This is a genomic window from Telluribacter roseus, assembly GCF_017355915.2.
Lineage (GTDB): Bacteria > Bacteroidota > Bacteroidia > Cytophagales > Spirosomataceae > Telluribacter.
The window spans coordinates 57,672-288,357 of record NZ_JAFEUV020000004.1 but is presented as its reverse complement, the minus strand read 5'-3'; the positions used below and the strand labels follow the sequence as shown (position 1 = coordinate 288,357).

Here is a 230,686-nt window from a genome sequence, read left to right as displayed (position 1 = left end):
CATCGAGGTAAGTAATCCTTCGGCTACAGTGGAGCACGAGGCAACTACTTCCAAGATCGGAGAAGATATCCTGTTCTATTGCAACCAGCGCGGTATTCCTACCGAGCAGGCTGTGGCCCTTATCATCAATGGCTACGCTAAGGAAGTACTTAATCAGCTTCCGATGGAGTTTGCGGTAGAAGCGCAGAAACTACTCGAAATTAGCCTGGAAGGAAGTGTAGGTTAATACCTTCTTCTGGTAACTTATAGTATCAATAGAAAAAGCCTTTGCCTCTGGCAAAGGCTTTTTCTATTATATTGCAAGATGTAAATAGTGCCCTGTCCCTAGCCCGATACCTATGAACCACATTCCACAGCTAATCTCTGATCTGGCCCTGATACTGGGAGCTGCGGGAGTTACAACCATTCTTTGTAAGAAACTAAAGCAGCCACTCGTGCTGGGATACGTCCTGGCTGGCCTTTTGGTAGGTCCCAACTTCCCCATATTCCCAACCATACTGGATCTTGAATCAATCAGGATCTGGGCCGAAATCGGGGTTATATTTCTCCTGTTCAATCTGGGTCTTGAATTTAGTTTTAAAAAACTGGTACAGGTAGGAAGTACCGCTGCCATAAGCGGCCTCTTTGAAATCTTCTTCATGCTGCTGAGTGGCTATACCGCTGGTCGTCTGATGGGTTGGTCCTTTACCGATAGCCTGTTTCTGGGAGGTATCCTGGCCATTTCCTCCACTACCATTATCATCAGGGCCTTTGATGAACTACGGGTCAAGACTCATCAGTTTGCCAGCGTGGTAATGGGCATACTCATCATCGAAGACCTGGTAGCGGTATTGCTCATGGTATTGCTTTCTACCATGGCTATCAGTCAGCAGTTTGTGGGAGTCGAGATGCTGGCCTCAGTAGGGAAGCTCATGTTCTTTCTGATCCTGTGGTTTCTGAGCGGCATTTTCCTGTTCCCTTCCTTCCTTCGGTCCTTCAAGAACCTGATGAATGATGAGACCATCCTGATCACCTCCATTGCCTTGTGTTTTATGATGGTGGTCATTGCTACCAAAGCGGGCTTTTCGGCGGCTTTAGGCGCTTTTATCATGGGCTCTATCCTGGCTGAAACCACTCAGGCCGAACGCATTGAGTACCTGCTCAAGCCCGTCAAGGAGCTTTTCGGCGCTATCTTCTTCGTATCGGTTGGTATGTTGATTGATCCGTCAGTACTGGTAGAGTATGCGCTGCCCCTATTCTTCCTGGTACTGATTGTGATGGTAGGAAAGACAGTATTCGTATCCATAGGAGCACTCATCGCAGGTCAGCCGCTACGCACCTCTATTCAGGCCGGATTGAGCCTCTCGCAGATCGGTGAATTTTCGTTCATTATTGCCAACCTTGGCCTGTCGCTGGGGGTTGTGAGTGAATTTCTGTACCCCATAGCCGTGGGGGTATCGGTTATCACTACCTTTACCACTCCCTACATGATCCGGGCCGCCGATCCGGTCTATAATCTGGTACGACGGAAAATGCCCGACCGATGGTACCAGGCCCTGAACCGCTATACTAATACCACCCAGACCATCAACGAGTCCAGCCACTGGGATGAAGTACTCAAAGACTACGCGCAGGTCATCATTACCAATTCGGTAGTCATTGTAGCGCTGCTCCTGATTGCCTCCAATGTACTGTTTCCCATTGTACAGCAACGAATGGCTAATCCGGTACTGGGAGGTATCATTACTGCCATACTGACTTTGCTGAGCATGGCTCCCTTCCTGTGGGCGCTCATTTTTAAAAGGTCGAAACGCAGTTCTTACAAAGCCCTGTGGGTAGACCGCAAGTTTAACCGGGGACCGCTGGTATTGCTCGAGCTTTTACGGGTAAGCCTCGCCCTGCTGTACGCTAGCCTACTGCTCAATACCTTTTTCTCCATTGGTGTGGCTACCGTTATCACGGGGCTAATTATCGTGCCGGCGTTTGTGCTATTCTATCAAAAGCTCCAGCAGTTTTACAACCGCATTGAATCCCGCTTTATCCAGAACCTGCACTCCCGCGAGCAGGACGGAAAGTCCAATTACATACTACCGCCCTGGAACGCGCACCTAGCTTTCTTCAACATCAGCCCTGACTCACCTCTGGTTGGCAAATCGCTGCTTAAGCTTAAACTTCGGGAAAAATATGGGATTAATGTAGTTATGATTGAGAGGGGTAGTAAGCGTTTGCTACTGCCCAACCAGCACGAAGTACTTTTCCCCAGCGACCGCATCGAAGTGATAGGTACCGATGAGCAGCTAAGCGTGTTTCGTTCGCTGGTAGAGACAGTCAATACGGATGGAAAGATATTACTCGCCGACGACAATCCAATCTCTCTGGAACATATCAAGGTTCTAAGTACCCATACCTTTACCGGCAAAACCATTCGCGAAAGCCGAATCAGGGAATTTACCAACGGATTAATTGTAGGACTGGAACGGGAAGGTACCCGCATTCTGAATCCCGATTCTACAGAAATTATCAATCCGGGTGATGTGATCTGGATTGCCGGTGACAAGAAGCTCATCCGCCAGATATTCCAGGTGGCCTAGTCTACCTGGTTCAGGCTGGCCAAGCGCCCTTGTAGCCCTCCGGTATGTACCGCTACCAAAGTACTGCCGGGGGTGAAGTACCCCTTCCGCATCAGATCGTATAGGCCAAACAGCATCTTGCCCGTATACACCTGCTCGAGGGGGATTTGGTGCTGCTGTTCAAAACCTCGGATAAAGTCCAGCAGCTCGGATGTATAGCGGGCGTAGCCACCAAAATGGTAGTTGGTAATAAGCTGTAAATGCGCTGTGAGCGCTTCCTTCCCTACCAGCGTATTGATTTCCTCCCGCAGAAAACCTCCTCCTTTGAGGGCCGAAAAGGCCAATACGGGAGCCAGGGCAGAAAGTATGCCCGCGGTGGTACCTCCGGTTCCGGCGGCTACGGCAAAATAGTCAGGCTGCCCGATTAACTGCGCTTCTACCTCCTGGACCATCTCCCTTACACCCGGCAGGGCCAGCTCATTGCTTCCACCTTCGGGAACCACAAAGATATTTCTATGCTGACCCAGCAAGGAAGCTACCAGTGCACCCTCGTCTTTGTGCCGGTACTCCTCCCGGCTTACAAAGTGGAGCTGCATCCCCTGCTCCTGACAGTATTGCAGCGTGGGCGAAGACTGGGGCGTCAGTTCATCTCCCCGCACGATCCCGATGGTACTGAAGTCCGCAACCGAACCGGCGGCTGCCAGGGCAAACAAATGATTGGAATAAGCGCCTCCGAAAGTAACCAGCGTGTTGTAGCCCAGCTCGCGGGCCCGGACAAGGTTGTACTTAAGCTTGCGCCACTTATTACCCGATACCACCGGATGAATAAGATCATCGCGCTTGATCAAAAGCCTCACTCCTGCCTTCCGGACTACCTCATCATGAAGCTCTTGCAAGGGGGTTGGCTGGGTTGGGGTCAGGAAGTCCACGTTTTCTGCTATTTTTGCGGTTTGCAAAGATACATAACACAACAAAGCTGAGCTGAATGTCACAGGAAGATATAGATCGTAACGGTGCCGACGAAGATGAGGACTTGTATGAGCATTACCGCATTGTGGCTGATAAAGGTCAGGGGCTGATGCGCCTGGATAAGTACCTGAGTCTGCACGTGCCTAATGCCACCCGGACCAAGATCCAGACGGGTATCGAGACCGAAGCCGTTAAGGTTAATGACAAACCCACCAAGGCCAGCTATAAGATCAAGCCGGGGGATGTTATTACGCTGTCACTTCCCGAGCCTCCGCGCGATACCGAAATTATCCCCGAGGATATTCTGCTGGATATTCTGTACGAAGATGATGAACTAGTCATTGTGAACAAACCGGCCGGGATGGTAGTACACCCGGCCCACGGTAACTGGAACGGTACGCTGGTTAATGCCCTGGTATATCACTTCCAGCACCTGCCTACCTCGCGCAATGGAGAGATCCGTCCGGGGCTGGTGCACCGTATTGATAAAGATACCTCGGGCTTACTCGTAATCGCCAAAACCGAGTATGCCATGACGCACCTGGCCAAGCAATTCTTTGATCATACCATCGAACGGACCTACTATGCGCTGGTATGGGGGGAGCCGAAGGAAGCAAAGGGAACGATTACCGGACACATCGGACGCAGCCCCAAGGACCGCCGGGTAATGGCTGTGTTTCCGGATGGCTCCCAGGGAAAGCACTCCGTAACCCACTATGAAATCCTGAAGCCACTGCGGTACGTATCCCTGATCAAATGCAACCTTGAAACCGGACGCACGCACCAGATCAGGGCACACATGCAGTACCTGGGCCATCCGCTATTCAGCGACGCTACCTACGGGGGTGATAAGATTCGACGGGGTACTACCAGCGGCAGCTACAAAGCCTTCGTCGAAAACTGCTTCCAGATTATACCGCGCCAGGCCCTGCATGCCAAGTCACTGGGTTTTGTGCATCCACGGACCAAAGAGTGGGTCCAGTTTGAAACAGATCTGCCGCAGGACTTTAAAGACGTACTGGCGAAGTGGGAAGGCTTTGTCAAGGTCTGACTCTATTTATTTCGTTTAATTTTTTATTTATTATCTACTAAATATATAGCTTCGCGGCTTATTCATCACTAAAAACCACCCATGAACATTACTACCCGTCAAGGTACCCGTGACGACATACCTGCCGTATTTGAGCTGGTGAAAGAACTGGCTCTTTATGAAAAAGCCCTCGATCAGATAGCCAATACTCCCGACCGAATGGCTCAGGATTATGATGATAAGTTGTATGATTTCTTTGTGGCTGAGGCCGACGGGAACATCATCGGCTTGTCTCTATACTACTTCCGCTACTCGACCTGGAAGGGTAAACGCCTGTACATGGAGGACATTATCGTTACTGAATCTATGCGGGGTAATGGTATTGGCAAGCTCCTGTTCGATGCTACTGTACAAGCTGCCCGCGACACCAACTGTACCGGTATGATGTGGCAGGTACTTAACTGGAACGTATCAGCGGTGGGCTTTTACCGTAAGTACGGCACCCGCTTTGACGATGAGTGGGTAAACTGTAACCTGGACTTCTAGTAGAGTACTTAAAGTAGAAAAGCCCGCACTACTGCGGGCTTTCCTGTTAATTCACTTCATTCTATTCATTCAGCAGATCAGGACGACGCTGCCGCGTGCGTTCTACCGATTGCTGATAGCGCCAGTCTTCGATCCTGGCTTCGTGCCCTGACAGCAATATATCCGGTACCGTGTTGCCTTCAAAATCATAAGGACGGGTATACACCGGAGGCGCCAGGAGGTTGTCCTGGAATGAGTCCGTAAGGGCCGACGTTTCGTCATTAAGTACGCCAGGTACCAGCCGGATAATGGCATCGGCCAGTACGGCAGCCGCCAGTTCACCTCCCGAAAGTACATAGTCGCCTATGCTGATCTCTTTGGTCACGAATAGGTCCCGCACGCGCTGGTCTACTCCTTTGTAGTGCCCGCACAGCAGAATCAGGTTCTGTTTCAGAGAAAGGCGATTGACAATTCCCTGCTGTAGCCTTTCACCATCCGGAGTAAGATAGATTACCTCATCATAGGTGCGTTCGCTTTGCAGTGCCCGAATGCAACGGGCTATGGGCTCGATCTGAAGTACCATACCGGCTCCACCACCAAACGCATAGTCGTCTACACTCTTATGCTTATCGGTGGAGTAATCCCGAATGTCATGAATACAAACCTCAACATGCCCCTTGTCCTGCGCCCTTTTCAGTATAGAATGTGCGAAGAAACTATCCAGCAGGCGGGGTACGCAGGTAATAATATCAATCCTCATCGTCTTCGGATAAATCATCAGGATCCGTATTTGGACCCAGGTATACGTCCAAGAGGCCTTCAGGCAGTTTTACCAGTACCTGCTTCTTTTCATGGTCAGCACTGATCACGATATCATCCACAATCGGGATCAGTACCTCGCTACCCTGGTAATCCATAGCGATCAGATCCTGGGTGTTGGGCGTATAGATAGCTCTTATGATTCCTAATTCACCCAAGGCTTCATCCACTACGCTGTAGCCCTGAATCTGGTGGTAGTAAAACCCACCCTCCCCTAATTCTTCCAGCTCCTCGATCGGCATATACAATGCGCTACCTACCAGAGCCTGCGCCTGCTCGATCGAATCAACGTCTTCCAGTCGTACAATCGCCTTATTCTGCTTCTGGATATTCATATCCTCCACAAAATACGGCACAAGCTCGCCTTTTATTTCTACAAATAAGGATTCTACCTCTTCGTAGTCTTCCGGATAGTCTACATCCAGATGTATCGTTACATCCCCCTTGGTACCGTGGGTTCGAACAATGTACCCCAGCAGGTAATAGTTTTCGTGTGCCAAGATCTGTTCAGTTTATAGTGTTTAGAAAAAACTGTCTCCTATAAAACAATATGAGTCTGTACGGCAAGCCGACAGACCCATATTCATAATAATTATACCGGAATTATTCCGCCGATTGCTCTTCGGTTGCCTCATCAGCAGCGGCCACTTCGCCAGCTTCTTCTGTTGCAGCCTCTTCAGCTGGTGGGGTGTTCTTCTTGGTGATAGCTTCCAGACGAGCCTGGTTAACTTTACGCTCAGCGGCAAGTCTGTTTTCTTTTTCAGCATCCTGCTTCTGAGTCTTAACATCAGCAGCTGCAGTCTTTCTGTCTTCTTTTGATTGCTTCCAATCTTCAAAACGAGCATCCGCTACATCCTGAGTGATAGCTCCTTTGATCACACCTACCTGTAGGTGCTTACGGAGCAACACTCCTTCGTGATGAAGGATTGAGCGGGCTGTGTCAGTTGGCTGAGCACCTTTCAGTAGCCAATCTACAGCTTTGTCCGTAGCCAGTACAATCTGAGCCGGATCGCTGTTAGGGTTGAAAGTACCTAGCTTCTCAATAAAGCGACCATCACGTGGTGCTCTGGCGTCAGCTACTACGATGTCATACATCGCTCTTTTTTTGCGTCCACGACGCGCTAATCTAATTTTTACAGCCATTCTGCTAAAATTGTTATGATGGGGATCTCGTCCCCGGGTTAAACAGGGTGCAAATTTACTAAATCTTTCTGTAAATCCACCACCTGTACATCAAAAAAGGGATCTGATGTCTCAGATCCCTTTTTTGATGTATGAAGTAAATTCTTAGTTCTGACGGTAACCTGCTGGATACGTTGAGCGCAGGGTATTCATTGGCTCAATCTTGATCTCTACACGACGGTTGGCCTGCAGACCCTCAGCAGAGGTGTTAGGTGCCAGCGGGCGGTACTCACCGTAGTGCTCGATCAGGATACGCGATGGATCAGTCAGACCTGAACGAACCAGGAAGCGCTTAGCAGCTTCAACCCGACGACGTGACAGCGCCATGTTGTAAGAGTATCCGGCACGGGCATCCGCGTGTCCTACGAGTACAATGCGGCAGTTAGGACGCATGTTCAACAGCTCAACTACCTGATTCAGTACAGTCTGAGAAGCCGAACGAATGGTAGCTTTATCAGTATCAAACTCGATGTTGCTGAAAAGAGCTTCGCACTCATCCTTAGGCAGGTTGTTACGAATCGCATCGCGGATATAACGATCCAGGTCAATGGCTACCCCACCCCCTGATACTACGCTACCGGCTGGTGTGTTGGGCTCTTTATCGAACAGATCAGCTACACCGTCGCTATCGGAGTCAGTATACAGACGTGGATCCACTGGCTTAGGCATATTGGCTTTGGCGATCGAGTCGGCGTCTTCCATAGTTGGGTTGTATGGAGGTGGTACCAGAGCTCTTGGATCAGCCCAACGCAGGTGGTAACGGCCTTGTGAAATGTCGTAAACTCCATTTTTAGATCGTACGGCATTACGTCCAAGTTTGTAAGTCAGCGCGATAGCACCATACCCCCACTTATCCTGCTTTGACTCACCTTTGTAGAAACCAAAGATACCTTGTGAAGTAACGTGACGGGTAATGTCACTGGCAGTAAGGTCAAGTTTTTCGGTATTAACGTGGTTGATGGTGAAGTCAACACCAATGTCGAAACGCTTAGTTAGCTCGTAGTGGATAGCCAGACCTAGTGGTATAACGTATTCGCGTGTATACAGCGTACCGTTACGATCCCAGCTACCAGCGGTTGTTGAGCTGGCCTCGGTGTTGGACGAAAGAATCAGCTCGTTGGTGTTCATGTCATACACATCCGTGTGGAAATACATAACACCAAAACCAGCGTGTGCATCGAACTTCCAGCGGCGTAGCTTGTTGAATCCAAAAAGCAGACGGTTCAGGTTCATGGTACCATCGATGGTAGCCTGAACAAACGATGGGCTTTTGAAGTACAAATCCCGTGAAGTAGGTACGGTTTCGCCAGGAGCCAGGCTCATATAGCCTCTTCTGGATCCTGTAAGACTACCGTTGAAAACAGTAAGTTGGGCACCAAAAACCGGCGTAATCTGCTTGTTAAGAGATAAACCCCATACTCCTGTAATATCCTCCCTTTCTCCACGTTTGAAGTCATACTGGCTTAGATCACCAAAAAAACGTGTTATACCACCGTAACCGGTGACAGACCACGTATTCATTTTGTTATTCCCTTCGTAGGTATACTGAGCAAAAGCATTCGAAGCGAACAACGACAAGCAGGATAAAACAACGTAAAGTTTCTTTTTCTTCATGAGGAAACACCAGTTATGTGATTCAATAATTTCAGCTTTAATAGCGCAATCCGAAAGTTAAATAAGCCTGTAAGCCGGATTCTGTCCCCCGAATTGCTCCGGGGCTCCTATCATTTGTCTGGGACTTCGGTCACCCGAAGCCTCTAACGACCTACCCGTACTGAGGCCCCACCGAAATGGATACTGGAACGAGCAGCCCCAAACTCAGTACCTATTTGGCCTTTCAGCCCGTAAGGTTTACCCTGCCTCCATCGTCACCGATAAAGCGGTGGTCTCTTACACCACCTTTTCACCCTTACCCAGCATTAAAATATCATGCCAAGGCGGTATATTTTCTGTGGCACTGGCTGTCAACTGATCGTCACCAATCAGCTGCCTTCCCGTTAGGAAGTACGGCACTCTGTGCTGTCCGGACTTTCCTCCCCGATCAGAAATCGGAGCGATAGGACGGCTTATTCACTTCCGTTGGCTACAAAGCTAAGAAATGTTTGCTTTGATTAGCGGCGAATATACTACAAAAACTAATTAATAATTGTTTTAGGCCACTTTTGCCTTACCTAGATCAACCCCTCGATTTTCAGATTGACCTTACCTGTAGCAAAGACAATCGCATAGATATGCTTGGGTGTCAGGTACACCCGGTCGGGTGTGATGTCGGTAAGTGACCCGTTCAGTTCCACCCCTTTAGTAACCTGGTAGTGCGTTAGAGTCTGCTGGATTTTCTTACGCGCCTCCTCGATCTGATCCCCCACCGGAAACACCATCTTTTTTTCGATCATCCGGCTAAATGTACTCTGCAGAAGCCAGCTGGCGGTTCTGAAAATTACGCTGCGGGTATCAAGATCGTAATCCAGGTGTTTCAGGGAGAGCATCCGGGTCTGGGGGTCGTAGTGGGGTATACCACGCAGGTAGATGTCCCCATTGATACTTCCTTTCAGTCCGGCCTTGATGATCAGCATGTCTTCCTGCCCGTACATCTCAATATTCGTAATCTGCACGGCATACCGGTCACCACCAAATGTAAAGGTCTCACCCATTAACTTATTTTTGGCCAATCGGGCCGCATCCTGGTAGGTGATCGTACTGATCAGCCCGACCCGGAAATTTTCGGGTACTTTATCGACGATCTGGAGGTCGGGCAGTTTGCTACTGCTGGTTGCGTCAGGCTTGTTTTTGGAGGTAACGGTCTGGGTATATCCCTTGAGCCCAATGCTGGTGTACAGTAGCTTGTTACGGGCCACTAGCGGAGTCATGACCACCGAGGTAGGTACCACTACCAGCCAGGTATCGTACTCTTCCGAAAGTAGCACCGGCTGCCGGGCCAGATCCCACGCCTCCTGTACGTATTTCTTTAATTCTATGTTCTTGCCAACCTGCTCGTCAATGGCCTTTGTAATTTTTTCAAAGTTCTTGTTGAGCAGTCGGCTCACCATAGACTTGATCGGGATGGAGAATCCGGCCACCTTCACGGATGGCTCCGATATCCAGTCGTAGCTGTCTACCTGAGTAGCCGATACGACCCGCCAGTCGGGCGTAACGTGTATCTTGGAAATAAACCGGATGCGCATGGCAAACTCCGTGTCTTTGTAGCCGGACATGGTAAAGCCCATCGGGCTGATCTTGTAGCCGGCACTGACCCATATCTTAATGGGTACATCAAACAGGAAAGTCGAATCCTGGGCAGAAACCCGGATGTCACTCAACTTCCATACTTTTGCTTTCAGGTTATCGTTTCCCTCGTCCTCGTAGCTATCGTCCTCGTAGATAAGTCCTTTGAGCTGCGCATTGATTTGTTTTTCCAACTCCGCAATGGGCATTTCGACCGGTACGTTCAGTACCGACATGTGTTTTTCGTTCTGGATCTGCATATCCGAGTAGAGGTATTTCTCCGCAGGAGCCTTAGGCTGCTGCGGGGCTTTGGGCTGGCACTGCCAGTGTAAACTACAAACTATTCCTAAAAAAAACAGCCAGAAGGCCCTGCGGCCCCCTGGCTTTAGGCTTTTACTTAATCTTGACGAGGGTAGCACCGTATCCAAATTTCTCTTTCTGGGCATCTTTGTAAAAATCAACGTTCTGATGGCGGCTCAGGCGACGATGCAGTTCGGCCCGAAGTACTCCGTTACCTACCCCATGTATAAAGGTAATCTCATCCATACCAGTGGCAATGGCTTGTTCCAGCTGTTGCTCGAATACCAGCAGCTGGGCCTCCAGCATATCCGCCTTGGAAAGTCGGGCGTAGTCGGGGCGGATCTTTTCAATGTGCAGATCCACCACTGGCTGTACACTTCCTCCCTTTACAACTGGTGCAGCGGTGGGCTCAGGCGAAAGCATTTTCTCCCGAAGTTCCTGAGCACTAACGGGTGCCTGGGCTTTGGGACTATCTGCGCCCTCTTCATCCAGCTGGTACAGGTAGGCTTCTTTCAGAAGTACCGGCACCTGCTGCTTCCGTTTATAAAACGACTGGGCCCGGCACTTAAGGCGCTTCTGGAAAGGCTCCCTGGCTTCAAAGGCTCCCTCTTTATGGTACAGCGCCTGCAGGTCAAAAGTCGGCCACGCCTCAAAATCCTTGATCAGCAGGTCGGTCATTTTCTGCGAAGTACGCGGTAACAGTACTCCCGCTGCCAGCCCGCTATGACGCCCTTCGTGGCTGGTCGCGAAAGTAAAGGGCAGCTTCCAGTCAGTATTGTTAATGAGGTGTACCGTTAGCTCGCGGTCGTTGATGGGCACAAAGGCCAGATAAATACCCTTCTGAGCAAATACTCCGGTACCCCGGGTGGGCGTGGGAGCGGCGGACCTGGATCTGGGCTCTTCCTTCACCGGTGGTTTGGACAGCCGCTGAGCTTCCATGGGAGACACAAGTACTACTTCCTGACGCAGAACCGGAATCCGGAACCCATCCTCGATTTCAATTTCAACCTGATTGCCCGGCAGAAAGCGTGAGATTATTCCCTCTTCGCGTCCGTGTACCAATCTTACTTTATCACCTATATTCATGTACGTAATCAATTAGTTATCTATACCCAGAAGCCTTACTACGGCTTCCGATTCCTTAATGGTCTTAGTAGTAAAGGGGATGAAAGGCAAAGCCTTTCCGGCTGATTTCCAGCGCCGGTGCCGGCACCTTCAACGAATTGAACATGAACCCCATAGTACGAACAAATTTACTGCGGGTTTTGATCTTTGTCAGGTCCACATCCAGTGACAGGTAGTACTGCCGGTAGGGCCTGTACCCTAGCTCAATACTTTTGCCTGTCTCACCGGCTACCATGTCATGAATGCCGTAGCCCGCTGATACGCATAGCCACGCCGGCCAGGCTGAGCCGGGGAAGAAAGAGCGCGGGCTCCACGAAAACCAGTACGTCTGGCCATTGTAGTCTTTGAGCCACCGCTCGGCCTTATTGCTCCCCAGTAGTTCAGGTCGCTGCTGAGCCAGGGATGTATAATGAAAGGAAAACTTAGGCTGAATGCGGATATCATCCCACACGAGTACCTGCCCGGCGAATAGCACCGGCCCTAGTACATTGGCAACCATATCGCCCGGCGAAAAACCATAGTCTGAAGAGAACCCGTCCAATATTTCGATGGGTGTCTGGAAAAAGAAACCGGATATGGCTCCGTAAATAACCGCCTGTCTCTTGCTTATACCCGTCCAGGTGTACATTTGAGTGGTGTGGCGCGAAATCTGGTAGGCAGTGTAAAGATGCCCCAACTTGTCCAATTGTTTCCACTCATGCGAATCATCTATGATCCTGAACTGCACCAGGGGGTTCTTATACCAGGTTTTGCTCAGTCCGTACAGGCTCCCGGCATAGAGAGCAGTCTGGGCCGCAAACATCCCGTGCAACTGCCGGTAGTTGGGCCTGCGTACCTGGGTTGTATCTGGTTCTGATGGATCAATCTCTCCTTCTCCTCTGACGGAGCTGGGATATAAACTTACAACTAGTAATAGAATTAGAAATTGTCGTAGAATCATGTAATAATTAGTAGCTACCGCTGTACTTCCTGAGCCCCCATTCGGTGGCAGCCAGGAGTAGCAGAAGGAAGAACAGCCATTTAAGATGTACCAGTTCTACCATTTCTTCGCTACTTTCCAGTCGATCAGGAGGGCGGTTAGCAGTCATCATCTGTACCAAACTTTCCAGGGTATTTGGCTGAACAAACTCCCCTCCCGTACGCTGCGCCAACTCCCTTAATAAGCCAAAATCGGCCGTTGTATTCAATGCTTCTATTTCGATATCCCGCACCACAAACTGCCCGCTTACGTCCTGCTGCCCGCCACGCATGTTGGCAGTCGCTTTGAAACGGTATACCCCTTCTCCTAATCCACTGATCTCGAAGCGCGGATTCTCAGCTGAATGGGTGTAGGTATAGGTCTGAGACTTGCCGGACTCATCGGTAATATCCAGGTGAACTTCCTGTCCGTATATCTTCTCATAAATATCGTTGTATACCTCCGTCTGGAAAGTTACCGTCTCACCGGCATCAAACTCCGCACTGATGGGGTATACCCTGAACTTGCGCTTGTCTTCCTTCACCGAAAGGAGTTGGATGACTTTTCGGAAAAGTTCGTCGACGATCACCTGCTTTTCGGTGATGGAGAATTCTTCCTGACGCCACTGCCACAGCCCCTCTCCTGCCAGTATAGCCACCTTACGGTCGCCGGCGGTATTGAGGGCCAGCAGAGGTTTGGTAGTAGCAACGCTACCTACCCGCTGGTACAGTACCACTTCGCTGCCCGGGGCCAGACGGTACTCACCAAAAGGCACCGAAAGGGGCGGAAGCCGTTCGAGCAGATCAAGCCCGGTGGCATCCAGATTCAGGAGTTGAAATGAATTGTTGAAGCGTCCGGTCACTTTGTCGATCTGTCCGGGATTACCGGCAATCTGTACCGTACGGCTCAAAGTACTGGTGGCGGCGGGAGCCGACTGGTTGCCCAGGATAAAGAAGATAGGCGTGTTTTTCTGCATCAGTCGCCGCACGTACTCATTACCCACTCCACCTACATCAGGAAGCTGGTGCAGAATGACCAGATCATACGGCTTTTCCAGAATATCGTTCAGGTTAGTCTCCGCCGACAGAGCCCGTACGTCCAGTTCGTAGTTTTCATTCTGCTCTATAATGCTACGCAGGGCCTTGATGTCCGGGTGGGGAGCCAGAGCCAGCAGCAGGATCTTCTCACGACCGTCGATGATATCGATGTACACTTCACGGCGATTGTTACGCGGGGTGAATTCACCGGCTATCCCTCCTACCTCAACGGTATAGTGCTGTACCCCTTTCTGAGCCGAAGAGGTATTGAAAGTAACTGACTTAAAGTAGTCGTTTTTGTCAATGACCACATTTTGTGTAGCGATGGTGCGTCCGCCCTGGCGCAGGCTGATGGTAGTACTTCGCCCGCCAAAGCCATTAGCTACTACATCGGCCTGAATCGGAAACTGATTGCCCAGGTATGCCACCCGGTTAGCTGTAACATTACGAATCTGAACATCGCGCTTAGGTACCGTATCACCAATGGCCACGGTATGTACCTTGAATGGGTAGTTGCCATAAGCGGGTGATACCCCCTGATTGACAATACCATCCGAAAGTAGTATAACGTCCGTCAGGTTCCGGCCTTCGTAATTACTCCGAACGTTGTTAAGAAGGCCCGAAAGATCCGTGGTTTTCTGGTTGAATTTAACGGAGTCCAGCGCGACCTCCGCAGCCGCCTGATCAAGCGTCTGCACACTCACTTCGTATCCCTGGTCTGCCAGTCGCTGTCTCGCTTCGTTAAGGAAACTAAGGGCAGGCTGCCCCAGCTGAGCAGTAGATTGCGAATTATCTACGGCCAGCACTATTTTGGCTTTGTCAACAGTGTTATCGGTACTCCTTACCAACGGACTTAGCAGCAGAAAGCAAATGATCGAAACCAGAGTACCTCGCAGAACCGCCAGAAATATATTGAGTCGCTTGCTCCACGATGGCTCCGGCTTATACAGCAGGTACGCATATATGGCGCCTACCAGTAAGCATAGCGGTATAAACCAAGGTGAAGTCGTAAAGAAAAGTTCAGATCGCATGGGTGAGGCTTAGGTCTCAGGTATATGTAGGTATCAGTAAGGTCATCAACAAGATACAACCATAACGATGAAAAACCCTATTGTGGTTTTCAGTTGTTTATAAAAACCCACTGAAAACCACAAAACATAATGAAAATAGCAAGTGAGCAGCCTCTTTTTTGCTAACGCTTTGACTAGGTAAGCATACCGCCGTCAACCTGTAGTACCTGTCCGGTGATGTACCTTGACATATCAGAAGCCAGGAATACACAGGCATCGGCTACCTCTTCGGCCTGCCCGCCGCGCTTCATCGGGATGGACTGCTTCCACTCTTCAACGGCTTTGGCATCGATAGCATCAGTCATCTCAGTTTCGATGAACCCGGGAGCTACGGCATTGGAACGTACATTGCGTGAACCCAGCTCAAGAGCTACTGATTTAGTAAATCCAACGATACCCGCTTTGGAAGCAGCATAGTTGGCCTGGCCAGCATTTCCCCTCAGACCTACTACCGATGTAATGTTTATAATGGACCCACTCTTGGCACGCATCATGGGCTTGATTGCCCCTTTGGTCAGGTTGAATACCGACTTCAGGTTGGTATTGATTACCGTGTCCCACTGTTCCTCGCTCATACGCATCAGCAGACCATCACGGGTAACTCCCGCGTTGTTCACCAGTACGTCCAGCTTTCCGAAGTCAGCTACTACATTGTTGATGAGTGTATCGGCGGCCTGAAAGTCGGAGGCATCCGAGCGATACCCCTTGGCTGTGATGCCATACTGCTGGAGCTCAGCTTCCAGAGCCTGTCCTTTTTCTACATTTGACAGATAGGTGAAGGCTACGTTGGCTCCCTCCTGGGCAAAACGGATAGCAATAGCACGACCGATGCCGCGCGAAGCTCCCGTCACGAGAGCCACTTTATTTTCCAGTAATTTCATGAAACTAGATCATTCAAATAGTAAAACCGGGCGCAAAAATAAGGGAATGAATACAACTGGACAAAAAAGCTTACTACCTGATCCCTCCTGGTGGACCATCTGTACCCGACAAAAAGCCGCTAAAACAAGAAAGGCAGGCCAATTGGCCTGCCTTTCTTTCTGTTTATTTTATAGGATTACCCGTTGTTGGTAACCTCTTCTTCTTTCTTCCGAACAGTGATAGTCAGTTGTTCACTGCTACCATCGTGATCAGCGACCAGGATATCTCCTTCGCGCAGGTCTCCTTTAAGGATCTCTTCGGCGATTGGATCTTCGAGGTACTTCTGAATAGCGCGGTTGAGCGGACGGGCACCGTACTGAGGATCGTAGCCTTTCTCAGACAGGAAGTCTTTGGCGGCAATGGTCAGTTCGATTTCGTAACCCAGTCCTTTCACACGGCTGAACAGTTTGCCCAGTGAGATATCGATGATATGGTGCAGATCTTCGCGCTGCAGAGAGTTGAACACGATCACGTCGTCGAGACGGTTCAGGAACTCCGGTGAGAAGGCCTTACGAAGCGCGCTCTGAATGGTGCTCCGCATGATCTCATCCTGGTTTTCAGCCTTAGCCTTGGTTGAGAAACCGATTCCGGTACCAAAATCTTTCAGGTCACGCGCTCCAATGTTGGAGGTCATGATGATGATGGTGTTACGGAAGTCTACGCGGCGACCCAGACCATCGGTCAGGATACCATCGTCGAGTACCTGCAGCAGGATATTAAATACATCCGGGTGCGCTTTCTCGATCTCATCCAGCAGTACTACGCTGTATGGCTTACGACGTATCTTCTCGGTCAGCTGACCGCCTTCTTCGTAACCTACGTAGCCCGGAGGCGCTCCCACCAAGCGAGATACACTGAATTTCTCCATGTACTCACTCATATCGATACGTACCAGCGCATCGTCCTTATCAAACAGGTAGGTAGCAAGTACCTTGGCAAGCTCCGTCTTACCTACCCCGGTAGGTCCGAGGAAGATGAACGAACCGATTGGCTTCTTAGGATCTTTCAGACCGACACGTGTACGCTGAATCGCTTTTACCAGCTTTTCAATGGCTGCGTCCTGGCCGATCACTTTGCCTTTCAGCTCCTCCGACATATTGAGCAGCTTCTTACCTTCGTCAAGCGACACGTTGGTAACAGGGATACCTGTCATCATCGCTACTACTTCGGCCACGTTCTGCTCAGTTACCGTATAGCGCTTCTTCTTGGTCTCCTCTTCCCAGGCCTGCTTGGCCCGATCAAGTTGATCGATCAGTTTTTTCTCACGGTCACGCAGCTGCGCTGCCTCTTCGTATTTCTGGCTCTTAACAACCCGGTTCTTCTCCTGCTTGATATTCTCGATCTGCTCTTCGAGCTTCAGGATATCCTCAGGAACCGTGATGTTGCTGATATGGACACGGGCACCTACCTCATCCAGTACGTCGATGGCTTTGTCGGGCAGGAAGCGGTCGGTGATGTAACGCTCCGAAAGCTTTACTGCTGACTCAATCGCATCATCGGTATAGTTTACGTGGTGGTGATCCTCGTATTTGTCTTTAATATTTTCCAGGATCTGGATGGTTTCTTCCACCGAAGTAGCATCTACCATGACCATCTGGAAACGACGGGCCAAAGCACCATCTTTCTCAATATACTGACGGTATTCGTCAAGGGTAGTAGCACCGATGCACTGGATTTCGCCACGGGCCAGAGCCGGCTTGAACATGTTGGAGGCATCCAGCGAGCCAGAGGCTCCACCAGCTCCTACAATGGTATGTAGCTCGTCAATAAACAGGATTACATCCGGTGATTTCTCCAGCTCATTCATCACAGCCTTCATACGCTCTTCAAACTGACCGCGGTACTTGGTACCTGCTACCAGCGAAGCCAGGTCCAGCGTAACTACCCGCTTTCCAAACAGTACGCGTGATACTTTCTTCTGTACGATACGGAGGGCCAGACCTTCAGCAATGGCGGTCTTACCAACTCCCGGCTCACCGATCAGAATGGGGTTATTCTTTTTACGGCGGCTCAGGATCTGAGCTACACGTTCGATTTCTTTTTCACGACCTACGATTGGGTCGAGCTTACCTACTTCGGCCAGCTTGGTCAGATCGCGTCCAAAGTTATCCAGTACAGGTGTGCGAGACTTCTCAGCTCCCTTGGACTCTTTGCCTGATCCGCTTCCGCCAAACATACCACCCCGTGGGTCGTCGTCGCCATCGTCGGTTTCGGGTCCCATGTGCGGACGAGTACCTGATGATTGATATTCCAGCATCTCTTTAATTACTTCGTAGTTAACATTGAATTTATGAAGTATCTGGGTTGCCACATTGTCCTCATCACGCAGGATGGAGAGCAACAGATGCTCAGTACCGATAAGTGGGCTCTTGAATATCTTGGCTTCCAGATAAGTAATCTTCAAGACCTTCTCTGACTGGCGGGTCAGAGGGATATTCTGTAGATTCTTGACATTATTTGTAGCGGATCCCTTGGTGGCCTGCTCGATAGTCATGCGGACTTCGTCCAGCGAAACCCCCAGCTTTTTGAGAAGACCTATTGCTACACCTTCGCCTTCACGTATCATTCCCAGCAATAAGTGCTCCGCCCCAATATAATCATGACCTAGCCGGAGCGCCTCTTCGCGACTCAGGGAGATCACTTCTTTGACTCTATTTGAAAATTTTGCTTCCATGTATAGGCAGGAGTATTTTAGTATCTCTTATATAATTTGTAACGAATATTTTTCAGGCTTTGTTCAATCCAGACAAAATTGTTGGCTGAATGGATTCGGTAAGAATGCGGCGTGCTTCAGGCCCCTGATTGAACAGCAAATCAACAATACTCAAGTTAGGTACAAAATCGTTGCCAAAGGTCTGGTAATAGGAGGTACTTTTATAAAAAACCTCCGCAGAGTCCTTTTTTTTGTCGTTAATCAACGATCTGGCATCAAAAATATTTGAAGGAACATTTTCGGAATATGACATATTGTACCTTATGTCTTTCTTTATGCCTATAAGTCGCAGACACAATGTCAGTAACTCATAGTTCAGATCGAAGAGGTACTCAGGCTTACGCCGGTATATTTCTTCCAGATAGGGAGCGTAGTATTCAAAGTATGGCGACTTACCGTAGGCTGACTGAAAGCACCCCCAGTGTCTGCGAATCCAGTCCTGTCCGTAGTCTATTAGTACTTCCCGGACGGGAGCTTTCTTACTACCCGCCTGAACCGGCACCGTCAGCACATCTACCTTGTTTGTAGTCAGCACGTAGCACCGGTTTCGGTAGGTCTGCTTGGGGTAGTTTTCCTGCGTCTCTAGCCAGATTATATCGTGGCTCATCAGGCAGGTAAAGTAGGCCAGGCTGGGCAGGTAATGCAGTTCGATCAGTACTTCCTTAGGGGCGTCAATCTGAGTTGCTAATTCTGCCATTACCAAATATGGCGAAGAGGAGGGAATTTATCAAAAAAATGATAGAAAATAATTTAGAAAACCTCCAATCCGGACACCCTGCTGGCTGCAGGTACAATTTCCGGAAGGGGTACGGCTAATACATCTCGATTTGCCCTAGCCCCTCACGGATTACCTCGAAGGTATCGTCAGTAGCGTCAATAATGGTAGAAGGAACATTGCCACCATATCCGCCATCAATGACTATATCTACCAGATTCTTGAATTTCTCATAGATTAATTCGGGATCAGTAGAGTACTCGATCACCTCGTCATCGTCACGTATGGAAGTAGTAATGATAGGATTGCCGAGCTCGCGCACGATCTGGCGGGGGATGTTATTGTCGGGTACGCGTATACCTACGGTCTTCTTGTTGGCATTCAGTAGCTTTGGTACTTTTGAGCTGGTCCAGAGTACAAAAGTGAAGGGCCCGGGTAATGCCTTCTTCATCAGCTTAAAGCCGGCATTACTTACTTTGGCATAATCAGCAATATGACTTAGATCATAACAAATAAAAGAAAAGTCACTTTTGTCCGGCTTGATGCCCTTAATTCGTGCAACTTTTTCAACAGCCTTAGCATTGTGGATATCGCACCCCAGCCCATAGATGGTGTCGGTTGGATAGATCACGAGCCCGCCGCCCCTTAGGCACTCGGCTACCTGGCGAATCTTTCTTTCTTCGGGATTGTCCGGATGTATACGTATGAGTTCTGCTGCCATAGGTTGTTATATCAGGTTTCTGATATAACAAAGTTAGGCACTATTTCTTCTGAGCGAAACCGAGATTTTTGAAAATAGGTGAGATAAAGACGGTACAAGCCGCTAACCGGCAGACGTAGCCGGCATAGCAGCACAATGGCCTCCGTGAGCAGATCAGGATCTTCGATGTAGTTAAGGAGCTTGCGGTAGCGCATAGCCAGCTCAAACTCCTGGGCGTAGAAGCACTTCCGGATAAAAGTCCGGATCCGGCGCGCCAGAATATCAAATTCCTCCTGCGTGCGGTTCAGATCGTAGGCTTTGTTACATACCGCGTAGGTCGACTCCAGGATGCCGCTGTTCTTCTTATATACATAGGTAGACAGCGAGTCGGCCACTACCCTTTTATAGGTCAGTACTTCATCCTGATAGAAATACTTGTACTTAACTGATGACCGCACCCAGAAGTCGAAGTCTTCGTACGTGAGGGTTTCGTCGTAGCCGCCGAGCTCTTCCAGCACGCTGCGGCGCATCATCATGGTTGGCGTACATATAAAGTACTTCTTGAGTATTTCTTTATATACATCTCCGGAGGGCACGGGTACCTCGGTTTTCTCTTCCTCACCTACCTGGTAGTGGTAGTGAAGCAACCGGTCGTCGGCATCCATGTAGCGGGCATTGGAGAATATAACCCCATACTCATACGAAAGCATCTCGAAGGCTTCCACCTGCCGCTCGATCCGGCGGGGCAGCATCACATCGTCACCCGAAAGATCTATGATGTATTTGCCCGTCGCTAGCCGTAACCCCTGATTAAAGGCTGAGCATAACCCCCTGTTGGTATCGTTGCGGATAAACTTTACGGTAGGATAGATGTTAAGGATATCTTCAATGGTTGAAACGGAGCCGTCGGTACTGCCATTGTCAATTACAATAAGTTCTACATTAGGGTAGGTCTGAGTAAGTACCGAGCGTAAGGCAGCTCCCACATATGATTGTTGATTATAAACGGTGCATATAACAGATACAGGGGTATATCTTGCCATACTTTTAGTGCTTTTAAGTGTGTTGATTAGTCGGGAGATACTTCGAAATTTTTTCCTAGTTACAAGTAATGTTTTAAAAAACATAAAAAATTGTGTGTACGGTAAAGCCAGCGCAACCCGCTTCTACTCATCAAACAATTATATAGGTAACAAGGTATTGTCAATCAGAAACTTATACACATACATCACAAGTTACATTAACTTTTGGCATGATATTAGCTCTGTGTTGCGCAGGAATTGATGTGTTACGGTGCTACCGGACATCTGTTTTTATGGGTTAGGGTAATACATAAAATGCCGGGCTTTTAGTAGGTCCGGCATTTATTGTTCATGAGGGGGCCGACTGCGCCTGGCCATAATGATGCTCGCGTTGATTTCGAAGCCGAAAATCAGGAGAAGGGCAATCAGGTAAAGCCAGATCATGAAGGCGATCATGGTACCTATAGAGCCGTATAGTTTGTTATAAGATCCGAAGTTGGAGAGGTAGAAGGAAAAGGCATACGTAGATAGTACAATGAGAGCAGAGGCTACCAGGGATCCTATATTAAAGAATGACATCCGGACCGACCGGTTAGGAGCAAAACGATAAATAATAGACACCGCCACCGTAAGCATAGTTAAGGTTATAAGGTACCGTGTAACGTTGACAAACATGAATATCCAGGCATCACGGATAACGTTCCAATCTGCCACCACGGCCATAACACGGTCTCCCACGATCAGCAGCACTACCGCTACAAAGAGCACTACGGCCAGCAGCAGCGTAAGCATAAGGGCAATGGCGCGGGTTTTCAGAAAGCTCCGGTTCTCTACATCCCGGTATACCATATTAAAAGCACGCATCAGCGATACCATGCCATTGGTAGCCGTCACAAGCGTCAGCAGAAAACCCACTGAGAGCACCCCTCTGCGCGGGCGGCTTACAATATCCTGAATGGTCTGATTGGCTTCAACGTAGATCCCCCTGGGAATTAGCTCCCGCAGGAGCTCCATGATCTGCGCATCCAGGTCCTCGATGGGAATGTAGGGAATGAGGGTAAACAGGAAAATAATGGCCGGAAACGAAGCCAGCGTCAGGCTGAAAGCCACTGCCGTGGCCCGCTGGTCAATATCGTGGACCAGTATCTTTTCGGTAAGGTTAACCAGGATATCGTACAACGAGACGGTCCCCCGGAAGAGTTTGGTAGTACGTAACCATTGCCCTATCCGCTGCTGAACAGGATGATTCAATAGTTTCTGGAGCATCAGGCTTTTTAGTTAGCGCCCTGAAAGTACGGACGCAGTTTATCTAACAAAGCCGGCGGGGCAGCACATAAGCGGCCCGAATCCCGGCGCTGAAAAACCAGCGTGGTTTCACCAACATTTAGCAATATACCATCCTGATTCCAGATTTCATAGTCAAATACTACCCGAGCCGTGGGTAGTGTCCGAATAATGACCTTGATCGTGAGCAGGTCATCGTACCGCGCGGGCTTCAGGTACCTAAACCGACTCTCGTACACGGGCATCATCACACCCGAATCCTCCATTTCCTTATAATGGTAATCCAGAGTACGGAGTGCTTCTACCCGCCCTATCTCGTAGTAGCGCGCGTAGTTGCCGTAGTACACATACCCCATCTGGTCGGTATCGGCGTATCGCACCCGGATACCTGTTACTTCGTAGGTAAACATGAAAAAGTTATTAAAAACCAGTGGCCCCTTACGGGGCCACTTCTACTGGTTACTGCTTAATGTTCAGCCGGTTGAGTGCCTGCTGGTAGTCACGGGCGTTTTTCATGTGATCCTCGTAGTTCTCGGCAAAGGCATGGTAGCCCGAGAAGTCGGCCCGCGCACAGAAATAGATGTACTTGTGGTCCTCGCGATTCAGTACGGCATCGATAGAGGTAGGTGCCGGCAGATTGATAGGCCCCGGAGGCAGACCTACATTGCGGTAGGTATTGTAGGGGGACTTGATCTGCGTGTGGTAGTTGAGTACCCGACGAATAGAGAAATCACGCCAGGCAAATACTATAGTAGGGTCAGCCTGCAGAGGCATGCCCTGCTCCATGCGGTTGAGGTATACACCGGCTACGCGTGGTTTTTCATCTTCTTTCTTGGTTTCGGCCTCCACGATCGACGCCAGTACGGTTACTTGGGTAGGGGTCATGTTCATAGCCTTGGCTTTGGCCTTACGCTCATCCGTCCAGAACTTCTCGTACTCGCTGTGCATACGGTCCAGGAACTTCTCAGTCGATACATTCCAGTATATCTCATAGGTATTGGGCAGGAACATAGATACCACCGTCACCGTATCGAAGCCGTACTTCTGGCTCACCTCCGGGCTATTCAGGGCCTCACGCAGCCCTTCAGCTCCAAAGGCAAACCGGGGCCCAATGCGGGCTATGAGGTCGTCCTTGAGGCGTATGTTATTAAAGGTAAGCTTTACAGCATCCTGATCTCCCGCTTTCAGCTTTTTGATGATGGGGTAGTTAGGCGTGTTGGGCTTGATCACATACCGTCCCGGCTTTATGCTTTCAGGATAGTCGAGCAGCTTGGCCAGAAACTGGAACGACACGTAGTCATTGACAACCTCGTGCTTCTTAAGGGTATCCAGTACGGTCTGGTAGGTAGCTTTTTCGGGAATAAGCAGCACAAAGCTGTCTTCCTTCTCTAACTGTAAGTTCGGCGTTTTGAAAATCTGCCAGAAATAAAAGGTGAACGTAGTGACGAGAATCGCCAGAGTAATGAATATTCCTATCTTAAAATTACGAGACATAGGTATCTATAATTTGTAAATCTGTTAACTGTTCAGGATGTAAACCTTGTACTACCAACGGGTTATATGGTTATTTTAGGTTGAAATCGTTCATACAATTTTAGAGCCAGCCGGATTATTGTGCTTCAAAGTCGAGCCCAAAGCGTTGTGCCAGCTCACTAAGCGACTGTACCACCGGCGGCAGCAGATCGATGCCTTCCTTACGGCGCAGCGCCTCGGTCTCCCGCTCCGGATCACCCGGTATCAGTACCTGCTTGCCCTCCACAGCTCTGGCTTTCCGGAACGCCCGGATCCAGTTGTCCATGTGGCTCTTGAATTCGTCGGCTGGCCGGAATCCATCAACGCGCATAGCGCCCAGAAAGTGTCCGGTGCCCATGCCCACTCCCTCCTGCGCGGCCATAAAGCCAGCCGTCGCGAAAGGCGGTACCCACGGGCCATAGTTGGCACCCGATAGTACTCCGGAAAATATATCCACGATGGCTCCCAGGCCATAGCCTTTGTGGCTGCCGTGCTCCCGATCCGACCCCAGCGGAAGCAGCCCTCCCCCGCTCTTTACGGCGTTGGAGTCGGTGGTAGGCTGGCCGTCGGCATCCTGCGCCCAGCCCAGCGGAGCAGGTAGCCCCTTGCGCTGCAGGATTTCAAACTTACCATACGCTACGGCCGTGGAGGCGAAGTCCGCTACAAAAGGGGGTTCGTCCTGAGCGGGTACGGCTACGGCCACCGGATTAGTACCCAGCATCTTGTCCAGCGAAAAGGTAGGTACCACCAGCGGAGCGGCATTGGTCATGGTCCAGCCGATCATATCTTTCTCAAGGGCCATCATAGCATGGTACCCCGCGATGCCAAAATGGTTGGAATTACGGACGGAGATCCAGCCTGATCCTACCTTCTCCGCTTTTTCCATGGCAATGTGCATGGCTTTGGGAGCTACGACCAGGCCCAGACCGCGGTCTCCGTCTACAACGGCCGTGCTGGGTGTCTCGTGGACTACACGTATATTGGGAGCAGGATTGAGACGACCGTGATCATACAGACGTACGTAACCAGCCAGCCGGGCGATGCCGTGTGAATCGACTCCGCGCAGATCCGCACTTACCAAAACTTCGGCGGCCAGAGCGGCCTGATCATCCGGACACCCTATACTTTTGAAAACCTCCTCCGTAAAACGTTGTAAATAGTCGGCCTGATACATATAAATAATTATAAATGAGGAGTTATATCCTTCTATTTAAAATATATTATTTTCAACTTTGTAAATAGAATGCCGCAAATATCAGAATAGCCAGACTTGTTACAAAGTACCTTTCGAAATAAGCTTCGCTAATCCGTAAGACAGTGGACGCTTCCGGAGGTGATTACGGGAAAATACAATTTATTAAACGGTAGTGTATTCGTCTCATTTTGGGGAACCTACTCCGGTATTGCCGGGTTGACTACTACAGCAGGAGCAGCTCCGACGAGATACATGTGTGGCAGATAAATGAGCATTTTATATAGCTATAAATAACCTTTACCCATTACTCCGCAATCTATGGAGATCCAAAATGCTTTTCTTAAACGAATCCTCAACTACTTTGTAAGAGGACTTGTGCTGGTAGCGCCTACGTACTTTACCATCCTGATCATCTGGTCGGGGATAGAGTTTCTGGATAGTATCCTGCCTATCTATATACCCGTATCCGAAAAACGGTCGGTGTATCTGCCGGGCCTCGGGGTACTGATCATCCTGTCGGGCATTATCATGCTGGGCTTCTTTTTCTCAACGGTAGTACCACAGTCCTTTTTCAAATTCAGCGAAGGGCTCCTGCGCAAAATTCCGCTCGTAAGTATCATCTACTATTCGATCAAGGACCTGATCACGGCCTTTGTGGGAGACAAGAAGAAATTTAACCAGCCCGTGCTCGTGACCATCAACCGCGACTCCGACATCAGAAAGCTGGGCTTCATCACCCAGACGGACCTGAGTCACCTGCATATCAAGGACTTCATAGCCGTGTACCTGCCTCACTCCTACGCTTTTTCGGGGGAGTTGTTTATTGTACCTATCGAGAATGTAACGCTGCTTAACGCTACCAGTGCCGACATTATGAAGATGATCGTGTCGGGTGGAGTATCGGTAAAAGCCACCGTAGTGGAGGAAAGAGCTGAGGTAAGTTAGTTTGATTTTCGGCCTTTTTTCGCAACAAACCTGACATACTGCCCGTTTAGTTTTAAAGAGGAAGTTTCCTTATAGTCGAAAAAAGGGGCCAGGGATGATACAAGTACTTGCCATATTCTTTGTTTTACTAGCAGCGATTCCCCTTGCCGCCCAGGATCACTATACCCCCGAAGGAGCCCTCAGCAGTGAGGAACTACTCCTGAAGCGAAATCCCTCCAACCGCTCTATTACCAAGCCGGGCCAGCGCTACCTGGTACTTGATGCGTCTCCTATGATTGGCACCTTCAGGAGGTACCGCTTTTTTCCGGGAGATGATATCAAATTCCGGCTCCGCAGCGATCGTAAAAAGTACAACGAAAGTATCCATAGCGTCTCCGACAGCACATTCAGTATAGTGGTTATTGATGAAGTAGCCCGCCGGATGGACTACGTCCCCATCACTTTCAAGCAGGTCAAACGCATCAAAACAAGCCACCGCATTCCCTGGGTTACGCAGGGGGCCTTTCTGCTTCCCCTTGCCGGAGTTATCTACTCCGCAGCTGACTTCCTGAATCCCGGCATCGACAACCGGCGGTTTACGACTGATACCCGTTCACTGGCCGTTGGCGGCGGACTTATCGCCACGGGCGTACTTTGCTACAAGCTTAGCTTCCCCTCGTACCGGATCAATAACCGGAACCGTCTCAAAGTACTTCAGACCTACTAATTAAATCTAATCTTTTCCCGCATCGGCGGCATTTTACCAGGTCAGCTGGTGTTAGTATGCTATATGCATGGCAGCTAGTGTTGTACTACTTGCTGCTGTTTGTTTTTCCTATGAGCAAGTCTATTTTCTATATATTTCTTTTATCTGTTTTTGCATTCGGTATTCCCCTTGTAGGTCAGGCTCAGGTCAGGATAGAGGTGCAGGTAAAAGCCGCGCTACCTGCCCCTGATAAGCCCCTGTACCTGGCGGCGGACTTCAACAACTGGAATCCCGGCAATCCGGAATACGCCCTTACTCAACATCCGGATGGTACTTACTCCATAGTACTTGACCATGTTCCGGATCGCTTTGCCTATAAGTTCACCCAGGGTACCTGGACCCTGGTAGAAGGATCTGCCGCGGGTGAGCCGTTTACCAATCGTATTTATTCACGCTCAGCTGACTCTACGAGTACTATCCAGGTAACCATCGAGGGCTGGGAGAATGGCTATACCTTCGTTGTACGCCAGCTACCCGAAAAAACACCCCACGATGCCAACCTGTACATTACCGGCAACTTTAATAACTGGAATCCGGGTGACAGGAACTTCAAACTGGAAAAAAAGGTAGACGGTACCTATCAGGTAAAGGTATACACCGAGCTTGATAGGATCGAGTACAAATTTACGCGGGGAAACTGGGAGTCGGTAGAAGCCCGGGAGAGTGGCAAAGCGCTGCCCAACCGCGTGTTTTTTCCCAATGCCACTACCAATGACAACACCATACAGGTAGATATAGCCGGCTGGGAAGATATGATGGGTACCCTTCATTTCTTTTCCCTGTACGACCTGCTACTGCTGTTCTCGGTGTTTCAGGGTATCCTGCTGATAGTAGCCATTCCCTCCATCCACTCCTATAACCGGGAGGCTAACCGCTGGCTCATGATTACACTCGGGCTGTCGTCACTGATGATTCTGCTTTACCTGATGAGTAACTACCAGGTATTTGTCAATGTATCGCCCAAGCTGATTCTGCTGCCTGACTTTATCCTGTTTGTGTACGCGCCGCTGTTTTATTTCTACCTGCTTAAGCTGCTGTTCAACGTAAAACGGCTGCCCTCGCGGTGGTACCTGCACTTCATCCCGTTCCTGATTCAGTTCTTTGTGTACCTCCCCTACCTGCTCCGGAGCGACAAGGTGTTCTTACTGAACCTGATGAATCAGGAAGCGGACATCCTGCTACTATTCATCACATTTGGTTTTCTGGGGCTGCTCTGGAATGGCTACTACTGGCTCCTGTTCCGTCGTACCCTCAATACCTACCGGGCCGACTTCCAGACCAACCTGTCGTACGATCAGAACCTGCAGTACCTCAATACGGTAGGTATACTCCAGTTTGTGTGTCTGTGTCTGTGGGGATTTATGTACGTGCTACTGGCGGCCCACTGGCTTTTTGATGTTGATCTGACCAGTCTGATCGAAAGTAGCGTAGATGTAATCTGGCTGGCTTTTTCGATTATCCCCTACTTTGTGGGGTACTTTGCCATTCACCAGCCCGAGACCTTTAAGGCGGCCCCTCGCCCGCTGTCTATTTTTGATGATGTGCTGGATACTTCCGTGGGGCAGAGTATGCTAAAAGAAGTCAAGGCGGATACGGATCCGATTGAGGAAAAAGAGAACCTGGCTCCGCACATCGAAAAGCTGGAAAAACATATGGATGCAAACAAGCCCTATGTTAATCCGAAGTTGAGTCTGGCGGAACTGGCTGGTCAGGTTGATATGCCTTCCCACCTGCTGTCACGGATCATCAACGAGCACTTCGAGAAGAACTTCTTTGACTTTATAAATTCATATCGGATTGAGGAATTCAAGCGGCTGATCAATGATCCCCGGAATCACAACCTTACCTTCCTCAGTCTGGCGTATGAAGTAGGCTTCAACTCCAAAACGGCCTTCAACCGATCCTTCAAAAAAATTACCAATCAAACGCCGCGCGAGTACTTCGAATCAGTTACAAATGGCTAATAAACAAGTACCGCTTTCATAAAGCGGTACTTGTACCACCACCTAAGTAGCTATTTGTCAAGCCATTATACTCTATTCTATTTTTTATAGGTTAAATACAAAATGGGGCGACGCTCTATTCCTACCACTGTACTTTTGTCCCATTAAATATGGCAAAACCATTGTGGACAGATTGGCTTTCCAGCCTTAAAAGAACCATTGTACAGGCGGAACTAACCAACACAGCCAGGATGTTCAGCTTGGGCCTATTTACCGAAGTACCCTAAATAATCCAATTAACCAACTATTCGTTAAAGTCACTTTTTCATTTGATTAACTCATGCATCAACAAATTCTAACCAGTATTTTAAAATACAGAATACCATTGGCGCTACTGCGGGCGTCCCTCATTTTGGTCCTGTGCGGACTTACTAATCTGGCCCTGGCCCAGCGAACTGTAACGGGTAAAGTATCCGATACGGATGGTAGCAGTCTGCCGGGTGTAACGGTACTGGAAAGGGGTACTTTTAACGGTACTCAAACCGATATCGAAGGTAATTATACGATCGTTGTTAAGAGCGATACGGCGGTACTGGTATACAGCTTTATCGGTAAGTCAAGCAAGACAGTACCCGTCGGAAATCAAACTACCGTGAATGTACAACTCACCGATGATACCCAGTCGCTGAACGAGGTGGTGGTAATCGGGTACGGTAGTCAGCGGAAGAAAGACCTGACCGGATCGGTAGCTTCGGTATCGTCCGAAGACTTCGTGAAGGGACAGATCACTACTCCTGAGCAACTCGTAACCGGTAAAATGGCCGGTGTACAGATTACTCCCAACGGTGGAGCTCCCGGTGCCGGAAGTACCATCCGTATTCGGGGAGGTTCGTCACTCAATGCTAATAACGATCCGCTCATTGTACTGGACGGAGTACCTCTGGACAACTCGGGTATCTCGGGTGCGGCCAATCCGCTGGGGATGATCAACCCGAACGATATCGAGAGCATGACGGTACTGAAAGATGCGTCGGCTACTGCCATTTACGGTTCACGGGCCTCCAACGGGGTTATTCTGATTACCACCAAGAAGGGAAGCTCCGGTCGTCCGACTATCAACTTCAGCACACAGGCTTCGGTAGCCCGTCCTATCAATACCGTGGATGTACTTTCGGCGGATGAATACAGAGACCTGATCAACAGCAGAGGCAACGAAAATATGAGAGCTCTGCTGGGTACTGCTACTACCGACTGGCAGAAGCAGATCTATCGCTCCGCCTTTACGACTGATAATAACCTGAGCATTAGCGGAAGTATCAGGAAGCTCCCCTACCGGGTGTCACTGGGTTATCTCAACCAGGAAGGTATCCTGAAGACATCCAACATGGGCCGTACTACCGCTTCTATCGGTTTGTCACCTACTTTCTTTGACAACCACCTCAAAGTGGATGTCAACCTGAAAGGTGCCCTTACCAACAACCGATTTGCCAACCAGGGTGCTATCGGAGCCGCCGTATTCTTTGACCCTACTCAGCCCATATACAGCGGCAACGAGACACTGGGTGGCTACTTCGAATGGCTTGACCCTGCCACCGGCAATCCTAATACACTGGCTACGCTCAACCCACTCGCTCAGCTGATGCTGCGAGACGACCGTTCGAACGTAAGCCGTAGCATTGGTAATATCGTATTTGACTACAAGTTCCACTTCCTGCCGGAGCTGCGGGCCAACCTGAACCTGGGTTATGACATATCCAAAAGTGACGGAACCATAGATGTACCGGCCAATGTAGGGATGCAGTTTGCCCGCGGAGGACAGGACAACGTGTACTCGCAGAATAAAACCAACACGACGCTTGAGTTCTACCTCAACTACGTGAAGGAGCTGCCGGGCATTAACAGCCGCATCGACGTGATGGGTGGGTACTCGTACCAGGACTTCCTGCGCGACAACTATACCCTGGACCGCAACATCAGAGGTGATGTATTTACGGACTACTTCTACAAGTCACAGAATACGCTGGTTTCCTTCTTCGGAAGAGCCAACTACTCGCTGATGGACAAGTACCTGGTAACCTTTACCCTGCGTAATGATGGTTCGTCACGCTTTGCGCCTGAAAACCGCTGGGGCTTGTTCCCGTCGCTGGCGCTGGCCTGGCGTATCAACGAGGAAGGTTTCCTCAAGAATGTGGAGGCCATCTCCGACCTGAAACTACGTATGGGCTACGGGGTAACGGGCCAGCAGGATGTACTGGGTGACTACCCATACCTGCCCCGCTACACCATCAGCCAGAGCACCGCTCAGTACCAGTTTGGTAATACCTTCTACAACACCCTTCGTCCCGAAGGATACGATGCCAACATCAAGTGGGAAGAAACCGAAACCTATAACGCCGGTCTTGACTTTGCTCTGAAACCAGCCCGTATTTCGGGTAGTATCGAATACTACTTCCGTAAGACCAAGGATCTGCTCAGCGTAATACCGGTACCTGCCGGCTCTAACCTGACCAACCAGATCCTGACCAACGTAGGTAACATTGAGAACCGCGGTATTGAGCTCACGCTGAACGCTACACCTATCCGTACCTCTGCGTTCAACTGGGATGTGGCGTTTAACATAACCCGTAACGTCAACACCGTTACGAACCTGACCAAGGTACCTAACCCTACCTTCCCGGGTATACTGGTAGGCGGTATCGGTGGTGGTGTAGGAAATACCATCCAGATCCATACCGTAGGGTACCCAACCAGTACCTTCTTTGCCTATCAGCAGGTATACAACCAGGCGGGTCAGCCCCTGGAAGGTGTGTACGTAGATCGTAACGGCGATAGCCAGGTTACGCCTGACGATCGCTACCGCTACCGGTCACCACAGCCTGACTTCTACCTGGGTCTGTCGTCGCAGTTTACCTATGGCAAACTCTTCGCCGGATTTGTATCGCGGGCCAGCGTGGGTAACTACGCCTACAACAACGTGAACTCCAACGCCGGGGTATTCAGGCTTAGCTCTAACCCCTACCTCAACAACGTTACCCGTAATGCCCTGACCACCGGCTTCGGCAACGCGCAGTACTTCAGTGACTACTACATTGAGAATGCGTCGTTCTTCCGTATGGATAACATGAACGTGGGTTATAACCTGGGTAAGGTACTGAACAACCGGATGACAGCTACGGTATCCGCCAACGTGCAGAACGCATTTGTCATTACGAAGTACTCGGGTCTGGATCCTGAAGTAGGAGGTGGTATAGACAACAGCATCTATCCGCGTCCGCGTACGTTCACCCTGGGTCTTAACCTGGGCTTCTAATCCTGAACATACTATAAGACACAAAACTGTTTTAAAGAACTTACAATGACAATCATAAAGAATATAGGAAAAATCGGGGCGCTTGTCTGTGGTCTCTTCCTTACTCAATCGTGTGTGAATGACCTGGATCGCCAGCCTTTTATAGAAGTAACTTCGGCTACGGTCTACCGTGACCCGGCCAGCTACAAGCAGGTACTCGCCAAATTGTACGCGGGTCTGTCGCTTAGTGGCCAGCAGGGGCCGGATGGCCTGCCGGATATCACCGGTATCAACGAAGGTTTCTCAACCTACCTGCGTCAGTACTGGCAGGCTCAGGAGCTACCTACCGACGAGGCCGTTATCGGCTGGAACGACGGTAGCCTCCGTGACTTCCACGACATGGACTGGACTTCCAACAATGAGTTCCTTACGGCCATGTACAACCGTATCTACTACCAGGTAACCATCTGTAACGAGTTTATCCGCGAAACTACGGATGCCAAACTCGCCCAGCGGGGTATTACCCTCACCGAAATACCTGCCTACCGTGCCGAGGCTCGTTTCCTGCGCGCCCTGAGCTACTACCACGCGCTGGATATGTTTGGTAATGTACCTTTCGTGACTGAGAATGACGCCGTAGGCGCGGCCCTGCCTCCGCAGATCTCACGCGCTGATCTGTTTGCCTACATTGAGTCTGAGCTGAAAGCCATTGAAGCGGATCTGGTAGCGCCTAAGCAGAATGAGTACGGACGTGCCGACAAGGCGGCCGCCTGGACGCTGCTGACCAAGCTGTACCTCAACGCTGAAACCTACATCGGACAGCCCAGGTATACTGAAGCCATTGAGAACGCTAAGAAGGTGATCGATACCGGCTATAAGTTGGATCCTACCTATGCGCATCTCTTCATGGCTGACAACCATACTTCCAGCGAGATCATCTTCCCCATCGTGTTTGACGGGAATCGCTCCAAGTCCTGGGGTGGCATGACCTTCCTGGTACATGCTCCCGTAGGTGGTTCCATGAATCCTGCCGACTTTGGCATCAACGGAGGCTGGGGCGGACTTCGTACCACGAAGAATCTGGTGCAGAAGTTTCCTGACGTAACCGGCCAGGCCGACCAGCGTGCTATGTTCTACACCCAGGGACAAAACCTGGAAATCAATGACCTGTTCAACTTCAACGATGGCTACGCCATCACCAAGTACAAAAACGTAACCTCGGGTGGACAGAAAGGATCGGATATCGAAGGCAACTTCCCCGATACTGACTTCCCCATGTTGCGTCTGGCGGATGTGTACCTGATGTATGCAGAGGCCGTACTAAGAGGTGGATCGGGAGGGGACCGTGCTACGGCCATTGGGTATATCAATCAGCTCCGCCAGCGGGCCAGCGCTGCCACGGTATCGGACATCAACCTTGACTTCATCCTTGATGAGCGTGCCCGTGAGCTGTACTGGGAAGGACACCGCCGTACCGACCTTATCCGTTTTGGCCGGTTTGTGAGTGGTACCTACCTGTGGCCCTGGAAGGGTAATGTCAAAGAGGGACAGGCGGTAGCTGACTACCTGAGACTGTACCCCATTCCAGCTTCGGATATTGTGGCTAACCCCAACCTCAAACAGAACCCTGGTTATTAATCCTTACGAGTAGCTTAGATACGCAATGAAAACTTTTTTAGTAAATAGACTATATCTGATTCTGGGGGTGGCTATGCTCATGATATCTTGTGAGAAAGACGAAATGAGAGCCATCCTGAATCCCGAGGCTCGTCCGGAGGTAGTACTCTCCTCCCCTGCCATCGTCCTGTCCAAAGACGAAGCCAACAACGAGGTTCTGAACATCTCGTGGCAGAAACCCGATTACGGCTTCCAGGCTGGTGCCAACTACTCTATTCTTTTTGATAGAAAAGGGGGTGATTTTACCAATGCCGTAGCGGTACCTACGGGCAGCCAACTGCGTAAGACCTTCACGGCTGCTGAGTTGAACCCGATCCTGCTGCAGTTAGGTCTGGTGGCTGGATCGGCCGCCGACCTTGACATCAAGGTGCAGGCTCGTCTGGGCGAATCTACCGTACTGGTATCTCCGCTGGCTACCCTACAGGCTACTCCTTACCTCGACAAGCTCGACCTGTCTACCCCCTGGGGTATAGCGGGTAGCGCTGCGGCCAATGGTTGGGATGGCCCTGATATGCCATTCTACCAAACCGATAAGGAGAATATTCTGGTAGCCTACGTTACGCTAGCCACTGGCGACATCAAGTTTCGCAAGGACAACAAGTGGGATCTCAACTACGGTGATGACGGAGCCAACGGAACTCTCGAAGAAGGAGGTGCCAATATTGCTGTAACGGCAGGTACTTACAAGATTACCCTGGACCTGAACGCGCTTACTTATACAATTACCAAGTACTCATGGGGATTGGTGGGTAGTGCTGCTCCTAACGGCTGGGATGGACCGGATGTACCTCTGACCTACGATCCTACCTCCGATCAGTGGCGTGCGGTAGTTACTTTGAAGGAAGGAGAATTAAAAATCCGTCAGAATCAGGACTGGGCCATTAACTACGGAGGTGCCAATGGTACCCTTGAGTTAGGTGGTGGTAACATTGCCGTAACGCCGGGTACTTACCTTGTATCGGTGAATTTTAACAAGGGTACCTATACAGTTGAGAAAATAGATGTATGGGGTGTAGCAGGAAGTGCTGCTCCTAACGGATGGGACGGCCCGGACGCTAAGTTCCGCCCTGACTTTGCCAACGATGGGGTGTGGGTCCTGGATCGTGTTACGCTGAAAGCCGGTGAGATCAAATTCCGTCAGAACGACGCCTGGGATCTTAACTATGGCGACGACGGAGCGGATGGTACCCTGGAAGCTGGAGGCGCTAACATCGCTGTAACGGCTGGTACGTATGGCATCACGCTGGACTTCAGCAAGCCCGGCGCTCCTACGTACAAGATTACCAAGAAATAACCTAAATTAGCCGAAGGAGGTACGTAGCCGTTATGGGCATGTACCTCCTTTCTACTTTAACCAACTGACCTCATGTTCAATCTTCGCACCCTACTTTTAGTAGCAGTCCCTTTCATCCTGTTCTCGTGTAAAGAAACAGGGGTGGATCAAAAGCCCGACACGGCGCCGGTAGATCTTACGAAGCATGTCTCCCCTACGGGTGTGATGATGCAGGCCTTCTACTGGGATGTAGAGCCACGCGGCGAATGGTGGAATACTGTTTCGTCAAAAGTTGAGGGCTGGAAGAAAATAGGCGTTGATCGTATATGGCTGCCGCCTGCTTCCAAGGGTATGTCGGGTGGCAACTCCATGGGCTATGATCCGATGGATTATTTTGATCTGGGTGAATACGACCAGATGGGTACCGTCGAGACCCGCTTTGGCTCCCGTACTGAATTGGAAGGTCTGATCAGCAAAGCCCATCAGAACAACATTCAGGTTATTGCTGATATAGTACTCAACCATAATAGTGGCGGCGCGCTGGAGTTCAACCCCTACCGTCAGAAGAATACCTACACGCTCTTTCAGCCTAAGTCGGGCCGTTTCTTCCGAAATCACGAGCATTTTCATCCCAATGGTCTTCATAAGAACGATGCCGAGGCGGCTTTTTTTGAAGAGCAGGACCTGTGTCATGACCAGCTTTATGTCCAGAGGTGGCTGTGGCAGCTGGAAAACTCGGTAGCCCAGTACTACAAGAATACCCTGAAATTTGACGGCTGGCGCTTCGACTACGTCAAGGGTTTTGACTCGTGGGTCATCAAGGCCTGGATGGATGCCGTGGGTGGATACTCAGTGGGTGAACTATGGGACGGAAACGCCACTACCCTGCACAACTGGGTCAAAGATGCGGGTAGTCCGGCCTTTGACTTTGCGGCATTCTACGCCATGGAAAACGCCATCGACGGCAACAACATGACTATCCTGCGGGATCGCCCGCAGCTGTGGAAGCTCGATCCGAAAATGGCCGTGACCTTTGTCAATAACCACGATACCGAGAAGGAAACCAACCAGGGCAACCGGATCTCGACCAATGAGGGTAAGCTGCTGGCCTACGCCTACATCCTTACCCACGAAGGCTACCCCTGCATTTTCTACTCCGACTACGAACAGTTTCTGGACAAGGCGAAGCTCGATAATCTGATCCTGATCAACCGTTCGCTGGCGAAGGGAAGTACTTCGGTACTGCACGCCGACAACGACCTGTACGTGGCTCAGCGCAACGGCGAAGGAGCCATACCCGGACTGGTGGTATTCCTCAATAACAGCAACTCAGCCCAGACCCGACAGGTCACTACCCGCTGGAAAAATGCGACCCTGTACGACTACTCAGGCACTACTACCAAAACAATAACAACTGATGCCAACGGACGTGCTACCCTGGAGGCATCTGCCAAAGGGTACAGCGTCTGGTCACTGAAAAACTTTTAACCAAGATTAAAGAAGATATTGATATAATGAAAAGAAGCTTAATAGCCTTTTTATGGAGCTTACTGGCTCCGATGGCAGTCAACGCCGCTAAGCTGGTAGAACGCGTGGAGCCCGCCTCCTGGTGGATTGGAATGAAGAATCCGGATGTGCAGCTGATGCTGTACGGGAAGAACATCGCTACCTACCGTCCCACCCTCAACTACCCGGGCGTTACCCTTAAGCAGGTAGCGAGTCTGGAGAATCCCAACTACCTATTCGTTACCCTTTCCATTGCGCCAAACGCCAAACCCGGTACTGTAGGCATAGAGCTCAAAAAGGCCAATGACACGCAGAAAGTTGATTTTACCCTGCTGGAAAGACGTAACGGTTCGGCTGAGCGAAAGGGCTTTGATGGTTCAGATGTCATCTACCTCATCACGCCGGATCGCTTTGCCAATGGAAATCCGTCCAATGATACGACCAACGATACGGCCGAGAAACTGGACCGCGCCAATGAGCACGGCCGCCACGGGGGTGATATTCAGGGCATCATCAATCACCTCGACTACATCCGGGACATGGGCTTTACGGCCATCTGGAACATGCCCCTGCTGGAAAACAACCAGCCCCAGTACAGCTACCACGGCTACGCCATCAGCGATTTTTACAAGGTAGATCCCCGCTTCGGTACCAACGCAGATTTTGTAAAACTATCGGCTCAAGCCAAAGAAAGGGGCATCAAGACCATTATAGATGTGGTACTGAACCACTGCGGCATAGCCCACTGGTGGATGAAAGACCTGCCCTCCAAGGACTGGATCAACTTCGCGGACAACTACCACCAGACCAACCACCGCCGCGAGACCCACCAGGACCCGCACGCCTCGCAGTACGACAAGACGCTGGAATCGGACGGCTGGTTTGTACCCACCATGCCCGACCTGAACCAGCGTAACCCATACATGGCTACCTACCTGATCCAGAACACCATCTGGTGGGTGGAATACGCCGATCTGGGCGGAATTCGGGTTGATACTTATCCGTATTCTGACAAGGCCTTCCTGACCGAGTGGAGCCGTCGGGTGATGGAAGAGTACCCCAACCTGAACGTAGTGGGCGAAGAATGGTCGCTGAATCCAGCGCTGGTGTCGTTCTGGCAGCGGGGCAAGCACAACGCCAACGGCTACGTATCGCACCTGCCTTCGCTGATGGACTTCCCGCTGCAGGCTGCCGCCGTGCAGGCCCTTACCAGCGAGGGAGGCCGCGGACTGGAAAAACTATACGAGGCACTGGCCAGCGACTTTCTTTATCCTGATCCGGACAACCTGGTCATCTTCCTTGACAACCACGACATGAGCCGCTTCCATACCCAAGTTAAGGAAGACCTCGACCTTTATAAGATGGGATTGGTGTACCTGCTGACCACCCGCGGTATCCCTCAGATTTACTATGGTACCGAAATACTCGCTACCAACCCGAAGAGCGACTCCCACGGGGAGATCCGGATGGATTTTCCGGGAGGTTGGGCCGGTGATAAAGTCAACGCCTTTACCGGCAAAGGACTATCCCAAAAGGAGCAGGAAGCGCAGGCATTCATGCGCAAGCTGCTGAACTGGCGCAAAAACACAACGGCCATTCACCAGGGCAAGCTCATCCACTACGGTCCCGAGCAGGGCGCCTACGTGTACTTCCGGTATGATGATAAGGACAAGTACATGATCGTCCTGAACAAGAACAAGGATCAGGTAGCTCTGCCCCTTGCCAGGTACTCCGAGGTACCTACCGGCACCCGGACCTTTACCGATGTACTCAGTGGAGAGAAGCTTACCAATCCTGCTACGGTACCGGTTTCAGCACGTGGTTTCCGGATTCTGAAAGTGGAGTAAGAATCATCTCCTCTTACACGTCAAATTACACTTCATCCAACCGGGCAGCTTTTCCGATTATCGAAAAGCTGCCTTTTTTCTTTGGCAACCGTACAATTAGGGAGAATCCTGATCTACCTTTTCGCCTCCCCTGCTAAAAAATATGTACCTTGCAGCCGTTTTTCCGGCCCTGCTCTGGGCAACGGCCGGTAGTACGATTAGTTACAGACCTTAGTTTAGAATCCTGTGAAATCCATCCTGGTACACCCGCCTCAGCAACCCATCCGGGCCGTTATTCGCCTGGCAGCGTCCAAGAGTGAAAGCAACCGTGCGCTGATTATCAATGCGCTTACCAACTTCCAGAGCGAGCTCTCCAATGTATCCGAAGCCCGCGACAGCCAGACCATGATGCGCCTGCTCGACTCCACGGACCAGACCGCTGATGTACTGGATGCCGGTACTACCATGCGGTTCCTGACGGCTTACTATGCCATTACGGGTCAGCAGAAAATCATGACGGGTACGCCCCGCATGTGTGAGCGCCCCATCGGCCTGCTGGTAGATGCGCTACGTACCTTGGGAGCTGATATTACCTACGTAAAGAATGAAGGCTTCCCACCCCTACAGCTGAATGGCTTTACCTACTCCGGCCAGTCCGAAGTAGCTATCCGGGGTGATGTGAGCAGCCAGTATATATCGGCCCTGCTGATGGTAGCACCTACCCTGCCCGAAGGCATCACGCTCCGCCTGACGGGTGAAGTAGGCTCGCGCCCGTACATCGAGATGACCTTGCAGCAGATGGCACAGTTTGGTATATCGTACGAAGCCAACTGGGACGAAAAATGGATCAAAGTACCTGCACAACCGTACAAGCCTACCTCCTACGCCGTAGAGTCGGACTGGTCGGGTGCCAGCTACTGGTACAGCATCGTGGCTCTGGCGGCCGATGCCGAAGTGGAGCTACTGGGATTGAAGGAGGCCTCCCTGCAGGGTGACAGCGCCATTGTTCAGATCATGGAGCAACTGGGCGTGAAGAGTACCTTTACCGGACGCGGCGTACTATTGCAAAAGATTGAAGCCGCTCCTTCCCTCAGCTGGGACTTTACCGACTGCCCTGATCTGGCGCAGACCGTGGCCGTATGCTGCGCGGTGAAGAACATCCCTGCCTCCATGACCGGACTGGAAAGTCTTAAGATCAAAGAGACCGACCGTATCTATGCACTGCAGCAGGAGTTAGCTAAGCTGGGCGCTGAACTGACCGAAGTAGAGACCAACCACCGCTACGAAGTAAAACGTACGCAGGAGGCACTCCCTGCGCAGCCGGTTAGCATCCATACCTACGACGACCACCGCATGGCCCTGGCCTTCGCTCCGGTTGGTATGGTTACTCCTATAATCATTGAGGAGCCGGGAGTAGTGGTGAAGTCATATCCGGGGTACTGGCATGATCTATCCTCCATCACCAATCTGGAAGAATTACAACCTTCATAAGGGTTTTTGGGTTGAGGTGATAGGTAAAGGGGTTGTAAAAATTTCCGGCAACCTATCAATCTTAACTTCCTGAACTCCCGTATGAATCAGTACGTACATTATATTTTTGGTTTGCCCTGGTGGGTACTTTTTCTGATCCCTGTGGTGCTACTCGCCATTTGGGATGTAAGCCAGAAGAAGCACACCATTCTACATAATTTCCCGGTTATCGGCCACATGCGGTACCTCATCGAGACCATAGGTCCGGAGTTACGCCAGTACATCGTAGCTAATAACCGGGAAGAACTACCCTTTAACCGCCGGCATCGCTCCTGGGTATATGCTTCGTCCAAGAACGAGAACAACTACCAAGGCTTTGGTACCGATCAGGATATCATGAGTGCGGGCTACGTATTCATCAAGCCGTCACTACTTCCCTCTAAGTTATCGCAAAGAAAGCCCAAAGGTATTGATCCCCGTCTGCCCTTTCAGTACGCTATACCATCGGCCAAGGTGATAGGTCTGGCGCATAACCGCAAGCGGCCTTACCGCCCCCGTTCTATTGTCAATGTTAGCGCCATGAGCTACGGGTCGTTATCAGCCAATGCGATTGAAGCGTTGAACAGGGGCTCCCTCAAATTTGGCAACTACCACAACACAGGAGAAGGCGGACTTTCCCCCTACCATAAGTTCGGGGCCGATGTAGTATTCAATATGGGTACGGCCTACTTCGGCGTACGCGACGATGAGGGTAACTTCGTCATGGAGAAGCTCGTCAGGATGACGCAGGCCAACCCATTCGTTAGGATGATCGAGCTGAAACTTTCGCAGGGTGCCAAGCCCGGGCGGGGTGGTCTGCTGCCCGCCAGCAAGATTACCCCGGAGATAGCCGAGATACGTCATGTACCCATGGGAAAAGATATAGTCTCCCCTCCTTTCCATAACACCTTTTCCGATGTACCCGGCATGGTGGATTTCATTGAACAAATCGCCGAAGCCACGGGCCTTCCGGTAGGGATCAAGGCGGCCGTCGGTAAGCTGGAAATGTGGGAAGAGCTGGCGGACATTATGGTACTGACCGGCAAGGGACCTGACTACATCGCTATTGACGGAGGTGAAGGCGGTACCGGAGCGGCTCCCCCCTCCTTTGCCGACCACGTAGCCCTTCCGCTGGTGTACGGGTTCAGCAGCGTGTACAAGATCTTTCAGAAACGCAACCTCACCCACCGCATTACCTTTATCGCGGCCGGTAAGCTGGGGCTACCCGCTCAGGCTATTATGGCCTTTGCCATGGGAGCCGATATAGTGAATATAGCTCGCTCAGCTATGCTGGCTATTGGGTGTATACAGGCCCAGGCCTGCCATACCAACCGCTGCCCGACGGGTATTGCCACCAACAACGCCTGGCTGCAGTCGGGTCTGGACCCGACGCTGAAGAGCGAGCGCTTTTTCAACTACATGAAAACGCTGTCCAAAGAGATTATGGAAATTACCCACGCGGCGGGTTATGAGCATCCGTGTGAGTTTGGAATGGATGATGTGGACGTAGCCATGGGCGACAACAACCACACCCAGTCACTCCGCCTGACCTACGGCTACGCCAAAGAACCTGTACCTCACGAAGACATCACCAACATGCTGGACTGTCCGCATATTGGTGGTGTCAATCAGCCCGTACCAAGCAAGTGAGCCGCTACCACAAAATAAGGACCCGAGTACTCCTGCTAGTTATGGCCGGAGTGGCCTGGGGCTGCCAATCCGATACGCAGCCCGCTCCGGCTATAGGCTACGAGTACTTTCCCCTCGAAGTAGGTCAGTATGTACAGTACCAGGTGGAAGAAACCCGCTATGCGCTGGCTCAGCCTGCTACCTCACGTACCTACCAGCGCCGCGAAACCATCACCGACTCCTATACCGATGGCACCGGCGAGACCATCTACCGCATCGAGCGTGCGGTACTACAGGCCAATGGGGAGTGGAAAGCAGATTCCCTTATGACCGCCTGGCGTACCACCGAGCGGGCGCTACGTACCGAAAATGGAGTCACGGAGGTAAAACTGTTTTTCCCGCTAACCGAACGACAGCGCTGGAACGGCAACCTGTATACTAATCAGGGAGAAAAGGTCTTCGAAGTCGCGAAGGTAGGGCGGCCGCTTACGGTGGGTACTCAGCCGTTTGAGCATACGGTTACGGTAGTTCAGCAGAACGACTCTACCTTAGTGGCGCTGCGGCGCCTCCGGGAGGTATATGCAAAAAACGTGGGTCTGGTGCAACGGGAGCGGGTCTTTCTACAGTACTGTAGTACACCGGACTGCGCCGGGCAGGGAAAGATTGATTATGGCATCAAACAGATTAGCACCGTCAGCGCGTACGGGAAGCTCCAATAAGATACAGTTCATGAAAAAGTACATTATCGGATTAGTAGTCATAGCTGGATTATTATCCGCAGAAACCTTACTAGCCCAGCAGGCTCCGCGTTACCTGGTGCTGTTTAAGGATAAAACGAACTCGCCCTACTCCATCCAGAATCCGGAAGCCTTTATTTCCCAACGTGCCGTTGCCCGTCGACAGCGGCAGCAAATCCCTATTACTACGCAGGATCTTCCCGTCAATCCGGCCTATGTGACAGCCGTCCGGCAGACGGGTGCGCGCGTGATCAACACCTCCCGCTGGTTCAACGGAGCGGTGGTAGAAGCCTCGGCCAGCCAGCTGACCGCTATCCAGAACCTCCCCTTCTACCAGGGATTGGAGCGTAACCTCCCCCTGGCCAATATCAACGGCTCCTCTACGCCCGGACTGGCCCGAATAGCAGCGACCCATGACAAGCGGGGTACTCAGGCCGAAATCGACTACGGTCGTATGTTTGATCAACTGGCCCTGCTGGGAGTACCCACTCTGCACCAGAAAGGTATTCAGGGACAGGGAGTACTTATTGCCATCTTTGATTCTGGTTTTTCAAGGGCCAATCAGCTGGGGTACCTCAAGCACCTGTTCGACGAGAAACGCATCCTGGACACCCACGATTTTGTCGCGCGGGATGGTGATGTGTACCAGGACGACAACCACGGGCTCAATGTACTTTCTACCATTGCGGCCTACCAGCCGGGTACGTTGGTTGGAGCGGCCTATAAGGCTGACTTTGCGCTGTACCGCACCGAAAATGACCGGAGCGAAACGCCCTACGAAGAAGTAACCTGGCTTCTGGCTGCCGAGCGTGCGGATAGCCTGGGGGCCGAAATTATTAACAGCTCCCTGGGGTACTCTACCTTCCTGGGCGAATTTAACACGCCTGCCTACAACTACACCTACGCCAACATGAATGGAAATACTACCATCGTGTCCAGAGCAGCACGTGTAGCGGCCCGTAAGGGTATACTGGTGGTAAATGCCGCCGGGAATGACGGCGACGCTTCCTGGCGGTATGTCTCCGCGCCGGCCGATGTGGACTCGGTACTAGTAGTGGGAGCTACCTACCTCAACCGCTCCTACGCCCCTTTCAGCTCCATAGGCCCTACCGCCAACGGCATTCAGAAACCCGATGTGGCCGCCGTAGGGGTAGGTACCGTTATAGGGAATGACCTGGGCGCTGGCGGAGCCTCTACCGGTAATGGTACCTCCTTCGCCACCCCGCAAATAGCCGGGCTGGCCGCTTTGCTCATGCAGGAGTTCCAGACCCTCACGGCGCAGCAACTTATTGATGTACTCAGGAGATCGGGACATCAGGCCGCCCGACCAGACAACCTGCTTGGCTACGGAGTACCCTCCGCCGAGCGGGCCGAAGAAATCATTTACCGTGAATTTGGTCCATTAGGTACCGAACCCAACGTAGTGAGCCATTTTCAGCTGTACCCCAATCCGGTTACCGAGGAGATTCTGATAAAGCCCTCAGGTACTCCCTTAAAATCGGGCAGTGTGTATCAGGTACTGAGCCCTGCAGGTAATGTAGTGATGGAAGTCACAGACAGCGATAAGCCTCTTTCAGCCATTCCGGTAAAACATCTGCCGCCGGGTCTGTACTTCCTGCGTATCACCACCGACCAACACGTCCAGACGATTAAGTTTGTGAAGCAGTAGAGGGAGTTACTGTAACCCAAAATAGCGTGTGCCTGAAAATAGAGCGGCCTCTCCTTCGTTAAGGGGAGGCCGTTTCGATTATGCTAATCTACTTTTTACTATATATCTAAATATTGATCAGCAGTAAATATATCTTTTAGTCAGATTACTTGGATAGTTTCTCTATCTGATTCATTATAGAGAAGAATAAAGCTAAAAAGCCCCATCCCACTATCATTGCACCAAAACCTCTTTTTTGTTTTCTGTTGTAATCCACTGATGCTGATTTTAAATACAGGGGCTTTATTTCCTGTAGCTTTCTAAGCATAAAATAGATAATGGCTACTAAGGGAGAAAGAAGACTTATTGCCAAGCTGTATAAAAACAAATAGTTCTTATTTCCTAAATAGTGAAATTTATCTATTCTTACGACAAAGAATAAAATCATAAAGTAATAAGGCAAAAAGATTCCTGTTAATAACGCAGGATAACCATACCACGTCTTTGCAGTAACCCGGCCATTCATTTTTGAGTAACGTACGTAGGCAAAGTCTCTCAAATCCAGTAAGAAGTTTAGTATAAAGTTCTTCAATAACTTACTGTATATCTTATTTATACAATCAAGATTAGTGATCTGGCAGCAAGTACTAGACGGAATGGAAAACCACCCGGAGGGCTCTTATATAGTTCCCACTCGGTATAACCGAGCGGGTGCTTAAAGTACCTAGATTTCCTAAATCTAATGTGAGAAAACGTCAAAGCTCCACTGTCACATGGGTGAAGCCGTAACCTGCTGCAGTTTCCTGACCATCCGCATTATAGATTCCGAATTATTGTACTCGGCTACCTGATCCAGCGGTATCCACTTTACTACTTTTGACTCGGCATTGCTTTCGATGACTTCATTGGGATTGGCCTCCAGCAGGAAACGAATGTCGTAATGGTAGTGGGCGGCCTCTTTGGGATTGGTGGGGATCAGGTGTACATCCACATCAAAGATGCTGTCGCTTACTGGCGTAATGTCCCGGATGCCGGTCTCCTCGGTGGCTTCTTTCATGGCCACTTCCAATACATTAGGGTCACCGTCGCAATGCCCACCCGGCTGAAACCAGCGGTCCAGCTTACGGTGGTGCATCAGGAGTACCTGCGAGCGATCCGGCGATACTACCCAGGCTGAGCCGGTTACATGTCCAACTACTAATGTACGCTCAAAACAATCCGAATAAGCCCGGACGAACTCTCTGGTATTTGCGCACATTTCCAGTTCGTTAGTATCCAGTGGCTGGTGCTGATCCAGCCGGGTAAGTAACCACTCTCTTTTCATACAGGTAGATATTGTTGTATTTTCCTTCTAATTTAGCCGCTAAGATCAATGGTCTAACTTGAAAATAAAATTTTAAAAACATGAAAAAGTATTTTTTGTCATTTGCTTTTGCCCTGGCCGTTGCCGGCACCTCCCTGGCCCAACGGACTCCGCAGGCTAGTACATCCGCCGGAGTGATGCAGTCGGTTGGAGTAACTGATTTTACTGTAACCTACTCCCGGCCCAACGTAAAGGGGCGTACCATATACGGCGACACCTCCGCTCGTGCCATAGTGCCCCATGGCCAGCTATGGCGTACCGGTGCCAACATGGCTACGACGGTGGAAGCTTCTACTGAATTTACATTCGGTGGCCAGAGAGTACCCGCTGGTAAGTACGCGCTCTTTTCCATCCCTGGTGCAGGCGAGTGGACCCTAATCCTGAACAAGAACTGGAATCAGGGTGGTACTGCTGCCTACAAGCAGTCGGAGGATGTAGCTCGTGTTACTACCTATCCTACTTCGTCTGCCTTCAACGAAACCTTCCTGATTACCTTTACCAATGTAACGGATAGTTCAGCCAAGCTAAATGTGTCATGGGCTGCGCTGACGGTATCAGTACCCCTGGGCGTAAGTACCAACCAACTGACAATGGCTGGTCTGGATAAGGCCGTAGCCGAGAAGCCGGAGGATCCTAATACGCTGATGACGGCCGCCAACTACATCCTGTCGACCGGCAAGGATCTGGACAAAGCCCTTGCTCTGACTGACAAGGCCATTGGCCTGCAGCAGAACTTCCGTAACCTGTGGCTGAAAGCGCAGATCCTGAACCGGATGGGTAAGGTATCAGAGGCCCTGCCACTGGCTCAGAAGGCCCTGGCCATGGGAAAGACCTCTAACGACGGAGCTTTCTCGTTCATGGGTCCACAGATCGAAAGTGGTATCAAAGCCATGCAGGCTAAGGTACCTGCCGCCGCTGCGTCTAATGCTGCTTCATCCGCTACCGCCAAAGGCAAGAAGAAGAAATAAGCACCCCTGTTAGTAATAATACTCCGCAAACGCGTCACACTGGGCTAGTGTGACGCGTTTGCTTTTAAAGGCTGTCGTATTTTGTCTCTTTTATGGCGCATACTGTCATGTCTTCACAGCTAGTAGATCAGGATATTTGCATCACATTCTTAGTCCTTATCAACTGCATTGTATCTATTAGCTATGAAAACAGTAAAGAAAATCGGAAAGTGGACGAGCATCGGCATTCTGTGTCTGCTGGGTATCCTCCTCATTGCCTATGGGTTTGTGTACTGGAACACCGAGCAAAGCCTCAACAAGGTATACCCTACCCAATCAGCAGCCATTCGGGTAGAATATGACTCGGCTTCTATCAGCCACGGCGCACAACTCTACCTGACCAAAGGGTGTAAAGACTGCCACGAAGCTAATCTGGGAGGTAAAGTCTTTATGAATGATCCCATGGTAGCGGTCATTACTGCCCCCAACCTCACCAAAGGACAGGGTGGTATCTCGGAGGACTTCACCACTAACGACTGGATCCGCACCCTAAAACACGGGGTAGACCGGAAAGGAAAACCACTCCTGCTGATGCCATCCCACGAAACAACGAAGATGACCGACGAGGATATGGCCGACCTCATAGCCTACTGTCAGCAGCAGCCTCCGATCAACAACCCTCTCCCCCGTGAGCAGCAGCTGGGCCCTGTCGGAAGAGTACTGGTTGTGCTGGAACAGGCTACACTATTGGCCGCGGAAAAGATTGATCATACCCCTACTCCCGTAGCCCATAAAACACCCGAACCTACGGCCGAATACGGAGCGTATCTGGCGGTGTCGTGTCAGGGCTGCCACCGCGAAAATATGGAAGGAGGCGCTCCTCTGGCCCCTGGCTTTCCTCCCGTACCGAATATTACTGCCGGCGGTAATCCGGGTAAGTGGTCAGAGGAAGAGTTTATCCGAACGCTTCGTAGTGGTACTACTCCAGAGAAAAAGCACCTTCGCAACGAGTACATGCCATGGCAGAATATAGCGGCCCATACAGATGTAGAACTCAAAGCCCTCTACGCCTACCTGACCAGCCTGCCAGCTAACAAAACTGTCGCATTGAATAGTATTCGCTAATTAGTTATACAGGTTGCGATGCACGGAAACTTTTGGGTGTCTGGCCGGTCCACTGCCGGAAGGCCCGCTGAAAAGCACTTGGCTCAGTATAACCCAGCTTATAGGCCACCTCGGCTACGGTCAGACGCTGGTCGCGCAACAAGCCCAACGACAGTTCCCGGCGAACTGACTCGGCTACTTTTTGAAAGGTATAGCCTTCTTCCTGTAGCTTTCGTTGCAAAGTGCGTGGACTCATATTCATCTGTTCAGCCACCTCGTTTAACTGAGGCATGGTAAGGAGGAAGTGCTGAAGTATCGTCTTCCGCACTTCTTCTGCAAAGCCTTTTTTTGACTGGCTCTTGAGGATTTGTTCCTGCAGTAGTTGAGCAAATACCCGATTCAACTCCTTATTATATCCAATGACCGGCTGCTGCATATCCGAAAGCCGGAATACGATGGCATTGCACGATTCATTAAAATGAGGTACAACTCTGAAAATACGTACATACTCACTTATATCAGCAGGTTGAGGTGAACGAAGCAGGATTTGTGCTGGATACGTGTACTTGCCCGTAAAAAGCTTAATAATATGTATCGACGCCGACATAGAGATCTCTACACTTTGGCGAGCCGTTTCGGGAGACAGCTCATTCCATAGAGAAATTGGCTCACAATATACCCTGAATTCCTGCTGACAGACTTCCGTTGAGTAGGCATACACAGCCGTGAACGCTTTATAAAACTGGGCAAGGTTTGTAAAGGCAGTCTGCAGATTGGGGCTACTTTCCATCAGGTAGCCGGCGGCTCCTATTGATGTAGCGGAAGTTTCCTGCCCTATGTGCAGGCCTAAAAAGGGATCGTTGGTCAGCGCAACAGCAGCCTCCCAGGTGTGGTATCCAATCTCAAAGCTAACTAGCGCATCGCCCTGATCGAGTAAGGAGGAATCAATACCTGCATACTGACAGAGTTGCTCCAGGTTTGCCCCCCGCCGTACCGCCCCAAGCACAATGTTCCGTATAATGGGCATACTTACCCATAGCTGATTCGTATTCTCCATAAAAAGATTGAAAGAGGAAGAGAAGATAGAGTAAAGGTCTGTTCTTCAGCCTGTAAATTTCATTAAAATCATGAATTTCCTCTATCAACTGAATCATTTTTATATTCAACCAACCAGCCTTGTGAACTACTTGATTCGTTGAGTGTAGGAAGTATTATTTACAGAGAAAGGCGAAGCTTCAACAGCTTCGCCTTTCTTATTTTGAATTATAAATCGTCTCTACACGTGCTTTACCTCTTCTTCGACACCGGCAGGTACAGGTCCCGCTTCGTGCAGGCTCTTGCGGCCGTAAGCCACCTTGGCGATCAGGGCGAAGAGTACGGGTACGATGAAGATCGCCAGTAGCGTAGCCGCCAGCATACCTCCCAGTACCGTCCAGCCGATGGTATTACGGGCAGCCGCACCGGCTCCGCTTGAGAGCGCCAGCGGAAGTACCCCCAGGATAAAGGCCAGCGATGTCATGATAATCGGACGCAGACGCAGCCTTACCGCCTCCAGAGTACCCTCCCAGATCGAGTCACCGTGGTCGACCCGCTCTTTGGCAAATTCCACGATCAGGATGGCGTTCTTTGCCGCCAGACCAATCAGGGTCAGCAGACCGATCTGCGCGTAGATGTTATTACTGATGGCCGGGAAGAACGTAAGCGTCAGGATCGCGCCAAACGCCCCGATCGGAACGGCCAGCAGTACCGCAAAAGGTACCGACCAGCTCTCGTACAAGGCTGCCAGGAACAGGAACACAAACAGGATAGAAAGCCCGAAAATGTATACCGTGCTGGAACCGGCGTTGATTTCTTCAAGGCTCAAGCCCGAAAACTCGTACCCATACCCGACGGGTAGTACTTCGTCGGCCACCTCCCGCAGGGCCTGTATGGTTTCACCACTACTGTAGCCGGGGGCGGGGTTACCGTTGATCTCCGTTGAGCGGAAGAGGTTGTAGTGCGAGATCAGCGGCGCGCTTTCCACTACCTTATGGCTCACAATGGCACTGATGGGTACCATCTCTCCGGCCTGGTTGCGGACATAGTAGTTGCCCAGTTCCTGGATATTGGAGCGGAAACTGGTATCGGCCTGCGCTACTACCCGGAAGTTACGGCCGTAAAGGGTAAAGTCATTGACATAACGGCTACCCAGCAGGGTCTGCATGGTACTGTACACATCCGAGATAGAAACCCCCAGCTGTTTGGCCCGGGCACGGTCTACCGTTAGCTCGTAGCTCGGAGTCTTGGCGGTAAAGAATGAGAAGGCACCGTTGATCTCCGGACGTTTGTTAGCAGCGGCAACGAAGTTCTGTACCACCCCTTCAAAGGCCTGGATGTCGTCATTGCTTTCCTGCTGTTCCAGCACAAAGCTAAAACCACCCGTACGTCCCAGACCCGGAATAGCTGGCGGTGTGATAACAACTACATTAGCTTCTTTCAGACCCGCAAAGCGCTTCCGCAGGTCGGCGGCAATATTATCCAGAGTCAGAGAATCTCCCTTGCGCTCATCCCAGTGGGTCAGCTGCGTAAAGATGGTACCACTGTTGGACTTGGAAGCAAAGGTCACTACGTTCAATCCACCCAGACCCGCATAGTGATTGATACCCGGTGTCTCGTCCAGGATCTTCATGATGCTGGTTAGTGTCTCGAGGCTTCGGCCCGTAGAGGCTGCCTGTGGAAGTTCGTAGGTAATGAACAAGCGTCCGCCGTCTTCCATGGGTATAAAGCCCGTTGGCTTGGTTTTGAACAGCAGCCCGGTACCCACGTACATGACCACCAGTCCTACCAACACCAGCGGAGCCCTCCGGATGGACTTCTGTACCCCAGCGGAGTACCTTGAGGTAACGCTACGGAACCATTCGTTAAATTTGTAAAAGAAGCGGTTAAGTCCTCTGGATTCGCGGTCCAGCTTCATGGGCTTCAGCAACATCGCACACAGAGCCGGTGTCAGCGTAAGCGCTACAAAGGCGGAGATTAGTACCGAAATAGCAATGGTGATCGCAAACTGCTGGTACAGACGCCCCACAATACCGGGTATAAAACCTACCGGTACAAACACCGCCGCCAGAATAAGGGCAATGGCAATAACCGGTCCCGAGATATCCTTCATGGCCTTGTAGGTAGCTTCCTTAGCGGATAGCCCCTCTTCATCAATATAATGCTGTACGGCCTCTACCACCACAATGGCGTCATCCACCACTATACCAATGGCGAGTACAAACCCAAACATGGTGAGGGTATTGATGGTAAAGCCCAGTGGTATAAAGAAGATAAACGTACCTACGATCGAAACCGGAATAGCCAACAGGGGTATAAGCGTAGCCCGCCAGCTCTGCAGAAACAGGAACACTACTATAATTACAAGTATCAGCGCTTCGATCAGCGTTTTTACTACCTCATCAATGGATACCTGAATAATTGACACCGACTCAAAAGGTACTATGTACCCCAGGTCGTTGGGGAAGGTCTTGGAGATCCGCTCCATGGCTTCATATACTCCCTGAGCCGTCTCGAGGCTGTTGCTGCCCGGAGCTTCGTACACCAGCAGGTAGGCCGCTTCCTTACCATCCACAAAAGAGGAAGAAGCATAGCTGAACTTACCCAGCTCAACCCGGGCCACATCCTTAAGGTACACGATGGAGCCGTCGGTGGGGCGGGTACGTACAATCACATTTCCAAATTCTTCTACGGTACTCAGGCGGCTGTTGGTAAATACTGTGTATTCAAAAGCCTGTACCGAGTTCTGAGGAGGTGCGCCCACCGAACCTACGGCTACCTGTAAGTTTTGCTCCTGCAGGGCAGCCAGTACTTCGCTGGAAGTCAGACCCAGCTGCGCCAGCTTGTCGGGCTGCAGCCAGACCCGCATACTGAAGTCATCGGCCCGGCTGAAAATATCCCCTACCCCTTTGACCCGAAGTAAGGCATCCCGTACGTAGATATTGGCGTAGTTGTTAATAAAATTGACGTTGTGAGTACCCTTGGGCGAATAGATCGCCACCAGCATCAGGATACTCGGGCTACGCTTCCGTACCGTTAGCCCCAGACGCGTTACCTCACTGGGCAGCTGCGGAGTGGCTACGCTTACGCGGTTCTGCACGTCCATAGCGGCTACGTCCACATCAGTACCTACGTCAAATACCACACTGACCGAGGTACGGCCGTCGCTGGTACTGTTGCTCTGCATGTAGGTCATGCCGGGCGTACCGTTGATTTGCGTTTCAATGGGAGTAGTCACCGTCTGCTCCACCGTAGAGGCATCCGCCCCGGTAAAAATACCTGATACCTGAAGCGTAGGAGGTGTGATATCCGGGTACTGGCTGATGGGCAGGTTCATGATGGCCAACACCCCCACCAGCAGGATCACTAGTGAGATTACAATTGCCAGAATCGGCCTGTTTATAAATTTATTCGCAAACATAATCGAGCTTTAAAACCTATTTTCCACTCTATTTGACAGGAGGCACTACTACTCTCCTATTCCTACTCATTTTCCGGCTACGGGCGCCGAGGTACTTACTTTAGCCCCGTTTCTCAGCTTCTGGATTCCCTCGGTTACTATGACCGTATTTTCGTCAATACCTTCACGTACCACAATGTTCGCTCCTACCTGGTTGCCCAGGTGTACCAGTTGCTGTACAACACTATCTCCCTGCACTACGTACACGAAGTACTCTCCCATCTGCTCCACTACCGCCTTGTTCGGGATGAGCAGCATAGGTCCGTTACCATTGCTTTTCACGCGTACATTCACCGTCATACCTACCTTGAGCATTCCTTCCGGATTAGGGAAAACAAGACGTACCTTGATTGTACCCGTCTGCGGATTCACAGCCCGGTCGATCAGGTCGATCTTACCGGTCTGGCTATACAGGCTACCATCCGGCATCGACAGCGTAAAAGTCGAGTCCTTGCCGTTGCCACGCTGCATAAGATAGGTGAAACGAACGATCTCTTTCTGGTTTACCTCAAAATCCACCGCCATCGGATTATCCGTCGAAAGCGTGTTGAGGAGGGTCTGGTTCTGCGTCACCAGGGCACCCATTCGTACCTGTGAAATGCCAATAGTACCCGCAAAAGGAGCATGGATATCCGAGTACTTAAGGCCCGTCCGGGATTGGGATACGGCAGCCCGGGCTGCTCTCACCTGCATCTGTGCTGTTTCGAGATCAGCCAGCGCATTGTCCAGTACCTGCTTAGCTATGGCCTCCTGCTTGTCCAGGGCTGTGTAGCGATCTGCTTCACGCTGGGCCCGGCGCTCATTGGCTTCGGCCACCCGTAGCTGAGCCGTGGCCTGATCCACCGACGCCTGGTACTGTTGCTGATCAATCTGATAGAGGCGCTGGCCCTTTTTGACCTGCTGTCCATCCTCAAAGTAGATACCCGTTACGTAGCCACTGGCCATGGCTCTGAGTTCTACCAGTTTTAAAGGAGCTACCGTAGCCGGGTATTCATCATAGTAGGTAGCTTCACCCCGCTGTACCTGGTAGGTTGCTACCTGTACCGGAGGCGGAGGAGCCTGTTGCTGAGCTTTTTTTTCACCACAGGATACCATTAAACCCGAAAAAGCGGCAAGAGCCAATACGGTTGGGCGCACTATATTATTCATTGTATAAAGCTATTTATAATCTATCAAGGTTAAGATGTTGGCAAATGATCGATTAGGGTCGGATGGTACCCAGGGCTCTATCCATATCGAGCCGGCTACTGATCAACTGATACAACGCATTGGTATAGTTAAACTCAGCCGTCTGCAGATCGGTCTGTGCTATGATTACCTCCAGGTACGTCTTCACCCCCGATTTGTACTGCAGCTGTATGACATCATACACCTCACGGGCCAGGTCAACGTTTTCTTTTAAGGTCTGGTAGTAGGTCAGGTTGGCTTTGTATCGGGCCAGTGCCTGCTCATACTCGGCATTGAGCGCATTGCGCAAACCGGCAAACTCCCAATCTACCCGATTCAGCTGTAGTTCAGCAATCTTGATGTTATGGATGCGCTTTCCGCCCTGAAAGATGGGGTAAGCAATGCTCAAGCCAAACAGTGAATTCGGGAAAGCCCGGCTATATAGTTCGCCAAACTGCTGATTCTGGAATACGTTGTTATAGTTAAGAAAGGCCGAAACCGTAGGCAGGTAGCTCCACCGCTCATAGGTAAGCTCCGACTGCAGGAGGCTGCGCCGTGTCTGGAGCAGCTGATATTCGATCCGGTTGTCGTAGGTCAGGCTCCGGCTGGTGTCCACCAGGGCTTCGCGCTGCACAGTGGTATTATCCAGTTCCAGATGGATGGGCCGCTCCGCCGGGTACCCCATCACGCTTTTCAGATAGGCTTTTTTCGCGTTTAGATCTTCGGCGGCCTGCTTGTACCGGGCTTTGGAGTTGTTCAGCGCTATGGTAGCCCGCTTATAGTCCGTTTTATCCACTATACCTCCCTGAAACTGATTGTAGGCATCCCTCAGGTTTCGCTCAGACCGCAGGATCTCTGCTTCCACAATTTCCAGTTGCTGCTGAGTCAGCAGTACGTCGTAGAACGCCTTGCTTACATCTACAATCACATCGATCTTGGTACGGAGGGTGTTCTGGGCGGCCTGCCGGTATACACTCTGTGCTGTACGGTTGGTCAGGAGCAGGTCCCGGTTAAAGAGGGATTGATTCACCGCGAAGCCCAACGTAGAGGTGTTGGCAACACCTGACTGTACTTCCCTACGGGCTCCCGAACCTGGATTCGCAAAATCAGGTAGTATGATGACGGGAAGTTTGAGGTAGTGCTGGATATTGTAGGTAAGATTGAGCTGTGGGTACCAGTCGGCCAGGCGGCTTTTGACGGTGCGGGACACAATCTGCTCATCAATCTGCAACTGCTTTACCGCAGGTTGGTGACTTAGTGCATACTCTATACATTCCTCAAGGGAAGCACTCTGCGAAATAGAATCCGTCGCCGTCTGCGACTTTACTACCAGGGGAGCACAAGCAAGGGCCGCTCCCCAGAAAAGCATTACTAATGCTCTCATTGAGACAACAAATAAAAGAAGTAACAAAAGTATTTGTGACCAAACAACCAGACTTAGTTAATTAACCATCGGTCACATATATGGCTAATTAAGTAATAAGCGTTTGTTGAGAAGAATAGTTTCAAAAATGGAATGAATAAACATCCCCCCGTGAAACATGTTTTTTTAATACAATTTTCAGTAGATAAAATCATAGAGGCAGCCGTAAAGACAGCTGCCTCTATGTAGATAGTTTGATGAAGTAATAAGAGATAAGTAACTAGCTGCCAACTATTTACCTTTGCCCCAGCAGAAGTTACTTAGTTAATGTGGTTACGGCTTTTTGGGGCCATATTTTTTCAATAATCCAGGCAAATCCAATGACCAGTACGCAGCCAATCAGGTTTAGCCACAGGAAAGCCGTCAGCTCTATCCAGTAACTGGCGATGACAAATACTTCGCCAATCAACGCCCCCCAGAAGACCGCCCGGCTACCAATACTTTTGAAATAAAAAGCTACCAGGAACACGCCCAGTATTACACCATAAAACAATGACCCAAGAACATTTACTGCTTCGATCATGCTTCCCAAACGGCTAGCGTATTGGGCTACTACGATACAGAATATACCCCACCCGAAAGTAGCCCAGCGCGATACGGTTACGTAGTGCTGCTCAGAGGCACCATCCCGAATCATACGTTTGTAAATATCTACGACGGTAGTAGAGGCCAGCGAATTATAAGCCGCGGCCACTGATCCCATAGAGGCCAGTAATATGACGGCAATCAGCAGACCTACCAGCCCTACGGGTAAGTACTCGATCACAAATCTTAAAAAGATGTAGTTGACGTCATTTACATCCTCCCCATTGGCTTTCGCCAACAGCTGCTGCGCTTCTTTTCGTACTCCCTGAACATCCTCCTCCAGGTTACCTAAAATTGTCCGGGAGCTTTCGATGGCTGGTTGGTCGTCGCGCTCCAGGGCCTGGTGTAGCGCCAGTACCTGCTTTGACTTTTCGGTCTGAATAGCCTCATGCCGCGTCTCCAGTTGCTGGTATTCTCCCGCGTACGCTGTCTTTTGTATCCGGTCTACCTGTACCTGATTAAAGAACAGTGGCGGAGTGGTAAACTGGTAAAATGCGAACACCAGCGCCCCCACCAGCAGGATCAGAAACTGCATGGGTATCTTTAGTAAGCCATTCATGGCTAAGCCCAGACGGCTCTGCCCGATCGAGCTCCCTGTCAGGTACCTGCCTACCTGCGACTGATCCGTACCGAAATAAGACAACTGCAGGAAGAAGCCCCCGATGATCCCGGACCACACGTTGTACCGGCTGTTAAGGTCAAAGGTAAAGTCAATGACGTTGGTCTTTCCCATCTTTCCGGCTACGTGCAGGGCGTCCGTAAATGACACATCATCAGGCAGCAGCTTCACTACTGTAAATCCCGCGATCACCATGCCCAACGTCACGATTCCCATCTGAAGCAGGTGCGTATGGGAGATCGCCTTGGCCCCACCGGTAACGGTATATAAGAGTACGAGCCCCCCCGAAATGATATTAGTAAGCGTGATATCCCATCCTAGTATGGATGACAGAATGATAGCCGGAGCATAGATGGATAGGCCCGTAGAAAGACCTCGCTGGAGCAGGAACAGGCCGGCCGTAAGCCCGCGCGTGCGCAGGTCAAAACGTCCCTCCAGAAACTCATACGCTGTAAATACTTTTAGCTGGTGAAAGCGCGGCACAAATGTGATACAAAGTACTACCATCGCCATGGGTAACCCGAAGTAGAACTGAACAAACCGCATTCCGTCGGTATAGGCCTGTCCGGGTGCCGACAGAAACGTAACGGCACTGGCCTGAGTAGCCATCAGAGAAAGCGTAACATGGTACCAGGGGAGCGACTGGTCAGCCAGCAGGTAAGATTCAATATTTTTGTTAACGCGGCTCCGGTAGATTCCGTAGCTGACAATAGTGGCAAGCGTAAGTACAAGTACAATCCAGTCGAGGTAGCTCATTGAAAATGGTTCATAAATAAATAGAACAACACAATCTGAAGCACCAGTACACCTATGATCAGTGTATACATCTGGGGCCAGGTTTTGACAAAAGGCGGTAGTCCGTCCTGATCGTGCTGGTCGGGAAGGTTAGGATCAGTCATGGCTGGGTTATATGGATAAATCCTGAGCTGGTAAGGCACCGCAGAGGAACCAGACAAAAATAGAACGCTTTTTGGAAACGGGGAGTATTTTTTTGTGATAAGCTAAGATAAGCAGAGCCTGTTTTGGCTCTGCTTATCTATCAGAAATAGTTACTCAGAAGAAGTAGCGAATAAAAATTAGATAAACCGGTACAAAGATAAAAAGCTGATAAGCTCCAGCGTATCCATCATATCCAGCTTCCTAAGCATATTTTGTCGATGGGTGTTTACGGTATGAGGGCTTAAAAACAATTTTTCTGCAATCTCTTCACTGGTCATCTTCCTCCCAATGAGCTTGGCAATTTCTATTTCGCGGCTACTGAGGGTTTCCAGTTGACGTATCTCACTGGTAGTATTATTGACCTCATAAATTAAGTCTTCCCTGCCATTGCTCAGCCGCAGATGTTGCCTCCCGTCCCGTTTCATATGAGTAGCATTAGACAGCATTGCTAACATATACAGCATATTACCCTGCTCATCGCGTTTAAGGCAGAGAGTATCCTGTATCATACGACCATGACTACCATCAGATCGTACCAACTGGTAGTCAAAAATAGCCCGGGCTAGCTTGCTCTCGGCCTCAGACAGGTTTTTCACATACTCACTCATCAGCTTTTGCATTTTCTCCAGGCATCGGCTGTCAGCTGGGGGTATGTGTTTGAGTACAAATCCTACTCCTTCCTCAAGCAGATATTGTTTGCTCCATCCGCATACCTGAATTACATCACCATACACACAAGGGTACATAAAAGTCCTTACATCTATAATGGCCATGACCGTTCCCTTGAGTGTTAGGGCCTCATCCAGCAGTTTATTTTCCTGAAATAAATCTTCTATCTCAGACACTTGTGATATTAATAAATCAGACTGCCAGATTTTCTTATATAAATCTACATCAATGGTGGTGGAGATAGTAACTGACATAGGTAGTTGATTAGGAGGAAACCAAAATACTGATTGTTCAGTATTGTTGCAAGCATTTAAACGGCAGATCTTTACAAATCTGAAGTTAGCTAGTAATAAATTAAGCTTCACTTATGGAAGTGATTTATGTCACCGTCACATAGTATAAAACAGCATTTCTATATCGCAATAGCACAAGTAACGTATTGTTATTGAGTAGTTATAGCAAATTAATTACCATACTCTGCATAGCATCCAAGAAAATAGCAATAGGAACTGAACCACCAAATCCTATTATAAAAAAATAGCAAAGCGCTTAGCTGCCAACTCTTTCAACTTACCTGCGGCTGAACAGCAATATATACAGGCAAGCCAATTTATTACCTACCGTTGCAAGGTCACTAATCAGCTAGAGATAGTAATAAGCTATAAGTAAATCGACTGATTTAAAAACACGTTTAAAATTATACATTACTCATAATCAGCACACTAACATAATATACACCACAAAAAGACGATTGGCCAGCCCTCTATGATGACTATTATTGAGCCGCAAAAATCAAGGGTATGATAAAATTAAATATGAACAGCTAGTCACTTATATTTGATTTTACTTGAATATTTTTATCAAACGGTATGTAGAAGCAGGAGTAATAGAGGCTTTCCATACTATCCACCCACTATCACACCATTAAGGCTTATGAGTCTGCAAACGGTAAATTTTGATGAGTTAGAAAAAATATGGAAGAAAATATCAAGAGAATCAACTGCTCCTGATTTGAATCCTGAGCTAGAAATTCACCAAAAGTTACTAAATTTCTTTCAGGTCGGAGACTACTATTTCTATATTTTCAACTATACCAACTCTAAGATTGAGTTTGTCAGTAGCACCATATCTTCCCTCATGGGGTATAAACATGATATAGTTGATACTCAATTTCTACTTGATATCATACATCCAGAGGATCTACCCCACATCATGAATATTGAGTATACAATCAATGATTTTTTTAACCGGTTATCAGCGGATAAGGTACCGAAGTATAAAGTGAGATACGATTACAGGATCAGGAAGTCATCAGGTCAGTACATCAGGATTCTCCAGCAGACAATACCTATTCAAACGGACGATCAGGGTGCAGTGCTACGTGTGCTGTGTATACACACAGATATATCACACCTGAAAGACAGTAGCAAGCCAGTACTATCCTTTATCGGTCTTGAAGGAGAGCCCTCCTTTATCAACCAGGATATCACTTCTGTATTTCTTCCTTCACGTGAGATCCTAAGTAAACGCGAAAAACAAGTCTTATTGGCTATGATTGGAGGTAGTCAAAGTAAGGATATAGCCACTCAGTTAAATATCTCTAAGGAAACTGTAGACCGGCATCGTAAAAATATGCTAATCAAGACAGGGGCACGCTCCACCGCAGAATTAGTAGCTCTTGCTATCAGAGAGGGCTGGATTTAGATAATGAAAATATAAAATTTTCGATTATAGTTTTAAAAAATAGCTTAATTACAAAAATTCAACTTTGTGCTTTTCTAATATTAAATATAGTTTATATAACTACAGCCGAACAAATGCTTACTTCTACCACCTTAAATAATTATTTAATTGCCAATAACTTACACATTATTAATGTATACCCATAAATGGGTATTGACTCCTTCTCTATTACAACCTTTATTTGCTATAGCTTTACATACTCACATAAGCAATGATTATGCCATTTTATCGTTATATTAAATTTTTCAACCTATATTCACACCATTACTATACACACTATGCACTTGTATCCATCTGTTTCCACTCCAAAGGTCCCTTCAGTTCATGTAGGAGCGCACACCCATGTCAATCCTAATACCATTGTACGAATGGTAGCCTTACGAAACTACACCCAACTCTTCTTTACCGACCGGAAGTCATTTATCGTTTCGCGCACTCTCAAGTACCTTGAAGAGACACTGCAGCCCTACGGTAACTTCGTCAGGATCAACCGACATGAATCAGTGAATGAACTGTATGTAAAAAAATGTCTTAAATCGGGGGTTGTTATTCTAAGAGATGAAAGTAGAATTGTCCCCTCCCGGAGAAGAGCCAAGAAAACGTTTGAGTACTTTAATGGCGTACAACGGCTTTACTAACAAGTCTCTATACAAAACAAATCGTGGTCTCCTGATAGTCAGGAGACCACGATTTGTTTTATCCCCTACTGCTTGTATATTCTACATGGCTCATCACCCATACTACCCGGGAAGTACGCCAGAATGAGCCATATTACCGCCTATCGAACTCCCCTGGCTTCCATACTGCATCATATTTGTTAATAAATTCCTTTACCCAAAACATATTCGCCTCTTCATCAGTAGTTTGAATTATTAATAAACTTTTTTAGATTGATAAAATGGAGTGGCATACTAGACTATGCTATCTTTTTTACCCTCCAGTCATGCCTCTTGTAAAGTATAGGTAGCCGGATGCAGCTGCTTTTACAATGGCATAGCCTTTAAGAAATCGGGAAGAAGTAACGAGGAGTCAGGATTTTTTCATCCAAAGTATACACGAATACTAACTGGTGTTGCCGCGATGGCCAACGCCATAACTGGATAGGCTTATGTTAAAGATGTACTTTACACTCCTGCTGGCCTTACTGTCTGTAACCAGCAATGCTAATTCCATCCTGATTCCGATGGACGGCAAGCAGGCCAATCACCTCAAAGCTTACGGAATTGCTTTCTCCATTCTGAAACAGGACCTGGATGTGGACTGGCTTCTTAACTACCGTGGGGGAAGCTTTATGATTAAGTACACGTCCACGGCCGAAAAAGAATGCCGTGTCCGGGGCGTATCGTATGAGGTCATATCCGATGCGAGTGCCAACACTATTCTGGAGCAGATCTCTGCGCCGGAGGTGAATATGAATGTAGTCAAGCTCCAGAAGGCACCGCGCATAGTAGTGTACTCACCAATCAAGGTCGGTCCTGCTACCTTTGAATCGAATGATGCAGTACTGATGGTACTCAAGTATGCCGAGATCCCGTTTGAGGTGGTATACGACGACGAAGTACTTCGTGGCGATCTGCTCAAATATGACTGGCTGCACCTTCACCACGAGGATTTTACGGGACAGTACGGCCGCAACCTCCGGCGGATGTCGCCCGAGGACATTAAAGCCCAGGAAGATATTGCCAAGAAGCACGGCTACAGCAAGGTATCACACATGAAGCTGGCCGTGGCCAAAACCATCCGGGACTTCTGCGCCGGAGGAGGCTACCTGTTTGCGATGTGCTCAGCCGCCGAAACCTTTGATATAGCGCTCGCCGCCGAAGGAGTTGATATTGTAGACAGCCAGTTTGACGGGGATGGTATAGAGTCTAATGCCCAGTCGAAGCTGGACTACAACAAAACCATCGCCTTTGGCAACTTTACACTTGACTACGAAGAAGGATACGGCGGTATGGCTTTCTCGGATATCAACTCCTCAGCCAGTGGCTACGGGTACGGCCAGACCGAAGAGTTCTTTTCGCTGTTTGACTTCTCGGCCAAGTGGGACATCATCCCCAGTATGCTGGTGCAGAACCACGAGAGTTTTGTCCGGGAGTTTATGGGCCAAACTACCGCCTTCAATAAGAAAACCGTCAAACCTAATGTACTGGTCATGGGTCAGAGCAAGTCGTCGGACCGGTACCTGTACGGCGAACTGGGGCGGGGCCAATGGACCTTTTATGGAGGCCACGACCCCGAAGGTCGCCGCGGCGGTCACCGCATGACCACCGACCTGAACCTGTACCCCCACTCACCCGGCTACCGCCTTATCCTCAACAACGTGCTGTTTCCGTCGGCCCGCAAGAAAAAGAGAAAAACCTGATAGAAACAACTCAAAGCATAGAGGTGAGCTACTTATAGATTAGCTCCACCCGTACGGGAGTTTTGGCAGTATCCGCCTCAACTCCTTTTTTTATGGTTACATTTTCTCTACGTGCCTGTCTTTCATCACGCTCCTGCTGCTTGGCCTTATTGCGGAAGAACGTACGGAACAGGAAGCTGCTCTGCAGTGCTTCGAGAGTGCCATCGAGTCGCTCTGTACCGCTATTCAGATTATCCAATGTACTTCTCAGATCGGCAGCAGCCTGTCGGTCATTGAGCAGTACCCCTACCGGACTGTCTGTGTCGGTCTGGATTCTTTCAGTAGTTTGTTTCAGGTTATTGACCATGGCATCGGCCGTAGAAGCTGTTTCGTTGAGCTGCGTAATGGTTGCGCGGGCCTGATCCATCGCTACCCGTAGGTCAGGCATCATGGTCGTATCGGTCACCAGGTCATTAGCAAAATTACCCCGCTGGTTAAGCTTAGAGGTAAAACGAGCCAACGAAGCCGACATAGTCTGAGCATTATCGGCCGTGCGCTGCAAGCGCGCCATAGTCGCCTCCAGGTCACGGTACAGTGACTCATCGTTTAAGAGCTTACCTACGCTACCTTCTCCCTCGCGGATGCGAGCACTAATGGCTTTGAAGTCACTGGTGATAGCCAGAATATTCCGGTTGTTCTCCTGCAGGGTTTTCATCATCTGCTCCGTACCTTCGGCCTGTTCAACGGCCAGTCGGGCCCCATCCTCGATAGGCGGTACGCTAGGAGTGCCTCCATACAGCACCACAATTTTATTTCCGATCAGTCCGTCTGTGCTTATTTTGGCCTTGGCATCCTGGCGTATAAACTCCTGCGACTTTTCTTCGATGTTCATGGTCACTTCTACCTGTGACTTACCATAGAACCTGATTTTCTGGACAGTACCTATTTTTACCCCCGAAAACCACACGTTATTTCCCGCCTGCAGGCCTTCTACATCTTCGAATATGGCAACGGCAGTTACTTTCCGTCCAAAAGCTTTTCTGATACTTCCGATGGCAAGTACCCCTACCACCAGTACTACCAGACCTAAAAAAATGAAAAGTCCTACTTTTACTGCACGTCTGTTTTTATTGGCTTCCATATATATTATTCTGTAAAGTTATAGTCGTAAAAACTTCTGACTCTTTCTTCGTCTGTGTCAAACACCTCTTCGAAAGTACCTACCCGGAGGAATTGCCCGTCAAATAGCATGGCTATACGGTCTCCGGTTATTTTTGCACAGGTCAGGTCGTGGGTGATGATAATAGAACTAGTATGATACCGATCCTGTACTTCGTTGATGAGTTCATTAATTTCAATAGAAGTAATAGGGTCCAGACCAGCCGTGGGCTCATCATAGAGCATGATCTCGGGTTTCAGAATCAGGGTACGGGCTATGCCTATTCGTTTTTTCTGACCGCCCGAAAGTTCTGAGGGCATCTGATTGATGGTCTGCGATAGCCCAACGGAATCAAGTACGGACTCCACCTCCTTGTTTACCTCACCCCGGCTCAGATTTTTAACATGCCGGACGAGCGGAAACTCAAGGTTTTCTCTGATGGTCATACTATCGTAGAGGGCACTGTTCTGAAAAGAGAACCCGATTTTCAGACGCAGCGCCATCAGTTCTTTATGATCTAGTTTATCTATATCCTTCCCCAGCACATTTACCTTGCCTTTATCCGGCATAAGCAGCCCGGAGATAATCTTTATCAATACCGACTTACCCGTTCCCGATCGCCCCAATACCACTACGTTTTCTCCTTTATACACATCCAGGTCCACACCACGCAGTACGTGCAGGTCACCGAATGACTTGTATAAATCACGGATATTAATGACGGCCTTACTGGTATCTATATATGATTTATCCTTTTGCATACGGTTAATGATCTAGTACCCTCGGATAGAGTTGGCAATCTGTACTATTATTACTTCTTCAATGAATATCAGGAACATGGAAAGTACCACCGATGAGTTGGCCGCTTTGCCCACACCTTCGGTTCCCTTGCTGGCGTAGTACCCTTTATAGCAGCCGATGATACCGATGGTAAATCCAAATACGATGGCTTTGATAACGGAGGCCCATACATCCAGGAAGGTGATCTGATCAAAGGCGCTCTCCCAGAAGGCCACAAAGTTGGTTTCCTCGTTTTGGGATACGTTCAGAAAGGCCCCCAGCATAGCTACCAGAGCACAATAGAGCATCAGGATCGGGATAGTGATAGTGGTAGCCAGCACCCGGCTCACCACCAGAAACTTGAAGGGGTTAACCGCCGAAACCTCCATGGCATCGATCTGCTCGGTAACCCGCATGGAACCCAGCTCGGCACCGATACTGGACCCTACCCTACCCGCACTGATCAGGGCGGTGATCAGGGGAGCCAGGGCACGTACTATGGCAATGGCTACCAGCGACGGTAGCCAGGAAGCAGCCCCAAACTCGACCAGCGAAGGCCGCGACTGCTTGGTAAATACTATTCCGGTAATAAAGCCCGTCAGGCTAATGAGGGGCAGCGAACGGTACCCCACCTCATAGCATTGCCTGACTATTTCGTGAAACTCATATGGAGGCTGGACTGCTTCCTTAAAGAAGCGTCCGATAAAAAGAATTGCATCATAAATACCGTAAAAAAAGGTATCAGCCTTTTTTGAAATAACGTATGGTTTGCTCACGATGTATGAATGTTTTTACCCGACTTTGCAAGTCAATCGGTTGCACTCCAATGCAATGAAACAGCCCTACCCCATTCGGTGAGTTAAAGAGGTAGTCTAAAATGAAAGGATCAGGAGGAGCAACTTCTGTATTTAATTCCTACTAAAAATTACGTGCCAGTTGTTATAGCTCATTATTCTCCAGCGCCGCCTGGTCTGTCAGCTTATTGACGGAGCCCTTGGATGCCTCGGTCTCGCTTTCGTACCCTCGCCTGGTGCGGTCTCCTCCCTCTACATTGTCGGGCAAAAACTGGTTGGCCAGTCCCATTGCCGCATTCAGCCATCCGGGCGCCAGCCCCTGCAGGAACGTAACCACCCGTGCCGTAAGCGTCAGGATTACCTCAGGCTCACCGTGTTCCAGGGCTTTGATGATGGTACGGGCTGAGAGTTCAGCATCCTGCGAGAACAGGGGAGAAGAATCAAGGAATTTGAACAGGGCGTATTCCACCTCGTGGTTGCCCTTGATGTAGGCATTGCGCGGACTACCCGTACGCATCAGGTGTGGTACTACGGTAGTGACTATGATATTATATTTCTTAAGCTCATTATGCATCCCTTCCGACAGCCCCACCTGTGCAAACTTACTGGCCGAATAAGGCAACAGGTGTGGAACGGATATCTTCCCACCGATGGAGGTTATGTTCACTATGCGGCCTCCGCCGCGTTCCTTAAAATGGGGTACCACAGCCAGTGTAGTATAGAGGGTAGCCCAGAAGTGGGTCTTCATGGCGAAGTCATACTCCTCAACTCCCATGGTATCCTGCGGGCCGCCAATGATAATACCGGCGCTATTGATAAGTACGTCCAGCTGACCATAGTGGCTGATAACCCGCTGAACCAAAGTTTGTACCTCCTCCTGCCGGGTCACATCAACGGTCAGGGCAAGTACCTGGGCACCTTTCTCTTCCAGTTCCTGACGGGCCCGCTCGACCTGTTCGGTAGTGCGGGAGCAAATAGCCAGTCGCGCCCCTTTGGCGGCCAGTTGCCGGGCCATAAGCAGTCCCAGCCCCCGTGAGCCCCCCGTGATCAGTACCACCTTCCCGAAAAGATCGTACCTGGTAAATTGGTTGTAAATGGCTTTTACGGTCAGCAGAGCCGTGGCTCCCAGGGCTACCCACCCCAGAGTCTGGCCCAGGGAGTTGTCTGAATCAGTATGATTACGGGACATAGTGAATGAATTTTTTCAGAGGTTGAAAGAACTGTGATTAACTTCTTACCCATAAAAACCTATGCCATATATCCGGTTTATTGGATTAGGCTCCCTCTTCCAGTACTTTCAGCTTCTTTTCCAGGTATTCAGAAGAGTAGTCAATCTTGATTTCAACCCACATGGGCAGGTGATCCGACATCTGGAAGGTACGCCAGGTAGCGTAAGAAGCGTTGGCAGGCATGAGCGATGCATAAAGCTCCTCCTCTTCTTTCCTGAATACATACTCAAAGAAGTCAAATATACCGGCCCGGTCTTTAGCTCTGAACTCCTCCGCATCTACCTTGAAGGCGATCTGGTCGTAGAACTTGTCTTTCTTGACGTTGCTGCCAGTCAGGTTGTTCTTGGCCAGGGCATCCGGTACTTTAAATCCTGCCTTCTCAATGGCCTTCATGGTAGCGTCAGTTCTGGCGAAAATGTTAAAATCGCCCAGTATGATCCAGTTGCGGGTGTGGGCACATTTTTCTTCGCTCCGGTCCCGGATAAAATTAGCCACATCCGTGATCTCCTGCAGGCGTCGCGGGTCATCAGGGGTACTCTGGCCGTAGTAGATATGTACTGTAGCCAGTACGAAGTCGGTCCAGCCGGCTTTGAAACCACACATGAAGGGTGTGCGGGCAAACTGCCGCTGCTCCAGTTTGGGCGGGAGTACTATTTCACCCGTCAGGCCACTTAGCCGGACTTTTCGGGTGTCAAATATAAAAGCCATCCGTTCCTGATTGCCTCCATTGGCAAAGGCCGACACGTCCGTAAATACACATTGCCAGTCGCTTCCCAGGATACGCATCACCTGCTGAAGGGCAGCCAGGTCATCACGTACCTCCTGCACCGCCACCAGATCAAAGTAGCTGATAATCTCGGCGATAAAGAAGTACGAATCCATGGTTCGTTTTCCTCCTTTATTGGTAGGTGCCAGTTCGCGGATATTCCAGCTGGCCAGAAGCAGGCTCTCGGTCTGGGTACGCTGAGGGATGGAGTCCGACAAGCCAGCCCTCAACCGGAGTAACCCCTTGACGATTCGGATGCGGTCTGACTTCTTCAAACGGTCCAGCTCAGTCTCTACCTTGCTGGCCAGTACCAGGTCTTTATAGAAAGGCATATAGTTGTGAATTGGATGTAAGGATAGTACTAATTCCAAAGTAGTTTCGATTTACAATAGTTACGAATCTACTCCCGTGTTTTTATCAAGTGGCAACTTTATCATGCACCACTAATTGCTAGCTCTTCATCATTTCGGAGAGCAAAAAAGTACTATTTTATCCTTTTTTATTTTCTTAGAAAATTTATGTATATTTGTAAAAATCAAGCGGTTTGCTGACCAGAGAGAAAACAAGGTCAGCCATGTAGTATTTTAAAAAGCTGAACTTTGCATTTTCAAGATTTAGATCTCCACGACGATCTTATTACCGCCGTGGACTCCATGAGTTTTAAGCAGGCAACCCCCATTCAGGAACTTGCTATTCCACGCATCCTCCAAGGCAAAGACCTAATTGCCTGTGCTCAGACGGGCACAGGCAAAACGGCTGCCTATCTGATTCCGATACTGAACGAAATTGCCCAAAATCCTCAGGAGCATATAAGTACGCTTATACTGGTTCCGACCCGCGAGCTGGCTCAACAGATTGATGAGCAGGTACAGGGTCTGGGGTATTTTGTAGGCGCTACCAGTATCGCTATCTACGGGGGCAACAAAGGCCCTGAGTGGGACCAGCAGAAAAAAGCCCTCACGCAGGGGGCTGATATAATCATCACGACACCCGGCCGTCTGATCGCGCACCTTCAGCTGGGCTACGTTAAGTTCAATAAAATACGGCACCTGATCCTGGATGAGGCCGATCGTATGCTTGATATGGGCTTCCTGGGTGACATCATGAAGATCCTGAGCTTCCTGCCGGAAAAGCGCCAGACCCTGATGTTTTCGGCTACCATGCCTCCCAAGATCGGGGAACTGGCCAAGCGCATTCTGCAAAATCCGGAAGAGATCCGGCTGGCGGTATCAAAGCCGGCGGAAGGGATTGACCAGCAGTTTTATATGGCGTATGAACAGCAAAAGCTGCCCCTGCTATCGCATCTGCTCAAAAAAGCCGATAACCCCAGCATGGTACTTTTTACGTCGCGTAAGTCTTCGGTCGACACCATTGTACGTGCCCTCAAAAGGTTGAAGTTTGAAGCCAGAGGTATTTCGTCTGACTCAGAGCAGGCGGAGCGGGAGGCCGTACTCCGGGACTTCAAGAACCGTAAATTCCCGATACTGGTAGCTACCGACGTACTCTCACGGGGTATTGATATCGATAACCTTAGCCACGTAGTAAACTTTGATGTACCCCGCGATCCGGAAGATTATATCCACCGGATAGGTCGTACCGCCCGGGCTGCTACTACCGGAACGGCCATCACCTTCATTACGGACCAGGATCAGCACTACGTACAGCGCATTGAGAGACTGCTGGAGCGCGAAGTGGAGAAACTATCTGTTACGCAGGACCTGGGGCTGGGTGAGGCTCCGGCTTATGAACCTCGTCGTTCTAAAGGTACCAAACCGGGCCAGAACCGGAAAAAACCGTCGAATGGGGCCAAAAATACTTCCTCCCGGCCTGGTAGCTCCCCCCGCCCGCCCAGAGAAAAAGCCGCGGGAACTCCGGCAGTTGCTCCGCAGAGTGTAGCCGTAGAGGGAGAGACACCTAAGACTGACAAGCCAAGGAAACGTAAGTACCCGCGGAAGAAATCCAAGAAGCCAGCTGATGGCCAGGGGCAGAATACTGCTTCAGTTCAGGATACTAATTCCTAGCAGTACCCTAAAAAGACTCTTTACAAATAACTGGAAGCGGGTATCTCTGCCTTGGGATATCCGCTTTTGTTTTTAACACTCGTAGTACTCTGCACCCCTTAAACTACTATGCTCATCAGCAAGCTCTTCGGGTTTGGACGGCTGCTGGCGCTTCAGGGTACTATAAGAACAACTTATATAAAATAACATATAATTAACCTGACTGGTAAACCTGTACAGGTTTTTAGTACGTTTAATAGCTTTGTATGTTCCAACATATAAATCCGTAGGCAGTTGAAATACCTTATACTAAAACTCAACAGATTCGGATATCGGGTATTTATCTCCGACCCTCCTATCATCACCCTGGCTGGTCTGTACCCCCTGCTGCTCCTGCTGGTACTAAGCATGGCAGCTCTGGCGTTTCACCTGATCAGGATACAGTTCAGCGCTCCTATCGACTTCTCACTGGACTGGAACCTGTTTCTGAGCTGGGTACCACTTGTTACGGCTTTCATCGCAGATTTACTCAGCAGTCGTTTCGGTAAGTTGCCTGTGACAATAACCATTCTGAGTATAGTTTGGCTCTTATTCTTTCCTAACGCTCCGTACATGATCACTGACCTGGTACATCTTTCGGTTGATTGGGGAAGCGACCTCACCTGGCATGATGTAATCATGCTCTTTTACTACGCCCAGGTCAGTATGATCAATGGGTTGGTTTCATTGTACTGGATACACCGGACCTGGCACCGGACCTATCCGCGCTTTGTAGCGATTGCCATGTTTGCAACGAGCATTCCTATGGTCGGGTTTGGCATCTTTCTAGGGCGTATGGGGCGCTGGAACAGCTGGGATATCCTGCACAATCCATCTAAACTATTTGAGGCCGTGCTGATGGGACTTACTGACCGGACGGCTATTCTCCTAAGCCTTGAGTTTGGTTTGCTGATTAGCGTATCGTACCTGGTACTGTGGTCATTGCTCCGGTTCAGGATTCGCTCCAACCAATGATTTCTGGTATACTACCTCTCTCCTAAATCCACTTAGCTCACCGGCAGCTAGCTTACTTTATAAGTCCGAAATACTTCCACCTGAGGCCAATACACAAGCTTAACTTTTTTTAACAGCCTGCGTATCAATATAGTCTGTACATTGGACCACCATTCAATGTACAGACACTCTATGTTCCGGAACTACCTCAAAATAGCCTGGCGCAGCCTGCTGGCCCATCGCAGCTATACCGCCCTTACCACAATTGGTCTTTCGGTAGGTATGGCTGCCGGACTCCTGATCTTCCTGTTTTTAAGGCATCACCTCAGTACTGACCGGCACCACCAAAAGCTGGATCGTATTTACCGGATCAATACGGATCTGTACCTGGAAGATGGCTCCGTCGAGTACAATCCCGAGGCTCCGCTTCCGCTGGCCCAGGTACTTCGTACGGAGTACCCTCAGGTAGAGCAGGCGGCATTTCTGATGATGAACCGCGAACTGACTATCGCGGCAAACCGGGCAGGACGTTCGGAGCCGCTGCGTTTCCGTGAGTACAAAGGTACTGCGCTGGTAGAGCCCGAATGGTTTGAGATACTGGATTACGAGTGGCTGCACGGACAGCCCCAAACAGCCCTGCGTGCTCCCAATACGGCAGTGCTGACCCAGTCACAGGCCCGGAAGTACTTCGGAGATTCTGATCCTATTGGACAGGTACTGACCCTTAACAACAAGGTAGAAGTAACTGTAACCGGCCTGGTAGCTGATCCTCCTCCCATGACCGATACAGAAGTGGGACTCTTTATCTCCATGGCTACACTCAAGAATCTAAATCCAGACTTCAACGTATCAGACTGGTACTTCCTCAATAGTACCAACCGGCTCTACGTCACCCTCAGATCACCCAATGACGTTGCCGGACTTCAAGCGTCCTTTCCGGCCCTTTCAAAGAAGCACTACGGGACCGACGCGTCGGTATTCCGGTTCGGCGCTCAGCCCCTGCGGGACATCCACTACGATATACAGCGTAGCAGCGATACCATACGCCCGGCCCTGCTGTGGTCATTGGGGGGAGTAGGACTGCTGCTAATACTTGCCGGCTGCATCAACTTCATTAACCTGACCCTCGTAAAGGCAGTACGCCGTAGCAAGGAAGTAGGCATCCGTAAATCGCTCGGTAGTACACGCCGTCAGCTGGTTGGGCAGTTCCTGCTCGAATCAGCGATCATTATCCTACTTTCTACGATATTAGCCCTGCTACTGGTCCTGGTGACCCTGCCGGTATTCAATAACTGGGCGCAGGCAGAGCTATCTTTACGGATTGACTGGAATTTGATCTTATTTATAAGCTTACTGCTAGGTATAGTCACGGTGCTGGCCGGTGGGTATCCGGCTATGATATTGTCGGGCTTCTCCCCCTGGTCTATTCTGCGGGGCCAGCTACCCACGGCATCGGGTAGCAGTACTACGGTGCGGAGTGTACTGGTCGTTGGTCAGTTTGCGGTTTGTCATGTACTTATCCTGGGCTCGCTGGTAGTGGCTCATCAGATCAGGTACATCCAAAACGCCGACTTGGGATTCCGAAAGGATAACGTGGTGGTAGTGACGATGCCTGGTCAACAAAAAGGCAACCGCGAAGCACTCCGGCAACAACTCCTGCAACGGTCAGACATTCAGTCGGTCAGTTTTAGTCACCGGCCACCTTCTAGTGAGCAGCTATTCGGGGGGTCCTTCAAGTTTAACGGCAGCGCTGAGTGGGCCCCCTTCCCGATACGTGACCGCCTGGCCGATGCCAATTACCTAGCCACCTATGACCTGAAGCTACTGGCCGGCCGCAATATTACTCTCAGCGATACCATCCGGGAGTACCTGATCAACGAAACCCTGCTTCATAAGCTGGGCTATCAGGATCCAAAAGAGATCCTGGGTAAGAAGCTACAGTACTACCTCTCGGCAGAGCCCCTTCCTATCGTGGGAGTAGTCAAAGATTTTCATCAGAAATCGCTGCGGGAAGAGATTGGTCCCTGCTTCATCGCCAGCCAGGCCGACTGGTACGAACGAGCCGGTATTCGTATCACTGGACAAGATCCGGCCGGAACACTGAGCCATATACGCCAGGTGTGGCAGCAACTGTATCCCGATGAAGTATTCGAATACCAGTTCCTGGATGAGCAGGTAGCCAGATTCTACGAAACCGAAACCCTCATCTCCCGCTTCATCAACACATTTACGGTGCTGGCTATTCTGATCTGTTGCCTCGGGCTTTACGGGCTGGTATCGCAGGTAGTGGTACAACGAACCAGGGAAATAGGTATCCGGAAGGTATTGGGAGCCTCGGTGAGTAGTATCGTAGCGCTGCTTTCGCGGGACTTTGTCTGGCTGATACTCATTGCCATCGTACTGGCCTCGCCCTTCGCCTGGTACATCATGCACCTCTGGCTGCAGGACTTTGCCTATAAGATAGCTATTGAGTGGTGGGTATTCGTAGTGGCCGGAGTCATGGCAGTAGGTATAGGCCTCTTATCCCTAAGCTACCAAAGCATCCAGGCCGCCCTCATGAATCCGGTGCGCTCGCTGCGCTCGGAATGAGTAATGCTTAATTGAGAATTAATAATGTATAATAGGTGGAAGTGCCTGACTTACAGAAATAGACGCTTGCGTTTCTACAACCTTAAAAAGCTAATTACTAATCGCTAACAGCTAACAGCTAATAGCTAATAGCTAATAGCTAAACCAGCCATGATAAAAAACTACTTCAAAATCGCCTGGCGCAATTTGATGCGCCGTAAGTTCTACTCCCTGCTGAACATAAGCGGCCTGGCCGTCGGCATTACTTTCTTCCTGCTCATTGGCAGCTATATCTGGGGGGAGTTCCAGATGAACCGCCAGCTGCGCAATGCCGGCCAGCAGTACCTGGTACAAAGCCGCTGGAAGCAGGAGAACATGGGGATGGACATAACAGCCCTGGCACCCATGGGTCCGGCGCTGAAAGAGCAGTACCCCAGCCTGGTGGCTAGCTACTACCGGTTTCATGGTGTCAATGCTACCATTTCAAAAAGCACTAAACACTTTCGCGAATCCATTCAGATCGGTGACTCTACCCTGCTGACCATGTACGGGTTTGACCTTCTGCACGGCAACCCACACACCGCCCTGACCGGCCCCAATGCTATAGTCATCACCGCGGCCAAGGCTCAGAAATTCTTTGGCAGAACCGACGTACTTAATGAATCGCTGACGGTAGAGACGCCGCAGGCGGGGAAGCGGGAGTTTATGGTAACGGGAGTTCTGAAGCCACTCCCTCCCAACTCGGTGTCGCAACTACTCCCGGAAGACAACGAGGTATTCATGGGTACGGGAGCTCTCCCCCATTTTGGCGCCTCTATGGACTCCTGGCTCAACCCGTACATCGTCAACTACATCGAATTGCAGCCGGGGGTGAGTCCGCAGGATCTGGATCAGCCACTGGCTCAGTTAATCCAAAAAAATGCTCCCGCTGAAATTCAGAAGAACCTGACGGTGTACGTCACGCCCCTTACGGAGTACTACCTCGAAAGCAACAACGGGCTGATCCGGAAGATGATCGTTACGCTGACGGCGGTGGGGCTGTTTATCCTGCTGATGGCGATTGTCAATTTTGTCAATATCTCCATTGGTACCTCTACCACCCGCTTACGTGAAATAGGCGTCCGGAAGGCGCTCGGGGGATTACGTTGGCAGCTTACGGCACAGTTTCTTACGGAGGCCCTGGTACTGACGCTGATTGCCGCCGTCCTATCCATTGGTCTTTATTTTCTGTTCCGTCCCCTATTTGGCGAAGTGGTTGGTAAGACGCTCCTGTCGGTTGCAGATATACCCTGGCGCTACAGCTGGCTACTGGTACTGCTCATACTACTTATCGGTGGATTGGCAGGGGGCTATCCGGCCCTGTACTTATCTGCCTACTCTTCGGTAGATTCACTGAAAAGTAAAGGGAATGCTGTACGCGAAGGAAAATTAGCGGCTGGTGTTATCCTGAGGCGGGCCCTGGTGACGATACAGTACACTATTGCCATTGTGGTATTTGTAGCCGCCATCGTGGTATCCCGCCAGATCGCCTACTTCTTCAATACGGATCTGGGTTACCGAAAGGAAGCTGTCGTAACAGTATCCTCCTTACCCCGCAACTGGTCACCCGAAGGCGTAACCCGGATGCAGGCCGCCCGGGAACAGTTTGCCAACTTACCCGGAGTACAGTCTGCGAGCTTATCTTTTGAGATTCCAAATGGGAATGTAGGCAATAGTGCCAGTATTTACCCGGAAGGCCGGGATTCTACGCAGACCGTCAGTGCCCTGATCATGACTACCGACGAGCACTACGCTCAGACGTATCAGATCGCCATGCGGGCGGGTACTTATTTCAACTACGGACAAGTGGCTCTGGACTCTACCAGTATAGTACTTAATGAGACCGCTACCAAAGCCCTTGGCTTCCCCACGCCTGAGGCGGCCGAAGGTCAGGCGGTACGGTTTATGGGTAGCCCTTCTACCTTTCGGATCAAGGGCATCGTGCGGGACTTCCATACCGGCTCTATGCACCAGACCATCCGCCCACTGGTTATTTCCCACGTCCAGCTCCGGCCTTTTTACCGCTTCTATTCGTTTAGACTGGCACCCAGTTCTACCCGGTATGGTAGTACCCGGTACGGTAGTACCAGACAAACTATGGCGGCCATCGAGCAGAAATGGCACCAACTATTTCCCGATGCTCCGTTCGACTATGCCTTCATGGACCAAACCCTCCAGAAACTATACCAGACCGAACTCCAGCTGGAAAAAGCCACTTACCTGGCTACCGGGCTGGCCCTGCTGATCGTACTGCTGGGTGTGGTAGGTATGGTATCCTTAAGCGTGGCCCGTCGAACCAAGGAGGTAGGTATCCGGAAGGTACTGGGGGCTTCGGTCTCCTCTATCGTCACCCTGTTCCTTCGGGAGTACGTCTGGATCATGATTATTGCCAATGGAGTGGCCTGGCCCCTGGCCTACTGGCTCTTGTCCGACTGGCTGGCCGACTATGCCTACCGTATACAGGTGAGCTGGCCACCCTTTCTACAGGTTGGCTTAGTACTGGCTGTACTGACCGGTATGGTGGTAGGTATCCAAGTACTTAAAAGTGCCCTGATGAATCCGGTCAGGAGTCTGAGCACAGACTAGACATAATACATCAGGTTTTGCATTTCTAGCATCTCTATAAAAGGCATTGGGGCTCATCCACCAATGCCTTTTCTATTGGCCTTTGGTCAGCTATATGGGCCGCTTGTACACGCTGATGGTATTCACAAGGCTACTCCTGTGTATATTGGCTTTACTAACGCTCACGAAAACCTTCACAACCTATCCTTACTATGCAACTGATTATTCAACACCTCAACAAGACCTACTCCAATGGGGTGCAGGCCCTCAAAGACGTAAGCCTTACCATCAACCAGGGGATGTTTGGTCTGCTGGGACCCAACGGTGCCGGTAAGTCCTCCCTGATGCGCACCATAGCTACCCTGCAGGAACCCGACTCGGGCAGCATACAACTGGGCGACACCAATGTACTGACCCAGAAAGATGAAGTACGGAGGGTGCTGGGGTACCTGCCGCAGGAGTTTGGAGTGTACCCTAAGGTAGATGCAGAAACACTGCTGAACCATCTGGCCGTACTGAAGGGGATCACCAACAGCGGCGAACGGAAGGAGGTAGTGAAGGCGCTGCTCCAGAAAACCAATCTGTACGATGCCCGCAAGAAGAATCTGGGAGGCTACTCGGGAGGGATGAAGCAGCGCTTTGGTATCGCCCAGGCTCTGTTAGCTAATCCTAAGCTGATCATTGTGGATGAGCCTACGGCGGGCCTTGATCCGGCGGAGCGCAACCGCTTTCTGAACCTGTTGAGTGAGATCGGTGAAAATACCATTGTGATTCTTTCCACGCATATCGTAGAAGACGTCAAGGAACTCTGCTCCGACATGGCTATCATCAATAAAGGGCAGGTACTGTATAAGGGCAGTCCGCTGCAGGCACTCAGTGATATTGAGGGTAAAATATGGGAGAAGCGGGTACCCAAGGCGGAGCTGGAAGCCTACCGTCAGCAGTACACTATCATATCGGAGAAGCTGGTGGGAGGTACGCCGGTGATTCATGTCATGGCTGATACCGATCCGGGCGATGGCTTTGTGGCCATTCCCGGCGATCTGGAAGATGTATATTTCTCTCACATCTTTGGTCGGCAGGCGGTAGCCGTATAGGTACTGCGCCATCGGATCTAATCACCCTCTCACCCCAAATTCATTAAGAGAATGTTGAAAGAAATGATACGTTTCGAGCTGGACTACCGCAAGAAACGCCCCGCTACTTACCTCTACTTCGGCATCCTGTTCCTGCTGTGCTTCTTCGCCGTTACGTCCAAGTATGTCGTAATTGGTGGCGTAGCCGGAGGGCAGATCATCGAAAACTCGCCCTACAACCTGGCGTTCATGACTACCATCATGACGTTCGCCCTTACGTTCATTGTGTCCGCCATTATGGGAGTACCTGTCCTCCGCGACTTCGAGCACAAGACCGACTCCCTCATGTTTACTACGCCCGTTTCCAGGTTCGCGTACCTGTTTGGGCGCTTCTTCGGTTCATTTCTGGTCACAGTGCTGGTATTCTGTGCCGTCTGGATCGCGTTTATAGTTGGTTTTTCCATTGGTAAATACCTGCCCTGGGAGCCATCCTGGGCTTCTAAGGAGATACTACCCTTCAACTTCTGGCACTACATCCAGCCGTTCCTGACGCTGGGTATTACCAGTATCTTTATCCAATCGGCGCTATACTTTGCTGCCGGTACCCTCAGCCGCCAGACTATCGTCATCTACGTGCAGGGGATCGTACTGCTGGTGATGTACCAGGTAGCCGACACCATGCTGGAGGACCTGGATAACAAGACCCTCGCCGCCCTGCTGGACCCCTTTGGTATGCGGGCTTTTACGGTCTACACCGAGTACTGGTCACCCGCGGAGAAAAACAGCCAGCTAGTACCTCTGGAAGGACTACTACTCTGGAACCGCCTGATCTGGGTGGGATTCGCGCTGCTCGTCCTGGCGGGTACCTACTGGGGTTTCAGCTTCAACGTGGTACGCACCGGCTGGCGCAAGGCCAAAGCCGTCGTAGCCGATAAGACCAGCTTCCGCCCCGAGTCCGTTACCATACCGGTGGCCCGGCAGGTACTGAATGCGGGCAGCTACCTCAGGATGCTGTTGCAGCAGGCCCTTTTCTACGCCCGTATGATCATCCGCGATGTACCTTTTGTAGGAATAGTAGTGGTAGGGCTGATCAATCTGATTGTGGGTGCCTTCTACTTCGACAAGATGTACGGTACCAGCTCCTACCCCATCACGGCCAATGTACTGGGCCTGCTCAATGAGTTCGACCTGTTCTTCCTGATCATCGCTATTTTCTACTCCGGCGAGCTGATCTGGCGCGAGCGCTCGGTCAACTTCAACCTCATCATGGATGCCCTGCCCGTACCCGACTGGGTCAACCTAGTCGCTAAGTTTATCGGGCTGCTGCTCATCTACCTGGGGCTGTTGCTGGTGCTGATCGTGGTAGGTATGGGTGTACAGGCTGCCAACGGGTACTTTAATTTTGAGCTGCCCCTCTACTTCCAGACCCTCTACACCTCAACGCTGTTCTTCCTGATCGCCTATACCCTGCTGGCCTTCTTCGTACAGATCATGGCCAACAACAAGTTTATCGGCTATGCGCTCATGTTTGTGTTCTTCATCGTGACGTTCACCATTGGCGCCATGGGTATCCAGCACCCGCTGTTTATGTTCAACAGCGGTAGCCTGGGCGAGTACTCCGACATGAACCGCTACGGGCACTTTGTCACCCGCTTTTCGTGGATGAAGCTCTACTGGTTCAGCTTCGTGTGTATCCTGTTTTCGGTATCCGTGGTACTGGCCGTACGGGGTTCCGAAGCAGCTATGCGTACCCGCCTGCGCATTGGTAGGCTGCGCCTGTCGCGTCCCCTGGTCACCTTTACGCTGGTTACCATTATCGCCTTTACCGGCACCGGCTTCTACGTGTACTACAACACCAATCAGCTCAATACCTACCGTACGCAGGAGGAGGAAGAGCAGTGGGCGGTAGATTACGAGAAAACGCTCAAGAAGTTTGAACACCTGCCCCAGCCCAAGATCATAGAAAGCAATCTGAAAGTAGAGCTCTACCCCGGCGACCGCGACTTTACGGCCGAAGGCTTCTACTGGCTCAAGAACAAAACGGACCGCCCCATGGCAGATATTCATATTCAGGAGGATGTGGTTAATGCCGTCAAAACCGACTACCTGCACTTTGGAGGGGGTGAGGCAAAAGTCAAACAGCAGTGGAAAGACTTTGGCTATACCATCTACCAGCTGCCTCAGCCCCTGGCCGCAGGTGATTCGGTGAAGATGAACTTCAGGGTCAGCTTTACCACCAAAGGCTTTCAGGCCAAAGGTAGCAATACCAGCGTCGTCCAGAACGGTACTTTCATCAACAATACCTACTTCCCCTCTATCGGCTACGCCGAGCAAGCCGAACTGGGTGACGACGACCTGCGCCGTAAGCACAAGCTCCCCGAGAAGGAGCGTATGATGGAGCAGACCGACCCGCGCGGTCTCAGCCAGAACCTCTTTGGTAACGACGCCGACTACATCCGTTTCCAGATGGTAGTGGGTACCGAGCCCGAGCAGATCGCCATTGCGCCAGGGTACCTGCAGAAAGAGTGGACCGGTAAAGACAGTACCGGTTCCGATCGCCGCTACTTCCACTACCAGATGGATGTACCCATGGTTAATTTCTACTCCATCGTATCGGCCCGCTACGAGGTGAAGCGTGACAAGTGGGTGGGGCCGGATGGTAAGGCGGTCAATCTGGAAATCTATTACAACAAAGGCCACGAGTACAACCTGGAGACCATGCTCACCTCCATGAAGAAGTCGCTGGACTACTTCTCCAAGAGCTTCGGCCCGTACCAATACCGCCAGCTCCGGATCATGGAGTTCCCGCGGTACTCCAGCTTTGCGCAGTCATTTGCCAACACGGTACCTTTCTCAGAGGGCATCGGTTTTATCCAGAAGATCAGCGATCCGGAAAAAGACCTGGATATGCCCTACTACGTCACGGCGCACGAGATCGGTCACCAGTGGTGGGGCCATCAGGTACCCGAGGCGAGCGTGAAGGGCAACGCCATGCTGTCCGAAACGCAGTCGCAGTACTCGGCGCTGATGGTAATGAAGCACACCTTCTCGCCTGAGCTGATGCAGAAGTTCCTGAAGTACGAGATGGACAAGTACCTGCAGGGCCGCGCCATGGAGCGTAAGAAGGAACAACCGCTGGTGCTGACCGAGGGCCAGGGCTACATCCACTACAACAAAGGCTCGGTGATCATGTACGCCCTGCAGGACTACATTGGCGAAGATAAGGTCAATGCCGCCCTCCGCAACTTCCTGGCCGACTGGCAGTACCCCGGCCCGGATTCCAAGCAGAAGCGCTACCCTACCAGTCGCGACCTGCTGGGGTACTTCAAGGCCCAGACACCCGACTCGCTGCAGTACGTCATCACCGACTGGTTTGAGAATATTACGCTGTACGAAAACAAAACTACGGAAGCCAGCTATACCAGAAAGGGTGACAAGCAGTACGAAGTAACGCTCAAATTTACCTCGGAGAAGTACGTAGCCGATAGCGCCGGGAACGAGAAGCCCGTGTCGCTGGGTACGCAGTGGGTAGATGTTGGCGTATATACTAAGGGTGAAGACGGAAAAGACAAGCTGGTGTACCTACAGAAGCATAAGGTAACGGGCAAGGACAACACCGTGAAGGTTCTGGTGAACGCTCAGCCTGCCAAAGCCGGCGTAGATCCGATCAACAAGCTCATCGACCGCCACCCGGACGACAATACCAAGTCCGTCATCGAAGGTAGCCCCACTACCTAGGGAACTCTAAATGCTGAATATTGAATTAGGAGTGTACGAAGGAATTAATTCTAGCCAAAAAGCGACCTAGAAGGCAGCCTCGGAGGGGCTAGATCTCAGTAGCAGATTAGTAACCAGAGGCGAATCTAGCCCCATCGGGGCGACACCCAGTTAACTATGTGTCGCCCCGATGGGGCTTAAAACTACCTTTGTCTAACTATTTCTACTATGATATCGCCCCGCAGGGGCTGAAATAAAATTCCTTTAGACTACTGATTTTGAATTCTGATTAGTACCTATTCACCAGCCTCCCCGCCAGCCACAGTGCTTTTGGGGAGGCTTTTTTTAAGATGAAATACATAGTCGGTTTGAATATAAAAAAAACAGCCACCAGCAGCTATCAAGCTGTGGTGGCTGTTTTTTTAGGTTTGTTACTTCTCGTAAATGGTGAGAGCAACAGTTGTTAAGATCTTTGCGCTAGACGGCTCGACCGCCGCCAATAACCCGTAGAAGTACTGCGATAATAGCAATTACCAGCAGAATGTGAATAATGTTACCTAGTCCGAAACTTCCAAAGCCAAGGAAGCCGATCAGCCATAGTATAACCAATATTATGGCTATCGTATACAACAAGTTTCCCATTTTGTTGAATGATTAGAGTTGAGATTAGTTTTGTTTCCCTACTCTTACCTTATAAAATAGGATACCAGGCGCTTGTATACGTTTTTAAGCGTTGAATCACTTCTCAATTTCCCACTTCTGGACTAAAACACAGCATATATGTAGAAAAAAGAGCACAATGGGCTGTAAGTCAATAAGCCTTGATCACTACTCAGCTATACTGCGCGCCAGCCTTACCTGCAGGTTGATGTTTACATCGCGGTCGGTAGCACCCGAACGGTTGCCCGTGCCGAGGCCAACACCTACGCCACCGCCTCCCATACCGAAGCCTCCCATACCAAAGCCGCCAGTGCCCATACCCACACTAACCCGTGGTGTAAGTCCCGATTGACCAGAAGCGCCCTCCACTCGGATACCTACACCGAGGGTTGCCATCTGCTCGGGGTTTACGCCTAGCATAGCAAACGGAATGACAAGCTGCTCCGTTAGTTCACCATTCTGATTGACGGATACGTGCGAACGCAGGCCGGTATCAGTAGTGATCAGGTTAATAAATCGCTGTCCCTTGGGACCCTTCCAGAGTGCTTCCTTATTGAATACATCCAGCATACGATTAAGGCTGATACTGTTGGGCAGGTCTACATCTATTTTCTGCATGGCTTTTCGGTCCTCCCGGCTCACTACCGGAAACAGCAGAGAATAAGCCTCCTGACGAGCTCCCTGCGGACTAAACGAAATCCGGAGGCCGTTCTGTAGTATTTGCTGCACCGTACGCGGGTCCTGCGTCTTGAGTGTCAGATACAGGTACTGATCATCGTTGATGATGCCGTACCTAAGCCTGGACTTCTGGTCCTGCTGGTCGGGCTGCAGCCCTTCTGTATAGTTAAACGGAGCGTTCCATTTGGCCTGATAAGGTACTGTTTTGGAGGTAGTACAAGCTGCCGTCAGGCCTAGCAGCAGTAAGAGGAACCAACTTCTATTTCTTTTCATGCTATATATTTATACACAGATAAAACAGGTACATAAAGTACTATAGTAAGAACGAACAGGTACTCTATTCAGTACTTCCTGAGCTGACAATCTGTTGCAGTGGGCGTAAAGATAGTCTCGTTAATTACTTCCACTTACTGTACTTTCCAAGGCTGACAAAGTACTGTCGCCGGCTATTCGGACCTATCCAAAATGAGCCTTACTTCCTAAAAGTAGTAACATTCATCCGCATGTACAGTTTCTATGTATTGACAACTACTGGTACTGCCGCATTTATCCCCTGGCAGCAAAGTATCTTATTCACACTACTAAACTGATCATGATACAGGACCTTTGGTACAAAAACTCCATTATCTACAGCCTCGACCTCGAAACCTTTATGGACCTTAACGGAGATGGTGTAGGCGATTTTGAGGGATTGACCCGCCGCCTTGACTACCTGCATGCGTTGGGCGTTGACACCATCTGGCTGGCCCCTTTTCAGCCCAGCCCTAACCAGGACAATGGCTATGATATCAAAGACTACTACGGCGTAGACCAGCGGCATGGGTCCAGCGGCAACTTTGTTGAGTTTATGCACCAGGCCAACCGGCGGGGTATCAAAGTAATCATTGATCTGGTGATCAACCATACCTCCGACGAGCATCCGTGGTTTCAGGATGCGCGCAGCAGTCCGGACGCCAAGCACCGCCACTGGTACGTCTGGTCAGATAAGAAGCCCTCTGACTCGGACGAAGGTATGGTATTTCCGGGAGTTCAGGAATCCACCTGGACGTACGATAAAAAAGCCAAAGCCTACTACTTCCATCGCTTCTTTAAGTTCCAGCCCGACCTGAATATGGATAACGACGAAGTCCGGGAGGAAGCCAAGCGTATCATGGGCTACTGGCTGCAGCTGGGTGTAGCCGGCTTTAGAGTAGATGCCGTACCGTTTATTCTGGAAACACCAGCTCCCGGGGCGGCCCAGCCCCAGATGAAATTTGAATATCTGAAAGAATTCAGGAAGTTTCTGCAGTGGCGGAAGGGCGATGCCATACTACTGGGTGAAGCCAATGTACTTCCCGAAGAGACCCAGAAGTACTTTGGTGAGAACGGAGATGGGATACAAATGATGTTTAACTTCTATGTAAACCAGCACGTATTCTATACTCTGGCCACCGCCGATACCGAGTCCCTCATCAAAGCACTCGAAGCTACCCGCAACACACTACCTACTGCCCAGTGGGCCAATTTCCTCCGCAACCACGATGAGCTGGACATTGACCGGCTTCCGGAAGAACAACGCCAGAAGGTATTCGACCGCTTCGGGCCGGAAGAGCATATGCAGATTTACGAAAGGGGCATTCGCCGGCGGCTCTCTACCATGCTGGGCAACCGGGCCCAGAGCGAACTGGCCTACAGCCTCATGTTCTCCCTGCCCGGTACCCCGGTAATCCGCTACGGCGACGAGATCGGCATGGGAGATGATCTGAGTCTGAAAGAACGTGATGCGGTCCGTACGCCTATGCAATGGTCGGATGATCCGCAGGCTGGGTTTTCTGAGTCGGCCAAACTGGTACATCCAGTCGTAGATAAGGGTCCCTACGCTTACCAGCATATCAATGTAGAAAGCCAGAAACGTAACCCCGACTCACTACTCAACTGGATGACTTCCCTGATCCGACTCCGAAAGGAATGCCCTGAGATTGGCTGGGGAGAATGGAAAATACTACAGACAGGAGTACCTCAGGTACTGGGTATCATGTACACCTGGCAGGGCAGCTCCCTGGTAATTCTGCACAATTTTGACGAGAAGGCCCACGAGGTCATTCTGAAAATTGATCAAAAACACGATAATAAGCTGGTTGACCTGTTGCAGGATTATAAAAGTATGGCAGAAAATGATGGTACCCACCGTGTTACGATGGATGCCTACGGGTACCGGTGGTTCCGGGCCAGCGATCTGAGTCATATGTTGCACCGGGGACATAAATAAATAGATCCTGAACGCCCGCCGAAAGCGGGCGTTCCTTTTTTACAATGGCCTATTTCATCACGTAGTAGTTTAGAGCGCCGGCAAGTTAGAGCGCCGGCAAGTAATATTGTCCAAAATATGCTTTTGTAGTAAAGTGAATAGCAGCTTTAAGAGCGACTTTATTACAATCGGATGAAACGCAACCATACCTACTACCTACGTCTGTTTCTATCACTACTCCTGTGTCTTTCAGTTGAGGGTGTCCGGGCGCAGCAGGCCTCTGACCAACTGGCCTTCCGGCCCTTATTCAACGGAAAGAACCTCGATGGATGGGTAGATGTAAATACCTCACCCGAAACCTGGAAGGTAAAGAAGGGTACCCTGATCTGCTCCGGCAAGCCCATCGGTGTCATGCGTACCGACCGGCAATACGAAAACTTCATTCTGGAGATCGAGTGGAAGCACATGGAGGCCGGAGGCAATTCGGGGGTATTTGTATGGAGTGAAGGTACTCAGTTTGGAGATGATCCCCTGACCAAAGCCATAGAGGTACAGATGCTGGAACTGGAGTGGGCTACGCAGAACAACCAGACCGACGCCTATGTACACGGCGAACTATTCCCGACCATGGGTATGAAAGCGATCCCTGATAACCCCAGAGGTACCCGTAGCAAGTCACTCGAGAAGCGGTGTAAAGGCAAAGGCGAGTGGAACAAGTACGTGGTGGTGTGTGTGGATGGTACCGTCAAACTATCTGTCAATGGTAAGTTTGTGAACGGCCTCCGCGGCTCCGAACGCAAAAAAGGGTACATCTGTCTGGAAGCCGAAGGCGCCGAAATTCATTTCCGCAATATCCGTATCATGGAACTCCCAGCCGGCGTGACCTCCCCCGAACAGACGGCTCCTCTGGTAGATTAGCAAGGGTACTTACAGCCACTTTTTGAAAAAGGCCATGATGTCCTGACGCATCTGGGCATTTTCGAGGTGAGGCACATCGTATACTTTGAGCTGCCAGGCATCGGGAGCGCCTTCTTTCTTATATACCTCTTTTAGATTTTTATCGATGATAGCCAGCCCTTTGAGCGGGGTCAGCGGGTCCTGGCTGCCAGCTACGCCCAGGTGCGGACGTGGCGCAATGAGCGCGTTGATGCTGGACGTAGAGAAGTGATTGAGCAGGTCAGGAACGTAGTAGTAGATACCGTGCCGGTTCAGCCCCTTCTCCTCGATCAGGGTCTGGTAGTCGGTCAGACAGTTCAGGTCCACACATACCTTGATGCGCTCGTCCAGCGCCGCCAGCCACCACGCCATGGTACTTCCCATGGACATTCCCATGGTACCTACCCGTTTCATATCCACGTCGGAGCGGGTTTCGAGGTAGTCCAGCGCCCGCAGGTTATCGTACACCATCATCCCCCACATCACCTGCCCCTTCCAGAGCATCTCCTTAAATATATCCAGTTCAGTAGGTCCTTTGCGCTCGCCAAAGCCCCAGCTGTCGAGGCATAGTCCGGCGTAGCCCGCCCGGGCCAGCGCCAGCGCGTACGGCGGACTCTGCATTTCCTTTCGTCCTTTGATAAATTCATTCTTGCCTACCTCGTACTGCCCAAAGTGGGAGTGGTTGAAGAGTATCACCGGAATCTTCCCACTACTATTTTTGGGTTTGGTGAAGTAAGCCGGCACCTCCTGTAGGCCATTGATATCCATCAGCAGCTTCTCCACCACCATCTCGTCCGTCTCTTCCCTTGACACCACCTTTACCGATATAGGCCGGTTACGATCAGGCAGGCGCCCCAGTAGCTTATACAGCTCTATGCGCTGTTTTTTCTTATCAACGGGCTTATCTGGATCCGGTACGGGTACGTTCATAGTGGGTGGCAAGGAGAATATATTACTGGCATGATCGATAACAGCCTCAACGTTGGGTGCCACACCATTGGGTGCCACAACGGATACCAGTAAACTCAGACAGATTAGTGAATAGTTCATAGCCTTGTAATCTGGCCCTGCAAGTGGTTGTAAGGGCAGCTAGTGAGATAAAGATCAGGCCCCTGCCATTTATACTGATTCCTAACACCTGCCGCCCCCGATCAGTAATGTATGAGGCCCCTGTACTTTTAGTAGTATAGTCTACACTCCAACACACCTCCGTTCCAGTTTATGAATCCGAAATTTGCTTACCTGCTATACATACTTTTAGGGGCTGTTTCGTGCCTCGCTCAACCCAAAACCAAAGTAGCCTCTCCCGCCGCCTGGCCGGCCCAGCTCCCCTGGTGGAAGGCCAACAACCTCCGCCTGATCCAGACCAACCTACCCGCCTACGAGGCCGCTACTCTTAACCCCGACTCGCTGGTCAGGGATCTGCTTGACCACTCCGCCAACACCCTTATCATCAACGCGGGCGGTATCATGGCCTTCTACCCCACCCAACTGGACTTTCAGTATACTAACCCGTACATGAAGCCCAACATGCTGGGAGATGTGGTCCGGAAGTGTCACGAGCAGGGTATTCGAGTCATTGTCCGGTTTGATTTCAGCCGGGTGCATGAGAGCATTTTCAAAGCCCATCCGGACTGGTGCTACATCTCACCCAAAGGCGAGCGGATCATCAATACGGATATGTACGTAGTCTCTATCAATGCTCCCTACGTACAGGACAAGGCGTTCAGGATTATTGAGGAGGTCATAGACACCTTTCCTATCGATGGTATATTTCTGAACATGCCCGGCTACCAGGTCAATAACCCCTACGAGGGCAAGTACCATGGCATCGATCAGAATCCCAGCGACCAGAAGGCATTTGCCGCGTACAGCAACGGCCTTAAACTACCTACCGAGGAGAATAAAGCCGATCCGGTGTACCAGAAGTACCTGACCTTTAAGAAGCACACGGTAGAGGAGTGGTCCAAAAGGCTGCACGAACTGGTCAAGTCAAAGAATCCCCAGATCGCCATTTGTACCTACCTGGACCGCTACGTGGACATCATCCGCCACGAATCCCAGACCAACAGCCTCCCCTACTGGCCCTATATGTCATCTGACAACGTGAGCAATGCCGTTCAGTCTTTTCCCGACCATATCGTCAGCAACAGCAGCATTCAGCAGATCTCGTTCCAGTCGCGCTACAACGCCGTAGAGCCCGAAGAGGTGACCATCCGACTGTATGAAAATATAGCCAACGGCTCTGGCCTGGACATCAGCCTCATGGGCGATATGCGAGGCTACGAAGACGAGCGGAACTTTGAGGCGGTGAAGAAAGTATACGGCTTCCACAAGAAGTACGAGCCCTACTTCGGGCGATATACGTCCGTAGCTAAGGTAGCCGTGGTAGCACCGGGAGCCTGGCCCAGCGGAGAGCCCATGCAGGAGTACCGTGGCATTCAGCTCATGCTCAAAGAAGCGCATATTCCGTACGATATCATTGAGGATGCTCAGGTGGGGCATCTGGCGGAGAAGCTCAAAAAGTACCGGCTCATAGTCCTGCCCGATATTACGTACCTGAGTCAGGAGTCGGTACGGGTACTGAAAGAGGCCAGCCGCCAGGGTACTCACCTCATCGCTACCAACCGGGCTCTCTTTGACAATCCCCAGACTCTGATGGATCTGTTTGGGGCAAAGATCATTCAGAAAGACTACGACGGGGCCGGCAACTACCTAAAGCCTGACGACAAGGCCCTGTTCAAGCGGTTCCCCGGGCAGTCCATGCTGTTCTGGAAATTTAACCTGGGGCAATACGATTTTTCAGCGGCTGACCACCGCTTCCTCCCCATCCTGACCAAAGGCCGACCCGGACCGCCCGAGATCATTGGTGGTCACGACCCCTCCGGCTACTATGCCATGGGGGTGAAACAGCACCCCAGCAGCAAGGCGGTACTGTTACCCATCAACCTGGGTCGGCTGTACTACCTGCACGGCTACGAGCAGCACAAAAACATCCTGCTCGACGTCATCGACTACCTGGCTCCAGAGGTGACGCAGCTTGTACAAACCAATGCTCCCGAACGGATAGAGGTAATCCTGCAACGGTACGTGCGGAATACCCCCGACAACTACACCAAACAGACTGAAGATGGTATGGTACTGCACCTGGTCAATCTGACTGGATTCAGTGGCAATACCTACTTTGCGCCCCTGCCGGTGCGGGATCTTTCTTTTAGAATCAAGTCTGATTACAAACCGGCTCGTATTTTTTCCATGAAACAGCAAAAGCCGGTCAGGTTTAGCTGGAAGGATGGGTACCTCGAGCTGACACTGGACCGGCTTGATGAGTTTGACGGACTGGTGATGGAACGTTGATCCTGCTACTGCGGATTACGATAGGCTGATATCGTTTCGATGTTTCCGTTGGGCAGGTGCTTGAGTTCCGTTACCTTGATGTTACGCAGGTGGGTTTGTCCGCCCGAGAGTACGCTGTCGTGGTAAAAGAGGTACCATTTCCCCTTGAATTCTACGATGGAATGGTGGTTGGTCCAGCCGATCACCGGGTTCAGTATAACACCCTGGTACGTAAACGGACCATAGGGGCTGTCGCCTGTGGCATAGGCTATATAATGGGTATCACCCGTCGAGTACGATAGGTAGTACTTATTGTTGTACTTGTGTACCCAGGCCGCTTCAAAAAACCGACGGTCGTTTTCGCCGGCCAGTACAGGCATACCGTTGCCGTGCACGATCTGTACATCCCGGACCGGCTCCGCAAAGCCCAGCATATCCTTACGGAGTCGGGCTACTTTGGGCATCAGGGCGGGCTGATCCTTAGCTGGTGTGGTACGGGCCGTATCGTAGGAGTTGTCCACCCATCGCTCCATTTGTCCCCCCCAGATTCCCCCGAAGTACATATAGTACGAGCTGTCACTATCCTGAAACACCGCCGGATCTATACTGAAGCTACCTTCGATGGGCTTAGGCTGCGCCTTAAACGGTCCCTCTGGAGAGGTACCCGTAGCTACGCCTATCCGGAACACGCCCTTTTTATCTTTAGCCGGGAAATACAGGTAGTACTTTCCGTTGGCAGAGGCGGCATCGGGTGCCCATAGCTGCCGACTGGCCCAGGGAACATTCTTAACATCCAGTGCCACCCCGTGATCCGTCACCTTACCCCCGATTTCATCCATCGAGAATACGTGGTAGTCTTTCATGTCAAAATGATCCCCGGCATCATTCGGTTTGATATCTGATTCGACATCGTGCGAGGGATATATATAGATCTTGCCATTAAAGACATGGGCTGATGGATCGGCCGTATACAGATCCGTAACCAGGGGCTCCGAAATAGCATTCTTCCCAAGCGTATCGGCGCTTTGCTCGGTGGTAGTTTCTTCCTGATCGTCACGGGTACCGTCCTGACAGGAGACAGCCAGGGCCGACACAAATGCTAAAATGAGTAAAGAATTTTTGGGGTATTTCAGTCCGGACATTGATTAATAGATTGACGAGATGAATTGTACAATATAAAGTATTTACGGTTTTGCATCCTACTCAGATTCTCTAAATTACTATTCCAGTACCCGACAAATAGCGCTGTTGAACGCATGGCAGCCCCTCCACCCTACCCCCTATTCAGTCAGGGGAGCAATAGCCAGGGTGTTACTACCCCACCAGGCTCCTACCATTGGATAGTATAGCTATCTGCATACATTTGATCATAAAAAACCGGAAAAAGCAGTGATTTATGCTCCACCCTGTGAACTTTACAAAATATCTCATGGTTGCGCTATTGGATTTGTAACTTTGAGTACTTATTTTCGGTCGAAGAATAGACCTTACGTATTTTAACCCTCCTGCCCAACAGGACATCCCTTTACTCACTACCTATGAATCTACTACCTGGCTGGTAGTCAACCGATGAGCCCTATCGGTGCCAATGGCGAAATGAGGAGGAAGGATTGTTGAAGCAGCACTGTGAAAGAGAAATGAGAAACACCCTTTTGATTGGACTATTTGCCCTTGTAGTTTCATTTACGGGTACCCCTTACAAAAAATTAGCCCTTCAGCCTTTTGATGGCTTTGACAAAGCTCTGCTCGATACAGTCAGCCATACGATCAAAGACGTATATGGATACCAGGTGGTTGTGCTGGAAGAGATTGACTTGCCCCGGGAGTCTTTTGTAAATATAAAGTTTCCCCGCTACCGGGCCGACTCCCTCATTCGTTTTCTGAGAGAACGAGACTATGGCTCCATGGATTATGTCATGGGACTTACCCCCAACGAGCTGTCGCATACCAAAAAAGACGCCGAAGGACACGTCAAACAACCCGCCATGAAGTACATAGACTGGGGTGTACACGGTCTGGGGTACTGCCCGGGGCCTACCTCGGTCGCCTCAACGGCTAAGATTGACAGTGAAGATCCCCGCGAATTCATAAACCGGCTCAAGAAGATATGTATCCATGAATTTGGACATAATCTGGGCCTGCCCCACTGCCCCACCGAGAAGTGCGTCATGCAGGACTCAGGAGAGAAGATGAGTACCATTGACGATGCGGAACTAAGGCTGTGTCCGAGCTGCAAGGACAAGCTAAAATCATACAACCTGGGTCACTGATCAGTTTAGAAAGGTGTAGGTAATGTTGGTAGTATACGCCTTTACCGGTATCACTACTGACAAGCCGGAGACCTGATACTGTATAGGTATATTACTGTACCCCCCTCTCCCCGAAAAAAAAGCAGAAGGTGTGGCAGAAGTAGTGGTATAGGCTGTCCCCCCCGTAATGGTATTGTTATTGGCCAAAGGTGTACCGGTACCGGTTCGCCGGGCCGAGATGATCAAACGGCTGTCCCAGTCACTGTCTTCTTTGCTAATGTATACTTCCCAAATGCCGTTCCTGTTCTGTCCATTGTTCGTTCCGGGCAACAGGCTCATGAGCGTCTGATCGGTAGCACTTGTAATGCCTTGGGTATAGTTGTTACCAGCTTCGGTAATGGTGGAAGCAGGCACCGACACCACCCAGTTGCCCGTGGTTGAGAAGCTCTGGGCAGAGACCAGGTGATGGATCAACATCACCAATAATAATATACAATATCCCCTCCGGTCCATATTCCAGTTAGTTATCAGTAAGCGTATAGGTAACCATCACGGTGGACGACGTCTTAACCAGACTGCTGTAATTGGATATACCCAATGAATACGTCAGCTGATGGCCGTTATTGATGCCGTTGCCGGTAAAGGCTCCCCCAATGCCGCTCAGGATGGTCTGGGCCGCGGTAGTCAGAGCCAGGTTAGTGACGGATCCCCCTCTGGCCCCTCCTCCGGCTCCCATGGGGCTACTTACAGTTAGCAGTAAGCGCACCCCTGCGGGTACCGATCCGGATGATATCTGAGCTGTAATACGGCGGGTACTACCTCCAGCCAGTATAGCTGAGGTGTAGTTAAGCCACTTCGTGTTATTGGAGGTTGCTGACATAGTTAATGACTGTCCGGCTTCGGTTGTGGCAGGTATCGCCAGTACTACTGCGTCGTTGGAAGGCTCAATATCAAGCAGCGCAACGACCGGCAATGAAATCGAAGCCGGTACATGCGTAGTGGCCACTACGGTAGTCTGACAGTACACCCGCAGTGGCAACAACAACCCTATCAGCCCAATCACTACTCTCATTACTTATCCTGTATTTTAATGGTTTTCCCCCCATTCATGTGCAACTTTCTTTCTTTGGGCGTAAGCCTGAACTTCACCTGCGTATCCTTCCCGGCCACCACCGAGATCTGCCGGGAGTCTGCATCAATGGTATAGTCGTTGGTCCAGGCGCCTGTTTTTACTACCGATATTGTCCATTCCCCCGATCGTACCTCCCCGAATGAGAAGGCCCCGCTGGCGTCCGTTTCGGTATAGAAAGTACTCTCGTTGTTGGTGAGCTTCACTACCAGCGACTCCTTCTTCCGTTCGGAGGCCTGCGAGCCTACCTGCACCGGCACCCCCACTTCTATAATACCCTTCACCGATGCCGATCTGGTAATGGGTATCTGTATGTCCGTAATCTCATTCGCCTTGACGTTGACCTCCAGAGGCAGGGGAATATCAGCAATCTCATCAACCTTCAGCGAAGACCGCCGGAGGGTCACGTAGTACTCTCCGGGTACCAGGTCATTGAACTTAAAGCTGCCGCTCTCGTCCGTGATGGTGGTTTCTTTCCCCATCTGTACTATCACCCCGCTTATCTTCTCATCAGATACCTTGCTGAGCTTGCCGTAGATTCCCCCCAGGCTTTTGTCTTTCTTAATGGGCGCGTTGATCAGCAACGTATACCTGGCCGTAGCCAGCCAGTTCTTCTCGAGTCTGTTCTCGCCCGGAAAGGCCGCGTAGCTACCCCGCAGGCTTAGCCTGTGCCGATCATTCAGTTTCAGGATCAGCTCCGAGTTGAGGAAGTTGCGGCTCTCGGTAAGTTCGTCCAGCGCGTAGTTGTTACGGTAGTACAGATTGAAGCTCAGGTAATCTTTGAGCCGTATGAGCGCATTGGCACCGTAAAACAGAAACTCCTCCGTGCGGTTCAGGGCGGAGTACCGGTTGGTCTGCAGGTACTCGACATTAGCCCCCAGGGTAAGATCCCTGAAAAAGGTGTAGTTGAGCATGAAGCGGTTCTGTAGGGTAGTACGTACCATAGAGTCACCTACGGCGAGCAGGTTGCGGGTCCTTCCTACTTCGCCATCCAGCCACACGTACAAGCGCTTGCCGGTATGAAAGTAGGAATAACGGGCTACACTCTCCTCGTAGTTGAATTGCTTCTGGGCCGCCCGGTCTTCCTTCTCCCGGTAGGTATAGTTGAGCCGGAGCTGGTCACGCGTACTGAACTGGTACGAAAACTCTCCGAAGTAGTTGCTGTAGTAGGGCAGTGTGCTGTAGATAGTCAGGTCCAGGCTCTGGTTGACCTTGGTAATGTTCTGTCCGGCCCCGAGCATTAGTTTCCTGGTGATCTTACTATACAGCGTGTTGCTGATGAGGGTACTGTTGGTGTAGTAGCCATAGAAGTCCTTGCCGGCATACACCAGGTTACTGCTGAAGCGGAACCACTTAGGCGAATAGTAAAGCCTCAGGAACCCGCCGACATCCGTCTTGCCGAGGGCGGTATTGGCCGCGGCTTCCGTTTCAACCCACAGCGAATTCTTCTGGTAGTTAGTACTTATACTGGCTATATCCGTCGTAACCAGCTGATCCCCTACCAGCATATTCTTGGAGATGATATTCAGGTTGAAATCAAAATGCTCAGTGGGCCGGTACGTGAGTTTGCCACCGTAGGTACTTTTGATTCCGGCAAAAAAACGGGGCTGACTGTAGAAGCCGGTAAGCTCGGTATCCCCTGCCTTGTAGCTCATCTGCAGGCCCCGGCCAAAGCGGCTGAACTCGGTCAGGTTCGACACCTGCAGGGTATAATCGAGTGCAGAAACCGCAAACTGTGGATTACTATACGTAATAGAGTACTGGTCAAAACTACCAAACTGGGGCAGGTTGATCTGATTGGGACCGTGCAGTACAAAGTCCAGGTAGTGCTGCTTCGAGAAGTCGAGGTAGCCCTGCCCCCGGATATCAAACTGGCTACCCGTAGACTGCTGACCTCCGTTAGAAACGGCATTATAAATACCACTTACCTCAATGGGGAAGCGCAGGTACGGGTCACTTTTCCTGGTACTATTGGGATAAGCCTCTACCAGCTGACTTTTCTGTACCCGCTCCTCAGTACCCATCAGGAGGGCGATCAGGTCCACCACGAGGTAGGTCTTTTGGGACAGATTGGGCGGGATAGCATACTGTACCTTTACGGAGTAGGACGTATAGGGCTCGAGAGTAATCTTCTGGTTCCCGCTGATCAGGCCCTGGGTGGACGAGAGCTGGATCTCCTCTATACTATTACCCAGGTTCTGGACCAGATAGACGCAGGTAAAACTGGTACCCTCCCGCAGGAAGTCCGGTACCACTACGGGCATGATGTCTACCTTATGTACCTGGTCTATTTCCAGCCACACTTTTTCTTCCATCACGACCCGCTGATCCACCATGATCTGCAGGGTAATATTACCGGTACCTACCCGGGCGTTCCGGGAGGGCCTCAGCGTAAAAAATATCTTCTTGGTTTCGCCCGGCTTTACCTCCGACAACTCCTTACGGGTTACGATGGTCCACCCTTCCGGCAGTACCAGATTAGCCCGGGGGTTAATACTGAAAGCATCGTTGTTGGTAACGTCAAAGAAAAGGGTGAAGTACTCGTCGGGTGCCACCTTGCGGGGAGCGTTGACCAGTTTTACTTCGGGAAGTACTGCCGCTACGGCCCTAAAACAGAGCAGCAACAACAGTACTACCAGGAGAACTGCATTACAGAGCCGAAACTGTTTCATCTATTTGGAACCCGTAGAGTTCTGTCAGGCACAATTAGGTTGAGGAAGTGTTAACATTGGATTAGCTGCACACTGTGCAGCTATAAAGGTTCTGGACAGCCCTAGTCTATATCCAGGCTGGCATTCATACCGAATAGGTCCTGCCCGTAGTCAGCCACCAGTACGCAGTCGTATGACCCCTTAGGTATGCCGGTCAGATCCACCTCAAACAGCTTACAACTACCCGGGTAGATCTTCCGGAAGGGTACCTCGATCTTCTTGATCTTGTCGCCGTTCTTATTGAAGAGCTCAAATACCAGAGCCGGATTGACGGCAAAGATTCCGTTATTTTTGAGTAGCACCTGTACCGTTTTGCCTCTGCCCCCCTCCTGTTTTTCCAGCTTTACCTCCTCGTAGCTGAGGGGAGATACCTTGTAAGGACCAACATCCGTGATGACCTGGATGGCGTAGCGGATCTTGGAGCCGATGGTGACCCCCGAGCTTGTTTTTTCTTCTTTAATAGGATCTACCACCTCTACCATGATCAATGACCAGTAGGATCCGTTGAAGGAGGTATCTTTGGGAATGGAGATACTGTATACTACTTCGTAGCTTTCGCCGGCCGCTATGGTTCTCTCGTTCAGGTTCAGCTTAATCCACCTGGCCGAAGAGTTGGGCTGGCTATTAGCTTCCGCAAACATATTGGCATTGGCACAGCCCTGCACCAGGTCATTTTTAAATATCAGTACACGCTCTGCTTTTTTACCGGAATTGGTAAGTTTGATAGTACCGGTTAATTCATCGCCCCAGTTACCTCTGAAAACATGAGTCAGACCGTTCTCAACAGTTACACTTGCAAATGATTCTAAACCAGTAATAAGCAGACAAAAGAGGACAAAAAAAATAGAGGGTTTCATACGCTTACACCTGTTAAAAGGTAATAAAGAAATGCAGAAAAAATAGCTCGTTCCGATTTACTTTTTACTGACTTTCCAAAAAGAAAAGGCCTACAACAATTAGGCCTTTTTTTACTTTTTCGGAAAATATCTTTTTCTAACAGAAGCTATTACTGATTGATAATAGTGTAAGTAACTTCTACCTGATTAGACTGATCAAAGCGCAGGTCACCGTAGCTTGAAGCATCAACCAGTGACAGCGAGTAGGTTAGCTGATGGCCTTTTTCGGGACCGTTATCTGTGTACGAGCTACCAATACCGGTAACCAGATCCTGCGGGGTCGATGTCAGAGTAACGCCGTTCGCTACGGATGTACCACGGGTGCCTCCACCGCTTACAGAGTTTCCGGCCACTACTTTAAGCTGAACACCTGCGGGTACTGAACCGGTGAGTTGAGCGGTAATTTTACGGGAAACATTAGCTGTACTTACAATAGATGAATAGTTCAGCCAGAGATCAGAGTTGGTTACACCTTCGAAGCTGATAGGATCCCCCGCTTCGGTTGAGTGTTTGGCCTGTAAGGTAATATTTCTGGAAGCGCTGGTTTCGATGTCAAGAAGTGCCACTTCCGGAATGGTGATCGCTACGTTGTGATTAGCGGTGTTGTTATCGTTTTGAGCGATAGCATTATGAGCAAAAAAAGAAACTGAAAGAACAGAAAATAGTGTGTAGCAAAACTTTTTCATGATTGGTCGTGAGTTTAATTATTTGGTATAGATGTTTCGTTTGTTAAATCTTGAAACAAATCTATATCAAGGACACACGCACCCTTCTGTTATTTCGATGTACTGAATCTTTAGGGAGATTTTTGGTAAAAATCAGCCGATAAATAATTTATTAATAATATTTAGTTAATATATCCAATTGGTCTTCTATATCCTGATTAGACATATATGTATAATACTGAGTACATAACACTGCTAAATGCCCCTTGCCTTAAGCAACTCCTGTACACATATACTATCAGTAGTCCGTAATCGTATACAGTACCCCCACGGTAGTACTTTGATCAAATCTGAGCCTTTGATAAGCATCCGGACTACTAGACTGGAAGGTATAGATGAGCTGGTGTCCATTACCCGGACCGTTGCCTGTATACGAACTGCCTATACCTACGATCAGGTCCTGAGCTGTCGTATTCAGGAGTATTCCTCCGCTAACCGGCACCCCCAGCTTTCCTCCTCCCGCACCCGTGGAGGTAGTCGCTACCAGATTGATTGAAACGCCATCCGGCATCGTACCGGAAGCGATCTGTGCCGTTACTTTTCTGGACGTACGGGTAGCCGCGCCTACTATAGAGGAGTAGTTGATCCAAAGGTCGCGGTTGCTTTGGCCGAAGGTCAGGGCATCTCCGGCCTGGGTAGGGGCTTTTGCCTGCAGACTTATAGAAGGCGAACTGGACGATTCGATGTCCAGTATGGCTACTTCGGGAATCACAATAGAAAATGAGTGCGAACTCGTATTATGATCCTGGGCCATCGCCTGGGCTCCCACTAGTTGCACTACTATCAATAACGTTATATAGAGGGGTAGTCTTTTCATACCATTCACACAGTATGGTGTTTTTGCTTTTCCCAAATATGCTTTTTTTCTAATACAAGTCATATAGGTAAAATCACGTATTTTCCTGAAAAAAATCAGTCTTTTGCTCTAATTATCACATTCCAAAATGATTATGCCAGGCGAGATAAATTAAATTAGCAAAAAAATATTTTGTGCGAAAGAATACAGGCAAAAAGGATGATCCTGTATATACTTGGTACTCAAACAACTAATAGAGTCACGCCACAGTAGTACCCTACTCCGCCCGATCAGAGACTTATTCTAAAGTACTCTATTTTTCATGCTCAGCCACTGACTATCGGCTATCCACCAGGCTCCTGGCTGCGGCTGCCCCATTCGGTTAGTAAATGCAGCTGAATCGGCAACCATCCACATGAATAAAGGCATGGTCTTTTTAGCGGGTACCTCTAAATAAGCATTCAACTAAAATCTGAAAGACTATGAGCAAGCCAGCTTATAATGATATAAAAGCCCAGACTCCAGCCAAACCTGAAGAAACTCCGGTTCGTCCGACCGATCCGGGCGGGCCGATACCGGCTACGCCCGAGATGGAGCCCCAAAAAGAGGAGCCGGAAACAGGCCCTTCGAGTCCAGACCCTGAAATACCCGAGCTGAATCCTGATCCTATACCAGAACAGGATCCCGTACGTCCACTCATGCAGAACCTGTGCTAGGGATCTATGGAATATAGCCTGCTTGACCGCCCGGAGCAGATTCCGAAGGTATTCACGGAGGCCTGGAATAACCGTGATGCTACTAAGCTGGCCTCTTTGTTTGATCCGGATGCTGAGTTCGTCAATGTAACGGGGCTTTGGTGGCACAATCGGGAGGCTATTCAGAAAGCCCACACCTACGGGCTGAGTACGATATTCAGTACCTCCACCCTGTCGCTGGTACAGACCCGGGTGAAGTACCTGGCGGATCACATTGCGATAGTACAGGCCAATATGGTGCAGACCGGCCAGACTCCCATCGGCGGAGTAGCTCAGCCGGGCACCCGCAGGACTATATTCACCTTTGTGGTACATAAGGTATCCGATGCGTGGAGCTGTGCCTCCGCACAGAATACCGACATCGTCCCCAATATGGAAACCCACGTTCGGGATGAAGAGGGAAATTTAAGGCCGGTCGACTATCGTCAATCTGATGGTACTTCGTAGCCATAGCTACTGTATCAGCTGATATAAAAGCAGATACAACTACATAGTGTTTTCAATAAATAGGCTTCGGTGACAAACAAAGCAAAACGTATAGTGTTAAGGGTAGACAAATTTTATTAACAGTTGACGAACGAGGAGGTGAATATGAGCAGAATGATAAAGAGGAATTGGAAGAGTATCAGATTGTTAGCTATAATCGGTATATTTTCGTTGGGTTGTAAAAACAACCTGTCCCCCCAGAACAATAATAATGGTACCGTCACCCTGACCATTCCGAACCATCCCCTGCGCTCTGAGCAGGATCTGGATGTACTGATGAATGAAATCGGAGATGCCCGGGTCGTACTACTTGGCGAAGCGTCACACGGCACTTCGGAATACTATACATGGCGCACCGCCATTTCGCGCAGATTGATTCAGGAAAAAGGGTTTGACTTTATAGCCGTAGAGGGCGAGTGGGCCGACTCTTACCGGATTAATAACTTCATCAAGGGCCCCAGGAGAGACAGTACTGCCGCGGTTGAGGCGTTGCGTACGTACAACCGCTGGCCTACCTGGATGTGGGGCAACTACGAAGTAGCTTCATTGGTAACCTGGCTCAATGGCTACAATCAAAACCAGGCGGCCAACAATAAAATTGGCTTCTTTGGGCTGGATGTGTACTGCCTGTGGGAGTCCATGACGGAGCTGATGCCTTACATTCAGAACGCCGACCCCAAGCTGGTGCAGGCCGCCCAGAAGGTACATCAGTGCTTTCAGCCTTTTTCGGCCGATGCGCAGCAGTACGCCATGGCCGTAGCGAATGCCTCGGCCGACTGCCGCGACGAGACCAGCCGACTCTGGAGTACCATCAGCAAGCAAGGCGAGGGTAAAGCCAAAACAGAAGCCCAATTTGTAGCTGAGCAGAACGCCCTGGTGGCTTTGAACGGCGAGCGCTACTACCGCTCCATGGTCAGCAGCAATACCGAGTCGTGGAATATCCGGGACCGGCACATGATGCAGACTCTCCGTCGCCTGCTCGAGTTTCACGGTCCTAATTCCAAGGGGATTGTGTGGGAGCATAATACCCACGTAGGCGATGCCCGCTATACCGATATGGCCAGCAGTGGAGAGGTCAATGTTGGCCAGCTGGCTCGGGAAGAGATCGGACAGGACAAGGTATATATTGTAGGATTTGGTTCGTACAGCGGTACGGTCATAGCGGGTAGTAGCTGGGGAGCTCCCTTACAAACTATGAATGTACCCCAGGCTGTACCCGGTAGCTGGGAGCAGATCCTCCACGAACTGAGCCCTACCAATAAGATTATCCTCTCCAAGGATATCCGGGACAACAAGCAGCTCAATCAGCGCATTGGTCATAGGGCCATTGGGGTAGTCTACAATCCGGCCATCGAACACCGGGGCAACTATGTCCCTTCGGTACTACCTAAGCGGTACGATGCCTTTATCTTCATTGATCAGACGCGTGCCCTACGGCCTATACTACCGCCAAGTACTGCCAACCAGCCACCTGACACCTATCCTTCGGGACTGTAAGTACCGGTACGTATTCCATCCATACAGTCAACCCGGGTTCCGGCCTGCTTAGTCAGGCCGGAACCCGGGTTTTTGTTGTTAGATAGTTATAGTACATATTGATACCGCAGTGTAGATCTTTGTATCTTCCCTACCTACGCATTATCATAGCTATGTCGTCCAGCTTCTTCCAAAACTCCGTACTACTTATTACAGGCGCCGCCTCAGGTATAGGCCAACAACTGGCCATGCAGGGGGCAGCCAGGGGCGCAGCTATCCTGGCAACCGATATTGATAGTAAAGGCTTATCAGAGACCAAAAATACAGCCCCCCATCTCATAGATACCCATGTACTGAATGTCGCTGATCCCGTAGCCATTCAATCCTTTGCCGCGCAGATAATACCGGAGCTGAGTGACCGTACGCTAATCCTGATCAATAATGCCGGGGTAGGTTTGTTTACCGGTAGCTTTGAGCACACCAGCCTTGATGACTTCGAGTGGCTCCTGTCTGTCAACCTTTGGGGGCCTATCCGGATGACGAAGGCATTCTACCCCTACCTGCTGCAGCAAAACCGGGGGCACATTGTCAATATCTCCAGTGTATTCGGACTGGCCGGAGTAGCCAACCAGAGTGCCTACTGTACTTCCAAATTTGGCGTAAGGGGATTTACCGAATCCCTCCGGATGGAGCTGCTCGGTACCGGCATCCATACCACCTCGGTACATCCGGGTGGCATCAGTACCAACATCGTCCGTAATGCCACACCCCGCGGTCCGGTAGCCACGGCGGCCATGCATCAGCAGTCCATAAGTACCTTTGAGCAGGCGGCCCGCACCACTCCCGAAAAAGCAGCCCGGCTGATCCTGGAGGCCATTGAGACTAAAAAGGAGCGTCTGGTAATAGGTCCGGATGGCCGGGCTCTGGATTGGGTTACCCGCCTCCTTCCTGTCAGGTACACCCGGATCATTATGAAGCAGATAGAAAAAACATTTACTAATCCGTACAATGAAAAAAGCGTACAGGAGTAGTGCCCATTTATAACTGCTTTTGCCAAATAATTCGTTATTAGATAAACACAAACTTATTTATATAAATTGATAGAAGAAGGTAACGACCCCAGCGGCCAGTAAGAGGTTCGGTACCACAGTAAACACTCATTCTCCAATCGCTCATTCACTCAATATACGCATGGATCAAGAGTATCAGGTAGGAATAGTTGGAGCAGGATTTGCCGGATTGGTAGCAGCCCTACGGCTCCGGAAGGCAGGTAGAGATTCATTTGTCATTTTTGAACGGGCCTCCGAGGTGGGAGGTACCTGGCGTGACAATAGGTATCCCGGCTGCGCCTGCGACATCCCCTCCCCTCTTTATTCGTTTTCTACTGAGCCCAATCCGGAGTGGAGCCAGCTGTACTCGGGCCAGCCTGAGATATTTGAGTACCTGAAGGGTGTAGTGAGCAAAAATAGTCTGAAAGGCCATATACGATACAATACCGAAATAGTAGATGCCCGCTTTGCTAAGGAGGAGGGCTATTGGGTGGTTAAAGATCAAAAAGGACTGGCTACTAACGTACGGGTACTGCTACTGGCCGTGGGGCCACTCAACCGCCCCCACATTCCCAGATTTGCCGGCCTTGACGATTACAAAGGTACTTGGTTTCACTCTTCGGAATGGAAAACCCACTATGACCTCACCGGTAAGCGCGTGGCTGTGATCGGTACCGGAGCCAGTGCCATTCAGATCGTACCTGCCATTGCGCCAAGTGTTGGTCAGCTTACTGTATTTCAGCGTACGCCGGCCTGGATCACCTCCCGGTTCGACAGGCCCATGGGGCCTAAAAGTAAAGCCCTATTCCGTAGGTTTCCCCTCATGCAGCGGATGCAGCGCGAGTTTTTCTACTGGCTCAATGAATTGTTCGGATTGGGATTCGTAGGCAACAAGAGCATCAACCGGCTCATGACTTGGGCGGCCCTACGCAAGCTCAGCAAAGAAGTGAAAGATCCTGATACCCGCCGGAGGCTTACGCCCAGCTATACCATTGGCTGTAAGCGTATTCTCAAATCCGACGACTACTACCAGACGTTCAACCTGCCTCACGTGAGCCTGGTAACGGAGGAGATTACCTGCTTTACCGACGGAGGTATTTTGACCCGGGATGGTCAGGAGCACGTACTGGATGCGGTCATCTTCGGAACCGGATTTGTAGCGGCTGATATAGAGATGGAAACCCGAATAACCGGCCTCACCGACCAGAACCTCATAGACCTCTGGCGGCGTACCGGGGCTGAGGCCTACCTGGGTACTACCGTAGCGGGCTATCCCAACCTGGCTTTTGTACTGGGCCCTAATACCGGTCTTGGTCACAACTCGGTGGTACACATGATGGAGTCACAGATGAACTACATCATGCAGTACATCGAGTACCTGGAAGCCAGCGGGCCGGGCAGCTACCTCGACATCAGGCCTCAGGCGCAGCAGGCGTATAACCAGGAAATTCAGGAACGGCTCAAAGGTACCGTATGGTCATCGGGTTGTAAAAGCTGGTACCTCAATACCAAGGGCAAAAACACGACACTGTATCCCGGTCTGACGGTCAGGTTCAGAAAAGAAACCCGGAGGTTCAACCCCGAAGTATATGAACTGGTAAAACAGGAAGAACCGGCCGTAAGCGACAGATAATGAGCCACATACCGGCTTGTAGGCAATACGTATAGCTTTTACTGTTTCTGATCAATTTTACTTCGTATATTAGATTAACTTTCAACCATTACAGGAAAAAGGCAGGCCGCCTTTTTCCCCAATCTACTGATTTTATAAACGAGCATAGGGGTATATATGAAATGGACATTTGTAATTCAGCAAAAGCTCAAGGCAGCTCTGCTATTGGGGGGTATTATGCTCGTGGTAGTGGTAAGTACTATACTTACCCGTAACGATATAGAAGGGATTGATAAGTCATTCTCTTCGATCTATCAGGACCGGCTCATGCCTACTATTGATATCGTATACCTGTCAGAGAACCTGTACAGCAAACGTCTCCTGGTGGAGAAGCACCTGCTATCGGACGAGGGGCTGAGTCCGGCACAACTGGAAAAACAGCTCCTGAAACATGATCAGAAGATAGACTCCCTTATTCATGTATTCAGCCAGACCCACATGGTAGACGAGGAGACAAAGAGCCTGACCGCTTTTCAGCAACGGGTAAACGAATACGCGGGTATTGAACAGAAAGTACTCCGTATGAGCGAGGCTGGCGATAAAAAATCCGGACAGGAGCTATTTGAAGGCCAAGGTACTGCTACCTTCCAGCGCACCATTGGCCGCCTTAATGAGCTCACCCAGATACAGTCGGCCATTGGGAAGGAACTCGTCAAGGAGTCGCATACCTGCGTAGCCCGATCCCAAAACCTGTCTATACTGCAGATATCGCTGGCGGTGGTGATAGGGCTCATGGTACTGGGACTGATCCAGAGCGCCAAAATCATAAAGACCGACCGGCAGCCGTTCCATAATATGAACTGATCAGCGCGGTAGCTCTTCATACAAACAAGGCCCCGATCCAGCTGGATCGGGGCCTTGTTTGTGTATCTGATATAATGGGTGCTTAATCACCTACCCGGCGTCCTTTCTGGGTTTCGCGCTGTACGTTTACCTGTTTCAGCAGGTCCTTATTAACAAACAGACGGGTACCTATACCGCTCTGAATGTCAAAGTGGCTTCCCTTGTAGTCAAGCTTGGAGTCTTCGGTAGTAGCCAGGTAGTACTGGTTTCCGTTCAGGTTAAAACGCATCCCCTTGGTATCCTGCTGGGTATCATCCCACGATACATTGAGGCTACCATTGCCAGTACCCAGTACTACACCCGGTGTGAACGGACGTACGTTGATAGTCTGGATGGTCTTACCGTTCTGGATGCTGATACTTCCCTCTGAATTAACGTTGATGTCGTTGGGGTTGATACCTTCCCGCTTCACCGTAATGGGCTTGTCGTTATAAAACTGCACCTTATTAAGAGGGATACCCGCGTTTTCGAGATCACGGCGCAGCTCTTCGGTAAAAGCTGTAAAATTAGTAAAGGGTACCTGACTGGGAGCACAGGCGGTAGCACCAGCCATCAGGACTATACCTAAAAACAGATTCTTGAAATTCATTTTCATGACAAAGGGTTCCGTGTTAATTCGAGATGTAAAGTTTCTATGGATGTACCTTCACCCGCAATATTAGTAAAAAAACCTTAGCAGATACCAGCTTTCTCCCATTGTATTAGCAGTAGCTGTCAAACTGTCAGCGGGCAGGAGGCAAATCGCTAATGGAACGCAATTTTTCGGGCTGTATTGCAACTACAGAAGCGTTCTAATCAAAATATAATTAATTAAAACTACACTACTATGGAATCAGTGGTACAAGAGAAAGGTAATCTCAGCATCCACACGGAGAACATCTTCCCTATTATCAAGAAATTCCTCTATTCTGATCACGAAATTTTCCTGCGGGAGCTGGTGTCTAACGCCGTGGACGCTTCCCAGAAGCTGAAACAACTGGCTTCGTACGGAGAGTTTAACGGTGAACTGGGTGAGCTGAAGGTAACGGTAAAAGTAGATGAAGCTGCCAAAACGATCACCGTGAGCGACCGCGGTATCGGTATGACAGCCGACGAGATCAAGAAATACATCAACCAGATTGCCTTCTCGGGAGCGGCTGAGTTTGTAGAAAAGTACAAAGACAAAGGCAACGACAAGGGCATCATCGGCCACTTTGGTTTGGGCTTCTACTCGGCATTCATGGTAGCCAGCCAGGTGGAGATCATTACGAAATCATTCAAGGAAGACGCCGAACCCGCCCGCTGGGTATGCGATGGATCTACCGAGTTTGAGCTGACTACGGCCGAAAAGGCAGACCGGGGCACTGACATTATCCTGCACGTAGCGGAAGATTCAGCCGAATTCCTCAGCCCACACCGCCTGCGCGGCATCCTGGAGAAGTACGGTAAGTTCCTGCCCATTGAGATTGAGTTTGAGGAAAAGGTTATCAATAATCCTACTCCGATCTGGACCAAAAACCCGGCTGACCTGAAGGACGAGGACTACCTCAACTTCTACCGCGAGCTGTACCCCTTCTCGGAAGAGCCGCTGTTCTGGATTCACCTCAACGTAGACTACCCTTTCAACCTGACGGGTGTACTCTACTTCCCCAAGCTCAAGAATGACTTCCAGGTACAGCGTGAAAAGATCCAGCTGTACAGCCGCCAGGTATTTATTACTGACGAGGTAAAGGATATCGTGCCTGACTTCCTTCAACTGCTCCACGGGGTCATTGATTCACCGGATATTCCGCTGAACGTGTCACGCAGCTACCTGCAGTCTGACAGCAACGTAAAGAAGATCAACGGCTACATTACCCGCAAAGTAGCTGACAAACTGTCGGAGATGTTCAGGAATGACCGCGAAGGCTTCGAGAAGAAGTTTGACGATATCGACCTCTTCGTGAAGTACGGTATCATCAGCGACGAGAAGTTCTACGAAAAAGCAAAGGATTTCTGCCTTGTCAAGAGTACCGAAAGCAAGTTCTACACCTTTGAGGAGTACCGCGAAGCCATCAAAGAGAATCAGACTGACAAGAATGGCAACCTGGTGTGGCTGTACACGTCAGATCCGAAGAAGCAGGATGCCTTTGTAGAGTCGGCTCGCAAGCGCAGCTACGATGTACTTGTACTGGATACTATCATTGATTCGCACTTCATCAACGCGCTGGAAAGCAAACTGGAGAAGGTAAGTGTAAAACGTGTAGATGCTGATACGGTAGACAAGCTTATCGAAAAAGACGTGAAGCTGGAAAGTGTACTCTCATCAAGTGACGAGGAGAAAGCCAAGAAACTATTCGAAGAGCTGCTGACCGGTAAAGGTAGCACCGTGGTAGTGGAGGCGATGCCTACCGACGAACTACCGGTGGTGATCACCTTCCCTGAATTCATGCGTCGCATGACCGACATGCAGGCTAGTTCGGGCCAGCGATCTATGTTTGGCGACATGCCGCTGATGTACACCGTGTCTGTCAATGCCAACCACCCGCTGACCGCCCGCATCCTCAGCACCGAAGACGCCGAACAGCAGAAGGCCCTGGCCAAGCAGGCGTACGACCTGGCACTGCTGTCACAAGGCATGCTATCGGGCAACGAACTGACCCAGTTCATCAAGCGCTCAGTAGAGGTACTGTAAGCTTCCTGTATAGGTATTCAATAGCAAAAGCCCCGGCCAGTGCCGGGGCTTTTGCGTTAGTGCTAATAAATCCTCCACTCCCACTACTTAATAACCCTCCGGTTAGCCAATCATTCGATGGTACCTGGCACTTGTGAAACACAAAGCCCCGCCGGAGTACACCAGCGAGGCTGTCAAGAGGAAGGATTTACAATATCTTAACGATTCATTGAAATCAGGAATTCTTCGTTGTTGCGGGTACCCTTCATGTTGTCGAGCAGGAAGTCCATAGACTCCATCTGATTCATGTCGGACATGTGCTTGCGCAGGATCCACACCTTCTGGAGCGTCTCCTTGTCGAGCAGCAGGTCCTCACGACGTGTACCCGAAGCCATTACGTCAATGGCAGGGAATACCCGCTTGTTCGACAGCTTGCGGTCGAGCTGGAGTTCCATGTTACCGGTACCTTTGAATTCTTCGAAGATCACCTCGTCCATTTTGGAACCGGTATCGATCAGCGCCGTAGCGATGATGGTCAGTGAGCCTCCGTTTTCGACGTTACGAGCCGCTCCGAAGAAGCGCTTCGGCTTGTGCAGTGCATTGGCATCCACACCACCCGACAGGATCTTACCCGACGAGGGAACGACTGTATTATACGCACGAGCCAGACGCGTGATCGAATCCAGCAGGATTACCACATCGTGACCACACTCCACCATACGTTTGGCTTTCTCAAGTACGATGCTCGCTACCTTTACGTGGCGGTCGGCCTGCTCATCAAACGTAGAAGCGATCACCTCGGCCCGTACGCTACGCTGCATATCGGTTACCTCTTCCGGACGCTCATCAATAAGCAGGATCAGCAGGAATACCTCGGGGTGGTTACGGGTAATGGCGTTAGCGATCTCTTTCAGCAGGACCGTTTTACCAGTCTTAGGCTGAGCCACGATCATACCACGTTGACCCTTACCAATCGGTGCAAACAGGTCAAGAATACGGGTAGAAACCTGATCGGGACGGGTACTCAGGTTGAGACGCTCTTCGGGGAACAGTGGAGTCAGGTACTCAAATGGAATCCGGTCGCGGATCTGTTCGGTCGTTTTACCGTTGACAGTCTCCACGCGCAGGAGTGCAAAGTACTTCTCTCCTTCTTTAGGCGGACGGATCTGTCCTTTTACGGTATCACCAGTCTTTAAGCCAAATAGCTTGATCTGTGACGGTGACACATATATATCATCCGGGCTAGCCAGGTAGTTGTAGTCGGCTGAGCGCAGGAAGCCGTAGCCTCCGTCCTGCATGATTTCCAGCACTCCTTCGTTCAGGATCAGACCATCAAACTCCCGTACATAGTTATTGTAATGGCGCTTGATCTTGTGCGTCTGGTCTTCACGGGGCTGAGCAGGAGCGGCAGGACGTTCGTTGTCATCCTGACGTGCTTGCGGTACGTTTCGTTCGTCTTCGCGGTGCCCGTTTTCTGATATAGTAGGCTCAACAGTCTCATTACGTACATCTACCTGCGCCTCTTCCTGCAGATTATTGTTGCCAAAGTCATCCGAAATATCCAGATCCTCCCCTACATCGGCCGTGGTATCTACTACCTTGGCAGCAGGTGCCGCTGGCCTGTTGTTAGGCTGAGGCTGACCACCTTTACCGGCAGGCCGTCCGCGACGGGCGGCATTTTTATCCTCCCTGTTCTCCCTATTCTCTCTGGGGCCTCTGGCTTCTCGTGGAGCCTGAACAGCAGGAGCAGGTGGGGCAGGAGCGGGTGCGGGTGTAGGGATGGGAGCCGGAGCTGCTGCTGCTATTTCAGTGGAATCATCACCGTCAGTGGCAGTTTCTTTTGGACGACGTGTCCGCTTCCGCTTGGGTTCTTCCTCTGACTTATCAGCGGATTCATCGGCGGGCATTATGGCCTGTTGGCTAAGTATTTTATATACGAGGTCTTTCTTTGTGAGCTTGTTGTAGTCTTTTATACCAAACTTCTCCGCGATTTCCCTTAACTCTGATAAAAGTTTAAGGTTCAATTCATCAATTGTAAGCATACAGAAATGGGAAGTAAAGTAAACTTTACCTGGATAAATGATTGATTATGATGGTAGAAATAATAAGTTTTACAGACAGGGTAACTTGAGGGATCACGTGCTGGGATGAATTCGTGAAATTGAATACAGCTGGTGTGTATCGGCAACCGACAACTGGAAATCTGATAGGAAATTATAGGCTGGAATCGGTCGCAATGTTAGTGCGAAAAAACCGTGATGTCAATAAATTGGTGCCTATTTTTTTTCTTAAGTAACGTCTTTGATCAGAAAACGTTCAGAAGCCCTTTTTTATTTTTCAGCTTCGGCAGAGATATGAGGATTGTATTCATTGCGAATATACAGTTCCCGAGCCGGAAATGCAAACCTCGCCCCGTGTTTCTCAACAATTTTTATAATGGATAAGTTTATTTCTTCCTTCACCCGATTGAACTCCTTGACATCCTGGGTCAATACATAGAAAATGACCAGTATATCCAGTGAGCTGTCACCAAAAGAATCAAAGCGTACGACGCCTGGCTCCTGCCGGGTTTTCTCATGTCCATCAATCAGCTCCTGAATATCCTTTACAATTGCCTGTAAGGCGTCAGAGGGGGTATCGTAGCCTACTCTCACAAAGTAACGGGCGCGCCTTAAACGTCGTTCAGTAAGGTTGTCCAGGTTCTGTGAAGTCAGTAGCCGGTTGGGAATCGTTACCAGGCTGCCGTCAAAGGTACGGAGGCGAGTGCTCCGGAAGCCGATATTTTCGATAGTACCTTCGGTGCCCCCAACATTGATCGAGTCGCCCAGGGTAAAGGGACGGTCCAGCATGAGGGCAAAGGAGGCAAACAAGTTTTCAAGCGTTTCGCGGGCAGCCAGCGCCAGGGCCAAACCTCCAATTCCCAAACTTGTCACCAGGGTCAGTACATCCACCTCGAATACTTTGCCCAGTACGATAAATATGACACCTATTACAAAGAATAGTATGGCCAGATCCCTAAAAAAAGGTACTAGCTGGTCATCAACTCGTGACTCGGTCTTTTCGGCTTTTCGGACAAATACCAACCCGACAAACTTAATGACACGTACCCCTGCCCAACCGAGCCCTATGATCAGCGCCGCCAGGTATAGCTTATCAATCATGATCCGGAGGGCTGTTTTCCGGATGTCAAACCATCCCCAGACCTCCGGTACTTTTAGCCGCTCAAAGGCCACAAACACGATCATAAGTACCAACAAGAACTCAACCGGAGGCCTGATCAGACGCAGAAACTCGGAAAGGGGTACCCCTTCGGATCCATTCTGGAATATCCTGAATACCCACTTGCTCATAATCCGGGACAGAGCCCTTTTGATAACGAACCCTACCACCAGTATACCTACTGCCCACAGATAGTCCTCCAGGGTATTGCGCCACACCACTATTCTGAGCCAACTGTTTATTTCTGTCAGATCAAACTTCATTCGTCAGTACTTGTCGTTATCTTTAGGATACAGGAGAGAGGGGCCCCTGTTTACACAGGTTTACCTTATGAGAATTTGTTAAGATTACACGTGCAGATACGCCTCCAGCACCATGTACCGGGCCCGGTCTTACTTCAAAAATCAAACATACGGTACATATACAATGTTTGCAACACTTCGGCCTGTACACTTCAAAACCATGCGAAGGGCTACCTGAGGCACCTGCTAAACGCAGTCAGGTACTTTTGTTCCCCTGCCGCCAGGTTAAAAAATGTTAATTAATTCATGCTCATAACGTAATCCCCCTGCTACTCTATATCTTTGGCTCCAGCTCATTACTACATATACAGCCACGCCTGATGGCTTATTTTCTGGTATATACTTTTCAATGTCATCACAAAAGAGGAATTTTGCCGGTCTATGAATATTGTAGTTGACTCTGGCAATACCTTCTCCAAAATCGGCTGGTTTTTGGGAGATACTCTCGTTGAGTACCGGGTGCGGCTGCACTTTGATGAACTCGTGTCAGCCATTCGCTCACGGCCCCCACAGCACCTGATTTATTCATCGGTGAGTCGTCCGGTGGAAGAATTTAAAGCGGCTCTCCAACTTGACATCCCCATATTGGATCTTACTGGTTACACGCCGGTCCCCATTACCAAGCTCTACGACACCCCGCATACCCTGGGTGCCGACCGGGTAGCGGCGGCAGTGGGTGCGGCAGGCCTGTTCCGTAACGAGGACCTGATCGTTATAGACATGGGTACCTGCATTACCTACGACTACGTAGACAGCAGCGGCAACTTTCAGGGAGGGCTTATTTCACCCGGTTTGCGTATGCGATTCAAGGCCATGCATTCGTTTACTGAAAGGCTCCCTCTGGTGGAGTCGGAGGGTATACCACCGCTGATTGGTAAAAATACAACCCACGCCATGCAGAGCGGCGTCATGAACGGTCTGCTGGGAGAGTTGAACGGAATAATAGAAGCGTACCGCCAGATCGCACCAGCCAGTAAAGTGGTGATGTGCGGCGGCGACGCACCTTTTTTTGAAAGTCGTCTGAAACCGACCATATTTGCAGTGCCAGAACTGGTACTGATTGGACTGAACCGAATATTACTACACAATGTCGCTTTATAGCAGGATTAAATCACTTTCCGCCGGGTTACTACTGGCGGGGCTCTTCTCTACCTCATTTTCAGCACTCTATGCACAGGGCCTAGGAAACTCGCCCTATTCAGTACTGGGTCTTGGTGAATCATACAGTGACGCCTTTGCCGCCAGCCAGAGTATGGGCGAAGCCGGTGTGAGCGTCAGTAATGGTATACATATCAACAACCTCAACCCGGCCCTCTGGGTGCGTAACCGGTATACAACCTTTGAATTTGGTACGATTGGTCAGTACAAGCAGTTAGCCGCCCCTACTGCGACCCAGCGTGACCTGGGCGCCAACCTGGCTTATCTGGCGATTGCCTTTCCCGCTGCCCCCAAGTGGACACTGGGCTTCAGCCTGAAACCGTACAGTTTTGTTGACTTTGAAAGCCGTACTACTGATAAAGTACCGGGTACTATCTACGATGCCTACTACTACTATACAGGGCGTGGTGCCGTCAACAAGGCCGCCTTTACCAACGCCTTCCAGATTGGCAAGTACCTGAGTGTAGGTCTTGAGTCTTCCTACCTGTTTGGTAACATCCGCAGGTCGTCCGAATCGCAACTGCTGATTGGCGACGGACGCGACTACCTTATAGGCCGTAACGAACGTACCAGCTACGGAGATATTTCCTTCCGGGGAGGAGCCGCGCTTCGTCTCCCACTCAAGGAAAACAACAAACTGAATCTGAACCTGGGGGGATCGTACAGCTTTGGTACCAACCTCAATGCCCGCCAGACTACCAGCTTTGACCTTTCTAACAATTCGTTCCCTATCGGTCAACCCGATACCCTTACCAACAACGAGCAGGGAGGCGTATACCTGCCCTCACAGTACCGTATGGGCGTGAGTCTGGAGTGGCCGTTTCGGTTTACCATTGCCGCCGACTACGAGCACCAGGCATGGGGCAATTACCGTAGCTTTGCCAATACCAACGAAGGATTTGCCAATTCGAGCAAGTTCCACATCGGGGCTGAGTACATTCCCCGCTTTACCTCTACCCGCTACCTCGACCTGGCCGCTTACCGCGTAGGATTTACCCACGGCAAGTCTCCCTATAACCCTGGAGGCAACCACCTCAACGATACCAGCGTGAGCTTAGGTATTACCTTACCCATCGGACGCGGTGGTAACTCCTTTACGCTAAGCCTCATCGGCGGACAGCGTGGCGTGATCAGCAACCAGGCCATCCGGGAGCGTTACGGAAGAGTACTCCTCGGGCTGTCGCTGACGGATGTGTGGTTTGTGAAGCAACGTATTGATTAATAGCGGGGTGTGGCTACGTTTGGATCTGCAAAAAGTACAGGTTTGGGAAACGTAGTCGCGCTGCCAGTTGTTTAAGTCTCAGTATGTTGAGAAGCCAAAAAACAGCATCAGTATTACCTATGGGAAGTAAGGCTCTGTCTTTGATGAGTATCGTTTTGTTGTCCTGGCTATTTATGGCCTGCGAAGATGACAAAAACAAAGCCGCTACGCCGTATAACGGCCCCGTTGAGGAAGTTAATGACGTTCGGGTACTGTACAGTGAAAAGGGGAATCTGAAAGTGGAGATGAAGACGCCCAAACAATTTCGCTACGAAAACGAGAACAAGATATTTCCGGATACGATCAACATCAACTTCTTCGATGATACCGGCAGCAGCGTAGTAACTACCCTGCGGGCCGATTCGGGCCGGTACGATAATTCCAAGAGCTTGTATGTAGTAAAGGGGAATGTGCGGGTGGTGAATTCAAAAACGCAGGAACGACTGGCTACTACCGAACTCTACTGGAATCCCAATACTAAGAAAGTCTACACGGATAAGGCTGTAACTATTGAAAAACGTATGACGGGCGACGTCGTAAAAGGTATCGGACTGGATGCCGAGCAGGATTTCTCCCAAACATCTATTCGTAAACCGACAGGTATATTCAGCATAGAAGCTCCCTATTAATAGGGAGCTTCTATGCTTTTTACTTCTCTATTGTTTCTCACACTTGCTTAGTACCTCCGTCACCATTTCGGTATTGGTATAGGTACTGTCTTTCCCCCACGTATTGTACACATAGGTAGCGATCTCGGCAATTTCCAGATCCTTGAGATTGGGATTTGCCGGCATAGGCCGGTTGTAGGTCTTACCGGCTACGGTTATTTCACCTGACATCCCATAGCGGGTAATACAGATAAAACGCGACTTATCAGCAAGGTACTCTGATCCGGCCAGGGGCGGGTACAGATTAGCCAGCCCTTTTCCGTCGGCCTGGTGACAGTTGGCACAGTAGGTAGTATACAACTGATAGCCTTCGGAGTAGTACTGATCCCTTTTGAGCTCTTCGGAGCTTTGGCAGGCAGTCAGTAAAGCCACTAACACACCCAGGGCGAAAAAAGCGACTCTTTGTAAGCGAAATGAACTCACGATTGTTTGTACTCGGCTAGTAGCGTTTTGAGATCCTGTATAAGTTTCTGGGTACCGTCTTCGGTGGTACCGTCGTACATACCGCGTACCCGCTTCTGCTTATCCACCAGGATAAACGCGCCACTGTGTATATACCCTCCTTCGGCCAGGGAATCTTCGTTGGCGGTCACCATGTAGCTCCCCTGTCCTATTTCGTAGATCTTCTCCTTCGGTCCCGTTACAAACTGCCACTGCTTACCCGTTACACCCAGGTCCTTGGCATACTCATTGAGTACTTCGGGCGTATCGTGAGCGGGATCAATGGAGTGCGACAGGATCATCACCTCGGGGTTTCCTTTGATCTCCTCGTATACCTTGATCATTTGCTTTTTCATGACCGGGCAGATAGTCGGACAAGACGTAAAGAAGAAATCACTTATATAGATCTTCCCATCCAGGTCCTTTTGAGTAACGGTGTCGCCGTATTGATTGACAAAGGCAAAGGCCGGAATGGTATGGTATACGGTATCTACTACCTCCTTGCCATCTACCGTTTTGGTGACTGCTTCCCGCTCACCATATATGGGCAGCTTTTTCTCACCAGTACTACAGGCGGTAATCAGGGCGGCGAAAGCGATTGCCGTCAGTCCGGCCACCCATTGGTTTTTATTGATAAGCATCATTGGTAATCTTGAGGTACTACAAAATCCGGAAGCACCGAGCGCTTCGATTATTTTTTCAGAAAGCCTTCCGCCTCCTGAATACTTTTCAGGGTTTTCTCCCTGACCACTGTTATTTTTTCTTTCTCCTTATTGAAGTACTCTAGGGCCTGATCGGCAGGAAGTGCCTTGGCCGAGTCGCCCCGGTACTGGTACATCCACTCCATCATCAGGCTATCCGCCAATACAAGCTGACGGTTCAGGTCAGTGGCTTTCAGCCGCTCTTCCGCCAGCGTAGTACTGCTAACGCCATCCTCCTGCATACTATCCAGGCTGGCTATTTTGACGGTCAGGCCCTGCTTAAGCTTCATGACATCGTCCATCCTGGGCATTACTTCATCGTGTATGGTAAGTACTTCTTTCTCGGCTTCCTGCACCTGATCTTTTTCCTGATTACAGCTCCAGAAAGCTACTAACGATAGAACAGCAAGTGTCTTAAAATTCATAACGTGGAATGTTGATTGAAGAGGGTAGTATATAATTAATTAGAGTTGTCAGGATAGTTTGGGTTGCTTTTTCTTACCATTACTGCTACTGCTGTAAGTCCCGTTCAGGATTTCGCGGGCATTATTTACGACGGTCTCCGATGGAGTACGTCCTCCGATCATCTGGGCAATCTCCATCACGCGCTCCTCAAAGGTGAGTCTGCGGATACGGCTGACGGTCTTGGCCGATGAATTGTCTTTGTATACAAAGTAATGCGCAGTACCCTGGGCGGCAATCTGGTGCAGGTGCGTGATGGCTATGATCTGGTGGCTATGGGCCATGTGCTGCATCATGTTACCCATCTTGATGGCGATCTCACCCGACACACCGGTATCGATCTCGTCAAAGATGATGGTAGGCAGCTTGCGCTTATCGGCCAAGATGTACTTAAACACCATCATCAGACGCGAGAACTCACCCCCGGAAGCCACGCTACGCAGCTCCTGCGGACGGATACCCTTGTTGGCGCTGAACAGGAACGAAATAAAGTCAGTACCATCCACCGTAGGCGCTACCTGCGATACCTCAATAGACAGTGAAGCATTGGGCATCCCCAGCTCAAACAGCCAGCGGCAGATCTGCTGCTCTATCTCCCTGGTAACCGCCAGACGGGAAGCCGAAAGCTTCTCCGCGCTTTTCAGCATGCGCTCCTGGGTAGTCTCCACGTCCAGCTTGGCCTTCTGGAGCTCATCGTCCAGATTAAGTACCTTGCTTACTTTGGCTTCCAGATCGTGCTGGATGTCCAGTAGCTCCTGCAGGGTACGCACCTGGTGCTTTTGCTGGAGCTGGTACAGCTGATCCAGACGCTCACGTACCACGATGGTACGCTCATCGTCAATATCTACCATACTACCTGCATTGCTGATTTCGTCGGCCAGATCACGTAGTTCAATGAGCGCGCTCTGTGCCCGCTCGCGGAGTTGCTCGTAATCCGATACCAGTCGGCTTGCCTGCGTCAGGGTACCGATGGCGCTTTTCAGCATATCCAGTACCGACTGCTCCGGGTTATCGAGGTAGTCGTACGCCAGCTGCAGACGCTCCTTGATCTCGACGGCATTCTCCAGCAGGTTGAGTTCACGCTCAAGCTGGTCCTGCTCATCAGGCTGAATATTGGCATCGCTCAGCTCCTGATACAGGAAGTTGTTGTAGTCAAACTCCTTCCGCATCCGGCCGGCCTCTGAGTTGAGTTTTTCGTAGGTATCGCGGGCCTGCTTGTAGGCACGGTAATCACTCCGGTACTTCTTAAGCAAGGCATCGTTGGTGGCGTAGGTATCCACCACCTGTAGCTGAAATTCGTTATTACCCAGCATAATGGTATCGTGCTGGGAATGGATATCCATAAGCTGGTCAGTAACCCGGCGCAGTGTGTCCAGGTTAACGGGAGTATCATTCACAAAGGCGCGTGACTTACCCGAAGGGCTGATTTCGCGACGAACGATACAGCTCTGGGAGAAGTCCAGCTCCTCTTCATCAAATATATGTTCAACCGCATAGCCCGATACATCAAATGTACCTTCTATGACGCATTTCTGGGTTGGGTCATACAGGGACTTACTATCGGCCCGGTTGCCCAGCAACAGACCTATAGCACCCAGCATGATAGATTTTCCGGCACCCGTCTCACCCGTAATGATATTCAACTGCGGATCAGGCGATAGCTCAAGGTGCTCAATAAGGGCGTAATTCTTGATCAGTAAGTTTGAAAGCATGTTGTTGTGGACTGTTAAAAAGCGGTCCGTCGAAGAAGCAGGAAAATACAGTACGGGAAGTTAGATAACCTACCTCAAACCACAAAATACACCGGTCAGATACCTCTGGTACCAGCACCGGCGCTCATGGGTTATTTACCTGTTCTGCCTGCGAAGTTAATCAAGTATTCAACAAATCAGAAGCAGCAGGGGTTCGGTATATGTAAAAGATATTCAATAAAATAGCAGGGGCTCAGTAGGAGCTTTTTTTGTCGTAGATAACTTCCTCCATTTCAGCTACCGGTATCACATGTCGGTGCCCGCGGGAGTCACGAATCGTCAGTGTATAGGGCGAATAGGTAAGTAGCTGACCCAGGTGCGTATGGCCACTTCGTAGTACTACATGGAGGTCTTGTCCGGATAGTTCGTTGAGCCGGGCGGGGACATCAACCGCACCAATCCGGATGAGGCGCTTGCTCATAGAAGGAAGGTCTTATTGAATCAGTTTACGATATAGTTCTGTCTTGGCCGGATCCATCGAGGAAAGCAATGTATATACCTGCTGGCGTTCATCCGGCCCTGCCTCTCTCATCATGTTAAAGAGCTCCTCCGACTTGGCATCAAAAAATGAATTGATCACGATAGCCCCCGGACGCAACTGCGACACCTGCTTGATCGTGTTAAGTACTTCCAGCACCTTTTTGCGGGTTTGGCCGGGCGTTTCGGTAGCGGCGTCAAGCCCCTGGCGGTGGTAGGCATACAGGCCCTCCCGGAAAGGAATAAACTGCTGACTCATGAGGTTCTCGATAAGCCAGTAGCGGTTGCGCGTGTCGGTATTGCCCCAGGCTTTCTGAAAAGTGGAGGCATTGCGGGCCAGCGTAGCCAGGTTGAACGCCCGCTGAATAAACGGACTGCCGCCCTGCTTGCTGAACGAGTCGTAGTCAAGGGCCAGCGCTATGTACGCATAGTAGGCCAGCGTAAAGGGCAGCTCGTCGGTATAGTTGTTTTCGTTAAAAAACATCGGGCTGTTGGGCAGGTACGTAAAGTTGAAGTTCCGGTCCACGTACGTAAACAGAACCGTCTCATAGGTACTATTGTAGACCGGACGGGTAATGATCAGCTGAGCATTGGCCTCGTAGCTCCCCTGCGTGACCGACCGGATCAGGTTAATGTTGAGCTTGCATTTGATGCGCTCTTCGGGCGCAAACTGATCGTTGGTCCAGCGGGTGTTGTTCAGGAACTCGGTGATGTAGGTCTTCAGCTGCCCCATCGTCTGCGCGTCGGTTTTCTGCTGCGCAAACAGCTGATCATAGTTTAAGTTGACGGTGCAGTTGAGTTCCTGCGCCTGAGCAGCCGCCCCTCCTACCCACAACACCATCAATAGCCACCGGAAAATCACCTTTTTCATGCTTCGCTCCATTTGTCAATAATAATCTCCATGATATCGCGGGCCGCCTTCTGCTTGGATTTCAGCTCGTAGTGCCGGATACGTTCTTCTTTGTCAATAACGGTAATTTTGTTGGTATCGTGTGCAAAGCCGGCGCCGGCATCGTTCAGTGAGTTCAGGACGATGTAGTCCATATTCTTACGCTGCAGCTTATCCATGGCATTGGCCAGTTCGTTGTCTGTCTCCAGCGCAAAGCCAACCAGTAGTTGCTCCTCCCGCTTTTGGCTACCCAATGTAGCCGCAATGTCTACCGTTTTGACCAGGTCAAGCGTTAGTACGTCATCTTTCTTCTTGATCTTTTGCGTAGCAGCCTGTGCCGGTTTGTAATCCGCTACCGCTGCCGTCAATATGGTCAGGTCACACTGTCCAAAGTACTCCTGCGCCGCCTCGTACATCTCCTGGGCCGACTGTACCCTGATCATCCGGATCGAATCATCCGGAACAGGCAGTGCGGTAGGGCCGCTTACCAGCGTTACCTGAGCTCCTGCGTAGGCAAAAGCCTGAGCCAGGGCATAGCCCATTTTGCCGGTTGAATGATTACTGATGTACCTCACCGGGTCAATGGCCTCCTGCGTAGGACCCGCCGTAATAAGTACCCGCTTCCCCACGGCTACCTCGCGCCGGAAGAAGTGCTTTTCCAGTACCGCCACAATGGCCTCGGGCTCGGCCAGGCGCCCATCCCCTACCAGCCCACTGGCGAGTTCGCCGTAACCGGCCTCAATGATAGTATTACCATAGGTTACCAGCCGCCGCAGATTGCTTTGCGTACTTGGGTGGTGGTACATGTCCAGATCCATAGCCGGAGCGAAGAACACCGGGCACCGGGCGGAGAGGTACACGGCCGAAAGCAGGTCGTCACAGAGGCCATTGGCACACTTAGCCAGTGTATGGGCGGTGGCCGGGGCTACTATCATGGCATCAGCCCAGAGGCCCAGCTCCACGTGGTTGTTCCAGGTACCATCCTCCCCCTTTACATAAGAGCTAAGAGCCGGTCGTTTGGAAAGAGTTGCAAGAGTCAGCGGCGTAATAAAGTCACGGGCCGCTTCGGTCATAATGACCTGTACCTCGGCCCCCGCTTTGACAAGTAACCTTACCAATAAGGCCGACTTATAGGCGGCGATACTTCCTGATACTCCTACTAGTATTTTTTTACCTGACAGAAACAAAGCTGATCAAGATTTAATGATCCTATTGATGTAGCAATATCCTTACCACTATGACCAGATACTACTAAAAGAAGCAGCCGTACGAACAAAATGACGGTCCGTACGGCTGCTTCTTATTACATGCTATTTTTAGATATCCTTATCCTCTTCGGCATTGCGATGAGCAAAGTAAGTCTTACCTTCCAGAAACTCGTCAATAGCCATGCTGCTGGCCTTAGGCATACGCTCGTAAAACTTAGAGATTTCGATCTGCTCCCGGTTTTCGAATACCTCTTCGAGGTTATCAACACCCGAAGCAAATTCGGCCAGTTTGTTGTTCAGTTCTTCTTTCATCTTACTTGAAACCTGACGGGCGCGCTTCGAGATGATCGAAACCGATTCGTACAGATTACCCGTAACAGCAGCAATCTTGTCAGTGTCACGAGTTACGATAGATGGATTCGTTGCCATAATCTTACTTATTTCTACTTTTAGTGATGATCGGTTATTTAATGGAAGAAGATGCTTCCGAGGTAGTTACCCGGGATGGCTTGGTAGCCGGATCTCCTTCATTTTCTTTCTTCTGTTGCTTGGCTTTTTCGGCAGCAGCAATACGATCCAATTCCTGCACGCTCTCACCATATAGCTTTTCAGCAGTACGGATGTACTCGCTCTTGGGATACTTATCAATAAACGCCTGGTAGTACTTCACTACATCTTCGTAACGTTCTTTCTGCTTAGCGGCAAAGCTGCTCTTGGCCAGGTTATACTGGGCATCCACCCGCAGGTACGACAATTCCTCGTTGAAGTTTGAATCCGGAAAATCCTTCTGGAAGTTGCCAATTGAAATAACAGCTGACTTCAGTGAACCCAGGTTGAAATCACTGATCTTGTAGTACAGTTTGGCCTTTTCGTACGCTTTCAGCTCCAGCTTATTGCGCAGCTCCATAATGAAGCGGGTACACTCGTTGCGGAAGGGGCTTTCGGGATAGGTATTGATAAAGTCCTGCATGGCCGAAATCGCCGTCATGGTACTGGTCTGGTCCAGGTTGTGCGGAGCCGAGTCCTTGTAGAGGGAGAAGGCATGCATGTACAGGGCCTCGTGGGCGTATTCACTACGAGCGTAGGTATCGTAGAACTTCTTAAACAGGTACTGGCTCATGTTGTAGAGCCCCTGGTGATACTGTGTGTACGCGTAGTAAAACTGCGCCATCTCCGACTCAGTACTACCTTTCAGGATCGGGATCAGCTCCTCAAACAGCAAACCTGCTTTGTAGAACTCCCCTTTCTTGTAGTACTTAACTGCCGCATCGTACTTTTCCTGGTCAGTACCTGACTTCTGCAGCTTAGCAAAAGGGCTGCATGACGTAATAAATAATACGGTGATAATCAGTAAGAAATAACCCGCAGTTGTGTTCTTTCGCATAGGGTTGCAAAGATAATAAAAAAAGCTACACCATTCTAACGAAAGGGTAGCTAAGAAAGTGCCTTGATGTAAAGTTATTGCTGATGACGAACCAGCATTTTCTTAGTAGCCACTTTTTTCCCTTCCACGGCCAATTGATAGAAGTATACACCCGTAGGTAGTTCACGGGTATTGACATTTAGTTTGGTATCGTTTTTATCCAGAGAAAACTCCGCTACTGGTGAACCTAGTACATTGTAAATGATCAGCTTAGCATCACGCACTGACGAACTAAGCGTATAGTCTATTTCAGCCGATTCGTTGGCCGGATTGGGATAGATATTCGAGACGGTGATACGATCGCTGGAGTAGAGCTTCTCTTCTACCCGCTCCTTATCCTCAAATCCGATTCCACGGCGCTCACTGCGGTCTACCTGAGCTACAATCGGTGCTGTAGTCTCTCGTACCGTAGCCGTCTGGGCCGCTGCTGGATTAGCAAACAACAGGGAACGATAGTAGTCATTCAGGGCCGTAGCCTTAGGCAGCGCAAGGGGTTTGTATTCAATGACGGCTGGTTGTCGTACCAGGGTCGGTCGGTCGAGCCCCGCCGGCTGCTTTTTATAAGCCATATCCAGACGGCTGCGAGTCGCAGTAGTCTGGGCAGTAGCAATGGCTGCGGTGAATACTATATATGCAATAAGTAGAGTTTGCTTCATGGCATTTAGTTAGGTACACGCCAGTAGATTTGCGGTCTGTACTGGTCCTTTTTACAAAAATATACATAAAAAATTGTACTATCAAAACTTATTGTGTAACAGAGGGGAATTTTTTAGAAAATTTCGTAAAAGGCTATTTCTCAGCCCTCTGTTACCTCAAGGAACAAAAAGTATGCTAAAAGGTTTTTGAGTATTTATCTCAACGATTTATAGCTCCAACTGCTCCTTTGCCCTGTTTCAACTCATTCTTACTCACGGGTTCAGCCGCCGGTGGTACCTCGGCCCAGATGGTTTGAGCCCGGGTAGGTTTCTCATTAATCCGCCAGTTAAAGCCCTCCAGCTTTCTCTTATCCGGTTGTATTTTTTGGGGAGGGATGAGTTCACCGTCCGGTCGCCCGACAAACGAAATCCGCTTGACCCGGTTGTCCAGAAACTGGATATTCATCTTACCGCATTCTACTCTATTCAAGCCAATTAGCTTTTCGTCTTCACCCACGGCGTAGTAGACACTCTGGCCGTTCCCGTCTACCAATACCTGCCTCAATTTATTTTCAGAATTGAAATATGCCTGAATCGTCCTGCCCTTGACCTGGTTATGCTGATTCAACAAAGTATCCTCCGAAATCACAAACGAATTACTTTTCAGCAGCATCCGGTTGATCTTGTTATTGACCAGATAGGCATTGATTGAGTCTGCCACCAGCTGATAGTTGTCACTCCACAATATGGGGTTCCTGAAGAACAAGATTGTGGAGTCGGATGTATTGTACACCAGCGAATCGCACTTACCCTGAAAATCAGTCTTGAACATATAGATGTTCTTGTTCCCAATCAGCCTCCGGGTACTGTCTACCTTGTTTTCGTAGGAGTACAGAGTATCCGCTCGTATAAACAGGGTATCTGCCTGCACCACACTACGAACCAGTGCCCGTCCGTATACCTTCGAAAAGCCCTCCTTTCCCCGATAAAACCCTTCTTCACCGGTCAGCAAGGTCTTGTCATTTTTTGCTAATATCTCTACGTTGCCTTTGGCAAATCCAATCTCTTTAAGGTTATCATAGAATAATGAATCACCCGTCAGCGTGTAGGACTCATTATCTACCGAAGTACGGGTATTGAATATGGCTTCCCTAGTCTCGGTGTTATAGCGCCCCTTATTGGCTACCAGCGTACCGTCTTTACTCTCTATACGCGTTTTACCCTGAAAGTGTGACCACTTGGTAATCGAATTATAAAACAGAGTATCCGTAGTAAGTGTATATTTGGGGTTTACAATCTTCACATTGCGATAGTAGGTAAACTCCTTGGTTCTGGTATTATAAAAGCCCTCTTCGCTGGTCAGGACGTTGTCTTTATCAACGGTCCGGCCTGGTGCGGGATAACTGGCAATTCCTACCGCCATATCGTACACCAGCTTTCGCGAAGTGAGCGTACTTTTCTTATCTTTCAGCATGGCTTTCCGACCACTCACAATAGCCAGTCGGGTATCGCCATAGTAGTAGAGGGTATCCCCCGTAACCGTAATGGTATCCCCCTGTACAATTTTCACGTTACCATAGGCCTCAATCAGGTTAGAGGCTACGTTATGTATGGCCAGGTTGCAATGCAGCACCGCTCCCTTGTGGCGAAAGCGGACGTTGTTGACCACCCGGCGTACCTCCACTCCTCCCTCATTCGTAATAACCAGACTATCCGATCCGGGGAGTAGCTCTACCCGCTCGGTAGGTCCACCCGCCCCTCTCGGAGGTCCTATCTGCGCCCACGTGTACGACGAAGCAAGCAGCAAACCAAAGAACACGATCAGTTTCATCGTCTGTTTGACTATATGGACTCCTGAAAGTTTAATATGGTTGCCTGTGGCGGCTATTTTTTTTGATTGCTTCATGTGGTGGAGGTTTCTGCCTACCTTTGAAAGATTGCTCATTGAACTCACAAAATTACATCATTAACCTCAGCCCGGTTTATGCTGGATGCTTTTTTAACGTTTATTAACGCTCATAAGATTCCACTGCCTCAGGACCGGACACTATTAACTGTAAGCGGAGGGATCGATTCGGTCGTAATGGTAGACTTATTTTCGAAAGCAGGGCTTCACTTGGGCATAGCACACTGCAACTTCGGACTGAGAGGAGAAGAATCCGAAGTCGATGAGCTATTTGTTAAAGAGCTGGCGGAACAGTACGGGGTCCCCTTCTATACCAAACGATTTGATACCGCAGCCTATGCCCGAGACAGGGACGTTTCTACCCAAATGGCCGCCCGTGACCTGCGCTACGCCTGGTTTGAGGAAGTACGCCGGCAGGAGGGCTACGACTACATAGCCACCGCCCACCATAGCAACGATGCCATCGAAACGGTACTACTCAACCTGGTACGGGGCACCGGACTGGCCGGACTTAGAGGCATCACCTTCCGCAACGGCGCCTTGATCCGTCCTCTGCTTTTCGCATCACGGGAGCAAATAGAGCAGTATGCGGCCATCCATAGCCTGCGCTGGCGCGAAGACAGCTCCAACCAGAGTACCTACTACCGCCGTAATTTGCTGCGGCATCAGGTAGTACCAGTACTCAGGCAAATCAATCCATCGCTTGAAGATACCTTTCAGCTCACAGCCGAGCGGCTTCGGGCGGCGGAGGCGCTCCTGGCGGCACACATGAAAGAATGGCAGCAGCAGGCGGTCCGTACCGAAGGAGCTGTGCTGCGGATATCCATTGCCTCTCTACTGCAGGCTACCGAACCCGTGTACCGGCTGGCCGAGTTGCTGCAACCCCATGGATTTACATATCAGCAGGCGCAGCAAATCGTAAATACGCTGGAAGGACTAGCCGGTAAACTATTTCAGTCCCCTACCCACACGCTGGTGAAGGACCGGACCGAGCTGCTGCTGATGCCTACACCCCTCCCCTCGGAGGAAGTACTTATTGAGGAGTCCAGTACGATGGTACAGTTTGGCCCGACTCTATTTAGCATTGAGCGGCTGGCCCGTCCGTCACAGTTCCAGATAGCCACCAACCCCCATACCGCCACCTTCGACTCCGATAAGCTCAAGTACCCCCTGCGTCTACGCTCCTGGCGCCAGGGCGACTGGTTTTGTCCGCTGGGAATGGGGGGTAAGAAAAAGAAAGTGAGCGATCTGCTGGTAAACCTGAAAATCCCCCGCACCCTGAAAGAAACCATTCCGGTACTGGTTGATAGTCAGGACCAGATCGTATGGGTAGCGGGTCTCAGGCCTGACCATCGTTTTCGGATTACTGATCAGACGACCCATCTTACTCTAATGACTATGACACAGGGACATTTCCCACCGGCCTAACCGAAAGACAGTAAGGCTATTACCCTGTTCTCTCCCATAGTACTTTTATTATTAGGTCGCTATGACATTTCTGCATCCGATGTATTGCAGCCCTTACCTTAATCTGCTAATTTTCCAGTCCGAAAAGATAAAAACAGGCATCATATTTGCTTCAAACCGTACCCAAGGATAATGCTATTACCCTCACTTTGCCTAACACACATGAAAGAAATCTACCGACATACATTACTACTGCTGGCCGCCCTGCTGCTTACGTTCGGGGCTATGGCACAAAGTGCCCGTTTGCGAACTGCCAACAAGCAGTTTGAGGACATGAGCTACACCAGCGCCGTGAGATTGTATGAGGAGTTTTTACGTATTGACAGAAGAAGAGATCCGGCCGAAACACGTGAAGCCCTCATCAATCTGGGCTATAGCTACCGCCGCCTGCAGGATACCCGTAACGCCGAGCGCGCTTATAGTGAGCTGGTCAACAGCTTTACGGATCTGCCGAGCGAAGTATACCTCTACTACGCGCAGTCGCTGGCCTCTAACCGCAAGTACCGCGAATCCCAAAAAATGTACGCTAAGTACGGTGAAAAGCAGAAAGAAGACCTGCGCGGGCGACGCTTCACGGTATCTTACATGGATATGAACCGCTTCTACCAGGACTCGTCATCCTATAAGCTCGAGTACATACCCATCAATTCCAACCAGGCTGATTTCAGTCCGATGTACTATCAGAAGGGTCTGGTGTTTGTATCGGCCCGGAACGAGGGTGGCCCGGTGAAGCGGGTATTCAGCTACAACCAGACGCCCTTCCTGGACCTGTACTTCCACCCCGACACTACTGAACTGCGAGGTACCTTTGAGTCCACCACGGCTTCGTCACTGGGAGGATCTGCCATTAACAATTCGTCGAAAAGCACCCCCGGTACCGAGAAGCCACTCAGTAAAACGGAGGAATTCAGCCGGACCCTCAATACCAAGTACCACGAAGGTCCGATGACTTTCTTTAAGGATCAGAAGCGGATGATCTTCACCCGCAACAACGATGACCGGGGCAAGTCAGGAAAGAGCGATCAGGGCATCCGTAAGCTAATGCTGTACTACGCTGAGCAGAACAGTAGTAACAAGTGGGGCAATGTTAAAGAATTGCCCTTTAATAACAAGGAGTACTCGTGCGGACACCCGGCCCTCTCACCGGATGACTCCAGGCTATACTTTGTTTCGGATATGCCCGGAGGCTACGGAGGTACCGACCTGTACGTAGTAGACTACAACAACGGGCAGTGGGGTACTCCGGTCAACCTGGGCCGCGAAATCAACACCGAGGGCAATGAGATGTTCCCTTACGTAGACGCCAACGGAATCCTGTACTTCTCGTCGGACGGTCACGAGGGGTTGGGTGGTCTGGATGTTTTCATGGTGGAGCTGAAGGATGACATACCTGTCAGAAACGTCCAGAACCTGGGAGCCCCTATCAACTCCGAACGCGATGACTTTGGCTTCATTACCGATGCCAATCGTACCTCGGGCTATCTGAGCTCCAACCGGAAGCGCGGATCCTCTGATGATAACATTTACAGTTTCCGCCGGGTGTGCAAGCAGCTCAACATCTACGTATACGATGCCAAAACCAAAGAACCGCTGGAAGCAGCCGACGTACGAATGATGAAGAATGGCGTGAACCAGGTACTTCAGCAGACCGGCATGGACGGCAGTATCCGCCTGTGCCTTGATGTAGCTACCGAATACGAATTTAAGGCCATCAAAGAGGGCTATGCGGCTAACAGCATCCGTTTTTCATCGCAGACCCAGTCTTCGCAGCCTACCATGGGACTATCCATTTACCTGGACCGTAGCGAAAACACCATCGTAAAAGGGGTAATCAGGAAGGAAGTAAACCAGCAGCCGGCCGAAGGGGTGAAGGTTACCCTGCGCAACGAGAAGAGCAAAACCGAAGAAACCGTTACGACCGGCCCGGATGGTAGCTACGAGTTTGATATGGATCCTAACTCTAAGTATACCATCGTAGCGGAGAAAGATCGCTACGCTACGGATCAAAACCAGCTTAAGACCAAAAAGCGCGGAGCCGTAGTGGAGAATAACATAGGTATTTACGGTGAAGGAGATGTGTTCAGGCTGGATAACATCTACTACGACCTTAACAAATTCAACATCCGGTCTGACGCTGCCAAGGAACTGGATCGTGTTGTAGGACTTATGAAGAAGTACCCGAATATGAACATCGAGATTCGCTCCCACACCGATAGCCGCGCTAATGCCGACTACAACCAGATGCTTTCGGAGCGCCGGGCACGGGCAGCCTTTGCCTACATGCAGAGAAAGGGTATCGAACCCAGTCGAATGGTGGCCAAAGGATACGGTGAAAGTGAACTCCTGAACGATTGTGCGGATGGCAAAGATTGCGCCGACGCCGACCACCAGCTCAACCGCCGTACCGAGTTCAAAATATTATCAGTTAAGTAAACAAGTAAAAAGTGCCTATATCACAAAAAAGCCTCCGTCACTTGACAGAGGCTTTTTTTTAGCCAGTTGTACCAGCTCAATCATATCAGGACCAGCGACGTGTAGCCAGTACCCCTATTGTAAAAGCCAGCGAAGCGAGTGCCCCGTATACAACGGCCTTATGCGTGGCAGCCCATACCTGCGGACTGAAGTCCCACGCCTGGGCGTCGAAACTGCCGTGGGCTCCGTAGTCGCCGGATAGGGGTTCGTACAGGTTATCCTTGCGGGTAGGATCTTTGGGTTCGTCGGTCTGCTGCCCGTCGTATCCTATTTTGCCCAGGTACTTATCCAGCAGCCCCGGTATAAACTTATTACCCAGGATGGCCTGCACTGTAGGGTAGCCCACGTACAACTCCCGCTGCGGATGCTTAGCTACGTGTACTATGGCACGGGCGGCTACTTCGGGCTGGTAGATGGTACCCATCGGACGGGGCTTGTTGGGCAGGTGGCTTTTTACAAACTCAAACTGTGTGGTATTCATAGCCGGTAGCTGTACCATGCACAGGTCAATGTTGCTGTTGTCGTGGTAAAGCTCTGACCTGAGCGAATCGAAAAAGCCCTGTATCCCGTGCTTGGCTCCGCAGTAGGCCGACTGCAGCGGAATACCCCGGTACGCCAGCGCCGACCCCACCAGGATAATGGTACCTGCATTGCGGGGCAGCATTCGTTTCAGCGCTGACTGCGTACCATATACCTGACCCAGGTAGGTAACTTCCGTTACGCGTTTAAAATCCTTCACATCCAACTCCTTGAACGGCCCAAACACGCTGATCATGGCGTTATTGACCCAGATATCAATGGGTCCCAGCTCTCTTTCGATCTGTTCGGCAGCCGCCTCTACCTGATCAGGATCGGCTACATCTGTGGGAATGGCCAGCGCTTTTCCTCCGTATTCTTCTACCTCTTTTTTTGCTCCTTCCAACCCATCCTTCCCCCGGGCCAGCAGCCCCACATGGGCGCCATTCCTGGCAAACTCACGGACTATGGCCCGACCCAATCCGGCCGAAGCACCGGTTACGACAACTACCTTCCCTTTAAAATCGCCTGTATCTTTCATTGTTTGTAAAGATTAGTTTTGAAATGTTTAGAGTTGTACTGCTTCCACAAGAGACGCTTTCACTAGTCCCCTTTCATAATAGCGTCGTATACCAGTCCGGTAGCAACGGCATCTACGGTATGAAGAATCACATCATTAGATAGATATCTACTACATCTTACCAAAATATCCTGCCACCACCACGGCGCTCCTCTATTTTAACCATCTGACAACCAACGTATACACATAAATATGCAAAAGAATGGCAGCCTGTACCATTCTTCCGCATAGGGCTATATCTAGTGCTATCGCATGATTTTTAGCCGGGCAGGTACTCCTTCAGCATATCTTTGAGCGACTGCCTGATGATTCCTGACTCCTCCGGATCCCCCTTCGCCAGTGCCATTGAAAAATTCTTGATATGCTTCATGCTGAGGTGGGGTGGAATGATGGGAACATTCGGATCCGTCACCACATCCAACACCGCCGGGCGATCCGCCGCCAGTACCTGGTCCCAGGCATCTCCGATCTTGGCGGGGTCTTCGACCCGGATTCCCTTCAGGCCCAGCATCTCAGCATATTGGGCATAGTTAAAGTCCGGTATATCCTGCGAAGCTTCAAACTTGGGGTCACCGCTCAGGAGTCGCTGCTCCCAGGTGACCATATTCAGATCACGGTTATTCACTACCAGTATTACCAGACGTGGGTCGCTCCACTGCCGCCAGTACTTGGCAATGGTGATGAGCCCGTTGATCCCCAGCATCTGCATGGCACCGTCCCCCACCATGGCTATGGACACCCGATCGGGATAGGCAAATTTGGCGGCAATCGCATACGGTACACCCGGACACATGGTAGCCAGATTGCCCGAGAGCGAAGCCATCATCCCCTCCCTGATCTTGATAAACCGGGCATACCAGACCGTAGCGCTCCCCGAGTCAGTGGTCAGTATACAGCGATCCGGCAGGCGGGACGAAAGCTCCCAGAACACCCGTTGCGGGTTGATGGGGTCAGCGTCATTCATGGCCTTGGCCTCAACGGCCTTCCACCAGTCCCGGATGGTACCCTCCACCCGCTCACGCCAGCTACGGTCTTCCTTGCGGTTGATCAGCGGGATCAGCGCCCGTAGCGTATCCCTGCTATCACCAATCAGATTGAGTTCCATGGGGTAGCGCAGGCTCAGCATCCGTTCGTCTATGTCGATCTGTACCCCTCGGGCCTGCCCTACCTTCGGCAGAAACTCCGTATAGGGAAAGCTACTACCTATCATCAGCAGGGTATCACACTCGGTCATCAGGTCCCAGGACGCATTGGTCCCCAGGAATCCAATGGAACCCGTCACGTAGGGCAGTTCGTCCGAAAGGGCCGCTTTCCCCAGCAAGGCTTTGGCCACCCCGGCTCCCAGCAGCTCGGCTATTTCTTTTACTTCTTCGGTAGCGTTGAGTGCTCCGGCTCCCACCAGGATAGCTACTTTCTTCCCTTCATTCAGAATGGCCGCGGCTTTTTCCAGTTCAGTCGGGGGAGGTACTACGTGCAGCCTGGCATGACCCGCCCCCGAATGGGTCGACCCATGCTCCCGGGGTGGCTCCTCCACGTCGTCCAGTTCCTGTACATCGTTAGGGATAATGACACAGGTAACTGATCGCTTGGCCTTGGCGATGCGGATGGCCCGGTCGATGACGTGCTTGGCCTGGGCAGGATCTATGATCATATGTACGTACTCATGCGCCACATCCTTAAAAAGCGATATCAGGTCTATCTCCTGGTGATAATCGCTCCCCAGCGAGGCCCGGGCCTGCTGCCCCACGATAGCCACCACCGGCTGGTGATCCATCTTGGCATCATAGAGGCCATTGAGCAGGTGTACCGCCCCCGGACCTGAGGTAGCCATACACACCCCTACTTCGCCCGTAAATTTGGCGTGGGCGCAAGCCATAAAACTGGCCATCTCCTCGTGCCGTACCTGAATAAACTCCATCTGGTCACTGGCCCGGTTCAACGCCCCCAACAGGCCGTTGATACCATCACCCGGAAAACCAAATATGCGGGTGATCCCCCACTCGCCCATTCTGCTGATTACAAAATCGCCAACCTGCTTGCTCATGATCTATGATTTAAGTTATGTGAATATTGAATAGGTATATGACACTACTTCAAACCAATTACTAACCGATCCCCCGTCAGATAGCGGAGCTTATAATCAATGGCATAAGAATGCAGTGGAGGAATAAAACATTATACCACCGGTTCGGAGGCCGAAGCAGGCAAAAGAATAGACAGGTACTACCCAAAAAATCTATTCTTATATTAAATTCGGGATGGGAACACCCATGAATAAGCTATGAAGTACCCTGCTGGCACAGGAGGCTATCAGCCAACGGTAAGGAGGGGGAAAACTGTGGTTTTGGATAGAAAACCTAATGGATGTAACTTGAACTCCATTTGGTAATGCTCATCTATATGTTCAGAATATTTCTCAGCCTGCTTTTCCTGAGTGTCACGGTAGCTGCCTTTGGGCAATACGAAACCCGTTTTGAAAAGAGCCGCGGTACCCAGACTCCTACCTACGAAGAAGCCATGGCCTACTACCAGAGGTTAGCCAAAGCTTTTCCCCAGATCCGTATCAGCGAAAAAGGCCCGACCGACAGCGGCAAGCCCCTTCACCTGGTACTCTACTCCCGGAGCCGGGTATTTGATATGGCCAGACTCAAAGCACAGGGTAAAGCCATTCTGCTTGTCAACAACGCCATCCACCCGGGCGAATCTGACGGAGTGGATGCCTCTATGATGCTCCTGCGAGATATAGCGCTGCACCCGGAGCGCTTCCCTCAGCTCGATAGCGTAGTACTTGCTATTATTCCCTTCTACAACATTGGCGGCGCCCTCAATCGCAACCGTACTACCCGCGTCAATCAGGAGGGGCCGGAGGAGTACGGCTTCCGGGGCAATGCCCGCAACTACGACCTCAACCGTGACTTCATCAAGGCCGATACCCGCAACGCCCGCAGCTTTGCCGCTATCTTTCACGAGCTGGATCCTGACCTGTTTGTGGACACGCATGTGAGCAACGGGGCCGACTACCAGTACGTAATGACGCTCGACTACACGCAGGAGGATAAACTGGGGGGTGAACTGGGGCAATTCCAGCGGCATACCTTTCTGCCTTACCTGTACCGCCACATGAAGGAAGCCGGCTACGAAGCCACTCCCTACGTCAATGCCTGGGCACAGACTCCCGATAAAGGCTTCGTGCAGTTCCCGGACTGGCCCCGCTACTCTACCGGCTACGCCGCCCTGTTCCATACCATCGGTGTCATGACCGAGACCCATATGCTCAAGCCCTACGACCAGCGGGTTAAGGCCACCTACGCCTACCTGGAAGGTACTACCCGGCTGCTGGCCCAGTACCGCCGCCAGTTACTCCGGATGCGCCGGGAAACGAAGGAAGCGGTGAAGATGCAGGAAAAGTTCGCGGTGACGTGGCAGGTCAATAAGGAGAAACCTTCTATGATTGAATTTAAAGGCTACGAGCCGGAGTACTTTCCCAGTCAGGTAAGTGGTCTGGAGCGCTTGCATTACAACCGTTCCAAACCTTTCACCAAAGCGATTCCATTCTACAACAACTATGAACCCGTAGATGTGGTGGATCGTCCCGCCGCCTATGTGATCCCACAGGGCTGGCACCAGGTGGTGGATCTGCTAAAGCTGAACCGGGTACAGATGCAGCCCCTGGCCCGCGATACCGTAATGGAGGTAGAAGTATACCACGTACAGGATATTAAAACGGCCCCTCAGCCCTACGAAGGACACTACTGGCACACCAGCGTTGACCTACGCAAAGAGAAGCAAAAGGTCGCCTTTCTTAAAGGCGACTGGTATGTACCGGTTAATCAGTGGACGAACCGGTACATCATCGAAACGCTGGAGCCCAAAGGGGTAGATTCATTCTTTAAGTGGAATTTCTTTGATACCATTCTCCAACAAAAGGAAGGATTCTCCTCTTATGTATTTGAGGATCTGGCCGCGGAGCTTCTTAAGAAGTCGCCGGAGCTGCAGAAGGCCCTGGAAGAAAAGAAGAAACAGGATGCTGACTTTGCCAAAAGTGCCGAAGCCCAATTAGAATTTGTCTACGACCATTCATCCCACCGGGAGAAGGAGTACCTCCGGTATCCGTTGTTCAGGGTACCGGTCAGGTAATCTTGATTTTGGAAGGATGAATAGAGATTGCCGAAACGTCTTTGACTGAAACAATACTGAATGTACAGATATCTCCTATTTACTCTATTCCTGCTAATGGGCTGTGGGGCTGACCAAAAAAGTAGTGGTCAGAAAGCAGGCCCTACCAGTTACTGTTACCGGACAACCTTCCCCGCCGATGCCCCGGCCGGACGCCAGGATGTGACTGAGCTAAGCTGGGAGGTAGATGAAGATGGTACTGTGAGTGGAATATATAACTGGCTACCGGCGGAAAAAGACAGCCGTAAGGGTACCTTTACGGGCAAGACAGAGTCCGAACATATTGATGGCTTTATGGTTCATGCTACGTACACCTATCAGCAGGAAGGTACCCAAACCGAAGAAAAAATTAATATTATTGTCCGGGAGAATCAGGCCATAGTACTCCCCGATGGTGAGTTTGTATGGGTAAATGGTGTAGCCTACCCCCGCGATGCAACCCTTAATGACACCCTAAAGAAGGTAGATTGTGCCGAAATACAGTCAGCAGCGGACAGACTGCCGAACGAATAAATTGAGGTTAACGTTATTATTAAGACCATTCAGGTCAATTTTCTTATTCAGGGTTCTCTTTTGGTTTAGTACCTGAGATGGCCTTACTACAACTTATACATGACATTTCAGGATTTAAATCTCATTGAGCCAATTCGTAAGGCTCTGACAACCGAAGGCTATACACAACCTACCCCCATTCAGGCACAAGCCATCCCCCTACTGCTTCAAGGTAAAGACTTACTGGGCTGCGCCCAGACCGGCACCGGCAAAACAGCCGCCTTTGCGATACCAATCTTACAGCTCCTGTACGAAAAACAAAATGCTGACAGAGGCAAAGGTCGCAAGCAGATCAGGGCGCTCATCCTGACCCCAACGCGTGAACTGGCCATCCAGATTGGTGAGAGCTTTACGGCCTATGGACGCCATACCGGCATCCGCCATACCGTTATTTTTGGAGGAGTAGGCCAAAAGCCCCAAACCGATGCTCTGACCCAGGGTGTAGATGTACTGATAGCCACACCGGGCCGCCTGCTGGACCTGATGAATCAGGGCTTTGTCCATCTGAAAGGGCTGGAGATGTTTGTACTCGACGAAGCGGACCGCATGCTGGACATGGGCTTTGTGCACGATGTAAAGAAAGTTATCGCGGTACTCCCTTCCAAAAGGCAGTCGCTCTTTTTCTCGGCTACTATGCCTCCGGCCATTACCAAGTTGGCTGACTCTATTCTGACCAAGCCCGCCAAGGTAGAGGTGACTCCGGTATCCTCCACCGCCGATACCATCAATCAGAGTATCTACTACGTGAACAAGACGGATAAAAATGCCCTGCTTCTTCATGTACTTAAAGATAAAACTATCGAAACGGCTCTGGTATTTACCCGTACCAAGTTTGGTGCGGATAAGGTAGTTAAAGTACTTAAGAAGGCAGGAATCACGGCCGAAGCCATTCACGGCAATAAATCACAGAATGCCCGCCAGAACGCTCTGGCTAATTTTAAGAGCCGGAAGACCCGCATCCTGGTAGCTACTGATATCGCCGCACGTGGTATTGATGTGGATGAGCTGACGCACGTAATTAACTTCGAAATCCCGAACATACCCGAGACCTACGTACACCGCATAGGGCGTACGGGGCGCGCCGGTGCCAGTGGCATAGCGTTTTCGTTCGTAGATGCGGAGGAAAAGGCCTACCTAAAGGACATTCAGAAACTGATCGGAAAGCAGTTGCCGGTGGTGAAAGAACACCCCTATGCAACAAAGGCGTAATTGACTGGAATAACTGATACAACCCATCATGCCACGTAAAAACTACGTAGATGTTTCGCGCGCAGAAATGGAGGAGCTACGGGATCAGCCTGGTACACTCATAGTGGATGTACGGGAGCCGTGGGAGTTTGAAGAGTTTAATATAGGAGGAGTAAATATTCCCCTGGCTTCTATCCGGGAGAAGCGCCCGGAACTGGAGCCTTACGATACGATTATCGTCATCTGCACCAACGGAGCCCGCAGCAAAGTAGCGGCAATGGACTACTGCCGGGTACCCGAGTGGCCCGACAAAAAGGTGTTCCACCTGAAGGGTGGGATTCTGGAAGCAGAATAATAAACAAAAAGCAGAAAGGCGGATATAGGACCTGAAGAGTAAGTCCTATATCCGCCTCTTCATTTATATATCTATGGTACCTTCAAATACCCGTACGGCCGGACCCACCAGATAAATATCATTGTACTGATCAGCAGCGGTCTGGTTGTAGGTGACCTGCAGGGTACCGCCCAGCGTCTCGATCGTGACCGGGCCTTCCCACCCGTGCTGCACGTGCGCTGACAAGGCGCAGGCCGTCACTCCGGTTCCGCAGGAATAGGTTTCGTCCTCAACGCCCCGCTCATAGGTACGTACCTTTAGGTGGTTTTCATTGAGTACTTCTACGAAGTTTACATTGGTACCTCCCTTAGGGCCATACTCATCGCCGTACCTGATGGCACGCCCGATGCCTACTACATCCGTTTCGTCGACATTATCTACGTACGTGACATAGTGGGGCGAACCGGTATTCATAAAATGGTAGTCCTCCCGGCGGTCTACACCGCTCACGTTACACATTTTCAGGCTGATGATCGTAGGGGTAGCCGTCGCTTTGTGCGGACCATCTACCGCTATAAACGTAGTAGTATCTTCAAACAGTCCCAGGTCATTAGCGAAGCGTACGGTACAGCGACCGCCATTTCCGCACATGCTTCCTTCGCGGCCGTCGGCATTATAGTACACCATCCGGAAGTCGTAGTCTGGTTCCTGACGAAGCAGGATCAGGCCATCCGCCCCGATCCCAAAGCGACGGTGACACAGGCGCTCAATCTCTTCCTGCGTAGCATGAAAGGTACGTTCACGATCATCAATCATGATGAAGTCGTTGCCGGTACCCTGGTATTTATAGAAGTGTATTCTCATTGTAAGTTAAGGTATTGAAGTAGATGATACCGCCCCTGTTTTGTTAGGTTAGCTGATATACAACAAAGCCCTGCCAGGAAAGAGTCCTGCAGGGCTTCGTTTTTAGATGTAAAGGCAGTGGCTTACTTAGTAGCTTTAAGCTCTTTGATACGCGCTGCTTTACCCTGACGACCACGCAGGAAGAACAGACGAGCACGACGTACCTTACCACGACGCAGCAATTCAATCTTAGCAATGCTGGGGGACAGAATAGGGAAAATACGCTCTACACCTATTCCGTTAGAAACTTTACGTACAGTGAAGGTTTCGCCTACATCGTTCATGTTACGACGCTGGATCACAGTACCCTGGAACTGCTGAACGCGCTCCTTGTTACCTTCTTTGATTTTAACGTGTACGTTAATTGTGTCGCCCGCCTTAAATTCGGGATACTCCTGCTTACGATTCTCGATCGTAGATTCAACGAGTTTAATAAGTTCGCTCATGACGAATTTTGTAAAAATAGATTGGTTTGAAATAGGTCTGCTTCCAGCGGACGGGGTGGCGCCCCTTCATTCAAAACAGCCTTCGCGAAAACGAGCGCAAATATAGCTCTTCTTTTTTGCTTATAAAAGGCTCTCCCTATTTTTATCACCTTTGATTCTGTAATAAATGAGTCACAGCCAACTGCTATACGGCTGGCAAGTACTTTTGAAGCACTACTACCTTTTTTGATCAAACACACTACCTATGAAAATCTTCACCGTACCGCAAATCCGCGCTCTTGATGCCTACACCATCCAACATGAACCGATATCATCTCTGGATCTGATGGAGCGCGCCTCACAGGCCTTTGTCGACTGGTTTTGTGCACGCTTTAACTCCCGGCAGCCCGTACTAGTCTTCTGCGGCATGGGAAACAACGGAGGAGACGGGCTGGCCATAGCCCGGCTTCTAAGTGAACGAGCCTATGCAGTACAGGTATACGTAGTAGAGCACGCAAAGCAGGGTTCAGAAGATTTTCAGGCAAATCTTGACCGATTGCCCGCCTCTATAACCCGCCAAACTATCATAGAGCCGGGCGACATTCCCTCCCTGCCTGTCGATTCGCTTGTCATAGATGCCCTACTGGGTTCAGGGCTTACCCGATCTCTTAGCGGCCTGGTAGCAGAGGTAGTCAAAGCCATAAATCAAAGCCAGGCAACGATCCTATCCGTAGACATAGCCACTGGTCTGTACGCCGATCAGGCCAATCAGAAGGATGACACCATCATTCAGCCCGAATACACGGTTACCTTCCAACTACCCAAACTGGCCTTCATGATGCCCCGGAATGAGGTGTACGTAGGCGAATGGGTAGCGGTAGATATAGGCTTGTCGCGGGAGTTTATAGAGCAGGAGCCTACCCCCTACGCCTACACCGACGAAGCAGCCGCTCAGAGTCTCATCATGCCCAGAGGAAAGTTTTCGCACAAAGGTACCTTTGGTCATGCCTTATTGATAGCTGGTAGCTTTGGCAAAATGGGCGCGGCTCTGCTGTGCGGCAGGGCCTGCCTGAGGTCAGGCATAGGGTTACTGACCATGCACATCCCCCGTTGCGGCTATACGGTTATCCAGACGGCGGTCCCCGAAGCCATGGCCCTTGTTGACTTGCACGAGCAGTATATTACTACCCTACCCTCCCTGCAATCCTACGATGCCATTGGCATGGGACCGGGCATTGGTAAAGACCCACAAACGCTACAAGCCCTCAAAGAACTGATCACGCGTAGTAATATTCCTCTGGTACTGGATGCTGATGCACTCAACCTGTTAGCGGAGAACCCGGACCTGCTGGAGCAGTTGCCCGAAAATACCATCCTCACTCCTCACCCCCGGGAGTTTCAGCGACTGACGGGTGAAAGCCCGGATGAGTTCCAGCGCCTACAGACAGCACGCGACTTCTGCGCCCGGTACAATGTAATCGTATGTCTGAAAGGGGCTCATACGGCAGTAGTCCTACCCGATGGACAGGTCTACTTCAACTCAACCGGAAACGCGGGGATGGCGACGGGAGGAACCGGCGACGTACTGACTGGGATTATTACCAGCCTGGTAGCTCAGGGGTACATACCGGCTCAAGCTGCTCAACTTGGTGTGTACCAGCACGGTGCGGCCGGCGACAAGGCAGCCCGTAGCAGAACAAAAGTGGGGATGATTGCTTCTGATATTGTGGAAAATTTGGGATGGTAGCAAAAGGCCAAGGAAATTAATTCCACATTTTGAGTAATGCGGGAGAAAGGGTCTGCGGCTATATGTAGATTTTTTTTAGGCTATTCCAACCATTTGGAAACCCAAATGCTCCTTTTATCGTATTTTTAGTAATACTCTATATGTAAAATGGGAAAAACTCGGGCCACCCTGTTCCCTTGTTTTCCCCGGCAGGCATATAAATTGTATAAAAATATTCGCACCATTAACCAATTGAAGAAATGAAAGTAGCTCACCGTTGGGAAGGAATCAACTCCTCAAGAAGAAACGAAAGATTTACGCTGGATCAGTCTACCCTGTTAGGAGGTTTAGCTTTCTTGATTTTTGTTTATATCATTTTCCGCTTTATATACCCGCTGCTTACTAAAGGGGTTCTGTTTTAACCCCTATTTTCAGCTAAACAGTTGGTATACCACAAACGCAGACACATAGGCCAGGGTCATCATGTACACCAGCTGTACCATAGGCCACTTCCAGCCATTCGTCTCGCGTTGCACGACCGCTAACGTGCTCATACACATCATTGCAAACGCATAGAATATCAACAGGGAGAAGGATACCGCCGTACTGTACATAGGTCCGCCGGTATCCGGATTTCTCTCCTTCTTCAGCTTTTCCTTTATAGTCAGTACATCTTCTTCGGCATCCCGGCCGATGCTGTATATGGTGGCCATAGTACCCACAAATACCTCGCGGGCCGCGAATGAAGAAATAAGGGCTATTCCTATCTTCCAGTCGTACCCCAGGGGCCGTATAGCTGGCTCAATGAACTTACCAAAGTGACCCGCGTAGGAGTTTTCGAGCTGAGCCGACGCAACGGCTGCATCCCGTACTTCCGATTCCGCCGCCGCATACTCCACAGAAGCCCGTTCGGCAGCACGCTCCATACTATCACCGGGACCGTACGAAGCCAGTACCCACAGTACTATCGATATAGCCACGATAATCTTTCCGGCTTCCAGTACAAAGGATTTTACGCTTTCATACATCATGATACCTACGTGGTTCCAGCGGGGCATCTTGTAGGTTGGCATTTCGAGGATGAAATAGCTGGTTTCTTTACGGGTAATAAACCGGGAGAACAACCAGGCCGATAGCAGTGCCCCAACCAGCCCCAACAGATAAAGACCCAGCAGTACCAGTCCGGCCAGGTTCAGAAAGCCCAGCACCGTACGATCCGGCACCACCAGAGCAATCAAAATGGTATAGATAGGCAGGCGCGCCGAGCAACTCATCAGTGGCGTGACCAGGATGGTAAGGAGGCGCTCGTAGCGGTTGTTGATACTTCGGGTAGACATGATAGCCGGTACCGCACAGGCCACTCCCGATATCAGAGGTACCACGCTCTTACCGTTCAGGCCAAAGCGGCGCATGAGCCGGTCCATGATCACCATCACCCGTGCCATATACCCTGACTCTTCCAGCAAAGATACCAGCGCAAACAGGAAGGCGATCTGAGGGATAAAGATGACAACCCCACCAATACCTGCTAGCAAACCATCCGTCAGCATGTCATTAAGTACCCCTCCAGGCAGTACCTCCTTCGTCCATTCGATCAGTTGCGCCATACCTGCGTCCAGCCAGTTCATGGGGTATTCGGCCCAGGCAAATACAGCCTGAAAAATCACCATCAGTACCAGCAGGAACATAGCATAGCCCCAGATGGGGTGTAGCAACAGGCGGTCCAGACGGCGCGTCCATACCGGCTGTTCGGTTTTGCCTTCGGCTTTGACGACCTTGGCTACGATCGGTTTCAGGCGCTCGTAGCGGGCAATGGTCTCATCGGCCAGGAACTCCGTTTCGTCAAACCCATACTTTTCGATCAGGGTATCCAGTTTGGCACGTTTGGGCTGATCCAGGAAGGTAAAGTTGTCGTGCTGACAAACGTACTGGAGCGCCAGGTAGTTGTTAGTCAGGTCGTAGGTTTGCTTTACTTCTTCAATCAGGTCAGGTACCGCATCGGCCGGATCAAAGAAGTACCCTGATGGCTGTACAGAATCCCCACTGAGTACCTGACGAAGAGCAACTTTTAGATTTTCTTTTCCTTCACCCGTGCGGGCGTTGATCTTCACCACCGGTACCCCCAGCTGCATAGCCAGCTGGGTGGCATTGACGGTAAGATTCATGCTGCTGGCAATGTCCAGCATATTAAGGGCAAGTACCATAGGCAGCCCCAGATCCGCAAGTTCGGAGTACAGCAGAAGGTTGCGCTGCAGATTGGAAGCATCGGCCACCACGATAACCGCATCCGGATAGTCGGGATGGGACGGATTGGCCAGAATATCCATTACAACCTGCTCGTCGTAAGACTTCGGGTAGATACTGTAAATACCCGGCAGGTCGACCAGCAGGGCCTCATTAGGCGATACGGCTATAGGAGACTCAGCAGGGGTAGTTTCAACCACAACCGGCTCGCTTACCGCTACCTGAGCCGCAGCATGACTCAGCCGGAAGGTACCAAACTTTCTCTCAACGGTTACACCCGGAAAGTTTCCGGTCTTTTGGCGCAGCCCCGTCAGCTGATTAAACAGGGAAGACTTCCCGCAGTTGGGGTTTCCAACCAGCGCCACTATATATCTATTAGATTTCAAAGGAATACAGGTTCACACTACGATGCCCAACCGGCCTATTCTACCAGAATAGTAGCCGCTTCGTTGAGTCGTAAGGATAAAGAATAAAAACCACCAATGTTAACACAAATGGGATCACCAAAAGGTGCTACCGCATCGAGTCGTATCTCACTTCCCGGCAGGCAACCCATTTCGAGCAGCTTAAGGGACATCGGGCGATCTGTAAACGACTTGATGATGGCCCTTTCACCTTTTTTCAAGTCAGCTACACTTCGTTTTGACATAGCAGCCGATTACGCTTATTTAGAATAAATATAATTAATACAAAGTAAGTACTCAAAGCTGACAATATCAAATAAGTGGGACAGGGAATAGGACACGACCTGACAAAAGTCTTTTAAAAATAGGACTGACGTCTTACCACCCTACGACTTTATAGTGTACTTTTGTGACAAAAACAGGTAATAGCACCTATTGATAAAGTCATAGAAGCTATTGAAAAGCAGGAGAGAAATGTTTCGGCTCCCCATACCTGTCAGCTAATTATTCAAAGTCTTGAACGAAGTTAAGACCCTCATCTGGAAAGAAATAACCCTCGAGTGGCGGCAGCGTTACGCGCTCAACGGAATGTTACTTTACGTAGTTAGTACGGTCTTCGTGTGCTATCTAAGCTTCAACCTTCAGCGCAACCTCCTGACGCCCATCGTCTGGAACACCCTATTCTGGATTATTCTGTTATTTACGGCTGTCAGTGCCATTGCCAAGAGCTTTGCCCAGGAGCGGTACGGCCGGCTGCTCTACTACTATACGCTGAGTAGCCCACAGGCCATTATTACCTCCAAGATCATCTATAACTGCCTGCTGATGATGGCCCTCTCCATTACGGGCTTTGGGTTCTACGTGTTTGTGATGGGCAACCCGGTGGGTAGTCTGCCCATGTACCTGACCAGTATTGTACTGGGAAGCATAGGCTTTGCTTCTACCCTCACCCTGGTGGCAGCCATTGCCTCCAAGGCCGAGAACAACGGCGCTCTGATGGCGATCCTGAGCTTTCCTCTGATCATCCCCATGCTACTGATGGTCATAAAGCTTGCCAAGAACGCGTTGGATAATCTGGATATGAGTGCTAATCAGGACGAGATACTGGTACTGCTGGCTATTGATGCCATTGTAATCGCTCTTTCTTTGGTATTATTTCCTTATTTGTGGCGTTCTTAGGATAAATTTGTTACAATTATTTGTTAGTAAAATATGAAAAAGAACTGGTGGAAAATATTGACGGTCGTCCTGCTGTTCTACGTGCTCGTGATGGGTATGGTAGGACGGGTACCCCGGCAGCCTATTCTGAACGAAACTGTACGTAACCTGTACTTCCACGTGACCATGTGGTTTGGGATGGTGATCTTCCTCTTTACCTCTCTGGTATATGCCATCAGGTACCTCCGCAGTAACAATATTACCGACGACGATAAATCTGCTGAATTTGCCAAGACGGGTATCCTCTTCGGGCTGATCGGCTACGTAACGGGTGCCCTCTGGGGCAGTGCTACCTGGGGTGATCCACTACCTAAAGACCCCAAGATTATCAGTGCGGCCATCGCCATGCTGGCGTATTTTGCCTACCTGGTACTACGCGGAGCCTTCGAAGATGAACAAAAGAGAGCCAGAATATCAAGTACTTATAATATATTTGCATTTGTAATCTTTAATGTACTGATCTGGATCCTTCCCCGACTCACCGACTCGCTGCATCCAGGCAACGGCGGTAATCCGGGATTCAAGATCTATGACTCAGACAATGTCATGAAGCCAGTATTTTATCCGGCTATTATGGGCTGGACGCTCCTGGGTGTATGGATTACAACCCTGCGCGTCCGGATTAAGAACCTTGACCGTAAACTATCAGAAGTTTAATAAAACCTCCTTATTAGTACCCTGTTTTGACGATGATACCCCTAAAAAGACTAGTTGCTACCGTAGTACTGTTACTGACAGTAAGTATGAACCTCCTGGCGCAGCAGGCTGCTTCTCAGGAAATTGAAATGGCCGACCGGCTTCGTGAAGATGGTAAGATATGGGTAGTGGTAGGTGTAATTGCGCTGATATTTGCCGGAATAGTACTTTACCTGGTCCGACTGGACAGTAAAATAAGCAAATTGGAAAAGAAAATCCACTGAGGAACGTTTCTCCTCCGAAGGTTGTGTATAAATATACCAATTGTTAGTAGTACCCGATTATGAAAAAGACCCATATTTTCGCCCTCATTATTATCGCCATTGCCGCTGGTATTATCCTGTCTACGGCCGGCGACGCCAGTACCTACGTTGACTTCAAGCAGGCTGAAGAGCTGGCTCTTAACGGAGACGACGGAAGTATACACGTAGTAGGTAAGCTCAAAAAAGACAACAGCGGGCATATCCTGGGCATGCAGTACCAGCCCGAGGTAGACCCTAACTACTTTGCCTTTACGCTACAGGATAATAATAACCGGGAGCAAAAAGTTATCTACCTCAGCCCTAAACCACAGGACTTTGACAAATCAGAGCAGGTAGTGGTGATCGGACGGATGGAGAAAGACCACTTTGCCGCCGAGAAAATCCTACTGAAGTGTCCGTCCAAGTACGAAAACGGAGAGCTCGAAACCACTGAATTCAAGGCCGCTAAGTTATGATCCATACCGCCGTGGGCCAGTTTGGCCACTTCTTTGTTATTCTTTCTTTTGTGTCGGCGCTGGTAGCCACGTTTGCCTACTTCAGAGCTGGCCTTACCACTACCGCTCCCGATGAGCTGAGCGCCTGGCGGCGCTTTGCCCGTATTACATTCTATGTACATGCGGCCGCTGTTATGGGGGTAGTATTCTGTCTTTACTGGATCATTGGTAACAACTATTTTGAGTACCACTACGCCTGGGACAACTCTTCCCTGTCGCTGCCTACTGAGTTTGTGATATCCAGTTTCTGGCAGGATCAGGAAGGTAGCTTCCTGCTGTGGATATTCTGGAACGTAGTACTGGGTCTGGTCCTGATCGTCACCAACCGCTCATGGGAGGCTCCGGTCATGACTGTGTTCGCACTAGTACAGGCTTTCCTGGCTTCCATGATCCTGGGAGTTATCATTCCGGGTCTAGATCTGAAAATCGGCTCTACGCCCTTCCTGTTACTGCGTGAGTCTATGCCTGACCTGCCGGTCTGGAAGATGAACCCCGACTTTATTCCTCAGGATGGTAACGGTCTGAACCCCCTACTCCAGAACTACTGGATGGTGATTCACCCGCCTACCCTGTTCCTGGGCTTCGCTTCTACGCTGATCCCTTTCTCATTTGCCATAGCGGGTCTGTGGCTCCGCAAAACCAGCGACTGGATTCGTCCGGCTCTGCCGTGGGCCTTGTTCTCGGCACTGGTGCTGGGCGTAGGTATTCTGATGGGAGCTTACTGGGCGTACGAAACGCTGAACTTCGGTGGCTACTGGAACTGGGACCCCGTCGAGAACACCTCATTTGTTCCATGGCTGGTACTGGTGGCGGCCATCCATACCATGATCATTGGTCGTAAGAATGCTACCGCTCTGAAGACTTCCTTTATCCTGGCTATTGCTACCTTCATCCTGGTACTGTACTCTACCTTTATGACGCGTAGTGGTATCCTGGGTAATGCCTCGGTACACTCCTTTACGGATCTGGGTCTGTCGGGTCAGCTGCTGTTGTACCTGCTTACATTTACCATCGCGGCCATTGGTCTGCTTATCTACCGCTGGAAGGTACTTCCTTCTGACGAAGAAGAAGTATCTACCTACTCACAGGAGTTCTGGATCTTTATCGGTGCTACGGTACTGTGTCTGTCCAGCTTCCAGATTCTGGCTACTACCTCTATTCCGGTCTATAACAGCATAGCCGAAGCGTTTGGCGTGGTACTGAATCTGGCGCTACCTGCCGATCAGATCGCTCACTACAACAAGTTCCAGCTTTGGTTCTTCGCCCTGATCATTGTCCTGACGGGCGTAGGTCAGTACTTTTGGTGGAAGCGTGCTGGCAAGGATAAGCTGCAGGTACTGTACATTCCTTTGATGATCACCCTGCTGATCAGTGCGGCGGCGATTACCATTGGTAAAGTTCACAACATCTCCTACATAGTACTGCTGACTGCTTCCATCTTTGCGGTTGTATCCAATGGTAGCATTCTGTTTGATATTATCCGGGGCAACTACCGCCTGTCGGGCGGAGCCGTTACACACATCGGGGTAGCCCTGATGCTGATCGGTATCCTGTTCTCATCCGGCTACTCAAAGGTTGTTTCTATTAATAACTCCGGCCTGATGATCTCGCGCTCGGATGAGTTTACGGCCAATGACAACAAGGAAAACAAAGAGAACATCACCCTCTGGCGTAACCGCCCTGAGCGCATGGATGACTACCTCCTGACCTGGCGTGACGTTCGGGTGGAGGCACGGGATGTACCGGGCTATATCCCTAAGGATTGGGTGGATATCATTGAGAACGATTTCCGGGCCGTAGCCATGCGGGATATCGTAGTGAATGAGAAGACCTACCACCAGAAAGGCGATACGCTCGAAATCTACCCCGAGAACTTCTACTACGAGATCGAATACCGGGAGCCTTCGGGTAAGGTGTTTACCCTGTTCCCCCGGGTGCAGATCAACCCTAAAATGGGAGGTATCATATCATCACCTGATATCCAGACCAAGTACAACAAAGACCTGTATACCTACGTATCCATGGTGACTAACCCAACGTCTGAGCCACAGTGGAGCCCGACGGAGGAGTTTACGGTAGCTATGAAGGATACCTTCTTTGTAAATGACTACGTGGCGATCCTGGACAATGTGGTACGTACCGATGAAGTAGAAGGCGTAGCGCTTGGTGCTAATGATGCCGCCGTGAAGGCCATCATCCGGGTACTGGACAAAGAGCAGGAGTTCATTATTACTCCGTCGTTCATTATCCGTGACCGGGCCATTGGCCGCAAGCCGGAAGTAAGCGAAGAGTTGGGCCTCCGTATCCAGTTTAACGAGATCAACCCACAGACCGGTAAGTTTACGTTTGCGGTCAATACCACCCAGCGCGACTTTATCGTAATGAAGGCTCTCGAAAAGCCATTCATCAATGTACTCTGGATTGGTACGTTTGTACTGATGCTAGGCTTTATCATGGCCACCTTCCGCCGCTTCCGTGATTTTGTGAAGATGCGGGATAAGGAGGAGAACCAAAAGCCTTCGGCTCCCAAAACGCCTAAGCTGAAACCTCAGCGTGTGTAGTAGCCGTTAGTTATATATTCATATAAACCAGAAAGCCGAAGTACCCGCAGGTACTTCGGCTTTCTGGTTTATATACGATTAATCTTTATCTACTTACTTATCCCTGCTATTTAGCTGCACACCTGCTGAGTCACTAAGCCTTAGTCCATGACTCCCGATCAATTTACAAGCTTCCTCCCCTGAGTCTTTTCAACCCCGATCTTTACTTGTTTCTGGTTATCATCTAGGAAAAGATCGAAGAGCAAATAATTGGGGTCAATGCCTGCCTTGGATGGCTTTTCAGAAACCTGTACAGTAATGGTAGTTTCTTCTTTCGTTAGTTTGTGTTTCTGAAGGTAAAGCGGCTTTTCTCCAGCTTCGGCTGTTGCCACAGCCGATGCGAAAACACCGATCTCAATCCAGTCGTTCAACGGTTGCGTGATGTCTGCTCCCGTGCTGTCAATGATGTACTTTTTAGCCTTTACTTTTAAGGTCACTTTCCAGTTTTTGGCATCGATTGGTTCTGCATACACCTGGTCCGTCTTCATCTGCCAGTAGAGGTTTTTCTCAAAATAATCGCTCAGCAAGGTATGAAGTGAATCGGGGGTCACTGCTTTCAGCTCCCGGTACAGGTCCAGAGTATTGGCCAGCGGTGGCTTTCCTGATCCGTGCCTGATGACCAGCTGCCTCAGGGCATTGTTTATAGCTTCCTGGTGCGTATAGTGGGTAAGCGCATACAGGGCCATGACTCCTTTTCGGTAGCCCAGGAACGGGTCGTTGGCCTGAAGCAGACTATTCATGTACCACATCCGGGGTACCTCATAGTCATCTCTCCACATCTGGAGTAGTAGCCCTACCTGCTCGGCTCCGTAGGCTTCCTCTACCACCTGTAAACCCGAAAAGTTGGCCAGCGACTCAGACATGACGTGGGCTCCTTCGGAAAGAGCCGGAATAACCTGCCCCGTCCCAAACCACTGATGCGCCACTTCGTGAGCTATGGCAAAAAAGACTACATCAAGTGCCTGCGGATTACCTTTCTGATTTAGGAGGACAAAAGGTTCTCCGTAGTCAATGGCGGTAGGTTCAGCATTTAAGAACCCATCCGGGCCGGATCGTTCAATGATGGTAAGATGATCGTGAGGGTATGGGCCAAACTTCCTGGTAAAATAAGGAAGTGAGGCTTGCACGCTCCTGGTTATCCGATCAATATTTTCAGCATGTTCTGGATGATAAAAGATAGAAAGCTTTACATCCTGATTTGTGCCGGAAATGGTGTCCTTCCATACTGAAGCGTATTTTTTATACCGGGCAGAGAATATTGAAAATGTATTCCGGATGGGACCACTGGTAGCATAGTGAAAGTAGCTCCGGCCCCTTTCTTTCCATTCACGTACCAGATTTCCGGGTGCAATGGCGGTCTGTCCCTCGTCGGTGCCAACTATAGCCTCAAAGCTAACCAGTTCCTGTCCCGGCCTTACCTGGCGGGAATCAGGATCATACAGGGAAGGTAGCTTCCACTCGGATAACTCCCACTCCTTTCTATCCAGATCGGTTCTGAGTTCGCGATTCAGATTATAGCCAATGGTCGGTAGCCTCTCATAATTGATAAAGTAGGTACCATTTTCGATCACTGCCACATCCATACCACTATTTTTGAATCCTTTTGACTGCCACGCGACCTCAAAATCCATCTGTATAGAATCTCCCGGGAGAAGTGGTTTTGCCAGTTTATAGATACTGAAACCGTGGTAAGGGTCATCCACCACAGTCTGGGCAGGCAAGTTAAATCGGATATTACTGGTTTCTACCCCAGGTTTGGTATCAAGGCAGATAGTATCTATTGGTGCCTGTGTCAGATTCACCAGTTTATAAGTACCCTGTATCCCGGCCTTTCTCTCCCGGGGATATAGTTCAACTTTAACTTTTGTACCGGAAACTCTTGGCTGTGGCCTATTGAGGTACTTTCGGTAATTGATTTCATATTCTGCCTGCTTCTTTATCCATTCCTCCGACGAAACATACTCATTCAATACATTAGTATTATAATATATATAGCTCCCCGTAAACAGGACAATCACCAATCCTGCCAGTGCGGTTAACGCCGTAGATCGGGTAAAACGTTTTTTTAGGTGCTGCACTCTTTCCCTGACGCCTTCCGGCATGTTACGAACCAGGAACAGCCTTCCCACAACCGCCAGTAGTAGGGCCCAGCCGATCCAGTAGGCTTTATACCAAATCAGCGGGGTTATAAAAGGACCAAATCCTCTCATGTCGGTATAGGACCAGCCCGGGTCAGAACCGTAGATAAGCAGGTTGTGCTCAATGCCGAGCTTTTCGGAAAAGACGATGTACAGATACACCATCAGTACGGCCAGATGGCCCAGGTACTTATGGTTGACCAGAGCATGCACGGCCATCACCAGCATAGCAAACAGCAGGTAGTTCAGGAACTGGATACCAAACAAAACCTTGATGAATACGCCCAGTGCCACTGGAGCATGACCATTGATGAGCTGTATCACTATTCCCGCCAGCAGCAGGAATCCCATCCATAACCCAATCACCAGGACCAGACCCAAAAACTTCCCAAGGAAAAGCCCCCATTCGGATACGGGCATAGTATCTGAAATCCTATTCAGATTGGATTCACGCTCGCGCCAGATCAGCTCTCCCGCAAAAAAAACGATGAGCATGGGGATGATGACCAGACCCGTATTGATATTGGTCAGGGGTGCGGTAAGCATCGGGAGTACGTTCATGGTCGTGGCATACTGTGGTACCCCTTTTTCTTTCAGGTATTCGCCGGCAAAAATGACCAGATGAATCGCAAACAAACTAACCAGGGTAAGTCCGGTTTTGCTTCCGGCAATGTATCGAAATGAAGACCAAGTGATCTCTAGGAGCTGGCTAAGCCGGGCCGACCGATCAAAGGAGGGAGCCCAAAGCACTATACTTCCAGAATCCGGTGCTGGTATATTAGTAACCGCTACTTCAGCCTCCGCCTTTTGCCTCTTTATTCTACGGACTGATTTTTCAGCCTGGTGAGTAAACGTAAAGCGGTGGTAACTATAGGCAAGAAGTAGTATGGCTATGGCTAACCAGATCAACCTGTTCCATAGAAGGGCACCACTGAGCTGAATGAACCGGTTGTTCTGCTCATACGGAGTCCAGGTTACTATGTCTTTGATCACGGACATCCCCGTCAGATCCATCGATTTGTATAGCTCCAGCGTATCCAGCCAAGTGGCTACTGAATATCCTATGAGCTGTGACAGAATGGGAAAAAGCAGGAAACTTGCCAGTAACGCTGCGATAGCTTTCCTCTGTACCACTGCAACAGAAAACTGACAGGCAGTAACGTAAAAGGCCAGAGGCAATGAGAGATAGAAATAGGTGGAAAGAAAGGCTTCCAGCCTGAAGGGTCCGACCTGACCCGGATGCTCTTTCCGTAGGTAATAGCCCAGAAAAAAGCCCACAGGAATAACCAAGTGGATCAGGGCATTCAGCAGCAATGCGGCAGTGAAGCGTCCTCCCAGGTACTCCCATTTGCTTACTGATGTGGTATACAGGAGCGGATACATCCGGGTCTGCACATCCCGTGCGGCTGCATGACCGGCAATGGTACCGGCCGTGAGCAGCCAAATTACACCGGTGAAAACGGTAGCTAATACGAGAAAGGAAGGTGAGTTTATGTAAACAGTATCATCATTGGGCCTTACTATTTCTGAAAACCAGAAAGGAAACATGAAAGCAACGATAAAATAGATCCAGGTGGAGAGGCTATTGAGCTGGTACCCGAATTCATAGCGGAAGATCTGACGGAATATCATTGGGCTGCCTCCTGTTTACGTACGTCGTTTCCCATAAGGCCAGTCATAGTGCTGAAGTATACATCTTCCAGGTCCGGTTCAACCCTATCAAATCCATTTCCCGGCTGTATGTCACTGTACACATGCACCACTGTTTTTCCGGAGAATAGTTTGGTAGAGATCACCTGGTAGTTCCTCTCTATCTCCGGAAGTCCGCTTTTTTCTATCATCAGCCGCCATATCTTTCCACGCAGGGCATTCATGGCTGTCAAAGGTTGCGTCTGCAGCAGGATCTCTCCCTTGTTGATGATGGCCATGTTGGTGCATAGTTCTGATACATCTTCCACGATATGGGTAGAGAGTAGCACCACGCTGTTTTCTCCCAGCTCACTCAGCAGATTGAGGAATCTCACTCGCTCAGTAGGATCAAGGCCTGCGGTAGGCTCATCCACTATTAATAGTTTTGGATTCCCAAGCAGCGCTACGGCTATACCGAAACGCTGGCGCATTCCCCCGGAATACCCACCGAGTTTCTGCCTGCGTGCATCCCAGAGATTCACTTTTTTCAACAGCGATTCTACCACTTCCCGGCGTGATCTCTTTTCCGGAAATCCTTTCAACACCGCAAAGTAGTCCAGCAGGTTTTCAGCAGTGGCCTTTGGATATAAACCAAACTCCTGGGGCAGATACCCCAGCGTTTTCCTGACCTCATCCTTACAGTTGAGCATATCGACATCGCCCAGGTGTAGGGTACCTTCACTGGGGTCCTGGAGAGTGGCCAGAATCCTCATTAGTGTAGATTTACCCGCTCCATTGGGACCGAGCAACCCGTACATACCATTAGGAATACTGAGTGAAACATTTTTTAGAGCTGCCACTCCATTGGGATAGGTCTTGGAGACATTGTAGATTTTTAATTCCATGGCTAATACGTTTAACAACAGCTAAGAAGATGGTGGCAGAAGGTACATTGTACCTCCCGCTAAAACGAATGTATAGTATAGTACTATTTATTACAAGGTACCTTGCTGTGCTTATGCTAAAAGGTAGAAAACAATTTTAAAAGGAGAAATTCAGTGATGGATGGTTGAGAGATGTGGGACCACGAAATACTCGCTAGCCTGCTTTACATGAATTTTATAAGGTAGATACCTATATTAGCTCTTCTAAACTAAACCCATTGATGAAAATACTATTCTACTGCCCTTACTGGGGTATGGAACACCTGAGCTACACAGAAGCCGCCCGTCGGGTGAAAGCCGCCGGCTATGACGGCATGGAAATAGCCGTATGGGATAACAAGTACGACGAAGCTGCCCAGGCCGTCAAAGAGCATGACCTGGACCTGATCCTGATGGCCTTTTCGATGGGTGATACCTTCGACGAAATGAAGCAGAACTACCGCGCATGGCTCCAGAAGGCAGCATCTTACCATCCCCGCCTCATCAACTCCCACACTGGTAAGGACTGGTACAGCTTTGAGCAGAATGGGGAGCTGATACAGGTAGCCATGGAGGTACAGCAGCAGACGGGCGTAATGGTCCTGCACGAGACCCACCGAGGCCGACTGACATACAGCGCTCCGGCTATGCAGCCTTACTTAGAAGCCTTTCCGGATTTACGCCTTACGGCTGATTTTTCGCACTGGGTCAATGTAGCCGAATCCTATCTGAATGATCAGGCGGAGAATGTACAGCGGGCTATCCAACGTACCGATCTTATTCATAGCCGGGTGGGCCACCCGCAGGGACCACAGGTCAATGATCCGCGGGCACCGGAGTGGCAGGAGGCTCTGGACGTACACCTGACCTGGTGGGACGCGATACTAGAAATGCACCGGCAGAAAGGCACCGACACGCTCACCATTACCTGCGAGTTTGGGCCGGCGCCGGGGTACCTACCCACCCTGCCCTACACCAACCTGCCTGTAGCCAGCCAGTGGGACATCAACCTGTACATGAAAGAGTTGTTAAGCAAACGATACAATGGTGACTAAGCCGTAATCTCGATCCGGTTGCCATCGGGGTCCAGCACCACGCTTTCGTAGTAGCCGTCACCGGTCGTGCGGGGCTCTCCTACCACCCGATATCCGTCGGCCCGTAGCTGCTCAGTGAGGCTGTCTACCGCTTCTCTAGTACCTATCTGCATAGCCATGTGTGTAAGACCGGTGTATTCGGCGCCCAACTCACCCGCATAATCGGGCACACTTTGCTTCTGCATAATCTCCAGGCGGGCCCCTCCGTCAAAGCTCAGAAAGTATGATTCAAAACCTTTTGCCGGATTTATGTATTTATCGTTGGAAGTTGCCTGAAAGTACTTCATATAAAAGTCGCGGAGTACTTCCAGCTGGCGGGTGTAGAGGGCAATGTGTTCCAGTCGCATAGTAGTGAAATAGGTGGTATAAATTTTGGTAGCAAGCAACCAAAGTAAAAATCTTTTTTTAGTATAATCAAAATCAGTACATCCTTCATGCGTAAAGTTTTAGTAGGCCTGGGTCTGGCCCTGCTGCTAGTAATAAGTGTTCTGCTTTGGAATACATACACTTTTGAGTCAAAACAGCTTAAAGATGTACCCCCTGCCCCACCCATAGCGGTGAGCGACTCGGCCATCAATCACCTTAGCCGCTCTATTCAGTTCCGGACGGTTTCGTATCAGGATGCCTCGCTTACTGATAGTACCCAGTTCCAGGCATTTCTGTCCTTCCTGGCCGCTACGTATCCGCAAATCCATGCAAAGCTTACACTAGAGCGGATCAACGACTTCGGGCTGCTGTACCAGTGGAAAGGTAGTAATACGGGCCTGAAGCCCATGCTCCTGATGGGGCACTATGATGTAGTACCGGTCATACAGGGCACGGAGCGCATGTGGAAAAAACCGCCCTTCAAAGGCGTGATAGAAGATGGCTTTGTATATGGACGGGGTACATTGGATGATAAGAGTACCGTCATAGGTGTACTGGAAGCCGTAGAATACCTCCTGAGTACCGGTTACACCCCTACCCGCACGGTTTACCTGGCCTTTGGTCACGACGAAGAAATAAATGGGAATCAGGGTGGTAGGGCCATAGCCTCTACGCTTGAGAAACGGGGCGTACAGCTGGAACTGGTATTAGATGAAGGAGGTACTATCAAAACGGACGGAGTAGCCGGGCTTAAAGCCCCGGTAGCCCTGGTGGGTATTGCTGAAAAGGGGTACACCAGCCTCGAGCTCACTGCCCGCGGAGAAGGCGGACACTCCTCCATGCCTCCCCAGAAAACCAGCATCAATGTACTTGCCTCCGCGCTGAATAAACTGCAGCAGCACCCCTTTAAATCTTCTCTAAAAGGTACCGTAGGAAAAATGCTTGAGTACCTGGGGCCTGAGATGCCCTTCGGACAGAAGCTTGCCATTGCCAACCGATGGCTGCTGGAGCCCGTGCTGATCTCTATTTTTACTGACACCAATGCCGGTGCTGCCAGTATACAAACCACCATTGCCCCGACTATTCTGAAAGCCGGCATCAAGGACAACGTACTTCCCATTGATGCCACCGCTATCATCAACTTCCGGATCTTACCCGGTGACTCAGTGAAGGGAGTACTAGAGCATGTCAGACAAGCCATTGATGATCCGGAGGTATCCGTCAGAACGTTGGGCGAATTTGACACGGAGCCTTCGCCGGTTTCGTCACCCGATGCCGAGGCTTTCCAGTTGCTGCACCGTACCATACGAAGCTGCTATCCTGACGTAGTCGTCACCCCCTACCTGGTTGTAGGGGCTACGGATGCCCGGTATTTCCGCAACGTAAGTAACAACGTGTACCGCTTTACCCCTTACCAGCTCAACGACCAGGATCTTGAGCGTGTACATGGTACCAATGAGCGCATCGAAGCTACTACCTTCAAGGAAATGATCCGCTTCTACGCTACGCTGATCCGTAACGTAGCCAAGTAATTTTCTGGTAAGATCAATGGCCAGGCTGTACAGTATAATAGACTGTACAGCCTGACCTGTTCCGGGCCTTATTATGCGTTGATATTCTTGAATCGATCAAAAGCGGCTCTCTCCAGCTCCTCGCGGTGGTCGGGGTGAGCGATATTGATCAGGGCCCGGGCCCGCTGACGCAGACTTTGACCAAACAGACTGGCTACTCCGTACTCCGTCACCACGTAGTTGACGTGCGCCCGCGTAGTTACTACGCCCGCACCTGTCTTGAGCAGTGGTACTATTTTGGACTCCCCACGGGTAGTAGCTGAAGGAAGGGCTATAATAGCTTTTCCTCCCTCCGACAGCGATGCCCCCCGGATAAAGTCCATCTGACCGCCTACGCCCGAGTACAATCGCGTACCAATGGAATCGGCGCTTACCTGCCCGGTCAGGTCTATCTCAATAGCACTGTTGATAGCCGTTACCTTAGGGTTAGATCGTATAACAGCGGTATCGTTGGTATAGCTGGCCTCCAGCATAGCCAGCATGGGGTTGTCGTGTACGAAATCATACAGGCGACGACTTCCGATCAGGAATGTAGACACCATCCGGCCCCGGTACTTCTTCTTCATGGCACCGTTGATGATCCCCCTCTCCACCAGGTCTATTACTCCGTCCGAAAACATCTCCGTATGCAGTCCCAGGTTTTTATGGTTGGTCAGGCAGCTAAGGGTAGCATTAGGTATACCCCCAATACCTACCTGCAGGGTAGCCCCATCCTCCACCAGACTCGCCACATTGCGGCCAATGGCCATCTCTATATCAGTGGGTTGCTTGGGTTCATGCCCGAGCAGGGGGCGTTCTTCGTAGTACAAGGCACTAAACCGGCTCACGTGTACCTGAGCGTCGCCGTGGGTACGCGGCATGAGCGGATTAACCATACCTATCACATACCGGGCGGTTTCGACGGCAGCCTTTGTTACATCCACCGATACGCCCAATGAACAGTAGCCATGCAAATCAGGTGGAGAAACATGCACCAGTGCCACATCCAGCGGCCAGATACCCCGGCGAAACAGGAGCGGGGCTTCGCTCAGAAACACGGGTATGTAACTGGCTCGTCCCTCGGCCACCGCTTGCCGTAGGTTGCTCCCTATAAATAGCGCATTGGGATGAAAAGCATCCTTACACTCAGGATCAGCGATAGGCATAGGTCCCTCCATGTGCAAATGAATGGTTTGGACATCCCGCAACTCATCTTTACGGGCAGCCAGTGCCTGGATCAGAGGCGTAGGTGTAGCGGCAGCGGCCTGAATGAAAACCTTATCGTTGCTTTTTATCAATTTGACGGCCTCTTCGGCACTAGTAAAGTCCTGCATAGTCGTGTTCTGATTGGTCAGATAAAAGTTGTGAAATACCCAAAAAAGATCATGCCGCAAGTAGTCCATTAAGTACCAGGCAGACTATGAGTAAAATCATGTTCCGGAGTGTCATCCGCCGGATTTATTTTCGCTGATCAGGGGTTATATTTGTAGTCTCAACCCATATTTTACTATTCACATGATTGATCTGATCAAAACCTCCCTCGGTCGTTTACGCATAGTTGGCTTTCTGGAAGGTATATCTTACCTGGTACTTTTGGGCATTGCGATGCCCCTCAAATACATGGCCGGACAACCCGAAGCGGTACGTATCACCGGTATGGCACACGGAATCCTGTTTGTGATGTATGTACTACTGGTCGCTCAGGTAGCTTATGAACTGGGCTGGTCGTGGAAGAAAACGGCACTGGCTCTGATAGCCTCTCTCCTGCCCTTTGGTACGTTCTACGCCGACGCCAAGTGGTTTAGGTAGAATCTAATTGTGAATGAGTGGTTTTGTGATTGAGTGAATAGTCTGAGATAGATATCTCCTACATTCGAAAGTCAGCCATCGACATTCGACAATAAGATTGAACGTCTATTCACTCAACCACTCATTCCCTAAATCACTCAATCCCCATGAAAGGCCTCAAGGATATTCTGCTGCTGGGCGATGCCCGGTTGTACGAAGTGTGTGAACCCCTGCAACCGGAAGATCAGGAACTGATTGATACCATAGTTGCTGATCTGCATAATACACTCATGGAGTTTAGGGCGAAGTACCGGGCCGGACGCGCTATAGCAGCTCCTCAGCTGGGGTATATGAAGAGGCTCATCTATATGAATATCAACGATCAGCCCACTGTATTCATCAATCCGGAACTGGTATATAAAAGTGAAGAAATGATGGAGCTGTGGGATGATTGCATGAGTTTGCCAAATCTGCTGGTTCGCCTGCAGCGACACCAGCAGATTCGCATCCGCTTTTATGACCGGGACTGGCAGGTACAGGAGTGGGACCTGAGCGATGACCTGTCGGAGCTGCTCCAGCACGAGTACGACCACCTCGACGGAATACTATGTACGATGCGGGCTATGGATGAAAAATCGTACCGCTGGCGCCCCACTCCCAAATAGTAGTCTCCACCCTGTATAGTTTTCTTTTACACGTTAAAATTATCAAAAACTAATACTATATTTTGTAAAATGGCTTTTTGTCACCTAATTGTTTTATAGCGTTAGGAGTATAGGCCATTTCTTCCGAGCTTTGCTTTTCAATTAGTTTTATTAGAATTCCATCAGAAAAGTGCAGCAACGTTTACTACCCCTATTCCTGTTAGCTCTGTCGCTAATCCGGCCCGTTCTGGCCCAAAAACCTAACGAAAATTACAAGTACCACATTCATGCCGCCACATCTGCTATCAAGATAGACGGTGTGATGGACGAAGAGGCCTGGCAGTCGGCCGAAGTAGCCAGTAACTTCTACATGATCCAGCCCATGGATACCAGCTACTCCCGCGCCCGTACGGACGTACGCATGGCCTACGATAAGCAGAATCTGTACATCCTGGTCGTAAATTATAAGCCAATTCCGGGTACGTTAATCGTAGAGTCGCTGAAGCGGGATTTTAACTTCGGCAAGAACGATAACTTCCTGCTGTTCATGGACACCTTCAACGACCGTACCAACGGTTTCTCGTTTGGAGCCAATGCCGTAGGAGCGCAGTGGGACGGACAGCAGCACGACGGAGGAGCGGTAGATCTGAGCTGGGAAAACCGCTGGTTTACAGTTGTTAAAAATGACGACGAAAAGTGGATATGGGAGGCCGCCATTCCCTTCAAAAGTATCCGTTACAAGCCCGGTATTATGGAGTGGGGTGTTAACTTCAGCCGCCTGGACCTGAGCATTGCCGAGAAATCGGCCTGGGCTCCTGTACCCCGTCAGCTTGCCTCAGCTTCACTGGCTTATACAGGGGTGCTGGTATGGGACCAGCCACCGCCAAGCCCCGGCCCCAATATCTCCATCATACCCTACGTAGCTACCCGGTTCAACCGTGACTTCCGCCGCGACAATGCCATGGGACGCTCTCTGGACGTTGGAGGTGATGTCAAGATCGGGATCACTCCTTCCATGAACCTCGACCTGACGGTGAACCCGGACTTTTCGCAGGTGGACGTGGACGTACAGCAAACCAACCTGGATCGTTTTGAGCTGTTCTTTCCGGAACGCCGGCAATTCTTTCTCGAAAACGCTGACCTCTTTGCCAACTTTGGCTACTCCACCATCCGTCCCTTCTTTTCGCGGCGTATAGGGTTGGGGGTACCTATCCTGTTTGGCTCACGGCTTAGCGGAAAACTGGATAAAAACTGGCGCCTGGGCCTCCTGGACGTCCAGACCGCGGCACAGGATGATCAGCCCAGCAACAACTACGCGGTTGTTGCCCTGCAGCGCCAGGTATTGGCTCGTTCCAACTTCCGGTTCATGGCGGTAAATAAAGAAGCCACCAATTTTAACTCCGAAATCCATCAAAATCATAGCCGGTATAACCGAAACATCGGGGGGGAATTTAACCTCGCCTCCGCCAATGACCTGTGGGCCGGTAAAATAATGTTCCTTAAATCATTCAGTCCGGGTGTAAAAGGTGACGATTTTGCTCACGCAGCTAACCTGAACTTCAACAAGGCTAATTTCTTCTGGCAGTGGCAGCACGAGTACGTAGGATCCAACTATAATGCCGAAGTAGGCTACGTACCTAACGCCGCCCGGGATGGGTATTACAAGATCAATCCGATGATCGGGTACCTGTTCTTTATCAAATCTCCCAAAATAATCAGCCACGGTCCACGATTCATTAACACCACGTACTGGGATAAGCAGCGGCAGCTCAGCGATAATGAGATGGTGCTGGTATATAACGTTAACTTCAGAAACCGGGGTACCGCATCCGTCTGGACAGCTACCAACTATGTACGCCTGCTGAGTCCTTTTGACCCGACCAACTTCGGAAAAGAGAGGCTGGCTACGGGTACGGAGCACCGGTGGCGGTCGGCAGGCTTTGACGTCGTATCGGGCCCGCAGAATCTCTTTACCTACGCCGTAAGCGGGCGCTTTGGTGGATACTACGCCAATGGAACACGTACCAACTTCAATACCGAACTAGGGTACCGCTTCCAGCCTTACGTGGCCATTGCCCTCCGTAGTACCTATAACGATATACGGATGCCGGCTCCCTGGAACCGTACGGAGTTCTGGCTGGTGGGACCACGGGTGGATGTAACCTTCCGCAATAACCTGTTCCTGACTACCTTCCTGCAGTACAACAATCAGGCCGATAACGTCAACCTCAACACCCGTCTGCAGTGGCGGTACAAGCCAGCTTCGGACCTGTTTGTGGTATACACCGACAACTACCTGCCCGAAAACTTTATGGTGAAGACCCGCGCCCTGGTCCTGAAATTCACCTACTGGTGGAATGTCTGACATCCGTCATACTTCACACGTAGGTTTGTCATAGTGCACCTACCTGTTCATAGGTACCTTGCGTGCACTATGACAAAAGCACTCCTGACACTTAGCTTTATAAGCATTCTGATAGTCAGTCCGGTTTTAGCTCAAAGCCGGACTGGCTTTTCATCTATTGGTGGCCCATCACAGGCTACCTATCGCCAACACATCACCCGGCAGGTGCTATCCTATGCCGATTCCATGGGTGTTGATGTATCCAGCCTGCGGGTACCTGTTGGCTCAGATACCTTGTACTCCCTACTACACCAGCTTCGGTACGGGCAGCGTCCCCGCTATCTTTCGCACCTGGCCCTCACCGAGCGCATTGACTCCGCAGGTATCCAGCGGGTGTTGAATCTCCTGCTCGTTCCCGGATCAGCCTCCATCCAGCAGGCCCTGTCTGAGTTCATCCCCATCCCTAACAAGTACCTTCAACTACTGAGCCACTACCAGCGGCTGCGCCGGGAAGACAAAGCCGATAGTGTGGCTGCCCTGCAGACTACACTTAATCATTACCGCTGGATCCAGCGGTTTACTGATGCTCCCTTTGTGCTGGTCAATGTTCCGGCAGCGGAGCTGTTTGTAGTGAACCCGCAGGGAGAGGAGCTCCTCCGGATGCGGGTTATCGTAGGGAAGAAGGGTAGTCAGACGCCTTTCATGGCTACGTACTGCTCTACTATTACGCTGTATCCTTATTGGAATGTACCCCGTAGTATAGCCCTCGGCGAAATGCTCCCCAGGATCAAAAAGGACCCGGGCTATCTGGAACGAAATAAGCTACAGGTCATTGATCAGGAGGGACGGGAGGTGGCCCCGGCAAAGATCAACTGGGCTGCTATGAATTCCAAGACATTTACCTACCGCTTCCGGCAATCAACGGGTTGTGACAACGCCCTGGGGGTGGTGAAGTTTAACCTTGAAAACCCATTCTCGATCTACCTGCACGACACCAACGCCCGAGGGCTCTTTGCCCAGAAGAACAGGTGGCTCAGTCATGGGTGTATCAGGTTACAAAAGCCCGCCGAGCTGGCCAACCTGATGCTTGAAAAAACCTATATTGATAATGACTTCCTTAACAAATGCCTGATTGATGCCAAGCCAGGTACCCTAAAGCTCCCCCGCCCTTTCCCGGTGTTTATCCTGTATCAGACGGTAGACCTGGATCAGCAGGGCAACCTGAGGTGGCACCCCAACGTGTACGACTGGATTCTGTAGGAGCATAAATACACAGTCTTCAGTAGCATATTGTATACTATTTTCCGCATCAAGATACCTAATGATGTTCAGGCAATTTTACCAATACTGCCGTAAATGGCTCTTTTGAGGGCATTTACGGCATTACAGCGGATATACGCTTCTATTAGCATAACAATTTAAATAGTAGTAGTAAGAAACATATACTCTACTACTATGAAACCGATCATAAAGGCCATAGGCCTGTATAGCATATTGCTGCTTACTGTAGCTGCCTGTAAGTTCACTAGTCCGGATGATATGACTGACGAAGAGCTGGTACAGGAACTCAGTGAGCGGAAGCAATATGAAAAAATACTTAACTACGCCAAGAGCGTAGGACTGGATAGTACCAAGTATGGCTATAAAGTAGCAAACGCTCCTGTGCTAGGTTTGCTGGAAGAGATTGGATTTGGTCATAAACCTACGTACATCAAGTACATGGTCAAAGCTAATGAGCCCGACTCGGCTCGTATCCGTAATGTACTTCGTAGTCTGGTTAATGGTGATCCTGTTGAAGAAGTAATGGCTTCTCTGGAGCCTCAGTTCACATCGTATCAGCGACTAAAAGAGCACTACCAGCGACTTAGAAAAGAGAATAAAACGGATAGTGCTGCCATTGTAGCCGAATCACTTAATGCCTATCGCTGGATGCACCGCCAAGCCAACGGAGCCGAGCGTTTGGTTCTGGTGAATACGCGGGGAGCTTATCTGAAAGGTATGGATTCGACGGGTAAGGATGTACTGAATATGCGGGTGATTGCCGGTAAAAAAGATACTCCTACACCATCCATAGATACCTACGCTACGCAGGTAATTACGTACCCATACTGGAATGTACCTCAAAGTATAGCTACCAAAGAGATACTTCCCAAAGTGCAAAGCGATGTATCGTTCCTGGAAAGAAATAAGTTTGAGGTAATCAACAGCAAAGGAGAACGGATAGATCCGTACGAGATAGATTGGTCGGGTATGAGTGAATCTGACTTCCCCTACCGGTTCCGTCAGGATACGGGTGAAGACAACTCACTCGGGCTTCTGAAAGTAGACATTGAGAATCCGCTTGCCATATACCTGCACGATACAAATGCGCGGTACCTTTTTGCTAAGGACCAACGGTGGAGAAGCCATGGATGTGTAAGGGTACAACATCCGGCCGAGCTGGCCAACTTTATGGCGGGCGAACGACTACTGGAAAATGAGTTCCTGGAAGATCCCAAAGAAAACCATCCGCCTAAGCACCACAAGCTTAACAAAAGGGTACCGGTATTCCTGCTGTATCTGGGAGCCGACGTAAATGAGGCCGGTCAGCTGGTTTACTTTGAAGATGTATACGGCTGGGAAAGACGGCCCACTACCTGATCACTGATCTGATCCATACCAGCCAGCAGATTGGAAGAGCTCAGATACTTATTATCAGGATAGTAAAGAAACAGCCCTGCTCCGCCGTTCAGAAGTCCGATTATTTTCTGATGATCGGCCATCGAGATGGCGGGGCAGCCCAGGCTACGGCCCAAACGACCCGTGCGGCGGATAATATCTTCGCTCACGTACTCGGCACCGTGCATTACGATAGCCCGCTCCAGAGCCCGATCATTGATGCCTTTTTCCAGCCCCTCAAGACGTAGTGAAAGGCCGTGCTTTCCCTGATAAGTACCTAAGGTGCGGTAGAAGCCCAGGCTGGACTGATAGGAAGAGTTTTCGTTGGAGAAGCTCTTGGCGTATTCAATACCTGAATTACGTCCATGGGCTACATGAGTATTATAGAGAAGCTTGCCGGAAGCCATATCAATAATATACAGACGCTTATTGCGGGATGACTGGCTGAAATCAGCAATAGCAATGATAGGTTTGCGAAGATTCATTTTCTTGAATCCAACCCAGGCATAATGAAAGGTTTCTTTTGATAAACCTAATTTGCCTAGTTCAAGTGATTCATAAAGCAAACTCCATTCAGGACGGGCTTCAGCTTCTGGTACTACGACCATCGAATCTACTTGTGGGAAGGGTATACTATCCGTTGTAAGGGAGGGAGGAGTTGAATTTACGTTTCTGAAGCCAAACAACACAGCAAGAGTTATTACGGCCATCACCAGCACTACCGAAGCCTTCTTCATTTACAGAGGATTTAAGATGATTAGTTATTACTGATTATACCTGTTACTTTTTTTCCTTAACGTAATTTTCCCCATGAGCTTGCCCAGTCACCTGAACTTTTAGCTGATTTTAACAGCTATTACTCATTATACATGATTAGTAATACGTCTAATGTACTGAAATAAAGGAAATTAATAGCAGTAAATAAGCAGATACATCTAGTCAACACGTATACTAAAAAGAATGGTTCCCCTACGTACCTACTTCAATTACACATACCAAAATATGGGGAGCTTATGCCCCAGCCTGGTAGTATACCAACTTCTCTGCTTTACTTACTGATGTTACAAAAATATAAAATTCAATGGATCAGAAACACCCTTAGCAGCCAACATTGTATTTTTGTAATCTAAACTATTAACCGGTTATTGTGTCGAATATTTCGTATACCACTCCGGACCGTTATACTGTGATACGGTCCATGCAGATTTTTTTTACCAACCCCTACACCCGGGCGGTTGGATTAGTATTTGCCACTGATAGTCTGCTCTTTGGTAGTTGGGTAGCACGCATTCCCTTCCTGAAGTACCAGCTTGGCCTTAATGATGCCCAACTTGGCCTATCCTTATTTCTATTACCCATTGGTTCTATCCTTACCAATCCATTCTCCGGCCGACTCATACGCCGCTTTGGCTCGGCCCGGGTATGTTTGTGGTGTGCTTTTGGCTTTTTTCTGAGTGTACTTATTCCTGCCAATGCTCCCAATGTTTATGTGATGGGAGCTGGAATGGCTCTAATGGGTGGCTTTGCCGCTGTACTGAATGTAGCCATGAATACCTGTGCTTCTAACCTGGAAAAGAGTGAAGGTATACGGATTATGTCGGCCTGCCACGGGATGTGGAGCCTGGGGGGTATGCTGGGAAGCACATTGGCCGGGCTTTTTATCTGGGCCGAAGTCAGTATGCCAGTACATATGCTGGCTATTGCCTTGTTTCTGTGCACGGTTACTGTACTGATCCAGCCCCTGCTACGCCAGATCCCCGAAGAAAGAAATGTAAGCGGGACCTCATTTGCCCGCCCTACGGTTACGCTTATTATCCTGATATTCATCGGCCTCACCGTTTCGATGGGCGAAGGGGTATCTTTCGACTGGAGTGCCATATACCTCCGCGAAATAGCTCACGCTACGCCCTCCGTGTCGGCGCTGGGCTTTGGCTGCTTTGCCCTTACCATGACGCTGGGTCGCTTCCTGGGTGATACCATTATACCACGCTACGGCGAGAAGAGACTACTTATTCTGGGAGGGATTGTTGGAGCACTGGGCATTCTGATAGCCATCCTATTCCCCTACCCGTTCACCACACTGGTAGGGTTCCTGATCCTGGGAATGGGATGCTCGCTGGGAGCCCCCATGCTGTACGCCATATCCATGCGGCAGCCCAATACTCCCCCTGCGGCCGGCCTGGCTACGTTTGCTACATTCAGCTTTATAGGCTTCATGGCGGGTCCTCCCCTGATTGGCTTTGTAGCCGAAGCCTATGGCCTGCAGTACGGATTTGGGCTGGTAGCGGTGTTGCTGCTGATGGGAGCTATTATGAGCCGCTGGGCCCGGGTATAAGGTAGATAGACTACCTCTTCTTACCCATTGTAATCAGTACTACCCCCGAGAGAATAATGAGACCGGCTACAATGGACTGCCCCGTCAGTGACTCACCGGCAAATGCCCACCCTAGTAGCATGGCTACCACGGGATTGACATACGCGTAGGTCGACAGCAACTGTGGAGGGGCGTTGCGGGCCAGCCAGGCATAGGATGAAAATCCGATGATAGAGCCAAAGATCACCAGATAGATCAACGCTCCTATGGCCTTGGTAGGCGCATAGCTGATGCTGATGAGTGAGACGGGCTCAACCATCAGACTGATCAGCAGCAGGATTCCCCCACCAACCAGCATCTGGATGGCACTGGAGACGATTTGAGTGGGTAGTGATACGCGGCCAGAGAGTAAGGTACCCGTAGCCCACGAAAGGTTAGAAAGAATAATAATGGCGATACCAATCCAGCTTTGGGAAGAAGTAGCCTTGAAACCTCCAGGCTGTACCAGCATAATGATACCTGCCAGCCCTACCAGCAGGCCCAGCGATGCCAGTTTGGTGGGTCGTACCTTACTAAAGCTCAGCCAGTTTAATACCATGATAAAGAGGGGGAGCATACCACCCAGGAGTGCCGCAATGCCCGTAGGTATATATTGGATGGCTACGGTCATACCCCCGTTGGCAATGGTAAGGAGTAGGACACCGATCATACCGGCCGACAGCCACTCCTTACGGGTTGGTCGGGCATTGCCGGTCAGGCGGGCGTACAGGTACAGGATAAGACCGGCCGTCAGCAGACGGCAACCTGCCATATAGAGCGGTGGCATCCGCTCCGTCATAAAGTGAATAAACAAATAGGTAGATCCCCACAGCGTATACACCGACAGGAGATTGAGCACCAGTTTGGTGCGGGATGAGCTTAAATTTGTAGATGTAGATAATGCCATGACTAAGGTACTTTGCCAACTATAATGGCTCAATAAACGAGCCCTCTGGCAGGCGAAGTTCCTGAAAATCTATGATATTTGGTAAAGAAAATTTTTATAGTATTCTGCCGATATAATTCATAATTATCTCTACCTGACAAAGCTCCTATCTATCACTATTCCAATTAATAATATACCTCGGTAGCATTGGTTTTCATTTGGTCCAGAAGCAGGCCGTACTTCTTGTCGGGCCCCTTTTTCAGGAACGGGTTACCCCGCAGGTAGAGTTTTTCCAGCTGCTTCATCTCCAGCAGTGCTTCCGGAAATTCAGCAAGATTATTTTCAGAGATGTCCAGTTCTTTTAGCTTCGTGAGCTGCCGGATCTCCGGCGGAAACGTAGTATACCAGTTATACCCCAGGTCCACGAGCCGGAGACGGGACAACCTGCCGAACGGGTCAGGAAGGCTACTGAGCCGGTTGTGGTGGGCGTACATCACCTGCAGATCGCGCAGGCGGTCCATGCGCCGGGGCAGCTCCGTGAGCTGGTTGTGCGATACCGCCAGGTGGTTGAGCTTACGTAAGCTGGTGATTGAAGCCGGAAGCTCAGTCAGTTTGTTGTAGTAAAGATCTATCACTTCCAGCCGACGCATCTTTCTGATCCCCCTGGGCAGGGTGGTCAGCCCGCTCTGGTATAGATTCAAATCGTGCAGATGGCGCAGCCTACGGAAACTCCGGTCGGATAGCTCGGTCAGCTGATTACGGCCTAACCACAGGCTCGACAAGCGGGTGCAGGCACGTACCGCCTCGGGAATATCCATAAATTTATTCCATTGGATATTCAGGATCTGGATGGTCTTATTGCGCGTAATCGTGAGGCTTTCGTTAGTAAGTTGGTTTTCCCGCAGGTCCAGTTTCTTGAGGCGGGGGAGCCGGGCTACATCAATATGAGCAGCCGACAGGTTATTCCCATGCAGGTCAAGCTCTTCCAGGTTGGGAAAACGATAAATGACCGAAGGTACTTCCTTGAGATCAAGCTGGTTCAGAAACAACCGCTTTACCCGGGCAGTATCCACCATAGCTGTGGCTTCGGGTAAGGTCGTCAGGGTACTGTCGCCCTTCCGTACCCGGCGGGCGTTCCAGTTGGGGACTGTGTTGAGTCGCTTGTCGGGAAGCGTACCAATAGCAATGCTGTACCCCAGCCGGTACGGTTGCTTTTTGCTGTTTTCCAGCTCCCAGTCTGCCAGCCCTCCGGTTAGTTTTATCTTTACGGCTTTCCTCAGCGAATCCCGCGCGGGATGATCCGATATGATCTGGTAAATCAGGTAATCGATCTTACCGGTTTCGCTGACATAAAGGGCTCCCATCAGGTAAAAGCCCGGATTAGGAGTACCTTTAAAAAGCTTTACTATTTCGTTCTGAAAGCCATTGATGGCTCCCATACCTCTCTCATTGAGCCAGTAGGGAGGGTACTTCTGACCTAGTTCGTTTTCATCTATCTTAAGCTGCCCTGCTTCTTCTCTTGATACCACACGAGTCTGGGCAACCGAAGCACTATATCCTAAGGTCAGGGCCAGCAGGATTATTAGTAGCGTTTTCATAGGACCAAGCGTTAGTCTACACGAAAATAACTAATATCATAGTGGTTTATTTTTATTCCATGTAACAATATTTATAGAAGGAATAAAAAAGAATAAGGCGCTGAGGTGTTCCCCCAGCGCCCTCTCATACATAACGAAATGTAGGCCTGTTAGTTTTTAGGACTTCCACCCATGGTAGCGGGTGCTCCACCAGTTACAGGTGCACCTTTACGGGCTTTCTCGAAGTCACCGGCCTTAATGACTGTAATCTTGGAGTAGTCGATGTGCTTGTTCATGGCAGCACGAATTTGCTCGGGGGTCAGAGCCTCCACCTTCTTCTCAAACTCCGCGTCCCACTTCATGGTACGGTCGAGGTAGAGGTTGTTGTTCAATGCACCGGCCAGTGAAGCATCCTGCGCCCGGCTCACCTGACGTGACTGCAGGTACCCTGACTTGGCTGCTTTGATCTCATCGGCCGTAAAACCTTCTTTCAGTGCCTTGTCAAGCTCCTCCTTAAAGGCCTGCTCCAGCTTTTCTACGTTCTGAGGCGCATAGATCGCGTAAGCCAGGAAGGTACCGTTCTTATCCAGCGAACTGGCGCTGAACTGTGAACCAACACCGTAGCTAAGGCCTTCCTTCTGACGGATACGGGTTGCCAGTCGCGAGTTGAGGAACCCACCGCCCAGCATGTAGTTGGCCATTACCAGCGCCGGGTAGTCCGGATCGGTATCCTGCAGCGGCATGGCCATACCCGCTACAAACATGGCGTTGGCTTTATCGGGAGTTTCAAATGACTTGTTCTGCGATTTTACGACCTGATACGGTGAAGCTACCCGCTTGAAGGGCTTGGCACTTTTCCAGTTGCCAAACTCATCCGTAATGATTTTCTGTATCTCAGCCTGGTCAAAATCACCTACAACGGCTATGCTGGCATTATTGGCTCCGTAGAAGTCCTTGTAGAAGGCCTTTACCTGATCCAGGGTAGCGGCATTGACATCGGCTACATCTTCGTCAAACGTAGTCACATACCGGATATCACCCTTGGGATACGGGCTTGTAATGCGGCGGTACTCATTAATGGCGATAGCCTGCGGCTCGCTGCGCTGTGACTCGATCTGGGCTAGTTGCTCCTGCTTGAGCTTATCAAATTCGTTGGCATCGAAGGCAGGCTGCTTCAGTACCTCAGCCACCAGTTTCATCACGGCAGGCAGGTTTTCGCGGGTCGTTTCGATATTCACCCCGGCCTGGTTACCGCCCCCGAAGAAACTCACACGAGCCTTCAGACGGTCAAACTCGTCTTTGATCTGCTGGCGCGATTTGGTCCTGGTACCTTTGTCCAGCATACTTCCGGTCAGGCTGGCAATGGTGGCCTTATTCATCAGGCTCTTCTCGTCGCCGTAGCGAAGGGTCATACGTGCCGCCACGACGTTACCGCGGGTCTGCTTGGGCAGCAGGGCCACTTCAATGGTGTTAGGCTTCTCGACCAGCGTAGTACGGCTGTCGATGTTAGACGGTGAGGGATCAAACGCTTCGCCCTGCGCCATAACGGCCTCTCCTTTGTAGTCCTTCACCAGATCGGCTACGTTGGGAGCAGCGGGAATTTCGGCGCGCTCGGGAGCAGCGGTAGGTACAAATGTACCCATGGTACGGTTAGAAGGCTTCAGGTAGTGCTGGGCTACGCGGTATACATCGTCGGGAGTTACTTTACGGATGTTGTCCCGGAACAGGAATGCTAACCGCCAGTCACCGGTAGCGATGTACTCGCTGATACCGAGTCCAACGCGCTCCGAGTTCCGGAACTGCAGGTCCCAGTTTTTCAAGATAGAAGCCTTGGCCCGCTCTACATCCTCCGCCGAAGGCTTCGTGCGGGCAGCTGAGTCAAGCGTAGCGATCAGGGCGTTACGCGCTTCGTCCAGAGATTTCTCTTTCAGTACTTCGGCCCCGAAGTAGGCAAAACCGGGATCATGTAGGGCAAAGCTGAATGCGTACTGTGAGGAAGCCTTCTTGGTATCCACCAGGTTTTTGTACAGCTTTCCGTTGGGCTCCGACGAAAGTACCTCTACCAGTACATCCATAGCCGGGTAGTCGGCGTGGGAGCCGGGCATGATGTGGTAGGCACAGGCCACCATCTGTACATCCCCTACGCGCTTCAGCTCTACAAAACGCTCCCCGTCCTGCGTAGGCTCCGAGGTATAGGTTACAGGTAGTACACGCTCGGGCTTTTTGAGCTTGCTAAAGTACTCGTTCACCAGAGCCAGCGTCTTGGCTTCGTCTATTTTACCGGCCACCATCAGCACTGCGTTGTCAGGCTGGTAGTACTTCTTATAGAAAGCCTGCAGATTCTCGATGGGTACATTCTCAATGTCCGAGCGGTTACCGATGGTGGACTTACCGTAGTTGTGCCAGAGGTAAGACCCCGACAGTACACGCTCCATCAGTACCCGGAAGGGGCTGTTTTCACCCGACTCAAACTCGTTACGCACCACGCTGAACTCACTCTCCAGGTCCTTCTTGGCAATGTAGGAGTTGACCATCCGGTCGGCTTCCAGATCCAATGCCCATTTCAGGTTTTCTTCGGTAGCCGCAAACGTTTCGTAGTAGTTGGTACGGTCGTACCAGGTAGTACCGTTGGGGCGGGCACCGTGCTCGGTCAGCTCCTGCGGAATGTTGGGGTGCCTGGGAGTACCTTTGAATACCATGTGCTCCAGCAGGTGCGCCATCCCGGTTTCGCCGTACCCTTCGTGCCGCGATCCTACCAGGTACGTAATGTTGACGGTAATAGTAGGCTTGGACGGATCCGGGAACATCAGCACTTTGAGGCCGTTGTCCATCTGATACTCGGTGATGCCCTCAACCGAAGTGACTTTTTTCATCCCCTTCGGCAGCTCCTGCGCCCATACCGGCGTTGCCGCCAGTAGTCCCACCAGCATCAAACCGGTCAGTTTTTTGGTAGATACGTTGATCATTTGTGTTGTGATTAGTCTTAGAGATAGACGTAATAATAGAAGAAAAGCGCCGCTTGTCAACCAAATTAGTGACAAACGGCGCAGAATCTCAATAAGCAGATAAACAGATGGAAAACCGGATTACTTGACGCGGGTCCAGGTATCGGTACGTCCGATAAGTGAGATACCCATATACCCCCGTACATCCAGCGTATTAGGGTTTTTCAGGGTCATTTTGCAGCTATACTCCTTTCCGCTTTCGGGATCGTAGATCTTGCCGTTTTCCCATACATTATTGCTGGCATAGGTAAAGTCACGAAGGTTGACCATCCCCATAAGCGGCTGCTTCTTTTTTCCTGCATCCGGATTATTTTTATCTAATTTAGGCGCATTGGTAGCTGGATCAACGGGTTCTTTGAGCCACACAATTTTTCCGTAGTACTTATTACCTTGTTTATAAATTTGCACGTGCCCTTTCTTGGTACCTGTCAGCCAGGTACCTAGTATGTCGTCCGAATCAGCGGCCGGACGGAAGGAAGAAAGTAAACTGACACTGCACAGAAGAAGTAAGAATAGGGGCAAGGAAGCACGGAAGCTTGATTTTTTCATAGATACAGGAATTGATAGTTGATCAAAACAGTTTTGTACATTACGTAACGAAGTAAACAAAAAATACATTTATGTTGGTTAAAAAAATTCTAGGCACAGTACTATTTCTGGGCACTTTTGTGGTAATGAGCGGGTGCTTTCGTCCGGCCATTCCTATCTCTCGTGGTGCCGTTTACCCCATTGATGTATTTTATGAAAACCAATCGCCTGACCGCCCCTACTCCGAGCTGCAATGGGTGGAGATCAGCAATGAAGACCTACTGAACGAACGCCAGAAGAAGAGCGGCGAACGGCTGCTGCACCGGGGCAATGATGCCCAGGCCAAAGAACTCCTGACGGCACAGCTGGTACTGAAAGCCCAGAAAATGGGGGCTCACGCCCTCATGAATGTACAGTACAAGTACTACACCACCGCCACTACCGAGGGCTACTCCATGCGCGGACTAGCCATACAATACCGGGGCGAATAAGCCTGCTGGCGCTCCCACTTACACATAACCATCAACAGACTTTTTTATATAATCAGAGACTATTGCTATATGTTCTACAAAGGCGACCCTACTAATCTGCCCACCGAGGCCGAATCACGCGTAATCATCCGGTTTCAGGACTGTGACCCGCTTCAGCACCTCAACAACTCCAAGTACTTCGACTACTTCTTCAACGCCCGCGAAGACCAGGCCTCCAAGCTGTATGGTTTTAGTTTTGAGGCCATGTTTCGGGAGTTGCGCACGAGCTGGGTAGTGTACCAGCACCAGATCGCCTATATCCGTCCGGCCGGGATCAGCGAATGGGTCCGAATTATCACCCGCGTCATCCACCACGACGAGGACACCATGGTGACAGAGTACGTAATGACCAACGATGACCGCACCCAGCTGAAAACACTACTATGGGTCACCTCCAAGCACGTCAGCGTCACGACCGGAAAGCGTACTCCGCATCCGCCCGCGCTTAAAGAGTACCTGAATGCAATCCAGCTGCCGGGGGTTGATTTTAAGACGATGGACTTCAATGAGCGCATCCGGGAAGTAAAGCAGGCACTGGTACCTGTGTCGTAAGATTACTTCTTAGTACTGTCTGGAGCGAGGGCGCTGGATGTAAGTTTTCCTGATGAATCGGCATCATCCGTATCTGTCGAATCCGGTTTGGCAGGCGTCATCGCCGGAACAGCCAGATGGGTCTTGGGGATGACAAAGCGGTTGAAGCTATGGGTAAACTGCATACTCACCCCGCCGGTTGTCAGGGTATTACTCAGGAGGAGTGGGTTCTGGATGTTGCGATTGTAGGCTTTCAGGCGTACACTTCCCGTCTGAGTGAGCCAGTACTCCAGCGTCCACTCCCCTACCAGACTGGCGGCATCGTGCTGAATAATACCGTAGTTGAACCGCCCATCGCGCGTGACGCGGAAGCGGTCGTTCAGGAAGCGGTACGAGAAGCGTAGCTGCAGGTTGTTCAGGGCATTCTGATCCAGCGACAGCCCCGTCAGACCTACTTCCAGGTTTTCGTTCAGCGCCGAGGCCCACTTACTTACCTGGTTGGTTACCAGCTCACTGATGCTATTTCCGATAAAAGACTGGCTCTGATTAGTCTGGGCCAGCAGGGCATCCTGCGGCGTCAGCAACTGGTTAAACAGGATAAGGCTACTTACCTGACGGCTCAGCTCCTGCTCATCGCTGCGCAGGCGGTTTTCAAACGCCGCTACGGCACTTCGGTACTCGCCGGAGGCCGGATACTCCACTATACGCATATCGTACGCGATCTGGGGCGACATGAGGCGGTCGGTCAGGGTAATGGTTACCTCAACGGGGTAGCGCCGCGACAGCGGATTAGTGGCATTGTTGCTGTTGGTAGTAATACCCGGCAGTACCCCGGCCAGCGATGCCAGCTGTGTATATCCTGCCTGTACATCCAGGATGGCCGCGTACGGATCACCCGACCAGGTGATACGGCTACCCGGCTTAATCTCAAACTTCTTGTTAAGGGCGTTCTGAAAGGTAAAGGTGTAATCTCCACGGGCTATCTCATAGGTACCCGACATCTCGAAATCGCCTTTGGTATCGATCTTCATGTTCAACAGGCCACTCCCGTAGGCTTTGATAATATCACCTGCCTGCCGGTCCAGTTGTATCTCGCAGTAGGCATCGGGGGTAATATTGAAGTTGAAATCCATTTTGATCCCGCCCATATCCAATGAACTCGACGCTCCCTGGCCTGCATTGGTAGAATCTTCTTTGGGCAGCTGACTTACGAACTGGATATAGTCCTGAGTAGCCACCTCGGTAGCGCCGTCCAGGGGTATATAGATCCGCGTGCCCCGGTTACTGGTCACGTTGGCCTCGATCGTCAGGTTATCAAGTGGACCAAACAGCGATGCCTTACCGGTAACGTAGGCGGTACCGTAGAACAGGTCGTTGTCAGCAGCATTGGTATTCAGGATTTTGAAATTGCGCAGATCAGCATTGAAGCCCAGCGAGAAGTACCTGAAGCCTTCGTGGTATACACCACCCCGTAAGGTAGCGGTATTACCATCCTGATCGGTCACGATCATGTTGCGGGTGGCAATCTCGCTTTCGCTGAAGTAGATCTTATCATTGAAGGTAAGTACCGATTGCAGGTAGTCAAACTTCAGCCTCCCCTTATCCACAGTTACCTCCCCCTGCAGGATGGGATGCCCGAGGCTACCCGTTACCTGTACGGTACCTTCGGCCTGTCCGCTTACATCCGATACCAGCCCCTCCGAAAAAGGCTCAATTACCTTCAGGTCGGTGTTCAGGAAGCGGGCCTTCATGTTCAGCGGGTTCTCTTTCAGCTTAGGATTATAAGAACCCGTCAGCGAGAAAGTACGGCGAGCATTCTTCTCCAGGTGCGCATCCACGTAAAACTGGTCTGTCATTTCATCCCAGTCACCTACCCCTTCAAAATTGCCCAGTTCGTATTTATCGTAGCTGAGTCCCTCCACGTTAAACTCCGCTTTGAGCTCATTGAAGTCCTGCACGTTGCGAAGCCGCGCGGTACCGTCCATCACACCGCCTAGCTTAGTATCAAATACCTGATTCAGGGTAGCCAGCTTGAAGTTACGCGCTTCCAGCAACAGGCTCTGATCCGAGTCCTGAGCATAGGTACCGTTGAGGGCCAGCCGCTGCCGGTCATTGACCAGCGCCAGACCACTGAACCGGACTCGCGGTCCGGTTATGGAGATCAGGTTATTGGGGGTTACCTGCCATACCTCATCGAGCAGGTTGAGCCGGGAGTTCTGAAGGCGTACGTCAAAACCGTCCGTCAGAAATCGTAATTCGCCGCTCAGGTTAGCGCGGTTGCTGCTGTTTACCTGCCGCAGCCCGGTCCGGAAGCTAATATGGTCTTCGTCCCAGGTGGCCTCTACTTCGAGCCGCTCGGTAGGTGCCAGCAGGCTGATCTTATGTTTGGCGGAGGTGACATAGGCCGAGGCCAGTACCTCTTCGCTGTTCACAAACTTGGAAGTAGTAATATCCACTTCGGACTGTACAAACTGGTTACCACTTACCCGGACGGTATCTGCCCTGGCATTCAGCGTAAGCAGAGCCGTATTGTCCATCCGGAACTCACCTTCGGCGTGCGCTCCCGGCGATACGTAGGCATCCGGGTACAGAAAGGCCAGCACCTGCGACAGATCCCGCGTCCGCACTTCATAGTTGATTTCGTAGCGGTGGTTTACTACGTGATTTGTCTTTTGCTCGTAGTACTCCTTCCGGTCCATTTCATCTCTGAAGAAGTACAGCTGGTACTCCTTCAGCACCCGGTTCAGATCCTCTACGGCCGGAGTAAGTACAAAATTCCCCCTGACCCAGGCCGACATGAACTCACTTTCCAGCTCCATCGTACGCTGATCACCCTCCTGCACCGAAGTAAGCTGCAGGGTATCGATCACCAGGTTGCGCTCATTACTGGGAGTGAGCAGGTGTGTATTCAGGAAGCGGGCTCGCCCGGTCAGTTCATCAACGGAATTACCTACTACCTGTACATCCAGCTGGGTACCCAGCGTAAAAGGATCTTGAGCATACCCCAGCGCGAATAGGTTTGCTTTTTCAATTACTCCTTGAATGTCAAAGGCATTTTTTGCACCAGACAGATCAAACTCCCCGTCCAGATTTACCACCAGATTGGTATCACGGGTGCTCACCTGCCCGTTGAAGTAAGCCTTCTGCAGGTTGCCCCGCACGCGGATGGCCCGGTAGTCGTAGTTATCAAAGCCAAGGCGGCTTATAGTAGCATTAAGATTGGCCGACGACGAAGCCAGATCAAATCCGCGCCCGTTGATACTGCCCGACATATCCAGTTTCTGCCACCGCTCGGGCTGATCCAGCAGCACACCCAGGTCGAGCCCCGAAGTAGCCAGCTGGCCGTTATAGGTCGTATTATGGGCATCATCAATATGAAATTCCAGATCGGGTGTCAGGCTACCTATATCGGTATCAAGGTGTCCTTTCAGGTTAAAATCTTCAAAAGTACCTTTAAAGGTACCCGCCATGTGTACCATCCCAAACTTCTGGAACGTCTGGTGCAGATCCGTTTCGGGATAGTACTGCACCAGGTCGGGCGTGTGAATCTGTGACCGGTCCAGCCGGAAGTTCATGGACATTCCCTCTATTTCGGGTAGACCTTTGAAAGCCAGATCACCTACTATGCGACTATCCTTCCCAAATCGCAGGTCGGTATTCCGGACCCGGAAGTTGTTGACGATCCCATCAAAATCACCGGATACCTTCCAGATTTCGTCCAGCGTAAGCAGATACTCCGCAAAGAGCCCCAGGTCATTGGAGTGTACCCGGCTGTTATCAAGGTGCCCGATCATCCGGACCCGGCTGTTGAAGTAGCCCAGGTCAGCCGGGCTATCGTAGTTAAAACTGATGTAATTAGTAAGGTAGGAACGCCCTACGTAGGCGCTTAGTCCGGCCAGCTCCATCCGCTTGACACAGTACAGAAAGCGCGTGTCCAGGTCATGTACTTTCAGTTTGGTCTGGGTATCAATGGTAGTGAGGTCGTTGGCCTGAAAGCGGATGGTGTCGCCCACCAGCAGGAAGTCGTCCAGACTGGCGTTCAGCTTACCCAGCTCGAAGTGGTTATAGTCAAATACCGTCGAAGTTTTGATGCGCGGCTCCCGTGGATCATCATATTTGAAGGTACCCTCCACCAGGTGCGCTTTTCCGATCGTGAAAGGGATGTTCTGGTTGGGTATGTAGTTGGTGGTATCACCGGAGGTAGTCAGCTCGTTGATCCGGGCGATAAAATCATCAATATTGAGGTCGCCGTTTGCGGGATTCTTGATCAGGTGTACATCCGGCTGGAACAGCGTGACCTCGTCCAGGTGGATATCACTCTTCCTGTTTTCGATAATCTGGCTGATGCTCAGGTTAACATCTATACGTTCTACCCTGATCATGTGGCGGTCCTGGGCATCCCTGATCGACACGCCTCCCAGCGACACCACATCAAACCACTTAATATGGAGCTCGCGGATGGAGATAGGGTACCCCATTACTTCTGAGACTTTCCGGGCCGCTTTATCCACCGCCCAGGTCTGCACGGCCGGAAACTGAAAAGCAACCGTAACGGCCTCCAGCGCCAGCAACGCGAAGATCATTACGACCACCAGTCCATTCACTACCGATCTCAGAATGTTTATCATCTATTGATTCAGGACCGTCCCCTATCCCGACTTGGAGTAATTTATGTAAATTTGTACAAATTTTACCTATTTACATGAATATTCTAGCCATAGAGTCGTCCTGTGACGAAACCTCGGCAGCTGTCATATCTAACGGCAAAATCGGTTCTAATGTTGTTGCGACCCAGCTCATTCACCAACAGTACGGTGGTGTAGTACCCGAGCTGGCTTCCAGAGCCCACCAACAGCATGTACTGCCGGTTGTTGAAAAAGCGCTTAGCGACGCAAAAGTAACGAAAAAAGACCTGCATGCCATAGCCTTTACGCGTGGACCGGGACTATTGGGGGCCTTACTGGTAGGGACGTCCTTTGCCAAAGCCATGGCGCTGGGCCTGAACATCCCCCTGATCGATGTCAACCACATGCAGGCGCACGTACTGGCGCACTTCATTGAGGACCCAAAGCCACGCTTTCCCTTTCTGTGCCTGACCGTCAGCGGCGGCCATACTCAGATCGTAAAGGTGCGCGACTACCTCGACATGGAGATCATCGGACAGACGATGGACGATGCCGTGGGCGAAGCCTTCGACAAGACGGCCAAGCTGCTGGACCTGCCCTACCCGGGGGGGCCTCTGATCGACAAGTACGCGCAACAGGGCAACCCGCTGGCGTTTGAGTTTCCGCCCGTCGACATGCCCGGCCTGGACTACTCGTTCAGCGGCATCAAAACATCATTTATGTACTTCCTGCAGAAGCGGACCAGGGAGAACCCCAATTTTGTTCAGGAAAACCTGCCGGATATCTGCGCCAGTATCCAACATACGCTGGTCCGTATCCTGCTCAAAAAACTGCGAAGAGCCGCTAAGGAAACCGGTATCCGTGAGATAGCCATTGCAGGTGGCGTATCGGCCAACTCGGGCCTGCGCAGGAGCCTGGCGGAGATGGGTGAAGAAATGGGCTGGAACGTGTACATCCCGCGCTTTGAGTACTGTACCGACAACGCCGCCATGATTGCCATCGCTGCCCACTACAAGTACCTGCAGAATGACTTTACGAACCAGAAGGTAAGCCCGCTGGCCCGGATGGAGTTTTAGCTTCCACGAAATTTCTCATTAACTCATACACTCTTAACTCATAAACTCCTTGCTGACTCTATCTGAAATCTGGATATACCCGATCAAGTCGCTGGGCGGCATTCGGCTTGATGAAGCCCATGTACAGCTACGCGGCCTGCAGTTCGATCGCCGCTGGATGATTGTCGACGACACCGGGCGCTTTGTGACCCAGCGCAGCCTGCACCGCATGGCCCTGCTGGACGTGGCTCTTGAGCAGGACCGTGTTCTGATTATAGACCGTACCAATCCCGCCGATGTACTGGAGGTACCCATGCAACCCGTCTCCAATGAGGTACTGCAGGTAAGTATCTGGGACGACCATGAGGTAACGGCCCTTACCGTGTCGGATCAGGCCGACCAGTGGCTCAGTACGAAGCTGGACCTGCCGGTCAGGCTGGTATACATGCCCGACAGTACGGAGCGCCGCGTTGATCCCAGGTACGCCCAGAACGAGGAGGTAGTGAGTTTTGCGGATGGGTATCCCTTCCTGCTGATCGGCCAAGCCTCTCTGGATGACCTCAACAGCAAGCTATCCGAGCCCATCAGTATGCGGCGCTTCCGGCCCAACCTGGTGGTACGTGGAGCCGCGCCCTTTGCCGAAGACGACTGGCGGGGCATCCGGATCGGTGACCTTACCTTCGAGGCCGTGAAGCCCTGCGCCCGCTGTGTTCTCACCACCGTCAATCCGGAAACCGCTCAACCCGGTCCTGAGCCACTGAAGACACTGGCAACCTACCGCAAGCGAAATAACAAAATTTACTTTGGTCAAAACCTGCTGACCAGCACCACCGGACGTATAGCCGTAGGTGACCTGGTACAGATCGGGTAAGTATTGGCTCTTTTGGATTAGAATTACAATGCCTGAGCATACTTCTTATCGTTTCCGCCCCATCCACCTGCACTGGCTAAGTGTGGATGTAGTAGCCGGAGCCGTGGTTTCGCACATGGCAGCCAGTCGCCTGCCTACGGGCCGTACTCCCCTCAATATCTGGGTGACTATTATTCTGGGGCTAGTGGTGCTGGGGGTATACTCGCTGGATCACCTGCTGGACAACCGCCGCTCCGAAAAGCCTAAAACCCAGCGCCACCAATTCAACCGCGAGTACGAGCCCCTGGTCTGGCGCGTTGTAATCGGGGCTTTTGTGCTGGCGGCTGGTCTATCGTGGCTCATCCCCGCCGATCTCTGGAAGTTTGGAGGAGGCATGGTAGCTTTCGTAGCCCTGTACCTGTGGGGTGTTTCCAAACTACCCGTCAAAAGTCATCGTCAGGCGCTAAAAGAGCCCATCACCTCGCTCATCTATGCCTCCGGCGTGTGGGCCAGTACCTGGTTTATGGGCAATGAGGTAACCTGGGAGAGCATCGTACTAGGTATCCTGTTCTACCTGATTACGGTACAGAGCCTGCTGCTATTCTCCCACTTCGAGGCTATCCAGTACCGCGAATCTTACAACCTGGCTCGCTGGCTACAGCGGGCAACTACCATGAAGGTACTTAAGGGGATTACCATCATCGCTGCCATTACCTGCGTGACCGTCTGCTTGCTGACCGACTATCGTTATGTACAGCGTTTAGCCATCATCCTGCTGAGTATGTCGCTGGTACACCTGTGGATGTGGCGGAACCCGGAAAAAATCATAAAGAACGAACGCTTCCGCATCTGGGGCGAACTGGTGTTCGTAATGCCCTGGCTGGTGTTATAGTGGCGAATGAGCGGCCGCCGCGCGGTGAATTGTAATTGAGTGAAGGGAGGGGTTACAGTGACCAATGAGCAATTACCAGTGATCATAAAGAATTATATGAGCTCATTGAACAACCGTGGATTTGCTAATTAGAAACTAAAGGCTGGCTTCTTTTGCTTCTATAGCAGACTTAATTCAGAATTCATAATTCCCAATTCAGCATTCAACCGTGTCCTACCTTAATATAGATAGCACCAAAGCGCGTACCTATGATGCCATTGTCATTGGGTCGGGGATCAGTGGGGGTTGGGCGGCGAAAGAGCTTTCTGAGAAAGGGCTCAAGACGCTGGTACTGGAGCGGGGGCGCGATGTCAAGCACGTTACCGACTACCCTACTACCAATCTGAATCCCTGGGAGCTGGAGCACCGCGGCCGGGTCCCCCTGGCTATACAGAAAGACTATCCCATTGGCAGTAAAAACTACGCGTTCCGGGAAGACTCCGCCCATTTCTTTACCAAAGATGCCGAACAAGAATACATCCAGGATCGTCCCTACGACTGGATCAAAGCGTACCAGGTGGGTGGACGGTCATTGATCTGGGGGCGGCAGACCCAGCGCTGGAGCGACTTTGACTTTGAGGGACCGGCTCGGGATAGCTTTGCCGTCGACTGGCCCATCCGCTACGCCGACCTGGCTCCCTGGTACAGCTACGTGGAGAAGTTCGCCGGTATAACGGGGAATAAAGATGGCCTGCCTACTCTACCCGATGGTGAGTTTCTGCCGCCGCATGAGATGAGCTGCGTGGAGAAGCACTTTCAGCAGAAAGTATCGCAACTCTATCAGGACCGACACGTGATCATAGGCCGGGCGGCTCACCTGACCCAGCCGCAGCCTATCCACCACCAGCAGGGCCGGGCGCAATGTCAGCACCGTACCCTCTGCGACCGGGGCTGTCCGTTCGGGGGGTATTACAGCAGTAATTCCACTACCATACCCTGGGCCGCCAAGACCGGCAACATGACCCTGCGCCCCCACTCGGTAGTACACTCTATTATTTACGACGACAAGAAGCAGAAAGCTACCGGAGTGCGGGTAATAGACGCACATACCAAAGAGATGATCGAGTTCTACGCCCGCATTATCTTTGTGAACGCTTCGCCTCTGAATACCAACCTGATCCTGCTCAACTCCACATCAAGCCGCTTCCCCATCGGACTTGGCAATGACAACGAGTTGCTGGGCAAGTACATGGCCTTCCACAGCTACCGGGGCCGGGTACTGGCCGAGTACGAAGGACACCTGGAAACAACCAACGACGGTCGCCGCCCCAACAGCAGCTATATTCCTCGCTTTCGGAATGTACATAAGCAGGAAACGGATTTCCTTCGGGGCTACGCAGCTTCGTTTTCCGCTACCCGAGGTACCTACCAGAGCCAGGAGGGACTCGGCGCGGCGCTAAAAGAGAATCTGCATACTCTTAAATGGGGCAACTGGCAGATCTATGCCGGCATGATGGGCGAGACCCTTCCGAAAGAGAGCAGCACCGTACAGCTGGATAAGCAGCTAACGGACCTGTACGGTCTGCCCCAGCTACGCATCTCGATCGGGTACGACGACAACGATGCCCGGATGCTCAAAGACTTTCACGAGCAGTTTACGGACATGTACGAGAAGGCGGGCTTTACCAACATCAGACCCGTCGACACCAGGCGTACTCCCGGCAACGAAAATCACGAAATGGGCGGTGTACGCATGGGTCGTGATGCAAAGACCTCGCTCCTGAACAAGTGGAACCAGCTGCATAGCTGTAAGAACGTATTCGTCACCGACGGCTCCTGCATGACCTCCACTTCCACCCAAAATCCCTCGCTGACCTACATGGCCCTTACGGCCCGTGCGGCAGACCACGCCGTCAAACAAATGAAGGCGCTGGAGTTATAAGTAATACCAGCCTTTATACTTATATTGATGAGTCTGCTCCTACCGGGGCAGGCTTTTTTTACGAGCTACTCTCTGCAAGCAAACAGCCTCCGGTCAAAAACAACTGTGGGGGTACTTAGTTGGAGATATAGAAAGAGTACTCTACAGGCGAGGAATAGCTTGACTCAGAAATTGATGTTCAACTAAACCTATAAAAAGAATCATTATGGGACAGACAATAATAGGAATATTTGACTCTTCCGAAGAGGCAAGACAGGCAGAGAGTCAACTGCTTGCGGATGGCTTTGATACCTCAAAGGTAGTCGGCTTCTACCGACAAGGCGGCGACGGACAGAACGCTAATCGCTTGCAAAGCAGCGAGTACGAAGAAGAAGATACCGTCAAGAATTACCTGCACTCCCTCTTCGGGAACGCGCACCACCACTATCTGGAAAAATTCACCCAAATAGCCACTCCGACTGGTTCGATGGTTTCGGTACGCGCTGACTCGCCGGAAGAAGCCAGTCGTGCGGCCCGTATTCTGAACGCTGCCGGGGCCACACAAGTAGATGATAATGTGATACTACCTGACACCCAGTAATCCATTCATCATAGAAACTACATCACTTGTTACTGAGCAAGGGGTAATCTTTGATCTATACAAACATTACTAGCAGAAGGGGCCGCATAGTTGTATGCGGCCCCTTCTGCTGTATTATCGTTATGATAGTTATTCCTCATCCTCTACCGACAGCCGGACCAACTCGATGCGGGTATCCTGCATGGATACGATCTTGAACGTAAAAGGCGGGAGGTTGATTTCGTCGTTGACCTTAGGTAAGTCTCCGTGAATATTGATCAGCAGACCGGCCAGTGTATCGTAGTCTCCTTCGGGTAGTTCCCAGTCGTACTTTTCGTTGAGGTAGTCTATCTCGTGGCGGGCACTGAATATATAGGTATTTTCGTCAACCTGACGCTCCGTCCAGTCTTCGGTACTATCGTATTCATCCTGTATCTCGCCAAATATCTGCTCCACTACGTCCTCAACGCTCACCAGTCCTGAGGTACCTCCAAACTCATCCACCACCAAGGCCAGACTCTTACGCTCTTCCAGAAAACGCAGCATGAGGTCACTGGCCGGCATGGCTTCGGGTACTATGAGGATAGGAGTAATAATGCTGCTGATTTCCTTGGGCTTGCGAAACAGGGCGAGCGAGTGGCAGTAGCCCACGACCTCATCCACCGAGTCGCGGTAGACGATGATCTTGGAGTGTCCGCTGGTAATGAACGCCTGCCGGAGATCCTCAATGGAATCGTCCAGACTCACGGCCGAAATTTCGGTGCGCGGAATCATACAGTCGCGGATTCGGACATCCTTAAAATCGAGCGCGTTGATAAACATCCGCTCTTCGATGCTGTGATCCTCAAACTCGGGATCATCGGCCGCGGCCGTTTCATCACGCGTACTGGTGGCTTTACCGTCCCCCGTCTTTTCTTTGATCAAAGGCTCCAGCATCCAGTAGATAGGCGTAAGTACCCATTCGGCAAACCTGATCGGAAACGCCTCGATCCTAAATACCCGTTTACGCCCCACATTCATCCACAGCATATAGGCCGATAGCCACAGCACCAGCGCCACCAGCAGCAGTACCGCTACGGCCAGCGCCGGATGCAGCAGCAGAGCATCGGTAAGGAGTGAGTACCCCGCGGCCACCAGGCAGAAGCACCCCAGCGCTACCACCAGTAGCCGGGCCATCCTGAGCATACGGCGCCAGTATACCGCCTGGTGAAAGGTACCGTCCTCCTCCTGCCGGAGCCGGTGCCAGTCAAATGGTGCCTCGAGCAGCAAGGCCCGCACGGCACCATAGTAGCCCGCCAGCAGAAAAAACAGGACCGCAAGTATCAACTGAGGTATGATCATTTCCTTTTACGTTTGGTAGGAGATGCTTTTTTGGTACCAGTAGGGCCAGCATCCTTTGGTTTCTCTCCCGTAGGTATTCCCGTTTCACCGATTTTGATACGGTAGTACTGAAAAGAGAGCAAACAGGTTATACACAACAGAATAAGCCAGTAACTATCCTTGATATCGGTGCGCTGGAGCTCCAGCAGCCACATGATAAAAAAACCGATAGCTCCGGCTATAAGAAGGGTTTTGATCAGTTTGGGATTCATTGCAAAAAACTCTTTTAGGACCGCCGCTGGCATCTGGTACTTTTCAGCAAAAACAACAAACAGACCGGCCTTGTTACCTCCAAAGATATATAGATTGGGGGAAAGTCAGCAGCAAACTGATACATGGGTGGAATCAACTACCAATATCGGCTGGGGTATGCTTCATTCTCCCTTAAAATAGCTAACTTGCAACGGATAGCTAAAATTTGGCAATAAGCCAGTTTTGCAAAATTATTTCTTGAAATAATCTCTTTTATTACCATGAGCGAAACCATGACCCGCTTTAAGCCCGGAGTAGTAACGGGCGAGGGAGTAAGTGAAATCTTCCGTCATGCCAACGAAAACAACTACGCCCTGCCTGCCGTCAATGTAGTAGGAACTAACTCAGTAAATGCTGTACTCGAAGCCGCCCGTGCGGTGAATAGTCCTGTTATTATCCAGTTCTCCAACGGTGGTGCCAGCTTCTACGCCGGTAAGAGCTTATCTAATACAAATCAGCAGGCCGCTATCGCCGGAGGTATCTCAGGCGCGATGCACGTTCATCAGATGGCCGAACTATACGGAGTACCCGTAATCCTGCATACTGACCACTGTGCCAAAAAACTGCTTCCCTGGATCGACGGTCTGCTGGAAGCTGGTGAGCGTCACTTTGATCAGTACGGTAAGCCTCTGTACAGCTCACACATGCTTGACCTGTCGGAAGAGTCGCTGGAAGAGAATATCGAGATCTCGTGCAAGTACTTCGAGCGCATGGCCAAAATGGGCATGACCATCGAAATCGAACTGGGAGTAACGGGTGGAGAAGAAGACGGCGTGGATAACAGCGACGTGGATAGCTCTAAACTATATACTCAGCCCGAGGAAGTAGCGCATGCCTACGAAGAGCTGCTAAAGATTTCACCTAACTTTACTATTGCGGCTGCTTTCGGTAACGTACATGGTGTATACAAGCCCGGTAACGTGAAGCTCCAGCCGATCATCCTGAAAAACTCACAGGAGTACATCCAGCAGAAGTTCAATACCGACGCATTGCCCGTAAACTTCGTTTTCCACGGTGGATCAGGCTCGACCCGCGAAGAAATCCGCGAAGCGATCGAGTACGGTGCCATCAAGATGAACATCGATACCGATATCCAGTGGTCTACCTGGGAAGGTCTCCTGAAGTACTACCACGCCAAGGAAGCGTACCTGCAGACGCAGCTGGGTAACCCTGAGGGTGAGGATGCGCCTAACAAGAAGTACTACGACCCACGCGTATGGCTACGCAAAGGCGAGGAAAACATGGTAGAGCGTCTGAAAGTTGCTTTCGAAGACCTCAACTGCATCAACCGCCTGGCTTAATCAGTTGGCGGCTAATAGCTTAGTGATAGAAAAAGGCGGCTCCTGAGGGCCGCCTTTTTTAGTAAAAGTACCTGGCTCTATGTGAGCAAAGGCCACATTTATAGCTATTTGAACTCACAATTTGGGCGGTAGGGGGTTATACAACTAACAACCTATGCAGCTATGCTTAAGAATATACGACCTAAACTCCGACTGTCACCCAGGGAGGCCACCCAATCAGGCGAAGTACCCCGGCAACGTCCGACGGACCCGGCCCAGGTGGTACTACCACAGTCAACGCCTCCTTCTGCTGACTTCACCTACCCCCAGAAAGTCACCATTGCCGTAGGTATTACCATCATCCTGTGCCTGCTGGTCCTACTCCTTTGGGCTAGTCAGAGCATACTACTGCTGGGCTTTGGATCGGTGTTATTTGCGGTACTACTTCGGGCTATTGCGCATAATATACAGCGGATTGCTCCTCATATGTCGGATCGCTGGGGAGTAAGTATAGCTACCCTGCTGCTATTTGCGTTTATAGGCGGCTTCATTACCTACGCCGCCCCGCAGATCTCCGAGCAGTTTACTACCCTGACCGAAAAATTACCTCCGGCCATCGAACAGGTCGAAAGTACCCTCAACCAGTCCGGAGTGGGCCGCTTCGTACTATCGTACTTACCCACTGACCCACAGCCGCAGTTTGGCAATACCTTTGGGAAGCTGACCGGAATAGTAGGCGGCTTATTCGCCTTTATTACGTACCTGCTGGTGATTCTGGCGGGGGGATTTTTCCTGGCCCTCAACCCAAAGCTATACGTCAATGGTTTTGTGAGCCTTTTTCCCATACCTACCCGGCCGCGTGCCTACCAAGTCATTGGCAAGGTGGCCGAAAAACTGGAAGGCTGGCTACTGGGTCAGTTCATTGCCATGCTTGCGGTAGGTATACTTACCTGGATCGGCCTTGAGATCATAGGCGTACCCCTGGCACTGGTACTTGGGGTTATTATATTCATCTTCGACTTTGTTCCCTTTATTGGTCCCCTGGTGGGGGCGCTGCCGGGTCTGCTGGTAGCCTTTTCGTACGATCCGGATTCGGTTATCTGGGTGGGACTGGTGTACATCATAGTTCAGCAAATCGAAAGTTTTCTGGTGGTGCCACTCGTCCAGCAGCAGACCGTTTCACTGCCCCCTACCCTGCTGATGCTGGGAGCTTTACTGGGGGGAGCTATCTTTGGACTGGCCGGTACGGTCATCGCCATACCCGCCCTGGTGGTGATGATTACACTGGTGCAGGAGATTTACATCAAGGATATTCTGGGTGATCCGATGGATTAGATTCGTATGGGACCTGTATGGCTCCTATCAATATCCTGCGTACATTGATCGTTCTTACTACCTAAACCCTACTTGTTGCATCTTCTGTCCGATGATTATCTACTTATGCGAATTGTAGCAGTACTTCTCTTCCTTCTGAGCACCCAACTCCTGCAGGCCGGAGGTATTCGCGGACGTATTACCACCGCGCAGGGCGAGCCACTCCCCTACTCGGGCATACTGGTACAAGGCACCAGCCTGGGCACCCTGTCCAACGCCGAAGGGCGCTACGAACTGGACCTCGAGCCGGGCCGTTACGAGATCCTGTTCCAGTACCTGGGCTTCCGTACCGTTACCCGCTCCGTCACCATAGGTGCTGACTTCGTAGAGCAGAACGTAGTACTGGAAGAGCAGCCGCTCAACCTGGGTGAAGTACAGATAGGTAAGGGTAAGGAAGATCCCGCGTATAGCATCATGCGGCGGGCCATTGCCAAGGCGCGCTTTCACCAGCTGCAGGTAAGGGGCTACACCGCCCGTGCCTACACCCGCAGCACCGCCCTGCCCACCAAGATCCCCTTCCTGCTGGAAAGAAAGCTGAAAAAAGAAGGGGTACAGGAGGGAAAGGTATTCCTGAACGAGAGCGTGGCCGAGATCAGCTACCGCCGCCCCAATACTTACAACCAGCGCATCCTCTCTACCCGCAACAGCCTCGACAACAGTACCCCTACTCCTAATCAGTATGTACTGGCCAGCTTTTACAGCCCTGAGGTAGCCGATGCCGTTACGCCCCTTTCGCCCAAGGCCTTCAACTACTATAAGTTTGAGTACGAAGGCTTTTTTGAAGACCGGGGCGAAATAGTGAATAAGATACGGGTAGTACCCAGGGCCTACGGCGAAGGCGTATTCAAGGGGAGTATCTATATTATCGAGGACCGGTGGGCCATCCATAGCTTCGATCTGAAAACGACCAGACAGGGATTAAACATAGATGTAAAGCAACTATTTACCCCCATTCAGAATGTATGGCTGCCTGTAAATCAGCAGTTCAGGCTGGAAGGCGGGTACCTGGGTTTCGCGGGTGAATTTAAGTACGTGGTGTCCATGACCTATCAGAAGCTGGACGTAGACCCGGCCCTGCGGGAAGAAATTGTGATCAACGACCATAAAAAGGAGCCCGAAACCGCCCAGACTCAACGTAAAGCCAACCTGGAAAAGATGATTGAGCAGCAGAAGGAGTTCTCCACCAAGAACTTCCGCAAAATTATTAAAAGTTACGAAAAAGAGCAGCGTAAGGAGCGTAAGCAGCAGGGCGAAGACGTACGGGCCGTACGACAGGACTCCGTTACCATCGACTCCCTGGCCAACAGGCGCGATACAACCTACTGGGAAGCACTGCGGCCGGTACCCCTTACCCAGCTGGAAGTAAAAAGCTACGAGATTCAGGATAGCATCAAGGTAATGAAGCAGGCCAAAGCCGATAAGGACAGTACCCGTAACGACTCTACTACGTTCCGACCCATGCACCTGCTTATGGGGCACCAATACCGCTTTGCCAACCGCCACTCTCTCACCTTACAGAGTCCGCTACAGACACTGATCTACAACACCGTAGAAGGGTATGCCTTTGATGCATCGCTGGAATGGACCAAACGCTGGAAAGACAATTACCGGTTCAGCCTGCGGCCGCTGGCGCGCTACTCCTTCGGGCGCGAACGCCTCAGCGGTACCCTGCGTACGCAGGTAGGCAACCGCAAATGGACCCTGGAACTGGAAGGCGGTGAATACATCTACCAGTTCAACCCGAACAATCCCATTCCGCCCGGCCTCAACAGCATCACGACGCTGCTCTTCGAGCAGAACTTCATGAAGATCTACCAGAAGCAGTTCGCAAGGGCCGACTATACCTACCGCTACCTCGGCGACATCCTGAGCCTGACGGGCGGCCTCGAGTACGCCCGGCGCAGCGAACTCTTCAACCTGGAGTCACCCAGCCGGTACATCGACTGGCGGAACCGGGGCTTTTCGCCCAATCGTCCTGATAACATCGAAACACCCGATACAAGCTTCCCCACGCACGAGGCGCTGCTCCTGGACCTCAACCTGAACCTCCGGCCCTGGCAGCGATACGCCATCCGCAACGGCCAGAAGCGGTACTGGTACAACAATGGTCCCACCTTCCAGATCAATTACCGCAAAGGCATTCCTACCGGTAGTAGTGCGGTAGACTATGATTTTGTGCAGGCAGGGATGCGGCACAATCTAGATACCGGTCCGCGCAGTGGCATCCAGTATGCCCTCAGCGGCGGCGGTTTCCTGAGTGCCCGGCGCCTGTACTTCCCCGACTACCGGCACTTTATGGGCAACGAGTTCTTCTTCCAGACCGGTGACCAGCTCACGCACTTCCGCATGTTGCCCTACTACGAGTACAGTACCCGGAGGAGTTTCGGGCAGGCTCATGTACTTTGGTCCACGCAGCGCTTCCTGATCACCCGGCTGCCCTTCCTGAGGCTGGCCGGGCTGAAAGAAACCGTACAGGCGCACTACCTCACTACCCCCGGCGCCGGCCACTATACCGAGCTGGTGTACGGGGTGGATGGTCTGCTAAGGCTGTTCCGGGTGGAGGTAGTATCGCAGTTTAAAGGTACGCAGTACCAGGGCGTGGGCTTTCGGATAGGTACGGTGCTGAATATTCGTTAAGTAGTTGAATGGGGGCTACCCTCGACAGGGTAGCACTACATCTAACTTAAATTATGTTGGTACTTAATACTAGTTTAGTAATGGATGATTTACTGAAACGGATTACCCTTAATCCGGACATCTGCCACGGAGTACCTACCCTACGTAACAAGCGTTACCCGGTATTCCTGATCCTGGACCTACTGAGTGCCGGCGAAACCTGGGATACTATTCTGAACGATTACCCTGCTCTGGAACGTGATGATATCAAAGCCTGCCTCCGGTATGCCAGTCAAATTACCCAGAAAAGGCTGTAAATACCCGAGGCATGAGGTACTTAGTTGATTCTTCACTCCCGGTTTTCCTGTGCGAGATCTATCGATCATCAGGCTTTTATGCTGAACATACCAATGACCTGACAAGTGGAGACGAGCGCACCGATCAGGAAAGTATACTTTATGCCAATACATATACTTTGGTTTTTGTCACCAGGGATGTGGCCTTTCTCAGCTCCAACCCGGTACCTGAAAAACCTCAAAAGCTCCTGCTCGTCACAGCCCAATCAATAAAGAACAGAAAGCTTTTCGATCTTTTTTGGGACAACCTCCATGATATAGATACACTCTTCCAGTCCCATGATTTTATCGAACTGAGCCATGACGGTTTAGTGGCACACGAATGAAGTATTACCCCTTTAGATTGAAACTCCTCTTAGAGCAAGTCAGGCAGGATACAGGACCGTTCGGGAGTTAGTATAAGGTACTGGTGTAAGTTTTTTAGAGCTTTTCTTCTGAAAGGGGGCAAAACCCCAAAACGAGCTTCGGACTGAGAACCAGGAACTACTAAACTTACTACTTATGCACTACCTGCGTTATATCTATCTACTACTTGTGCTGCATTCAGCAGCCTGTGCAGTAAAACCTGGAGCCGCACAATCAGGTACCAACCAGGGAGGGACTGGCAAAGTTGAGAATAATCAAACACCGGTGGAGCAGGCTAACTCAGCACAACCGGGAGTAGCAAGTTCAGACACCGCTCACTCAGCGGCAACTCAACCCGACTCGACTCCACCAGGATATACCCCAAGCCCCACTGCTCAGTCTGAAATGGCCGACCGTGGACAAGCCCAATTACTCACCGGGGTACCTTTTATGCCCGATGAACTTACCTTTGCGGGTGAAGCCGTGCCGCTTACTGACCCTATAGTACGCGACCGGCTGGAACGGGAGCTGATCAAAAACGTGTACCGGCACTCGGGTACCTTGTCTGTGATGAAGCGGGTACAGCGGTATCGTGAGCCTATTACCACTATTCTCACCAAAAATCAGATTCCTGCCGACTTCCTGTACCTGGCCGTGGCGGAGAGTGATCTGTCGCCCATTGCTGAGTCGGCCAAGGCCGCCGTAGGATTCTGGCAGTTTCTGGAGCCGGTGGCGAAAGAGTACGGACTGGAGGTTAATAAGTACGTAGACGAGCGCCGCCACCTCGAACGCTCTACCGAAGCCGCCAGCCGGTATCTGAGCCGGCTGTACCGGACCTTCGGCAGCTGGACCCTGAGCGCGGCCGCTTATAACGGCGGCCCCACTGCCGTCAACAACAACCTCCGGGGCCAGCAGGTAACCTCCTACTACGACCTGTACCTCACCCCCGAAACCTACGACTACCTGTTCCGTATCCTGGCCCTGAAGCTCCTCATCGAAAACCCCGAGCGTTACGGATTCAGTGTACCCGCCCCGGAGTACACCGCTCCTACGCAGGAAATAGAAGTGAGGCAGGACGTAAATCTGGTGGACCTGGCCAAGCAGTACAACATGACCTACAACCAGCTCAAGTACTTCAACCCCTGGCTCCTGTACCGCTCCGGCTGGTCGCCTTCGGATAAGTACTATGATAAAAACAGGGCCCTGAACGTGATGCTCGAAGTACCGGCGGGGAAGGTATACCGGATACAGGTACTCAAATAGCTTCTGTAATTACAGGAGTACCTACTAAGTAATAATCACAAATACTTAACTTATAGAAGCGTCATGGTAAGATACCGCCGGATTATTTTTGCAACACTTATCCTGTTATCCGCCTTTTCATGCAAGAATGAGCTAAGCCAAGATGAAAGCTACCCAATGCCCTGGCGCGAGCCGGATGCTAGTGAAGTGGAGGCCATCGGTGAAGCGCTGGCCAAAGCCCGGATCGCCGGCTGTAAAGAGTTTCAGGTACGAGAAAGCGCCGAGGCCGGCTCCGGAGACTACCTGATTGGCTGTTCACTAGACAGGCAGACCTGGTCGTACTACCAGGTATCGGTGAGCGACCAGCGGGTAACTCCACTGACCAGTAATACCGTATCGCAAGCGCCCGAAGCCAAAAGTAACTAACTACCTAATCTACCTAAACCTACGCAAATACCACCTCTATGCCGCAGATCTACTACAATCCTGGCCGTCGTTCTTTTCTAAAATCGTCCGCTCAGGCGGCTGGCCTGCTTACTGCTTATAGCCTGGGTGTCAGCTCAGTACTGGCAGAGACCTCCAGCGCAGCCAATGAAGTACAGCTGGCACTGCTGTCGGATACGCATATTGCGGAGGACGTTCAGAACGTCTACCGTGGTTTCTACCCTTCCCGCAACCTGGAAAGCGTAGTACCTAAGGTCATAGCTGCCAGGCCGGATGCCGTACTGATCAACGGAGATGTAGCCCGTCTCACGGGCGAAAAGGGAGACTATGCGCAGGTAAAGAAACTGCTGGCGCCCCTGGCCGAACAAAAGCCCGTGTACATGACACTGGGCAACCACGATCACCGCGAAAACATCCAGGAGGCGTTTCCGGCTCCTAAAGGACTACAGAATGTAAAAGACAAACAGGTGATGGTGATCGAGCAGCCATCGACGAGGTTTATATTGCTCGATTCGATGATGTACGTCAACAAGACACCCGGATTTCTGGGACAATCGCAGCGGAGCTGGCTGGAGGGCTTCCTGCGTCAGTCCGATGCCAAACCAACCGTTCTTTTTGTCCACCATACCCTCGCCGACTCCGACTCCTCCCTGCTGGATGTCGAGCGGCTCTTTCAGATCATCAGGTCCCATCAGAAGGTAAAGGCGGTCTTCTACGGACATTCACACGAGTACAAGTACGAGGTACTGGATGGTATCCATCTGGTCAATCAGCCCGCTGTAGGCTATAACTTCTCGGACAGCGAGCCGGTGGGCTGGCTCACCGGTACGTTCCGTAAAGAAGGAGCTGATCTTACGCTCAATGCCTTTGCCGGCAACATGAAAGATAATGGCAAAAGCAAGTCGCTGGCCTGGCGCTAAAAAGGGGGAAACACGCTGAAACCGGAGTAATATAGGCACAAAAAAAGGAAGCTAGTGCTTCCTCTCTTTTTATGGCTGATATAGCAGGCCCTAAGGCTTACTTATCTTTGTCAAAGCCTTCCATCTTTACAAGCTTGTTGTAGAGACCCAGAATCAGGAAGGTTGGAGCCCACTGTCCTACAAAGAGCGCGCCTTTGTCCTGACCGGCAAGTTTGAGTGTGGCAGACAGGGCCATTGAGCCTATAGCCGCCCATAAATAGGTATCCGAAGGAAGGCGAGCAGTATAATCCTCAATCGCAGCTGCTACGGGACCTTCTTTGTGCTCAGGGTTGAAGCTGTCCGCTTTTGATTTCAGATCTGCTGCCTTGTTTTTCAAATCCTCGGTTGTAGTTGCCATAGTTGTTAACGGTTTTAAAGTGTGGAAAACATTCGTAAAACACCTGCGAAAAGTGATTGTTTATAATTTAGCAAACTACTTTCGCAGGACTTACATACGCTACCAAACGTTTAAAAAACTGTACCAACAGCTACTGCAGGCTCCCAATCGGTCGAATATATATGAAGTTTAGTCGATAAATTCGGCCTTATTATATATAATAGCTGCGCTACCAGCCTCCGGCCGAGTAAATGAAGGCATTTCGGGTACTTTCTTATTGGATTATAGTTTCCATGTATCTTTTAAGATCAAACAATTGCCTTAATGCTCCACTTTTACACCACCTTTTCCAGGAATCTCTGCTCTTTTCTGCTGCTGTGCCTGCTATTGAGCCTCACGACTACCGCTACCAGGGCGCAGAGCGGCGGCAAACTGAAAGTAACGGGTAAGATATTCGACAGCCAGAGTAATGCCCCCCTGAGCTTCGCAAGCGTTCGGCTGTTCAGGCAGGCCGATAGTACTTTCTCATCCGGTGCCATTACGGACGAATCCGGTAACTTTGTAGTGGATGCCGTCGAAGGTACCTACTATGCCCTTTATGAATTTATCGGCTATAAGTCTTTTACTACGAAAGACATACGGCTCTCCGCGGCCAGTGCGCCCCTTGACCTGGGTACAGTAAAGCTCACCGCTACCTCTACCACTCTGGACGAACTGGTGGTGCAGGCCGAGAAAAGCTCCATGGAGCTATCGCTGGACAAAAAGATATTTAATGTGGGGAAAGACCTCGCCAATGCCGGAGGTACCGCCATTGATATTATGCGCAATGTACCCTCGCTGGCCGTTGATGTAGAGGGTAACATCAGCCTGAGGGGAAGCAGCAACGTACGTATCCTGATCGATGGCAAGCCTTCGGGGCTCGTCAGCTTCAAAGGGGGAGCTGGTCTGCAGCAGCTTCAGGGCAGCATGATCGAGCGCATCGAGATCATCACCAACCCCTCGGCCCGTTACGAAGCCGAAGGTATGGGAGGTATCATCAATATCGTTCTGAAAAAAGAGCGAAAGGAGGGCATCAACGGCTCGTTTGATATTATTACGGGATACCCTACCAACCTGGGAGCCGCGGCCAATATCAACTACCGCCGCAAAAACCTCAACTTCTTTATCAACTACACAGCCTCCTTTCGCAATACGCCGGGCCGTACCACGCAGTACCAGGAGCTGTACCGCAACGATACTACCTTCATCACCCAGCAGAGCTTTACGCACAACCTGAAGGGAATGAATAACAGCGCCCGGGGTGGACTAGACTACTTCTTTTCGCCCACCAGCGTACTGACCGGCGCCTACACCTGGCGGATCAGCAAGGGCAAGCGTCTGTCGGACATCCGGTACTTCGACTATATATCATCGCTGAACAACCTCCAGAGCTACACCTACCGCACCCAGGACGAAACCGAAACCGAGCCCAACTCGGAGTATGCCCTTACGTACAAAAAATCCTTTAAGCGGAAGGGACATGAGTTTTCGGCCGATCTGCGCTACCTCGACAACTGGGAAAAATCGGATCAGTACTTTGGTCAGCGTACCTATGAGCCCAACGGTACTCCCTCAGATATACCCTACCTGCTTCAGCGCTCGGTCAATGATGAGACCGAAAAGCAGCTACTGGCTCAGATTGACTACGTACAGCCGTTCGGCAAGGATGGCAAGTGGGAGGCAGGTATACGCAGCAGTTTCCGCGACATGACCAATGACTTCTCCGTAACCGAGCAAACCGAAACGGGTGGCTGGATACAGCTGCCGGGCCTGACCAACGACTTCCTGTACGAAGAAGATATCCACGCGCTGTACGGTATTGTAGGTAACAAAACAAGAGGGTTTTCGTACCAGGTGGGACTAAGGGCGGAGATGACCGCAGTGACCACTACCCTCAGACAGACCAACGAGGTGAATCCCCGCTCGTACAGCAACCTGTTCCCGAGTGTACACGTTACCTACGATCTGCCCCGTATGCACGCCCTGCAGCTGAGCTATAGCCGTCGGGTACGTCGTCCGCAGTACAACGACCTGAGCCCCTTCATGACATTCAGTGACAACCGCAACTTCTTCAGCGGAAACCCTGACCTTAACCCGGAATTTACGGATGCGTTCGAACTCGGGCATATCAAGTACGTAGAAAAAGGCTCGCTGAGTACCTCGGTTTACTACCGGCACACGACCGGCAAGATCATCCGGATACGTCGGGTCAATGACCAGGGCTTTGCCGTTACCCTCCCCCAAAACCTGGCTACCGAAGATGCCTGGGGTGTTGAGTTTACGAGCTCCTATGCTCCCTATCAGTGGTGGAAGATGGACGGTAGCTTCAACTTTTTCCGGGCTATCACCGACGGCGGCAATGTAGATACCAACCTTCAGAGTGATACCTACAGCTGGTTTACCCGCGCTTCTTCCCGCTTTACCCTCTTCAAGACCACTGACCTGCAGTTCCGCGGTAACTACGAAGCGCCACAGCTTACGCCGCAGGGACGTCGTAAGGCCATTGCTACCCTTGATCTGGCTATGAGCCGCGATATTCTCCGCAACAACGCTACTCTCACTCTCAACGTACTGGATGTATTCAACTCCCGCAAGTTCCGGACCATTACCGAAGGCTTTAACTTCTATACCGAGACCAACTCGCAGGGACGCCTCCGTCAGATCAACCTGACCTTCCAATACCGCCTCCACCAGGCCAAGAAGAAAGTACCTACGGGTGAAGCTGATAATTAAGAGTTGACTACCCATACAAAATGGAGCGAGGCCGGTAATATACCGGCCTCGCTCCATTTTGTATCTACCAGCGTAGCTACCTCTTTCTCAGCTCGAGCATCTGTACGGTATTCATACCGTCCGTAGAGCGCCACCGTTGGGTAGTACGTTCGTCATCCACCACAATCCAGGTCTTGGCAAATTCAGAGCCACCGCCCTCCAGAGTAATGAATCCCTCTGATTTGGACCAAGTAAAGGACAGGGTATCGGTGAAGTTCTGGTCCAGTACCGAGTACTGAATTTCCTTCTCGCCGGTCTGGTCAGAATCGAACGTAATGGTACCTATGTTCTGTACCCGGACTCCCTGCTGACCGGGGCGCTGCATTTCGAAGGCAGCTACCTCCCAGGTACCTACCAGTCTATCGCCTACACAGCTTGCAAGGGTTACTACCAGTACCAGCCCCAGGGCCCATCCTACTACTGATGATTTTCGTATCTGCATATATCATGAATTAAGATTCTATGAGTATATAACTACCCATAGGCCTAATTTTGTTTTGGCTCCGTCAGCTACTGCACCTTCTCCCCCTGCAGACGAGGTGACGTGCGGGGAGCCGAAGGATATATATTGTTATCGTAGTCCATATCCGCCAGTCGCTCGGTAGGATCAATCACAATGCGCGCGATATCCGTTGCAGGACGATTGATGGTAAAGCCGTACTCCGGGTACGTCCAGCCCCAGTCGGTGAGGATCGTTCTTTTCTGATACGCGGCTTCTGTTTTTTCGCCCCGCATGATTTCCAGTGGTATGTAGAAATTCTCCTGGCTACCGTCCCTGTAGGTCACTACCACATCCAGGGGCATAGGCATCTGTCCGATCCGCTCCAGCGTCACGCTGGTAGTAGTACCCGATGGCCGTACTTCCTTCACGGCGTAGTCGATGGTCTTGGTAGTACCTACCCAGTTTTCCCAGTACCAGTCCAGTTCCAGCCCCGACTCTTTCTCCATGATCCGCTTCAGATCCGTTGGGTTCGGGTGCTTGTACCGCCACTCGTTGTAGTAGCGCTTCATGGCCCGGTCCAGAGTCTCCTGACCAATGATGTAGCTGAGCTGGTGCAGGAACACCGATCCCTTTACGTAGCTGGCTACGCTGTAGGCGCGGTTGGTGTTGTAGTGGTCCGAGTGGGTAGTAAGGGGCTCTTCCAGTCCCGACTGTACCAGACTGCGGTAAGCGCCGTAGGTAGCCGCGTGGGGATTGCTGCGCGAAGGGAACAACTGAGCCATGACCTCGTTCTGGGCGTAGGTCGTGAAGCCTTCGTCCATCCAGGGGTACTTGGATTCATTGGTTCCCAGCAGCATCTGGAACCAGCTATGGATCGACTCGTGTACGGTCACGCTCACCAGTCCGCGGAAGCTGGTGTGGCTGGTAATCAGCGTAGCCATAGGGTACTCCATTCCTCCGTCACCACCCTGGATGACCGAGTACTGCTTGTAGGGATAGCGGCCAAACCTTTGGTTCATGATCTGAAAGCACTTTACGGCGTAGGGCTGCATCTGCTTCCAGTTATCAGCCAGGGTATCGGTCTGGTAAAAGAAGTGCAGGTCCAGGTCATTATCTACCTTTACCACATCGTGCTTGTAGTCCGGGTCGGCGGCCCACACAAAATCGTGTACGTTGGGCGCCACAAAGTGCCAGGTCAGGCGGTCGCCCTTCTTGTGTGTTACGGTCTTCTTGCTATATCCGTGTCCGATCTTATCGGGGTTCTGCAGGTAGCCGGTAGCGGCTATCACGTACGAAGCATCCATGTTGATCTTGACGTCATAGTCGCCCCATATTCCGTAAAACTCACGGGCGATGTACGGATTGGCGTGCCAGCCTTCGTAGTCATACTCGCTCATCTTAGGGTACCACTGCGCCATAGAGTAGTCAATGCCTTCTTTGTTGAAGCGGCCCGAGCGACGGATCTGTACGGGTACCTGCGCCTCAAAATCCATGTCAAAGGTATGCTGGGTCCGGGGCATCAGGGGCTCCGTCAGGGTTACTTCCAGGATGGTACCTACTACTTCGTATTTCACAGGCTTGCCGTTATGCTTCAGCGTGTTGATCTTCTGATAGCCTATCTCGTTAGGTGACAGCTTGGAGATACGATCCATGACCCGCGCATCAGGATCTTTGATGGTACGTGAGCGTACGTCCATCTGACTACCCGGCTGGAAGGCATTGAAGTACAGGTGATAAAAAACCTTATGTAGAGTATCGGGTGAATTATTGGAATAGACTAACTTCTGGGTACCGGTGAAGCGGTGCGTCGTAGCGTCAAAGTTGATGTTCATATCATACTTGACCCGTTGCTGCCAGCGATCTGACTGCGCTGACACCACGGTAGCCCAACCGCCCAGAAGCATTACAATGAGGAGTTTTTTCATTATTCGATTTATTAGTTTATCAAAAAAGTTTGCTTGCAAAATAAAGTAAATACACGGTTTAAGTCGTAAACAAAAGCTATAACGTTAAAAAAAGGGTATGTAAGACATACCCTTTTCACAGTTTTACAAAAATGTATTATTCATAAAAAGCAGCCCCTCCTGCTTAATTACCTGATAGCTCTCTTATTTGTCCGACTTTATCCCAATACTTACCCCGGCGTATACATCCGCTCCCTGGGCTTTGATATTGCCATTGCGGGCAAAGAGCCCCAGCAGGTTATCTGATCCTATCATAAAGGCTCCTACCCGGGCGGCACCGCCTACGGCCCAGGCGCCGTTCTGCCGTATGATTGGTAGTGATACGCCTATCTTATCGGCATCCAGGCGAGGGGTCACCGCCAGTAGTGACGAGGCCCGTAAGCCCGGTACGGAGGTAACACGCATGCTTTTGATCCAGGTGGTATTGACGTATATGTTTCTCATCAGGCGCAGGTCAGCGCTCAGGTTCAGGGCCTGTGGCGTAGCCAGCTGAAACTCACTGGTACGGTCGGTTTCTGCCAGTCCAAACTGTTCTTCCAGTACCCGGCCTACGGTACTCATCCGGCTTTCTCCCTCACGGGGTGTTGTGTAGCTTGCCCATTCTGAGGCTGTAATCTGCTTGTCCTGGCTATCTATAGTATACTTTCTGGCCCGCTGGTCGCTATAGGTGATCCGCCCGATATCAGTAACGGAGCCACTCAGACGCAGCACATGCTTCTCATCCTCCCCCAGCAGGTCGTAGCTTACCCCCAGATCAAGTCCCCAGCCCTTACCGGTTGCGTTGCGCCCCAGCAGCCAGCTGGGCGACAGTACTGACATATCATTGACGCTGGTATATCCCAGATCCGCATTGAAGCGGTCTACCTGCAGAAGAGCCGCATTGGTCATGGAGGTATCGGGTACGAGCCGGTAGCGCAGGCTGTGGTTCTGGATGTAGGCACCCGCATAGCCGAAGTACCGCTTGATGGTCACCCCACCCAGCAGCCGATGGTAATCACTCTCCGATAAGACCTGCCCCAGCGACAGCGCCCACTCCGAGTACGCCTGGCTTACCGCGTTGAATTTGTTGTCGGCGTGCGAAGCGTACAGAGCCAGGTATTCAAGGTTCTGGTAGTTCTCGACATTGGCCAGCCCCAGCCTTACTACACCCAGTAGCTTCTCGGAGGCATTGGTCACCTGTGCTCCGCTTCTGACACGGGTCATGATCGCTACGTGCGTAGTAGGACTTATCTTGAAAGCCAGGGCGGGCCCGCGTAGCTCAGCGGCCAGGGTGCCATGCTTGGGCTTGCCATTGCGAATCTCTTCCAGATCATACGCACTGAGGGGTCGGGGGTTGTTGCCCAGCATCAGATCTACCATGGAGAAAGGTGCCGCATACTTTACATAGTTGTTATCGATATGGACACCGCCCGATACGGCATGTACCCGCAGGGAGTACTTATCATTGACCAGGAGCGCCGGGTTCTGATACACCGACCACAGTCCTGAATTCTGCTGCGATGTAATACCTACAAATCCCTGAGATACCCCCAGCCGGGCGGTCAGCAGCAGCAGGAGCAGCAGACAATACTTTGAATATGAATGAGTGATATGCATAGGTTCGTATTGATGTGTTTTGATTACTTTCTCCAAAAGTGTGCCTGAGTACCGGCTGCTAAAGCTCACTACCCTACCATGGAGGAGCCTGTACAGAGGTACTAGTTTTCCAGCACCACAAATTCTACCCTCCGGTTTCGGGAGCGATTTTCCTCGGTATCATTGGGTGAAACGGGTTGAGTATGGCCGTACCCTCTGGGCACAAGCCGGCTCGACGGGATGCTTTTCTGCCGCAGAAACGCGTAGATCACCTGGGCCCTATTTTCAGAAAGGGCCCTGTTCAGACGAAGGTCACCTACGTTGTCGGTATGGCCGGCTATCTCTATTTTTAGATTTGGATTATCACGTAAGGTACGGTAGAGCTTTTCGAGCTGTTCGCGCGACTCGGGACGCAGTTCATAGCTGCTCTGGTTGAAGTAGATCTTATCCAGCTGAATACGGTCATGTACCTTAAGATTCACAAAAACTGAGTCTTTGACCGGGTCTTCCACCCGCTCCAGCACGGCCTTATACTGATAATATTCGCAGGTATCGCACGAAACCAGCATCATTTCCTCCACGGAGTGGTACCCCGCCGACGAGGTCACTACGGTGATGGTATCAGACTCCTGCAACCGGAATGAAAAAGGTGACTGCCCCGGTCGGCTGCTCCCCCGCAAACGGGTAGCGGCTTTGTGGACAAGGACCTCAAAACTGGCCGGGACTTCCTGACCCGAAGCCTGGTCAACGGCAGTGATAGAAAACTGGGTGATGGTACGCTGGTGGGCAGAGGGCTGCCCGTACATCTGAGGAGAAATAAACAGAACCAGAAAGAAGAGTAATAGCAAGCGCATAGGTACCAGCAATGGATTGTGGGCTGAGCCATTCTGTTCTCTTCTCCTCCTCCCTGGTAGCCCAACAGCAAAATAACGTACTTATCAGCAATAAATTTGACAAGATCGGGGACATTTCACCACGCCTGTATACGTAATTGTCACATTTTCGCCAAGTTTTATATACATATTACAGCCTGGGAGCCTAATTGCGGATGGCACAGACTTTTAATTACCTAAAGCATATTGATTCATAAACCTTAATCTTTTTCAATTATGCTTAAGTGGACCGTAGTATTTCTGATTATAGCCATCATTGCAGGTGTTCTTGGATTTGGTGGTGTTGCTGCCGGAGCAGCTGGTATTGCTAAGATACTTTTCTTCGTATTCCTGGTACTTTTTGTGATCAGCCTGATCAGCGGACGTGTACGAGGCTAGCGTAGAGTAAGCAACTGAGATATTATACACAACTAAAAGCGAAAGCGGACCTTAGGGCCCGCTTTCGCTTTTTTAGTATTATTCCCACTCAATGGTTGCCGGTGGCTTCGACGAGATGTCGTATACCACGCGGTTGACGCCTTTGACGCGGTTGATGATATCGTTGGATACCTCCGCCAGGAAGGTGTAAGGCAGGTGGGCCCAGTCGGCCGTCATACCATCCACGGAGGTTACCGCCCGGAGGGCCACTACGCTCTCGTAGGTACGCTCGTCACCCATTACCCCTACGCTCTGTACCGGCAGCAGCATACTACCTGCCTGCCATACTTCGTCGTACAGGCCGCTCTTCTTCAGGCGACTGATAAACAAGTCATCCACTTCCTGCAGGATGGCCACCTTCTCGGGAGTGACTTCACCCAGAATACGGATAGCCAGACCCGGACCGGGGAACGGGTGCCGTCCCAAAATATTAACGGGTACTCCCAGGGTATGTCCTACCGCCCTAACCTCGTCCTTAAACAATGTATTCAGAGGCTCTACTACCTTCAGGTTCATCAGGTCCGGTAGTCCGCCCACGTTGTGGTGCGACTTGATGGTTACCGAAGGACCATTCACCGATACCGATTCGATCACATCCGGGTAGATAGTACCCTGACCCAGCCACTTCACGTCCTGGATCAGGTGGGCTTCGTGGTCAAATACTTCAATAAAGGTTTTGCCAATGGCTTTGCGCTTCAGCTCCGGATCCGATAGTCCTTTCAGAGCGTTGTAGAAGCGTTCCTTCGCATCCACCCCTTTTATATTAAGGCCCATGTCCTCGTACGAGTGCAGTACCTGCTCGTACTCATTCTTACGAAGTACGCCGTTATCTACGAATATACAGAACAGGTTATCACCAATGGCTTTGTGAACGAGTGAGGCCGCTACCGTTGAGTCAACACCACCCGACAGGGCCATTACTACACGGTCGTTACCCAGTTTTTGTTTCAGGTTCTCGATGGTCATTTCGGCAAATGACTCCGAAGTCCAATCCTGCTGGCAACCGCATATATTTACTACGAAGTTGTGAAGGATCTTTTTACCATCAGTGGAGTGAGTTACCTCGGGGTGGAACTGAATTCCGTAGGTAGGCTCCTCATCGATCTTGTAGGCGGCCACCCGTACCGACTCGGTGGAGGCAATAACGCGGAAGTTTTCGGGCACCTGCACAATGGTATCTCCGTGCGACATCCACACCTGCGAAGAGTTGGTCAGTCCGGCCAGCAGCGGAGATTGCTCCTCCAGCAGGTCCAGTCTGGCCCGGCCGTACTCCCGATGCGCCGCGGGTAGTACTTCACCTCCCAGCACCTGCGCCATGAGTTGAGCTCCGTAGCATACACCCAGTACGGGTACCTTGTTTCTGAATTGGTCCAGGTCAACCCGGGGAGATTGGGGATCCCACACAGAACACGGACTTCCCGAGAGGATCACTCCCTTGATATTTGGAGTAAATTCAGGAATTTTATTGAAAGGATGAATCTCGCAGTACACATCCAACTCGCGAACCCTGCGGGCGATTAACTGGGTATATTGCGAGCCAAAATCGAGGATAAGAATCTGTTCAGTCATGAATTAGCTTTCTAAAACGCAAAGGTAGGGAGAAACCGGCAAAGCGCGAAAAGGATTTATCTTTCAATTTTTAAACACTTTTGGGTCTGTGCAGTTATAGAAAGAACGTTAGCGGCTGGTACTTAGTCGATAGAAATGCCCTGTGGAAGCTAGCTTTGCATTATTTTCTTAAAAAAACTTGGAAATCAATAATTTAATGTACCTTTGCTTAAATTCTTTTATAAAACAATTATCATGAATCAAGGAGTAGTAAAGTTTTTTAATGATTCTAAAGGATACGGATTCATTAAAGATGCAAAAACAGGACAAGATTATTTCGTACACATCTCAGGTTTAGTAGATGAGATTCGCGAAAACGACGAAGTGACATTTGACCTGCAAGAAGGAAGAAAAGGGTTGAATGCAGTTAACGTTAAGCTTGCTTAATCTGAGACATATCATACAGCCAACACAGGAAAAGCCTCACCATCTGGTGGGGCTTTTTTTGTTAGTGGCAGTCTTATAAAAGGAAAGCTCCCTGCTGGTGCAGTGGAGCTTTCCGGTCGAAGTATATAGATGTCAGTTACCTACGCCTTTACCTTTCTTTCTTTCATCGCTACCGGATCCCAGTTGATCACCTTCTTCTCAAAGTAGCTCTTGTTGCAGGCCAGTACGGGTGCCGCCGCGCGGTAGCCAAACACAGGATCTTCGATGGTACCCACACTTCCCTTCTTGACGTTCTCGAAGAAATCCAGGAAGTGGTTGGCGTGCGCGTCATCTCCCTTGGGCGACTCAAACTTCACCTCTTTCACCGGCTCCGCCTTGCGGGTTTCGGGCGGGTACTTGGCATCGTACTGCTTCGCGAACTCCTTCTGTACTTCTTCGGGGAAGGTAAATACGCTATCGTATCCGCCGTAACCGGGCGCGATGGGAAGTTTTTTCTTGGTAAGCACGAGGCTATTTTCTGAAAACTCAATCTGCCCTTCGGTACCTATGATACGGGTGTTGTTGTTGATAGCTCCGGCGTTGGCAAAGTTCACTCGCAGTACCATCTGGAAATTGGCATGAGCGTCCGTCTTGGGGTACTCCAGGATCGACACCAGTACATCGGGTACATCGCGGCCGTCCTTCCAGTAGCTCAACTCGCCCGACGAGAAGATGCGCTCCGGCCCCAGTGAGTTAGTCACGAAGTGGGCCCCCGTGATCAGGTGGACAAACAGGTCACCGGCTACTCCGGTACCGTAGTCGCGGTAGTTGCGCCAGCGGAAAAAGCGAGTCGGATCGAAAGGTACCTTGGGCGCATCCCCCAGGAACTTATCCCAGTCGAGGGTCTGGCGCGAGGCATCCGGCGGAATGGAGTAGTTCCAGGCACCAATGGCTCCGAAGCGGTCGTTGTTGGACTCGATGTAGTTAATCTCACCAATATCTCCGGCCGCGATCATACGCTTGGCTTCCTTGAAGGGCGCACTGCTGATACGCTGGCTACCTACCTGCATGGTCTTACCGGATTTTTTCCAGGCATCTATTACCGAAGGCCCTTCTTCGATCTGATGTACCATAGGCTTCTCGCAGTACACGTTTTTACCGGCCTTGAGGGCATCTTTGGTAATGTGGTCGTGCCAGTGGTCGGGTGTTACGATCAGTACCGCGTCAATATCCTTGCGTGACAGGATCTCACGGTAGTCGCGGGTCGTAAATATATCTTTCCCGTAGGTTTCCTTGGTACGGATCAGGCGTCCATCGTACAGGTCGGCCGCTGCCACAAACTCTACTTCTTTGGAGCTGCGCAGGGCGGCACGGGTATCCATGTGCCCCTGAATACCCATCCCGATGGTAGCGAAACGGATTTTGTCATTGGGGCTTACTTTCTTAAAGTCACGGATAATGTTAAAGGGCTTGGCAATACTCTCTGTAGCCAGAAAGGCCGAAGTAGCTGCCACTCCTTTAATAAAGGTTCTGCGGTTAGGTTTCATACAGGATATAAAAGGATGTATTGTATATTTACTTTTAAGGCATGTAATATATCTAAACTAAAGCCTAACACCAATACTTTTTACTTACCAATCCTCTTGTTTACCCCATAGTCTTACCATGTCCTCCCCTACTACCTTTACCACCCGCATCCACAGCCTGGATTACCTGCTCGGCATGACCTACCTCGAGATACCGCCCGACGTAGTGCAGCAACTGGGCGGAAGCTTCAGCATGCGACTGATCTGTACTGTCAACAACGCACTAGACTGGCAGTGCGGCCTGGTAGCGCTGGGACAGGGAGCAGCCTACATCAGCATCAGCGCCAAACGCATGAAGGCACTGCGGGTACGGCTGGGTGACGAGGTGCTGGTTTCGCTCGTCAAAGACGAAAGTGAGTACGGAGTACCGGTTCCGGAAGAGCTGCAGGAGCTGTTCGGGCAGGACCCGGAGGGGTTCCAGCGCTTTAAGCAGCTCGCTCCCGGCAAGCAACGGTACATTATTAATTACGTAGCTACCGTCAAAAATAGCCAGCTCAGGGTGGACCGGGCCATTCAATTGATTGAAAATCTGAAGCGACTACCTGCTGGCAGGGAAAGTTTCAGGGCTATTTTGGGAAAATAATACTCTTATTAAACGTATTGTAGAAGTTCAGGTACATCTTGTAACTTCCGGATATTAACATAGGCTCTAGCCCAAACCTCCCTTCACTGCCTCCAGGCGCTGATTTTGCCACAAAATTACACAACCTACTGATTAACAATTTTTTAATAAATATTTAATGTAACCTGTTGGCACAGAATTTATGTAGTAAGGGGCAGTGTTTCACCTAATTAAACCATGTTTATGAAAAAGCAAATTTGGGCAATAGGGCTAGTATGTGTGATGGGGATTGCCGCTCCATTTGTTTCAGAAGCTCAGACTAATTCTAACAGACCAACACAGAATTCAAACCAGCCCCGGACCAACCAGCAAAGTGGTGGCCAGCAGACTGGTGGCCAGCAAACTGGTGGCCAGCAAACTGGCACACAGCGGAATGGCACTCAGCAGTCGGGTACTATGCAACGTAATAATACTGGACAGCAAACTGGCGATCAGGTTGGGCAAATGGTGACAGGTCTGTCGCAGGTCGACATAAACACCATGAACTACGACAACATCAATGAGAGAAGCTTTGTAGATGTAAGTGAAGTACTGCAATCTAATCAGATGACTGGTCTGGATACCCAGCTAAGAGGTAATCAGAACGCCACCAACATTCAGAATCAGCTGAATACACGTTTCCGTGAGAGAAATCTGATTCGGGCTAATCAGGAAGTTGTGGGAGTAACTGCCGATGGACGGTACATTGTCAGGACCAGACAAGAGTAAGAATTCTTACTAGTAGTGATTTTCATAAAAGCAGCGGCAGCCGGGAGATTCCCGGCTGCCGCTGCTTTTATAGGTACCGGTCCGGATCAGCCCGTATTATCGAGGCAATCAGGTACCATTCAGCCGAATAATCCTTTACCCAACCCGTATCATGACGAAAACCATACCTGTACACGACATACCCGTAGGGGTAGTCGGACTGGGCCTGATGGGCTGCAGCATTGTTACCTGTCTGCTCATAGCCGGTCACCCGGTAGTAGCCGTAGCACCCATCCCCGCCGACCTCGACCACGCCGAAACCCGCATTACCGAACACCTCAAACGGGCACGTCAGGAGGAGCTTATCCGGGAGGCGCCGGAGCACTACCATGCCAACCTGACTATTACCGAAGACTATGAGGAGCTGAGTGGTTGCGGCCTGGTAATAGAGTGTACTATTGAGAATCTGGATATCAAGAAATCAGTATACGAGAAGATTGAGCGGGCCATCGCACCGGAAGCGCTGCTCACCAGCAATACCTCCGCCATCCCCATCAGCCTCCTGCAGCAGCAGACTCAGCACCCTGCCCGCTTCTTTGGCCTGCACTGGTCCGAGCCCTCACACACCACGCGCTTCCTGGAAATCATCTGCGGAGATCAGAGCGACCAGACCGTGGCCGAGTACCTCTACGACCTCGCTCACTACTGGGGCAAGGAGCCCACGCTGGTACGCAAGGATATCCGGGGCTTTATCGCCAACCGCCTGGCCTACGCCATGTACCGGGAGGCCTTTTACCTGGTGGAGAACGGCTATGCTACTGTCGAGGACGTAGACCGCGCCTGCCGCAACAACACCGGCTACTGGATGACGCTTGTCGGGGTTTTCGGCTGGATGGATCTCACCGGAGTACCGGCCTACCATACCGTCATGAAAGACCTCTTTCCTACCCTTTCCAACAGCACCGAGGTACCCAAGCTTATTGATGACATCGTCAAAGCCGGTGGCAAGGGCGTCGCCAACGCCCACGGTTTTCATAAATATACTCCCGAAGAGGCGAAGGTATGGGAGGAGACCTACCAGGAGTTCGCCTACGACATCCGCAAACTAGCCCTTAAGTACCCCGCCGATGTAGTAAAGCGCAAACTTGCTGAGGGGCATCTGGCTGAGGAGCATCTGAAAGATGATAAAGCCAGTTAAATCAAATTTCAAGTATAAGTTCAGACTTTTCTGGGTAATGCTGTCGCTTGCCCTTATCCTAGCCTTCTTGTGTAATGCAGTCTTTCGCCCTCACGGCCGGGCGGGCCCCGCTCTCCCCACGCCTCTGTACCCTGCGGGCCTGCGCAGAGCTCGCGCACAAAGGCCCACAGGCTAAGGTCGGCTTAGGGGAGAGCTGAGATAGTTGACAGGGTGCTTATTGGTAACGGAAGTGTATGATTAATTTTATAACAAATAAGCATTATCGCTACTAAACATGAATAATGCAATCTCTAACAGCCCTCTCATAAGCCTCCTTATTTTATGGCCCGATAGGTGCCAATAAAATTAAGAGGCGTTGAGAGGGCGGGGCCCGCCCGGCCGTGAGGGCGAAAGCTGGCAATACACAACCAAGTTCAATAAAGCCAAACGATTGCACAGCCCAGAAAGATCAAAACGAAGCGTAAGGCAGTATCTATCAAGTTGAACTTAGCCTTTACCTTTAAGTCAAAAACAATACCCCTAACCCCTATATGCACCGCATAACCACCACTACCCTACTCCTTCTATTAACCTTTACTGCCGTTCTGGCACAGAATACTACCGCCGTACAGGCCCAAACATGGACCTGGTGGAACCCCGCTACCGCTTCGATCCCGGTACTGGAAGGACAGGCCTGGCCGAATGAAACCAAAAACTACTACGACCGCCTCCCCGCAAGAGCCGAAGGCAAAGTACGCCCGGTGGTCTGGAACCTGTCGCGGCAATCGGCGGGCCTGATGCTGCGCTTCCGCTCCAACGCTCCGGAGATCAAGGTACGCTACGTGGTGGACGGCAAACACGCCCTGCCCCACATGCCCGCTACCGGAGCCAGCGGCGTAGACCTGTACGCCATCTCCAACGACGGCGACTGGCGCTGGTGCTCCGCGAAATTCGCCTTTGGCGACACCATCGAGTACCACTACCGCACCATCGAACCCAACGATGGGTACCACAAGCTGGGCCGCGAGTACCGCCTGTACCTGCCCCTGTACAATAGCGTGAAGTGGATGGAAATAGGTACTCCCGAAGGGAGTCTGTTGACCTCCTTACCTGCCCGGGCTGATAAGCCTATCCTCGTATACGGTACCTCCATCGCGCAGGGCGCCTGCGCCTCGCGCCCCGGCATGTCCTGGACCGGCATCCTCTCCCGCAAGCTGGACCACCCGCTCATTAACCTGGGCTTCTCGGGCAATGGCCGACTGGAACCCGAGGTAGTGGACCTGCTGGCCGAAGTGGAGGCCAAGGTATACGTACTGGACTGCCTGCCCAACCTGGTCAATCGGGAAGACTACCCGCTGGATGAAGTTAAAAAACGGATCCTTACGACCGTGAGGACGCTGCGGCAGAAGCGTACAGCCACGCCCATCGTACTGGTGGAGCATGCCGGCTATACCGACGAAGCCATCAACCCGAAGAGTCGCCTGAGCTATTCGGAACTGAACGAGGTACTGCGGGCCGCCTTTGCGCAGCTCCAAACCGAAGGAGTAAAGGAGCTGTACCTGCTCCCCAAGCAGGACCTGGGGCAGGATATCGAAACCATGGTGGACGGCACCCACCCCAACGACCTGGGCATGATGCGCTACGCCGAGGGCTACGAGCGGAAGCTGCGTGAAGTACTGCACGAGCCAGTAGGTACTGTCTCTACCACCCGCCCCGTAATACAGCTACGCGAGCCCCATAAGTACGACTGGGATGCCCGCCACCAGGAGATCCTTCGGATGAATAGGGACAACCCGCCCCGTACCGTCCTGATCGGCAACTCCATCACCCACTTCTGGGGCGGACTCCCCAAGGGACCCGTAGCTACCGGTGCTGACTCCTGGAAGGCCACCTTTGACCCCAGGGGTGCGCGCAACCTCGGCTACGGCTGGGACCGCATCGAAAATAGCCTTTGGCGCGTGTACCACGGCGAACTGGATGGCTACCAGGCCCAGCGGATCTACGTCATGATCGGCACCAACAACTTCCACCTCAACACCGACGACGAGATCCTAACCGGATGGCGCCAACTCATCGAAGCCATCAAACATCGTCAACCCTCCGCGACCCTCACCATGGTAGGCATCTACCCCCGTCGCAAGGAGGAAAAGCGGGTGCGGGAGCTGAACACCCGACTCGCCAAACTAACTGAAGAAATGGGCGTGAAGTACCTGGACGCCGGGAAGGGACTTCTCAAACCAGATGGTACTATTGATGAATCTCTCTTCACCGACGGACTACATCCTAATGCGGAAGGGTACCGCAGGGTGGCGGAAAAGTACCGTTAAATAAATTCCTTATTTTTCTATTAATGCTTTTTGGCAAGTACCGAAACTGTTTGTAAATCAGGCACTAATAAGATACTACGTACTATCTTGGAAGTAGGCGTTGGACACGCTATTCGATTCGACTCCCGATACTAACCGGAGTTAGCCGAGTAGGCACTAACAAAATTCAATATGAAGAACAATCTCCACTCCACCTCGCTTCAAATTGATGTGTTCAACGCGAAAGGCGAACCAATTCAAGATGCAAAGATTACCATTCAGCCGAGCGAAAGTAAGGCTAAAAAGATTTCGGTCAAGTACAACCGCGATAGAGCGGCATACTCAGTAAAGGAGATTACGGCCGGGAATTATGAAATTAAGGTATCGCACGAAAAACTTGAGGGACAATCCCGAAAGGTAACCGTCGGCACTGCTCCCGGTCACGAAATATTCATCCTGGGAGAACGCAGGGGCAGGACCTACTTCCGTGAAAAAGTTCGGGTGCCGGTGGACGCTGACCCTGAACTGGTTGCCGTAACTGTCGTTAACAGAGCCCGAACGGACAAGAAATTTCTTGAGGAGCTTACAGTGAATATGCCATTGGAGCCACAGAAAGTTCCGGAACTTGCCGAGAGGGCTGGCATTCACCTTTACCGTCTACGTGCCGAAAGCGCCCAGGCAGTGTTGACTCGTCTCTCGGAGCATCAGTTGGTTGAACATGCGGGGGCAGTGGTGAGTATGCGTGAAAATGGTTTCAGCTTTCTGACACGCGAAATTGTCGTGCGTTTCCGCGGGCCAAGGGCTGAGGCCGTGGCAGCAATTGCCAGAGAGTACGGTTACACGGTAGTACGAGAGCTTGTCTACGCTCCCCACACCTGGGTACTAAGCTGGAACCAACCCGCGACACTGGACTTGCTGGACAGCATTGAGAAAATGGCTGCGAGGCCGGATGTGGAATGGGCTGAACCCAACCTTTACGTCACACCCGAACTGGACTCAATTACGCCAACCGATTTTCTATGGTCCGGTTTATGGGACCGGCAATTGATTGGGGTGCAGGACGCGTGGCAGCACTTGCAGGATGCAGGCCTCGATACCTTCGGTGACCCGGACATCCTGCTTGCTGTTTGGGATACTGGAGTACAATCAGCTGGGGGCGTACCCACAAACGCCGATTTTCAGGGAAACATCAGCAATGGTGCGCCAAAGGTTTTCGCTGCCTTCGATTTCCTAAACATGGTCCCGAACAACGACAATCCCTGGGGAGCTCATGGTTCCGGAGTCGCGGGAGTGTCAGTGGCACTGGCCAACAATCCGGCACCAATAGCCGGGCCAGCTTACGGACTGGTCGGTAGTGCGCCGAATGTACAGATCATGACTATCGCCGGAATGGCAACTACCGATGTCTTTATAGGTGATCAGTATATCTGGATGGCAGGGTTTAATCCGCAAAGTACGATGCCCGGATTCCCGGCACCATTGCCCCGCGGCGCGGATGTGATCACGTGCAGTCTCGCACCAGGAGTAGGCGCACCGCTTTCGGGCACGGCAAAGGCGACATTGGATTTTGTGACCGCCTTCGGGCGTGGTGGCAAAGGCACGATGTGCTTCTTTTCCACCGGCAACCAAAACGCCAATATTGTGACAGGCACCGACTCAAGGCCATATGGAGCTTACGAAAAATGTTTCGGAATTGCAGGAACTTCTTTTAAAGATGACGGCGTTACGGAGATCCGTGCCCCTTTTTCGGGCTGGGGACAGATAGCCTTGTGTTCTCCGACTCAGGATGCTTTATCCACGGTGCACAACCCGCCGACAGGTTTTATGCCGTGGAGCGGAAATCATTTGGGTGAGGGCAACCTGATTAGTTATGCAACGGCACAGACAACGCTGCCTGCCGCCACAGCCGTTGGTGCTACGGTGTTAAGCGTTGCTAACGTTACCGGATTCGCAGTCAATTCTGTCATTTACATTGGTGCCATTGGTGCTAACGGAAGTGAGCCGGCGAAGGTCACCGCGGTGAATACATCGATGAATCAGCTAACGGTCCAGGGACATACCGGGGTTCTTTTCACAGGCGGATTGCTCAATCCACACGCGGCAAGCGATGTGGTGTTGACCGGACCGGCAAATCACCGAAACAACTTTGGCGGCACCTCGTCGGCTACGCCGCTGTGCGCGGGTGTGGCTGCATTGGTTTTGTCGGCCAACCCTGCGCTTACCTACATCGAAGCACGCCAAATCCTGCGCGACACGGCAGTCAGATTTGACCTTGCCAACACCGATCCGGTGGGCCAATGGCTGGACATAAACGGTAACCCCTCGGTAACTTCCGGATTGCCCCCTGTTAGGAGTGGCTGGTATGGCTATGGCCGCGTGAATGCGGCAGCCGCTGTTCAAACTGCCCTCACGTTTCCTGCTTCACGCGACCTTGTAATCCGCGACAACCTTTCTGACACCGGCACAGTCGCTGCCGCAGGTGCTTTCTGGAATAGTCCGGACATCTGGTGCCGCCGGTTGCCACCCAGCATGGACACCGGCGCTTTGCCCCCGAATTACGCCACAGCCGGGCCTCACCAAGACCCTATGCGCGGCCAGCCTAATCGGGTATATGCCCGCGTTCGCAACAACGGGACAGTCGCTTCGCTGGATGCCTGGGTACGTATCTCTGTTACTCATTGGCCAGGTTTGGAATTTACGTATCCCACTTCGTTTCAACCCACCAACGGGCCTGGTGACTCCCTGCCCACACCAATGACGCCCGGAACTTATTTCATCGGCGAGACAAAGGTGACTGGCCTTGCTCCCGGTGCCGATCAAATCGTCAATGTCGAGTGGCCGGCAGGATTGATTCCTCCCGTCACGGTGACGGTGGGTATGAGTTCGGTGCACTGGCATCCATGCCTGTTAGTGGAAATCACCCCGCACGACGGCCCGGTGCCAACCGGCAATCATGTGTGGGACAACAACAACCTGGCGCAGAAGAACATCACGATTGTGGGAACCGACTCCGGCAAGGATTTTGAGTTCGCAACTGTGATAGGCAACGAAGAAAATGAAGCGGATTACTTAATTCTTGAAATTATACGGGGACGACTGCCGAAGCAAGTAAATTTATACGTCAATCTGCTCAATCCGCTATTGCGGCGACGGCTTCGCACATTCAATCAATGGAAACAGGAACCAACGCCTGTAAGTTGGGGTGGCAAGGCACAATGGATAAAGTCCGTGGCCGCTCGCCCATCATGGGGTATCGGCTGGCATCAGGGTCAGGAAGTGGTGTTCCTTTTGCCGCGGCCAACAGTGCAAGTTCCGGTGGCAGCAGGCAAAGGTCTCGTCTCTCCACTGGTGGTAGGCGGTATCGTTGAAGAGGACGCACAAGAGGGTAATTACGAGGTTGTCCTGATTCAGCGGCAACCGGATGGTCAAATCAGCGGGTCCGCTACACTCCAAATAACCATTGGTAAGGAAAACAAAGAAAAACAACTAATCGATTGAGCCGAAGAAAACACAAACGTTGATCAGTTTCGCTGCTCTCTACCAACTGATTCAGCCACACAACCGGCTCTCCGAAACCTGCGACAGCAAGGTATTTCAAGCGCCGATCACACACTACGCAGCGGAGTTCGCGAGATTGCCGTGAGAAAAAGCCCGTCACACCCATCGTTCCAGTGGGGCATGCCGACTATTTTCCCAGAAGCCCTAAAATATAATATATAATATAGATATACCCATACTTCACTAGCGAACAACATAGACTTTGATTTACTTCAAACTGCTTCTTTATATGAAAAGAATACTGGCTTTATGGCTTTTGACTTGTCTTTCTCACGGGCTATATGCCCAGGTACGTTTTGACGAACTTCCCAAAGAGGAACAGGAAGAAATAATGAAACAAGTAGGCGACATTAATAAAGTCCCCTGGTCAACAGGTTTGATTGCCATAACACCCGATGGAAAGATATGGGACAAGCAAACGTATAAGGCGCCTGTGATGGCAGGAGATTCAATAAAATATAATGGCACCGCTGACACAGAATTTATTTACAAATCTATTAGAGGCCTACCTGGAGTTGCTCCTAAAATATATATCTATAACGGCAACACAGCCGTAGCTCACGGAGTAGTTGAAGTGCAGGCAGAAATAAAGGGACAGCCTGTACGATTTACCGTAGCCCGGCTGGAAACGTACATCAAGACAAATGGAAAATGGACTTTAGCCGCCGGTAGTGGCACGTATGTAGAGCCACCTACCCCTGTTAAAAAGTAAGTCCAAAGCTAACTCCTGGAAGGCGGTGTTCGACCCATGGAGGCACATAACCTCGGCTACGGCTGGGACCGCATCGAGAACGTGCTCTGGCGCGTGTACCACGGCGAACTGGACGGCTACCAGGCGCAGCGGATCTACGTCATGATTGGTACCAACAACTTCCACCTCAACACCGACGAGGAAATCCTGACCGGCTGGCGCCTGCTCATCCAGGCCATCCGGCACCGCCAACCCACCGCTACTCTGACGATGGTAGGCATCTACCCCCGCCGCAAGGAGGAAAAGCGGGTACGCGAACTGAACACCCGACTTGCCAAACTGACCGAAGAAATGGGGATCAATTACCTGGATGCCGGAAAGGTACTGGTAAAGTTGGATGGTACTATTGATGAATTACTCTTTACGGATGGACTGCATCCCAATGCGGAAGGGTACCGGAGGGTGGCGAGGGAATACCGTTAGATAAAATTCTTGAAGATAAATGGCTTTGTACAACCAGTTTTTTAGATTTAAAGGGTAAAGGTAGTAAGCTAGTGAATCAGCTTTATGAGACAAATAAAAACGACCACTATACTACCATCAGAAAACACAAAAGTCTAAATAAACTCAAAAAGCATTACAAAACCTTCGCATTTTAGGAGTTAGCGATCAGTCTATAAAGACAACACAACAATGAACAAAGTGGAACCATTAGGAAAAGAATATTCAAGCCATGAAGTATTCGGGCAACTTTCGGAATTTGCCGACTTTTATGCTTCTTTGGCTCATACTACCATGTGGTTTATTAGTCAAGGAACAAAATCAATAGCGAATTTAGACACGTACGTGTTCAGTTCCATAAAAGGAACGCTTGAATCTATTAAAGAAATCTTGTCAAACGGACGAATAAATGACTCTTACGCTTTACTCAGAAAATACTACGACTCAACTATAATAAATGTTTATACGAATTTGTATTTAAATGACCATTTCAACCTAGACAATCTTATTGTTGAGCATATTGATAGTTGGAGAAAAGGAACAAAGACAATTCCTGAATACCGAGTGATTTCAAAATATATTAAAGACTCCGATAAGATCAAGCCAATAACACACCTACTTTCAAAGGATAAACTTTACAAAGAAGTGAGAGACAGGTGCAATGACCATACCCATTACAACTACTATTATAACTTGTTGTTAAATGATAATGCAATTTATTTGTCGGACAGAGTTAAGACACTGGACACTTTCTCAGATGACTTGACAGCCGTTTTTATTCAACATTTTGCTTATCTATTTTACTTAAATGACCACTACATGATGTCAACGGACTACATTGATTACCTTAATGTAGGAATGACACCAGAGGAAGAGTCACAATATTGGGTATCGCCATTTATTCAAAAAACATTTAACAAGTGGATCAAGCCGAATAGACCAGACATCGCAGAAGAAATAAAATCGAAAACAGGAATGAATTTAGAATAAGTTTAAAATTATGTCAAAAAACAGAATTACTGACGTTACAAGAAGGCGTATCGCGGATGAAATGACAATTGGGAATATGTGGTATCACGGTAACTTGACTGAACCTGATTTTTTAGCCAGAATGTTTGATCTTAAAAGCTTACCATCCAGAGACTATCGCTATACCAATGCTTATGACGACATCTATCAACATATGGTAAATAACAACGATTGGGAAGAGGATTGGATTTATAGTGACCCAAGAATTAACCTTTCCCATTGTGATGATGAAACTTATTTAAAATTCTTGGCAATGACAGTTCATCCAAGAGTTAGATCAAACTCTGATGAAGTGGTAAAATTAATAGAGATTTACAATAGGCACTTAAGTACTGAGGGCTTTGTGATTGTACAAACTGATGAAATTTCAAGTAAGCCTGTCTTTTCAGGGAGACTAAACACAATTGGGCAAACCCATTTAGCTGCAAAAAACACTGAAATAAAAAAATATTTAAATACAACATATGTTAATGGAAAAATAAATACCATGTCGGACGCAATTCAAAAAGACACGGACTTAGCAATTGGAACAGCAAAGGAGCTTCTTGAAACAACCTGCAAATCAATTCTTCGACAAAAAAGTGTAGTACTGAATCCAGATTGGACTTTACCTCAACTTATCAAAGCAACAACCAATTCACTGGACTTTTCGCCAAAAGAAGCTAATGATCCCGAAAAGGCGGAAAAAGCTATAAAACAAATTTTAGGTGGCATTGCTTCAATTGTTCAAGGTGTAGGCGAACTAAGAAATGGATATGGAACAGGACATGGTAAAGACGCAGACTTCAAAGGACTTGAAATTAAATATGCCAAACTATTAGTTGGGGTAGTTTCTGAGATTGTTATTTTGTATTTAGCCACAAATGGAGAAACTGCTGAATTGATTGAAACAGGAACATTATGAAGAACAAAAAAGCCTGAACCGCTATCAACCGTTTACTGCAAGTGGCGGCAACGTAGTTAATTGAAGGTTCGTGCTTCTATCAAGTTTAAGTGCAGGTTGACAGTTTAGTGCGTCTAAATCGCCACCTGCGACAAGCTGCAAAACGTTATATAAAATGTGTTAATAACTCATCACAATCGCCATTGCTTCTATTTCTCATCAGTGACCTATCCATTAGTTCCCTTTGTCGCTGGTTTCACAAGCTAAAGTAAAACCGCTCTTGTATGAAACAATTCTTGACCATATTCCTGTTTACATTGCTTGTTAATACCGCATCCCAGGCCCAAGACCTCCTACCAGTTCCCGCTTCCAGTTTTCTGGACGAAGTACCCAAAGGAAATGTAATCACGACGGCGGCCGAACAGCGGGTGCCGTGGTTGTTTAATAACACCGGCATCCGGCTCAATTCAGCCACAAACCTGATGACGCAGGTAGCCGTGGCCGAGGCAGGTACCTACCATCTTTATGTCCGGAGTGGAGGCGACAAGGGCTCTTTCAAAGTGGCCGTTAATGATAAAGTAACCGAGGGCGTGTTTGGGAGCGCGCCCTGGGGCTGGAAGGAAGGAGGCCGCTTCCAGTTGCATAAGGGACTGAATTACGTGAAGATTACCCGCATCAATCCGGGGGCTGTTTTTGATGTACTGGTGCTCAGCAAGACACCTACCTTAGATGAAGAAAAGGTTTTGGCGCTGCAATTACATCCGGACGTAAAGCTGCTGAAGGAATACCAGATCCCCCGATCCAATGCGGTGAAATTTGGGGATGTAAACGGGGACGGGCAAACCGACTTTCTGGTACTGGAACCTGATTTTTCGGCGCACCTGTTTGACCATAGCGGCCGGGAGCTCTGGCAGTGGCAAGCACCGGAGGAGTACAGGAAGGAGCGGTCGGAGTTTGAGGCACCGGGGGTGTTGTGGGATTTTGATGGCGATGGACGGGCCGAAGTGGTGCACTGGCGCATGGAGGAGGGAAAGGAATGGCTGGTGATAGCGGATGGGGAAACGGGCCGCATAAAAAAGCAAACCGGCTGGCCTACCGGGCCCCTGCCGCATGTCTACAACAACTTTCGCTTGGCCGTGGCGAAGCTGACGAAGGAAGCTCCAAATGAACTGGCCGTTTTTACCGACTACGGTGGCACCATGACGGTCAGTGCGTACGATGCTGACTTGAAACAACTGTGGCAGCACACCGAACAGCGGAAGAAAGATAACCTCGGGCACTATATCTACCCGGTGGATCTGAACAAGGATGGTGTGGATGAGGTACTGGTTGGTTCGTTACTGCTCGATGCCCACGGCAAAGAAATCTGGAACCGCTTTGACTTGCTACCCGACAACCACGACCACGCCGATAGCTACAAGTTCGGCGATGTAAACGGAGATGGCAAGTTGGATATTATAACCGCCAATAGTGAAACCGGCATTTTCATCTACGAAGCCATGACGGGCAGGATTATCTGGCAGCAGGTAGCCGAGCATACCCAGCAGATACAGGTGGGAAATTTCCTGAAAGGCCATCCTGCCCCGCAGGTAGTAGCCGGTGGCCGTACCTACGGCAACCGTCAGATCGGCGAACCGTACCTTTCCAGCCAGCTCTACTGGTTCGATAGCAAGGGCAACTCACTCGGCAAGTGGCCGGGACAGCCCATCAATGGCAATCCTGATTTTGTAAAAGGTGACTGGCGAGGTGATGGGAAGGAGGAACTGTTCTGGTTCAAGTTCCGCATCAATGACCAGGGCAAGGGGGAGCTGTATTTCCCCGATCCGGTTTTTCATCAGTTTGATTTTACGGGCCGGGGCGCGGAAGAGGTGATTACCCTGAGCAACGGCTATCTGCGGGTATACGGCAGCGCCACGGCCAAGCATATTAATAAAGACCGCAAAAAGAACAAGATGTACCTGAAAAACAATGTCGTAAACCATACCCACTATTAATTCGGCTCGTACTCGGTGGGGCAACGGCTAAGCAGAAAATGGACTTGAAAAATCACTCAACCATAAAGCAGCAAGCAGGTCCTTCAGGTAACATATTAACGGGTGTACTATTTATTATTTATCTGGCTGCCCTGGTCTGGATACTGTTGTTCAAACTGGGCGTACAATTTTCGTATATGGATAACAGGAGCGTGAACCTCGTTCCATTTGGAGGCTCATCATTATCCCAGGGCCGAATCGGTTGGAGTGAGTTAATCCTGAACGTAGTCATTTTCGTGCCGTTTGGAATTTATGCAGGGGTTTTATTCAGACGGTGGAGTTTCAGCAAAAAGCTATCTTTGATTTTAGTAACTACCCTCCTACTCGAAAGCCTGCAATATATTTTCAGGATTGGCGCTTTTGATAGTACCGATTTGGTTACTAATACTACCGGGGGAATCATTGGATTGCTCTTCTATCAACTCATTGAGAGACTAGCAACTACCCGCACCAGGGCCCAAAACCTCATCAACATCATTGCCTCCATTGGAACCGTAGTAATGATTGTGCTCCTGGTATTACTAAAAACAAACAGCCTGGGGATACGATACCAGTAATAAATCTCAGCCTTGATAATTAACGCTTCCACCGGTATCAATTCTCACAGCCCGCCTTACCCTAAGTACCTTGCTCGCCGGTGACAACACCGGCAAAGGCGAATAAAAGTCTGATATTTCTGCTATCTTGTCAGAGACGGCAAGTACCTCGTTACCCGAATCGTTAGCATCTAACCAAATGATCCAATGGCCCCCTTATTCGGAGACACGTACGGTTTGATTCACCTCCTTTCCTCCCTTATGGCTCTGGTAACAGGTACTATGGTACTTGTGATGAGAAAAGGTACCAGACAGCACCGGCAAATCGGGTATGGATATGTAGTAAGTATGGGAGTACTGATTCTGACGGCCTTTATGATCTATAGGTTGTACAACGGCTGGGGTGTATTTCATTATACGACCGTCGCGATCCTGATCACCATTGGATCAGGTTTGGTACCCATCTGGCTGAAAAAACCGGTGGGAAGGTGGCAGTACCGGCACTTCTCCTTCATGTACTGGTCGGTCATTGGCTTATACTCAGCCTTTGCGGCCGAAGTATTAACACGGGTACCTCAGGCTCCTTTCTTTGGAATGGTCGGTTTAGCCTTTGGTGTAATCATGTTTGCCGGGGGTATCATCTTTGCGATGAACAGACTAAAATGGGCAAAGCTGTTTAGAAAAGAGAGAACCTGAAAGTAGGATAAGCGTAGAGGATGGGCTGATAAAAACGTCCGATTTTTACCAACAAATCTTCCCGATTATACTCGAAATTCGCATAACCACTTTAAAACAAACCAGTTATGCAACGTAGAAAATTCTTATCAGTTACCACTGCGGCAGTATCCACGGCGGCCGTGTCCACTGCAGCAGTATCCACTGGGGCAGCAGGTGTATTGGGCGCCGAAGCCAGTCCTCTAACCAGAGACAAAAAGGGTTTTATTGTCAAATCAGGTGAAGCCCGCTCGGGAGTACATACTCCTTTTCAGGGTGTGAACCCCAACGATGTCAAGATTTCAGGCAAAGACACCGACGGACAAATGGCTGTTTTTGAGTACATTGGTACACAGAAAGTAGGCCCGCCCCTGCACGTCCACTATAAGCAGGACGAAGTATTTTACGTAGTGGAGGGGGAGTACCGTTTTCAGTTAGGGACTGAGCAATCTATCCTGAAAGCCGGGGATACAATTTTTCTTCCCCGAAACATCCCCCATACCTGGATTCAGCTTACGGACAGTGGCAAGCTCATCTATATGTTGAATCCTGCCGGTCAGTTAGAGGAATTCTTTGTAAAACTGAGTTCGCTACAGGGACCGCCGACACCAGCGGATCTGGATAAACTAATGCTAGCACACGAGATGAAGAATGTGGGTCCACCACTAACTCTAGGGTAAGATGATTCTCCGAGATGTTATTCCCAGTCCTGCACTACGAGAGTACATCAGAAAGCACCAGATCATCCGGTTTAGGTTTGGGGCGGGTGGCGCTGTACCTAATAAGGTGTACTCCCCCCGCCCCGAACACTGCCTTGTATTCTGTCTTCGCGAGCCCCAACGGATCGGCTATGAAGGCCTTATGCCTCAATCCCTCCCCAAATGCACCCTCACCGGACAACATACGACGGTTACCACCCGGTACGTCGCCCGTGATTTCTGGATCCTGCAGATTGTGTTGCAACCCAGCGCGTTGTATCGCCTGACGGGCATACCGTCGTATGAACTCACCAATACGTACATTGATGCCGAGGCCATCTGGGGCAAAGACATCCGGGCTGCTCATGAGCAAATGTGTAATTGTGAAGATATAGAGGAGACGATCCGCATCGCCGAGGCCTTTCTGGAAAAGGTGGTGAGGCAACCCAGGCGAAATGTACATAGCGTGGATACCATCAGTGCGGTGATCTTAAACCAGCATCAACCTGTTTCGATTGACCGCCTTGCCCACCATGCCTGTTTGAGTCCACGTCAGTTTCATCGCAAATTCATGGAACGGATGGGTATCGGCCCTAAGCTTTTCGATAAGGTGGTCCGTTTTGAAAAGGCTTTTCGCATGAAAAACGCCTATCCCCATCTGGACTGGTTAAGCATTGCCCTGGCGTGCGGCTACTACGACCACCAGCATCTGGCCAAAGACTACAAGGATTTTACAAACCTGAGCCCCACCCATTTTTACGAAACCGACACCAAAGCTCCCGAACGCCGTTTTGGACTGAGTGAAACGTAAAAATGTAGCAGTGATCAGCTACTTCACCGTGGGCTGTATTCCCTCGTCTCCGTGGTCTGTGTCCCCACAGACCAAGGTGCAGAAGCCCCTGGCGCTACTGCTTTCTGACTGCCCGCAAGCCGTAATGCTTTACCTGTCGTATCCTGAGCTGGTTGTCGACAATCTCTACTTTTTTCAGATCCATGAACTCACCCTTGGCGTCGTAGAATCCAATCATGCTCGATAGCTCATTCTCATGCTTACGCACGTCCACTTTGGGCTGGTGGCCGAAGTTGGGAATATCGACGCTGTCTGTCACATCCATCATTTTGTAGGTAACATCTACCCGGTAGCGAAACCGCAGCGGCGTTTCGTATAGCTTCACCGTGAATTCAAATTTATTATACTCATCGGGGACGGGTGCGGAGTAGGTAGCTACCGGCTGGGGGTTAACCTGGGTCCGCTCCATCGGGATCGTATCATTTACGAAGGTTCGTTCTTTGGTAGCATCGGTTTTCTTCTGAGTCTGGTTGCAGCCAATTGTAAAAGCCAGCAGGGAAAGCAAAATTGGTATTCGTATACGTTGGCACTAATGGGTGGTTGGAGATAGTGTATGGGTAAAGAGTGGGTAAGTTATAGTAATCCATCCGTTCAAACAATTCAGTTTCACCTTGTGCTGATGGATTGGCTGTTCCTCAACGGATAGAATTTAGAAAGATTCTTCTTTATACTACTAGATTCTCAATTTCCTAGCCCTTAAAGAAAATAACCTTATGAATACGATTCCCGGATTTTTATCCTCTTCAAAACAACGTTTTCTACTACAATGCACACTTTTATGGCTCTGTCTTGGGTTGAAGGCAGCCATGGCCCAGGGGCAGAGCGCAAGCCTATCGGAACAGTCTCCCGTCGTGATCACCTCCAATAATCAGAAAACCGGGGTAAGCAGCGACAACAATGGAGTACTACGGGTAAATGTCTCTCCCAAAGATGCGAAAACTTTCAAAAAACGGGGCTGGGTCAGGTACAGCGACTTTGGCGCACGGGGTGACGGTAAGACGGATGACATTGACGCTATCGCGGCGGCCCATGCCTATGCCAATCAGCAGGGGTTGCCGGTCAAAGCGGACGAGGGCGCTACCTACTACATCGGCGGGAAGGAACGCACCGCCGCGATCCAAACGGACACCGATTTCGGCACGGCAGCCCTTATTATCGACGATACCGAGGTGAAAAATCGGAACGCGCCCGTTTTCCTGGTCAGTTCCAGCCTGCAATCGTTTCCCTTGAAAGGAATCCAATCGCTAAAGCGGAATCAGGAAAAGATTGACGCCTCGCTACCCGGCCCCTGCCTTATTACAGTCACCGACGCCAACGTGAAGCGCTATATTCGGTATGGCTTGAACCAAAACAATGGCGCATCGCAGACGGATATTTTCATCGTGGATAAAAACGGTAAGGTGGATATGGATGCGCCGATTATCTGGGACTTTGACCAAATCACGGAGATCAGTGCACTTCCCATCGACGAAAAGCCCCTGACGATCAAAGGAGGAAAATTTATGACGATTGCCAATAAGGCAGAATCGAAGTATACGTATTATAGCCGCAATATCACAATCAAACGCTCCAATGTTCTGATCGACGGACTCGAACACCGCATTACGGGCGAAGGCGACCACGGCGCACCCTACGGCGGCTTTCTTGGTTTTCGGGACTGCGCCAACGTCACGGTAAAGAACACCATCCTGACCGGCCACAAAACCTACAGTACCATTGGCGCAGCCGGGAAGCCCGTTTCAATGGGTACCTACGATCTCTCTGCCACCCGCGCCCTCAATTTATCATTCATTAACTGCAGCCAGACCAACGACATCAACGACCGCACCTATTGGGGCATTCTGGGGTCCAGTTTCTGTAAGAATATCCTGTACGACCGCTGTACTTTTTCCCGGTTCGATGCCCACATGGGAGTGGCCAACGCCACCATCCGCAATTCAACCCTGGGACACATGGGTATCAACGCCATCGGCAGTGGGACTTTCCTGGTGGAGAATAGCACGATCCGTGGCAATACCCTCATCAATCTGCGCTCCGACTATGGCAGCACCTGGCAGGGCGAATTCGTGATCCGCAACTGCACCTTCGTACCAGCGGGCGGCCGGCCCGTCAGCGCCTCCCTGATCGGGGGGTCCAATTCTGGTCAGCACGATTTTGGTTATACGGCCTACATGCCCGAACGCATCCTCATTGAGAATCTCAAAATCGATGACTCCAACCATCCGGAGAACTACCAGGGCCCCGCTATTTTTGCGAATTTCAACCCCCAGATGAAAGACGATACCTACCAGGAGAAATTTCCGTATGTCATTACCAAAGTGGTTACCCTCAAAAACGTAACCACCGCCAGCGGCAAGCCCCTGCGCATCAGCGACAACCAATATATGTTCCGAAATGTAAAGGTGGAGGTCCAGTGAGGCAGGAACCGTGGTCTGTGGGGACACAGACCACGGTTCCTGCCTGTCTTTCGAATCAATACCAGTTAGTGGCTATATACCAGAACACAGCAATGCATTTTCCTTTTGACGAAGAAATCCTCCTTGAAAATACGGTTGCCTTGCTTAAGCCCATACGTGAAACAGACGTTGAAAATCTGGTAGAGGTGGCCACCAGGGACCAGGACCTGCTTCAGTTTTCACCATCCCCTATTTACAGTCCGGAACTGCTAAAGAAGTACATTGACAAAGCCATCGAGGATCGGCATAAACAGCTACGATATGCCTTTTGTGTATTTGACAAAACCAGAAATGCGTATGCCGGTAGCACCAGTTTCCTGAACATATCCAATGCGGACGACCGACTTGAGATCGGGTCAACCTGGTACGGCAAAGAATTTCAAAGAACGGGGTTGAATAGAAACTGTAAGTATCTGTTGTTAGAATTTGCCTTCGATAAACTTAACGCCGAGCGGGTTGAATTCAAGACCGACGAACGAAACCTGGCATCACGACAAGCCATAGAAAGAATAGGTGGGCAGTTTGAAGGGATTCTGAGGCGACACACGCTAATGCACGATGGATTCAGACGAAATACAGTGTATTATAGTATCCTGAAATCGGAATGGCACGAATTGAAGAGGGATTTTTTAGACTATAAGCCTGGTTAAACGCACTAAATGTCATTCTACCGCTGCTGGTGTTTCACATTCAAAACGTATTCAGCAAGTACCTCATTCGCCGGTGACAACACCGGCAAAAGGCAAATAAGTACTCACTGGCTATTACCAATACTACCCATCAGTATAGAACAACCTGCCTAAGGTTTTCTAACTATACCTTTATCAAGCCCCGACCTGCGTATGCTATCTTTTAGAAAAAATTTAAGCTGGATTGTACTCTTCCTTCTGGGAATCGCCACCGTTCAGGCTCAGTCCTCCCGGGTTTCGGGTACGGTAGGTGTACGCCCTACCCCCACTGATACTCTTCACCTATTTCTGATTGGCAACAGTTTCTCGCAGAATGCGGCCCGGTACCTGCCCCAGCTGGCAAAGGAAGGCGGACATCCCCTCGAAATCGGCCGGGCCGAACTGGGTGGCTGCTCGCTGCAGCGACACTGGGAACACGCCGCTGCCGCCGAAGTCAATCCCGACGACCCGAAGGGAAAACCCTACAAAGGAAAATCCCTGCGCATGCTGTTGTCTGAAGGAACCTGGGATATCGTAACCCTGCAACAGAACTCGATGAACTCGGCCGACCCGGCTACGTATGAGCCTTATGCCCAAAAACTATACGATTACATCAAATCCATACAGCCCCGGGCCGAGGTAGTATTTCACCAGACATGGGCCTACCGCACCGATTCGGATGACTTCTCACAAATTGCCCCCAATACCTTTGCTAAAAGCGAAAAGGAAATGTGGGAAAAGTCCAGAGCGGCCTACCATGCCACGGCTCAGAAACTGGGGGTACGTATCATTCCCGTAGGCGACGCCTTCTGGAAAGTAAGCTCCGACCCTACATGGGGGTACAGCAAGGACCCCAATTTTAACTATAAAAATCCGGAGTACCCCTCCCTGCCCGACCAGACGCATTCGCTACACGCAGGCTACCGCTGGACCAATGATCAGAAATGGGGATTTGATTCGCACCATGCCAACGAAGCCGGTTGTTATCTGGGGTCTCTGGTATGGTACTCGTTCCTGTTTGGCGAGTCGCCCCGCAAGCTGACCTTTACGCCTGAACAAGTACCCGCTGATTTTGCGGCTCAGTTAAGAAAGATAGCCGGAACCACCCATAGCCCTGTCAGGAAATAGGCTAAAGGTGAAGTAGTAATGACGCATGTAAGACAACCACTTGATAAGAAGGATACTATCTGAAAGGCTAAAATAGATTAAGCGATCCTATCCAGATACTTGCTATGAACAGCAACAGCGCAACCAATCACGATGAACGTATGGCCAACATGACGTTCGCCTCGGTATACCCCCATTACCTGACCAAAGTAGAGAAGAAAGGGCGAACGAAGGAAGAACTGCATCAGGTTATTGAGTGGCTGACGGGATATGATGACCGAAAGCTGCAGGAGCTTATTGCTGAAAAAGCAACGTTTGAAACCTTCTTTCGTCAGGCTTCCTTACACCCCAATGCCCAGCTCATTACTGGCTCCATTTGTGGCTACCGGGTAGAGGAAATAGAGAATCCGTTGACGCAACAGGTCAGGTACCTGGACAAGTTGGTGGATGAACTCGCGAAAGGACGTACCATGGAGAAGATTCTGCGGGTGGCGTAGAGCAGCCTGGAACAAACGTACAGGAATACATGAGATTTGACTACTACACGATCAGACTACTCACAACCGACGATCTGGTACCTTACTATGAGCTGGTAGAGCGGAACCGGAAACGGCTGGAAGATTTCTTTACCGGTACCGTGTCCCGTACCCAGAGTCTGGAAGCTACCCGAGAATTTCTGGCGGATATCACCGAGCGGACCCAAAACCGGACCTACTTTCCCTACCTGATCGTGGACGAACGCAGCGGACGATTTGCGGGCTTTCTGGACCTGAAAAATATAGACTGGACGGTCCCCAAATCAGAAGTAGGCTTTTATATTGATGCCGACTATGCCGGTAAAGGCGTCGGGACCAAAGCATTGCAGACATTCTGTACCTACTGCTTCACCACTTTCGGCTTTCGGAAGCTTTTTCTTCGCACCCACGACAGCAATACTGCGGCCAAACGCATGGCCGAAAGCAGTGGCTTTGAGCGCGAAGGTGTCCTGCGCCGTGATTATAAAACCACCTCCGGCGAGCTCGTTGATCTGATCTACTACGGGCGCCTGGACGACTAGCAGGGCTTTAAGTCATTGCTTCTCTATTCTTATGGCACTTGATTAACTTCCGTTTATAAGAAATAGGTACCAGGCAAAGGCGAATAGTAAGCTTAAGTACGGTGTGGATACGAGTTTCTGTCCTTTCACATTCTCCATTTTCTCCTCATCTACGTACAGTACGACAATAAATAGGCGGATACGATGAATAACTACAGAAAATATTTTATCAGATCCATAAAGGACTACTATCCGGGCGAGTTTGACCAAGTGATTGCCAACACGGACAATCATTATGCAACCATTTCGGTAGATACCAAATTTGCTTCTACCTCAGGCAATCCAATCGATAAACGACTTGATTTTAGCGCGTACTTCCTGGCATTGATCAAAACCTTGGACGAAAAAGGTGAATCATACGATACAATCAGAAAGATTTGTCTTGAAATAGTAACCGCCTACGTACAGCCCAAAAATAGGGTTCATGCATTCGTCAAACGTCAAGTACCTAAACTGATAAGTACCTGGCCCGGACAAATCCTCATCAGAGCCTTTCAGAAAAAGACAATGGTAAATACAAGTACGGAAGGCTTTATTGCCCACATCATCACAGACAGACAGGAAACGTTCGGAATCGGCTACGGAGTGGATATTTTGGAATGTGGGATATGTAAGCTATTCACGAAACATAATTATTTCAGATACGCTACAATACTCTGTGAAGTGGACCAGATTACTTCGGAATTGGCCGGACTTAAACTAATCAGAACGGGAACCATTGCAAACGGAGCAGCCAGGTGCGATTTCAGATTTAAGGTAGAATCCTAATCAGGCGCTCACCCTTGTGATCCAACTCATAATAAGTACATTAGCTCAGCAAAGTACTCAGATACACCTGCTGACTTCTACCTCTAAAAGCTCAAATGCTATGAAAAGTATATCGTTGAAGGGCTTCTTTCTTAGTATACTCGGCATGGTACTCGCGGTACCCGTATACGCCTGTACCATTTTTGTCCTCACCGATGCCGAAAGAACCCTGTTCTTTAACAACGAAGACTACTCCAATCCGGCTACCCGGATCTGGTTTCTGCCCGGCGGGAAGGGGTACTACGGGATGGCGTACGTTGGGTTTGATAATGACTGGGCGCAGGGTGGCGTCAACACCGTCGGACTGGCGTTTGACTGGGTAGCAGGGGTTAATGAGCAGTACGTACCGGCCCCACACCTCTTAAAACTACGGGGCAACCCCAGCGAACGCATGCTCGAAAGCTGCGCCACCGTGGAGGAAGCCATTGCCTTCTATCAGAAATACCAGGAGCCGAGCTTCTCCTACGCCCGCATCATGATCGCCGACAAATCCGGTGCTTCCGTAATTATAGGCGCCCGCAACGGCCAGCTCTACTTTGCCCGGTCTAATCAGTCAAGGGGATTTGGGTACGGAGAAAAAGCCCTGAAAGAACATCTGACCAAAGCACCCCAACCTACCGTGCAGGGCGGGTTACCCATTCTGCAGGCCTGTCTGCAACAGGGGCAGTATGCTACCAAGTATTCCAGTATATACGATTTGCGGTCGGGCGATATCTACCTGGTACCTCCGGGGGATCAGCAGGCGGAAATCAGGCTTAATATGTCAACTGAGCTGGCCAAAGGAGGACACTACTACGACATGCCTCAGCTCACCAACCAGCTGAATGGGGCACCACTGGCACTCCGGCCCGGAATGAAGCGGTTTTTGCACGATGGGTACACACCAGTACCTGATCCCGATCCCGCCATTGACCAACGATTCAGGTCTCTTTTTGAAAATAATGCCACCGGAGCTTTGAAAGCAGAGGAGTTTAGTCCGGAACTATGGCAGCAAATTGCCCCTTCGATAAAGGATATTCAGGAAGAGGCTAAAAAGCTGGGCAGGATCGAATCATTTACGCTACTGGAACGCAAAGAGACAGACCAACAAAGAAGCTTCCTCTACCTGATTGAATACGAAAATTTCACCATTCTGCAGCGCTTTGTGCTCAATGACAAAAATCAGCTGACGGTAGTAAAGTCGGAAGGCTGGGAGCAGAAGTCTAAGTAAGCATTTTAGTAAAATTACGGATGCTGACAACTAGTAATAGCAGAAATACTAGGATGTAACAAAACCATTCGCCGCTGACAACATAGTGAAGTGAAATCTTTCGTATGTTTAGGTGCACGTAGTAAGGTTATAATCAATAAGTACGATGAGCTGGAAAAGCACGGTAACAGACATCCTGAAGCTAAAATATCCAATCATACAAGCTCCGATGCTGGGGGTATCTACACCTGAAATGGTCGCTGCCGTATCCAATGAAGGTGGACTTGGATCGCTGCCTGTTGGCGGATTATCGCCAGAAGTAATACAGCAACTGATCCGCCAAACCCAAACCCTGACTAATAAACCCTTTGCCGTTAACCTTTTTGCTCATGCGGTTCCTCCCTATACAGAGGAAGACATAGAACCCATGCGGCACCTGCTTATGCAACTGGCAACTAAAAGGGGTTATCAACTCGATGCAGCTAACCTGTCAGACTTTCAGTTGTATACCTACCACGACCAGATAGACACTTTAATTCAGGAAGGAGTCTCTATTGTCAGCTTCACATTTGGTTGCTTGGATAATACGACCATCCAACTGCTTAAAAGTATCGGCTGTACGCTCATTGGCACCGCTACTTGCGTAGAAGAAGCCTTGTATTTGCAGCAACATTCTATAGACCTGATTACTGTTCAGGGCGTTGAAGCCGGTGGGCATCGGGGTACCTTCATTGAAAGTATTCCTCTGCCACAGGTGGGGCTTTTCTCATTATTGCCACAAGTCAAAAGCGCTGTACAAATACCCTGTATCGCCGCAGGTGGGATAAACAGTGCACAAAGTATCAAAGCGGCCTTTGAACTGGGTGCTGATGCCGTACAAATCGGAACCGCTTTTATCGGAACAGAGGAAAGTCAGGCCATTGCTTCCTATAAAGACAAGCTTACAGCAGCCAAAGATACCGACACATCCCTTACCAGAGCTTTTTCCGGAAGATGGGCCAGAGGTATTCGAAACGAGCTAATGAGTGAAATTGAAGAGTCTGGTGTCCCCATTCCACCCTATCCGGTGCAAAATAGCCTGATAGCAAAACTGCGAAAGTTAGCCCAGCAGGCAGGCGATAGTGACTACACAACTCTATGGGCTGGACAATCCGCCGGAGGAACAGAAAGGAAATCAGCCAAGGAAGTATTTCTAAATCTGGTAGAACAATACAAAGTACTGTATAGCTAACCAGTGCTAACCCTGGCTTCATAAACTAGAGGCGGACGAGCAAGTACTCAAGCCACTGATCCTATATCAAGTATCTGGAGGATTCTGAACAGAGAGTACCTCTACTCCGCAAAGCCATCTAACGTTGCTCCCAAAACCACCAGTACCTTTACTCCCGATGAATCAGTTCATAAGAAAGCTGCTCCTGATAAGCCTGCTCCCGCTGCTTTCGTACGGCCTGGTACATGGGCAACGTCAGCCTCCCGCTACTCTAATCCATAAAGTCCGCTCCCTGCGCGACACCACTACCTGGACACAGGTGGCCGCTATTCCCCTCGCCTTTCCGGTACACCACCCACAGGGTATGGTCAAGGTTGGCTCAGATTTCTTTATGTCATCGGTGGAAGTACTGGATCGCGCGAACGGAAAAGGTGTGGGACATTTGTTCAATTTTAATTCGCAGGGTACCCTGCTGGCGGATGTAAAGCTGGGCGAGGGCGCCAAGTACCACCCCGGCGGCATTGACTACGACGGACACTTTATATGGGTACCCGTAGCGGAGTATCGGCCCAACAGTAGTTCGGTGGTGTACAAGGTCGAGCCCAAGAGCCTGCGGGTCATGGAAGTCTTTCGCTTCAAGGATCACCTGGGTGGCATCGTCCACGACACCGACTCCCACACCCTCCACAGTATCAGCTGGGGCTCCCGCACCTACTATGGGTGGAAGCTGGATGTACAAGGGCAGGTACCTGCCACCAGCCCCAGCCCGGAGCAGCTCCGCATCCCGAACCCTTCCTTCTACATCGACTACCAGGATTGCCACTACCTGGGCAACCACCTGATGCTGTGCGGCGGGTTGAAGAGCTACCGACAGGGTACCACCACCTTCCGCCTGGGTGGCCTGGAGCTGGTGGACCTGACTACGCACCAGCCCGTACACCAGGTACCCGTGCCGCTATGGGCGCCATCGGGCCGCCCCATGACCCAGAACCCCTTCTGGCTCGAAAGTACCTCGCAGGGACTCCGGGCGTACTTCGTACCGGATGATGGGGAGGCTACCCTGTACGTGTACGAAGTACTGGTGAAGTAGTTCGCTGCTATACTTGCATCACCAATTATGCAGTACAAGCCTCAGCTCTCTAGTGGCCCCGTACAGTAATTTACCCAAAAGTTACATTTCAACGCCTAAATACCACGGTTGATTCGGCATGGTGCTTGCTGCAAGCACTACTTTATCTAGGTTTACAACGAAAAGCTATGGAAATAGCTCCTAGAGGAAACTACTATCGCTATGAAGATACCTTTCTATTCACTACTACTGGTGCTGGGTCTGGCGGCCTGTAATACCGCCATGGACGAGGCCCCGCCGGGTCCGCAGTTTGATGGCATGGCCTATCGGCCCATTTACGCTACGGCCCAGGAGCAAAAAGACATCAAGTCGCTACCGGCCCGGCCCCTCCGCAATCCGGGTAAGATTTACCTGCTGGGGAGCTTCCTGTTTATCAACGAGATGGGCTCAGGCGTGCATATCATCAACAACAGCGACCCCAGCCATCCCGAAAACCTGGCCTTTGTGTCCATTCCCGGCAATTACGACATAGCCGTTAAGGGGCAGTGGCTCTACGCCGATAATGGTACCGACCTGGTCGTATTTGACATTAGTGATCCGACAAAGGTACAGATTGCCAAGCGGGTCGAGAAGGCCATCCCACTCAGCAAGTACCCGCCTTTTCAGAATACCTACTTCGAATGCGTCGACGATACCAAAGGAGTCGTAGTGGGCTGGGAGAAAGTAGCCATGTCCGTACGTCCCAACTGTTACCGCTAAACCACCCGTACCGATGAAAAGATTTATCCGTTCGCTCTATACAATAGTACTGGCCGGTGTAGTACCCCTGGTGATGTGGCGCTGCGAAATGGCCGGCTCGGCCGACGTGGGTCCCGGTGCTACCGGCGTAGGAGGCTCCATGGCCCGCTTCGCCATTACCGACAACACCCTCTATATCGTCACCCACAACAGCCTGGATGTCTATGACATTTCGAGTCCTTCTGCCCCCACACGAAAGGGCAAGGCCGAGCTGGGCATGGGCATCGAGACCATCTTCCCCTACCAGAAGAACCTGTTCGTCGGGGCCAACGACGGCATGTACATCTTTGACAGCCGCCAGCCCCAGTCGCCGGTGCTGCTCTCGAAGTACCGGCACGTCATGAGCTGCGATCCGGTGGTGGTACAGGGCTCCTTTGCCTACGTCACCCTCCGCGGTGGAGCCGCCTGCCGCCAGTGGAATAATATGAGCTCGCTCGACGTGGTAGATGTATCCAATCCGGCCAATCCCCAGCTCCTGAATACCCAGCCACTCGAGACGCCTTACGGCCTGGGGGTAGATGGCAACAAGTTATTCGTGTGTGAAGGCGAAAAAGGGCTGAAAGTATTTGATATCACCAACCCGGCCGTACCTACTCAGACTCAGTTCCTGACGAATGTCCCCTCATACGATGTAATACCTAACAAAAATACCCTGATCGTGACCGGAAAGAATGGCCTGTACCAGTACCGCTACGACAGCCAGACCACCGGCACCTCTCTCGAACTCCTCAGCAAAATACCCGTAGAATGAAAAAGTTACTATTGATAGGAGTGGTAGCACTGTGGGCGGGAGTCAGCACGGGGTTTGCACAGAGGCCCGATTCCCTGAACAGACAGCCTATTATTAAGGTCACTCCGCTCACGCTCTTTGATCTGGACAATACCCTGCAGGCGGGCATCGAAATACCACTGCCCAACCCGAAGTACAGCGTTCAGCAGGAACTGGGCTATGGTCACTCGGCTTTCAACTTCTTCCCGTCGGAGCGCGAAGACTACCCCAATAAGGAGACATGGCGCTTCCGAACGCAACTACGTATGTACTACCGTCAGAACCGGAACGGAGCGGGGTACTTTGCGGCAGAGTACCTATTCAAGAAGAACAGCATCCGGGAGTGGCGCGCCCAGGGGATGGATTGTGCCAACCCGTGGCAGTGTGCCTACTTCGAGAATCGGATGGTCAACCTGGGACGCTTTCTGAGTGCCTACCATCTCAAAATGGGCTGGCAGTACATACTCTCTCCCCGTATGAACCTGGACTTTTACTGGGGGCTGGGCCTGCGCTCGCTCACGGTACGGAATCTTAGCGTTGAGAATGAGACCCTGTTTACTGATGATGAGCCGGTATGGTTCAGGCCGGATACCCCCGGCCGCTACGGTCCGGCTCCCAGCCTGAGTGTGGGATTTCATCTGGGGTGGATACTGGGGCCTCTTCCTGTGCGATAGTCTGTTTTGAGTAAGCGGGGGGCTAAAGCTGCTTATGCTAAGGTATTTTTCAGGTACCTTATCTATTCACTCAAAACTCTCACTCTCTCATGATCGGTAAAATTTTTCTTGGCGTAATTGTTCTGCTCGTTATCATTCAGCTTATACGTCCTACGCCTAACAGTTCCAACGACCGTACCTATGACATCGCTACCCGCTACGACGTCCCGCAGGACGTGCAGCACATCCTGAGTATAGCCTGCAACGACTGCCACTCCAACCAGACCATCTACCCCTGGTACTCCAACGTGCAGCCGGTAGCCTGGTGGCTCGACCACCACATTCAGGAGGGTAAGGAGCACCTCAACTTCTCGGCCTTCACTAACGCGCCCCTGGCCCGGCAGTACCACAAACTGGAAGAAATAGTGGAGGTAGTAGAAGAAAGCGAAATGCCGATGAAGGAGTATACCTACCTGGGTATGCACCCCGAGGCCAACCTCACCGAGGCGCAAAAGCAGCGCCTGATCCAGTGGGCCCGCGCGCAGATGGATACGCTCAAGGCCAACTACCCCGCCGACAGCCTGGTACGTAAGCGCCGCGGCTAATCAGGCGGAGTGCCGGAGCGCCCAAACAAAAGCGCGGCACCTGGTGTAGTAGGTGACGTAGCTTACATCAACCCTAATACTCATTCGTATGTCAAGACTTCTGATCATTCTCCACCTGATGCTGGTAGGTACCCTCAGCTTCTGGGGCTGGCAACCCGCCGCTCCCGCCGCTGAGCCGGGCATACCGGTATGTTATACTCCCGCCATGCCCGAAGAGGGTATGAAGCGGTTTGCGCTGGACCCGGCGTTTCAGGCGCTGCACCCGGCTCCCCTCCCCCTGCAGTACGACGGTCAGGGCCAGAACATCACTTTCAAAACACCCGACGGCAAAGATGCCAACGGGTACCTGATCAAGGCCAAAAGGCCGAGCGATAAGTGGCTGTTTGTGTACCAGGAATGGTGGGGACTCAATGACTACATCCGCCGCGAGTCGGATAACTTTTACAAAGATCTGGGCGAGAACGTGAACGTACTGGCGCTGGATATGTACGATGGCCAGGTAACGAGCAACCCACAGGAAGCCGGCAAGATCATGTCAGGTACCAAGGAAGATCGCCTGGTCAGTATCGTGAAAGGTGGCTACAACTACGCGGGTACGAAGGCTCAGGTAGCTAACGTTGGCTGGTGTTTTGGCGGCAGCTGGTCACTGCGCTCGGCTATCCTGGGGGGCAAGAACAACATCGGCTCGGTGATGTACTATGGTATGCCAGTGCAGGATGTGGAGCAGCTCCGGACCCTCAACAGCGATGTACTGGGGCTCTTTGCTACCGAAGAACGCATCTCGAAGGAAGTCATTGAGCAGTTTGACGCTAACATGAAAAAGGCCGGTAAGCAACTTACCTATAAGATCTTCCCCGGCGTCCACGGCTTTGCCAACCCCAGCAACCCCAGGTACGACGAAGCCCTTACAAAGGAAGCGCACGGCATGGCCCTGAACTATCTGAAGAAGAAGTTTAAGGTATAGGCACTAAGTACTGTATTACTTAGCATACCGGGCATACCTGCCAAAACCAGGTGGTATGCCCTCTTTTATGGCCTGAGCGGCCAGAACCAGCCATGACAATTACCCAACGTTGAGTATACTATCAATCAAATTTTCATCTATTAGCGACTTTGAAAAATGGCTTACAGGAACAAGAAAATCTCTAACCCCAAGACACAGCAGGACATCCGGTTTCTGCTGACAGGCAAGGACACTGACGGACAGCTTCTGGAGATGGAAACCACGTACAACGCGTTTTCCAAAGAACCGGCTGCACACTACCACCCCAATCAGGATGAAACCTTTATCGTACTGGAAGGTGAAATAAACATTCGAATGGATGGTCAGCTAAGGGTACTTAGAAAGGGGGACCGGCTAGATGTCCCCAAAAACAAAGTACACTCGATGTGGAACAGTACTCCTGACAGGGCCGTCGTAAACTGGAAGGTACGCCCCGCTCTGGAAACGGATCACCTGCTCGAGACGCTCCACGGCCTGGCTAACGACGGCAAAACCAATGACGCAGGTATGCCTCCGCTCCTGCAGGTAGCCATGATGATCAATAAGTATGATCATGTTATGCGACTGGCTAAGCCCAATTATGCCATCCAGAAAGCGGTCTTCGCCATCCTGACCCCCCTGGCCTACCTGCTTGGATACAAACCAACCTATGAGAAGTATCTGGATTAAAAGGTAAAACTCCTGTTTCAGAATGAATAGGGAAAGGTACTTATAATAACAGAGGTACTCGTTCGCCAGGGTCGTAGACTCGTAGCGAAAGAGTACCTCTGCCAAATCACCAGCGCTTAGCTCTTCTTCTGGTGGAGCTTGTAACGTATGGCCTTTTCGATGGACACTATTACGAATAGCACTACCCCCGCCCCGAAAATGCGGAGTACCTGCATCATACTAAGAGGACTTGAGCCAAACAGGGTATGCATGAAGGGCGCATAAATAAACAGGGCCTGGAAGAAGAACATGGCAGCAATGCCGTAGTATACCCACATATTAGAGAAGAAACCAATCTCACGCATGGGCCTTTCCAGGGACCTGCAGTTCAACAGGTAAAAGGCCTCCAGCACTACCATAGTGGTAGTAGCCACGGTCTGGGCTTCGGTGATAGTAGCTCCCATTTCCTGTTCATAGTAAAAGAGGCCGAACGAAGCCAGGAACAGAAGAGCGCCCACCAGCAGGGTACGCATGATCAGGTCCCGGGTCAGAATAGGTTCGTTGGCGGGTCGTGGGGGACGATCCATGATACCGGGCTCTTTGGGCTCAAAAGCCAGGGTAAGCCCCAGTAGCACCGCAGTAGTCATGTTGATCCAGAGAATCTGCACGGGCAGAATGGGCAGTTGTGATCCCAGGATCACCGCAGTTAGTATTATGAGTCCCTCGCCCAGGTTGGTTGGCAGCGTCCAAACGATAAACTTGGTGAGGTTGTCGAATACACTACGTCCTTCCTCCACCGCCCCCTCAATGGACGAGAAGTTATCATCGGTAAGTACCATATCTGCCGCGTCCTTGGCTACATCCGTACCGGTGATCCCCATAGCAATACCTATGTTGGCCTGCTTAAGGGCCGGACCATCGTTGACCCCGTCACCGGTCATGGCTACTACATGGTCCCG

General features: G+C 50.7%; 191 protein-coding genes and 1 other RNA gene (2 of these 192 only partly in view). 108 read left to right on the top strand and 84 right to left on the bottom strand.

Annotated features, from left to right (window positions below):
* Both sufB and JTN23_RS10315 read left to right on the top strand, forming a co-directional pair.
* Positions 1-226, top strand: partial view of a Fe-S cluster assembly protein SufB gene (gene sufB, locus JTN23_RS10320; RefSeq protein WP_247234581.1) — the end only. The gene continues 1,220 nt to the left of window position 1, outside the view; 226 of the gene's 1,446 nt are visible here — the last part of the coding sequence; its start codon lies beyond the left edge, outside the window; the stop codon is at positions 224-226.
* A gap of 112 nt (positions 227-338) precedes the next feature.
* On the top strand, positions 339-2,570 hold the full coding sequence (locus JTN23_RS10315; RefSeq protein WP_247234579.1) for a monovalent cation:proton antiporter family protein: 2,232 nt from the start codon (positions 339-341) through the stop codon (positions 2,568-2,570).
* Here JTN23_RS10315 and JTN23_RS10310 read toward each other — a convergent pair.
* Positions 2,567-3,445, bottom strand: coding sequence for a 1-aminocyclopropane-1-carboxylate deaminase/D-cysteine desulfhydrase (locus JTN23_RS10310; RefSeq protein ID WP_247234577.1), 879 nt, complete (start codon positions 3,443-3,445; stop codon positions 2,567-2,569). The two genes, JTN23_RS10315 and JTN23_RS10310, sit on opposite strands and share 4 nt — an antisense overlap.
* A gap of 89 nt (positions 3,446-3,534) precedes the next feature.
* On the opposite strand from JTN23_RS10310, the gene JTN23_RS10305 reads away from it, so the two are divergent.
* Together JTN23_RS10305 and JTN23_RS10300 are read left to right on the top strand one after the other, a co-directional pair.
* Positions 3,535-4,569, top strand: coding sequence for an RluA family pseudouridine synthase (locus JTN23_RS10305; RefSeq protein ID WP_247234575.1), 1,035 nt, complete (start codon positions 3,535-3,537; stop codon positions 4,567-4,569).
* Positions 4,570-4,650: 81 nt separating this feature from the next.
* The gene (locus JTN23_RS10300; RefSeq protein ID WP_247234573.1) at positions 4,651-5,094 is read left to right on the top strand and encodes a GNAT family N-acetyltransferase; all 444 of its coding nucleotides are present in this window, start codon (positions 4,651-4,653) and stop codon (positions 5,092-5,094) included.
* Positions 5,095-5,155: 61 nt separating this feature from the next.
* Here JTN23_RS10300 and trmD read toward each other — a convergent pair whose 3' ends face one another.
* The 18 genes from trmD to JTN23_RS10210 form a co-directional block, all read right to left on the bottom strand.
* Positions 5,156-5,833: a tRNA (guanosine(37)-N1)-methyltransferase TrmD gene (trmD, locus tag JTN23_RS10295; protein WP_247234571.1), complete on the bottom strand. Its 678-nt coding sequence runs from the start codon at positions 5,831-5,833 to the stop codon at positions 5,156-5,158.
* Entirely contained in the window at positions 5,823-6,392 is a 570-nt protein-coding gene (gene rimM, locus JTN23_RS10290) for a ribosome maturation factor RimM (RefSeq protein ID WP_247234569.1), read from the bottom strand. The genes trmD and rimM overlap by 11 nt, the downstream gene beginning before the upstream one ends.
* 103 nt (positions 6,393-6,495) lie before the next feature.
* Positions 6,496-7,035: a 30S ribosomal protein S16 gene (locus JTN23_RS10285; protein ID WP_247234567.1), complete on the bottom strand. Its 540-nt coding sequence runs from the start codon at positions 7,033-7,035 to the stop codon at positions 6,496-6,498.
* A 144-nt stretch (positions 7,036-7,179) separates the two neighbouring features.
* The gene (locus tag JTN23_RS10280; protein ID WP_247234565.1) at positions 7,180-8,688 is read right to left on the bottom strand and encodes an OmpA family protein; all 1,509 of its coding nucleotides are present in this window, start codon (positions 8,686-8,688) and stop codon (positions 7,180-7,182) included.
* A gap of 54 nt (positions 8,689-8,742) precedes the next feature.
* Positions 8,743-9,147: RNase P RNA component class A (gene rnpB / locus JTN23_RS10275), an RNA gene on the bottom strand.
* A 98-nt stretch (positions 9,148-9,245) separates the two neighbouring features.
* Positions 9,246-10,556, bottom strand: coding sequence for a DUF4403 family protein (locus tag JTN23_RS10270; protein WP_247234563.1), 1,311 nt, complete (start codon positions 10,554-10,556; stop codon positions 9,246-9,248).
* 133 nt (positions 10,557-10,689) lie between these two features.
* Positions 10,690-11,682, bottom strand: a complete 993-nt coding sequence (locus tag JTN23_RS10265; protein ID WP_247234561.1) for a Smr/MutS family protein — start codon at positions 11,680-11,682, stop codon at positions 10,690-10,692.
* 64 nt (positions 11,683-11,746) lie between these two features.
* A complete protein-coding gene (locus JTN23_RS10260) occupies positions 11,747-12,661 on the bottom strand; it encodes a DUF2279 domain-containing protein (RefSeq protein WP_247234559.1) in 915 nt (304 codons plus the stop codon).
* Positions 12,662-12,668: 7 nt separating this feature from the next.
* Positions 12,669-14,747: a vWA domain-containing protein gene (locus JTN23_RS10255; RefSeq protein WP_247234557.1), complete on the bottom strand. Its 2,079-nt coding sequence runs from the start codon at positions 14,745-14,747 to the stop codon at positions 12,669-12,671.
* Between the two features lie 173 nt (positions 14,748-14,920).
* On the bottom strand, positions 14,921-15,667 hold the full coding sequence (gene fabG / locus JTN23_RS10250; RefSeq protein ID WP_247234555.1) for a 3-oxoacyl-[acyl-carrier-protein] reductase: 747 nt from the start codon (positions 15,665-15,667) through the stop codon (positions 14,921-14,923).
* Positions 15,668-15,843: 176 nt separating this feature from the next.
* Positions 15,844-18,381 carry an ATP-dependent Clp protease ATP-binding subunit gene (locus JTN23_RS10245; RefSeq protein ID WP_247234553.1) on the bottom strand — a complete coding sequence of 846 codons (2,538 nt, stop codon included), beginning with the start codon at positions 18,379-18,381 and terminating at the stop codon, positions 15,844-15,846.
* A 52-nt stretch (positions 18,382-18,433) separates the two neighbouring features.
* A complete protein-coding gene (locus JTN23_RS10240) occupies positions 18,434-19,117 on the bottom strand; it encodes a WbqC family protein (RefSeq protein ID WP_247234551.1) in 684 nt (227 codons plus the stop codon).
* A gap of 115 nt (positions 19,118-19,232) precedes the next feature.
* Positions 19,233-19,856 carry an L-threonylcarbamoyladenylate synthase gene (locus JTN23_RS10235; RefSeq protein ID WP_247234549.1) on the bottom strand — a complete coding sequence of 208 codons (624 nt, stop codon included), beginning with the start codon at positions 19,854-19,856 and terminating at the stop codon, positions 19,233-19,235.
* 11 nt (positions 19,857-19,867) lie between these two features.
* Entirely contained in the window at positions 19,868-20,878 is a 1,011-nt protein-coding gene (locus JTN23_RS10230; protein WP_247234547.1) for a glycosyltransferase, read from the bottom strand.
* Positions 20,879-21,199: 321 nt separating this feature from the next.
* The gene (locus JTN23_RS10225; protein WP_247234545.1) at positions 21,200-22,123 is read right to left on the bottom strand and encodes a YihY/virulence factor BrkB family protein; all 924 of its coding nucleotides are present in this window, start codon (positions 22,121-22,123) and stop codon (positions 21,200-21,202) included.
* Between the two features lie 8 nt (positions 22,124-22,131).
* Entirely contained in the window at positions 22,132-22,551 is a 420-nt protein-coding gene (locus JTN23_RS10220) for an acyl-CoA thioesterase (RefSeq protein WP_247234543.1), read from the bottom strand.
* Between the two features lie 49 nt (positions 22,552-22,600).
* Entirely contained in the window at positions 22,601-23,635 is a 1,035-nt protein-coding gene (gene mltG / locus JTN23_RS10215; protein WP_247234540.1) for an endolytic transglycosylase MltG, read from the bottom strand.
* A gap of 115 nt (positions 23,636-23,750) precedes the next feature.
* Positions 23,751-24,827 carry an Ldh family oxidoreductase gene (locus JTN23_RS10210; protein ID WP_247234539.1) on the bottom strand — a complete coding sequence of 359 codons (1,077 nt, stop codon included), beginning with the start codon at positions 24,825-24,827 and terminating at the stop codon, positions 23,751-23,753.
* A 339-nt stretch (positions 24,828-25,166) separates the two neighbouring features.
* On the opposite strand from JTN23_RS10210, the gene JTN23_RS10205 reads away from it, so the two are divergent.
* The 12 genes from JTN23_RS10205 (at position 25,167) to JTN23_RS10150 (ending at position 43,596) form a co-directional block, all read left to right on the top strand.
* Positions 25,167-25,793 carry a DUF502 domain-containing protein gene (locus JTN23_RS10205; protein ID WP_247234537.1) on the top strand — a complete coding sequence of 209 codons (627 nt, stop codon included), beginning with the start codon at positions 25,167-25,169 and terminating at the stop codon, positions 25,791-25,793.
* Positions 25,794-25,887: 94 nt separating this feature from the next.
* Complete coding sequence (locus tag JTN23_RS10200) at positions 25,888-26,499, top strand: hypothetical protein (RefSeq protein WP_247234535.1); 612 nt, start codon at positions 25,888-25,890, stop codon at positions 26,497-26,499.
* A 110-nt stretch (positions 26,500-26,609) separates the two neighbouring features.
* Positions 26,610-28,502 carry a helix-turn-helix domain-containing protein gene (locus tag JTN23_RS10195; protein WP_247234533.1) on the top strand — a complete coding sequence of 631 codons (1,893 nt, stop codon included), beginning with the start codon at positions 26,610-26,612 and terminating at the stop codon, positions 28,500-28,502.
* A gap of 364 nt (positions 28,503-28,866) precedes the next feature.
* Complete coding sequence (locus JTN23_RS10190; RefSeq protein WP_247234531.1) at positions 28,867-31,791, top strand: SusC/RagA family TonB-linked outer membrane protein; 2,925 nt, start codon at positions 28,867-28,869, stop codon at positions 31,789-31,791.
* Positions 31,792-31,836: 45 nt separating this feature from the next.
* Positions 31,837-33,408 carry a RagB/SusD family nutrient uptake outer membrane protein gene (locus JTN23_RS10185; protein ID WP_247234529.1) on the top strand — a complete coding sequence of 524 codons (1,572 nt, stop codon included), beginning with the start codon at positions 31,837-31,839 and terminating at the stop codon, positions 33,406-33,408.
* Between the two features lie 25 nt (positions 33,409-33,433).
* Positions 33,434-34,741, top strand: a complete 1,308-nt coding sequence (locus JTN23_RS10180; protein ID WP_247234527.1) for a SusE domain-containing protein — start codon at positions 33,434-33,436, stop codon at positions 34,739-34,741.
* Positions 34,742-34,813: 72 nt separating this feature from the next.
* Positions 34,814-36,208, top strand: coding sequence for an alpha-amylase (locus tag JTN23_RS10175; RefSeq protein WP_247234525.1), 1,395 nt, complete (start codon positions 34,814-34,816; stop codon positions 36,206-36,208).
* Positions 36,209-36,234: 26 nt separating this feature from the next.
* Positions 36,235-38,073: a glycoside hydrolase family 13 protein gene (locus JTN23_RS10170; RefSeq protein WP_247234523.1), complete on the top strand. Its 1,839-nt coding sequence runs from the start codon at positions 36,235-36,237 to the stop codon at positions 38,071-38,073.
* 225 nt (positions 38,074-38,298) lie between these two features.
* Complete coding sequence (locus JTN23_RS10165; RefSeq protein WP_247234521.1) at positions 38,299-39,543, top strand: 3-phosphoshikimate 1-carboxyvinyltransferase; 1,245 nt, start codon at positions 38,299-38,301, stop codon at positions 39,541-39,543.
* Positions 39,544-39,624: 81 nt separating this feature from the next.
* Positions 39,625-41,211, top strand: a complete 1,587-nt coding sequence (locus JTN23_RS10160; RefSeq protein WP_247234519.1) for an FMN-binding glutamate synthase family protein — start codon at positions 39,625-39,627, stop codon at positions 41,209-41,211.
* Between the two features lie 41 nt (positions 41,212-41,252).
* Positions 41,253-41,909: a hypothetical protein gene (locus JTN23_RS10155; protein WP_247234517.1), complete on the top strand. Its 657-nt coding sequence runs from the start codon at positions 41,253-41,255 to the stop codon at positions 41,907-41,909.
* A gap of 10 nt (positions 41,910-41,919) precedes the next feature.
* Positions 41,920-43,596, top strand: a complete 1,677-nt coding sequence (locus tag JTN23_RS10150) for a S8 family peptidase (protein ID WP_247234515.1) — start codon at positions 41,920-41,922, stop codon at positions 43,594-43,596.
* Positions 43,597-43,741: 145 nt separating this feature from the next.
* Here the strand turns inward: JTN23_RS10150 and JTN23_RS10145 are convergent, their stop codons facing one another.
* Complete coding sequence (locus JTN23_RS10145) at positions 43,742-44,134, bottom strand: hypothetical protein (protein ID WP_247234513.1); 393 nt, start codon at positions 44,132-44,134, stop codon at positions 43,742-43,744.
* Between the two features lie 210 nt (positions 44,135-44,344).
* A complete protein-coding gene (locus JTN23_RS10140; RefSeq protein WP_247234511.1) occupies positions 44,345-44,899 on the bottom strand; it encodes an NUDIX hydrolase in 555 nt (184 codons plus the stop codon).
* A gap of 80 nt (positions 44,900-44,979) precedes the next feature.
* On the opposite strand from JTN23_RS10140, the gene JTN23_RS10135 reads away from it, so the two are divergent.
* A complete protein-coding gene (locus JTN23_RS10135) occupies positions 44,980-45,906 on the top strand; it encodes a DUF2911 domain-containing protein (RefSeq protein ID WP_247234509.1) in 927 nt (308 codons plus the stop codon).
* A 183-nt stretch (positions 45,907-46,089) separates the two neighbouring features.
* Positions 46,090-47,010 carry a c-type cytochrome gene (locus JTN23_RS10130; RefSeq protein ID WP_247234507.1) on the top strand — a complete coding sequence of 307 codons (921 nt, stop codon included), beginning with the start codon at positions 46,090-46,092 and terminating at the stop codon, positions 47,008-47,010.
* 4 nt (positions 47,011-47,014) lie between these two features.
* Here JTN23_RS10130 and JTN23_RS10125 read toward each other — a convergent pair whose 3' ends face one another.
* The 7 genes from JTN23_RS10125 to JTN23_RS10095 form a co-directional block, all read right to left on the bottom strand.
* A complete protein-coding gene (locus tag JTN23_RS10125; RefSeq protein ID WP_247234505.1) occupies positions 47,015-48,046 on the bottom strand; it encodes an AraC family transcriptional regulator in 1,032 nt (343 codons plus the stop codon).
* Between the two features lie 219 nt (positions 48,047-48,265).
* A complete protein-coding gene (locus JTN23_RS10120; RefSeq protein WP_247234503.1) occupies positions 48,266-51,445 on the bottom strand; it encodes an efflux RND transporter permease subunit in 3,180 nt (1,059 codons plus the stop codon).
* Between the two features lie 66 nt (positions 51,446-51,511).
* The gene (locus JTN23_RS10115; RefSeq protein WP_247234501.1) at positions 51,512-52,633 is read right to left on the bottom strand and encodes an efflux RND transporter periplasmic adaptor subunit; all 1,122 of its coding nucleotides are present in this window, start codon (positions 52,631-52,633) and stop codon (positions 51,512-51,514) included.
* A gap of 52 nt (positions 52,634-52,685) precedes the next feature.
* Entirely contained in the window at positions 52,686-54,035 is a 1,350-nt protein-coding gene (locus tag JTN23_RS10110; protein WP_247234499.1) for a TolC family protein, read from the bottom strand.
* A 295-nt stretch (positions 54,036-54,330) separates the two neighbouring features.
* Positions 54,331-56,034, bottom strand: coding sequence for a sodium:solute symporter family protein (locus JTN23_RS10105; RefSeq protein WP_247234497.1), 1,704 nt, complete (start codon positions 56,032-56,034; stop codon positions 54,331-54,333).
* Positions 56,031-56,177 carry a hypothetical protein gene (locus JTN23_RS10100; RefSeq protein WP_247234495.1) on the bottom strand — a complete coding sequence of 49 codons (147 nt, stop codon included), beginning with the start codon at positions 56,175-56,177 and terminating at the stop codon, positions 56,031-56,033. The genes JTN23_RS10105 and JTN23_RS10100 overlap by 4 nt, the downstream gene beginning before the upstream one ends.
* Positions 56,178-56,354: 177 nt before the next feature.
* The gene (locus JTN23_RS10095) at positions 56,355-57,140 is read right to left on the bottom strand and encodes a helix-turn-helix transcriptional regulator (RefSeq protein ID WP_247234494.1); all 786 of its coding nucleotides are present in this window, start codon (positions 57,138-57,140) and stop codon (positions 56,355-56,357) included.
* Between the two features lie 679 nt (positions 57,141-57,819).
* Here JTN23_RS10095 and JTN23_RS10090 point away from each other — a divergent pair.
* The 3 genes from JTN23_RS10090 to JTN23_RS10080 all read left to right on the top strand — a co-directional run bounded on the left by JTN23_RS10090 (position 57,820) and on the right by JTN23_RS10080 (position 60,991).
* Positions 57,820-58,590 carry a LuxR C-terminal-related transcriptional regulator gene (locus tag JTN23_RS10090; protein WP_247234491.1) on the top strand — a complete coding sequence of 257 codons (771 nt, stop codon included), beginning with the start codon at positions 57,820-57,822 and terminating at the stop codon, positions 58,588-58,590.
* A 317-nt stretch (positions 58,591-58,907) separates the two neighbouring features.
* Positions 58,908-59,267 (top strand): LytTR family DNA-binding domain-containing protein, encoded by a 360-nt coding sequence (locus JTN23_RS10085; RefSeq protein WP_262918495.1) that lies wholly within the window; start codon positions 58,908-58,910, stop codon positions 59,265-59,267.
* 470 nt (positions 59,268-59,737) lie between these two features.
* Positions 59,738-60,991, top strand: a complete 1,254-nt coding sequence (locus JTN23_RS10080) for an asparagine synthetase B (protein ID WP_247234487.1) — start codon at positions 59,738-59,740, stop codon at positions 60,989-60,991.
* Positions 60,992-61,019: 28 nt separating this feature from the next.
* On the opposite strand, the gene JTN23_RS10075 is transcribed toward JTN23_RS10080, so the two are convergent.
* The 5 genes from JTN23_RS10075 to JTN23_RS10055 all read right to left on the bottom strand — a co-directional run bounded on the left by JTN23_RS10075 (position 61,020) and on the right by JTN23_RS10055 (position 66,030).
* On the bottom strand, positions 61,020-62,111 hold the full coding sequence (locus JTN23_RS10075) for an MlaD family protein (protein ID WP_247234485.1): 1,092 nt from the start codon (positions 62,109-62,111) through the stop codon (positions 61,020-61,022).
* Positions 62,112-62,116: 5 nt separating this feature from the next.
* Positions 62,117-62,890, bottom strand: coding sequence for an ABC transporter ATP-binding protein (locus JTN23_RS10070; RefSeq protein WP_247234483.1), 774 nt, complete (start codon positions 62,888-62,890; stop codon positions 62,117-62,119).
* Positions 62,891-62,902: 12 nt separating this feature from the next.
* Positions 62,903-63,685 (bottom strand): MlaE family ABC transporter permease, encoded by a 783-nt coding sequence (locus JTN23_RS10065; protein WP_247234481.1) that lies wholly within the window; start codon positions 63,683-63,685, stop codon positions 62,903-62,905.
* A 163-nt stretch (positions 63,686-63,848) separates the two neighbouring features.
* Complete coding sequence (locus JTN23_RS10060; protein ID WP_247234479.1) at positions 63,849-64,892, bottom strand: SDR family NAD(P)-dependent oxidoreductase; 1,044 nt, start codon at positions 64,890-64,892, stop codon at positions 63,849-63,851.
* Positions 64,893-64,977: 85 nt separating this feature from the next.
* On the bottom strand, positions 64,978-66,030 hold the full coding sequence (locus JTN23_RS10055; protein WP_247234477.1) for an endonuclease/exonuclease/phosphatase family protein: 1,053 nt from the start codon (positions 66,028-66,030) through the stop codon (positions 64,978-64,980).
* A 267-nt stretch (positions 66,031-66,297) separates the two neighbouring features.
* Here JTN23_RS10055 and JTN23_RS10050 point away from each other — a divergent pair, with 267 nt between their 5' ends.
* The 6 genes from JTN23_RS10050 to JTN23_RS10025 all read left to right on the top strand — a co-directional run bounded on the left by JTN23_RS10050 (position 66,298) and on the right by JTN23_RS10025 (position 78,677).
* Positions 66,298-67,719, top strand: a complete 1,422-nt coding sequence (locus tag JTN23_RS10050) for a DEAD/DEAH box helicase (RefSeq protein ID WP_409049443.1) — start codon at positions 66,298-66,300, stop codon at positions 67,717-67,719.
* Between the two features lie 273 nt (positions 67,720-67,992).
* On the top strand, positions 67,993-68,712 hold the full coding sequence (locus JTN23_RS10045; protein ID WP_247234475.1) for a DUF1361 domain-containing protein: 720 nt from the start codon (positions 67,993-67,995) through the stop codon (positions 68,710-68,712).
* A 156-nt stretch (positions 68,713-68,868) separates the two neighbouring features.
* A complete protein-coding gene (locus JTN23_RS10040) occupies positions 68,869-71,280 on the top strand; it encodes an ABC transporter permease (protein ID WP_247234473.1) in 2,412 nt (803 codons plus the stop codon).
* Positions 71,281-71,430: 150 nt separating this feature from the next.
* Positions 71,431-73,884, top strand: coding sequence for an ABC transporter permease (locus JTN23_RS10035; protein WP_247234471.1), 2,454 nt, complete (start codon positions 71,431-71,433; stop codon positions 73,882-73,884).
* A 191-nt stretch (positions 73,885-74,075) separates the two neighbouring features.
* The gene (locus JTN23_RS10030) at positions 74,076-74,960 is read left to right on the top strand and encodes an ABC transporter ATP-binding protein (RefSeq protein WP_247234468.1); all 885 of its coding nucleotides are present in this window, start codon (positions 74,076-74,078) and stop codon (positions 74,958-74,960) included.
* 63 nt (positions 74,961-75,023) lie between these two features.
* Positions 75,024-78,677, top strand: a complete 3,654-nt coding sequence (locus JTN23_RS10025; protein ID WP_247234466.1) for an ABC transporter permease/M1 family aminopeptidase — start codon at positions 75,024-75,026, stop codon at positions 78,675-78,677.
* 456 nt (positions 78,678-79,133) lie between these two features.
* On the opposite strand, the gene JTN23_RS10020 is transcribed toward JTN23_RS10025, so the two are convergent.
* Together JTN23_RS10020 and JTN23_RS10015 are read right to left on the bottom strand one after the other, a co-directional pair.
* On the bottom strand, positions 79,134-79,298 hold the full coding sequence (locus JTN23_RS10020; protein WP_247234464.1) for a lmo0937 family membrane protein: 165 nt from the start codon (positions 79,296-79,298) through the stop codon (positions 79,134-79,136).
* A gap of 186 nt (positions 79,299-79,484) precedes the next feature.
* Positions 79,485-80,267: a hypothetical protein gene (locus tag JTN23_RS10015; RefSeq protein WP_247234462.1), complete on the bottom strand. Its 783-nt coding sequence runs from the start codon at positions 80,265-80,267 to the stop codon at positions 79,485-79,487.
* 319 nt (positions 80,268-80,586) lie between these two features.
* Between JTN23_RS10015 and JTN23_RS10010 the strand changes: the two genes are divergently transcribed.
* Positions 80,587-82,242 (top strand): alpha-amylase family protein, encoded by a 1,656-nt coding sequence (locus JTN23_RS10010; RefSeq protein WP_247234460.1) that lies wholly within the window; start codon positions 80,587-80,589, stop codon positions 82,240-82,242.
* A gap of 171 nt (positions 82,243-82,413) precedes the next feature.
* Positions 82,414-83,139, top strand: a complete 726-nt coding sequence (locus JTN23_RS10005; protein ID WP_247234458.1) for a 3-keto-disaccharide hydrolase — start codon at positions 82,414-82,416, stop codon at positions 83,137-83,139.
* A 9-nt stretch (positions 83,140-83,148) separates the two neighbouring features.
* Here JTN23_RS10005 and JTN23_RS10000 read toward each other — a convergent pair whose 3' ends face one another.
* Positions 83,149-84,207 (bottom strand): dienelactone hydrolase family protein, encoded by a 1,059-nt coding sequence (locus JTN23_RS10000; RefSeq protein WP_247234456.1) that lies wholly within the window; start codon positions 84,205-84,207, stop codon positions 83,149-83,151.
* 171 nt (positions 84,208-84,378) lie between these two features.
* Here JTN23_RS10000 and JTN23_RS09995 point away from each other — a divergent pair, with 171 nt between their 5' ends.
* Positions 84,379-86,514 carry an alpha-amylase family protein gene (locus tag JTN23_RS09995; protein ID WP_247234454.1) on the top strand — a complete coding sequence of 712 codons (2,136 nt, stop codon included), beginning with the start codon at positions 84,379-84,381 and terminating at the stop codon, positions 86,512-86,514.
* Between the two features lie 5 nt (positions 86,515-86,519).
* Here the strand turns inward: JTN23_RS09995 and JTN23_RS09990 are convergent, their stop codons facing one another.
* Complete coding sequence (locus JTN23_RS09990) at positions 86,520-87,635, bottom strand: glycoside hydrolase family 43 protein (protein WP_247234452.1); 1,116 nt, start codon at positions 87,633-87,635, stop codon at positions 86,520-86,522.
* A 495-nt stretch (positions 87,636-88,130) separates the two neighbouring features.
* On the opposite strand from JTN23_RS09990, the gene JTN23_RS09985 reads away from it, so the two are divergent.
* Entirely contained in the window at positions 88,131-88,763 is a 633-nt protein-coding gene (locus JTN23_RS09985; protein WP_247234450.1) for a matrixin family metalloprotease, read from the top strand.
* Here the strand turns inward: JTN23_RS09985 and JTN23_RS09980 are convergent, their stop codons facing one another.
* From JTN23_RS09980 to JTN23_RS09955, 6 genes are all read right to left on the bottom strand, one after another.
* Positions 88,764-89,219 (bottom strand): hypothetical protein, encoded by a 456-nt coding sequence (locus JTN23_RS09980; RefSeq protein WP_247234448.1) that lies wholly within the window; start codon positions 89,217-89,219, stop codon positions 88,764-88,766.
* A 43-nt stretch (positions 89,220-89,262) separates the two neighbouring features.
* On the bottom strand, positions 89,263-89,814 hold the full coding sequence (locus JTN23_RS09975) for a hypothetical protein (RefSeq protein WP_247234446.1): 552 nt from the start codon (positions 89,812-89,814) through the stop codon (positions 89,263-89,265).
* Positions 89,814-92,543, bottom strand: coding sequence for a hypothetical protein (locus JTN23_RS09970; protein ID WP_247234445.1), 2,730 nt, complete (start codon positions 92,541-92,543; stop codon positions 89,814-89,816). Before JTN23_RS09970 ends, JTN23_RS09975 begins: the two co-directional genes overlap by 1 nt.
* A gap of 101 nt (positions 92,544-92,644) precedes the next feature.
* Positions 92,645-93,439, bottom strand: coding sequence for a COG1470 family protein (locus tag JTN23_RS09965; RefSeq protein WP_247234443.1), 795 nt, complete (start codon positions 93,437-93,439; stop codon positions 92,645-92,647).
* A 149-nt stretch (positions 93,440-93,588) separates the two neighbouring features.
* On the bottom strand, positions 93,589-94,164 hold the full coding sequence (locus tag JTN23_RS09960) for a hypothetical protein (protein ID WP_247234441.1): 576 nt from the start codon (positions 94,162-94,164) through the stop codon (positions 93,589-93,591).
* A gap of 277 nt (positions 94,165-94,441) precedes the next feature.
* Complete coding sequence (locus tag JTN23_RS09955) at positions 94,442-95,020, bottom strand: hypothetical protein (protein WP_247234439.1); 579 nt, start codon at positions 95,018-95,020, stop codon at positions 94,442-94,444.
* 461 nt (positions 95,021-95,481) lie between these two features.
* Between JTN23_RS09955 and JTN23_RS09950 the strand changes: the two genes are divergently transcribed.
* The 6 genes from JTN23_RS09950 (at position 95,482) to JTN23_RS09925 (ending at position 101,241) form a co-directional block, all read left to right on the top strand.
* The gene (locus tag JTN23_RS09950) at positions 95,482-95,715 is read left to right on the top strand and encodes a hypothetical protein (protein ID WP_247234437.1); all 234 of its coding nucleotides are present in this window, start codon (positions 95,482-95,484) and stop codon (positions 95,713-95,715) included.
* Positions 95,716-95,721: 6 nt separating this feature from the next.
* Positions 95,722-96,201 carry an SgcJ/EcaC family oxidoreductase gene (locus tag JTN23_RS09945; RefSeq protein WP_247234435.1) on the top strand — a complete coding sequence of 160 codons (480 nt, stop codon included), beginning with the start codon at positions 95,722-95,724 and terminating at the stop codon, positions 96,199-96,201.
* Between the two features lie 183 nt (positions 96,202-96,384).
* Positions 96,385-97,737: an erythromycin esterase family protein gene (locus JTN23_RS09940; protein WP_247234433.1), complete on the top strand. Its 1,353-nt coding sequence runs from the start codon at positions 96,385-96,387 to the stop codon at positions 97,735-97,737.
* 152 nt (positions 97,738-97,889) lie between these two features.
* Complete coding sequence (locus tag JTN23_RS09935; protein WP_247234431.1) at positions 97,890-98,747, top strand: SDR family NAD(P)-dependent oxidoreductase; 858 nt, start codon at positions 97,890-97,892, stop codon at positions 98,745-98,747.
* A gap of 160 nt (positions 98,748-98,907) precedes the next feature.
* Positions 98,908-100,398, top strand: coding sequence for a flavin-containing monooxygenase (locus JTN23_RS09930; protein ID WP_247234429.1), 1,491 nt, complete (start codon positions 98,908-98,910; stop codon positions 100,396-100,398).
* 156 nt (positions 100,399-100,554) lie between these two features.
* Entirely contained in the window at positions 100,555-101,241 is a 687-nt protein-coding gene (locus JTN23_RS09925; RefSeq protein ID WP_247234427.1) for an MCP four helix bundle domain-containing protein, read from the top strand.
* Positions 101,242-101,323: 82 nt separating this feature from the next.
* On the opposite strand, the gene JTN23_RS09920 is transcribed toward JTN23_RS09925, so the two are convergent.
* Positions 101,324-101,875 carry a hypothetical protein gene (locus JTN23_RS09920; protein WP_247234425.1) on the bottom strand — a complete coding sequence of 184 codons (552 nt, stop codon included), beginning with the start codon at positions 101,873-101,875 and terminating at the stop codon, positions 101,324-101,326.
* 231 nt (positions 101,876-102,106) lie between these two features.
* Here JTN23_RS09920 and htpG point away from each other — a divergent pair, with 231 nt between their 5' ends.
* The gene (gene htpG / locus JTN23_RS09915; RefSeq protein ID WP_247234423.1) at positions 102,107-103,933 is read left to right on the top strand and encodes a molecular chaperone HtpG; all 1,827 of its coding nucleotides are present in this window, start codon (positions 102,107-102,109) and stop codon (positions 103,931-103,933) included.
* A gap of 197 nt (positions 103,934-104,130) precedes the next feature.
* Here htpG and rho read toward each other — a convergent pair whose 3' ends face one another.
* Both rho and JTN23_RS09905 read right to left on the bottom strand, forming a co-directional pair.
* Positions 104,131-105,954, bottom strand: a complete 1,824-nt coding sequence (rho, locus tag JTN23_RS09910) for a transcription termination factor Rho (protein WP_247234421.1) — start codon at positions 105,952-105,954, stop codon at positions 104,131-104,133.
* A gap of 288 nt (positions 105,955-106,242) precedes the next feature.
* Positions 106,243-107,394 carry a mechanosensitive ion channel family protein gene (locus JTN23_RS09905; RefSeq protein WP_247234419.1) on the bottom strand — a complete coding sequence of 384 codons (1,152 nt, stop codon included), beginning with the start codon at positions 107,392-107,394 and terminating at the stop codon, positions 106,243-106,245.
* 420 nt (positions 107,395-107,814) lie between these two features.
* Between JTN23_RS09905 and JTN23_RS09900 the strand changes: the two genes are divergently transcribed.
* The 3 genes from JTN23_RS09900 (at position 107,815) to lptC (ending at position 110,481) form a co-directional block, all read left to right on the top strand.
* On the top strand, positions 107,815-108,534 hold the full coding sequence (locus JTN23_RS09900) for a type III pantothenate kinase (protein WP_247234418.1): 720 nt from the start codon (positions 107,815-107,817) through the stop codon (positions 108,532-108,534).
* The gene (gene bamG / locus JTN23_RS09895) at positions 108,521-109,813 is read left to right on the top strand and encodes a BamG family beta-barrel-assembly machinery protein (RefSeq protein ID WP_247234416.1); all 1,293 of its coding nucleotides are present in this window, start codon (positions 108,521-108,523) and stop codon (positions 109,811-109,813) included. The genes JTN23_RS09900 and bamG overlap by 14 nt, the downstream gene beginning before the upstream one ends.
* Before the next feature lie 119 nt (positions 109,814-109,932).
* Positions 109,933-110,481 (top strand): LPS export ABC transporter periplasmic protein LptC, encoded by a 549-nt coding sequence (gene lptC / locus JTN23_RS09890; RefSeq protein WP_247234414.1) that lies wholly within the window; start codon positions 109,933-109,935, stop codon positions 110,479-110,481.
* 27 nt (positions 110,482-110,508) lie between these two features.
* On the opposite strand, the gene JTN23_RS09885 is transcribed toward lptC, so the two are convergent.
* From JTN23_RS09885 to JTN23_RS09835, 11 genes are all read right to left on the bottom strand, one after another.
* Positions 110,509-110,943 (bottom strand): c-type cytochrome, encoded by a 435-nt coding sequence (locus JTN23_RS09885; RefSeq protein WP_247234412.1) that lies wholly within the window; start codon positions 110,941-110,943, stop codon positions 110,509-110,511.
* Positions 110,940-111,602: an SCO family protein gene (locus JTN23_RS09880; protein WP_247234833.1), complete on the bottom strand. Its 663-nt coding sequence runs from the start codon at positions 111,600-111,602 to the stop codon at positions 110,940-110,942. Before JTN23_RS09880 ends, JTN23_RS09885 begins: the two co-directional genes overlap by 4 nt.
* A 50-nt stretch (positions 111,603-111,652) precedes the next feature.
* A complete protein-coding gene (locus JTN23_RS09875) occupies positions 111,653-112,087 on the bottom strand; it encodes a viral A-type inclusion protein (RefSeq protein WP_247234410.1) in 435 nt (144 codons plus the stop codon).
* Positions 112,088-112,135: 48 nt separating this feature from the next.
* Entirely contained in the window at positions 112,136-113,836 is a 1,701-nt protein-coding gene (gene recN / locus JTN23_RS09870; RefSeq protein ID WP_247234409.1) for a DNA repair protein RecN, read from the bottom strand.
* A 232-nt stretch (positions 113,837-114,068) separates the two neighbouring features.
* Positions 114,069-114,296, bottom strand: a complete 228-nt coding sequence (locus JTN23_RS09865) for a hypothetical protein (RefSeq protein ID WP_247234407.1) — start codon at positions 114,294-114,296, stop codon at positions 114,069-114,071.
* Positions 114,297-114,308: 12 nt separating this feature from the next.
* Positions 114,309-115,223 (bottom strand): type IX secretion system protein PorD, encoded by a 915-nt coding sequence (porD, locus tag JTN23_RS09860; protein WP_247234405.1) that lies wholly within the window; start codon positions 115,221-115,223, stop codon positions 114,309-114,311.
* Positions 115,220-116,428 carry a bifunctional phosphopantothenoylcysteine decarboxylase/phosphopantothenate--cysteine ligase CoaBC gene (coaBC, locus tag JTN23_RS09855; RefSeq protein ID WP_247234403.1) on the bottom strand — a complete coding sequence of 403 codons (1,209 nt, stop codon included), beginning with the start codon at positions 116,426-116,428 and terminating at the stop codon, positions 115,220-115,222. Before coaBC ends, porD begins: the two co-directional genes overlap by 4 nt.
* Before the next feature lie 129 nt (positions 116,429-116,557).
* Entirely contained in the window at positions 116,558-116,878 is a 321-nt protein-coding gene (locus JTN23_RS09850; RefSeq protein WP_247234401.1) for a DNA-directed RNA polymerase subunit omega, read from the bottom strand.
* Positions 116,879-116,912: 34 nt separating this feature from the next.
* Complete coding sequence (locus tag JTN23_RS09845) at positions 116,913-117,833, bottom strand: outer membrane protein assembly factor BamD (protein ID WP_247234399.1); 921 nt, start codon at positions 117,831-117,833, stop codon at positions 116,913-116,915.
* Positions 117,834-117,907: 74 nt separating this feature from the next.
* A complete protein-coding gene (locus JTN23_RS09840; RefSeq protein WP_247234397.1) occupies positions 117,908-118,528 on the bottom strand; it encodes a T9SS type A sorting domain-containing protein in 621 nt (206 codons plus the stop codon).
* A 199-nt stretch (positions 118,529-118,727) separates the two neighbouring features.
* Positions 118,728-120,413, bottom strand: coding sequence for an OstA-like protein (locus tag JTN23_RS09835; protein WP_247234395.1), 1,686 nt, complete (start codon positions 120,411-120,413; stop codon positions 118,728-118,730).
* Positions 120,414-120,491: 78 nt separating this feature from the next.
* Here JTN23_RS09835 and tilS point away from each other — a divergent pair, with 78 nt between their 5' ends.
* The gene (gene tilS / locus JTN23_RS09830) at positions 120,492-121,841 is read left to right on the top strand and encodes a tRNA lysidine(34) synthetase TilS (RefSeq protein ID WP_247234392.1); all 1,350 of its coding nucleotides are present in this window, start codon (positions 120,492-120,494) and stop codon (positions 121,839-121,841) included.
* Positions 121,842-122,042: 201 nt separating this feature from the next.
* Entirely contained in the window at positions 122,043-124,313 is a 2,271-nt protein-coding gene (locus JTN23_RS09825; RefSeq protein ID WP_247234390.1) for an OmpA family protein, read from the top strand.
* 85 nt (positions 124,314-124,398) lie between these two features.
* Here the strand turns inward: JTN23_RS09825 and JTN23_RS09820 are convergent, their stop codons facing one another.
* Both JTN23_RS09820 and JTN23_RS09815 read right to left on the bottom strand, forming a co-directional pair.
* On the bottom strand, positions 124,399-125,409 hold the full coding sequence (locus JTN23_RS09820) for an SDR family oxidoreductase (RefSeq protein WP_247234388.1): 1,011 nt from the start codon (positions 125,407-125,409) through the stop codon (positions 124,399-124,401).
* Between the two features lie 298 nt (positions 125,410-125,707).
* Positions 125,708-127,492 carry a thiamine pyrophosphate-requiring protein gene (locus JTN23_RS09815; protein ID WP_247234386.1) on the bottom strand — a complete coding sequence of 595 codons (1,785 nt, stop codon included), beginning with the start codon at positions 127,490-127,492 and terminating at the stop codon, positions 125,708-125,710.
* 356 nt (positions 127,493-127,848) lie between these two features.
* On the opposite strand from JTN23_RS09815, the gene JTN23_RS09810 reads away from it, so the two are divergent.
* The 4 genes from JTN23_RS09810 (at position 127,849) to JTN23_RS09795 (ending at position 131,719) form a co-directional block, all read left to right on the top strand.
* A complete protein-coding gene (locus JTN23_RS09810; RefSeq protein ID WP_247234384.1) occupies positions 127,849-129,585 on the top strand; it encodes a M14 family metallopeptidase in 1,737 nt (578 codons plus the stop codon).
* 60 nt (positions 129,586-129,645) lie between these two features.
* Complete coding sequence (locus JTN23_RS09805; protein WP_247234382.1) at positions 129,646-130,137, top strand: hypothetical protein; 492 nt, start codon at positions 129,646-129,648, stop codon at positions 130,135-130,137.
* Between the two features lie 99 nt (positions 130,138-130,236).
* Positions 130,237-131,385: a DEAD/DEAH box helicase gene (locus JTN23_RS09800; protein ID WP_310586713.1), complete on the top strand. Its 1,149-nt coding sequence runs from the start codon at positions 130,237-130,239 to the stop codon at positions 131,383-131,385.
* Positions 131,386-131,413: 28 nt separating this feature from the next.
* Positions 131,414-131,719, top strand: a complete 306-nt coding sequence (locus tag JTN23_RS09795; protein WP_247234380.1) for a rhodanese-like domain-containing protein — start codon at positions 131,414-131,416, stop codon at positions 131,717-131,719.
* Between the two features lie 63 nt (positions 131,720-131,782).
* On the opposite strand, the gene dapF is transcribed toward JTN23_RS09795, so the two are convergent.
* A complete protein-coding gene (gene dapF / locus JTN23_RS09790) occupies positions 131,783-132,562 on the bottom strand; it encodes a diaminopimelate epimerase (RefSeq protein WP_247234379.1) in 780 nt (259 codons plus the stop codon).
* Between the two features lie 122 nt (positions 132,563-132,684).
* The gene (gene rplS / locus JTN23_RS09785) at positions 132,685-133,047 is read right to left on the bottom strand and encodes a 50S ribosomal protein L19 (RefSeq protein WP_247234378.1); all 363 of its coding nucleotides are present in this window, start codon (positions 133,045-133,047) and stop codon (positions 132,685-132,687) included.
* A gap of 244 nt (positions 133,048-133,291) precedes the next feature.
* On the opposite strand from rplS, the gene JTN23_RS09780 reads away from it, so the two are divergent.
* Entirely contained in the window at positions 133,292-134,773 is a 1,482-nt protein-coding gene (locus tag JTN23_RS09780) for an NAD(P)H-hydrate dehydratase (protein ID WP_247234376.1), read from the top strand.
* Positions 134,774-135,183: 410 nt separating this feature from the next.
* On the opposite strand, the gene feoB is transcribed toward JTN23_RS09780, so the two are convergent.
* Entirely contained in the window at positions 135,184-137,382 is a 2,199-nt protein-coding gene (feoB, locus tag JTN23_RS09775) for a ferrous iron transport protein B (RefSeq protein WP_247234374.1), read from the bottom strand.
* Between the two features lie 35 nt (positions 137,383-137,417).
* On the bottom strand, positions 137,418-137,645 hold the full coding sequence (locus JTN23_RS09770) for a FeoA family protein (protein WP_247234372.1): 228 nt from the start codon (positions 137,643-137,645) through the stop codon (positions 137,418-137,420).
* 271 nt (positions 137,646-137,916) lie between these two features.
* Between JTN23_RS09770 and JTN23_RS09765 the strand changes: the two genes are divergently transcribed.
* Genes JTN23_RS09765 through ccsA (JTN23_RS09745) form a run of 5 tightly spaced genes read left to right on the top strand, consistent with a single transcriptional unit; the run spans position 137,917 to position 142,632 of the window.
* The gene (locus JTN23_RS09765; protein ID WP_247234370.1) at positions 137,917-138,579 is read left to right on the top strand and encodes a heme exporter protein CcmB; all 663 of its coding nucleotides are present in this window, start codon (positions 137,917-137,919) and stop codon (positions 138,577-138,579) included.
* Positions 138,580-138,612: 33 nt separating this feature from the next.
* A complete protein-coding gene (gene ccsA, locus JTN23_RS09760) occupies positions 138,613-139,275 on the top strand; it encodes a cytochrome c biogenesis protein CcsA (protein ID WP_247234368.1) in 663 nt (220 codons plus the stop codon).
* A gap of 32 nt (positions 139,276-139,307) precedes the next feature.
* Complete coding sequence (locus JTN23_RS09755; RefSeq protein WP_262918493.1) at positions 139,308-139,538, top strand: CcmD family protein; 231 nt, start codon at positions 139,308-139,310, stop codon at positions 139,536-139,538.
* A 59-nt stretch (positions 139,539-139,597) separates the two neighbouring features.
* Positions 139,598-140,032, top strand: a complete 435-nt coding sequence (locus JTN23_RS09750) for a cytochrome c maturation protein CcmE domain-containing protein (RefSeq protein WP_247234366.1) — start codon at positions 139,598-139,600, stop codon at positions 140,030-140,032.
* Entirely contained in the window at positions 140,029-142,632 is a 2,604-nt protein-coding gene (gene ccsA, locus JTN23_RS09745) for a cytochrome c biogenesis protein CcsA (RefSeq protein WP_247234364.1), read from the top strand. The genes JTN23_RS09750 and ccsA (JTN23_RS09745) overlap by 4 nt, the downstream gene beginning before the upstream one ends.
* Positions 142,633-142,790: 158 nt before the next feature.
* Here ccsA (JTN23_RS09745) and JTN23_RS09740 read toward each other — a convergent pair whose 3' ends face one another.
* Together JTN23_RS09740 and JTN23_RS09735 are read right to left on the bottom strand one after the other, a co-directional pair.
* The gene (locus JTN23_RS09740) at positions 142,791-146,441 is read right to left on the bottom strand and encodes an ABC transporter permease/M1 family aminopeptidase (RefSeq protein WP_247234362.1); all 3,651 of its coding nucleotides are present in this window, start codon (positions 146,439-146,441) and stop codon (positions 142,791-142,793) included.
* Positions 146,438-147,343: an ABC transporter ATP-binding protein gene (locus JTN23_RS09735; RefSeq protein ID WP_247234360.1), complete on the bottom strand. Its 906-nt coding sequence runs from the start codon at positions 147,341-147,343 to the stop codon at positions 146,438-146,440. Before JTN23_RS09735 ends, JTN23_RS09740 begins: the two co-directional genes overlap by 4 nt.
* Before the next feature lie 260 nt (positions 147,344-147,603).
* Here JTN23_RS09735 and JTN23_RS09730 point away from each other — a divergent pair, with 260 nt between their 5' ends.
* Positions 147,604-148,416: a sugar phosphate isomerase/epimerase family protein gene (locus JTN23_RS09730; protein WP_247234358.1), complete on the top strand. Its 813-nt coding sequence runs from the start codon at positions 147,604-147,606 to the stop codon at positions 148,414-148,416.
* Here JTN23_RS09730 and JTN23_RS09725 read toward each other — a convergent pair.
* Positions 148,413-148,802, bottom strand: coding sequence for a VOC family protein (locus JTN23_RS09725; RefSeq protein ID WP_247234356.1), 390 nt, complete (start codon positions 148,800-148,802; stop codon positions 148,413-148,415). The genes JTN23_RS09730 and JTN23_RS09725 overlap by 4 nt on opposite strands.
* Positions 148,803-148,889: 87 nt before the next feature.
* Here JTN23_RS09725 and JTN23_RS09720 point away from each other — a divergent pair, with 87 nt between their 5' ends.
* Positions 148,890-150,353, top strand: a complete 1,464-nt coding sequence (locus tag JTN23_RS09720) for a M20 family peptidase (RefSeq protein ID WP_247234354.1) — start codon at positions 148,890-148,892, stop codon at positions 150,351-150,353.
* 71 nt (positions 150,354-150,424) lie between these two features.
* Here the strand turns inward: JTN23_RS09720 and JTN23_RS09715 are convergent, their stop codons facing one another.
* The gene (locus tag JTN23_RS09715; protein ID WP_247234352.1) at positions 150,425-151,705 is read right to left on the bottom strand and encodes an acetyl-CoA hydrolase/transferase family protein; all 1,281 of its coding nucleotides are present in this window, start codon (positions 151,703-151,705) and stop codon (positions 150,425-150,427) included.
* A 181-nt stretch (positions 151,706-151,886) separates the two neighbouring features.
* Here JTN23_RS09715 and JTN23_RS09710 point away from each other — a divergent pair, with 181 nt between their 5' ends.
* The 5 genes from JTN23_RS09710 (at position 151,887) to JTN23_RS09690 (ending at position 157,787) form a co-directional block, all read left to right on the top strand.
* Positions 151,887-152,180 (top strand): DUF3817 domain-containing protein, encoded by a 294-nt coding sequence (locus JTN23_RS09710; protein ID WP_247234350.1) that lies wholly within the window; start codon positions 151,887-151,889, stop codon positions 152,178-152,180.
* A 146-nt stretch (positions 152,181-152,326) separates the two neighbouring features.
* Complete coding sequence (locus JTN23_RS09705) at positions 152,327-152,824, top strand: peptide deformylase (RefSeq protein ID WP_247234348.1); 498 nt, start codon at positions 152,327-152,329, stop codon at positions 152,822-152,824.
* A 169-nt stretch (positions 152,825-152,993) separates the two neighbouring features.
* On the top strand, positions 152,994-155,168 hold the full coding sequence (locus JTN23_RS09700; protein ID WP_247234346.1) for a DUF5916 domain-containing protein: 2,175 nt from the start codon (positions 152,994-152,996) through the stop codon (positions 155,166-155,168).
* A gap of 69 nt (positions 155,169-155,237) precedes the next feature.
* On the top strand, positions 155,238-156,407 hold the full coding sequence (locus JTN23_RS09695) for a L,D-transpeptidase family protein (RefSeq protein ID WP_247234344.1): 1,170 nt from the start codon (positions 155,238-155,240) through the stop codon (positions 156,405-156,407).
* A gap of 195 nt (positions 156,408-156,602) precedes the next feature.
* Positions 156,603-157,787 carry a L,D-transpeptidase family protein gene (locus tag JTN23_RS09690; RefSeq protein ID WP_247234342.1) on the top strand — a complete coding sequence of 395 codons (1,185 nt, stop codon included), beginning with the start codon at positions 156,603-156,605 and terminating at the stop codon, positions 157,785-157,787.
* On the opposite strand, the gene JTN23_RS09685 is transcribed toward JTN23_RS09690, so the two are convergent.
* Positions 157,742-158,542: a murein L,D-transpeptidase catalytic domain family protein gene (locus tag JTN23_RS09685; protein ID WP_247234340.1), complete on the bottom strand. Its 801-nt coding sequence runs from the start codon at positions 158,540-158,542 to the stop codon at positions 157,742-157,744. The genes JTN23_RS09690 and JTN23_RS09685 overlap by 46 nt on opposite strands.
* 461 nt (positions 158,543-159,003) lie before the next feature.
* On the opposite strand from JTN23_RS09685, the gene JTN23_RS09680 reads away from it, so the two are divergent.
* Positions 159,004-160,140 carry an MFS transporter gene (locus JTN23_RS09680; protein ID WP_247234338.1) on the top strand — a complete coding sequence of 379 codons (1,137 nt, stop codon included), beginning with the start codon at positions 159,004-159,006 and terminating at the stop codon, positions 160,138-160,140.
* 10 nt (positions 160,141-160,150) lie between these two features.
* Here JTN23_RS09680 and JTN23_RS09675 read toward each other — a convergent pair whose 3' ends face one another.
* The 4 genes from JTN23_RS09675 to JTN23_RS09660 form a co-directional block, all read right to left on the bottom strand.
* Positions 160,151-161,065, bottom strand: coding sequence for an EamA family transporter (locus tag JTN23_RS09675; protein ID WP_247234336.1), 915 nt, complete (start codon positions 161,063-161,065; stop codon positions 160,151-160,153).
* A gap of 164 nt (positions 161,066-161,229) precedes the next feature.
* Complete coding sequence (locus tag JTN23_RS09670) at positions 161,230-162,642, bottom strand: leucine-rich repeat domain-containing protein (protein ID WP_247234334.1); 1,413 nt, start codon at positions 162,640-162,642, stop codon at positions 161,230-161,232.
* Between the two features lie 149 nt (positions 162,643-162,791).
* On the bottom strand, positions 162,792-165,587 hold the full coding sequence (locus JTN23_RS09665; protein ID WP_409049442.1) for a M16 family metallopeptidase: 2,796 nt from the start codon (positions 165,585-165,587) through the stop codon (positions 162,792-162,794).
* A gap of 120 nt (positions 165,588-165,707) precedes the next feature.
* A complete protein-coding gene (locus JTN23_RS09660; protein ID WP_247234332.1) occupies positions 165,708-166,175 on the bottom strand; it encodes a DUF2147 domain-containing protein in 468 nt (155 codons plus the stop codon).
* A gap of 71 nt (positions 166,176-166,246) precedes the next feature.
* Here JTN23_RS09660 and JTN23_RS09655 point away from each other — a divergent pair, with 71 nt between their 5' ends.
* Both JTN23_RS09655 and JTN23_RS09650 read left to right on the top strand, forming a co-directional pair.
* Positions 166,247-166,645 (top strand): hypothetical protein, encoded by a 399-nt coding sequence (locus tag JTN23_RS09655; RefSeq protein WP_247234330.1) that lies wholly within the window; start codon positions 166,247-166,249, stop codon positions 166,643-166,645.
* 69 nt (positions 166,646-166,714) lie between these two features.
* On the top strand, positions 166,715-167,236 hold the full coding sequence (locus JTN23_RS09650) for an acyl-CoA thioesterase (protein ID WP_247234328.1): 522 nt from the start codon (positions 166,715-166,717) through the stop codon (positions 167,234-167,236).
* A gap of 2 nt (positions 167,237-167,238) precedes the next feature.
* On the opposite strand, the gene JTN23_RS09645 is transcribed toward JTN23_RS09650, so the two are convergent.
* On the bottom strand, positions 167,239-171,843 hold the full coding sequence (locus JTN23_RS09645) for a translocation/assembly module TamB domain-containing protein (protein ID WP_247234326.1): 4,605 nt from the start codon (positions 171,841-171,843) through the stop codon (positions 167,239-167,241).
* Between the two features lie 74 nt (positions 171,844-171,917).
* Between JTN23_RS09645 and tsaD the strand changes: the two genes are divergently transcribed.
* The 5 genes from tsaD (at position 171,918) to JTN23_RS09620 (ending at position 177,138) form a co-directional block, all read left to right on the top strand.
* On the top strand, positions 171,918-172,916 hold the full coding sequence (tsaD, locus tag JTN23_RS09640; RefSeq protein ID WP_247234324.1) for a tRNA (adenosine(37)-N6)-threonylcarbamoyltransferase complex transferase subunit TsaD: 999 nt from the start codon (positions 171,918-171,920) through the stop codon (positions 172,914-172,916).
* A 49-nt stretch (positions 172,917-172,965) separates the two neighbouring features.
* The gene (locus JTN23_RS09635) at positions 172,966-173,766 is read left to right on the top strand and encodes an MOSC domain-containing protein (RefSeq protein WP_310586712.1); all 801 of its coding nucleotides are present in this window, start codon (positions 172,966-172,968) and stop codon (positions 173,764-173,766) included.
* Positions 173,767-173,794: 28 nt separating this feature from the next.
* Positions 173,795-174,637 (top strand): hypothetical protein, encoded by an 843-nt coding sequence (locus JTN23_RS09630; RefSeq protein ID WP_247234322.1) that lies wholly within the window; start codon positions 173,795-173,797, stop codon positions 174,635-174,637.
* 208 nt (positions 174,638-174,845) lie between these two features.
* Positions 174,846-176,558, top strand: coding sequence for an FAD-dependent oxidoreductase (locus JTN23_RS09625; RefSeq protein ID WP_247234320.1), 1,713 nt, complete (start codon positions 174,846-174,848; stop codon positions 176,556-176,558).
* 205 nt (positions 176,559-176,763) lie between these two features.
* A complete protein-coding gene (locus tag JTN23_RS09620) occupies positions 176,764-177,138 on the top strand; it encodes a hypothetical protein (protein ID WP_247234318.1) in 375 nt (124 codons plus the stop codon).
* A 129-nt stretch (positions 177,139-177,267) separates the two neighbouring features.
* On the opposite strand, the gene JTN23_RS09615 is transcribed toward JTN23_RS09620, so the two are convergent.
* Positions 177,268-178,458 carry a hemolysin family protein gene (locus tag JTN23_RS09615; protein ID WP_247234316.1) on the bottom strand — a complete coding sequence of 397 codons (1,191 nt, stop codon included), beginning with the start codon at positions 178,456-178,458 and terminating at the stop codon, positions 177,268-177,270.
* A complete protein-coding gene (locus JTN23_RS09610; protein ID WP_247234314.1) occupies positions 178,455-178,709 on the bottom strand; it encodes a hypothetical protein in 255 nt (84 codons plus the stop codon). Before JTN23_RS09610 ends, JTN23_RS09615 begins: the two co-directional genes overlap by 4 nt.
* A 261-nt stretch (positions 178,710-178,970) precedes the next feature.
* Here JTN23_RS09610 and fbaA point away from each other — a divergent pair, with 261 nt between their 5' ends.
* The 8 genes from fbaA to JTN23_RS09570 all read left to right on the top strand — a co-directional run bounded on the left by fbaA (position 178,971) and on the right by JTN23_RS09570 (position 187,326).
* A complete protein-coding gene (gene fbaA, locus JTN23_RS09605; RefSeq protein WP_247234312.1) occupies positions 178,971-180,050 on the top strand; it encodes a class II fructose-bisphosphate aldolase in 1,080 nt (359 codons plus the stop codon).
* Between the two features lie 162 nt (positions 180,051-180,212).
* The gene (locus JTN23_RS09600) at positions 180,213-181,364 is read left to right on the top strand and encodes an AI-2E family transporter (RefSeq protein ID WP_247234311.1); all 1,152 of its coding nucleotides are present in this window, start codon (positions 180,213-180,215) and stop codon (positions 181,362-181,364) included.
* 105 nt (positions 181,365-181,469) lie between these two features.
* On the top strand, positions 181,470-184,040 hold the full coding sequence (locus JTN23_RS09595) for a DUF5686 and carboxypeptidase regulatory-like domain-containing protein (protein ID WP_247234309.1): 2,571 nt from the start codon (positions 181,470-181,472) through the stop codon (positions 184,038-184,040).
* Between the two features lie 80 nt (positions 184,041-184,120).
* Complete coding sequence (locus tag JTN23_RS09590) at positions 184,121-184,336, top strand: DUF433 domain-containing protein (RefSeq protein ID WP_247234307.1); 216 nt, start codon at positions 184,121-184,123, stop codon at positions 184,334-184,336.
* An 11-nt stretch (positions 184,337-184,347) separates the two neighbouring features.
* Complete coding sequence (locus JTN23_RS09585; RefSeq protein ID WP_247234305.1) at positions 184,348-184,701, top strand: DUF5615 family PIN-like protein; 354 nt, start codon at positions 184,348-184,350, stop codon at positions 184,699-184,701.
* A 175-nt stretch (positions 184,702-184,876) separates the two neighbouring features.
* A complete protein-coding gene (locus JTN23_RS09580) occupies positions 184,877-185,983 on the top strand; it encodes a lytic transglycosylase domain-containing protein (protein ID WP_247234303.1) in 1,107 nt (368 codons plus the stop codon).
* A 156-nt stretch (positions 185,984-186,139) separates the two neighbouring features.
* Positions 186,140-186,388, top strand: coding sequence for a hypothetical protein (locus JTN23_RS09575; RefSeq protein ID WP_247234301.1), 249 nt, complete (start codon positions 186,140-186,142; stop codon positions 186,386-186,388).
* 38 nt (positions 186,389-186,426) lie between these two features.
* The gene (locus JTN23_RS09570; protein WP_247234299.1) at positions 186,427-187,326 is read left to right on the top strand and encodes a metallophosphoesterase family protein; all 900 of its coding nucleotides are present in this window, start codon (positions 186,427-186,429) and stop codon (positions 187,324-187,326) included.
* Positions 187,327-187,423: 97 nt separating this feature from the next.
* Here JTN23_RS09570 and JTN23_RS09565 read toward each other — a convergent pair whose 3' ends face one another.
* Positions 187,424-187,723 (bottom strand): hypothetical protein, encoded by a 300-nt coding sequence (locus tag JTN23_RS09565; protein WP_247234297.1) that lies wholly within the window; start codon positions 187,721-187,723, stop codon positions 187,424-187,426.
* A gap of 303 nt (positions 187,724-188,026) precedes the next feature.
* Between JTN23_RS09565 and JTN23_RS09560 the strand changes: the two genes are divergently transcribed.
* Positions 188,027-190,474: a TonB-dependent receptor gene (locus JTN23_RS09560; RefSeq protein ID WP_247234295.1), complete on the top strand. Its 2,448-nt coding sequence runs from the start codon at positions 188,027-188,029 to the stop codon at positions 190,472-190,474.
* Positions 190,475-190,550: 76 nt separating this feature from the next.
* On the opposite strand, the gene JTN23_RS09555 is transcribed toward JTN23_RS09560, so the two are convergent.
* The 4 genes from JTN23_RS09555 to JTN23_RS09540 all read right to left on the bottom strand — a co-directional run bounded on the left by JTN23_RS09555 (position 190,551) and on the right by JTN23_RS09540 (position 195,348).
* Complete coding sequence (locus JTN23_RS09555) at positions 190,551-190,955, bottom strand: lipocalin family protein (protein WP_247234293.1); 405 nt, start codon at positions 190,953-190,955, stop codon at positions 190,551-190,553.
* A gap of 68 nt (positions 190,956-191,023) precedes the next feature.
* Positions 191,024-192,880 (bottom strand): M1 family metallopeptidase, encoded by a 1,857-nt coding sequence (locus JTN23_RS09550; RefSeq protein WP_247234291.1) that lies wholly within the window; start codon positions 192,878-192,880, stop codon positions 191,024-191,026.
* Between the two features lie 183 nt (positions 192,881-193,063).
* Entirely contained in the window at positions 193,064-194,515 is a 1,452-nt protein-coding gene (locus JTN23_RS09545) for a DUF5723 family protein (protein WP_247234289.1), read from the bottom strand.
* 101 nt (positions 194,516-194,616) lie between these two features.
* Complete coding sequence (locus tag JTN23_RS09540) at positions 194,617-195,348, bottom strand: OmpA family protein (RefSeq protein WP_247234287.1); 732 nt, start codon at positions 195,346-195,348, stop codon at positions 194,617-194,619.
* Between the two features lie 255 nt (positions 195,349-195,603).
* On the opposite strand from JTN23_RS09540, the gene JTN23_RS09535 reads away from it, so the two are divergent.
* Positions 195,604-195,765, top strand: coding sequence for a DUF1328 family protein (locus JTN23_RS09535; protein ID WP_247234285.1), 162 nt, complete (start codon positions 195,604-195,606; stop codon positions 195,763-195,765).
* 78 nt (positions 195,766-195,843) lie between these two features.
* Here JTN23_RS09535 and guaA read toward each other — a convergent pair whose 3' ends face one another.
* The gene (gene guaA / locus JTN23_RS09530) at positions 195,844-197,373 is read right to left on the bottom strand and encodes a glutamine-hydrolyzing GMP synthase (RefSeq protein ID WP_247234283.1); all 1,530 of its coding nucleotides are present in this window, start codon (positions 197,371-197,373) and stop codon (positions 195,844-195,846) included.
* 234 nt (positions 197,374-197,607) lie between these two features.
* Between guaA and JTN23_RS09525 the strand changes: the two genes are divergently transcribed.
* Positions 197,608-197,799 (top strand): cold-shock protein, encoded by a 192-nt coding sequence (locus JTN23_RS09525; RefSeq protein WP_207506603.1) that lies wholly within the window; start codon positions 197,608-197,610, stop codon positions 197,797-197,799.
* A gap of 140 nt (positions 197,800-197,939) precedes the next feature.
* Here JTN23_RS09525 and JTN23_RS09520 read toward each other — a convergent pair whose 3' ends face one another.
* Positions 197,940-199,325: a Gfo/Idh/MocA family protein gene (locus JTN23_RS09520; RefSeq protein ID WP_247234281.1), complete on the bottom strand. Its 1,386-nt coding sequence runs from the start codon at positions 199,323-199,325 to the stop codon at positions 197,940-197,942.
* Between the two features lie 118 nt (positions 199,326-199,443).
* Here JTN23_RS09520 and JTN23_RS09515 point away from each other — a divergent pair, with 118 nt between their 5' ends.
* The 14 genes from JTN23_RS09515 to JTN23_RS09450 all read left to right on the top strand — a co-directional run bounded on the left by JTN23_RS09515 (position 199,444) and on the right by JTN23_RS09450 (position 215,610).
* Positions 199,444-199,947 (top strand): YdeI/OmpD-associated family protein, encoded by a 504-nt coding sequence (locus tag JTN23_RS09515; RefSeq protein WP_247234279.1) that lies wholly within the window; start codon positions 199,444-199,446, stop codon positions 199,945-199,947.
* 222 nt (positions 199,948-200,169) lie between these two features.
* On the top strand, positions 200,170-200,694 hold the full coding sequence (locus tag JTN23_RS09510; protein WP_247234277.1) for a hypothetical protein: 525 nt from the start codon (positions 200,170-200,172) through the stop codon (positions 200,692-200,694).
* Positions 200,695-200,845: 151 nt separating this feature from the next.
* Positions 200,846-201,871 (top strand): 3-hydroxyacyl-CoA dehydrogenase family protein, encoded by a 1,026-nt coding sequence (locus JTN23_RS09505; protein WP_247234275.1) that lies wholly within the window; start codon positions 200,846-200,848, stop codon positions 201,869-201,871.
* Positions 201,872-202,401: 530 nt separating this feature from the next.
* The gene (locus JTN23_RS09500; RefSeq protein WP_247234273.1) at positions 202,402-204,177 is read left to right on the top strand and encodes an SGNH/GDSL hydrolase family protein; all 1,776 of its coding nucleotides are present in this window, start codon (positions 202,402-202,404) and stop codon (positions 204,175-204,177) included.
* Between the two features lie 171 nt (positions 204,178-204,348).
* Positions 204,349-207,654: a S8 family serine peptidase gene (locus tag JTN23_RS09495; RefSeq protein ID WP_247234271.1), complete on the top strand. Its 3,306-nt coding sequence runs from the start codon at positions 204,349-204,351 to the stop codon at positions 207,652-207,654.
* A 289-nt stretch (positions 207,655-207,943) separates the two neighbouring features.
* Complete coding sequence (locus JTN23_RS09490) at positions 207,944-208,426, top strand: nuclear transport factor 2 family protein (RefSeq protein ID WP_247234269.1); 483 nt, start codon at positions 207,944-207,946, stop codon at positions 208,424-208,426.
* 36 nt (positions 208,427-208,462) lie between these two features.
* The gene (locus tag JTN23_RS09485) at positions 208,463-208,888 is read left to right on the top strand and encodes a GDSL-type esterase/lipase family protein (protein WP_247234267.1); all 426 of its coding nucleotides are present in this window, start codon (positions 208,463-208,465) and stop codon (positions 208,886-208,888) included.
* 210 nt (positions 208,889-209,098) lie between these two features.
* Complete coding sequence (locus JTN23_RS09480) at positions 209,099-209,896, top strand: hypothetical protein (RefSeq protein ID WP_247234265.1); 798 nt, start codon at positions 209,099-209,101, stop codon at positions 209,894-209,896.
* A gap of 10 nt (positions 209,897-209,906) precedes the next feature.
* Positions 209,907-210,839: an abortive infection family protein gene (locus tag JTN23_RS09475; RefSeq protein WP_247234263.1), complete on the top strand. Its 933-nt coding sequence runs from the start codon at positions 209,907-209,909 to the stop codon at positions 210,837-210,839.
* Positions 210,840-211,102: 263 nt separating this feature from the next.
* Positions 211,103-212,812 carry a hypothetical protein gene (locus tag JTN23_RS09470; RefSeq protein ID WP_247234261.1) on the top strand — a complete coding sequence of 570 codons (1,710 nt, stop codon included), beginning with the start codon at positions 211,103-211,105 and terminating at the stop codon, positions 212,810-212,812.
* A 38-nt stretch (positions 212,813-212,850) separates the two neighbouring features.
* Positions 212,851-213,408 (top strand): VanZ family protein, encoded by a 558-nt coding sequence (locus JTN23_RS09465; protein ID WP_247234259.1) that lies wholly within the window; start codon positions 212,851-212,853, stop codon positions 213,406-213,408.
* A 186-nt stretch (positions 213,409-213,594) separates the two neighbouring features.
* A complete protein-coding gene (locus JTN23_RS09460; RefSeq protein ID WP_247234257.1) occupies positions 213,595-214,083 on the top strand; it encodes a DUF2306 domain-containing protein in 489 nt (162 codons plus the stop codon).
* A gap of 107 nt (positions 214,084-214,190) precedes the next feature.
* Positions 214,191-214,781 (top strand): cupin domain-containing protein, encoded by a 591-nt coding sequence (locus tag JTN23_RS09455; RefSeq protein WP_247234255.1) that lies wholly within the window; start codon positions 214,191-214,193, stop codon positions 214,779-214,781.
* Between the two features lies 1 nt (position 214,782).
* The gene (locus JTN23_RS09450) at positions 214,783-215,610 is read left to right on the top strand and encodes a helix-turn-helix domain-containing protein (RefSeq protein WP_247234253.1); all 828 of its coding nucleotides are present in this window, start codon (positions 214,783-214,785) and stop codon (positions 215,608-215,610) included.
* A 94-nt stretch (positions 215,611-215,704) separates the two neighbouring features.
* Here JTN23_RS09450 and JTN23_RS09445 read toward each other — a convergent pair whose 3' ends face one another.
* The gene (locus tag JTN23_RS09445) at positions 215,705-216,154 is read right to left on the bottom strand and encodes a hypothetical protein (protein ID WP_247234251.1); all 450 of its coding nucleotides are present in this window, start codon (positions 216,152-216,154) and stop codon (positions 215,705-215,707) included.
* 301 nt (positions 216,155-216,455) lie between these two features.
* Between JTN23_RS09445 and JTN23_RS09440 the strand changes: the two genes are divergently transcribed.
* From JTN23_RS09440 to JTN23_RS09370, 15 genes are all read left to right on the top strand, one after another.
* Entirely contained in the window at positions 216,456-218,066 is a 1,611-nt protein-coding gene (locus tag JTN23_RS09440; protein WP_247234826.1) for a hypothetical protein, read from the top strand.
* A 92-nt stretch (positions 218,067-218,158) separates the two neighbouring features.
* Positions 218,159-218,755 (top strand): GNAT family N-acetyltransferase, encoded by a 597-nt coding sequence (locus JTN23_RS09435; RefSeq protein WP_247234250.1) that lies wholly within the window; start codon positions 218,159-218,161, stop codon positions 218,753-218,755.
* A gap of 192 nt (positions 218,756-218,947) precedes the next feature.
* On the top strand, positions 218,948-219,901 hold the full coding sequence (locus JTN23_RS09430; RefSeq protein WP_247234248.1) for a DUF4886 domain-containing protein: 954 nt from the start codon (positions 218,948-218,950) through the stop codon (positions 219,899-219,901).
* A gap of 104 nt (positions 219,902-220,005) precedes the next feature.
* A complete protein-coding gene (locus tag JTN23_RS09425) occupies positions 220,006-220,377 on the top strand; it encodes a DUF2200 domain-containing protein (RefSeq protein WP_247234246.1) in 372 nt (123 codons plus the stop codon).
* A 29-nt stretch (positions 220,378-220,406) separates the two neighbouring features.
* Complete coding sequence (locus tag JTN23_RS09420; protein ID WP_247234244.1) at positions 220,407-220,937, top strand: GNAT family N-acetyltransferase; 531 nt, start codon at positions 220,407-220,409, stop codon at positions 220,935-220,937.
* A gap of 183 nt (positions 220,938-221,120) precedes the next feature.
* Positions 221,121-221,744, top strand: a complete 624-nt coding sequence (locus tag JTN23_RS09415) for an L-2-amino-thiazoline-4-carboxylic acid hydrolase (RefSeq protein ID WP_247234242.1) — start codon at positions 221,121-221,123, stop codon at positions 221,742-221,744.
* 100 nt (positions 221,745-221,844) lie between these two features.
* Positions 221,845-222,993: an Ntn hydrolase family protein gene (locus tag JTN23_RS09410; RefSeq protein ID WP_247234240.1), complete on the top strand. Its 1,149-nt coding sequence runs from the start codon at positions 221,845-221,847 to the stop codon at positions 222,991-222,993.
* A gap of 145 nt (positions 222,994-223,138) precedes the next feature.
* On the top strand, positions 223,139-224,203 hold the full coding sequence (locus JTN23_RS09405) for an NAD(P)H-dependent flavin oxidoreductase (protein ID WP_247234238.1): 1,065 nt from the start codon (positions 223,139-223,141) through the stop codon (positions 224,201-224,203).
* A 157-nt stretch (positions 224,204-224,360) separates the two neighbouring features.
* A complete protein-coding gene (locus JTN23_RS09400) occupies positions 224,361-225,272 on the top strand; it encodes a DUF6454 family protein (RefSeq protein WP_247234236.1) in 912 nt (303 codons plus the stop codon).
* Between the two features lie 201 nt (positions 225,273-225,473).
* On the top strand, positions 225,474-226,010 hold the full coding sequence (locus JTN23_RS09395; protein WP_247234234.1) for an LVIVD repeat-containing protein: 537 nt from the start codon (positions 225,474-225,476) through the stop codon (positions 226,008-226,010).
* 13 nt (positions 226,011-226,023) lie between these two features.
* A complete protein-coding gene (locus JTN23_RS09390) occupies positions 226,024-226,800 on the top strand; it encodes an LVIVD repeat-containing protein (protein ID WP_247234232.1) in 777 nt (258 codons plus the stop codon).
* Positions 226,797-227,492, top strand: a complete 696-nt coding sequence (locus tag JTN23_RS09385) for a DUF3575 domain-containing protein (protein WP_247234230.1) — start codon at positions 226,797-226,799, stop codon at positions 227,490-227,492. The genes JTN23_RS09390 and JTN23_RS09385 overlap by 4 nt, the downstream gene beginning before the upstream one ends.
* Positions 227,493-227,581: 89 nt before the next feature.
* Positions 227,582-228,076, top strand: a complete 495-nt coding sequence (locus tag JTN23_RS09380; RefSeq protein ID WP_247234228.1) for a heme-binding domain-containing protein — start codon at positions 227,582-227,584, stop codon at positions 228,074-228,076.
* 88 nt (positions 228,077-228,164) lie between these two features.
* Complete coding sequence (locus tag JTN23_RS09375) at positions 228,165-229,040, top strand: dienelactone hydrolase family protein (RefSeq protein WP_247234226.1); 876 nt, start codon at positions 228,165-228,167, stop codon at positions 229,038-229,040.
* Between the two features lie 156 nt (positions 229,041-229,196).
* Positions 229,197-229,748, top strand: a complete 552-nt coding sequence (locus JTN23_RS09370) for a cupin domain-containing protein (RefSeq protein ID WP_247234224.1) — start codon at positions 229,197-229,199, stop codon at positions 229,746-229,748.
* 116 nt (positions 229,749-229,864) lie between these two features.
* Here the strand turns inward: JTN23_RS09370 and JTN23_RS09365 are convergent, their stop codons facing one another.
* Positions 229,865-230,686 carry the final stretch of a cation-translocating P-type ATPase gene (locus tag JTN23_RS09365; protein ID WP_247234222.1) on the bottom strand. Its footprint extends 1,923 nt past the window's final position, so the window shows 822 of its 2,745 coding nt (coding positions 1,924-2,745); the start codon falls outside the window, past its right edge; its stop codon occupies positions 229,865-229,867.

Coding starts and splice junctions, on each gene's coding strand:
- JTN23_RS10315 (WP_247234579.1), top strand. CDS start 339: ATGAACCACATTCCACAGCTAATCTCTGATCTGGCCCTGATACTGGGA.
- JTN23_RS10305 (WP_247234575.1), top strand. CDS start 3,535: ATGTCACAGGAAGATATAGATCGTAACGGTGCCGACGAAGATGAGGAC.
- JTN23_RS10300 (WP_247234573.1), top strand. CDS start 4,651: ATGAACATTACTACCCGTCAAGGTACCCGTGACGACATACCTGCCGTA.
- trmD (WP_247234571.1), bottom strand. CDS start 5,833: ATGAGGATTGATATTATTACCTGCGTACCCCGCCTGCTGGATAGTTTC.
- JTN23_RS10285 (WP_247234567.1), bottom strand. CDS start 7,035: ATGGCTGTAAAAATTAGATTAGCGCGTCGTGGACGCAAAAAAAGAGCG.
- JTN23_RS10280 (WP_247234565.1), bottom strand. CDS start 8,688: ATGAAGAAAAAGAAACTTTACGTTGTTTTATCCTGCTTGTCGTTGTTC.
- JTN23_RS10270 (WP_247234563.1), bottom strand. CDS start 10,556: ATGCAGATCCAGAACGAAAAACACATGTCGGTACTGAACGTACCGGTC.
- JTN23_RS10265 (WP_247234561.1), bottom strand. CDS start 11,682: ATGAATATAGGTGATAAAGTAAGATTGGTACACGGACGCGAAGAGGGA.
- JTN23_RS10260 (WP_247234559.1), bottom strand. CDS start 12,661: ATGATTCTACGACAATTTCTAATTCTATTACTAGTTGTAAGTTTATAT.
- JTN23_RS10255 (WP_247234557.1), bottom strand. CDS start 14,747: ATGCGATCTGAACTTTTCTTTACGACTTCACCTTGGTTTATACCGCTA.
- fabG (WP_247234555.1), bottom strand. CDS start 15,667: ATGAAATTACTGGAAAATAAAGTGGCTCTCGTGACGGGAGCTTCGCGC.
- JTN23_RS10245 (WP_247234553.1), bottom strand. CDS start 18,381: ATGGAAGCAAAATTTTCAAATAGAGTCAAAGAAGTGATCTCCCTGAGT.
- JTN23_RS10240 (WP_247234551.1), bottom strand. CDS start 19,117: ATGGCAGAATTAGCAACTCAGATTGACGCCCCTAAGGAAGTACTGATC.
- JTN23_RS10235 (WP_247234549.1), bottom strand. CDS start 19,856: ATGGCAGCAGAACTCATACGTATACATCCGGACAATCCCGAAGAAAGA.
- JTN23_RS10230 (WP_247234547.1), bottom strand. CDS start 20,878: ATGGCAAGATATACCCCTGTATCTGTTATATGCACCGTTTATAATCAA.
- JTN23_RS10225 (WP_247234545.1), bottom strand. CDS start 22,123: ATGCTCCAGAAACTATTGAATCATCCTGTTCAGCAGCGGATAGGGCAA.
- JTN23_RS10220 (WP_247234543.1), bottom strand. CDS start 22,551: ATGTTTACCTACGAAGTAACAGGTATCCGGGTGCGATACGCCGATACC.
- mltG (WP_247234540.1), bottom strand. CDS start 23,635: ATGTCTCGTAATTTTAAGATAGGAATATTCATTACTCTGGCGATTCTC.
- JTN23_RS10210 (WP_247234539.1), bottom strand. CDS start 24,827: ATGTATCAGGCCGACTATTTACAACGTTTTACGGAGGAGGTTTTCAAA.
- JTN23_RS10205 (WP_247234537.1), top strand. CDS start 25,167: ATGGAGATCCAAAATGCTTTTCTTAAACGAATCCTCAACTACTTTGTA.
- JTN23_RS10200 (WP_247234535.1), top strand. CDS start 25,888: ATGATACAAGTACTTGCCATATTCTTTGTTTTACTAGCAGCGATTCCC.
- JTN23_RS10195 (WP_247234533.1), top strand. CDS start 26,610: ATGAGCAAGTCTATTTTCTATATATTTCTTTTATCTGTTTTTGCATTC.
- JTN23_RS10185 (WP_247234529.1), top strand. CDS start 31,837: ATGACAATCATAAAGAATATAGGAAAAATCGGGGCGCTTGTCTGTGGT.
- JTN23_RS10180 (WP_247234527.1), top strand. CDS start 33,434: ATGAAAACTTTTTTAGTAAATAGACTATATCTGATTCTGGGGGTGGCT.
- JTN23_RS10175 (WP_247234525.1), top strand. CDS start 34,814: ATGTTCAATCTTCGCACCCTACTTTTAGTAGCAGTCCCTTTCATCCTG.
- JTN23_RS10170 (WP_247234523.1), top strand. CDS start 36,235: ATGAAAAGAAGCTTAATAGCCTTTTTATGGAGCTTACTGGCTCCGATG.
- JTN23_RS10160 (WP_247234519.1), top strand. CDS start 39,625: ATGAATCAGTACGTACATTATATTTTTGGTTTGCCCTGGTGGGTACTT.
- JTN23_RS10155 (WP_247234517.1), top strand. CDS start 41,253: ATGGCCGGAGTGGCCTGGGGCTGCCAATCCGATACGCAGCCCGCTCCG.
- JTN23_RS10150 (WP_247234515.1), top strand. CDS start 41,920: ATGAAAAAGTACATTATCGGATTAGTAGTCATAGCTGGATTATTATCC.
- JTN23_RS10140 (WP_247234511.1), bottom strand. CDS start 44,899: ATGAAAAGAGAGTGGTTACTTACCCGGCTGGATCAGCACCAGCCACTG.
- JTN23_RS10135 (WP_247234509.1), top strand. CDS start 44,980: ATGAAAAAGTATTTTTTGTCATTTGCTTTTGCCCTGGCCGTTGCCGGC.
- JTN23_RS10130 (WP_247234507.1), top strand. CDS start 46,090: ATGAAAACAGTAAAGAAAATCGGAAAGTGGACGAGCATCGGCATTCTG.
- JTN23_RS10125 (WP_247234505.1), bottom strand. CDS start 48,046: ATGGAGAATACGAATCAGCTATGGGTAAGTATGCCCATTATACGGAAC.
- JTN23_RS10120 (WP_247234503.1), bottom strand. CDS start 51,445: ATGTTTGCGAATAAATTTATAAACAGGCCGATTCTGGCAATTGTAATC.
- JTN23_RS10115 (WP_247234501.1), bottom strand. CDS start 52,633: ATGAATAATATAGTGCGCCCAACCGTATTGGCTCTTGCCGCTTTTTCG.
- JTN23_RS10110 (WP_247234499.1), bottom strand. CDS start 54,035: ATGAGAGCATTAGTAATGCTTTTCTGGGGAGCGGCCCTTGCTTGTGCT.
- JTN23_RS10105 (WP_247234497.1), bottom strand. CDS start 56,034: ATGAGCTACCTCGACTGGATTGTACTTGTACTTACGCTTGCCACTATT.
- JTN23_RS10100 (WP_247234495.1), bottom strand. CDS start 56,177: ATGACTGATCCTAACCTTCCCGACCAGCACGATCAGGACGGACTACCG.
- JTN23_RS10095 (WP_247234494.1), bottom strand. CDS start 57,140: ATGTCAGTTACTATCTCCACCACCATTGATGTAGATTTATATAAGAAA.
- JTN23_RS10090 (WP_247234491.1), top strand. CDS start 57,820: ATGAGTCTGCAAACGGTAAATTTTGATGAGTTAGAAAAAATATGGAAG.
- JTN23_RS10085 (WP_262918495.1), top strand. CDS start 58,908: ATGCACTTGTATCCATCTGTTTCCACTCCAAAGGTCCCTTCAGTTCAT.
- JTN23_RS10080 (WP_247234487.1), top strand. CDS start 59,738: ATGTTAAAGATGTACTTTACACTCCTGCTGGCCTTACTGTCTGTAACC.
- JTN23_RS10075 (WP_247234485.1), bottom strand. CDS start 62,111: ATGGAAGCCAATAAAAACAGACGTGCAGTAAAAGTAGGACTTTTCATT.
- JTN23_RS10070 (WP_247234483.1), bottom strand. CDS start 62,890: ATGCAAAAGGATAAATCATATATAGATACCAGTAAGGCCGTCATTAAT.
- JTN23_RS10060 (WP_247234479.1), bottom strand. CDS start 64,892: ATGTCCCGTAATCATACTGATTCAGACAACTCCCTGGGCCAGACTCTG.
- JTN23_RS10055 (WP_247234477.1), bottom strand. CDS start 66,030: ATGCCTTTCTATAAAGACCTGGTACTGGCCAGCAAGGTAGAGACTGAG.
- JTN23_RS10040 (WP_247234473.1), top strand. CDS start 68,869: ATGTACAGACACTCTATGTTCCGGAACTACCTCAAAATAGCCTGGCGC.
- JTN23_RS10035 (WP_247234471.1), top strand. CDS start 71,431: ATGATAAAAAACTACTTCAAAATCGCCTGGCGCAATTTGATGCGCCGT.
- JTN23_RS10030 (WP_247234468.1), top strand. CDS start 74,076: ATGCAACTGATTATTCAACACCTCAACAAGACCTACTCCAATGGGGTG.
- JTN23_RS10025 (WP_247234466.1), top strand. CDS start 75,024: ATGATACGTTTCGAGCTGGACTACCGCAAGAAACGCCCCGCTACTTAC.
- JTN23_RS10020 (WP_247234464.1), bottom strand. CDS start 79,298: ATGGGAAACTTGTTGTATACGATAGCCATAATATTGGTTATACTATGG.
- JTN23_RS10015 (WP_247234462.1), bottom strand. CDS start 80,267: ATGAAAAGAAATAGAAGTTGGTTCCTCTTACTGCTGCTAGGCCTGACG.
- JTN23_RS10010 (WP_247234460.1), top strand. CDS start 80,587: ATGATACAGGACCTTTGGTACAAAAACTCCATTATCTACAGCCTCGAC.
- JTN23_RS10005 (WP_247234458.1), top strand. CDS start 82,414: ATGAAACGCAACCATACCTACTACCTACGTCTGTTTCTATCACTACTC.
- JTN23_RS10000 (WP_247234456.1), bottom strand. CDS start 84,207: ATGAACTATTCACTAATCTGTCTGAGTTTACTGGTATCCGTTGTGGCA.
- JTN23_RS09995 (WP_247234454.1), top strand. CDS start 84,379: ATGAATCCGAAATTTGCTTACCTGCTATACATACTTTTAGGGGCTGTT.
- JTN23_RS09990 (WP_247234452.1), bottom strand. CDS start 87,635: ATGTCCGGACTGAAATACCCCAAAAATTCTTTACTCATTTTAGCATTT.
- JTN23_RS09985 (WP_247234450.1), top strand. CDS start 88,131: ATGAGAAACACCCTTTTGATTGGACTATTTGCCCTTGTAGTTTCATTT.
- JTN23_RS09980 (WP_247234448.1), bottom strand. CDS start 89,219: ATGTTGATCCATCACCTGGTCTCTGCCCAGAGCTTCTCAACCACGGGC.
- JTN23_RS09975 (WP_247234446.1), bottom strand. CDS start 89,814: ATGAGAGTAGTGATTGGGCTGATAGGGTTGTTGTTGCCACTGCGGGTG.
- JTN23_RS09970 (WP_247234445.1), bottom strand. CDS start 92,543: ATGAAACAGTTTCGGCTCTGTAATGCAGTTCTCCTGGTAGTACTGTTG.
- JTN23_RS09965 (WP_247234443.1), bottom strand. CDS start 93,439: ATGAAACCCTCTATTTTTTTTGTCCTCTTTTGTCTGCTTATTACTGGT.
- JTN23_RS09960 (WP_247234441.1), bottom strand. CDS start 94,164: ATGAAAAAGTTTTGCTACACACTATTTTCTGTTCTTTCAGTTTCTTTT.
- JTN23_RS09955 (WP_247234439.1), bottom strand. CDS start 95,020: ATGAAAAGACTACCCCTCTATATAACGTTATTGATAGTAGTGCAACTA.
- JTN23_RS09950 (WP_247234437.1), top strand. CDS start 95,482: ATGAGCAAGCCAGCTTATAATGATATAAAAGCCCAGACTCCAGCCAAA.
- JTN23_RS09945 (WP_247234435.1), top strand. CDS start 95,722: ATGGAATATAGCCTGCTTGACCGCCCGGAGCAGATTCCGAAGGTATTC.
- JTN23_RS09935 (WP_247234431.1), top strand. CDS start 97,890: ATGTCGTCCAGCTTCTTCCAAAACTCCGTACTACTTATTACAGGCGCC.
- JTN23_RS09930 (WP_247234429.1), top strand. CDS start 98,908: ATGGATCAAGAGTATCAGGTAGGAATAGTTGGAGCAGGATTTGCCGGA.
- JTN23_RS09925 (WP_247234427.1), top strand. CDS start 100,555: ATGAAATGGACATTTGTAATTCAGCAAAAGCTCAAGGCAGCTCTGCTA.
- JTN23_RS09920 (WP_247234425.1), bottom strand. CDS start 101,875: ATGAAAATGAATTTCAAGAATCTGTTTTTAGGTATAGTCCTGATGGCT.
- htpG (WP_247234423.1), top strand. CDS start 102,107: ATGGAATCAGTGGTACAAGAGAAAGGTAATCTCAGCATCCACACGGAG.
- rho (WP_247234421.1), bottom strand. CDS start 105,954: ATGCTTACAATTGATGAATTGAACCTTAAACTTTTATCAGAGTTAAGG.
- JTN23_RS09905 (WP_247234419.1), bottom strand. CDS start 107,394: ATGAAGTTTGATCTGACAGAAATAAACAGTTGGCTCAGAATAGTGGTG.
- JTN23_RS09900 (WP_247234418.1), top strand. CDS start 107,815: ATGAATATTGTAGTTGACTCTGGCAATACCTTCTCCAAAATCGGCTGG.
- bamG (WP_247234416.1), top strand. CDS start 108,521: ATGTCGCTTTATAGCAGGATTAAATCACTTTCCGCCGGGTTACTACTG.
- lptC (WP_247234414.1), top strand. CDS start 109,933: ATGGGAAGTAAGGCTCTGTCTTTGATGAGTATCGTTTTGTTGTCCTGG.
- JTN23_RS09880 (WP_247234833.1), bottom strand. CDS start 111,602: ATGCTTATCAATAAAAACCAATGGGTGGCCGGACTGACGGCAATCGCT.
- JTN23_RS09875 (WP_247234410.1), bottom strand. CDS start 112,087: ATGAATTTTAAGACACTTGCTGTTCTATCGTTAGTAGCTTTCTGGAGC.
- recN (WP_247234409.1), bottom strand. CDS start 113,836: ATGCTTTCAAACTTACTGATCAAGAATTACGCCCTTATTGAGCACCTT.
- JTN23_RS09865 (WP_247234407.1), bottom strand. CDS start 114,296: ATGAGCAAGCGCCTCATCCGGATTGGTGCGGTTGATGTCCCCGCCCGG.
- porD (WP_247234405.1), bottom strand. CDS start 115,223: ATGAAAAAGGTGATTTTCCGGTGGCTATTGATGGTGTTGTGGGTAGGA.
- JTN23_RS09850 (WP_247234401.1), bottom strand. CDS start 116,878: ATGGCAACGAATCCATCTATCGTAACTCGTGACACTGACAAGATTGCT.
- JTN23_RS09845 (WP_247234399.1), bottom strand. CDS start 117,833: ATGCGAAAGAACACAACTGCGGGTTATTTCTTACTGATTATCACCGTA.
- JTN23_RS09840 (WP_247234397.1), bottom strand. CDS start 118,528: ATGAAGCAAACTCTACTTATTGCATATATAGTATTCACCGCAGCCATT.
- JTN23_RS09835 (WP_247234395.1), bottom strand. CDS start 120,413: ATGAAGCAATCAAAAAAAATAGCCGCCACAGGCAACCATATTAAACTT.
- tilS (WP_247234392.1), top strand. CDS start 120,492: ATGCTGGATGCTTTTTTAACGTTTATTAACGCTCATAAGATTCCACTG.
- JTN23_RS09825 (WP_247234390.1), top strand. CDS start 122,043: ATGAAAGAAATCTACCGACATACATTACTACTGCTGGCCGCCCTGCTG.
- JTN23_RS09820 (WP_247234388.1), bottom strand. CDS start 125,409: ATGAAAGATACAGGCGATTTTAAAGGGAAGGTAGTTGTCGTAACCGGT.
- JTN23_RS09815 (WP_247234386.1), bottom strand. CDS start 127,492: ATGAGCAAGCAGGTTGGCGATTTTGTAATCAGCAGAATGGGCGAGTGG.
- JTN23_RS09810 (WP_247234384.1), top strand. CDS start 127,849: ATGTTCAGAATATTTCTCAGCCTGCTTTTCCTGAGTGTCACGGTAGCT.
- JTN23_RS09805 (WP_247234382.1), top strand. CDS start 129,646: ATGTACAGATATCTCCTATTTACTCTATTCCTGCTAATGGGCTGTGGG.
- JTN23_RS09800 (WP_310586713.1), top strand. CDS start 130,237: ATGACATTTCAGGATTTAAATCTCATTGAGCCAATTCGTAAGGCTCTG.
- JTN23_RS09795 (WP_247234380.1), top strand. CDS start 131,414: ATGCCACGTAAAAACTACGTAGATGTTTCGCGCGCAGAAATGGAGGAG.
- dapF (WP_247234379.1), bottom strand. CDS start 132,562: ATGAGAATACACTTCTATAAATACCAGGGTACCGGCAACGACTTCATC.
- rplS (WP_247234378.1), bottom strand. CDS start 133,047: ATGAGCGAACTTATTAAACTCGTTGAATCTACGATCGAGAATCGTAAG.
- JTN23_RS09780 (WP_247234376.1), top strand. CDS start 133,292: ATGAAAATCTTCACCGTACCGCAAATCCGCGCTCTTGATGCCTACACC.
- JTN23_RS09770 (WP_247234372.1), bottom strand. CDS start 137,645: ATGTCAAAACGAAGTGTAGCTGACTTGAAAAAAGGTGAAAGGGCCATC.
- ccsA (WP_247234368.1), top strand. CDS start 138,613: ATGAAAAAGAACTGGTGGAAAATATTGACGGTCGTCCTGCTGTTCTAC.
- JTN23_RS09755 (WP_262918493.1), top strand. CDS start 139,308: ATGATACCCCTAAAAAGACTAGTTGCTACCGTAGTACTGTTACTGACA.
- JTN23_RS09750 (WP_247234366.1), top strand. CDS start 139,598: ATGAAAAAGACCCATATTTTCGCCCTCATTATTATCGCCATTGCCGCT.
- ccsA (WP_247234364.1), top strand. CDS start 140,029: ATGATCCATACCGCCGTGGGCCAGTTTGGCCACTTCTTTGTTATTCTT.
- JTN23_RS09740 (WP_247234362.1), bottom strand. CDS start 146,441: ATGATATTCCGTCAGATCTTCCGCTATGAATTCGGGTACCAGCTCAAT.
- JTN23_RS09735 (WP_247234360.1), bottom strand. CDS start 147,343: ATGGAATTAAAAATCTACAATGTCTCCAAGACCTATCCCAATGGAGTG.
- JTN23_RS09730 (WP_247234358.1), top strand. CDS start 147,604: ATGAAAATACTATTCTACTGCCCTTACTGGGGTATGGAACACCTGAGC.
- JTN23_RS09725 (WP_247234356.1), bottom strand. CDS start 148,802: ATGCGACTGGAACACATTGCCCTCTACACCCGCCAGCTGGAAGTACTC.
- JTN23_RS09720 (WP_247234354.1), top strand. CDS start 148,890: ATGCGTAAAGTTTTAGTAGGCCTGGGTCTGGCCCTGCTGCTAGTAATA.
- JTN23_RS09715 (WP_247234352.1), bottom strand. CDS start 151,705: ATGCAGGACTTTACTAGTGCCGAAGAGGCCGTCAAATTGATAAAAAGC.
- JTN23_RS09710 (WP_247234350.1), top strand. CDS start 151,887: ATGATTGATCTGATCAAAACCTCCCTCGGTCGTTTACGCATAGTTGGC.
- JTN23_RS09705 (WP_247234348.1), top strand. CDS start 152,327: ATGAAAGGCCTCAAGGATATTCTGCTGCTGGGCGATGCCCGGTTGTAC.
- JTN23_RS09695 (WP_247234344.1), top strand. CDS start 155,238: ATGACAAAAGCACTCCTGACACTTAGCTTTATAAGCATTCTGATAGTC.
- JTN23_RS09690 (WP_247234342.1), top strand. CDS start 156,603: ATGAAACCGATCATAAAGGCCATAGGCCTGTATAGCATATTGCTGCTT.
- JTN23_RS09685 (WP_247234340.1), bottom strand. CDS start 158,542: ATGAAGAAGGCTTCGGTAGTGCTGGTGATGGCCGTAATAACTCTTGCT.
- JTN23_RS09680 (WP_247234338.1), top strand. CDS start 159,004: ATGCAGATTTTTTTTACCAACCCCTACACCCGGGCGGTTGGATTAGTA.
- JTN23_RS09675 (WP_247234336.1), bottom strand. CDS start 161,065: ATGGCATTATCTACATCTACAAATTTAAGCTCATCCCGCACCAAACTG.
- JTN23_RS09670 (WP_247234334.1), bottom strand. CDS start 162,642: ATGAAAACGCTACTAATAATCCTGCTGGCCCTGACCTTAGGATATAGT.
- JTN23_RS09665 (WP_409049442.1), bottom strand. CDS start 165,587: ATGATCAACGTATCTACCAAAAAACTGACCGGTTTGATGCTGGTGGGA.
- JTN23_RS09660 (WP_247234332.1), bottom strand. CDS start 166,175: ATGAAAAAATCAAGCTTCCGTGCTTCCTTGCCCCTATTCTTACTTCTT.
- JTN23_RS09655 (WP_247234330.1), top strand. CDS start 166,247: ATGTTGGTTAAAAAAATTCTAGGCACAGTACTATTTCTGGGCACTTTT.
- JTN23_RS09650 (WP_247234328.1), top strand. CDS start 166,715: ATGTTCTACAAAGGCGACCCTACTAATCTGCCCACCGAGGCCGAATCA.
- JTN23_RS09645 (WP_247234326.1), bottom strand. CDS start 171,843: ATGATAAACATTCTGAGATCGGTAGTGAATGGACTGGTGGTCGTAATG.
- tsaD (WP_247234324.1), top strand. CDS start 171,918: ATGAATATTCTAGCCATAGAGTCGTCCTGTGACGAAACCTCGGCAGCT.
- JTN23_RS09630 (WP_247234322.1), top strand. CDS start 173,795: ATGCCTGAGCATACTTCTTATCGTTTCCGCCCCATCCACCTGCACTGG.
- JTN23_RS09620 (WP_247234318.1), top strand. CDS start 176,764: ATGGGACAGACAATAATAGGAATATTTGACTCTTCCGAAGAGGCAAGA.
- JTN23_RS09615 (WP_247234316.1), bottom strand. CDS start 178,458: ATGATCATACCTCAGTTGATACTTGCGGTCCTGTTTTTTCTGCTGGCG.
- JTN23_RS09610 (WP_247234314.1), bottom strand. CDS start 178,709: ATGAATCCCAAACTGATCAAAACCCTTCTTATAGCCGGAGCTATCGGT.
- fbaA (WP_247234312.1), top strand. CDS start 178,971: ATGAGCGAAACCATGACCCGCTTTAAGCCCGGAGTAGTAACGGGCGAG.
- JTN23_RS09600 (WP_247234311.1), top strand. CDS start 180,213: ATGCTTAAGAATATACGACCTAAACTCCGACTGTCACCCAGGGAGGCC.
- JTN23_RS09595 (WP_247234309.1), top strand. CDS start 181,470: ATGCGAATTGTAGCAGTACTTCTCTTCCTTCTGAGCACCCAACTCCTG.
- JTN23_RS09590 (WP_247234307.1), top strand. CDS start 184,121: ATGGATGATTTACTGAAACGGATTACCCTTAATCCGGACATCTGCCAC.
- JTN23_RS09585 (WP_247234305.1), top strand. CDS start 184,348: ATGAGGTACTTAGTTGATTCTTCACTCCCGGTTTTCCTGTGCGAGATC.
- JTN23_RS09580 (WP_247234303.1), top strand. CDS start 184,877: ATGCACTACCTGCGTTATATCTATCTACTACTTGTGCTGCATTCAGCA.
- JTN23_RS09575 (WP_247234301.1), top strand. CDS start 186,140: ATGCCCTGGCGCGAGCCGGATGCTAGTGAAGTGGAGGCCATCGGTGAA.
- JTN23_RS09570 (WP_247234299.1), top strand. CDS start 186,427: ATGCCGCAGATCTACTACAATCCTGGCCGTCGTTCTTTTCTAAAATCG.
- JTN23_RS09565 (WP_247234297.1), bottom strand. CDS start 187,723: ATGGCAACTACAACCGAGGATTTGAAAAACAAGGCAGCAGATCTGAAA.
- JTN23_RS09560 (WP_247234295.1), top strand. CDS start 188,027: ATGCTCCACTTTTACACCACCTTTTCCAGGAATCTCTGCTCTTTTCTG.
- JTN23_RS09555 (WP_247234293.1), bottom strand. CDS start 190,955: ATGCAGATACGAAAATCATCAGTAGTAGGATGGGCCCTGGGGCTGGTA.
- JTN23_RS09550 (WP_247234291.1), bottom strand. CDS start 192,880: ATGAAAAAACTCCTCATTGTAATGCTTCTGGGCGGTTGGGCTACCGTG.
- JTN23_RS09545 (WP_247234289.1), bottom strand. CDS start 194,515: ATGCATATCACTCATTCATATTCAAAGTATTGTCTGCTGCTCCTGCTG.
- JTN23_RS09540 (WP_247234287.1), bottom strand. CDS start 195,348: ATGCGCTTGCTATTACTCTTCTTTCTGGTTCTGTTTATTTCTCCTCAG.
- JTN23_RS09535 (WP_247234285.1), top strand. CDS start 195,604: ATGCTTAAGTGGACCGTAGTATTTCTGATTATAGCCATCATTGCAGGT.
- guaA (WP_247234283.1), bottom strand. CDS start 197,373: ATGACTGAACAGATTCTTATCCTCGATTTTGGCTCGCAATATACCCAG.
- JTN23_RS09525 (WP_207506603.1), top strand. CDS start 197,608: ATGAATCAAGGAGTAGTAAAGTTTTTTAATGATTCTAAAGGATACGGA.
- JTN23_RS09520 (WP_247234281.1), bottom strand. CDS start 199,325: ATGAAACCTAACCGCAGAACCTTTATTAAAGGAGTGGCAGCTACTTCG.
- JTN23_RS09515 (WP_247234279.1), top strand. CDS start 199,444: ATGTCCTCCCCTACTACCTTTACCACCCGCATCCACAGCCTGGATTAC.
- JTN23_RS09510 (WP_247234277.1), top strand. CDS start 200,170: ATGAAAAAGCAAATTTGGGCAATAGGGCTAGTATGTGTGATGGGGATT.
- JTN23_RS09505 (WP_247234275.1), top strand. CDS start 200,846: ATGACGAAAACCATACCTGTACACGACATACCCGTAGGGGTAGTCGGA.
- JTN23_RS09500 (WP_247234273.1), top strand. CDS start 202,402: ATGCACCGCATAACCACCACTACCCTACTCCTTCTATTAACCTTTACT.
- JTN23_RS09495 (WP_247234271.1), top strand. CDS start 204,349: ATGAAGAACAATCTCCACTCCACCTCGCTTCAAATTGATGTGTTCAAC.
- JTN23_RS09490 (WP_247234269.1), top strand. CDS start 207,944: ATGAAAAGAATACTGGCTTTATGGCTTTTGACTTGTCTTTCTCACGGG.
- JTN23_RS09485 (WP_247234267.1), top strand. CDS start 208,463: ATGGAGGCACATAACCTCGGCTACGGCTGGGACCGCATCGAGAACGTG.
- JTN23_RS09480 (WP_247234265.1), top strand. CDS start 209,099: ATGAACAAAGTGGAACCATTAGGAAAAGAATATTCAAGCCATGAAGTA.
- JTN23_RS09475 (WP_247234263.1), top strand. CDS start 209,907: ATGTCAAAAAACAGAATTACTGACGTTACAAGAAGGCGTATCGCGGAT.
- JTN23_RS09470 (WP_247234261.1), top strand. CDS start 211,103: ATGAAACAATTCTTGACCATATTCCTGTTTACATTGCTTGTTAATACC.
- JTN23_RS09465 (WP_247234259.1), top strand. CDS start 212,851: ATGGACTTGAAAAATCACTCAACCATAAAGCAGCAAGCAGGTCCTTCA.
- JTN23_RS09460 (WP_247234257.1), top strand. CDS start 213,595: ATGGCCCCCTTATTCGGAGACACGTACGGTTTGATTCACCTCCTTTCC.
- JTN23_RS09455 (WP_247234255.1), top strand. CDS start 214,191: ATGCAACGTAGAAAATTCTTATCAGTTACCACTGCGGCAGTATCCACG.
- JTN23_RS09450 (WP_247234253.1), top strand. CDS start 214,783: ATGATTCTCCGAGATGTTATTCCCAGTCCTGCACTACGAGAGTACATC.
- JTN23_RS09440 (WP_247234826.1), top strand. CDS start 216,456: ATGGCCCAGGGGCAGAGCGCAAGCCTATCGGAACAGTCTCCCGTCGTG.
- JTN23_RS09435 (WP_247234250.1), top strand. CDS start 218,159: ATGCATTTTCCTTTTGACGAAGAAATCCTCCTTGAAAATACGGTTGCC.
- JTN23_RS09430 (WP_247234248.1), top strand. CDS start 218,948: ATGCTATCTTTTAGAAAAAATTTAAGCTGGATTGTACTCTTCCTTCTG.
- JTN23_RS09425 (WP_247234246.1), top strand. CDS start 220,006: ATGAACAGCAACAGCGCAACCAATCACGATGAACGTATGGCCAACATG.
- JTN23_RS09420 (WP_247234244.1), top strand. CDS start 220,407: ATGAGATTTGACTACTACACGATCAGACTACTCACAACCGACGATCTG.
- JTN23_RS09415 (WP_247234242.1), top strand. CDS start 221,121: ATGAATAACTACAGAAAATATTTTATCAGATCCATAAAGGACTACTAT.
- JTN23_RS09410 (WP_247234240.1), top strand. CDS start 221,845: ATGAAAAGTATATCGTTGAAGGGCTTCTTTCTTAGTATACTCGGCATG.
- JTN23_RS09405 (WP_247234238.1), top strand. CDS start 223,139: ATGAGCTGGAAAAGCACGGTAACAGACATCCTGAAGCTAAAATATCCA.
- JTN23_RS09400 (WP_247234236.1), top strand. CDS start 224,361: ATGAATCAGTTCATAAGAAAGCTGCTCCTGATAAGCCTGCTCCCGCTG.
- JTN23_RS09395 (WP_247234234.1), top strand. CDS start 225,474: ATGAAGATACCTTTCTATTCACTACTACTGGTGCTGGGTCTGGCGGCC.
- JTN23_RS09390 (WP_247234232.1), top strand. CDS start 226,024: ATGAAAAGATTTATCCGTTCGCTCTATACAATAGTACTGGCCGGTGTA.
- JTN23_RS09385 (WP_247234230.1), top strand. CDS start 226,797: ATGAAAAAGTTACTATTGATAGGAGTGGTAGCACTGTGGGCGGGAGTC.
- JTN23_RS09380 (WP_247234228.1), top strand. CDS start 227,582: ATGATCGGTAAAATTTTTCTTGGCGTAATTGTTCTGCTCGTTATCATT.
- JTN23_RS09375 (WP_247234226.1), top strand. CDS start 228,165: ATGTCAAGACTTCTGATCATTCTCCACCTGATGCTGGTAGGTACCCTC.
- JTN23_RS09370 (WP_247234224.1), top strand. CDS start 229,197: ATGGCTTACAGGAACAAGAAAATCTCTAACCCCAAGACACAGCAGGAC.